Origin of the sequence: Parageobacillus caldoxylosilyticus NBRC 107762, assembly GCF_000632715.1 — a bacterium.
Taxonomy (GTDB): domain Bacteria; phylum Bacillota; class Bacilli; order Bacillales; family Anoxybacillaceae; genus Saccharococcus; species Saccharococcus caldoxylosilyticus.
Genome location: NZ_BAWO01000004.1, coordinates 1 through 169,871 on the forward strand (window position 1 = coordinate 1; position 169,871 = coordinate 169,871).

The window sequence follows — 169,871 nt, forward strand, 5'->3', positions numbered from 1 at the left end:
AGTAACCAAGTATACACCCTCCTTTATTGGGAAACGACAAACGTTTTCTTGAACGCTTCGATCGCTTTGTTGAAATCTTCTTCGTTTGGAAGATCTTTTGTTGTACGAATATGTTCAAGCAAGTGCTGGCCGTTTTGGTCGAGCCATAAGAAGAATTCTTTTTCAAAGCGGCGAATATCTTCGACTGGAATGTCGTCTAAGAAACCGCGAGTAAGCGCGTAAATAATCGCTACTTGTTTTTCTACCGGAATCGGTGCATGCAAGTCTTGTTTTAACACTTCTACCGTACGAGCACCGCGAGCGAGCTTCGCTTGTGTCGCTTTATCAAGGTCTGAACCAAACTGTGCGAACGCTTCAAGTTCACGATACGCCGCTAAGTCCAAACGAAGCGTACCCGATACTTTTTTCATCGCTTTAATTTGTGCCGCACCACCGACGCGGGAGACGGAAAGACCAGCGTTAATCGCCGGGCGAACGCCGGAGAAGAACAGGTCTGATTGCAAGAAGATTTGTCCGTCGGTAATGGAGATGACGTTCGTTGGAATGTAGGCGGAAATGTCGCCCGCTTGTGTTTCGACGAACGGAAGCGCTGTTAACGAACCGCCGCCTTTGGCATCGCTTAATTTTGCCGCACGCTCTAACAGACGGGAGTGCAAGTAGAAAATATCCCCTGGATATGCTTCACGGCCTGGCGGACGGCGAAGCAAGAGCGACAATTCACGGTAAGCTGCCGCTTGTTTCGACAAGTCGTCGTAAACAACAAGCACGTGCTGGCCTTTATACATGAAATATTCGCCCATCGCCACACCCGCATATGGCGCAAGGAATAACAACGGAGCTGGTTGTGATGCAGATGCCGTTACAACGATCGTATAATCTAGCGCACCGTGTTTCCGCAACGTTTCAACAACCGTACGGACCGTTGATTCTTTTTGCCCGATTGCGACGTAAATACAAATCATATTTTGGTCTTTTTGGTTGATAATCGTGTCGATCGCAACCGATGTTTTCCCCGTTTGGCGGTCCCCGATGATTAACTCACGTTGACCACGGCCGATCGGCACCAATGCGTCAATCGCTTTAATCCCTGTTTGCAGCGGTTCATGAACCGATCTCCGGTCCATAACACCTGGTGCTGGGCTTTCGATCGGACGAGTTTCTGTCGTTTCGATTGGGCCTAAACCGTCGACTGGTTGTCCTAGAGGGTTGACAACACGGCCGATTAACGCTTCCCCGACAGGCACTTCCATAATCCGGCCTGTACGGCGCACTTCATCGCCTTCTTTAATCCCTGTATATGGACCTAAAATAACGATACCGACGTTATTTTCCTCCAAGTTTAACGCCATTCCCATCACGCCGTTGGCAAACTCAACAAGCTCCCCGGCCATGACATTGTCCAGTCCATGGGCGCGCGCAATTCCGTCACCAATTTGAATAACGGTGCCGACATCGCTTACTTGGATTTCAGACTGGTAGTTTTCAATTTGCTGCTTAATGAGCGCGCTGATTTCTTCCGCTCTGATGCTCATGCCTTTCACCCCTATCTTCAAATCTTTAGCCAATAAGCTGTCGTTGAATCCGTTCTAATTGTCCGCTGATGCTGCCATCGTAAATGCGGTTGCCGATGCGCAGCTTCACGCCGCCGATTAAGCTTGGATCGACAATATTTTCAATATGAAGCGTCGTTTTGCCGATTTTTTTCGCAAACACTTCGGAAAGCGCACGTTTTTCCTCTTCCGTTAACGGGCGCGCCGAATATGCAGTTGCCTCAGCAACGCCGCGGGCTTCATTCACCAACTCAATAAACTGCTCCGCCAGCTCTGGAACGATGTCGATGCGGTGGCGTTCCAAAAGCAGCAGCAATGTATTTCTTAACGGGGTTGAAACCGCCGCAAATGTTTCTTGAAGAAGCGCCTTTTTCTTTTCCAAAGATAGCTTCGGATACGTCAATAACGAAAAAAATTGCTCATTTTCCGCCAACGCTTGGCGCACGGCGCGAATTTCCTCTTCTAACTGGTCCAAAAGCTGCTTTTCGAGCGCAATTTGAAAAAGAGCTAACGCATACCGCTTTGCTATAATTTCTTTGTTCATCGACCTTCTCCTACCTCTTGAATGTACTCGCTAATCAGCTTCGCTTGGTCTTTTTCCGTTAACTCTTTTTCAATCACTTTCGAGGCGATTAATACGGACAAGGAAGCGACTTGCTCACGCAGCGCAGCCATTGCTTGCTCTTTTTCGCGTTCGATTTCTTTTTTCGCCGCTTCTTTTAACCGTTCTGCTTCCATACGGGCAGAAGCGATAATTTGCTCTTTTTGCTCTTCCGCCAGCTTGCGTGCATTTTCGATCAACTCTTGCGCTTCTTGGCGCGATTGTTTCATTAGCTCACGCTGCTCCTGAAGCAGTTTTTCCGCTTCTTGGCGATGCTTTTCCGCCTGGTCAATTTCATTGGCAATGTGCTCTTCACGCTGTTTCATAATATTCATTAACGGCTGCCAAGCGAATTTGCGCAGCAAAGCTAATAAAATAATAAACATGAGCAGCTGATAAATAATGTCGCCGCTGTTGATGCCTGTATGATGCGCGGCTTCGCCCAGCGCCAATAGTTTTGCATTGAATAACACCGCGTTTCACTCCTTTCGATAGCTATGCGCAACTACCCTCTAAAGCCGGGGGATTCTGACGCACGAAAGCGTTTTTTCTGCACCTATGTGCAGGCACTTACTCTTGTTCCGTTAAGTATCCTGGGCAAACACCTCACCGGTGTTTACGGTTCAAAGCCGTTTCCTGCTTCACCCAATGACTGAAACCATCGTGGCTATATACTTTTGTAGCGACAAACGTTTCCATGTTGAAAATACACACATAAAGGAATGGCGAAGGTGATCGTCGACACGAACTTCGCCATCATCAAAAAAGTATTTCGTTATCTGTTCATGACGATGAAGGAAATAACGACACCAATGATCGGCAGCGCCTCAACTAACGCAACCCCGATAAACATCGTCGTTTGCAACACAGGACGCAATTCTGGTTGACGTGCAATCCCTTCTACTGTACGACCTACGATTAAACCGTTACCGATACCAGCACCAAGTGCCGCTAAACCTACTGCAATCGCAGCTGCAATTAAATTCATAGTAAATATCCTCCTTTGTCCTTATTCGTTTTGTATAGTGAAGTTTTTATCATTAATGGTCTTGGCTGACTTTATGGGCCATATAAACCATTGTTAACATCGTGAAAATGAATGCTTGGATACAGCCGACGAAAATACTGAATGCTTGCCACGCCATCATCGGAATCGCGCCGCCAATAGCGCCAAGCACTCCATGGTTTGTCCCAAGCCCTGCTAGCAATCCTAGCAAAATTTCACCAGCGAAAATGTTGCCGTAAAGACGCAAACCCAGCGTCAACGTATTGGCAAATTCCTCAACGATTTTCAATGGGAACAAGAAAGCCATTGGCCGCGTGTAATCGCGCATATATTCAGATACGCCCTTCATTTTCACGCCGTAGTAATGGGTAAGCCCCACAATCATCACGGCGAGCGTGAGCGTAATCGTGGCATCCGCTGTCGGCGACTTCCACCAAAGTTCATCGCCTACGCGCACGGAAAACGGCAAGCCGAGCATGTTAGCGACAAAGATGTACATGATGAGCGTAACGCCCAGCGTTAAAAAACGGCCTCCCGTTTGCCAATCCATCGTGCTATTGATGATTCCTTTAACGAAATCAAACACCCATTCGATGAAATTTTGCATCCCTGTCGGGCGCAACTGCAGAGAACGCGTCGCCGCGATCGCAATGATAAATACGATCAAACTGGTGACCGTAATCATTAAAACGTTAGATAAGTTAAATGTGAGTCCTAAAAACTCATGAATCGGTGCTCCGTGTTGCAACCATCCCTCACCTCTCTTTCATGCATGTTGCCCATTATTTTTCCATTTTTGCAAAAGAAAATCTATTATAATGACAATATAGGATGTCATTAATCCCAGCACTACAGGCACGATGGCGAAATATTGCGGATATTCGAGGGCGACTGCCGCCGCCAGCGCCGCTAAAGCCAAGCGGGAAAGCGTCCCGATCGTACGCACTTTTTTGCGTTCCAACACGGCTTGTCCTAATTTATCGATTTTCCGCGTTAAACTCCATAACATAAAAATGCTAATGACAGTTCCAAGTATTAAACTTAAAAAAAATGTTTTATACGCCGTAAACCCCCACCCTAACGTATAAAGCGAAAGCAAATACAATATGTATTTGAGCTGCCGCAAAAACATTTGCTGGAATTTCTCCATGTTGCTACTCCTCTGGGAAATATTGACGGATTAAACGCAACATTGCATATACCCCAGTTGCTAGCCCGATCAACAGACCGATAATGAGAAAAATCGGCTCGGTATGAAATTTGTCGTCGATCCATTTTCCACCAAATACTCCTACTAAAATCGAACCAACCAACTGGGATACGATGGCGGACATGAGTGCCATCGCTTGAAACGGGTGGCGTTGTTTCGGACGCATACGCATACATCCTTAAATTAATTATTTTTCTAGTTTTTTTTTAATTTTAACAAAACATGAAAACCTTATCATATATCCCCTGTAAAGCATACAATACCACATGGTCAATGTCAATGTGTTTCAGAGGAAAACTATATTATAACAAATAAAATATTAAGAATTTGTGACATTTATTAATTTTCTTTTCACTACAATAGTGTATAATGATATATTTACTTTTTTAGACACAATTTTAAAAAAAAACGGTATCACTTCTCAGAAATGATACCGTTCTTCCATGTCGTTTTATTTTGTGCCAAACAAGCGGTCGCCGGCGTCGCCGAGCCCTGGGACGATATAGCCGTGGTCGTTTAATTTTTCATCGAGCGCCGCAATGTATATATCGACGTCCGGGTGCGCATTTTTCACTGCCTCCACCCCTTCTGGAGCAGCGATTAAACACATAAATTTAATGCTTTTCGCACCGCGTTTTTTCAAAGCGTTGATCGCTTCTATCGCCGATCCTCCGGTAGCGAGCATTGGGTCAACGATAATAAAATCGCGTTCTTCGACATCAGTCGGGAGCTTGACATAATATTCAACCGGCTTTAACGTTTCCGGATCGCGGTACAAGCCGATATGGCCGACTTTCGCCGCCGGAATTAATTTTAAAATGCCGTCCACCATGCCAATGCCGGCGCGCAAAATCGGGATGACGCCGAGTTTTTTCCCAGCGATCACTTTCGCTTTCGCTTTGCTGACTGGGGTTTCGATTTCGACTTCTTCAAGAGGGAGGTCGCGCGTAATTTCAAACGCCATCAGCGTAGCCACTTCTTCTACTAGTTCACGGAACTCTTTCGTGCCGGTGTTTTTGTCGCGGATGTAAGTGAGTTTATGCTGGATGAGCGGATGATCGAATACATATACTTTTCCCATTTTGCACTCTCCTCTTTGTAAACAAGTTTGCACTTCCATACATTCTACCGAAAAATAAAAGTATATTCAACCGCGAACCAAAAAGCGCACCTCGAAAGGCGGCCCTTTGAGGTGCGCATCCGTTTATTCTTGGTATAACGGGAATTTTTCTGTTAAAGCTGCCACGCGTTGCCGCGCTTCTTCAAGCTTTGCTTCATCTTCATGATGTTTTAAGACGAGGCTGATGATGCTTGCGATTTCATCCATTTCTTCCAAACCAAACCCACGCGTCGTCACCGCGGCGGTGCCAATGCGGATGCCGCTTGTCACAAAAGGGCTTTCCGGATCGTATGGAATCGTGTTTTTGTTCACGGTAATGCCGACTTCATCCAACACTTTTTCCGCCACTTTTCCGGTTAATCCTTGCGGGCGCAAGTCAACGAGCAGCAAGTGGTTGTCCGTTCCGCCGGAAACAAGGGTAAAGCCTTCGTTTTTCAATGCTTCGGCAAGGCGTTTCGCGTTGTTGACAATATTTTGCGCATACGTTTTGAAGTCGTCTTGCAACGCTTCGCCGAGCGCGACCGCTTTGGCGGCGATGACGTGCATGAGCGGCCCTCCTTGAATGCCTGGGAAGATCGCTTTATCGATTTGTTTGGCAAACTCTTCTTTGCAAAGAATCATCCCGCCGCGCGGACCGCGGAGCGTTTTGTGCGTTGTGGTCGTCACAAAATGCGCATATGGCACCGGGTTCGGATGAAGACCTGCCGCAACAAGACCTGCAATATGCGCCATGTCTACCATCAAGTACGCGCCTACTTCATCGGCGATCTCCCGGAACCGTTTGAAATCGATGATGCGCGGATAAGCGCTCGCCCCAGCGACAATTAATTTTGGCTTATGTACGCGCGCCTTTTCAAGCACATCGTCGTAATCAATAACATGGGTTTCTGGGTCGACGCCATACTCGACAAAATTGTATTGAATGCCGCTGAAGTTGACCGGGCTGCCGTGTGTCAGATGCCCCCCGTGCGACAAATTCATGCCGAGCACCGTGTCCCCATGCTTTAACACAGTGAAATATACCGCCATGTTTGCCTGCGCGCCGGAATGCGGCTGAACGTTGGCATGATCGGCGCCAAACAATTTTTTCGCCCGCTCGCGCGCCAAATCCTCAACGACGTCGACGTATTCACAGCCGCCGTAGTAGCGGCGTCCCGGATAGCCTTCCGCATATTTATTCGTTAACACAGAACCTTGCGCTTCCATGACTGCGCGGCTGACAAAGTTTTCTGATGCGATCAATTCGATTTTTGAATGCTGCCGTTTCCGTTCGTTTTCAATCGCGGCAAATACTTGCGGATCTTGTTGTGGCAAGTAGTTCATCACTAGCTCCCCCTTAATGCGAAATATATGAATATTCCTTTTTATTTTATCAGCTTTTTACGATTGGATTCAAAGAAAAAATGAACAAAATGATTAAGAAGTGCAGGAAGCATTCGGATTTTCTAAAGAATAGACGGCTCGGGCGCCGCCAATCAGCTTCGGTCGCGTTTTCGCCAACGTTACGTGGGCATGTCCGACTCGTTTCAGCGAAACGCGCACCGGAACGGCGACATGTTTTAAATGCATGCCAATCAGCGTATCGCCGATATCGATGCCGGCGTCAGCTTGAATAAATTCGACAACGACTGGATCGGCGAGATGGCGGTACGCATAGGCAGCCATCGCGCCGCCCGCCGACGGGACAGGGATGACCGAGACGATTTCGAGCTGGCGGGATAACGCGGTTTTTCTTTCGACAACGAGGGCGCGGTTTAAATGTTCGCAGCATTGAAACGCAAGCTGGATCCCGGTTTCGTCATGCCATTTTTTCAGTTCAGCAAACAGCATTGCCGCAACTTCCGTCGAGCCGGCCGTGCCGATTTTTTCGCCAATCACTTCGCTCGTGCTGCATCCAATGACAAGAATATGCTCGGATGAAAGCGGGACCTGCTGGCGAAATTCGCGCAAAATCGTCTGCCATTGTTGCTGCCATTCAGCTAGTAGGGAAGACATAGACGCGATTCCTCCCATTTTACAAATGCTTGCTTTCATATTCGCTAATTTTCTCGATCCGCCGCGCGTGGCGACCGCCTTCAAACTCCGTCGTCAGCCATGCTTTGGCGATTTCGCGCGCCAGCCCCGGTCCAATGACGCGTTCGCCCATCGCTAAAATATTGCTATCATTATGCTGGCGCGTCAGTTTGGCGCTGTATACGTCGTGGCAAAGCGCACAGCGAATTCCTTTCACTTTGTTGGCGGCAATCGTCATGCCAATTCCCGTGCCGCAAATTAAAATACCACGGTCCACTTCGCCGCGCGCCACTTTCTCTGCGACGGGAATCGCGTAATCCGGATAATCGACCGACGTTTCGCAGTTACAGCCGAGGTCGATGTATTCAATTCCCATTTCATCCATTAATTGTTTAATTTCTTCGCGAATGTGGATTCCGCCATGGTCTGAGGCAATCGCTACTTTCATGCTTTGCTTCCTCCTTTGTTTCGTCATCATGCAAAAAGGCCGCCTTTTTTATTCATTTTACCTCTTTCTATTAAAAAAGGCGACCTTTCTTCCTTTATTTTGTGCTAAATTGGGCAATCGTTGCTTTTAATTTTTCCGCTTGTTCCGCGAGTTCGCGGGCGAGTTCATTGACATGATCAATAGCGGAAGTTTGCTCCTGCGTTGCCGCCGCCACTTCCATCGCTCCGGCAGAAGTTTGTTCGGCAATCGCCGCGACTTCTTGCGATTGTCCTGCCGCTTTTTCGATATGGACCATTTGCTCTTTAGCCAAATCAGCAATTTCATGGACGGCGCGGACCACTTCATGAATCGATTTTGTCATATCGGCAATCGCCGCGTTTGTGCTGGCGCCTTTCGCCGCTTCTTCATTGGCCGCTTGGACTTGTTCATGAATTTGCGCGACAACGCGGCTGACTTCTTTTTGGATGCTTTGAATCAGCTCCGCTATTCCTTGCACAGCCTTGGCGCTTTCATCGGCGAGCTTCCGCACTTCCTCGGCGACCACAGCAAAACCTTTCCCGTGCTCCCCGGCGCGCGCTGCTTCAATCGAAGCGTTTAAAGCGAGCAAATTCGTTTGCCGGGCAATATCGCCGACAAGGGAAATAATGTTTTCGACTTCTTTGGCGTGCCGCTCAAGCCGCTGCACAGCCGTTAAAGACATCTGATGATTGTGCGCCAATTGTTCTATGCCGCCGATCAGCGAGCTGATTACTTCGCGGCTTTTATGGAGCGCGGTTACCATTTCTTTCGCTAGTTGCTCTGACTGCCCCGCTTTTTCCTGCACTTGCCCGGCGATGCGGAGAACATCTTCGACCGACTCGGCGGCCGTCTGCATCGAGGCGGCGGAAGCGTTCGCCCCTTTGGAAATTTCGTCAATCGTGTACGCGATCTCTTTCGAACGCCCCACGGCAACGTCAGAAGCGTTCGTAATTTCCACGACTTTCTCATTCGTACGGGCAAAATTGTCTTCGATATTGCGTATAATCGACCGCAAACTGCGCAGCATTTCGTTAAACGCGAGACCTAATGAACGAATTTCATCATCCGATTTCGAGAGCGGGACATCTTCGTTAATTTGCCCGCTTGCCGCTTTCATCGCTGCCTCTTCCAAACGCTGCAGCGGTTTCGTAATCACCCCAGATGCCATATAGGCGAGCACGCCGGACCAAAAAATCCCGAGCAGCAAGATCAAAATGGTAAACACGTTTTTAGCTATCGAGGAGAAAAATACATCATACAAAATGTAAAGAAAAAACGCGCTGGTCGAGTAGGTGATCAGTGCTAATGCGGTAGCAAATACAACGAGCTTGAGGCGCAAGCTAAAACGATATCGTTTGTTTCTCCTTTCCATATCCCTTCCCCCTATGGATTTCCCCCTAGTTTCTCGATAAGGCCGTCAATCAATGCGGCAAGCTCATCCCTCGTCTGGCGGTATATTTCTACCGATCCGCCAAACGGGTCGGATACATCGCCCTGCTTTCCGGAAACAAATTCTTTCAGCGTAAACGTTTTCTCTTTCGCTTCGGGAAACTGTCCGATAATAAGCTGCTTATGTCCTGCGGTCATCGTCAAAATATGGGTCGCCCACTCGACGTCTTCCTTCTTTAATAGCGAAGAACGATGATTGGCGTCAATCCCTTTTTCTTTCAACACCGCTTTCGCATGGGGCGAGGCATCGTTCCCTTCTGCGGCAAATACTCCCGCCGATTTCACTTCTACATCCGGCAGCTGCTTATGCGCCAAAAGAGCGGCCGCCATCGGGCTTCGGCATGTGTTTCCCGTGCAAACAAATAAAATGCGGTACGACATAGCAACACCTCTTAACTTTGTTTATCGCTCCCACCTGCGATAAGATAATTATATAATAAAATTTACCAACAAATATAGCATCGCATCAAAAAAAGCTTTCCCAAAAAGTTGACCCGCGTCTTTTTGGAAAAGCTTTTTTGTCTTTCCGCTTATCAAAAATCAAAAGGAAAACAACAGCTTTAAACCGAAAGCGAGCAAAATGCTGCCGCCAAGCGCCTCGCCGTAAGCGCCAAGCCACTGCTGAAAATGGCGGCCCAGCATCAGTCCCATCCATGTCAGCACCATGCTAAAAAAGCCAAACAATAAGATCGTCAGCATCGTTCTTGCTCCGAAAATGCCGAGGCTAAGCCCGACGGAAAAACTGTCGAGACTCACGCTGAATGCAAAAAAAATAAGTCCTATTCCTTTTGGCGAAGCGGATGCATCGCCTTCCTTTTTAAATGATGCGGCAATCATTTGAATTCCCAACAGCAGCAATAACGCCCCGCCGATATACGAGGCGATGCTGCCAAATTGGCGGGATAAAAAACGGCCGACAATCATGCCGAACATCGGCATGAGAATGTGAAAAAGACCGATCATCACACCTATATAAAAAATTTGTTTTAAGCGTAAGCGCAGCAAGCCCATGCCTAAGGCGACGGAGAATGCGTCCATTCCCAACGCAAACGCCATCATCGATAGCGCTATGATTTCGCCGATGAACATGCTCATTTGCTTTCCCTCCCCGGACTGGCTTACTGCTAACATATGCACGTCCGGGAGCGTTTAGAAGTGTGTTTCCCCTTCTACAATCACCTGATGACCAGCCGCTTTTTGCAGCCGGTTCATAATCGCTGTCCCGATTCCTTCTGTCGGAAACGATTCGCTGTAAATGATATCCACATCTGTTTGATCAAATTTGCGCAGCGTGTCATATAAATGGCTGGCTACCGTATGTAAATCATGCCGCGACCCACAGGCCAATACGGCATCGGCGCGGTAAAATGCAAGGTTTTCTTCCGTTGTCAGCACGCCGACCTTTTTGCCGAGCGCCTGCTGCTTGTCGACAAGGGTCTGCAAAAAAGAAGGGGAACCATACACAATCATCATTGGTGATTTTGGCGCGTAATGTGTATATTTCATTCCCGGCGATTTCGGTGCCTCCTGTTCGTTGGTAACGGCGCTGCCATCGGCGACCGTGCCGATCACTTCTGCGAGCGTTTCTTTTGTAATGCCGCCCGGACGCAAAATGGTAGGCACTTTCGCCGTACAGTCAAGCACCGTCGATTCCACGCCGATCCCTGTTTCGCCGCCATCGACCACACCGGCAATGCGTCCGTCTAAATCGGCAAGTACATGCGCTGCCGTTGTCGGGCTTGGACGGCCGGATCGATTGGCGCTTGGAGCTGCCAGCGGCAGGCCGCTTTCCTCGATGAGCGCGAGCGCCACCGGGTGTGCCGGCATGCGCACGGCCACCGTTGATAAGCCGGCGGTCACTCGATCAGAAATGACGCCTTCTTTTTTCGGCAAAATAAGCGTCAGCGGCCCCGGCCAAAATCGCTCGATCAGCGTGTCAGCGATATCGGGAACGTCAGAAACGATGGACTCCAGCTGTTCGCGGCGGGCGATATGGACAATTAACGGATTGTCGCTTGGTCGGCCTTTGGCCGCAAAAATTTTCTCGACCGCTGTTGTATTGGTGGCATCCGCTCCTAATCCATAGACGGTCTCCGTCGGGAAGGCGACAACTTCTCCACATTGCAGCAGGCGGGCAGCTTCTTTTATTTGTGGATAAATGCGTTGTTTATCAACAACATTATCCACAATCCAAACATTTGTTTTCACTTTATTCACCTCTACCATTGTCATTGCTTCCTAGTAAATTTCTAAAAACATTCTAGTCTTACAAAGAAAAAAAGAAAAGCTTTCCATACAGTTATCAACAACATGTGAATAAATATGTTATTTTTGTGGACAACTTTGTGGATATATACGTTATCTTCCCCATTCATCCACAGTTCGTTACGGAATGAGATAACTGATCAGTTCTTTCAAGAAAAACTTTATTTTTACCGGCTGTTCCTGCTCCGCGACAAATGGGGAAGCCGTTGGTGCAACGCCTGCTTGTTTGACCTCCTTGTTGACCGCTTTGCTGCCAGCATCTTGTTGACCGTCCGTTTCCGCTGTTTCCTTGTTCTCGTCGTCTGTTACAGCATCAGTTTTCCGGCTTTGTCCGCTTTTCTTATCCTTTTCCTCATTTTGAACGGACGACGCTTCACTCATTTGCACCGCATCGCTATTGGAAAAATCGAGGAAACAAAGCGGCGGGAATAACACGCACCACCAGTTGGCTCCTTTTCCTTCGCCGAGCGTAATCAAAACAGCATCATATTTTCCAGCTGGATATATAAAATTGCCGTAAATTTTCGTCGGAAAATCGACTTGGCCGAACTCGACTTGATACGACTGATCGCTATGTTCTTTTCGAAGTACGTCTGCAACCGTTTGTTCAATTTCAGGAAGATGGGATTGAATAACCCGCTTTGCCTCGGCAAAAGACGTCAAATCAGCAACCCACTTCGTAATTTTGGCATTGACCGCATCGCGGACTTTATGTTTCAGCTCTTGGTCTTCGGCGGAGTCGCTGTTGGCTAAAATGCGCAGGCGGATTGCTTTATCGGGAATCGCCACCGTGGCGTTTGCCCCCGCCTCTGTTTGATGGCCGTATACATTGACGAGTACACCAACCATTAATAGTAATATATATAAAACAATGGCAAGCTTTTTTTGGCTCATTGTTTGACACCGTCCTTTCACTCTTCATTGTGGACAGTGTGAGCCAATTTTAAACTCTATCAATCTAAAAAAATCATTTTTTTAATCCATTTGGATATAAAGGGGCAATATCCATCCATCAGCATCCACGTTTTAGCGCCGCGCGGACCAATGCCAAGCGGATCCCGCTCAAACAAGAAGGCAAGTCGGTGACTTGCCTTCGTTCAGCAAAAATCCAAAAAATGTTATTGTAACGTCGCATATACCATTCGGTCTTTTCCATTGATGTCGAAAGCAACTTCGACGTTCGCCGGCGGAAATGCCTCCTTCAGCAATGCGGCAACCGCCTCCCCTTGCCCGGCTCCCACTTCAAACGCCACAAGCGCCCGTTCTTTTAGCACAAGAGGCAGTTCGCGGGCAAAGCGGCGGTAAAACGCAAGACCGTCCTCACCGCCGGCAAGCGCCGCAAAAGGTTCATGATCCTTTACAATAGGGGACAGCAAAGCGATGTCGCCTTCTGGAATATAGGGTGGGTTGGAGACAACGACGTCTACTTTGCGGTTTGCTTCGATAAGCGGCTGCAACAAATCGCCGCGTAAAAAAGCGACTTTGGCGCCAAGACGCTCCGCATTTTGTGCTGCCACCCGCAAGGCTTCTCGCGAAATGTCAATAGCCGTCACGCGCAGCGCCGGATTTTCTAAGGCAAGCGTTACCGCAATCGCCCCGCTTCCCGTGCCGACATCGACAACATCCAATTGGTGATTATCTGGAAATAAATGTGAAATTCTTGTTAACACGCCTTGTACTAATTCTTCTGTTTCCGGACGCGGAATGAGCACGTGGCGGTTGACAAGAAACGGACGGCCGTAAAAATGTTCGTAACCAATTAAGTGCTGAACTGGAACGTGTTCGTACACATGCTTATGAACATCCGCCATAAATGATTGATGCACGCTTCCATCGATCGGATCGCGCAGCCGCGCCAACAGCTGGGCTCTTGTCAGCCGCAAATGATGGCAAAGCAACAGTTCCGCCACCCGCTCTTCTTTTCCGTGCTGCTTTAAAAAAGAAGAAGCCCATGTGAGGACTTCGTAAATGTTACGATGCATCATTAGCCTGCTCCAATTTTTTCGCTTGATCATCTAAGATCAGCGCTTCAATGATTTCATCAAGATTCCCATCAAGCACTTGGTCAAGCTTTTGAATCGTCAGCCCGATGCGATGGTCGGTGACGCGGTTTTGCGGAAAGTTATACGTACGGATTCGCTCGGAGCGATCTCCTGTTCCGACCGCCTGCTTGCGCGTCTGATCGTATTCGGCGCGCGCTTCCTGCTGGTATTTGTCATAAATGCGGGCGCGCAATACTTTCATCGCTTTTTCTTTGTTTTTAATTTGCGATTTTTCATCCTGGCAGGTGACCACAATGCCGGTTGGAATATGAGTCAAGCGGACGGCCGACATCGTCGTGTTGACGCTTTGTCCCCCCGGCCCGCTCGAGGCGAACGTATCGACGCGAATGTCTTTTTCGTTGATTTCCACTTCGATTTCTTCCATTTCCGGCAAACAAGCAACGGTTGCTGTCGATGTGTGAATACGTCCGCCAGATTCCGTTTCCGGGACGCGCTGCACACGGTGTGCGCCGTTTTCGTATTTCAGCTTGGAATACGCACCTTTTCCAATGATTGTAAAAATAATTTCTTTATATCCGCCCAATCCAGTCGGACTTGCTTCAATGACTTCTGTCTTCCATCCTTGCGATTCGGCGTAGCGCGTATACATCCGGTACAAATCGCCGGCAAACAGCGCCGCCTCCTCGCCGCCCGCCGCTGCGCGGATTTCCATAATGACGTTTTTCTCATCGTTCGGGTCTTTCGGCAACAGAAGCACTTTCAGCTTATTGATGAGCTCTTCTTCGCGCTGCTCCAGCTCATCAATTTCTTCCTTTACCATTTCGCGCAGCTCCGGATCGAGTTTTTCCTCCAGCATCGCTTTCGCATCCGCCAGCTGTTTGCGAACCGATTTGTATTCGCGGTACGTCTGCACCGTTTCTTGTAAATCCGCCTGCTCTTTCGAATAGTCGCGGAGTTTTTTCGGATCATTAATGACTTCCGGATCCATCAGGAGTTGATTTAATTTTTCATAACGTTCTTCTACCGCTTCAAGACGATCAAACACGTTTTTCACCTCTGTTTTCCATGCACAGTCTAATTTATTATTATATCCCAAATATATAAAACAGAAAAGTGTATATATAAGAGAGTTGAACAAACAAAACGAATGAACATTACGAAAATTAGCAAAAAATTATCGAAATTTCGTTCAATTTTAACAAAAATTCGGCAAAACATGTGAATTTGTCATAGAAAAACCGGTTTTTTCTATTGGCATAGTTTTTGCAGGATAAACTAGTGAAACTTTTTGAAATTTAGAAAGGGGTAGGGAGAATGAAAGCCGCAGTAGTCAATGAATTTAAGCAAAAACTAGAAATTAAAGAGGTGGAAAAACCGAAGCTAAACTACGGAGAAGTACTTATCAAAATTGAAGCTTGCGGGGTTTGCCACACCGATTTGCATGCTGCGCACGGAGACTGGCCAGTCAAGCCAAAATTGCCTTTAATTCCTGGACATGAAGGGGTAGGGATTGTTGTCGAAGTAGCAGAAGGAGTAAAATCCGTTAAAGTAGGTGACCGTGTCGGTGTTCCATGGCTATACTCCGCTTGCGGAGAATGTGAATATTGCTTGAGCGGACAAGAAACACTTTGCCCACATCAATTAAACGGCGGATATTCCGTCGATGGGGGATATGCGGAATACTGCAAAGCACCTGCCGATTATGTCGCAAAAATCCCAGAAAATTTGGATCCAGTAGAAGTCGCGCCGATTCTCTGCGCCGGAGTAACGACATACAAAGCGCTAAAGGTGTCTAACGCCAAACCAGGAGAATGGGTAGCCATTTACGGATCGGAGGATTAGGGCATATTGCCCTTCAATACGCAAAAGCAATGGGATTAAACGTTGTCGCGGTTGATATTAGTGACGAAAAAATCGATCTTGCCAAACAGTTGGGGGCCGATATTGCCATTAATGGACTAAAAGAGGATCCAGTAGAAGCTATTCATCAAAAAGTAGGCGGAGTGCATGCTGCCATTAGTGTTGCCGTAACGAAAAAAGCGTTCGAACAAGCCTATAAATCCGTAAGACGCGGCGGATGCCTTGTTGTTGTTGGATTGCCTAATGATGAACTGCCGATTCCCATTTTCGATACGGTATTAAATGGGATTACGGTGAAAGGATCCATCGTCGGTACAAGAAAAGATATGCAAGAAGCGTTGGATTTCGCTGCGAAGGGAAAAGTACGCCCTATTGTAGAAACCGCTCCATTAGAAAAAATCAATGAAGTATTTGAGAGAATGGAAAAAGGAAAAATTAACGGCCGGGTCGTTTTAACCATTGGTATAAACCGTTAATGGAACATATGCTCCACACGGGAGGCGGTCTTTTTGACCGCTCCCTATTCAAAATGACATTATTAGGAGGGAAAAAGTATGATTTACAGCCGCCCAGGAGAAAAAGACGCAAAAGTACAATTTAAAACAAGATATGATAATTATATTAATGGTGAATGGGTTCCGCCTATTGGAGGACAATATTTTGAAAATGTCACCCCTGTAACTGGCGGAGTGTTTTGTGAAGTCGCTCGCTCCCAAGCAGAAGATATTGAGTTAGCATTAGACGCTGCCCATACTGCAAAAGAATCATGGGGAAAAACTTCTCCAGCGGAAAGAGCGTTAATTTTAAATAAAATTGCCGATCGCATTGAGGCTAATCTAGAAATGCTTGCGGTAGCGGAAACGTGGGACAATGGTAAAGCGATTCGAGAAACGTTGAATGCTGACTTGCCGTTATATATTGATCATTTTCGTTACTTTGCCGGAGCTATCCGCGCTCAAGAAGGCACGATCAGCCAAATTGATGATGATACAGTAAGCTTATCATTTCCATGAACCGTTGGGCGTTGTTGGACAAATTATTCCTTGGAACTTTCCGTTATGAATGGCCGCATGGAAAATCGCTCCCGCACTGGCAGCGGGCAATTGTATTGTGTTAAAACCAGCAGAGCAAACTCCCGCTTCCATTACGGTGCTAATGGAACTGATCGGTGATCTATTGCCGCCAGGGGTACTAAATGTCGTTAATGGATTTGGTCTTGAAGCTGGAAAACCGCTAGCTTCGAATTCACGTATCGCTAAAATCGCCTTTACCGGAGAAACGACAACAGGTCGCCTCATCATATGGATAAAAAAAGATTCATCTTCTCAGAAGATGAATCCTTAATGTAAACGCACATGAATATCGTACGTCGGAATCGCTCTTATCAACAGTTTGTGAATCCGCGTCCGCTCTTTTTCCCGCTGTTCGGCTGTTAGCGACGAAGGGACGTGGACGGTCACGTACATGTTGTTTCCATTCATCCAAACCGATCCTGGTCTGTAATCGGTGTACGTTTCGATCACTTGCACCGCTTTGCGAATGTCGGCATGCTGATTTTCGCTTCCGTCAGTGATACTGATAAAATTCGGGTTTTGCCGCGTTTTTTCCGGGTCATCAAAGTTGTTATATAAATAGCGATCATAACCGCTTTGCGCTTTATCATCCGTAATTAGCCTTGTCCCGTTGCGATCTTCGCTTTGCTGACGGTACGAAGGATGGTCCGGATTTAATGAACAAGCGGAAAGCAAAAGAACAAAACCTAACAGCAGTATGCTTCTCATTCTTTTTCGCCTCCCTGCTGTTAGGTTTTCCTGTACGCTTCAAAATATAGATGGTAGGATTCGCCGTTTTATCGCGCGAAATGATGATTTGTTTTGTCCATTTTCACCGGTTTGCCGGGAACTTCATGATGATGGCGGCAGCGTGGTTCGTATGCCTCGCTGGCGCCTACTAAAATCACCGGATCATCATAAGAGGCGGGAACGCCGTTAATGAGCCGCTGCGTCCGGCTTGCCGGGGAGCCGCATACGGTGCAGACGGCTTGCAGTTTGGTGACCGATTCGGCAACCGCCATGAGCGTTGGCACCGGCCCAAACGGTTCGCCACGGAAATCCTGGTCCAACCCCGCGACAATGACGCGATAGCCACGGTCCGCCAACGTTTGCACGACATCGACAATGTCGGTGGAAAAAAACTGCACTTCATCGATGGCAATAACGTCTGTTTCTTCCGAAATATGCTCAAAAATTTCTTGCGGCGAGGAAACCGGAATGGCAATCACCGAATTGCCGTTATGTGATACGACCGCTTCTTCGCTGTAGCGGTTGTCGATTGTCGGCTTGAACACTTTCACTTCCTGCTTGGCAAACTGCGCGCGGCGCACGCGGCGGATTAATTCTTCCGATTTTCCGGAAAACATGCTTCCGCAAATGACTTCCAACCAGCCGGACTGTTTCATAATATACATGAAAAATGCCTCTCCCTTCGTTCTCGTCTGCCGGCGTATGTATCTGTTATTGTACCTCGTTTTGGCATAAAAAAACAGGCAAGTAAACGGGTCGCTTGCCTGTTTTTTATTTCATTGCGCTAGGACGTGACGGCTTCTGCCGCCAAGCGGCTCGCCTCCGCTTTTCTTCATTGTCCAGCTCGGCTCGCAACCGCTCGGGGTCAAATAACCTTCGCCTTTGGGGTGACAAGCACCCCTGCAGGCGAAGAACATTTGCCCGTCGCGGTTAAGAGGCTCGCCTCCGCTTTTCTTCATTGTCCAGCTCCAGCGGCTAGCCTTCTTCTGCCAAATAACCTTCCCCCCTCAGGGTGACAAGCAGCCCTGCGGGTGAAGAACATTTGGCTTCGAAGGCTAATCACGCCGCCTCCGCTTTTCTTATTTCAAGCCGTATTTTTTGTTGAATTTATCAACACGTCCTGCTGCAGAAACAAATTTTTGACGTCCTGTATAGAATGGATGGCATTCTGAGCAGATTTCTACGCGCAATTCATCTTTTACAGAACCGCTTTCGAATTCGTTTCCGCATGCGCAGCGTACGATGACTTTTTTGTACTCTGGATGAATTCCTGGTTTCATTCTTTTCATCTCCTTCCGCCCTGTATCATTTCGAAACAGAGTTGATATATCAATAAAATGAATTGGCGTTTACCAAAACACACATATTAAGATTATAACAACTTTCCTGTTCCTTTGCAACTAGTGATTTACTCCAACTTCTTCCTCTCTCATAAGAGCAGAAAGGAAGACATGGCACTTTTTATATACGGGTGATTCCTCCATTTTTCCATTCTTCATCCAACAAAGCAAAGAACTCTTCGTTGGATTTGGTGCGGCGGAGTTTATTTAAAAACCGCTCAATGAAATCAGGAGAATCAGACATCGTTTTGCGAATCGCCCATAGTTTTTCCAAATGCTCTTTCGGAATAAGCAGCTCTTCTTTGCGTGTGCCGGAACGACGGATATCGATGGCTGGGAAAATGCGGCGCTCTGCCAGCGAGCGGTCGAGATGCAGCTCCATATTGCCCGTGCCTTTAAATTCTTCGTAAATGACGTCGTCCATGCGCGATCCCGTATCAATGAGCGCAGTCGCTAAAATCGTCAAGCTGCCGCCCTCTTCGATATTGCGGGCTGCCCCAAAAAACCGCTTCGGGCGATGGAACGCTGCCGGGTCGATTCCTCCTGACAGCGTGCGGCCGCTCGGCGGGATGACTAAGTTATAGGCGCGCGCCAGCCGCGTAATGCTGTCCATAAGAATGACGACATCGCGCTTATGCTCGACAAGGCGCATCGCGCGTTCTAGCACTAATTCAGCCACTTTAATATGGTTTTCCGGCACTTCATCAAACGTCGAGCTGACGACATCCCCTTGCACGGACCGTTCAATATCGGTTACTTCTTCCGGCCGTTCGTCGATGAGAAGGACGATCAGCTCTACTTCTGGATGATTCGTGGTAATGCTGTTAGCGATTTCTTTTAACAGCATCGTTTTCCCGGCTTTTGGCGGAGCAACAATGAGCCCGCGCTGTCCGAATCCGACCGGGGCAATTAAATCGATGATTCTGGTGGAAAGCTTGTCCGGAGTCGTTTCCAACTTCATTTGCCGGTTTGGATATAGCGGCGTCAGCGCCGGAAAGTGGACGCGCTCTTTCGCGACTTCCGGATCCTCGCCGTTGACTGCCTCGACATGAAGCAGTCCGAAATAACGCTCATTTTCTTTTGGAGGGCGCACTTTTCCCGATACTTTATCCCCATTGCGCAAGTCAAAACGGCGGATTTGTGACGCGGAAATATAGATGTCTTCCGAACTTGGAGAATAGTTAATAGGACGCAAAAAGCCAAATCCTTCTGATGGAATGATTTCCAGTACGCCTTCCATAAAAAATAATCCGTCTTGTTCCGCACGCGCTTTCAAAATAGCAAAAATAAGCTCTTTTTTTGTCAGTTTACTGTAATACGAAATTTTATATTGACGGGCGAGCTCGTAAAGCTCTTTCAATTTCATGTTTTCTAATGTAGCAAGCGTTAGCTCCATTTCGACACCACACTTTTGCAATTTTTCGTTTTCTCCCATATTTCACACCGAACATTTCTTCATTTTACGAAATTCAAACGGATGGGATAAAAAAGAAGATGATGAAGGCGAAAAAATTAAGGAAGTAGAATGGCAGAGCTTATTTTTATGCACATGCAGCATGACTATTTTACCCTTTTTGCCGTTTTTTAATCAATAGTTTTTTAAGTATGCGTTGAACTTCTCCCACCTACACTGCGTTTAGAGGCGGAAGACTCCTGCGCCGTCACCTTTATGGAGGCGAAAATTAGCAGGCGATCTCCGCTGTTTTAGCGGTTAATCGCAACACTTCGCTGTGAGTATGGATACTTGCGTTCAAATTGGAAGATCGAAAGGATAAAAATGAAGCCAATTCCTCTCCCACTTCCTCCCTTTACTCGTTGAAGCGGAGTCTGCACAGCAATTCTGGTAAAAATAAACGGGGGCGACGATCATCCTTTCTCCCCCGCTCACAGTGCATTTACTTAATGACTAAGTTCGGCTTTTTCTTTAAGCTGTGCCGACCTTCAATAAAGCGAACCGTCCCCGATTTGGCCCGCATGACAACGGAATGGGTGAGACCGTATGCTCCTTTAAATTGCACACCGCGCAACAGTTCTCCGTCGGTTACACCAGTGGCGGCAAAAATCGCATCGTCCCCTTTGACTAAGTCTTCCATACGAAGCACTTTGTTGACGTCAATGCCCATTTTTTTGCATCGTTCCACTTCTGCATCATTTTGCGGCAATAGCTGGCCTTGAATTTCGCCACCGAGGCATTTCAAGGCGACCGCCGCCAATACCCCTTCTGGCGCCCCTCCAGAACCGAATAAAATATCGACACCCGTATGGTCAAATGCCGTGTTAATGGCAGCGGCGACATCGCCGTCATTAATCAGCTTGATGCGTGCCCCTGCTTCGCGCAGCTCAGCGATGAGCCGTTCGTGGCGAGGGCGATTTAATACGATGGCGACAACGTCTTCAATGTCTTTGTTTTTCGCTTTCGCCACCGCTTTTAAATTGTCGATGACCGGAGCCTCGATATCAATCATCCCTACTGCTTCCGGACCGACGGCAATTTTATTCATGTACATGTCAGGGGCATGCAGCAAATTGCCGTGATCAGCGACAGCGACGACGGCTAAGGCGTTCCATCCGCCGGATGCAACGATATTCGTTCCTTCGAGCGGATCAACGGCGACATCGACGCGCGGACCGTAACCGTTGCCAAGTTTTTCACCGATATATAGCATCGGCGCTTCATCCATTTCTCCTTCTCCGATCACTACGGTCCCCTTCATCGGAATTGTATCAAACACATCGCGCATCGCTGATGTGGCGGCATCATCTGCTTCGTTCTTTTTGCCGCGCCCCATCCATCTGGCGGCAGCGAGGGCGGCTGCTTCCGTGACACGGACAAGCTCCATCGATAAACTTCTTTCCATATGGACTTCTCCCCTTCCCTTTGTTGCCTGGATTTATGCGTTTTTGATCTGTTCGACTTCTTCGTCCGTCATTTTTTCCCGCCAAATTGTCGCCCCAATATTCGTCAACTTTTCGACAAGATTGCTGTAGCCGCGGTCAATATGCTCGACTCCGGCAATTTCTGTAAGTCCTTCTGCCATCAAGCCGGCAATGACCAGCGCCGCGCCTGCGCGCAAATCGCTCGCTTTTACTTTTGCCCCTTGCAGTTGAACGGGACCGGTGATGATAGCCGAACGGCCTTCGACTTTGATGTTGGCATTCATGCGGCGAAGCTCATCGACATGTTTAAAGCGGGCGCTATAAATCGTATCCGTAACAACGCTCGTGCCATGCGCTTTGCATAAAAGAGCGGTAAACGGCTGCTGTAAGTCCGTTGGAAAACCTGGATATACAAGCGTTTTCACATCAACGGCTTTTAATGACGGCACCCCTGCGACGAGAATTTGGTCATCGCTTGTTTCCACACGAACACCCATTTCGCGCAATTTTGCTGTCAACGATTCGACGTGCTGCGGAATGACGTTATCGACGATTACTTCTTTTCCCATCGCCGCAGCGGCAATCATATACGTGCCGGCCTCAATGCGGTCAGGAATAATGGAATGGTGGCAGCCCGATAATTTTTCGACGCCGTCGATGCGAATGACGTCCGTCCCGGCGCCTTTAATTTTGGCGCCCATATTGGACAGCAAAGTCGCCACATCAATAATTTCCGGTTCTTTTGCAGCGTTTTCAATAATCGTCCGACCTTTGGCGCGCACTGCCGCCAACATGATGTTGATCGTCGCTCCAACGCTGACAACATCCAAAAAAATACGGGCGCCGCGCAATTCTTCGGCACGCAAATAAATTGCGCCTTGCTCGTTTGTTACTTTCGCCCCCAACGCCTCAAAGCCTTTAATATGCTGGTCAATCGGGCGCGGACCTAAATGGCAGCCGCCCGGCAAGCCGACGACCGCTTTTTTGAAACGACCGAGCATCGCTCCCATTAAATAATACGAGGCGCGTAATTTTTTTACTTTTCCATTCGGCAGCGGCATCGGCACCATATTTGTCGGATCGATGACCGCCTCTTTGCCGTCAAAATGGAACGATCCGCCAATTTCTTCAATTAAGCTCCCTAAAATGCGCACATCAGAAATGTCCGGCAGTCCTTCGATCGTAACCGGTGAATCGGCGAGAATCGTCGCGGGAATCAAGGCGACGGCGCTGTTTTTCGCGCCGCTCACCTTAATGGTCCCCTGCAGCGGATCCCCGCCAATAATTTTGATTTTTTCCATTATAGTCTCCCTTCTTTGATGAGAAGTTGACTCTTAGTTTATTGATTGCCGTTCACTGCTGTTTTTGCCGGTTCCAGTCAGCCAAAAACTTTTCAATCCCTTGGTCTGTAAGCGGATGGTTAAACAATTGCATCAATACTTTGTACGGGACCGTCGCGATATGTGCTCCTCTTAGCGCTGCTTCTGTCACATGAAGCGGATGGCGAATCGATGCTGCGATAATTTCTGTGTCAATTCCGTGGATATTGAAAATGTCGGCGATCGTGGAAATCAGCTCGAAACCGTTATGACCAATATCGTCTAAACGGCCGAGAAACGGGGATACATACGTTGCTCCAGCACGTGCTGCTAACAGCGCTTGGTTGGCGGTGAACACTAATGTCACGTTCGTCTTAATGCCCTTTTCGCTAAATACTTTTACCGCTTTCAGCCCTTCCGGTGTCATTGGCACCTTGATCGTAATGTTTGGCGCAATTTTTGCCAATTCTTCGCCTTCTTCAATCATTCCTTTCGCATCGGTGGAAATGACTTCTGCGCTTACCGATCCCGATACAATGGACGTAATTTCGCGAAGGCGGTCATGAAACGAAACGTTTTCTTTGGCCACAAGGCTCGGGTTGGTCGTCACTCCGGCTAAAATGCCAAGCTCATTCGCCTTTTTAATTTCTTCCAAATTGGCTGTATCGATAAAAAACTTCATGGCGATATCCTCCTTTATCCTTGATGGGGCAAGAAAGAGAAACCGCAGTGACGTTACCCGTCAAGCGGTTTTTCTTTTTTGCTGGTTATTGTACTGCTTTTCCAGAAGAGCCAAATTCACGCATTTTCCCGATGACCGTCGCTTTAATTGCGTCGCGGCCTGGGCCGATAATTTTGCGCGGATCATATACTTTTTCGTCTTTCGCTAACAATTCGCGGACGACTTTTGTAAACGCGATTTGGTTTTCCGTATTGACGTTAATTTTTGAGGTGCCAAGGGAAATGGCGCGTTGAATTTGTTCGGTCGGGATGCCCGTACCGCCGTGCAGCACAAGCGGAATACCGGTTAAATCGCGAATTTGCTCCATTTCAGTGAACCCTAGCTTTGGCTCTCCTTTGTATGGACCGTGAACCGAACCTAAAGCAGGTGCTAAACAGTCAATGCCTGTCCGTTTGACTAATTCTTCACATTCTTTCGGATCCGCATAAATAATGCCTTCACCGACGACATCGTCTTCCTGCCCGCCGACCGTTCCTAGCTCCGCTTCTACCGATACGCCGCGCGCATGTGCGTATTCGACGACCTGCGAAGTGATTTTGACGTTTTCTTCAAACGGATGATGGGAGGCGTCAATCATAACGGAAGTAAAACCGGCGTCAATAGCTGCTTTACATTTTTCAAAGCTGGAACCATGGTCAAGGTGGATCGCCACTGGAACGGTAATATTCATATCTTCCATCAAGCCTTTAACCATATTGACGACTGTTTTAAAGCCGCTCATATAACGCGCTGCACCTTCAGACACGCCGAGAATGACCGGTGATTTTTCTTCTTCCGCCGCCGCTAAAATCGCCTGTGTCCATTCTAAGTTGTTAATGTTAAATTGGCCGACAGCGTATTTTTCGCGCAACGCTTTGTTCAACATTTCTGTCATTGATACTAAAGGCATTGCCAAATCCTCCTTATGTTCTAACGTCATCGCCTTTCCTAAACATAGCTATGCGCCATTCCAACAAGGGTATGTATGAAAGGCGTAAAATTGTCCTACGCTATAAGCATACCAACTTACAAAGAAAACAGCAACATTGTCACTTTAGACAAATTTATGACACTAAATGTTTCTTTACAGCCGTGCGCAAATCGTCAATATCAAACGGTTTGGCAAAATGCATAATCGCTCCTAATTCCTTTGTTTCCTGAATCATGTCAAGCTCCCCGTAAGCGGTCATAATAATGACTTTTATATCAGGATCAATTTCTTTTAACCGCTTTAGTATTTCAATGCCGTCCATGCCAGGTATTTTCATATCCAATAATACGAGATCAGGTCGGTGTTTGCGGACAATTTCGAGCGCCTGCATCCCGTTTGCCGCCTGGTATGTCGTATAGCCTTCCCGCTGAAACACTTCGTTTAATAAAATGCGGATTCCGTATTGATCATCGACAATCAAAATTTTTTTACTCATCTATTATGCACCTCAATTCATTTGTTTTTTTCTTCCACCTTAATAGTTTCGCATTTCCCTACTATATTTCCTGCCGATTTTTTCGCCATTTCGCCAAATTCCCATCCGTTCATTGTTTTTTGTATAATAGGCAACGAAGGGAGGACGAATAGTGAAAATTTTCGCGACACAAACAATCGGCTTTTTGCAAAAAATTGCCGCAGAAGAAGAGCTGGCGCTCGAAGACGGAGCGCGTCTGCTCGCACAGGCAGTGATCGGCGACGGCCGCATTTTGCTTCACGGTTTTCATGAAATGGAAGCGGTCGTGATTGAAGCGCTTTACGGACCGGATCCGCTGCCAAAAGCAGCCCGGTTAATGGAAAACGGCCGCCTGCGCGATGATATTGATGAAACGGACCGCGTTTTATTGATTGCGCGATTTTCCAATGATAAAGACGCCATCAGCCTTGCCGAACGCTTAAAAGAACAAGGTCTTGAAATTGCCGCTATTTCCGCTGTTGTCAAAGACGAGCAACCATCACTAGTTGACATTGTCGATGTCCATATCGATAGTAAATTGCTGAAACCGGTCATTCCGAAAGACGATGGCAGCCGCATCGGCATGCCGACGGTGATTACGGCTTCGTTTGCCTACTATTGCCTGCTGCTTACGATGGATGACATCTTAGAAGAATACGCACAGTAAACAAACAGGACTATCTCGCCGTATGCAAGATAGTCCTGTTTTGCTTTGCGTCGTTATTGTTTTAGTGACGCTTTAACGAATTCGCGGAACAGTGGCTGCGGTCTTGTCGGACGCGATGTAAATTCCGGATGGAATTGGGCGGCGACAAACCATGGGTGGTCTTTTAGTTCAATAATTTCAACAAGCCGGCCGTCCGGGCTTGTCCCGGAAAAGACGAAGCCGTGCTGCTCCATCATTTGCCGGTAATGATTGTTGAACTCATAACGGTGGCGATGGCGTTCATAAATCACTTCATCCTGATACGCTTCATAAGCAAGCGTTCCTTCTTGAAGCTTGCAAGGATACAGACCGAGACGCAGCGTGCCGCCTAAATCTTCGATATCCTTTTGTTCCGGCAGCAAGTCGATGATCGGATGCGGCGTATTCGGGTCAAATTCCGCGGAATGCGCCTCTTTTAGCCCGACGACATTGCGGGCAAATTCAATGGAAGCAAGCTGCATGCCGAGGCAAATGCCAAGGAACGGCACCTTTTGTTCACGCGCATAGCGGATTGCTTCAATTTTTCCTTCAATGCCGCGGTCGCCAAATCCCCCCGGCACAAGAATGCCGTCCGCATCGCCTAACAATTCGGCGACATTTTCCCGATTGACATGTTCAGAGTTAATCCATTTAATATCGATATCGGTGTCAAACGCGTATCCGGCATGGCGCAGCGCTTCGACGACGGAAATGTAGGCGTCTTGCAGTTCGACATATTTTCCGACCAGCGCAATTTTCGTTGTCCGCGACAAATTGCGCACTTTTTCCACCAGCGCCTTCCATTCCGTCATGTCCGCTTCCTTGCAGTTTAATTTCAAATGGTCGCAAACAATTTGGTCGAGTTTTTGCTCCTGAAGCATCAGCGGAACCGCGTATAACGTATCGGCGTCGCGCGCTTCAATGACTGCCTTCGGATCAATATCGCAAAATAGCGCGATTTTCTCTTTCATTTCTTGCGGCATTGGCATTTCCGTGCGGACGACGATGACGTTTGGCTGAATGCCGAGGCTGCGCAATTCTTTGACACTATGCTGCGTCGGTTTTGTTTTCATTTCGCCAGCCGCTTTAATATACGGAACGAGTGTGCAATGAATGTACATCACGTTTTCGCGGCCAACATCGCTTTTTATTTGGCGGATCGCTTCTAAAAACGGCAACGACTCGATATCGCCGACCGTGCCGCCGATTTCTGTAATGACGACATCGGCGTTTGTTTCGCGGCCGGCGCGGAAGACCCGTTCTTTAATTTCATTCGTGATGTGTGGAATGACTTGCACCGTTCCGCCCAAGTAGTCGCCGCGGCGCTCTTTTCTGATTACAGCGGAATAAATTTTTCCGGTCGTGACGTTGCTGTATTTGTTTAAGTTGATATCGATAAAACGTTCGTAGTGGCCTAAATCAAGGTCTGTTTCCGCACCGTCGTCCGTCACAAACACCTCACCGTGCTGATACGGACTCATCGTTCCCGGATCGACATTAATGTACGGGTCAAACTTTTGGATCGTGACATTTAATCCTCGGTTTTTTAACAGCCGGCCTAACGATGCCGCCGTAATCCCTTTTCCTAACGAGGATACGACACCGCCAGTCACAAAAATATATTTTGTCATCTTGTCTTCCCCCTTGCCAAATTGCATGTAGCAGTTTCAGTGTGTGCCAATAACACAAATAAAAAACGCTCCGCTTACAATATGTAAGGGAGCGATATAGTTTTTCCTGTTTTTAAGAGCCCAAATAAAATTCTATCTAGTTCTATTGGCAAAGTCAAGAGAATATTATCCGTCTTCTTTAGGGTCATCGATCTCGAGCTCTTCGTCCAGCTCATCATCTCCTAAGCCGAACTCATCGTTGTCAAGAATTTCATCGTCAAACTCGACATCATCGTCGAGATCAAATTCGTCGTCCTCAAGAAGCTCATCTTCATCCAAATCAAGATCGTCCTCGTCATATTCGTCGAGATCATCGTAATCGATATCTTCTTCATCAAGAAGATCATCGTAATCATCATACTCATCATCAAGCACTTTTTTCTTCTTCGGCTTCGTCACCATGACCGTTTCGTCTTCCGTTTGATCAAACGGATACCAAGTACGCAGCCCCCAGACATTTTCCCCGACGCAAATAAAACGCCCGTCGATATTTAAATCTGTATAGTACTGAGCAAGCCGCTGTTTTACTTCCTGCTCCGATAAACCAATTAGCGCAGCAACTTCGTCTACAAGCTGTTGGAACGATAACGCTTCCCTTTTTTCTGACAAAATGAGACTAGCGAGTTCCACGAATGACATTTCCCGCAATTCCTCTTGAGAGTATTGCTGCAGACTCAAATTCGGCACTCCCCTTCTACGTAATAAACTAACGAATGAATGCGAGTTGAATACATACCATTCATTATAAACAAATTCTTGCTGTTTATGCTACCTATTTGCAGAAAAAAATGCACATTTCTAGCTTTGATGTTTGATAGGGTACGGACCATTGCCCTCACCTACATTTCCCGCGGCCATTTCTCGTTTTATGGCACGAAAAAAGGAAATCGGCAAGCGATTTCCTTTTCCGCATTTACATGTTGCGGCGGTATTGCCCGCCCACTTCATAAAGGGCGCGTGTAATTTGTCCAAGGCTGGCGACTTTCACTGTTTCCATTAACTCTTCGAAAATATTGCCGCCGCTTACCGCCACCTGCTTAAGCCGCTCTAGCGCCGCCTCCACCTTATCTTTATTTCTCTCTTGGAATTCACGCAAGTTTTTAATTTGCAATTCTTTTTCTTCATATGTTGCACGCGCGAGCTGGATGTTGTTTAATTCCTCTTCCGACGGCGGATTCGGATTGAGGAACGTATTGACGCCGATGATCGGAAGCTCGCCGCTGTGTTTTTTCGTCTCGTAATACATTGATTCTTCTTGGATTTTTCCGCGCTGATATTGCATTTCCATTGCGCCGAGCACGCCGCCGCGGTCGCTGAGGCGCTCAAATTCCTGCAATACCGCTTCTTCTACTAAATCGGTCAGCTCTTCAATAATGAACGAGCCTTGAAGCGGATTTTCATTTTTCGCCAGACCAAACTCCTTCGTGATGATGAGCTGGATCGCCATCGCCCGACGGACCGACTCCTCGGTCGGTGTGGTGATCGCTTCGTCATAGGCGTTCGTATGAAGCGAGTTGCAGTTATCGTAAATCGCCATTAACGCCTGCAGCGTCGTGCGGATATCGTTAAAATCGATTTCCTGCGCATGGAGCGAACGGCCGGATGTTTGAATATGGTATTTTAACTTTTGGCTCCGTTCGTTTGCCCCGTATTTTTCGCGCATGACGATCGCCCAAATGCGGCGCGCCACACGGCCGATCACCGAATATTCCGGATCTAGACCATTGCTGAAGAAGAAGGAAAGGTTTGGCGCGAAATCATCGATTTTCATGCCGCGGCTTAAATAATATTCGACGTACGTAAAGCCGTTGGCGAGCGTAAACGCCAACTGGGTAATCGGATTGGCGCCCGCTTCGGCGATATGGTAGCCCGAGATGGATACCGAATAATAGTTGCGCACTTTATGCTTAATAAAATATTCTTGAATGTCGCCCATCATTTTCAAGGCGAAATCGGTCGAGAAAATACACGTATTTTGCCCTTGGTCTTCTTTTAAAATATCAGCTTGGACTGTGCCGCGCACCGTTTGCAGCGTATACGCTTTTACTTCTTCGTATTCTTCTTCCGTCAGCGGACGGCCTAGCTCTTTTTCCCGCTTTTCGACTTGCTGGTCGATCGCCGTGTTCATAAACATCGCTAAAATAATCGGCGCCGGACCGTTGATCGTCATCGATACCGATGTCAGCGGATCACACAAATCAAAGCCTTTATACAGCTTTTTCATATCATCGAGCGTACAGACGCTGACGCCGCTTTCACCAACTTTACCAAAGATATCCGGACGGTAATCCGGGTCTTGGCCATACAGCGTAACCGAATCGAACGCGGTGCTTAACCGCTTAGCTTTATCTTCTTTGCAGAGATAGTGGAAGCGCCGATTCGTCCGCTCCGGCGTGCCTTCGCCGGCAAACTGCCGTTTCGGATCTTCGCCTTGCCGCTTGAACGGAAAGACGCCGGCTGTATATGGGAATGAGCCTGGGACGTTTTCTTTGTATACCCAGCGCAAAATTTCGCCGTAATCTTTAAATTTCGGCAACGCCACTTTCGGAATATCGAGTCCCGACAAGCTTTTCGTCGTTAAGTCGGTAACAATTTCCTTATCGCGCACTTTGGTCACAAACTGTTTTCCCGCATATTTCGCTTTCAAATCTTCCCATGACGCAAGAATCCGTCTCGATTCCGGCGTGAGTTCGTTTTCATAATGCTGCTTGAGTGCCTCGAGCGCCGCGATCACTTCTTCGCTTTCGCCGCGTTCTTTTGCGGCTTCGATCGCCCCTTCAATTTGGAAAAGACGGCGCGCGAGTTCGGACTGTTGTTCGACGCGCTTATGATAGTTGCGGACCGTTTCCGTAATTTCCCGCAAGTAATGGCGCCGCTCACTTGGAATGATGACGTTATGCTTTTCGACGTTCGCTACCGTTTTCAAGTTCGTTTTCCAGTTCGTTCCCGCTTTTTGATTGATCAGGTCGACCAGTGCGACAAACAGCGTGTTCGTTCCCGGATCGTTAAATTGGCTGGCGATCGTGCCGTAGACCGGCATTTCCGAAAGATCTTTATCAAATAGCTGGTGGCTGCGCTGATATTGTTTTTGCACTTGGCGTTTCGCATCTTCCGACCCTTTGCGCTCAAATTTGTTGATGACGATTAAATCGGCGTAGTCAATCATATCGATTTTCTCAAGCTGCGTCGGCGCGCCGAATTCGCTCGTCATGACATACATCGAAATATCGCATATTTCCGTAATCGCAGCATCGCCTTGGCCGATTCCGCTCGTTTCGACGATAATTAAATCAAAACCTGCCGCTTTGACAACAGAAATGGCATCGCGAATCGCAAGCGACAGCTCCGAGCGGGAATTGCGCGTCGCTAGGCTGCGCATATAGACGCGCGGCGAGTTGATGGCATTCATGCGGATGCGGTCGCCAAGCAAAGCGCCGCCCGTTTTTTGTTTCGTCGGATCAATCGATAAAATCGCGATTTTGATATCTGGAATTTCGTTTAAGAAACGGCGCACTAACTCATCGGTCAGCGAGCTTTTCCCTGCTCCGCCCGTGCCGGTAATGCCGAGAACCGGCACCGCTTTGGCCATCGTTTTCACCTTTTCTAGCGCCGCCTCCGCCGCTGCCGCCGCTTCGCTTGAAACATCGACGCGGCTTTCGCATAACGTAATTAAACGCGCGATCGCTTGGACATCTCCATTTGGGAGCCGTTCTAATTCGTCAGTGATTTCGGTAACGGTCGGAAAATCGCATTCTTCGAGCATAATGTTAATCATGCCTTGCAGCCCAAAGCGGCGGCCGTCTTCCGGCGAAAAGATGCGGGCGATGCCGTATTCATGCAGCTCCTTGATTTCGCGCGGAATAATGACGCCGCCTCCGCCGCCGTAAATGCGGATATGGGAAGCGCCGCGCTCTTGCAGCAGGTCGTACATATATTTAAAAAATTCCATATGCCCGCCTTGATAAGAGGAGACAGCAATTCCTTGCACATCCTCCTGGATCGCGGCATTGACAATTTCATCTACGGAACGGTTGTGCCCTAAATGAATGACTTCCGCGCCGCTCGCCTGCAAAATGCGGCGCATGATGTTAATCGACGCGTCATGGCCGTCAAATAAGCTTGACGCCGTCACAAACCGCACGTGATGTTTCGGACGATAAATATGTGCCATCCTTTCCTCCCCCTTTAATCATGATGACCGTTTCTTCATAATCCCCTTTAGCAGCAATTCCGTCTGCAGTTCAATATATTCATCAAGCGTATATAGTCTTTTCAGCGCCCAGCGTCGAAACGCCCACATTTGTCCCAGCACGAAAATGTCGTGAGCGAACAGTTTGATTTCTTCCTCCGTCAGCTGAAATACGCCGTTGTTGACGCATGTCTGCAAAATGTTTTCAAACATGCCGACCATTTGGATTTCTTTGTTGAGCACGTATGGCAGCGATTCTTTGCTGAGCGATTTTACTTCCTGGTACATAACGAGCACTTCATCTTGCAAATCGTCGATGACTCTGAAATAGCGGGCGATCGCTAACTTAAAGCTTTCGATCGTGCCATGGTGGGTGTCGATGTCTTTTTCCATCCGTTCGCGCACTTCATCATAAATGCGGTCGCAAACGAGATAGAGGATGTCTTCTTTTTTGCGGATATATTCATACAGCGTGCCAATGCTAAATCCGGAAGCTTTAGCGATTTCCCTTGTTGTCGTCTGGTGAAATCCTTTTTGTTTAAATAAGGAAATCGCTCCTTTAATCATTTGGTTACGGCGCTTTTTGACAAGTTTCTCATCTTTGACGGATGCAATCACTTCCCGTTTTTTCATCTTGACCACCTGCAATGGCACGGATGCTTATCTAGTAAGCATCCGCGAAATAACAAGGCGTTGAATTTCTTGCGTTCCTTCGTAAATTTGCGTAATTTTCGCATCGCGCATAAACCGTTCGACCGGGTAGTCTTTCGTATAGCCGTTGCCGCCGAAAATTTGCACGGCATCGACCGTTACTTTCATCGCCGTATCGCCGGCAAATAGCTTCGCCATCGCCGATGCTTTGCCATACGGCAGGCCGTTGGATTCGAGCCATGCTGCCTGATACGTCAGCAGGCGCGCCGCTTCAATCGCCGTTGCCATGTCGGCCAATTTAAAGGCAACGCCTTGCTGCTCGGCGATCGGCTTGCCAAATTGCACCCGTTGTTTGGCGTATTCAACTGCTGCGTCCAACGCTCCTTGGGCAATGCCGACCGCTTGCGCCGCAATGCCGTTGCGGCCGCCGTCAAGCGTCATCATTGCGATTTTAAAGCCTTCCCCTTCTTGGCCGAGCAAGTTTTCTTTCGGAATGCGGCAGTCTTCAAAAATGAGCTCAGTTGTCGGCGAGGAACGAATGCCGAGCTTTTTCTCTTTTTTGCCGATCGAAAATCCCGGCGTACCTTTTTCGACAATAAACGCGCTGATGCCTTTATGGCGTTTTTCCGGATCGGTAACAGCAAAGACGACATAAATTTCCGCTTCGCCGCCGTTGGTAATCCATACTTTTGAACCGTTTAGTACATAGTAGTCGCCTTCGCGCACCGCCCTCGTTTTCATCGAGGCCACATCCGAACCGGCGCCCGGCTCGGAAAGGCCGTACGCGCCGAGTTTTTCCCCTGTCGCAAGGGCGCGCAAGTATTTTTGCTTTTGTTCTTCCGTACCGAATTTGTAGATCGGCCAGCTGGCCAGGGAAATATGCGCCGATAGCGTGACCCCAGTAGAAGCGCATACTTTTGACAATTCTTCCACCGCAATGACATATGCCAAATAGTCGCTGCCGATGCCGCCGTACTCTTCCGGCCATGGAATTCCGGTCAAGCCTAATTCAGCCATTTTATTAAAAATTTCGCGGTCAAACCGTTCTTCTTCATCTCGTTCCGCCGCTGTCGGCGCCACTTCCTTTTCGGCAAACTCGCGCACCATTTTTCGTATCATTTCATGTTCTTCGCTTAATTGAAAATTCATAATCCCGATCCCCCATTTATAAATGCTGATGGTTATGTTGCCTTACTTTTTCGTTAAGTATTTGCTAATGACCAAACGTTGAATTTCGCTTGTTCCTTCGTAAATTTCACAAATTTTTGCATCGCGGAACAACCGTTCGACGGGATAATCTTTCGTATAGCCGTTGCCGCCGAAGATTTGCACCGCTTCGATCGCGTTTTCCATCGCCGTTCTTGAAGCGAACAATTTTGCCATCGACGCTTCTTTTCCACATGGCAGGCCCTGCGCCCGCAAAAATGCCGCGCGATAGACAAGCAGTTTCGCCGCTTCGACCGCAGTCGCCATATCAGCGAGCTTAAAAGCGACACCTTGCTGCTCGGCGATCGGTTTGCCAAACTGGATGCGTTCTTTCGCATAAGCGGTCGCATGTTCTAACGCCGCTTCGGCAATGCCAAGCGCCTGCGCGGCGATGCCGATGCGTCCAACATCGAGGTTGGCCATCGCGATTTTAAAGCCTTGACCTTCCTCGCCAAGCAAGTTTTCCGCCGGCACTTTCGCGTCTTCCAGCGTAATTTGTACCGTCCGTGAACCGTGCAGCCCCATTTTTTTCTCATCTTTGCCGATGATAAATCCTGGCGTATCTTTTTCAACGATAAAAGCAGAAATGCCGCGGCTGCCTTTTTCATTCGGGTCGGTGCGGGCAAAGACGATATACGTATCCGCCTCGCCTCCGTTGGTGATGAAAATTTTCGAACCGTTTAAAAGGTAGTAGTCGCCTTGGCGGACCGCTTTTGTTTTTAAGCTTTTCGCATCGGAGCCGGCACCCGGTTCGGTGAGGCAAAACGCCCCTAGGTACTCGCCGCTGGCCAGCTTCGGCACATATTTTTTCTTTTGCTCCTCCGTTCCGAAGTATAAAATCGGATTGGTGCCGACCGACGTATGCACCGATAAAATGACGCCGACCGTCGCGCTTACTTTCGAAATTTCATGGATGGCGATAATGTAGGAAACAAAGTCCATCCCGGCACCGCCGTACTCTTCCGGAACGGTAATGCCCATCAGCCCGAGCTCGGCCATTTTGTTTAAAATCGGACGTGGAAATTCGCCTTGCTCCATGCGTTCCACAAATGGCGCGATTTCCGTTTGCGCGAACTCGCGCACCATGTTCCGCATCATTTCTTGCTCTTCCGTAAAGTGTAAATTCATGTATGCCACCTTCTTTGCTGATTACTCGTATGTGTAAAATCCTCTGCCTGTTTTGCGGCCGAGCCAGCCGGCTTTCACGTATTTGCGCAATAATGGGCATGGACGGTATTTATCATCGCCAAACCCTTCATGAAGCGTTTCCATAATGTACAGACACGTATCCAAACCGATGAAATCAGCTAATGTCAGCGGCCCCATCGGATGGTTCATGCCAAGCTTCATCACTTCGTCGATCGCTTCTTTTGTCGCAACTCCTTCATATAACGCATAAATCGCTTCGTTGATCATCGGCATCAAGACGCGGTTGGAGATAAAGCCCGGAAAGTCGTTGACTTCGACTGGTACTTTATTCAACTTGCGCGTAATCGCTTCAATCGTCTCATACACCTCATCCGCCGTCGCCAGCCCGCGGATAATTTCGACTAGCTTCATGACCGGAACCGGATTCATAAAATGCATGCCGATCACTTTTTCCGGGCGTTTCGTCGCCGCTGCGATTTCCGTAATTGGCAGCGAAGACGTGTTTGTCGCCAAAATCGTATGCGTCGGAGCGATTTGATCGAGTTCGGCAAACAATTTTGTTTTCACATCCATGTTTTCAACGACCGCTTCAATGACTAAATCGGCTTTCGCCGCGTTTTGCAAATCATTGGAAGGAGTGAGGCGCCCTAGTGTCGCCGCTTTTTCCTCTTCCGTCATTTTTCCTTTTTCCACTTGGCGCGACAATAATTTTTCGATATTCGCCAATCCTTTGTCGATTTGTTGTTGGCTAATATCATGTAGGAAAACGTCGTATCCTGCCATTGCACACACTTGCGCAATACCGGAACCCATTTGTCCGGCACCGATGACCATAATCGTTTTTACATCCATCGTCTTCACATCCCCTGTCTTTCGTTGTTTCTGTTTATTTGATGCGAATATCGTGACAAGCACTTCCGCAGGCGAAAAACATTTGCCCGTCGCGGTTAGGCAGCTCGCCTCCGCTTTTCTTTTTGTCTAGCTCGGCTCGCAACCGCTCAGGGTCAAATAACCTTCGCCTTCGGGGTGACAAGCACCCCTGCGGGTGAAGAACATTTGGCTTCGAAGGCTAATCGCGCCGCCTCCGCTTTTCTATACTTGTACCATGATGGCGTCGCCTTGGCCGCCGCCGCTGCAAATTGCGGCAATGCCGATGCCGCCGCCGCGGCGTTTCAATTCGTGGATCAGGGTAATGATAATGCGCGCGCCGCTGGCGCCGATTGGATGGCCTAAAGCGACCGCTCCGCCATTGACATTGACTTTTTCCGGATCAATGCCCGCGATTTGGATGCTCGCAAGCGCTACGGCGGCAAACGCTTCATTAATTTCAAATAAATCAATGTCAGCGACTGTTTTCCCCGTTTTGCGCAACAATTCGTTAATGACAAGCCCCGGCGTTTTCGGAAAATCTTTTGCCTCCACGGCAATCGCCGTATGCGCCAAAATTGTCGCAAGCGGTTGAATTCCTTCGCGGGCGGCGCGCTCTTCGCTCATCAGGACAAGCGCGGCGGCTCCGTCATTGACGCCTGGAGCGTTTCCGGCTGTCACCGTTCCTTGCGGGTCAAAAACTGGCGGAAGTTTGGCCAGCTTTTCAAGTGACGTATCTTTTCTTGGCGATTCATCGTGCGCGACAAGTATCGGTTCGCCTTTTCGCTGCGGCACTGCGACCGGTACGATTTCTTCGGCTAATAATCCCGCTTCCATCGCGGCGATTGCCCGCTGATGGCTGCGATACGCCCATTTGTCTTGTTCCTCGCGGGAAATGCCTAATTCTTTCGCTGTTTCACCGCCGTAAACGCCCATATGCACCCCGGTGAAACTACATGTCAGTCCGTCATACACCATTAAATCTTTGACGGCACCGTCGCCCATCCGCAGTCCCCAACGCGCTTTCGGCAATATATACGGAGCGTTGCTCATCGATTCCATACCGCCGGCAACAACTACTTCCGCTTCGCCAAGGCGGATGATTTGGTCGCCAAGCGTTACTGCCCGCATGCCGGAAGCGCATACTTTATTAATCGTTTCCGTGCGCACTTCCCACGGAATACCGGCATGGCGCATCGCTTGGCGGGATGGAAGCTGCCCTTGTCCGCCTTGCAGGACGGTCCCTAAAATGACTTGATCGACTTGTTCTCCGCTAATGTTGGCGCGCGCCAGCGCTTCTTTCACCGCGATGCCGCCAAGTTCAGCAGCCGTCAGCGGCTGCAAGGCGCCGCCAAATTTGCCAAACGGTGTCCGTACACCGCTTACAATCACCGTTTTTCTCATAAAACCTCTCCCCCTTTGTGATCTTCCTACGATAAAGAAAGCGATTACAACAATACAGACTGAACGCTCGCTCGATAATGATGGTAAAGAGAAGGTGTACACGAACGCACACCCTCTTTATCTATTATACTAATTATTTTAAAAAATAGGAATTATATATTCAATTTTTTTTAACATGCTTACCGAGAAATCTCCCACCTCCAAACGGAGTGTAGGTGGAAGAGGTTCATAAGACAGCTTCTTTCTCTTCGCCAAAGACCGATTTCGCCAGCAATTCTGCCACATCGTAAGTGAAGACTTTGTCCTCGACTTCCTTTGCTTTTGTGCCGTCCGTGAGCATCGTCAAGCAGTACGGACAGCCGGAGCTGATGACCGTTGGGTTGACGGCAAGCGCCTGCTCGGTGCGGGCTACGTTGATGCGGTTGCCGGTCGTTTCTTCCATCCACATTAAGCCGCCGCCGGCACCGCAACACATACCGCGTTCGCGGTTGCGCTCCATTTCGACGAGCTCGACGCCCGGAATTGCCTGCAAAATTTTGCGAGGTGCGTCATACACGTCGTTGTAGCGTCCTAAATAACACGAATCGTGGAACGTCACTCGTTCTTTTACTTCATATTTCGGCACTAATCGGCCTTCGTCAATCAGCTTCGCAAGCAGCTCGGTATGATGGTATACTTCCGCTTCAAAGCCGAAATCCGGATATTCGTTTTTAAACGTGTTGTACGCGTGCGGGTCGATCGTCACAATCTTTTTCACACCCGCTTTTTCAAATTCCGCGATATTGTTGGCTGCGAGTTCCTGAAATAAAAACTCGTTTCCTAAGCGGCGCGGCGTATCGCCCGAGTTTTTCTCTTTATTTCCTAAAATCGCAAACTTCACGCCTGCTTCATTTAACAATTTCGCAAATGCCAAGGCGATTTTTTGGCTGCGGTTGTCAAACGAGCCCATCGAGCCGACCCAGAACAAATACTCGAACTCTTCGCCGGCTTTTTTCGTTTCTTTGACTGTCGGAACATGCACATCATCGCGAAGCTCGCGCCAGTTTTCTTTCTCTTTTCGGTTCAATCCCCATGGATTTCCTTGGCGCTCAATGTTGGTCATCGCCCGCTGGGCATCCGGGTTCATTCTTCCTTCCGTCAGCACAAGATAGCGGCGCAAGTCGATAATTTTGTCGACGTGCTCATTCATGACCGGACATTGGTCTTCACAGTTGCGGCATGTCGTACAGGCCCAAATTTCCTCTTCCGTAATGACGTCGCCGATCAGGCTTGGCATCTCCAGCGCCGCCGCTTGTTCCTGCACGCCTTGCGCGGCAACCGCTAATTGGTTGCCTCTCGTGTTTTTAAAGGCAAACGTCGGCACCCATGGAGCGCGGGACGTAACAGCCGCCCCTTTTTCGGTCAGGTGGTCGCGCAGTTTTAAAATTAAATCCATTGGCGACAGCATTTTCCCGGTTCCAGTAGCCGGACACATGCTCGTGCATCGTCCGCACTCCACACAGGCATATAAATCGATGAGCTGCTTTTGCGTAAAATCTTCAATTTTCCCGACGCCAAACGATTCCTGCGTTTCATCTTCAAAGTTGATTTTCGATAATTTCGGCCGCGACAGACGGCTGAAAAACACGTTAATCGGCGCAGCAATCAAATGAGCGTGCTTCGACTGCGGTACGTATACTAAGAAAGTAAGCAAAATCAACAAATGGATCCACCAGGCGATAAAGAACAAGACAGCAGCGCCGGTTTCTCCAACCCAATGGAACGCGCTGGCGATGAACGATGCGACCGGTTCGCTCCATGAGGCTTCCTCACCGTGCCAAATCATGGCCATTCCGTTGCCAAACAAAACAGAAAGCATTAGCCCGCCGATAAAAATGAGCACTAAACCAGCTTTAAAATCCCGTTTTAAACGAACCAGCTTTTCAATATAACGACGGTAAAACGCAGCAAATACGGCAATCAAAATAAGCAAGGTGACAATTTCCTGGAAAAATGTAAAGCCTGGATAAAGCGGCCCTAGCGGCAGATGCGCCCCAGGAACGAGACCTTTGATGATAAAGTCAATCGCTCCGAATTGGACAAGGATAAATCCGTAGAAAAAGACAACGTGAATGATGCCGCTTTTTTTGTCTTTCAGCAGCTTTTTCTGGCCAAAAACATTGACCCAGATTTTTTGCAGACGCTCTTTTACTTTTTCATCAAATTCCACTTTTTTGCCGAGCTTAATGTATATCGCCCGCGTTTTCACCACATAGGCAAACAAGTAGACAGCGTAAGCGGTTACAAACAAAAACGCAAGAAAGTTGATCACCAATAGTGGATTCATGCCTCTCTCCCCTTCCCCCTTTAAATCGATGGAATGACAATCAAAAATATTGACAACAAAATAAATTTTCAGAATTAAGTCCTCGCGTCTATTTTACACAATGAATGAGCATTCAGTCAATAATGTTTTTACATGTTGTCCTGCTATTTTTTGCGTATCCGGGTACATTAATAATTAACGATGTGATCAGGAGGGGAAGAAATGCTTGTATTTTTCGTTATTGTTATTATATTAGCGCTAATATATCTTGATGACAAGCTCGGAAGGATCGTTTTCCAAAACAAAAACAAAAAAATTGTATATCCGCGGCGGCAAAGCGACATTTCTTTTTTCATCAACGGAACGCATCTTTTTTCCGATTATTTTGCGGAGATTCGCCAGGCCAAACACCATATCCACATTTTGTTTTACATCATTAAGAATGATGAGACGAGCCAGCCGTTTTTTCAATTGCTAAAACAAAAAGCAAAGGAAGGGGTTCAGATTCGCATTCTCGTCGATTGGGTCGGAAGCTTCGGATTGCCGAAATCGCTGATTCGCTCATTAAAAGCAAGCGGCATCGAATTTGCCTACACATATAAACCGCGCTTTCCGTTTTTCTTCTATTGGTTAAATCGGCGTAATCATCGAAAAATTACCGTGATCGACGGAAAAATCGGGTACATCGGCGGCTTTAATATCGGCAGAGAATATGTTGGAAAAGATCCAAATTTCGGGGAATGGCGTGACTACCATTTAAAAATTACCGGCGAAGGGGTTCATGATTTGCAAACGCAGTTTTTGCGCGACTGGGAAGAAGCGACCAATACAGCACTCGACAAATCTGAATATTTTCCTTCTCTTCAAGCAGGTGCAATCGCTCATCAATTATTTGCCAAGGATGGCCATGCGCTCGAGCAGCAACTCATTGATGTCATCGATCAAGCCAAAAAAGAAATTATCATCGGCAGCCCCTATTTTATTCCTAGCCGTTCCGTAATGAACGCGCTGCTCGATGCACTTCGGCGCGGCGTCAACGTGACCGTTCTTGTCCCATTAAAAGCGGATCACCTATTTGTAAAAGAGGCTGCCTATCCTTATTTTTACCGCCTGTTAAAAGCCGGAGCGCGCATTTATCGCTTTTATCAAGGCTTTTATCATGCGAAAACGATCGTGATCGATGAGCAATGGTGCGATATCGGCACCGCCAATTTTGACAAAAGAAGCTTATTTTTTAACAGCGAGATTAATTGTTACATTTTTGACCGCGGTTTTATCCGCGAAGTAAAGAAAGCGATCGAACGCGATTTAGCCCGTTCCGAGCAGATGACGCTTGATTTTTGGAAAAAACGCACGTTATGGGAACGCGGCAAAGAGTCGATATCGACTCTTCTTTCTGCTTGGCTATAAAAGCCATGTTAGGGAATCCTCCCTTAACATGGCTTCATTTCCAAAAGTAACTAATCCATTCGAATACTTTCATCCCTAAGTATACCCCGACGATCCCGGCAATGCCGGCTAAAGCTGGCGGGGCAGGAATCGGCAAACGGAACAGCGTAAATAAAAAGCCGACCACCATCCCAGTCAACAACGATAAAGTCACTTCTTTCATTTCCATTTCCTCCATGTATTTTTTTCATTACTATGCCCATAAAAAGAGGGGGGAACTCCCCCTCGTTCGAGCATTTATTGTAAAACGTCTTTCCTCTTTTTTGATATTTCCTAAACAGAATGGCTGGAAAATCCGCCTCAAGCTGTTATTTCTTACATTTTTTCCGGCGCCGATACACCGATGAGCGCCAGCGCGTTTTGCAGCGTAATTTGCACGGCTTTCATGAGCGCTAAACGCGCCCGGCTTTTTTCCATGTTTTCCGGATCTAACACTTTTTCCGCATTGTAAAAGCTGTGCAGTGCCGACGCCAGCTCAAACACATAGCCGGTCACGCGGTGCGGCATCCGCTTCACAGCCGCTTCCGCCACCACACTTGGGAACTCGCCAAGCTTTTTCAACAGCTCGATTTCTTTTTCCGTTTCGATATAATCGAGCTGCAAATCTCCTTCATAAGACAAGTTTTGCTCCTCGCCTTGGCGGAGAATGCTTGAGACGCGGGCATGTGCGTATTGCACATAGTACACCGGGTTTTCATTCGACTGCGAGACGGCAAGGTCCATATCAAAATCCAAATGCGTGTCGCTCGAGCGCATCGCAAAGAAGTAGCGGACTGCATCCAAGCCGACCTCTTCCATTAATTCGCGCATCGTCACCGCTTTGCCGGTGCGCTTGCTCATTTTGACCCGTTCGCCGTTTTGATACAAGTTAACTAATTGAATGATTTCCACTTCCAACACGTCCGGGTCATAGCCGAGCGCCGCAATCGCCGCTTTCATCCGCGGAATATAGCCGTGATGGTCCGCGCCCCAAATGTTAATGATTTTCGCAAATCCGCGGCGCAGCTTATCCTGATGATAGGCGATGTCCGGCAGCAAATACGTATACGTGCCGTCTTTTTTGATTAACACGCGGTCTTTGTCATCGCCAAACGCCGTCGAGCGGAACCATGTCGCCCCGTCTTTTTCGTAAATATAGCCGCGTTCGCGCAGCACCGCCAACGCTTCGTCAATTTTTCCGCTTGTATATAAAGATGTTTCCGAATACCAAACATCGAACGAGACGCGGAAATCGGCCAAATCTTTTTTAATCTTTTCTAATTCATAGTTGAGTCCGTACTCACGGAAAAAGGCGAGCCGCTCTTGCTCATCGGTATGGACAAATTTGTCGCCGTGCTCCTCGGCCAACTTTTTGCCGATTTCGACAATATCTTCGCCGTAATAACCGTCTTCCGGCATGGCTTTCTCGATGCCGAGCGCCTGGAAGTAACGGGCTTCGACTGATTTGGCCAGGTTGTAAATTTGATTGCCGGCATCATTAATATAATATTCGCGCGTCACATCAAATCCGGCTTTTTCTAAAATATTGCATAGCGAATCGCCGACCGCGGCGCCGCGGGCATGGCCTAAATGCAAATCGCCGGTTGGGTTGGCGGAAACAAACTCGACTTGCACTTTTTGCCCATTTCCGACATTCGTCTCCCCGTAAGCTTTTCCCGCTTGGATGATCGTTGGAATCAGCTCCGTTAAATAGCGGTTGTCCATATAAAAGTTAATAAACCCCGGGCCGGCAATGTCGATTTTGGCAATGGACGCTTTTGTCCGGTCAAAGTGCTGCACGATTTCTTCCGCAATCGCCCGCGGCGGTTTTTTCGCAATGCGGGCCAGCTGCATCGCCATATTCGTCGAATAGTCGCCGTGCGCTTTTTCTCTCGGCACTTCTAAAATCACATCCGGCATTTCTTCTGTTTTCGCAAGTCCGGCGCTAATGACGGCGCGCTTAATTTCTTCTTTAATCCGTTCCTTCATCTGTTCGACAATGTTCATTATCTATACCCCCTTAAACATAATCGTCATCGCATGGCGGCCTGTTTGTTCATTTTGCATCTGCAGCTGATACGATACAAACAACCGCCCTTTTTTCCGCCTGTCATCATAATGAAACTCGATATGATCCGTTTTTGTTTTCATCGTCCATTGCCCAAACGAAGTGCGGTAATGGCCGGTCGTTTCTTCCGTTTTGCGGAACGCATGACGCATATGCACCGCTCCGGAACGCATGACGACCACTTCCTCGTTCGTTATTTTAACGATCGTCTTAATGCTGCCGAGCTCATGCTGCTCCTTAAATTGCAAATACATGGCGTTTCCTTTTATGTAGTAAAGACCTGTTGCTTCTAACACAACCGTTTCCTTGCGCAACCCATCGCGAATATCGGTCACTTGTTTCAGCTGCATCGGGATTCCGTTTTGTTTCTCCATCGAGAACACGCCCTTGATAAAAAACAGTAATAACTTTATTAAGTATAAAGGAATTATTTCCTTTCATTCAAGAGGGGAAGAATGTATGCAGCGGCTTCATGCATAAAAAAGCACCATCTTCAGCGAGACGGCGCTTGTAACGAAACATATTTGCGATTGTTTTACATTTTGCAGCACATTGAAATCCCGACTCCAGTAAAAATGGAGTCGGGATTTGCCATCAGCGGCGTTTTGGCACCCAGCCGAGAATCATTTCGCGAATCAGTTTGCTTGCGGTGTTAGCCGTTTGTTCGGAATGGTCATAAACCGGCGCTACTTCCACTAAATCAGCGCCAACGACGCGAACATCCGATTTCGCGATTTCATGGATGGCTGCCAATAGTTCTTTCGATGTAATGCCGCCGGCGTCGACTGTTCCCGTGCCCGGAGCGTGGGCAGGGTCCAACACGTCGATGTCAATGGTCACGTACACCGGACGCCCGGCCAGCTTCGGCAGCACTTCCCGAAGCGGCTCGAGCACTTCGAATTTCGCGATGTACATGCCGTTTTCTTTCGCCCATTCGAACTCTTCCTTCATACCGGAACGAATGCCGAACGAAAAGACGTTTGTCGGTCCGATTAAATCCGCCACTTTGCGAATCGGCGTCGCGTGGGACAGAGGCTCGCCCTCGTAATGCTCCCGCAAGTCGGTATGGGCGTCCATATGAATCACCGCTAAATCCGGATATTTTTTATATACCGCTTTAATGACCGGCCAGGAAACGAGATGCTCACCGCCGATGCCAAGCGGAAATTTATCTGCGGCCAAAATTTTATCGACAAAATCTTCGATGATATCCAAGCTGCGCTGCGCGTTTCCAAATGGAAGCGGAATATCGCCGGCGTCAAAATATTTGACTTCTCGAAGTTCGCGGTCTAAATACGGGCTGTATTCCTCCAGCCCAATGGACACTTCGCGAATGCGGGCCGGGCCGAAGCGGGAACCAGGGCGGTAACTTACCGTCCAGTCCATCGGCATCCCGTAAATCACCGCTTCGCTTTCCTCAAAATTCGGGTGGCTTCCGATAAACACATTGCCCGAATACGCCTCATCGAATCTCATGATGCCATCCCCCTCATTTCAATAAATCAGCGACAAATTTCGGCAATACAAAGCAGGCTTTATGCAGCTCTTTCGTGTAATATTTCGTCTCGATATCATGGAAACGATCATCACTTACCGCCAGCGGATCGTATTTTTTCGAACCGATCGTAAACGTCCAAAGCCCACTTGGATACGTCGGGATGTTTGCTGTATACAGACGCGTAATCGGGAAAATTTCGCGCACGTCGCGGTATACTTTTCGGATTAAATCCGCCTTAAACCAAGGGTTATCCGTCTGGGCGACAAAAATGCCGTCTTCTTTCAACGCTTTGGCGATGCCGGCGTAAAACCCTTTCGTAAATAAATTCACCGCCGGGCCGACCGGCTCTGTCGAATCCACCATAATGACGTCATATTCATTTTCACTTTTCGCGATATGCATAAAACCGTCGTCTACTTTGACTTCGACGCGCGGGTCGTCAAGCTTGCCAGCAATCTCCGGCAAATATTTTTTCGAGCATTCAATGACTTTGCCGTCAATTTCCACAAGCGTCGCTTTTTTGACGCTTGGATGTTTCAGCACTTCGCGGATGACACCGCCATCGCCTCCGCCGACCACAAGCACATTTTCCGGATTTGGATGGGTAAACAGCGGAACGTGCGCGACCATTTCATGGTAGACAAATTCGTCTTTTTGCGTTGTCATCACCATTCCATCTAAAATAAGCATGTTGCCAAACTGTTCTGTTTCAACCATGTCCAGCTTTTGGAATGGGGTTTGTTCTGTATGTAAAGTGCGTTTAATTCTCGCTGTAATGCCGAAATGCTCCGTTTGTTTTTCGGTAAACCATAGTTCCATCGGTAACATCCTTTCTCTGCTCGTTTCCACTTTCGTATACGCTATTTTTCATCTTTCCCTCGCGAAGAAAAACTAAACATGAAAAAGTATAGAGCAATCTAGCAAAAATGCAAGAGGTACTTGATAGAAAAAACGTTTAAAATAGAAAAAAATTTTTCATACTAATACAAACACGGTTTTTATCAAGTTATGAGGTGATGAAAGTTGGAAATCATCCCAAGCAGCCGGTTCCGCGGGACGTGGAAATATATTCGGGCGTTCGCCTTTATCAGTTTCATCCTAGCAATCTTATCCGCCGTCACGATTGGTGGCTTTATTTTATTTGCTAAACTGCAAGGCGCTCCTCCGCTGGCGGTGCCGCAAACAACGATTTTTTATGCGGATGACGGCACAAAAATCGGCGAAAGCGATAACGGACAAACGCGCTACTGGGTCAAGCTTGACGATATATCCCCTTACGTCATACAAGCGACGATTGCCGTAGAAGACCGCAAATTTTACGAACATCACGGCTTTGATATCAAGCGGATTATCGGCGCCGTCGCCGCGGATATAAAAGCAATGGCGAAAGTGCAAGGAGCGAGCACCATCACCCAGCAATACGCGCGCAATTTATTTTTAACTCACGATAAGACATGGACAAGAAAATTGCAAGAGGCGCTGTACACGATCCGCCTCGAAGCCAATTATAGCAAAAAGCAAATTCTCGAAGGCTATTTAAACACGATTTACTACGGTCACGGCGCTTACGGGATCGAGGCAGCGGCCCGCTATTATTTCGGCAAACATGCAAAAGACCTTACATTAAGCGAAGCAGCGATGTTAGCCGGCATCCCGAAAGGTCCGTACTACTACTCTCCGTTGATTAATGAAAAGAGGGCCAAAGCGCGGCAAAAAACGGTACTTTTATCGATGGAACAAGCCGGATACATCAGCAAAAAAGAAGCGGAGCGAGCGTATCAAGAAAAACTTATTTATACGGCCCATCACGAAATAAAACAAAAAAATATCGCTCCTTATTTTCAAGACGTTGTCAAACATGTGCTGCGCAACCAATTAGGGCTGGATGAACGGACGATTGAACTCGGCGGCCTGCGCGTGTATACATCGCTCGATCCACATATGCAGAAAATCGCAGAACAGGAAATAAACGCGGTCATTGACCCGAACTCCCAAATTCAAGCCGCGCTTGTCGCGATGGACCCGCGCACGGGAGAAGTAAAAGCGCTTGTCGGCGGCAGGGACTATGAAAAAAGCCCATTTAACCGAGCTGTACAGGCGGAACGGCAGCCAGGCTCCACCTTCAAGCCGTTTCTCTACTATGCAGCGATTGAGCAAGGGTTCACGCCATCTACGCAAATGCGCAGCGAGCTGACGACATTTACGTTTGATAACGGCAAGTCCAAATATACCCCGCATAACTATAATGATTACTATGCGAATGACACGATTACGCTCGCACAGGCGATAGCCTTATCGGATAACGTATTTGCCGTAAAAACGCATTTATTTATCGGTGAAGACAAACTTGTGAAAACGGCGAAAAAACTAGGTATTACAAGCAAATTAAAAGAGGTTCCGTCGTTGGCGCTCGGAACATCGCCGGTGAAAGTGATCGATATGGTGAGAGCCTACAGCGCGTTTGCCAATAACGGCAAAAGAGTGGAACCGGTTTTTATTAAAAAAATCGTCAATCATGAAGGAGAAACGATTTACGAATATAAACCATCAAGCAAACAAGTGCTCGATCCGGACGCCGCTTATGTCACCACTCAGCTGATGACGGGCATGTTTGACCCAAAACTAAACGATTATACGACCGTTACCGGCCAATCGATTCGCAAACAGATTACACGTCCGTACGCGGGCAAATCGGGAACAACAGAAACGGATAGCTGGATGATTGGATTTGCGCCACAACTAGTTACAGGGGTATGGACCGGTTACGACCGTGGGGAAACGATTGATAAAATGGTGGAGAAACAATATGCAAAACAAATTTGGGTTCGATTTATGGAAAAAAGTTTACAAGGAAAACCAAAGAAAAAGTTTAAGCCAACCAAAGGGGTTGTTGGTGTTTATGTCGACCCGGATAACGGCAAACTTGCGACAAAATCATGTCCGGTAAAGCGTCTTACTTATTATATTGCTGGTACCGAACCGACCGACTACTGCACGGATCATTTACCACATCAAAAGAAATCAAAGAAAAAAGAGGAAAAGAAAAATTGGTTCCAAAAACTGTTCCCTTGGTTTTAAAGGAAGACCCCTCAAGCGCTTTCGCTTGAGGGGTCTTCTTGTCCTAGTTTTATTGTGTTATACATGTAGGTTTAGTTTACCCTTTTTCCTGCTAAACTACAAGTACCCGCCATATGACGTTCACAAAAACGTCACATATATGGAAATTCATGAAAGCCGCGGGCATCTGCCGCTGTCATTTTCCGCCTTCCAGTCCTTTTTTCAACTCCTCACTCGAACGATTCCACATTTCGATATCGTGTTGTTTCAAAAAGTCCGCAAGCACCCGTTTTGATTTCTCATCCATATGATCAACGATAATATGGCGCTTTAGTGATTTATCTAAACGATTTACATGCTCCGGCAGCAGTTTGTAGCCGCGACGCGCCTCTCGGTCGACCGTCATTTCACAGGCGGTCACACCGGCATAATACGGCCCGTCTTCTCTCCGTTCAATCGTGACCCAAACGATCCAATAAGGCTTGCCATTTGGCACTTCGTCGCGGTTTGGCAAAAACTTAATGCCCCGCTCCACCGCGCTGCGGGCATGCATCGCGCCCATGTCGACAAACGCCTCGCCCGCTTCGACATCAATAATGACAGGGGAAACGTTCTCCAAACTTAGCGCTCCGGCGCCAAAACCACGGTGGCCGTCGGTCGGATCATCTTTAATAATGTTAAACCCAATATTTTTCTTCTTTTTTTCCATCGAACACCCCTCCTTCATGTCACACGAACAATGTGGCAAAAAATGATTGCAAATTTTCCAAGACAAACGGAACCGCTACTTGAAAAATCGGCTCGATTGTATAACTGTCAAGCGGAGTCAGCACCAAAATGAGAAACAAAAGCGCCCCATAGCTTTCCCATTGCGTCATTTTCGCACGAACACCTTGCGGGGCTAAATCTTCGATAATCCGATATCCATCAAGGGGCGGAAACGGAAGCAAGTTAAAAATAAACAACACGACATTTAAACTGATAAAAATTTGGAAAAAAAGGTCAAACCCCGCAGCGAACCAATCGGGAAGCGCCCGCATGACTCCGAAATAAATCATGCTATACCAGACAATAAATCCAAGCGCGGCAAGCAATAAATTGCTTAGCGGTCCGGCAACCGATACAAGGATCCCAGCGAGACGCGGATGTTTAAAGTGAAAGCGGTTGACCGGAACGGGCTTTGCCCAGCCGAAACCGGCAAGAAAAATAAGCAACGTGCCAAGCAAATCCAAATGGGCAAGCGGCGACAGCGTCAGTCTGCCCTCATTTTTAGCAGTCGGATCGCCGAACTTATAAGCGACATACGCGTGGGCAAATTCATGCACCGAAAAAGCGATCACCAGCGCCATCAATACATATGGAATTTGGCTTAACGAATACGGCAAGAAATGTTCCACTCTGTTTAACTCCTTTTTCCACATATTAAACTTATTATTAGTATACATGATTTACCGGAAAAAGTGGACTGAAGTCCCTTTTTTCATGATATAATCAACACGACAAGAGATGAACAAAGGAGGAGCACCGATGCCTTACGTAACCATTAAAATGCTTGCCGGACGCACAGAAGAACAAAAAAAGGCACTTGTCGAAAAAGTGACAGAAGCGGTTGCAGAAACAACGGGCGCTTCGAAAGACAAAATCGTCGTTTTCATTGAAGAAATGACGAAAAATCATTACGCTGTCGGCGGAAAACGATTGAGCGACGAGCAATAAGCATGCAGGCAAGGAACTTTTTCATGGTTCCTTGCTTTTTTTATTGCGGATTTTTTAAAAAACGAATATTATTATATACGTATTTAAAAATGTTCGTATTTTGGAGGTAAACGATGTTTGATTTAACGAAACATAACACGAATTTAAAAACAGAAATCATTGCCGGATTTACAACATTTTTAACCATGGTATACATCATCGTTGTCAACCCGGTCGTATTGTCGGATGCCGGCGTTCCGTTTGCGCAAGTGTTTACCGCCACGATTATCGCCACTGTCATCGGCACGCTATGGATGGCGCTGTTTGCCAACTATCCGATCGCCATCGCTCCGGGAATGGGATTAAACGCCTATTTCGCTTATTCGGTTGTCGGTTCGCACGGCAATATTTCTTATGAAGTGGCGTTTTCTGCGGTGTTCGTTGCCGGAATCCTTTTTGTCATTTTGTCGCTGACGCCGTTTCGCAGCAAGCTGATTGAAGCGATTCCGGAAAATTTGAAGCACGGCATTACCGCAGGAATCGGCTTGTTTATCGCCTTTATCGGCCTTCGTTTAACCGGCATTATTCAAGCCCATCCGCAAAACTTAGTCGCGTTAGGCGATTTGCACTCGCCATCGGCGGTGTTGACGCTCATCGGCTTGGCAGTGACGCTCGTGCTGATGTCGCTTGGCGTCAACGGCGCGCTCTTTTTGGGAATGGTCATCACTGGAGTGATTGCTTATTTCACCGGACAATTGAAATTTGACAAAGGCTTCGTTTCCGTGCCATCGCTACCGGAAGGGCTTGTTGTCGCCAATCCGCTTACTGCCATCGGCGATGTCATCCATTACGGATTATATGCCGTTGTGTTTTCCTTTTTGCTGGTGACAATTTTTGATACGACAGGAACGATGATCGGCGTTGCCCAGCAAGCCGGGCTCATGAAAGGAAAAACAATGCCGCGCGCCCGCGAGGCGCTGCTTTCCGACTCGATTGCGACGACGATCGGCGCCATGTTCGGCACAAGCCCGACATCGGCGTATATCGAATCTTCTTCCGGCGTCGCCGCCGGAGGGCGTACGGGTATTACAGCGCTAACGGTCGCCATCTTATTCGTGCTATCCGCCTTTTTCGGGCCGCTTGTTGGCGCCGTATCCGGCATCGCGGCGATTACCGCGCCGGCGCTTATTATCGTCGGCAGCTTAATGATGGGAAGCATCGCCCGGATTCAATGGGATCAGCTCGATGAGGCATTCCCGGCGTTTCTCATCATTTTAAGCATGCCGCTGACATCGAGCATCGCTACGGGAATTGCATTAGGGTTTATTTCGTACCCGCTATTAAAAATCACGCGCGGCAAATGGCGCGAAGTGCATCCGCTCGTATATATTTTTGCTGTTCTCTTCTTCTATCAGCTTGCCTTCCTGCCGCATTAACGCAACAAAAAAACGAAGTCCCGTTCAGGCGCGGACTTCGTTTTTTACTTTAGCGCGCAATTGTTCAATATAGTTATACGCCTGTTCCACTTCTTCTTCCGTGTAGCGCTGCTTGCTTTTTAATAAAAATACTTTTTCCTTCACTTCTTCTTTCGGTAAATGTTCAAAATAGAGCACCGTCGATACGAGCTCTAAAAACCGCGAGTTTTGCTCGTTCATATCTTGCATGCATTCACGCAAATAAGGCATGTCCAAATCGTAATGGTTTAAAAACTGTATGCCCGCTTCCGTCAGCGTATAGCGATATTGAAAATACCCGCCTTTTTTTTCTTTCATTTCGTGCAAAAACCCTAAATCACAAAGCTCCTCAATCCGACATGTTAATTCTTCGGAATATGGTCCGTAAAAATGGAAATTAAACTTCTCGTAAAACGGAAACTGCAACTTTTTGGCGATGTAAATCATTTTTTGCAGCTTTTTGCGACCGACGATTTCCCCAGCTGCCGCCAGCGCCTTCATCACTTTCGCATGCTCTGTAAACACTCCCCGTCATCTCCTAACCCTCTAAAATTTCAATGATTTTTTTCTTTGTCGTCCGCTTTGTCGAAAAATCATAAATGAAATCAGCAGGAAAATACAGTTTATGATCGGTTCTGCGCTTTCCGGAAATGGCATCGACGAGCACCGATTCCCGCGACAGCTCGCGAAGCTCTCCATTCGGCATCAATAAATAAATCGGCAGCCGCTCCCCTTCCTCGCCGGGGCGGTAAAAGTCATACGGCAAATCGGATGAAGAATCGACGACCAAGTAATATTCCGGATCAATGCCTGCTTTTTTAAATAAGCCCGTCAGTTCGATCAGCTTCGTCATCTGCTCGTTTGTTGGATTAAATTCGACATATTTGAATAAATGACGGTTGACAAAACGGCGGCATAGGTCGCTCAAAATCGCGTCTCGTTCATGTTGCCATTGTTGAAAATAAAACAAGATCACCGCCTCATCAAGCTGCAAATAATCTTGCAATTCTACCGTCCCAGTAAAAAACGAGTAAAAATGAATCGGCTTCGTCTGGAACTCATACCCTTCTTCATACAGCCTTTTTGCCCGGTGCAAAATTTTCGTTAAAATGACTTCGGCGCTGCGCGTGACCGGATGGAAATAGACTTGCCAATACATTTGGTAACGGCTCATAATATAGTCCTCAACCGCATGCATGCCGCTGCGCTTAATGACGACTTGGTCTTCACGCGGACGCATGACGCGCAAAATCCGCTCCATATCAAAATTGCCGTAGCTGACGCCGGTGTAGTACGCATCCCTAAGCAAATAATCCATCCGATCGGCGTCGATCTGACTGGAAATCAAGCTGACGACAAGCTTATTTGGATACGTTTTTGCAATCACTTCCGCCACTTTTTTCGGGAAATCGTCGCTGACGCGGCGGAGTACAGCGTTCACTTCCGTATCCCCTAAAATGATGGCCTGGGTGAAATCTTCATGATCGAGCCGAAACACTTTTTCAAAGGAATGGGAGAACGGCCCGTGACCTAAATCATGCAATAGCGCCGCACATAGGCAAAGAAGCCGCTCACTATGGTCCCAATGTTCACGGCCGACGAACACATCATCAATAATACGGCGAATAATTTCGTAGACGCCAAGCGAATGGTTAAAGCGGCTATGCTCGGCGCCGTGAAACGTCAAATACGTCGTGCCGAGCTGTTTAATGCGGCGCAAACGCTGAAATTCCTTCGTTCCGATCAAATCCCAAATCACTTTATCACGAACGTGTATGTATCGGTGCACTGGATCCTTAAATACTTTTTCCTCACTCAGCTGCCCGCCGGGATATGCCATGTTATCCCCTCTTCCATTTCTAACATGAATCTATTATAAGCCGTTTTCTTTTATAAAGAAATACTTCATTTTTTCTTCTTTACCTCTCATTATTTCCCAAAATATAGAAACAAAAAATCACCTTCTTATCAAAAAGGAAGGCGATTTTTTAATTCTTCTTTAATTTTTCGGCAATTTTTTCGATCAGCTCATCCTCTGTCAATGCTGCGACCGGACGGTTATTGACAAAGGCAAATGTCTTTTTGCGGCCCGGGCCGCAATACGACTGGCAGCCGATTTTAATGGTCGCATCTGGATCCAACTTTTTCAAACGCGGAATTAACGTTTTCAAATTTGGCGCTTTGCAGTCATCACAAACGCGAAATTCATTTGCCATGCTGGCTCACCCTTTCTCTGCGCTCGCTTGCGTTTGTTTACACTATCGTGTATTCTAACGCTTCTTTTTGCCTATTGCAAGTTTGTTGGCTTCCGGCCTCTATTCCATTTTCTTCCTCTATACGCTCCCATCACGCGGTTCGTGCACAATTCTTGCAATTTTTGATTCACCGAAACTAAAAAATGTATAAAATTTACTATTTTTGGCCATGCTTCTACTAGCAAACAAGAAAAAGGGGAGTTGAGAACGATGAAGCAACGGCAAGATGCATGGACAGAAGAAGAAGATTTGCTATTAGCAGAAACAGTGTTGCGTCATGTGCGTGAAGGGAGCACACAACTAAACGCGTTTGAAGAAGTCGGCGATAAATTAAACAGGACATCGGCGGCTTGCGGCTTCCGCTGGAATGCGGTCGTCCGGCGCCGTTACGAACAAGCGCTGCAGCTTGCCAAACGGCAGCGCAAAGAAAGACAGCGGCTTTTAGGACAGCAAGGCGGGAAGAAAAAGCTGCTTTACAATCCTCCTGTTCCTTCGCTAGCAGAAATCGGGGAAATCACCCAGTTGCCGGCGGTTGTATCTTCTGCTAGTGAATCATCATCGATTACATTAGATCAAGTGATTTCCTTTTTGCAAACGTTAAAAACGGCTCATCGCCGGCACGAAGTATTGACAAAAGAAAATGAACGTCTGCGCAAAGAAAATGAAGAAATGCGGGCGAAAAATAAAGAATTAGAAAAGAAAATTGCCAAACTAGAAGAAAACTCTTCCACGATTCAAGAAGATTACGAAACATTAGTAAGAATTATTAATAGAGCCCGAAAGCTTGTTTTGCAAGAAGAAGAGGAGCGCCAGGCGCTCAAATTCCGCATGGACCAAAACGGAAATTTAGAAAAAATCGCAGAATAATAAAGGCTGCCCTGAGAAAACGGGGCAGCCTTTATGATGTAACGAATGCTTTTTCGTTGCGGCGGACGATGCGCTCCCAATAATATTCGTATAAAGACAGCTCTTCCTCCGTCAACGTCGAGGAGTACAGATGGCCGCCAAACGACTGGAGCGTGCGCAATAAAAGGAGCATCACGGCCGGGATGGTCAGCTCGTCTCCGAGCAATTCCGAAAGCGACGCCATCGTGCTTGGAACAATGATCGGATAGGAAAACTTCGTCGCTTCTCCTTGCAATCCAAGCTCATAAAAACGGCGGATTAGCTCGGCGCGCGCCGAGCCGCTTCCATTGATGCATAAATAAATTTGCACCGCCACGCCGCCGCGCACGCGCCGCTGCGAAATGCCAGCGAATTTTTTGCCGTCAATGCTGAGATCGTAGCTGCCCGGGCAATACGAACCGACGATTTCCCGTGCTTCAATCACTTTACCGTAAGACGAAAACATCGCCTTTATGAGCTGCCACATCGCTTCATATCCTTGATGAATATCAATCGCTTTCGTCGTTTCCGGAAAAACAAGCGATACATTGAGCACCCCGTCATCAAGCACGACGGCAAGTCCCCCAGAATTGCGGACAATCACCTTGTATTGGTTTGTTTCTAAAAAAGACACGGCTTCCTGCAGATGGGGAAGCTTTGTATCTTGTATCCCTAACACCACTGTATTGTAATGAACCCATGTGCGAACGACCGCATCGGAAAGTCCCGTTCCTACTGACGTACAAAGCGTATCATCGATCGCAAACGATTGTTTCGCATCAAACATCGGGCCAAAATGCGACTGATCAATAATGCGCCATTTCGCCTGTTGCAACAATTCGTGGACCATTGCTTTTCTCCTTAACGAAGTAGTCTGCAAAAATTATATCACAACACGAAAAAAAAGGGTGACCGCTTTGTCACCCTTTTCCGAATTATAGCGATTGCGCTGCAGTAATGAGCGTAAGCTTGTACACATCTTCCGCATTGCAGCCGCGCGACAGGTCGTTAACCGGCTTATTAAGCCCTTGCAAAATCGGGCCGATCGCTTCAAAATTGCCGAGACGCTGAGCGATTTTGTAGCCGATGTTTCCTGCTTCTAAGCTTGGGAAAATAAATACGTTCGCATCTCCTTGAATGACGGAATCCGGCGCTTTCTTTTTCGCGACAGACGGAACGAACGCGGCGTCGAATTGAAACTCGCCGTCCAACACTAAATCTGGCGCCATTTCTTTTGCAAGACGCACCGCTTCGACGACTTTTTCCGTTTCCGGCGATTTTGCGGATCCTTTTGTTGAAAAGCTTAACATCGCCACACGCGGTTCGATATCGAACATTTTTGCTGTGTTGGCGCTCTCTACGGCAATTTCCGCTAAATCTTGGCTGTCTGGCGCAATGTTAATCGCACAATCGGCAAATACGTACTTCTCCTCACCGCGCACCATAATAAATACGCCTGACGTTTTGCGGATGCCTGGTTTTGTTTTAATAATTTGCAAAGCCGGTCTTACTGTATCGGCCGTCGAATGGGCAGCACCGCTCACCAGCCCGTGCGCTTTATCCATGTACACAAGCATGGTGCCAAAATAATTTTCATCATCAAAAAGCAGCTTACGCGCCGCTTCTTCTGTCACTTTTCCGTTACGGCGCTCGACAAACGCGCGAACAAGCTCGTCCATTTCTTCGTATTGATGCGGATCGATGATTTCGACATTCGGAAGCGTCAATCCGAGCTCGCTTGCTTTTTGTTTTACCGCCTCTTCGTTGCCGATCACAATCGGCGCTACAATTTGTTCATTTGCCAGGCGGCTTACCGCTGTTAAAATACGCTCATCAAGACCTTCCGGAAAAACAATTTTCCGTTGTTTTCCTGCTACTTTTTCTTTTAAGGCAGAAAATAAATCACTACTCACGAGCCAATCCTCCTCAATGTATGAAATCCTCTATATACTCTAGGATACTCTTATTATGTAGAAACGCAACCAAATTAAGCACTCACAACAAATATTCGCTTTATTAAAATAATTCAGTTTACTGGCTTCTATATGCGACATTCGAGCGTTTCTTGGCCAAACTATGGTATAGTAAAACTGTACATTACATATAAGGAGTGAATGTAAATGAGTGAAGCCGTACACACACTCGATGGCTGGTATTGTCTTCACGATTTCCGCTCTATGGATTGGAGCGCTTGGAAAACGTTAACAAGTGATGAGCGGGAAGCAGCCATTCATGAGTTTTTATCATTAGTCGAAAAATGGCAAGAAACAGAGGATAAAAAAGAAGGCAGCCACGCCATTTATACGATTGTCGGGCAAAAGGCAGATATTATGTTTATGATTTTACGTCCGACGATCGAAGAATTGAATGAAATCGAAACGGCGCTAAACAAAACAAAATTGGCAGAATATTTCATTCCGGCATATTCTTATGTATCCGTTGTGGAACTAAGCAACTATCTTCCTTCCGATGGCAGCGATCCATACGAAAATCCGGAAGTGCGCCGCCGTCTCTACCCAATTTTGCCGAAAACGAAACATGTTTGCTTCTATCCGATGGACAAGCGTCGTCAAGGCAATGACAACTGGTATATGCTTTCAATGGAAGAACGGCGCAATTTAATGCGCGCCCATGGCATGACTGGCCGCAAATACGCCGGCAAAGTGACGCAAATTATCACCGGCTCCGTCGGCTTGGATGACTTTGAATGGGGTGTTACATTATTCTCCGATGACGCTTTGCAATTTAAAAAACTCGTTTACGAAATGCGCTTTGATGAAGTGAGCGCCCGCTATGGAGAATTCGGATCGTTCTTTGTCGGCAATCGCTTAACAGCAGAGAAGGTATCGTCGTTTTTCCATGTGTAATGAATCCCCGCTTCTTCACTGAAGGAGCGGGCTTTTTTCGCCTGTGCCTCATTTTTGTCGGACAGCCCCCTTTTTTTCTGTCATATCCCGCTTTTTTCCCCCATACATATAAATCAGAAATTCGCTTAGAAAAATTACGAGGACGTTGTCACCATTCCTCCTTTGTATCAATAGCCTATTATTGTCGAGAAAAAAGACAATTGAGGTGACGACATGGCTGTTGTTGCACATACAGAGGAAGACGTAAGACTGCTGGCAAGGCTGATGCGGGCGGAAGCAGAAGGTGACGGACGGCTTGGCATGTTAATGGTAGGAAACGTCGGAGTGAACCGTTGCATCGCCGATTGCCTTGACTTTCGGGGAATACGCACCATCCGCCAAATGGTGTTTCAAAGCCCGGGCGGCTTTGAAGCAGTGCAAAAAGGATATTTTTATCAACGAGCAAGACAACTAGACATGCAATTAGCCCGTCAAGTGCTTCGCGGCTGGCGGTACCATCCGGCCACCTATGCGCTTTGGTTTTTTAAACCTCCAGCGGGCGCAGATTGTCCACCGCAGTGGTTTGGTCAACGGAACGTCGGCCGTTATAAATCGCATTGCTTTTATGCGCCATCACCGAGTGATTGCCCAAGAGTATATTATTAAATTTCTATAGAGGAGGTTTTTCCATGTCCAAAAATTCCTATGAAAATACGTATAATCCGCTAGACGATGAACGCCAACAACCATATCAATTTTATCAATCTTATCAGCCGTATCCATATGGTTATATGTATCCACAAGCTTATTACCCAACCGCTTATCCATACTATTCCCCGCAACCGATGACGACACCAACTCCTGCATTTGGCTTACAAACGCCTTCTTTCGCAATGCAAACGCCGACAACGGCGAGCCAGCCGTCCATTCCGGGGATGCTGCCGATTGAAGAGTCTTACATTGAAAACATTTTGCGCCTCAACAAAGGAAAACTCATTACCGTATATATGACGTTTGAAAACAACCGGGAATGGAACGCAAAAATATTCCGCGGCAACATCGAAGCGGCAGGGCGCGACCATTTGATCTTAAGCGATCCGCAAACAGGAATGCGCTACTTATTGCCGATGATTTATCTTGATTACATCGTGTTTGAAGGAGAAATTTCCTATGAATATCCGTTTGCCGGGGCGACGGCGCAATTGAGCAGTTATTCCCCACGATAACCGCAAAAAATAAGGTTGCTAAACGCAACCTTATTTTTTATGCCATCCCCATGCTGCCCCGCCTTTGAAAAAGCTTCAACCTGGACGCACATTCACCCTGATTATGTGATGCCAATCACACTTAGCCCGCATGCCACATTGTATAATGGTCTCGAACAAAGCAAAAGAGGTGACCCGGCATGGCCTGGGTAGTTCATGAAGTTCTGCTGGGAATACATATCATCCTCGCGATGATTTGGGTAGGAGGCATTTTCTTTATCGGTTGGGGGGTCTACCCCGTAGCGAAAACGATGCCGGCTTCCCAGCAGCAGCCATTTTTTCGTTCTCTTATGCAATGGACGCATTGGCCGCTTACATTGGCAGGCTCCGGAGTGATCATAACCGGCATTTTGCTCGGCACCGTCGCTGGACCGATCCGCCATTGGCATGACTTGTGGAACACGACGTACGGCCATATATGGCTGGCCGCCCTTCTCATCGGCCTTGCCACCTTGGCATGGGGAGTGTTTGTCGGCTATCGGCGGGCAATAAACATTTTTACCAACGATTCCCTTTGGCAACAAGCAGAAAGCGGTGACAAATATGTTAAATGATTATTTTGACGTCCTGCGCGGCCAAGACCGCGACAAGTGGGCGACACCCGGAGATCCGTCATTCGGCCGCGGCCCCTCCCATCATGTTGTTCCTGCTGTCGCCGGCGTCATGCTCTCTGCGGCGGTGCTGCTTGGTGCATACCTAGCCTGGCACAGCCGTTTATGGATTGCCATCGCCGGCACTTTAGGAATCCTGTTCGGTTACGCCTACTCGGCCGGCCCACGTCCTTTATCGTCGCTAGGCTTAGGGGAGCTTGTCGCTGCTGTATTCATGGGACCGGTGGCCACTTCCCTCGCCTATACCGTGCAAGGCGATCCACCCGATGCCCAGGTTTTTGCCGTCTCTTTTCCTTTCGCCTTGCTGATCGCTTCCATGATTTTATCCAACAATATACGCGACATCGAAAAAGACCGGACATTTCGCCGCACCTTGGCGATCGTTCTTGGACGCGCGGGGGCTGTACGTTTTCTTGCCGTTATACTCGCCCTCGCCTACTTGTCCATGATTAGTTTGATCGCTTTCCATATCGTTCCATGGACAGCGGGAATAGCCTTGCTTGCTCTGCCGCTAGCCATTCGGCTTCGCTGGTGTTTCCGCTGTGGAGCCGAACGGATGGAAGAAATCAGCGGCATGAAATGGGCTGCCTGGCATCACTGGGTCTTCGGATTGCTCTTTGTTTTTGGCATATGGTTATCCCCGTAAATGAACGTCAGAAAAACTTTCGGCCATTTGCCACCCGCAAAGAACCGTTTATATTCGAAAAAAGAAAGAAGGAGCGCTTCATGGAAACGCTCCTCTCAACCTATTTTCATTGCCGCATAACCGATCAGCACCCACGCGATTAAAAACGCAACGCCGCCAAACGGGGTGATCGCTCCAAGCGGTTTGATTTGCGTCACGCTTAACACATACAAGCTTCCGGAAAATAAGACAATGCCGACAAACATCATCCAGCCGGCTATGCTGATCAAGCCCGCTTGCGGAAACTTGCCAAGCAGCAGCCCAACGGCAAACAGGCCAAGCGCATGAAACATTTGGTACTGCACCGCTGTTTTCCATATTTCAAAATAACGGTCGGGAATTTTCCCCTCGAGCCCGTGCGCCCCAAACGCCCCAAGCGCAACAGCTAAAAAGGCATTCAGCGCTCCAAGGAAGACAAACGTTTTCATGGTATCTCCGCCCTCTCCTGCACAGTTTTCACCCCTATCATAACGTATTTCGACAACAAAGAAAAACCCTTCTGCTTCAGAAGGGTTTTTCAGCGCTGCTGTAAATACATTTCCAGCACTTTTTTCACTTTTTCTTCTTCATCACGGTCGGCGTGAATTTCATAATGATCGCCATCCACTTTTGCTTCAATTTGCGAAAAGCCTTGGTTTCGCAAAAACTGTTCCACATCCACTACGTCCTCGTTAGAGCCAAACAGCATCTTATATCCGACAAAATCGCCGTTCACATATACTTCGTAACGATCGTGGGACAATTTTACTTCATTTTCATCGGTATCAACAAAAGGGAAAAAATCAAAACGATCTGACATATTGCCACCTCCGTTTATTGACCATTATTCCCTTTTGCCTACCGATTATGAGAAAATTATACTTAAAAATCGAATAGCGACGGACCGTTCGCATCGTCGCCGATATCGATTCGCTCTCCCTTTTCTTGCCGAATCAAAATCGGCGGCGCTTCCGGCAAAGAAACCGCCGGCATTTCTCGTTTTTCCTCTTCTTCCAACACCAAGTCACATAAAGCACGCACAGCGGCGATATGCTCCCGCACGCGCTGCGGGCTGCCCGCCGTCCTTGCTCTTTGCAGCTCTTCCTCCATTTTTGCCAAAATCGTCGCAATCGAAATCGCCAATGTGTTCACTCCTCGTCTCATCCATATCACTTAAGCTTTGTTTCCTATGTTCTCAATCTGCCAGTCAATCGGGTCGTACCCGCATTGCTGCAAAAACGCGTTCGTCCGCGAAAACGGGCGATGGCCAAAAAAGCCGCGTGACGCCGAAAACGGGCTCGGATGCGGCGCCTCAATAATGTAGTGATGCCGATTCGTAATGAGCTCTTTTTTCGCCTGCGCATGCCGCCCCCACAAAAGAAAGACGACCGGATCTTGCTTTTCGTTTACGAGCTCAATGACACGATCCGTGAAAAACTCCCATCCTTTTCCCCTATGGGAATTGGCCTGCCCGCGGCGCACCGTCAATACGGTGTTTAATAACAATACTCCTTGCTTCGCCCATTTTACCAAATATCCATTGTCTGGAATGTAACATCCTAAATCATCGTGAAGCTCTTTAAAAATATTGACAAGCGACGGCGGCAGCGGCACTCCCGGTTTGACAGAAAAACTCAGCCCGTGCGCCTGTCCCGGCCCGTGGTACGGGTCTTGCCCTAAGATCACGACTTTCACTTGCGCATACGGCGTATAGTGAAGCGCATTAAAAATATCGTACATGTCCGGATAAATCGTCCGTGTACGGTATTCTTCTTTCAAAAATTCGCGCAGTTTTATGTAATATGGCTTATGAAACTCTTCTTCCAATAGCGGAGCCCAGTCATTTTTCAAAATAGCCATCTCGCTAACCCCTTTTCGTTTGCTTATTATTAATGTACCAAATCGAACAGGCTAAATAAACCGTTCAGAGAGGAAGATAAATTCCATTTCCCCCTTTTTCTTCTCCTTAAAAAATATCCACCATAGTTGCTGTTTCAATATTTTAAAATATGGGTAAATCTGTTGTAAACATTGAAAGGGAGTGGTTTGATGGCCGTTGTTGCTGTTTTTGCGAAAACATCGGAAGCCATTCGCGCCATTCACGCATTGTTACAGGCCGCCCTGCCAAAATATCGCCTTGCGATCGCCACGGCGGATGAGGAGGCGGCGAAATATATCCAAAACGAAACAGGCGTGACTGTATCCTCTTCTTTTGACCGAGCCCATCTTTTCGAGAACATAAAGCATAGCCACTCAAGAAGCATATTGTTAGTGATTGATGAACCTGTTCATGAGAGCTGGATGGACATTTTGGAAAAATGCGGTGTCACCGTGCAAACAAAGGAAAGCCAAGAATTGGTCAGCGGCTATATGACGAATAATGAAAAAGACGTCAAGTTGCTCGGAAAACAAATGGAAAAACTGCGAACCAATAAAGAACTACAAGCGTACGGGAAAATACCGGATCCACTGCAATAGCCCAATTTATGGTATGATAATGATATAAACAAAAAGCATCCATCATTCGGCAATGAGGTGAACAGACAATGAACACGAAACTGTTTGACGTGATTCATGAGGAACAGAGCGACAGGCATGTCATCTATGTAAAAGGCGAGCTCGATTTGGCAAGCGCTGAACAATTCCGAAACATCGCCGAACCGCTGGCCAATGATAAAACCAAAACGCTTGTCATCTATTTGAAGGATTTAACCTATATTGACAGCACCGGAATCGGTATTTTTGTATCATTACTAAAACGGCGCCAGCAATTGCAAGCTCCTGTTTTGATTGAGAACATTCCGCCGAAAATACAACGTTTATTCGACCTTACCGGCGTCTCCCGCTTTTTTGCGGCAGAACGTGAAACAACAAAACAGAAAGGACAGAAGGCGAACGATGAAAGAGTTTGAACAAGTTGTGCAGCTATCGATTCCAGCGAAAGCAGAGTTTATCGACTTAGCACGCCTTTCGTTATACGGAGTGGCGGCAAAAATGGGATTTTCCTACGAAGACATCGAAGACATGAAAGTCGCCGTCTCGGAAGCGTGCAATAACGCCGTGCTTCATGCCTATGATGATGAAACCGGACGCATCGATCTTCGTTTCGAAATGCAGCCCGATGCCATCCGCATCATCGTCAAAGACTATGGGAAAAGCTTTAACTACGAACAAGAAGCAAAACAGGCGGCATCCCTTCACCATCAATCGTTAGACGCTGCGAAAATCGGTGGTCTCGGTTTGTTTATGATGCAGGCATTGATGGATCAAGTAGAAGTATTAACGATTGACGGAACGGAAGTTATTTTAACCAAATTTCTCAATCGGAACGAAGGAGAGCATAACCATGAATTCATATCCTCCTCTTCCATCCAAGAGCAACCTTAAGCAGCTTATTCGCGATTACCAAAGGACGAAGGCAGAAGAAGCCGCGACCAAGTTACTGCTTCATTTTGAACCGCTGATCATCGCCGCCGCCAAAAAAATGTCGCGCAACCGCCCCGATCTTTACGAAGACTTATTCCAGGTTGGACGCCTTTCTTTTTTAAGGCTGCTGGAGCATTATGACCCAAACCAAGGGACAAACCTGAAGCCGTATGTGATGAAAAGCTTGATCGGCTATATGAAAAACTATTTGCGCGACAAAGCATGGTATATTCAAGTCCCACGGAAAGTAAAAGAAAAAGGCGCCAGAGTGCAACAAGCGATTGACGAGCTAACCATGAAGCTGGAACGCTCTCCGAATGTCGAAGAAATTGCCCGATATTTAGGCTTATCCGTTGAAGAAACGATTGAAATTTTAGCAGGTCGCGAGCATTATCAAGCCATTTCCATGGATGCGCCGCTGCAGGATGGAAAAAAAGACGCGAGCACGATTGGCGAATTCGTCGCCGACGAAACGGATGATTTTGAAACACTGATTAACCGCCTCGACTTAGAAGATGCGATGCAAAAGCTAAGCGAACAAGAACGGCTCATACTGAAGTGGATTTTCCACCGCGGCGAAACCCAGCGCTCTATCGCGAGCCAACTTGGCATTTCACAAATGACCGTCAGCCGCATTCAAAAGCGAGCCATGAAAAAGCTCAAACAATGGTTAGCAGCCACCAATACATTGTAACGGCACAAAAAAAGAGAAAAGGATCCCTTTTCTCCTTTTTCTCATTTGCGGCGAAGCAATAGCAATGTCTGATCGTCTTTGATCTCGTATTGATGATATGCTTTTACTTGTTCATACAAATCATGAATGATTTCTTGCGCCGATTTTGTCGTATCGATTTTCTTCATCATCTCGGCCAATACAGAAAAGTCATCCCCTGTTTCGCTGTCTCGCCGCTCTGTCACCCCATCGGTATATAACAAAATGATATCCCCTGACTCCAGGCGGACAGACTTCGTTTCAAAGGCAAACTGCGGAAACAGCCCAAGCGCGCATCCTTCTGTCGCCAGAGGCACGCATTCATGCGTTTCCGCCCGATATAAAAGGCCTGGCTCATGCCCCGCGCTTGCGTAGGAAAATGTATGGTTCTTTTCATTGTAATTTCCAACAAACATCGTGACAAACATGGACGCCTCCGTATAGTCATACACAAACCGATTTAATAAATCCAAATAAATATGCGGCTGCGTTCCGTAATGAAGAGTGCGGTCAAGAATAAACTTCATTAACGTCATCAGCATCGCCGCCGGGATCCCTTTTCCCGACACGTCAGCGATGCCGACGGAAAAGGACGTCTGGTGAGCGGAAAAATGGTAAAAGTCGCCGCTTAAAATGCGGGCAGGAACGCTTAATACCCCGACATCCACATAGGAAGGCAGTTTCATCTCCTTTAGGTCCTGGAGAAGGGATCGCTGCATGTTGGCGGCCAGCGACAGCTCCAAATCAAGCTGCTGCCGCTCGCGTTCCAACCGCTCCTTTTCTTTTTTCTCCGTCATATCGCGGAATACGACCACCATGCTCGTCAACGTCCCGTTTTCCAACACCGGCGCCAACGTATAGCTCACCGGCAAATACGTTCCGTCTTTGCGGCAGAATTCCTCTTCATCCACGCGGATGACTTCCCCGTTTTTTAACGGCTTAATCAGGCGAATAAGATCTTTGCGGCTCCACACGTCACTTGTCGAGCCGACGCGGTATATAAATTCAAACAGCGGCTTATTCCTCGCCTCGGCAAACGACCAGCCTAACAGCCGCTCCGCTTCCGGATTCATCCATACGATCCGCCCTTCCCGGTTTAGCATAATGACCCCTTCGCCAAGGGCATTGGTCATCATTTCAAGCTGTTGTTCGTGCTGCTTCAACTCAATATATGGCTGTTCAATATTTTCTAAGTAAATACCTCTCATGAAATACAAAAAACCGACAGCCTTATAAATATGGGCCCATAGCGCGTATAAATCGTTAACGCCGACATCCATCGCCAGCTGGCATTCGCAAAGGATAAAGAAAAACAAAGCAAGCAACAAATATAACAGCGCTGGCGACCGCCGCTTCCGATAGCGGCGGAATATCCAAATCATTGTCGCGGCGTGAATGAAACATACCGCATATTCCATCCCGTGTTTCCAGAGCGTTGTTCCTTTTCCCTCCACAACGACAGCTGGCAACATCGAAGAATATAAATAAACGACGACAATCATCGCAACCGTATATACAAACGAAAAGAAAAATGCATGGAGCCGGTGGTCGCTCGGCTGCTCTATCACTTCATCCGGACGTGAAAAAATAAACAACAACCCTAACGCCTCGGTACTCCTTGCCAATATCCAAAACCAAACCGACTCATGAAACGACGGCTGCGTTAAAAACGGCGGCATGCCCGGATAGGTCAGCGTATGAAACCAATCCAATATCCCAACGGAAAAAAAGAGCGCCGCCAGCCATAACCGCTGCATCGACAGCGTATGCGGAAAAATCATCCACCCTTGAATGGCGATGGAAAAGGAAACAACAATGCTAATAAACTCTAAAATTAGATGAATAGAAACATAGCTCGTCCCGTCGTAAAACGGCATCAACTGCTCATACCCAACGCGATGCAAAAAAAAGAAACAGAGGGCAAACGCGGCAAGCGATAAATGAACGCGTTCAAAACGATATACATTTTTCAGAATCACAAATGCGGAAACCTCCATGCCTGTTTATATTAGGTTTATTATAACATAGGTTTTTTGGGCAAACCTATAAGTGCATCGTCCCCTTCACAGGCATCAGAGATGGTAGTTGCGCATGGCAGAGAAACAGCCCCCAAACAAAGTTCCTTTCCAAATACCCCAGCAAATTCACTAAGGCCCGCCCATTCATCGTTGGCGTAGGAAGTTTTCAAATCCATACATAGGACTTTATTTTGGCAAAAAAAAAAGAAGTAACGCTAGTATCATGACAATAAATCATAAAATATTGTTTTTTTGTGTTGCCTTTTCTGCCTGCAACATTAAATTTTTAATACCTATATTAAGGTTGGCAAATCTTTCATCGTCTACTTCTCCTGATTTATAACGGTAATATATTTGCTGCAGCACTGCAGCTATTTTGTAAAAAGCGAAACTAAGATAATAATTAAGGTTTGAAATGTCTCTGCCGGACGCTTCAGTATATAAAATGGCCAACTCTCTTCTTGTCATAAAACCGGGTTGATTAGTTACAGCCGTCAAGCCGGTTTCTTCATCTCCTTCTTCTGTCCAATAAGCAAGGCTGATGGCAAGATCTAAAAGAGGATCTCCGATTGTCGACATTTCCCAGTCCAATACGGCAGTAATCTGATTAGGGTTTTCAGGATTAAACATAATATTATTTAATTTAAAGTCATTGTGAATAATGGTCACATCTGTAGAATTCGGTATATTGTCAACCAACCAGTTTTCCACTTTTGCCACAAACGGCAAATCATCTGTTTTGGATTGTCTATAACGTTGAATCCAGCCATTCACTTGCCGCTTTAAAAACCCTTCTGGTTTTCCCAGTGAATCTAAATTATTTTTATAAACATCAATATTATGCAAATCGACTAATTCTTGAATAAAAGCTTTAGAAATTTGCTGCTTTATTTGAGGATTGTTCCAGTTAGCAGGAAGGTACTTATCCAATACAGCTCCTTTTTTGAATTCCATAACATAAAAGTGTCTATCCATTATATTTGGGTCTTCACAATATAATAAAGGTTTTGGCGCTTTTGGGTATACAGAATAAATTCTTTTTAACAGGTTATATTCACGTTTCATATCATGTGCTTTTGCTGGCAATTCTCCAAAAGGAGGTCTTCTTAATACCCCCTCCCACTGGCCAATGCGCACCAAATATGTTAAATTTGAGTACCCGGAAGTAAACGGTCTGACCTCCAATTCCCCGACTTCATCCATCAGATTTAGCTCTTTCCTTAAGTACTCTTCAACACGGCTCCAATTAATTCGTTTACTTATATTTTGGGGCACAAAGATCTCCCTCCATGTTTTGCTTAAACTCTTTGATCATCGAGCGGGCAACAACCATGCGATGCACTTCATCCGGCCCGTCATAAATTCTCGCGGTTCTTGCTTCACGGTAAAATCCTTCAAGAGGAGTATCGCCTGTTACCCCGAGAGCTCCATGTACTTGAATTGCCCTGTCAATAACATTATGGAGAACTTGGGCGCCAAAAAATTTTATGGCGGAAATTTCTTTTCTTGCCTCGTACCCGGCATCCATCATCCACGCAGCCTTTAAAGTCATTAAACGGAAAGCTTCAATTTCAACCGTAGAATCCGCAATAAAATTTTGGATTGTTTGATAATCGGCTAATCGTTTTCCGCGTGTCTCCCGTTTTAATGCATAACCTATCATTAAATCTAGGCTTCTTTTGGCTATGCCTATCCAGCGCATAGCATGCGTAATGCGCCCTGTACCAAGCCTCAACTGAGCTAATTTAAATCCTTCCCCGCGCGGTCCTAATAAATTTTCTTTTGGAACTCTGCAATTGGTATATCGAACTTCGCAATGGCCTCCTGTGAAATGGTCGCCAATAACCGGGATCTCCCGGACAATTTCAAACCCAGGGTTATCGTGATCCACTATAAACAAGCTAAACTGTTTATGAGGAGGAGCATCTGGATCAGTCTTTGCCATGACAATGGAAAAACTTGAACCGATGGCGCCTGTAGTAAACCATTTATGTGCATTAATCACCCATTCATCTCCATCGAGTACTGCGGTTGCTTTTAAAAGCCGCGGATCGGATCCAGATACTTCAGGCTCCGTCATTGCAAAGCAGGAGCGAATATCTCCATTGACAAGTGGATATAAATATTTACGTTTTTGTTCTTCTGTACCTGCGTGCCATAATATTTCGCTATTGCCTGCATCAGGAGCCATTGTACCAAAAATATAAGGTCCTATAGGGCTGCGTCCAACCACTTCAGAGAGCAATGCCAAAGAAACAAGCCCTAAGCCCGCTCCTCCTGCTTCTTTTGGCATATGAGCCGCCCAGAGGCCCATATCTTTCACTTTTTGTTGAAGCGGTTTCAGGATTTCCGAAGGCAAACCTCGATGCGGAACCATATGCTTTTCATTTGGATATACATATTCCTCCATAAATGCTGTAGCTTTTTTGATCATTTCTTCTTGCTCAGATGATGGACTGAAATTATACATACGACCACTCCTTGACTTTTTTATAAGAATTTACATGCATTTTTTATGCCAAATTAAAGTTAAATACGTATTCCAACTTTTACATTAAGAAAATGATGAAAAAAGTAATCAGACAATTTATAATATTATTAAAAAAGGGAGGGGTAATTATTAAAAATTTGCTTACGGATCCAGAGAAACTCCAAAAACATATTCAGAAGCTAAATACGGAACTGAAAGAGTTGCGAGAGAAAATAAAGCTATATGAGGAAGCCATTAATGCCAGCTATGATCCAATTTTTATCGCAGACAAGAATGGATATGGGATAAAAATGAACGAAGCGTACACCCGAGTTACAGGCATAACAGAGGATAAATTAATTGGCCGGCACCTGAAAGACGTTGTGAGAGAGGGAATTATATCCGAATCAGTTTCCCTAAAAGTTTTAAAAGAGAAAAAAAGGGTGACAATCATTCAAAATGCAAACGGAAAGGAACTTTTAGTTACAGGCAATCCGGTTTTTGACGAAAACGGGGATGTTTCCTATGTTGTGACAAATCTCCGAGATATATCCACTTTAAAGAACTTAGAGAAAGAATTAAATCAAACAAAAGCGCTTGCAGAGAAGTATTTACAGGAACTAAGGCTTTATCAAAAAAAGGAAGATGTTATCCATCATGAGGGAGTTATAGCAAATAGCAGCCAAATGTTAAACGTCATTAATTTAGCGCAGAAAATCGCGCCATTTAACTCAACCGTCTTACTGTTGGGAGAATCGGGTGTTGGGAAAGAAGTGATAGCAAATCTTATTCAGAAGTTAAGCAATCGATCAGATAAACCGTTTATTAAAGTGAATTGTGCAGCTATTCCAAAGGAATTGATTGAATCTGAGTTATTTGGTTATGAAAAAGGTGCTTTTACCGGCGCCGACAGCAGAGGCCGCCCAGGCTTATTCGAACAGGCACACACTGGAACTATATTTCTTGATGAAATTGGGGAAATGCCGCTGCAGCTTCAAGGAAAGCTCCTCAGAGTATTGCAAGAATTGGAAGTTACCAGAATCGGCGGTCGCCGAACAATTAAAATTGATGTTCGTATCATATCCGCAACTAATAAAGATCTGGAGTCTTTGGTACAACGGGGTGAATTTCGCGAGGATCTTTACTATAGATTAAATATTATTCCGATCAAAATTCCTCCCTTGCGTGAACGCCAAGAAGACATCCCTCTGCTTGCGAATTATTTTTTAGATAAAGCAAACAAAAAATATAATCTTAACAAACAATTAACGGACGATGCCTTGCTTGCGATGAAGGCGTATTCGTGGCCGGGGAATGTTAGAGAAATGCAAAATTTAATTGAACGGCTCGTCATTACAACGGAATCAGATTATATCCATTCCTCTCATTTGCCTTTTTCCAATCCATCCTTTTATGAATCCCAGCCTGTACAAAAAACAATGAAAGAAGTCATTCAAGATATAGAGAGAGAAATGATTATAAAAGCGATTTCAGAATATAAAACAACAAGAAAAGCAGCAAAGATTCTTGGAATCAGCCAATCCGCTTTAGTAAAAAAAATGCAGCGATTAGGTATATAGCTTTACTGATTCCTTTTTTCATCAATGATTCTTTAAGGAATCATTTTTTTATTGTGAGCAAAAATATATTTATTAATAATATTAATAATTTTTTAAATATTATTATTGGCATGCAAATTGCATTTAATTAAGTGAAGAAAGCTGATTTTAAAAAAGGAGGTGTAAAAATATGGATTTAAGTCGTTTCCCTTCCTTTCGGCTAGATGGAAAAGTTGCGCTTGTTACAGGTGGAAGCAAGGGAATTGGTTTAGCAATGGCATGCGCCCTCGGAATTCATGGCGCAAATGTTGTTATTGCCAGCCGCAATGCTGACGATTTGCAAAAAGTTGCAGAAGATATGAATAACCAAGGTTTGAAATTCTCATGGATACAAGCAGATGTGACTGATAAAGAAAGAGTCAATGATATGATTGACCAAATAGTTGAACAGCACGGCCGATTAGACATCTTGGTGAATAATGCCGGAATGAATATTAGAAAGCCACTTATTGAAGTAGAGGAAGAAGATTGGGATCAAGTATTAAATACTAATTTAAAAGGCATATTTTTAGTCGGCCAAGCAGCCGCAAAACAAATGATGAAACAAAGAAGCGGAAAAATCATTAATATCTCTTCGATACTTGGCGGAATCGGAATGCCGTTTCAAACGAGTTATGCAGCCAGCAAGGGAGGCATTAATCAATTAACCAAAGTCTGGGCAAGCGAACTTTCTCCTTACAACATAAATGTTAATGCGATAGCCCCGGCTTATATAAGAACGCCAATGACAGGCGCTTGGCTTCAAGATGAAGAACGATATAAGGAAATTGTTAGGAATACAATGATGAATCGGATTGGCGAACCTGAAGATGTAGCCGGCCCAGTTGTCTTTCTTGCGTCTGACGCAGCAAATTATATAACAGGACACATTCTGTATGTAGATGGTGGATGGACTGCTAAATAAATGAAGCGCAGCTTGCGAAACGGGGGGAATCTTATGATTATCGAAGGGCAATTATACGGACGGAGTGTGAAAATGTTCGCTGAAAGACCATCTAACGTATATGAAATGTTGGTCGATTCGGCGAAAAAATTTCCGACAAAAGAAGCGCTTATTAAAGACGATGTACGCTTAAATTATACGGAGTTAAAAAAACAAGTAGATATAGTGGCTGATAACTTAATTCAGAAGCAAGTAAAAAAAGGGGATAGAATCGCGCTATTGCTCGGAAATGAAATAGAATTTGTTTTAACTGTGCTAGCATGTGCTAAAATTGGCGCTGTTTTTGTGCCGCTTAACACAAAGCTTACAGCGAACGAACTGATATATATGATTACAAACTCTGGGGCAAAGATTCTGATAACGGATAGCAGACTTGTTAAACCATTAGAAGACTGGTTGATCAACAGCAAATTTATTCCATACTGCTATTTAATCGATGATCATCAACCGTTGAAAAATATGTACTCGTTTAAAAATGAGCTTCTAAAAGAACCCCTTGAATCTGAACCCGTATATACGGCGCCATTAGAAACAGAAGCGCTTTATATCATGTACACTTCTGGAACAACCGGACTGCCAAAAGGAGCTGTCGGCAGCCATATTAACGCCATCCACAGCTGTCTGAGCTACAAATATGTTTTAAATACAGATCATCATGTGCGCACCTTAATTGCTGTTCCGCTATTTCATGTTACAGGCCTTATTGGCCAGCTTCTCCATGTAATTTTAGTAGGTGGGACAGCAGTCTTAATGGATCGTTATCGAACGGAACCATTTATTCGATTAATAAATGCTGAAAAGATTACTTTTTTATTTAATGTGCCGACAATCTATATCATGATGATGTCTCATCCATTATTTAAATCTTTTTCTTATGATTTTGTACAAATAGTTGCGTATGGCGGCGCCCCTATGTCCAAGGAAACCATCAAACAATTAAAAACCTATTTTCCAAACGCTTCCATGCATAACGCCTATGGCGCTACTGAGACAACTTCGCCGACCACTATAATGCCTAAGAATTATCCTGTTGAAAAAACAAGTTCTGTGGGATTACCTGTTCCAGTGGCTGACTTAAAAATAGTCAATGACCATGGTGCTGATTGCGGCCCAGCTGAAATCGGCGAATTGTATATTAAAGGACCAATGGTGATTAAGGAATACTGGAATAATAAAGAGGCTAACCTCACTTCTTTTAGCGAAGACGGCTATTGGAAATCTGGTGATATTGCTTATATTGATCAAGATGGCTTTGTTTATATTATGGATCGGAAAAAAGATGTGATTAATCGCGGCGGTGAGAAGATATATTCAGTCGAGATTGAAAATATTTTATATGCTCATCCAAAAATTCTTGAGGCCGCAGTGGTAGGAGTTAAAGATCCCTTGTTTGGAGAAGAAGTAAAAGCCTATATCGTGAAAAAGCCAGGCGAGGAACTAACTGAAGAAGAAGTGATTGCTTTTGCACGCAAATACCTTTCTGAATTTAAAGTCCCAAAACAAGTAGAATTCATTGAAGAACTCCCTCGAAATCCTGGGGGAAAAATCTTAAAAAATAAACTGATTGAGATGTCCATGACAAATAAATCATGACAGATATTATTTAGAAATAAAACCATTCCTAAACGATTACAAGAAATGGCTTCTGTCTATCCCAAACAACATTTATGGTATTTGAAGATAAAAACGAAACTTCTGATCAAACGTTTTAGGAGAAAATGCGGCGTCCAGTGAAGCTGAATATGTTATTAATCAGCAGTTTTGAAAGCGTTATCAAAAATATGCCTGATGAAATGAGAGACGAATCCATTTTACGCTTTCGTTGTTCTATAAGGATGGATACAATATTTCTCCTCAGGCAAAGATAAGCTTGAAAAGTTCAAAATTCCAGAGACGGTTCATTTTACAAATGTCAGAGAGCTTGGAAGAGGTTTTATAATCAAATCTTCTAGTAGTGCCAGTCAAATTATTTTACAGTGCCCTTTTTATGCAGGGATTATGGAGATGATGTCCACATCTGGATTAGCCGAATGGTTATCTAACTTGTTTACTAAGTTCTCCATCCATGAAACACTCCCGTTATTCGGGCAATCCCGCTGCTTGCCATCGCGGGTCTCAGAATCAGAGATATTATGGGGTTTACCACTATATGTAGGTATAGTTGCGTCTGTATTTATGCTAATTTTATATAAAAAACATTAAACATATCCTCTTAACATAAAGATTTAAAAAACCAGCGCATGCAGAAAAGCGCTGGTTTTTTCTTTCCTTTAAAATTGTATCTTTTCTTCCAAAAAGCTTTTTAGCTCCGCAATCGGAATGCGCACTTGCTCCATCGTGTCGCGGTCGCGCACCGTCACCATGCCGTCCTGTTCGGAATCAAAGTCGTACGTGATGCAGAACGGGGTGCCGATTTCATCTTGACGGCGGTAGCGTTTGCCGATCGAACCGGACTCGTCATAATCCACCATGAAATATTTCGACAGGTCTTCATAAATGCGGCGCGCGCCTTCCGATAGCTTTTTCGACAGCGGGAAGACGGCTGCTTTATAAGGGGCAAGCGCCGGATGCAAATGCATCACCGTCCGTGTCGTGCCGTCTTCGAGCTCCTCTTCGTCATAGGCGTCAATCATAAACGCGAGCGTGACGCGGTCCGCGCCAAGAGACGGCTCAATGCAGTAAGGGACGTACCGTTCATTCGTTTCCTGATCGAGATAATGGAAATCTTCGCCGGAATATTCCATATGCCGTTTCAAATCGTAATCGGTTCGCGACGCGATGCCCCACAGCTCGCCCCAGCCGAACGGGAATTTGTACTCGATATCCGTCGTCGCGTTGCTGTAGTGCGACAGCTCTTCCTTCGTATGGTCGCGGAGGCGGATATTTTCCTCTTTCATCCCTAATGACAACAGCCATTGTTTGCAAAACTGTTTCCAGTAATTAAACCATTGCAACTCTTCGCCAGGCTTGCAGAAAAACTCAAGCTCCATTTGTTCAAATTCGCGGGTGCGGAACGTAAAGTTGCCTGGCGTAATTTCATTGCGGAAGCTTTTGCCGATTTGCGCGATGCCAAACGGCAGCTTCTTTCTCATTGTGCGCTGCACGTTTTTAAAGTTGACGAAAATGCCTTGCGCCGTTTCCGGACGCAAATAAATCTCATTGGCACTCGATTCGGTGACGCCTTGATATGTTTTAAACATTAAGTTAAATTGGCGCACGTTCGTGAAATCATGGCTGCCGCATTCCGGGCACACGATGTGATGCTCTCGAATAAGCTCTTCCATTTTCTCAAACGGAAGTCCGTCGACCACGATTTCGATTCCTTTTTCTTTTAGCGCATTTTCAATCAGCTTGTCGGCGCGGTGGCGCGCTTTGCACTGTTTGCAGTCGACCATTGGATCGTTGAAGTTGCCTAAATGGCCGGACGCTTCCCACGTTTTCGGGTTCATTAAAATCGCCGCATCCAAGCCGACGTTATACGGGGATTCCTGGACAAATTTTTTCCACCATGCCCGCTTAATGTTATTTTTTAATTCCGTTCCTAACGGGCCGTAATCCCATGTGTTCGCCAAACCGCCGTAAATTTCTGAACCAGGAAAGACAAAGCCGCGATGTTTGGCGTGGGCTACGATTTCTTCCATTGTTGCTGCCATCTTCGCTTCCTCCTCCACATTGCTTTTTTTCGAAAACAAAACGCCCTCGCCACTAGGCCTGATGCCTAGGGACGAGAGCGTGACTCCCGCGGTTCCACCCTAGTTGATGCGATCGTCTCGCATCCACTTTTTGAACGAGCAACTCCGGACTGCCGTTTCATTAACCATCTTCACCGGGCTTCCACCATCCCCGGCTCGCTAGCGAAGAGAGGGTTAACTACTATTGGTCCATCATCGTTACCATATATCCATTTTGCTAATTATAATAGCAAAATCGCAAAACGCTCGTCAATGGCCCGCCGCATTTTTTACACGCGATTTTGCAGCTCGGCCAGCCTAGATACGATCGGAGACCCGTCCCATATCACTTCGCTGTTGGAGCGCCGCTTTTTCACCTCCGGCTCTTCAAGGAGCAGCCAAAAGTTTTTCATCGGCAAGTCGCCAAGCCCATGCTTTTCACTTAACCGGTTTAAGTACATGCGCCGCTTGTCATTCATCTGTCGCGACAAGTTGTCGCCGTTGTCCGCAAAAGCGTACAATACGCTCGCCACCGCGACACGTTTGACGCGACACGCCGCGGACACGCGTAAAAAAAAGTCCCAGTCCCAATAATGGTGAACATACGGATCGAAGTAGCCGAGACAGTCATGAATCGCTTTTCGGTACAAACTCCCCGACGGCACATAAGTCGAAAATTTCCGCATCGCTTCCCGGTCATATTCATAAGCGAATAAAAAGCGGGCCGTCGGGATGCGCTGATTGTTTTCGACTCGATAATGGAAAATTTCCACATCAGAATAGACAAAATCGGCATCCGCGATTTCTGTCACCATCCGCTCCATATGAGACGGAAGCAGTAAATCATCGTCATCGCAAAGCATGACAAACTCCCCGTTTGCCGCTTTCACGCCGATATTTCTCGCCTCGACATGTCCGATATTGTCGCGACAATGAATGAGATGGACATCGAGTTCCGGGTATAGCGCGACAATGTCGTCGACGCGCTCGCCGTCGTCATTGATAAGGACGACTTCAAAATGCCGATACGTTTGCCTGCTTAATGACTCTAATAGCTCCGCGAGCGGGTGCGGACGATTATAGGTAGGAACGACAACCGATACAAGGGGACGCAAGCCTGTTCACCGCCTCTCTTTTTCTCCACACAAAAAAGAAGGAGCAATTATCCTTAAAGGTATAGCTCCTTCCCTTTTTTGTCAACTGTTATGCCAGCTCTTGCTGCTTCGTCTCTTTGCCTAGCACCCAGACGGCGATTACGCCAATAAACACTGACAGGCAAAACACCGCGAAAATGGTGGTGATCGCGGTATGCTGGGCGACAAGATAGCCGACAAAAATCGGACCTAAAATGCCGCCAAGACGGCCAAACGATGCGGCCATCCCTGCTCCTGTGCCGCGAATGGACGTCGGATACTGCTCCGGCGTATAGGCATATAACGCCCCCCAAGCGCCAAGGTTGAAAAAGGAAAGCAAAATGCCCGAAGTCATCAGCTGTGCAAGGGAGTCGGCGTTTCCAAAGAAGTACGCGCTGACGGCGGTGCCGATTAAGTACGTGACGAGCACAAATTTCCGACCCGCTCGTTCAATGAGCCATGCGGCGCTGAAGTAGCCCGGCAACTGCGCCAGCGTCATAATCAAGACATATTCGAAACTTTTAATGAGACTGAACCCTTTCATCACGATCACGCTTGGCAGCCATAAAAACATGCCGTAATACGAGAAGACGACGCAAAACCAAAGCACCCACAGCATGATCGTTTCTTTACGATAAGGAGTCGACCAAACTTTCACGATATTGTCCCATACCGTTTCTTCTTTCCGCACGCCCGCAAACCGCGGCGAATCCGGCAAACCCCAGCGCAAATAGAGCGCGTACAGCGTTGGGACGGTCGCAAGCAGCAACGCCATTTGCCATCCGTATTTCGGAATGACAAAGTACGAAATGAAAGCCGAGACAAGCCAGCCTCCCGCCCAAAAGCTTTCGAGCAGGACAACGACACGTCCCCTGTCTTTCGCTGGGACACTTTCTGCGACAAGCGTCGATGCGACCGGCAATTCGCCGCCCAAGCCCATGCCGATGAGAAAGCGCAGCACTAAAAACGCCGCCAATGTCGTCGTCAAAGCAGATAGCCCGCTGCCGACGGAAAACAATAAAAGCGTCAAAATGAATACATTTTTTCTGCCGATCCGATCGGCTAACAAGCCAAATAAAAGCGCGCCGACCGCCATTCCGATCGAGTTGACGCTGCCAATCCAGCCCATTTGTTCCACCGTCAACCCCCAATCTTTTTGCAACGCCGCCATAATAAACGACAACATGCCGACATCCATCGCGTCAAACAGCCAGCCAAGTCCGGCCACTCCTAACAGCTTCCGCTGCGAAATTGCCTTTTGATTCATGTCAATCCCCCTATTATTACAAGTGTAAAGACACTTTCTTACCTCATTATAGGGGGTTTTAGCTGTTTATTCAATAAAGATGGTGTTTAGTTTTATCATGGAAATATGGGCAGTTTTTGATTTATAGATGTTTGGATATGATGTTCTGCATGAGCAAAGACATTCCCCAGGCGCCGATGCCAAGGGCAATAGATACGATCAGGGGAAAAGAAGCCCTTAAACATAAGGCTGTGACTAGCAGCAAAAAAGTGGTTGCCGGAAATCCCCATAATACGCCAAATAAAAATTTACTTAAATGTTGTGTTTCCTCCCCTTGGAAATACAACCAACATAAACTTAATAAACTGACTAGCGGCAATGCCGCGATTATTCCCCCGAACTTCGGATATATTTTTGCTACTTCTGTGATAATACTAATCAAAACAGCGGAAACGATTACTTTAACTAACGCAAACATTTTTTTGCTCCTTCACTGAGAATCGCAAACGCTTTTCGAATCAGTTCGGCATCGCATGGATCCATTTGTACCAGAACTTTTTTTAATTTTTCTTTGTCTAATCGGGTATGCCGATATAAGATGTGCCTTCCTTCCTCCGTTAACACAACAAATACTTTTCTCTCATCAAGACTGCCTCTTTTTTTACTAACCAATCCTTTTTTTATCAACCGCTTTGTATGTTCGGAAGCCGTGTTATGAGATACTGCCAAATGTTCTGCTAAATCTCCAATTGTCGCCTCTCCGTTTTTTTCAATATACTGCAATAAGCGAATGGCTTGATGTGTAAGATTGTCCTTGTTTGTATAGTGCAGCAAGTAATAAATATCGGTCCATTGCTCGTTAATCATTTCGATCATGTCGTCAATCTGCATCTTTATCGCTCCTCCTTTAAATATATCTTAATATACGATATAATCTTAAGTAAAGATATAATAAAAAGAGGATAAGCCATTGACTTATCCCCTAGTTATGCCAGATTATCTTGCAAATACTTCTTTAATTGTATACTCCAACCACGCTTTCACCGTCGTAAACGCAAACGGAACATTGAGGCGTTCTGTCCATTGGTGGGCGTCACGCCCGACTGGACCGACATTGAGCACCGGAACTTGAAATTTCGCCAGCGCGTCAAGCGGCAAATCATAGCCGCGGTTCCAGAGCGGCATATTGTCGGTAAGCCCTCGCAAGGAAGCAGGCGACTGCTGCAGACCGACGTAGCTTAAGTCGGAGATGCCGCCGAAATAATGCTGCTGCACGAGCGAAACTCCATGTGTTTCTTGCGCATACGTTTTTAGCTTGGCAACAAGCTGCCCGATAAGCGGATCGGCGCTGGAATTGACGGCAGGATAATATGGCGGCGCGTAAAACAGGACGATCATCGGCGCGAAAGCTTTGCAAAGCATCGCCAGCTGATCGACGAGCGCGATCGTCTTCTCGCGTTCGTCTTTGTTCGTATTCTTCGCCAAAATGTTGGCTTCCAGCTCCTCCACTTTTATCTTTCCAAACATCTCTACCGCTTTTTTTCTTAGCTCGGCAAACGTCCATACATGGACAGCAAGCGATGTTGGCGACGATTGTTCCAGCTTGGCGAAGCGGGATGCCTGAACGTGGTACCGTTCTTCGATTCGTTTCGCCGCGCGCTTAGCCACTTCCACAAGCGAGCTCGTCACGTCATCGAGCGATTTTTGCTGCAAAAACAAATTAAATAATGTCACGGCGCGATGCGGTATTTGTACGGAGTAATCCTCTTTCAAATCGGTTTGCCACAAATTCGTCGGCGGCGGGCTGACTTCCCCGCTAAACACTTCGCAAAAATCGGTGTTTAACTCCAGCTCCGCCGCGATTTGCGACACCATAAAATTCGCGTTCAACCCGGCAAGCGGCTCGCCGACATGTGTTTCTTTCCCGTAACAATAAAAGCCCGGCAGCACTTTTCCAATCGAACCGGTATAAATATAATTCGTTTTGTCGCCCGGATAGCGCGTAAACATTGGCTCTGAATTCAAGACAAGCCGATACGTTAGGCCATATGTTTCTGCCATCTCCATAAGCACCGGCACCGCCGCGCGCATTCCGACCGAATTCACTTCCTCATCGGGAACGGTAAGGAGCAGTAAATTTCCATCAAACTTTCCGTGGCACGCTTGCTCGATCAGCGCCATATGAAGAGCAAGACCGCACTTCATATCCATCACGCCGCGGCCAAACAGCCATTCTCCTGCTTCCATGTCCGCCTGCACGTCCGCAGGAAGCTGCGGTTTCTGTTCGTAAAACCGCTTCGTCAGCTCCTCTGGCGAAAAGGCGGCATCCTTCCATGCTCCGTAATCTTGCACATCGACGACATCAAAGTGGCTGAGAAGAATGACGGTGTCGCGCACTTGTTCCGCTTTTTTTACAAGCGCTGTTACAAAATAGCGTCCGTCCCCAGTCGGGTGCAATTGGACAAGTTCATTAATTCCCCGGAAATAATCAAGGGTGAGCAGTTGGTCCGCTATATATTGCGCCAGCCGCACTTCCGCTTCTGTCCCGCTGATGCTTGGATATTGGACTAAGCGACAAAGCAGTTGTTTCAATTGCTCGGTTGTTTGCCATTTCATACCCATCCCCCATTGCCATCATTATTTCTTTTATTTTAGCAAAAAAAATAACGCCGCAACCTATCGTCATTGCGGCGCTACAAACTCCATTTTTGGATGTCGAAAACAAGGTGTCCATTTGCGGCAAATGAAATCGTTTGATTATGTTTATACGGGAAAAACCGTGCGGTAAATACTTCTTCCCCTTTATTCACAAATACCTCCATCGAGGACGTGTCTAAAAACATATGCAGCGAGTGCAAACGTTCCAAACGGCATTGTCTTTTTTCCGTCAGCCCGTTGGCGAAACTTTTGCGCTCCAATGTCAACATGCGTTCATCGCTATGATAAATAATGCGTGCCGTATTGCGAATAGCAATTTCCATTATGCCCCCTGATAGACAAATATTCTCTAGATTAAGCTCGATAACATCCCCGCTGATTCCTTCTAATATCATTTCTTCGTTCGCGATCGTGACATTCGAATATGCAATTTTATCCTTGCGCAACATTTGCAGCTCTTCAACCGGTGTTTGATATAACTTGCCATCTTTCAGTTTCAACTCACGCGGCAATGTTAGCGCATGAACCCAGCGATGTGCAATGGTTGGATGCTTATCTTCATCCTGATCAGGAACTCCCATCCAAGCGATTAAAATGCGCCGTCCTTTTGCATCCAGCATCGTCTGTGGAGCGTAAAATTCAAAGCCGCGGTCTAATTCGGCAAACGGCCCGTGAAGAAATTGGGCCGTTTCGTAATCAAGACGGCCGACAAAATAACCGGACTGATGCACGTTTTGATAGCGCATGGCTTCCGCTTCCAGCCCTTGAGGGCAGACAATCAGCACTTCTTGCCCATCTAATTCAAACAGGTCTGGGCATTCCCACATGTAGCCGAACTTCCCTAGCTGCCGCGAATTTCCGCCTGTTATAGGCCCGAGATGTTCCCAGTCACGGAGGTTTTGCGAACGGAATAACACCGCTTTGCCATCGAGACTCTCGCTTTGCGCGCCGACAATCATATACCACTTATCGCCTTTTTTCCAAACTTTCGGGTCGCGGAAATGCGCCGTATAGCCGTCCGGAAGCGTCACAACAACCCCTTTTTTCTCAAAATCAATGCCGTTTTTTGACACAGCCATACATTGGTACGTCTGGCGGTTGCCATGTTCATCCTTCACATTTCCCGTGTAAAACAACGTTAAAACACCATCATGGTCAATGGCGCTGCCGGAGTAGCACCCATCTTTGTCATACCATTCGCTTGGGGCCAGTGCGATTTTCTCTTGTTTCCAATGAATGAGGTCACACGATGTATAATGCCCCCAAAATTTTGCGCCATGCCCAGTATGAAATGGCATCCATTGATAAAACACATGATACACTCCATTCCAATGAATCAATCCGTTCGGGTCGTTCATCAGCCCGACCGGGGGCATTAAATGATACTGAAGACGATAGTAATCTTTTTCTACTTTATCGCGATATTTTTCGATTTCCCTATACGCCTGTTCGATCTTCTCCCGTTCTGTTTCTGACTTCATATTCGCTCCCCCTCGTATTATCCGGCGCCTTGTTTATTCTTCCTCGCGAAATCCAAGCAATAACGTGGCAATAAACGCCGATCCGACCGCAATCGCAAATCCAATTAAATAGTTGATGAGGTTTTGCATTCCTTCTGGCGCCACGATCGCAATCATCGGAATGCCCGTTAACCCGTAGGCGTTCGCAACGACGTTTGTGAATACGACATATGCCCCTCCGAGCGCGCCTCCAATGGCCGCAGCAATAAACGGCTTGCGGTACTTTAAGTTCACCCCGAAAATCACCGGCTCAGTAATTCCGAGGAAGGCTGACAATGCGGATGGAAGAGCCACCTCTTTTGTTTTTACGAGCTTCGCTTTCACAAATACGGCCAGTCCGGCCCCGCCCTGTGCGACGTTGGCCATCGACCAAATCGGCAATAAATAGTTGACGCCAAGTTTCGCCAATAAATTGGCTTCGATCGCATGGAAGCTATGATGCACGCCGGTAATGACAATCATCGAATACAAGCCGCCAAAAATCAGCCCCGCCAGCGCCCCGCCGTAATGGTAAATAAAGTTGAGCACCGTCGTAATTCCATCACCAAGCAAGTTGCCTAACGGACCGATGGCTAAAATGGTAATAAATCCGGTGGAAATGACCGTCACAAATGGAACGACAAGCAAGCTGACCGCGTGAGGTACGACTTTCCGCAACCCGCGCTCGATTTTACACATGACATAAGTAGCAAGCAAAATCGGAACGACTGTCCCTTGATAGCCAACCATGGCAATATCAAAACCGAGAAAATGCATATAGTTCGGTTTTGCTTCCGCTAATCCCCATGGGTTCAACAGCGCCGGATGGGTCATAATCCCACCGATGACCGCCCCTAAAAACGGGGTGCCGCCAAACTCTTTTGCGGCACTAAAGCCAATTAAAATCGGCAAAATGATAAAAGCTGCACTGGAAAACATATCGAGCAACACATACAATGGGCTGTCAGGCGCAACCCATTTGAACGCTTTCATCATTCCTAATAGTCCCATGAGTAAACCGCTGGCGACAATCGCCGGAATAATCGGAACGAAAATGTTTGATAACGTTTTCGCCAAGCGGGCTAATGGATTCATTTTTTGCTTGACCGCTTCTTGATGAACATCCGCGCTTACATGTTGCAATCCTGCTTCTTGTACAAACGAGTCGTATACTTTATTGACAACGCCGGTACCAAAAATAATTTGATATTGCCCGGAACTAGAAAACGCTCCTTTCACTCCCTCGATGTTCTCAATCGCTTTTGTATCCGCTTTCGTGTCATCTTTTAACACTAAGCGAAGCCTTGTTGCACAATGGACGGCGCTGATGATGTTCTCCTTCCCGCCTAATAACGGAATGAGTTGTTTTGCGACGCGTTCGTAATTCATTTGCGAACCCCTCTCTTTTTTATTTTTGAAGAAAAACAAAAAGACCTAAAACATACAAAGGGCAGCATATGACAGAAACAATCTGCCATTCCCTTCATACGTTTTAGGTCTTGCCTGCCTGTGCAGTAACAATCCCGCAATATTGTTTTCTTATCTGCATTGTAATTCGTTTCTCCCAGTTTGTCAACGCTTTCGTAAACGTTGAATGTGAAGGGCAATATAAGCCAGCTCCGCGTCTGGAAACTCTAGGCCATATTCGCCTTTTGCGTGCTCCGCCATCTTCTGCGCGCAGGCGAATTCTTTCCCATACTTTGTTTGAATGAGCGCCAGCATCTCTTCATCCATCGAGTGCAGAAGCTCTCCGTTTTCTATCCGATTGATCGCAAACCGCAAATGCGTAAGCAGCCGCTGGTAGGAAATACTATCTTCGTCAATGGGAATGTCCAACTCTGCCTGTATAATGTCAATCATTTCACGAATGAGCGTCGTTTGCCGCAGCGTTTTGTTCATGCTGGCGGCATCCATTTTCGCCGTATGAATGTGAAGGGCGATATGCGCCGCTTCATCGTCTGGAATTTCAATGCCGAGCCGTTCTTGAATCAATTGTTTGGCCCATAACCCAATTTCATACTCCGTTTTGTATAGCACTTTAATTTCATTAAGCAATTTATTTTGGATGCGATACCCCTGCTTGAGCCGTTCAATAGCAAATGACAAGTGGTCGGTTAACGCGATATGAATATGATTGTTTAATGGCGCTTGCAACTTTCCTTCTGCATAACTGATGATCTCTTCCGCAATCTCGATATGCTCTTCCGGCAATGTCCGCAATAATTGTTGAAACTTTTCGTTCTCCTCTTCCATAACGAAAATTTTCTCAATTTTTGCCGGGGGGATAATGTCATTTTTTCGCTTTTGAAACCCGATGCCCGCACCCATAACAATTTTTTCTTTTCCGTCATCCAACACGACGACCGCATTGTTATTTAAAATTTTGTGGATTCTTAATGCCATCATGCCATCCCCCGCCCGATCAGCATGGTATTATGCTTTCGTCTCTATACGGAAAAGAACCGTTTCCCCTTTTACCGCCGTTGTTTCCGATGTTTTTTCTAAACTTGCCACTACATCACCGTTCGTCACAATGATCGGGGTGATCGTGCTTTTCGCTTTTTGTTGGACAAGCCCGAAATCGACCGTTAATAAGCGCTGGCCTTTTTTCACACGGTCCCCCGCCTTGACGTGCGCCGTAAAACCTTCACCGTTCATGGAAACCGTTTCTAACCCGACATGAATCAACAGCTCAACGCCCGCTTCGGAACGCAATCCGACAGCATGCTTTGTCGGGAATACTTGCACGACTTCGCCGTCCACCGGCGCCACGACTTCCCCGCCTGTCGGCTCAATCGCGATGCCGTCGCCCATCATTTTTTGCGCAAAAACCGGATCCGGAACCTCTTCCAGCGGTTTTATTGTTCCTGTCAATGGAGCAACAACGTCTTCATGTGTCCGTTTTTCTTTTTTGCCAAACCATTTTTTAAACATCGTGTTCATCCCTTTCTTATTCTTGCTCTTCTACTCTTTAATATAACCGCACAAAAAAGACGGGAAACCCTACGGCAGTGCCCGTCTTAGATCTTGCCTGCATGCGCAGTTACCATCCCTGCATACCGGCTTTTTCATATTCAGAGTAGCTAGAAGCGGCGCATTTGTCAAAGAAAAATGCCTATCCTTTCAAAACCATGCGCTATGCTAGTTGTTTTAAGCGGCGGCAAATTTCCTCCGTTACTTCCCGCGTTGTCGCCTTGCCGCCGATATCAGGCGTTTTCACGCCGTCCGCGGCCACGTCTTCGATCGTCTTTAACAGTACATTGCCCATTTCCTCTTCTCCGAAATGATCGAGCATCATTTTCGCCGTCCAAATCTGCAGCCCGTCATCCGGCATCATTTTTCCGTGCTCCATGTAATACTCACAATTCCATGGAAATTCGGTAAAGGTGAAGCGCAGCCCCCCCGTGTACATCGGCGATCGTCCGCAATACGTCTAAAGCGGCGGGCACGACTTCCTTGCCGATTCCATCTCCGGGAATGACCGCAATCTCTAACTGTTTCACTTCTATTCGCCACCTATGAAAACATTTCTCCAAAGGCTGGATGCAATCATACATCATTTCTTCATTTGGTTATTCGATATATCGTGCTGCAATTCCTATGCATAAAGCAACATGTATCATCGAAAAAATCGTTTCATGGTAGAATAGAAATACACTATTTCGCATGGAGGAAACGATATGTCTCATTACGATGACCCTTTTCGCGGCAATTTTGACAGCCTAGAAGAGTTTGCCGACCATATTAGCGAACTTTTGCAATGCCCGATTACGATTGAAGATGCGAACCATCGGCTGATCGCCTACAGCGCCCACGACGACTATACCGATCCGGCGCGGACGGCGACAATTATCAGCCGGCGCGTGCCGGAAAAGGTAATTAATAGTTTATGGAAACAAGGAGCGATTCCGGCGCTGCTAAGGAGCCGCGAGCCTGTCCGTGTCGCTGCCATTTCCGAAGTCGGCCTTGGCAGCCGCGTTGCCGTCTCGATTTGGAAAAACGATGAAGTGATCGGCTTTATTTGGGCGCTCGAAACCGACCGCACGTTATCGAAAGAGGATATGGAACTGCTAAAAAAAGCAGCCAAAGCCGCGAAAAACAAAGTATTGCAGCTGTATATGCGCAAAAATAAAAAAGAAGAGCGGGTGCAAGAATTGTTTTGGAAGCTGCTGACCGGGCACATGACGACAGAGGAGGAAATTAAAGAAAGCTTTGCGACGATGCAAATCCCGGCTGCTCCGTTATTTTCCGTCATCGTTTTCCGCTTTGCCACCGAAATAACACGGGAAATTGAAAAGCAAATTTCGTACTTGCTGCAAACGACCCAGCAAATCCAGCTTCTTCTCTATACAACCGACCGCAATGATGTCATCTTGTTAGCCGCTCCGAAATCAATGAATCAGCCGTTAAAAGAATTGCACATGTTTATCGAATCATTCGCACTCAAAATGAAAGAGCGTTTTCATATCAACAGTGTCCAAAGCGGCTTCGGCAGCATCTATGAAACATACACGTCCATTGAAAAAAGCTATCAAGAAGCGTTGACCGTGTTGAAAATGAAAGAAAAATTTCCGGAACAAATTTGCTCTATTTATGGATATCAACAACTTGGCATTTATCAATTTTTTGATTTATTGTTGAAAAAAAAGCGGCAAGGGGAGTTCATCAATCCATCCTTAACCAAATTGCAGGCTTATGATCAAAAGCATCATAGCGATTTAGTGAAAACGTTTGAAGTCTTTTTCGACCACGACAGCAATGTCAATGAAACAGCAAAAGCCCTGAACATTCACCCGAACACTCTGTCCTACCGGCTGAAACGCATCGCCGAGATCGCTGAAATGGACTTACATGATATGAATCAAAAAGTAAAATTGTATATTGATATTAAATTGGCCAAATATGAAGCGCTCCATTAACTTTGTGGAAATCCACAAAAGGATGGCGCTTCTTTCTTTTTTCCTAACAAAGCCAAAATGGAAGCAACCATTTATACTATAATTAAGGTCAATTTATAGAGGAGGATTTTGCTGATGATTATTGGGGTACCAAAGGAAATAAAAAATAACGAAAATCGTGTCGCTATTACACCAGCAGGTGTCATGTCATTTGTTCAGGCAGGACATACCGTGCTGATTGAAAAAGATGCAGGAATTGGAAGCGGTTTCACCAATGAGGATTACGCAAGCGCCGGAGCGCAAATTATCGAACAAGCGCAAGACGTATGGACAAAAGCGGATATGGTGATGAAAGTAAAAGAGCCGCTGCCAAGCGAATATGGCTATTTCCGTCCGGGGTTGATCTTATTCACCTACTTGCACCTTGCCGCTGAACCGGAATTGACGCGCGCCCTTAAAGAAAAAGGCGTCATTGCCATCGCCTATGAAACGGTGCAAGTCGGGCGCACGCTTCCGCTGCTTACACCGATGAGCGAAGTCGCAGGGCGGATGGCAGCGCAAATCGGCGCGCAATTTTTAGAAAAGCCTTACGGCGGAAAAGGAATTCTCCTGGGCGGCGTGCCGGGAGTAGGCCGCGGCAAAGTGACGATCATCGGCGGCGGTGTCGTCGGAACGAACGCAGCCAAAGTCGCTGTCGGGCTTGGCGCGGATGTCACAATTATTGATTTAAACGCCGATCGTCTCCGCGAACTAGACGACATTTTCGGCCACCAAATTACGACGCTAATGTCCAATCCAATGAACATCGCCCAAGCAGTCGCAGAGGCCGACCTTGTCATCGGCGCTGTGTTAATCCCTGGCGCGAAAGCACCAAAACTCGTCACGGAAGACATGGTAAAAGCAATGAAGCCAGGCTCTGTCATCGTCGATGTCGCGATTGACCAAGGCGGGATCGTGGAAACGAGCGACCACGTCACCACGCACGACAACCCGACATATGTGAAGCACGGCGTCGTTCACTACGCTGTCGCCAACATGCCGGGAGCGGTTCCAAGAACATCGACGCTTGCCCTAACGAACGTAACGCTTCCGTATGCGCTGCAAATCGCCAATAAAGGCGTTCACCAAGCGATCGCCGACAACCACGCACTCAAACTTGGCGTCAACGTCGCTAATGGCGAAATTACGTATGAAGCAGTCGCCCGCGACCTTGGCTATAACTATGTCCCAGTAGAAGAAGCGTTAGGAAAACAACTAGCTGCAAACTAATCGATCATACCGGTGCTGCCCGCTTTCCGCAGTGCCGGTTTCTTTATATACCCAATCACTTCTCTATCTTATCGAAATGATTTGTGCTATGATTAAATAATACATAATCACTGATACCACACAAAGGAGGAATACGTCATGGCAATGCCTAAAGCACTGACAATCGCCGGCTCTGACAGCAGCGGCGGCGCCGGTCTGCAGGCAGATTTAAAAACGTTTCAAGAGCTTGGCGTATACGGAATGACCGCGATTACAACAATCGTCGCAATGGATCCGCATAACCATTGGTTTCATCAAGTGTTTCCGATCGATCTCGCAACCATTGAAGCACAGCTTGAAACGATCATCGTCGGCGTTGGGGTTGACGCGATGAAAACGGGGATGCTGCCGACGACCGATATTATTGAACTCGCGGCAAAAACGATTGAAAAACATCAATTAACGAATGTCGTCATTGACCCTGTGATGGTGTGCAAAGGAGCAGACGAGCCGCTCCATCCGGAAAACACGGTTTGCTACCGCGAAGTGCTCGTTCCAAAAGCGACGGTCGTCACGCCAAACTTGTTTGAAGCAGCTCAGTTAAGCGGACTTCGCCGCATCGAAACGGTGGAAGATATGAAAGAAGCGGCAGGCCGAATTCATGAGCTTGGCGCTAAATACGTCATCGTCAAAGGCGGACGCAAAATTCCGCATGAAAAGGCGGTTGATGTCCTATACGATGGAAAAACGTTCGAACTATTGGAATCTGACCGCATCGAAACAACGTATACACACGGAGCAGGCTGCACGTTCTCGGCGGCCATCACGGCCGAGCTCGCCAAAGGCAAACCGGTAAGGGAAGCGATTGCCACGGCGAAAATATTTATTACCGAAGCCATCCGCCACTCCTTCCCGCTCAACCAATACGTCGGTCCAACGAACCATGCCGCATATCGCCGCTATCATCAACAATAAGGCAGGAGGAAACCTCTCCTGCCTCCCTTTTGCTTTATACAAAAAAACAAACGTGATAATATAAAGACAAAAAATTACAAAAGAAGGATGTGTGATACGATTGCGGGTATCTGCTGTACAATATCATTTGCATACGATCAGTTCGTTCCAGCAATTTGCCGATCAAGTGACCCATTACGTGAAAACGGCGCAAGAATTTGAAGCGGAGTTTGTTTTGTTCCCGGAATTTATGACGACACAGCTTTTGTCCATTCCATCCAATACAGGCAAAACGCCAACGATCGATGACTTGCCAAATTATACAGAACCGTATTACGAACTATTTACTTCACTGGCGAAAGAAACCGGCATGTACCTAATCGGCGGCACACATGTCATTCGCAAAGACAAAAAATTGTACAATGTCGCGCATTTATTTACCCCCGACGGGCAAATCCACCAGCAAGCCAAGCTGCACATTACCCCGACGGAAGTAAAGGAATGGGGCATTGCTCCGGGAGAAAGCGTCAATGTGTTCGAAACGGAAAAAGGAACAATCGCGCTGTTGACGTGCTATGATATTGAGTTTCCGGAAATCGTCCGCATCGTGCGCGCCAAAGGGGCGGACGTCATCTTTTGTCCGTCGTGCACCGATGACCGCCATGGGTTCCATCGCGTCCGGTATTGCTGCCACGCGCGCGCCGTCGAAAACCAAGTGTATGTCGTCACGACAGGCACGGTCGGCTCGCTGCCAACCGTCGATTTTATGCGCGCCAACTTCGGCCAAGCTGCGGTCATTACGCCAAACGACATTCCGTTCCCGCCGCGCGGCATTTTAGTCGAAGGGGAAATCAACGACGACATGATTGTCACCGCCGACCTCGACTTGTCGCTGTTGTATAAAGTGCGGGAAAAAGGTTCGGTGACGACATGGCGCGACCGCCGCACCGACTTGTACCCAGACTGGAAATAAGGGAAAGGGACAAACCGATCAATACGTACAAATTACAAGCATTCACAAAAACGGAAGTGGAATTGCCGCCGATTTAAACGGAAAAACCCGGACACGATAACGCGTCCGGTTTTTTTTTCCTATAACGATGCTTTGAAACGGTCAAACTGTTCAACAATTTTTTCTTGCGGTTCCTTCGTTAACAAGCTGACGATAACAATCGCCGCCAAGCTCGCTGCGAAGCCTGGAATCATTTCATAAAGCAAGCTTTTTAAATATGCTGATTGCGTCCAGAGAATAACGGTCATAGCGCCTGCGACCATGCCGGCAAACGCCCCCCATTTCGTCATGCGCCGCCAGAATAGGCTTAACAAAATAACAGGACCAAACGAAGCGCCAAAGCCTGCCCACGCATAGCCGACCAAGTTTAAAATCGTATCGTTTTTCGTGTATGCGAGCGCAGAAGCTACCAATGCGACAAGCAATACAGACAGGCGGCCGACCAATACTAGCTCCTTATCGGAAGCAGAACGGCGGAATAATATTTTATATAAATCCTCCGTCAGCGAACTGGACGTCACCAGAAGCTGCGAAGAAATCGTGCTCATAATGGCTGCTAAAATCGCCGCCAGCAAGAATCCCGTGATCAGCGGATGGAATAAAATTTCCCCGAGCCTGATAAAGACAGTTTCCGGATCGCTAAGCTTCGAGCCGTGCTCGAAAAAGTAAGCGATTCCAAAAAATCCTGTCAACATCGCTCCGACAACGGAGAAAATCATCCACCCCATTCCGATGCGGCGGGCGCTTTTCATTTCCTTGACCGACGAAATCGCCATAAAGCGGACGATAATGTGCGGCTGTCCAAAATAGCCGAGGCCCCAAGCAAACAGCGAAATAATGCCGAGGAAGCTTGTTCCTTTCCATAAATCGAGCAAATTAGGGTCAACGTTTTTAATCGTAGTAAGCGTATCAGCGGCACCGCCCGTATGGAAAAGCGTTACAACCGGGACAAGAATAAGAGCAATAAACATAATCGTTCCTTGGACGAAGTCCGTCCAGCTGACCGCTAAAAATCCGCCAAACAGCGTATACGCCACAACAACGCCGGCAACGATCCACAATCCCGCATGATACGTCATGCCAAACGAGTTTTGAAATAAAACAGCTCCAGATACAAGACCGGAAGATACATAAAAAGTAAAGAAAATCATAATCACAAGGCCGGAAATCAAACGAAGCAGCTTGGATGTATCACCGAAGCGGTTTTCCAAAAACTCCGGAATCGTGATGGAATCATTCGCCACTTCCGTATACACACGCAAACGCGGCGCCACATACAGCCAGTTGGCGTACGCTCCAAGCGTAAGCCCGATCACAATCCAGGCTGCGCTTAGCCCTTGCGCATACATCGCTCCCGGCAGCCCCATCAACAACCAGCCGCTCATATCGGAAGCTCCTGCGCTCAGCGCCGTAACAGCCGGGCCTAACGTTCTTCCCCCCAGCATATAATCGGAAAGGTTAGATGTCCGTTTATACGCCCAATACCCAATCAGCAACATTCCAATCATATAAATTGCAACAGAAATGATAGCCAAAGTAGCCTCTCCTTCCTTTGTTGTCCTTCACTATCATCATAACGGAAGAATATTATTTTTACAATAATAATCATAATTTTCCAATTGTTTAAAACATAAATATAACTATAGATTTTTCAAAAAACAAAACGAATATTCATTTAATTTATAATATAAAAATAAACCAAGCCGTTTCTACTACATTATTTTATAAAAATGAATATTCATTTATTTAAAGAATATTATAAATTGAAATTCAACTAAATAAAATAGGTAAATAAAGGTGTTTATCTACATAATATAAAACACCAAAATATTCAAATAATTATTTTTATAAATAGTATTGCATAAACGTAAAAATATTGATAGTATGAAAGCGTCTATCATCAATTGCACAAAGGGGGACTTTTTTATCATGGTCAAAAAAGGGGCAATTATCGCTGTAGTGATTGCATTGCTTACAGCGTTGGCTGCATGTGGAAAATCAACGGAAACGAGTTCTTCTTCCTCAGGAGAAGCAAAGAAAAAAGTGATCGTCGGGACAGACGCTGCGTTTGCACCGTTTGAGTATATGGATAAAGGAAAAATCGTCGGTTTTGACGTCGATTTGCTAGATGCGGTAATGAAAGAAGCAGGCATTGAATATGAACTGAAAAATATCGGCTGGGATCCGCTCTTTGCCGCATTGCAAAGCAAAGAAATCGACATGGCAATCTCCGGCATCACGATCAATGATAAGCGGAAACAAACATACGATTTCTCCATTCCTTACTTTGAAGCCACCCAGATGATTATGGTGAAAGAAAATAGCCCAATCAAAAACGCGCTTGACTTAAAAGGAAAAACGATCGGCGTCCAAAACGCGACAACCGGGCAGGAAGCAGTAGAGAAATTGCTAGGCAAAGGCAATAAAAACATTAAAAAATTTGAAACGACGGTTGTCGCAATTATGGAATTATTAAATGGCGGCGTCGATGCAGTCGTGACTGATAACGCAGTGGCAAACGAATATGTAAAAAACAATCCAAACAAAAAAATTAAAGTCATTCCAGATTCGAAACACTTTGAGTCGGAGTTTTACGGCATGATGTTTCCGAAAGGAAGCGACTTGAAAGCGAAAGTGGATGAAGCGTTGAAAAAAGTGATGAAAAGCGGCAAATATGCTGAAATTTATAAAAAATGGTTCGGAACAGAGCCAAATCTCGATAAGTTATTAAAACAACAATAACCGCGCAAACATCGGAAAATGCGTAACTACTTTATTTTAGTTACGCATTTTTTATAGAAAGGTGAGGGCTAATGGATTTTCGTTTTGATATTATTCAGGAATACGCCCCGTTTTTCCTAAGAGGGGTGTTATTAACTATTGGGGTTTCGATCGCCGCCATCATTGCTGGCTTGATTCTCGGTCTTATGATCGGCCTTGGCAAAATGTCGACGAAACGGCTCATCCGTCTCCCGTTTGAATGGTATATTAACTTTTTCCGGGGAACTCCTTTATTAGTACAAATGCTGCTTGTACACTTTGGGGTTATGCCGCTGTTTTTTGCCCAGCCAAGCGCGACCGTCTCGCTGATCGTATCGCTGTCCTTAAACTCGGCAGCGTATGTCGCAGAAATTTTCCGCGCCGGCATTCAATCGATTGACAAAGGACAAATGGAAGCGGCCCGCTCGCTCGGAATGACGCATGCACAGGCGATGCGCTACATTATTTTGCCGCAAGCGTTAAAACGGATGATTCCGCCGTTTGGAAATGAGTTTATCGTTTTAATTAAAGACTCGTCCCTCGGTCTTGTCATTGCCGCCCCAGAACTTATGTATTGGGGAAAAGCAGCTGCAGGAGAGTACTACCGCGTTTGGGAGCCATATTTAACCGTGGCGTTTATTTATTTGCTTTTAACCCTTTCCCTCAGTAAACTACTACATTATTTGGAAAGGAAGTATTCAAATCAATGATTAAAGTAAGCAATTTAAAAAAATCATTTGGCAACCTAGAAGTATTGAAAGGAATTAATGCCCATATCCGCGAACGGGAAGTCGTCGTTGTCATCGGCCCGTCCGGTTCCGGAAAATCGACCTTTTTGCGCTGCTTAAACCTTTTAGAAGACTTCGATGAAGGAGAAATTATCATTGACGGAATCAACATAAAAGAAAAGCAGACAAACATTAACAAAGTGCGCGAAGAAGTCGGGATGGTGTTCCAGCGCTTTAACTTATTCCCGCATATGACCGTGCTGGATAACATCACGCTCGCTCCAATAAAAGTGCGGAAATGGCCGCGCGAAAAAGCAGAAGCAAAAGCAATGGAGCTGCTCCAAAAAGTCGGGCTGCAAGAAAAGGCAAACGCCTACCCGGACTCTTTATCGGGCGGACAGGCGCAGCGCGTCGCAATCGCCCGGGCGCTGGCGATGGAACCGAAAGTGATGCTGTTTGACGAGCCGACGTCCGCCTTAGACCCGGAAATGGTCGGGGAAGTGCTGGCGGTCATGAAACAGCTCGCAAACGAAGGCATGACCATGGTCGTTGTCACGCACGAAATGGGCTTTGCCCGCGAAGTCGGCGACCGCGTCCTGTTCATGGACGGCGGCTACATCGTCGAAGAAGGCACGCCGAGCGAAATTTTTGACCATCCGAAACATGAACGGACAAAATCATTTTTATCGAAAGTGCTGTAGCCTCGCATTTGCCTTATTGCCTTGCCGCAGCAAGCGAAGCGGCAAGCTTTTTATGGACCACAACAGCAAAAAGCGCTGGTATGCTGCTTCCATCCGCAAACACATAGCCCTGGTTTTTGTGCCTACAAAAGGCTGGAAACCAGGGCTATATTTATCTTTATACCGAAGCGGCTTGAAGCCGCTTTAATTCCTCGCCTAAAAACTTGGCCACTTCTAACATGCCAAACTTGCCGGCACGCGCTTCCGCCTCCGAGTTGTAGTTTGTATTGGTGTTGACATCGTACGTAAAAATCGTGCCATTGGAATCACGGATAAACTCGATGCCGGCAATATGAATATCATTGGCGCGCAAAAACTGCTCGTATTTCTCGAGTATCGGATCGGAAAAACCGTCGATAATTTCAAATTTTGGACGCGTTGCCGTTTCGCCGACCGGACAGAATAAATCGCCGATTTGGCAAGCATCCGCAGGACAAAGCTCAAACCCTTCCGATGTGTCTACGCGCACGGCGTACATAAATTTGCCGCCGACAAATTCACAACGGGTGATGAACGGCTCCGGCGCTTGAATATATTCTTGCACCAGTGTAATGCCGTCGACTGAATCTTCAAAAGCAGGGCTTTCGAGATATTGCCAAAGCGTTTCAATGGAATGGAACAATTGCACGCCAAGCCCTTTGCCAGCGCGGTTATGTTTCGTAATAAACGACGGCGCGCCAAGCTGTTTTGCTGCTTCCACGATTTGTTCCTTGCCGACGGCGGCAATCGTTTTCGGCGTGCGGATTCCATGCGCATTTAATGCCATATATTGATTTACTTTGCTTACTTCTAAACGGAGCGCCCGGCTTCCGTTGAGCACCCGGCGCCCATGGCGCTCGAGCCAGGCAAGCACCGCTTCCGTGAGTTCCGGGGCAAAACGATGCGCCCGCGTATGAGAGGAGGCGCTCATTCGGCTGTAAAACACTCCTTCCGGAGGCGTCGCCGATAAATCGACCGTCCCTTTGTCTAAAAACCATTCTTCATAAGGCAGACCAAGTTCGTCCAACCGCCGCGTTAGATGCACAGTCCATTCGCTATTTTCATGAATAATGTAAATTTTGCTCATCTTACTTTTCCCCTTTCGTCGCAAGCCGATTCCGGCGTTCCTCGACAAGCGGCATCACCTGTTTGGCGAATCTCTCCATTTCCTCTAGCTGAGGTGAAAATTGCAATAGCAATAAATCTACCCCTGCATTTTCATATGCTAAAATGCGGTCAGCGATTTGTTCCGGTGTACCAATTAGATTTGGACGCAATCCTCTGTTGGATACAGAATAGTCTTGCAATTTCAATTGCAGTTCGAGCTGGGATTTGTTGACGAAATCATGATATCCTGCATAGCCGCTAGATAATTTGACGTCGGTAATGCGCTTTAATTCCGCCTGCGCCTCCTCCTCGCTGTCGCGGCAAATGACAAACGCTGCCATGCCAAACGAGCGAAACGGCTCTTTTCCTGCCTGTTCGCGGCGCTGCTTCATGTCGGCAACTTTGCGGGCGATTTCTTCTACTGTTCCGCCATGCATCACATATGCATCGCAATGCTTAACAATCGCTTGTTTTCCCCGTTCGCTCTCGCCGCCGGCGTATAAAATCGGATGCGGCTTTTGCACCGGTTTCGGCGCTAAATGGGCTCCATTTACTTCATAAAATTTTCCCCGGAAATGAAATACATCGTTCGTCCACATTCCTTTTAACACTTGAACGAATTCTTCCGTGCGATCATAGCGCTCATCATGTTCGGTAAAAATGCCGCCATATTGACGCGCTTCTTCCTCCCACCATGCCGATACAACGTTCAGTGTAAAGCGGCCGTTGCTAATGTGGTCAATATTGGCCGCCATTTTCGCCGTAACGGCTGGATAATGAAAACCGGGACGGACTGCCGTCATAATTTCCAATTTTTCTGTCACCGCCGCCAGTGCCGCCGCCGTCGACCATGCTTCCAGCGAATCCTTCTCCGGCCCTTTTATATCATTTAAATACAGCTCCGCGACTAATGTTGTGCTATATCCCCATTGCTCCCCTTTTTGCGCTACCGTTTTCGCATATTCAAACGTCGCCGGCATGTTTTCATCCTCAACGTTGCGCAGCCATCCTCCGAAAATCGGCAGCCAAAACCCATATCTCATCTTGTTCCTCTCCTCCCCTATAATAAAAAAAGCTTCTTCGATAAGAAGAAGTGTTGCGCTTCATCTTATCTTCCAGAACCAACCTGCTCCAACCAGCGCCTTTCTGACCGATATCAACGGTTGTTGGGCTTCATTGGGCCATTCCCTCTGCCGCTCTTGATAAGATTTGCTATTTATTTATTTTTCCTATTTTCTTATATGTTTTATCGGATTTATTTTATCCTACCATAATGTCATTTACAGCGTCAATATAAAAAAACCCCGGCTCTTTCACAGGGAAAGAGCCAGGGGTTTTATTACAGCACAAATGACATCGTCCAAACCGAACCGGCAACAACCACTATCGCAATAAAAAAGGCATACGCCATATTGATCGTTTGAATTTTGCCGCTGTCGCTTTCCGTCATATGCATAAACATAAATAGCTGCAAGCTTGCTTGAATGATCGCAAAAATGACGATGACGCCAATAATCGCTTTCGCCGTTAATCCCGAAGATAGCGCGACCCAAAGCGCAGCGAACGTCAGCACAAGCGAAAGAACAAAACCGACGACATGTTTCCAAGGAAATGATTCATGGTGATTGTTTGCACCCATCCTAGATCACCATCCCGGTCAAATAAACTAATGTAAAGATAAAAATCCATACGACGTCAAGGAAGTGCCAATACAAGCTGACGATAAACACTTTTCTTGCCGTCCGCGGCGTAAATCCGCGCTGGAGCAGCTGAATGATAATTAAAATCATCCAGCCAATTCCAAGGCTGACGTGCGCCCCGTGCGTTCCGACAAGCACGAAAAAGCTAGAGAGAAACGCACTTGTTTGCATCGTCGCTCCTTCATGGACGTAATGAATAAATTCGCGAATTTCAAAGGTAATAAACCCTGCACCTAAAAGGAGCGTCACCAACAGCCATGTTAATAAACCGCTAAGGCGATTGCGGCGCATTTCAAAAATAGCCAGTCCGCATGTAAAACTGCTGGTTAATAGAAGCAACGTTTCGATTAAAACATCTTTTACCTCAAATAAGTCTTTCGCAGTCGGGCCGCTTCCCGTACGTTGGAATAAAACAAGATAGGTGGCGAACAAGGTCGCAAACAACGCGACCTCGGCGCCAAGGAAAATCCAAAATCCTAAAATATTTAAACGGCTTTCTTCCGTCCGATACTCGAGCGGCATCGTTTCATCATATCGGTGAGCTGCTTCTGCCATCCGTTACGCCCCCTTCCGTGCCAAACGCTCCGTGCGTTTAATTTCGTCCACGCTAATGTAATAGCCGTCATCATCGTCAAACGAACGGAGAATTAAACCGAGAATAATGAAGATCGCAGCGATAATCGCCAACGTAAACCATTTAAAGACAAGACCAAAGCCCGCGAAGAAAAACGCAATCGAAATCAAGAACGGGCGGCCTGAGTTGCTTGGCATATGAATCGGCTTTAATTGTTCTTCTTTTACTTCCAACCCGTTGCCGTTTTTCTTCATAACCCAATAAGCGTCCAAATCCGTTACTTCCGGAGTGATTGGGAAGTTATAGTGCGCTGGCGGTGAAGCAGTCGCCCACTCGAGCGTGCGACCGTCCCACGGATCTCCGGTCATGTCGCGCTCGCCGTAACGCGCGCTGTAATAAATGTTATAGCAAAGCACGATAAAGCCAATGCCCATCAGCGCCGCGCCAATCGTCGCCACAACGTTCAACGGCGTCCAGCCAAGTCCGGCCGAGTACGTGTACATGCGTCGCGTCATTCCCATTAATCCTAAGAAATACATCGGGAAGAAGCAAACATTAAATCCAATCATAAAGAGCCAGAACGTCCATTTTCCTAAACGTTCGTTTAATAGATGACCGAACATTTTCGGATACCAATAATGAAGCCCAGCAAAACAAGCAAACACCGTACCAGCAATTAATACATAATGGAAATGGGCAATTAAGAAATAACTATTATGGTATTGATAGTCCGCCGCTGCCATGGCGAGCATAACGCCAGTAACCCCGCCAATGACGAAGTTCGGGATAAACGCCAGCGCCCAAAGCATTGCTGTCGTAAAACGAATTTTTCCTTTGCGCAGCGTAAACAGCCAGTTAAATACTTTCACTCCAGTCGGAATCGCAATCGCCATCGTTGTAATCGAGAAAAACGAGTTCACCGCTGGACCGGCACCCATCGTAAAGAAGTGGTGCACCCAAACGATAAAGCTTAAAAAGGCGATACCAACGATCGAACCGACCATTGCTTTATAACCAAATAGACGTTTGCGGGCAAATGTGCTGACAATTTCCGAAAAAATCCCGAAAGACGGCAAAATGACAATATATACTTCCGGATGGCCCCAAATCCAGAACAAGTTTGCCCAAAGCATGGACATACCGCCGTTGGCCATCGTGAAAAATTGCGTGTCAAACAAACGGTCAAACGTCATTAACGCTAATGCGACCGTTAACACTGGAAACGCGAAAATAATGATGACACATGTAATTAAAACCGTCCATGTAAACATCGGCATGCGCATAAGCGTCATACCCGGCGCCCGCATTTTTAAAATCGTCACCAAAAAGTTAATTCCGGTCATCAACGTCCCAATTCCGGAAATTTGCAAGGCGACTGCATAATAGTTGTTGCCAACCCCTGGGCTAAATTCATTGCTAGCAAGTGGAAAATATGCCGTCCAGCCGGCATCCGGGGAGCCGCCGATGACAAACGAAATATTAAACAGCATCGCCCCGAAGAAAAAGAGCCAGAAGCTTAACGCATTTAAGTACGGATACGCGACATCACGCGCCCCGATTTGCAGCGGGACGACAACGTTCATTAATCCAATAATAAACGGCATCGCCATAAATAAAATCATAATCGTACCGTGCGTGGTAAAAATTTCGTTGTAATGTTGCGCATCGAGAAATTTCATATTTGGTGCCGTTAGCTGTGCTCGCATTAATAGCGCGTCTACGCCGCCGCGGAACAACATTAATACAGCACAAATAATATACATGATCCCAATTTTTTTATGGTCTACCGTCGTTAACCACTCATCCCAAAGCCATTTCCATTTTTTAAAATACGTCAACACAAAAACAATACCAATAATGGTTAACACAATCGCGACATCCGCTGCATAAATAAGCGGTTCACCAGTGACAAAAAACTCGCTCCACTTCAATTACGGTTCCTCCTTTCCCGCCATTAATGTTCGTGGTGATCATTTTCCATGTTCCCATGGTGATCGCTATGTTCTCCATTGTTCATATGGTGGCTGTTTTGTTTCGCATGGTCTACCCATTCAAGATGCGTATTCGAAAACGTCATCCGCCCGACTAACCCAGGTTTTAAAATTTCCGCATATTTGTCTTTCGTTAGCTTTGGCGCCGTTTGTTGAACTTCTTTTACCCATTTCTCAAAATCTTCTTTTTTCTGGGCAACCACTTCAAACTCCATATGCGTAAACTGTTTTCCTGAGAAGTTCGCGCTCCGTCCCATATAGGAACCTGGCTGGTCTGCTTGCAAAATTAATTGTGTTTCCATCCCGTCCATCGCATATTTTTGGCCGCCTAACTCCGGCACCCAAAACGAGTTCATCGGACCGACGGATGTCAGTTTAAACTTTACGGGAACGTCTTCAGGAATATTGACGTAATTCACCGTTTCAATATGTTGGTCCGGATAGCTGAAAATCCATTTCCAGTTTGCTGCGGTGACATGGATCGTTAACGGCTCGACATCATGGCGCTGCGGTTTTTCCAGCGCAAACGTCGCTTTCACCGTTGGAATTGCCAACACAGTGACAATAATAATCGGAATCGCCGTCCATACGATTTCCAAGAGCGTGTTTCCTTCTTCATCCGGTGGCTCATAATCGGCATTTTCCGGCTTTTCCCGATATCGAATGAGCACAACGGCAAACAATACAAATACGACGGCAATAATCAATAACATGAAGCCAATCGACCACATAATTAAGTCGTATTGTACTTTTGCGACAGGTCCTTTCGGATTTAATACCGCTATGTTTTCACTGCATCCGCTTAACAAAAGCAACAAGGACAAGGGAAGCCACGCAAACCATTTTCGCCCCCGTTGTTTTTCCTGCTTCATTCCGCTCGCTTCCTCCTTTTATGGCACATAGTCCAACTATCATCCTCATAATAAATGAATATCGATAACCTATATTTCTACCATATCAAAAGTGAAAATAGTTGAAACTAGCAAGAAGGGAATTTCATAAATTCGAAACATATTTGTCACAAACCATTCAATAATTGTTCAATAAATATTCACCATTATGACTAAAAAATGAAATTCAACCAATCAAATCCCTTTCAAGAAAAATAAACCTTCCCCATTAACCAGGGAAGGTTAAAAAGAACGGCCTAACCGCACCTTAAGCTGTTTGCGCAGACGCGGATTTAACGTTTGCCACATCCATGTTTCATATAGTTCTTTTTTCTCGGCAAATGATAAATAATAGCGCTCACCTGCCTGCTGACGCGCTCTTTTGGTGACATCGTACAGTGAAAGCGCCGCCGCCACCGATATATTAAAACTTTGGACAAATCCATACATCGGAATCATAAACGTCGCATCGGCGGCACGAAGCGCCTCCTGCGACACACCGCTATGTTCGTTGCCAAATAAAAGAGCTGTCGGCCGTGACACATCGATGTCAGAAAGAGGAATCGTCCCTTCTCCAAGATAGCTGGCATACACTTGATACCCTTTTTTCTGCAAATCGCGAATCGCCGTTATAATATCCGGTTTTTGATAAAGCGTCAGCCATTTATCAGCATGCCGCGTCACAAGCGGGCTTGGCTGAAACGGGGCTCTCCCGGTGACGACATACACATCCTGCACGCCAAACGCTTCCGCTGTCCGCAACACCGCCGCCTGGTTGTGCGGATCATCGACCGCTTCGGTCAATACCGTCACGTAGCGTGTCCGCTTTTGAAGTACTTCATACATTCGTTGAAGACGCTCTGGTAAAATCATTTCCCAGATAAGGCGATTTTCTTCCGTCAGCAGCCCTTCTTCTTGCAGCTGTTCAATGAACGCTTTTGCATCTTGTTCGTTCATTGCTATCACCTTCATTCCGCATAATAATTAAAGCGAATTTCATTTTACAAAATTTCAAGTACGCGGGCAAATTGCGCCCGCAAATTGCCAAAATGAATTCCCCCATGGTGAAGCATACTAAATACAACAAGATCAATAATTATATTCCAATTTTGTTAATTTTATTAATATTATTACAATAATAAAAACAACGACTATTTACCATATAAATACATTTACAAATACTTATAAATTATGTACTATATTTCATGTAAGCGTTTTACAAAATGTTTTTGATATAATCACCGTTGTCCTGACGGATGGGAGGAAACAAGGATGCAAATCACAAAAAATGAGCAAAAACTGCATCGCGGACTAGAGGAGCGGCATATTTCGCTGATGTCCCTTGGGGCTGCAATCGGAGTCGGGCTATTTCTCGGCTCTGCAAATGCCATCAAACTAGCGGGACCGGCGATTTTACTTGCATATGCGGTAAGCGGCGCGGTTATGTTCTTTATTATGCGCGCGCTCGGAGAGATGGCCGTGGAAAACCCGGTGGCCGGTTCATTCAGCCGCTATGCGCACAACTATTTAGGACCGCTTGCTGGTTACTTAACCGGATGGAACTATTGGTTTTTATGGGTCGTTACTTGTATCGCGGAAATTACGGCTGTCGGCATTTATATGCAGTTTTGGTTTCCGGACACGCCAAGATGGATATGGGCGCTGGCCGCTTTAGTCTTGATGACATTGATCAATTTCCTCGCTGTCAAAGCGTACGGGGAATTAGAATTTTGGTTTGCCCTTATTAAAATTGTTACGATTGTATTTATGATTGTCGTCGGTTTTGGCATGATTTTGTTTGGCATCGGCAATGGCGGAGTCGCCACCGGCATCAGCAACCTTTGGAAACATGGCGGATTTTTTCCGAACGGCATTACCGGCGTATTAATGTCCTTGCAAATGGTAATGTTCGCTTATTTAGGAATTGAAATGCTCGGCGTCACAGCCGGCGAAGTGAAAAACCCGGAAAAATCGCTCACCCGGGCCATTAACACCGTATTTTGGCGCATTTTAATTTTCTATGTTGGTGCATTGTTTGTCATTATGTCGATCTATCCATGGAATGAAATCGGACAAAAAGGAAGCCCATTTGTGCTGACGTTTGAAAAAATCGGCATTCACACTGCTGCAGGGATCATCAACTTTGTCGTGTTAACCGCGGCCTTGTCTTCCTGCAACAGCGGCATCTTTAGCACCAGCCGAATGCTCTTTAACCTTGCTGAACAAAAGGAAGCGCCGCCTTCTTTCGCCAAATTGACAAAACGCGGCATTCCTGGAATCGCACTGATCGTCACAGCCATCGCAATGCTGTTTGGCGTTTATTTAAACTATGTTTCCGAAAAAGTATTTCAATGGGTAACGAGCGTTGCCACATTCGGCGCGATTTGGACATGGGCGATTATTTTGCTGGCGCAATTGCAGTTCCGCAAACAATTAAGTCCAGAAAAACAACAACAATTAAAATATAAAATGCCGCTTTACCCTTACAGCTCTTATGTTGCTCTCGCCTTCCTCATCGGAGTTACCGCTTTAATGGGCTACTTCAAGGATACGCGAATCGCGCTCTACATTGGACCAGCCTGGCTTATCTTGCTCGTTGCCGTCTATTATGCAAAAGGCATGCATAAGCGTCATGTCCGCGCTTCTGAGGAAAAACAAGTCAGCTAAACAACCGTCTCCATCCCTATAAAAGGGATGGAGATTTTTATTTTTCACCTCCTTCTTCATGTTTATTGCTTCTTTTTCTCGATCTGTTACATCGTTATATCATCATTCATTTCATATTGCTCAATATTTCACAAACTATTCAATAATAGATGGTTATAGTCATCAAAAAATGTAGTATTGTATAGACAAAAGCTGTTATATCATTTTTATCAGCCTGTTATATTTACAGGTGATTGGGAGGGGATCTGTTATGAAACAAACCACTGTTGTATTAGACCCTTGGCGAAATTTTAAAGGGTCAAAATGGAAAAAGTCCATTGATGTCCGTGACTTTATTTTAAACAACGTAACCGTTTACTATGGGGATGAATCATTTCTAGAAGGACCTACAGAAGCAACGAAAAAACTATGGGAACAAGTGATGGAATTGTCGAAACAAGAACGAGAAAAAGGCGGCGTTCTCGATATGGACACATCTGTTGTTTCGACCATCACTTCCCATGGACCAGGTTATTTAAACAAAGACTTAGAAAAAATCGTTGGTTTTCAAACAGATAAACCGTTTAAGCGCGCATTAATGCCGTTCGGCGGCATCCGTATGGCACAGCAATCATGCGAAGCATACGGCTATAAAGTAAGCGACGAAATAAAAAAAATTTTTACGGAATACCGCAAAACACATAACCAAGGTGTATTTGATGTTTACACCGAAGAAATGAAATTAGCGCGCAAAGCAGGGATCATTACTGGTCTTCCAGACGCGTACGGACGCGGCCGCATTATTGGCGACTATCGTCGTGTAGCATTATACGGCGTCGATCGTCTGATTGAAGAAAAACAAAAGGATTTGAAAAATACCGGCGCAAGAACGATGACAGAAGACATTATCCGTCTTCGCGAGGAAATTGCTGAACAAATTCGCGCGTTAAACGAATTGAAACAAATGGCATTAAACTACGGTTACGACATTTCCAAACCAGCGCGAAACGCACACGAAGCATTCCAATGGCTCTATTTCGCTTATCTTGCCGCTATTAAAGAACAAAACGGCGCAGCGATGAGCTTAGGACGTGTTTCTACCTTCTTAGATATTTATATCGAACGCGACCTACAAGAAGGTACACTAACAGAAAAAGAAGCACAAGAACTTGTCGACCATTTCGTGATGAAATTGCGCCTCGTCAAATTCGCAAGAACGCCGGAATATAACGAACTATTTAGCGGCGACCCAACATGGGTAACAGAATCGATCGGCGGAATGGCTATCGATGGCCGCCCATTAGTAACGAAAAACTCGTTCCGCTTCCTTCATACGTTAGATAACTTAGGACCTGCGCCAGAACCAAACTTAACGGTACTTTGGTCGAAACAATTACCGGAAGCGTTCAAAGAATATTGCGCGAAAATGTCGATAAAAACAAGCTCGATTCAATATGAAAACGACGACTTAATGCGCGTTGAATTTGGCGATGACTACGGAATTGCCTGCTGTGTATCGGCGATGCGAATCGGTAAACAAATGCAATTTTTCGGAGCGCGCGCCAACCTTGCGAAAGCATTGTTATATGCAATTAACGGCGGCGTCGATGAAAAATTAAAAATTCAAGTTGGCCCTGAATTTGCGCCAATTACCTCCGAATATTTAGATTACGATGAAGTCATGCGTAAATTTGATCAAGTGCTTGAATGGCTTGCCGAACTTTATATTAATACACTTAATGTCATCCATTACATGCACGACAAATATTGTTACGAACGAATGGAAATGGCGCTTCATGATACCCACGTTTTACGTACAATGGCAACTGGTATTGCCGGGCTATCGGTTGTCGTCGATTCGTTAAGTGCGATCAAATACGCAAAAGTCAAACCGATTTGCGATGAAAACGGCATTGCCGTTGATTTTGAAATTGAAGGCGACTTCCCGAAATACGGAAATAACGATGATCGCGTCGACCAAATTGCAGTTGATTTAGTCGAACGTTTTATGACGAAATTGAAAAAACATAAAACGTATCGCGATTCGAAACATACGCTATCGATTTTAACGATTACATCGAACGTCGTATACGGGAAAAAGACAGGCAATACACCAGATGGCCGCCGCGCTGGCGAACCATTTGCCCCGGGAGCGAACCCACTACACGGCCGCGACACAAAAGGAGCGCTCGCTTCGTTAAGCTCTGTCGCGAAATTGCCATATGAACATGCATTAGATGGCATCTCTAATACGTTCTCGATCGTACCGAAAGCGTTAGGAAAAGAAGAACAAACCCGTGTTCGTAACCTTGTCGCCATTTTAGATGGTTACATGGAAAAAGGCGGGCACCATCTCAACATTAACGTGTTGAATCGTGAAACGTTATTAGATGCGATGGAACATCCAGAAAAATATCCGCAATTAACGATTCGCGTCTCTGGATATGCCGTCAACTTCATTAAATTAACTCGCGAACAACAAATTGACGTCATTAACCGCACGTTCCACGAAACGATGTAACTATCTCCCCCTCCTTCTTGGGAGGGGGTATATTTCTCTTAGGAAGGAGAACATACGTATGAAAGGATTTATTCACTCCATCGAATCATGCGGCACCGTCGACGGTCCAGGCCTTCGTTATGTCATCTTTACACAAGGATGCGTGCTGCGCTGTCAATATTGCCATAACGCTGATACATGGGAAATTGGAAAAGGAAAAGAAATGACCGTAGAAGAAATTATCGATGATGTGAAAACGTACTTGCCGTTTATCAACGCCTCCGGCGGCGGAATTACCGTCAGCGGCGGGGAACCTTTGTTACAAATCGACTTTTTAACCGAGCTATTTAAAGCATGCAAACAACTCGGCATTCATACAGCGATCGATTCATCAGGGGGATGCTACACGACGGAAGCGTCATTCCAGCAAAAATTAAATGAATTGCTTTCCTATACGGATTTAATTTTACTTGACTTAAAACATATCGATGAAAAAAAACATCGGAAACTGACGGGAAAAACAAATAAACATATTTTACAATTTGCTCGGTTTTTGTCCGAAAAGAACGTTCCTGTTTGGATTCGGCATGTTCTCGTTCCCACCATTACAGAAGACCCTAATGACTTGCGCCGTCTCGCTGCTTTTATCCGTACGTTAAACAACGTCAAAAAAATTGAAATTCTGCCGTATCATAAATTAGGAGTATACAAATGGAAGGCGCTTGGATTGAAGTACCCTTTGGAAGGGATTGAACCTCCTTCGGAAGAAAGCGTGCAAATGGCACAGCGAATCCTAAATGGAATGGAAAATGGAGTGCCTCTTTAAGGGGTTTTTTCTGTTTTTATATGTTTAGAAGATCCTTCTCATTTCCTTCATTGCAGTGAAACTGAAACATATACATGAAAAAGGATGGCCCGCCACGCTTACCAGCGAGTATATGGACGATCCTCTTTTATGGGGGAGGTTGTTTTAACATGTCCACCGAGAAGTCTCCCACCTCTAAACAGAGTGTAGGTGGGAGATGAATCGGTTGTTTTTTCTCCCAAAATCAGAACATATGTGCTATACTATTCTTATCCATGATTTGTTGAAAGGAGGATCCACCATGCTTCGTGGGCAAAAAGTGGCCTTCCGTGCATCGAAGGCGGACCTTGAGCGGCTTCGGGCTTGCAACCGGGAGTCGGCTCGTGTCTGGAATGAGTGCCTCCGATTGGCCAAAGAGCATTTCCTTCAACACGGCCGCTGGATCTCGAAAAGCGAGCTGCAAAAACAAACGAAAGGGCGATTCCATCTTCACAGCCAGTCCATTCAAGCCGTCTGCCACCAATACCTCTTCGCCCGGCAATCCGCTCAAGCCGCTATCCAGAAAGGACATCGCCACGTTCGTTATCCGTACAAGCCAAAGACATTTTTCAACACCAAATGGGCGAAAGACGGATTCACCATTCATGAAAACGGGAAAATCACGCTGTCCATGGGCATCCATGGCGGAAAACGCGAAAAACCAATTATTGTCTACGTCTCACAGCTGCCGCAGGGAACGATCAAAGAAATCGAATGTTGTTATGATCATGGCTGGTATCTCGCCATCACCTATGACAACGGCCAGGAAGCGAAAGCGTACCAGCCGGGGCATGCGGTTGGCGTCGACCTTGGCGAAATCCATACAATCGGGGCGTTTTGCGAAAATGGCCAATCCTTGATCATCACGGGGCGAAAGGTGCGCTCGCTTCACCGGCTGCGGAATAAAAAACTGGCGGAGATCCAGCGGCGTCAATCGAAATGTCAAAAAGGATCCCGGCAATGGAAAAAGTATGAGCGGGCGAAACAATACGTGTTATCAAAATCCGAAAGACAGTTGCGCGATGCTACGCCACGTTTTGTTTCTTCCACTGCCAGCTTTGCTAATGCCATATGCTGATTGAGCCCAGCTAACGCCATTTCTTTGACGATATGATTGATCGTTTCTTGATCATAATCTCGAAATTGTTCTAATGCTTTCTGTGCATTAGCGACAAGCTTATCAATCATTTTTACCGCTTCGATTTTTTTATCGATCACTCTTTCCCCAACAGCCATACATGGTCTCCTTTCCTTGTGAAATATTTCACAATAAAAACTAAAAAATATAAGATGGAAATATTTCCAGGAAATATTCCCATCTATTACAACCCCATTATAACTAGGCAACGGAATTTTTAGTTTGTCTAATTTGTGAAACATTGAGCAATTTGTTCATAAAATGTTCAAAAATTCACTGTTCGTCAAAAACTGTTTCGTATCTTTCCTTCCTTATCTATCTTCCATCCTGCCAGTAGTTGTATTTTTCGATAATGAGCTTAGGCGTTATTTTCTTCTAAAACTTGAGGCATCATTCCACATTACACGTCTTAAGTTTGATGCAAAATCAGTATATAAAAAGAAGGCTGCCTTAGGGCAACCTGCGCAGACTATGACAAATTGGGTTTCGATGAATGCCTGAAGCCTAATTTATATATGGAAGCTATTTGACTAACGAATGTTTAAATGCATAAATGACCGCTTGTGTGCGATCTTGTACTCCTAATTTGCTTAATATGTTGCTGACGTGGACTTTCACCGTTTTCACCGCAATAAACAACTCATCAGCGATTTCTTGATTCGTTTTTCCTTGCGCCATTAACAAAAGCACTTCCATCTCCCGGTTTGTCAATTCTTCGTGAGGGAGGAGTTCTTTCTTTTGTTTCATTTTTGTCATTACTTTATTCGTCACTTCCGGTTCCAACACCGATTGACCGTAAAACGTCGCACGGATCGCGTTGGCAATTTCGTTCGCTTTCGACGTCTTTAGCATATAGCTCGTTGCTCCAGCTTCCAAAGCCGGATACACTTTCTCATCATCTAAAAAGCTTGTGACAACGATAATTTTCGCTTCCGGCCATTGGGCAATAATGTGCTTTGTGGCTTCAATTCCGTCCATCTCCGGCATCACTAAATCCATTAAAATAATATCCGGACGCAGCTCTAGTGCCAGATCTATCGCCTGTTTTCCGTTATCGGCTTCTCCCACCACTTCCATATCCGGCTGCGACGCCAAAAACGCAGAAACCCCGATTCTCACCATTTCATGATCATCGGCCAATAAGACACGGATCACGATGTTCCCTCCTCTATGATTGGCACTTTCACCTCTAACCGCGTTCCCTGATTCGGCACACTGACGATTTGCAGCGTTCCGCCGATCTCCAGCGCACGCTCATGCATATTTTGCAAACCGTACGACCCTGCTTTCACTTGGTCGACGTTGAAGCCGACGCCATCATCTGATACACGCAAAATGACAAGTTGGTCTCGTTTCACTAACAATACTTCCAATTTTGTCGCCTTGGCATGACGAAGCGTATTGGAAATCGACTCTTGTAAAATGCGAAATAAATGGTCTTCTACCCCTTTATCAAGCGGAATGTCTTCCACTTTCCACTCGATATGCATCGGCACTTTTTGCTTTAGCTCCATCAACAACTCTTGAATCCCTTCTTTTAGCGATTTGCCTTTCAGTGCTACCGGGCGAAGGTGAAGCAATAACGCCCGCATTTCCAATTGCGATTGGTGAATCATTTCTTCAATTAAACGAAACTGTTTTTCTTCGCGCTCATCAGAAAACGTTTTTGTTTCATTGATGGCGGAAATAAGCATCGAGGCGGAAAACAGCTGCTGGCTGACGGAATCATGAAGCTCGCGCGCAAGCCGATGCCGTTCCTGGGAAATGATATCTTGAATCCGCTTTTCTTGCTCTTCCGCCTTTTCATTGGCGAGCCGCTGCGACAATTTCACTTGTTCCGTCATCTGCTTTTGAATTTTTTGAACGCGCGCTACCACCGCCGCCGCTTCTTTCAGCTTTGAAGGCTCCAGAGGGGAAACAGGCTGGCCATGTTCAAGCTGGCGCAGTGAATCCATCACCGTCCGCCACTGTTTTTGCGAAAAAAATCCGAACATAATCCCAAACGCTATTCCAGCGGCAACACTAACCCCCGCCATAAATAAAAGGAACGGAACACCCATGATTTCTTTTTCCCATAATAAAGACCAGTTCGGTAATGGATACTTGAGAAATATTAGCACCGCCGCAATGATGGAAACGAACAGCGAAAAGGCAATTCCCGTGACAATGTAACGCTGCACCGTATTCATACATGCTTCACCTCGATTGTTCCAATGATCATCGAGGTGAGTATTTTGACCTTTTGCTCCGCTTCCTCATATCCTTTTGTTTGAAAACAAACGGTTTCGTTCCACAAATTCGCTTCCTTTCGCTCAAAAACAATAGCGGAACCATAGATCACCGAATGGTGCAGACGCACTTCCACCTCATACGGCACAAGGATTTGTACGTTCCCGATCAAATGACGGATGACAATGACCGCTTCTCCTCGCGGAAGCACCGTATAGCTTAAATCAATCACCACATCGGAAATCCCGCCTTGAATGTTAATATCTTCCCATTCATAAACACGTTCAGGTGTTTTTTGGCTGCTAAAGAAGCTGTTTTTCCAGCGCGGTTTTCGTTCAAGGAGGGAGGATGTGTCATGCTTTCGCTCGACCATGATTGGCTGTATCTGCACAGGAGCTTTTTTCGATTGCATGTACTGCCAAATGATATACACCAAAATAAAAAACAAGGAAATGCGAAATGTCACCATGCTAGCTAACGAAATGACGAAACTAATGAGTCCAAACCAAAACAGAATAACGCCTGATAGCTTCGGCATCCGCTTTCGCCCTATATACATACAGCCAATCGTAAAGAGCAGAAAGAAAACATCCCCATGTTGAAACAATAGCAGTTCTGCCAAAAAGAGAATGATGGCGATCATGACAAGCCTAGCGGCAAGATCTGTTTTTTGCTGACGAAACATCTCTCTTCCCCCCTCCTTTATGACGATTGCCGCATCTCCATTATATAGCTAGTGAAAAAAGGGCGCTAATTACGTATACGCCCTTTTAGAATACCACGTTTTCGTTATGAAATTGAATTTGTCTTTTCTGTTTCCAGCTTTTTCTCCAATTGCGCGATACGTGCGTCAATCGTGCTTGCATAATAATTGGCTTTGACGTTTTGTTCCAGGCGTTCTAAGTATTGTTCCATTTCGTGAAAACGAGAATAAGCGGTATCGTTCCATCCTGCCTGCAGCACTTTATCCATTCGATAATGCGCGCGTGCGACATTTTCCCGCCCCATGAGCTGCATGTGGCGAATGTGCATATCTTTTAATTTATGTTTCATTTCTTCATATTTTCTTTCTAACTGTTCCAGCTCGTTTGTTGTTTGCTGGAGCAACTCTTGTATTCGCGATGCTCTTTCTTCATATTTTGCCTGCTCCAAAACGGCAAATTCATATAGTTCATTTTCTCCCGCCTGGGAAGCGATTTGCGCTTGATACTTTCGCTTATCCGCAAGCTCTTTCGCCTGGTTGTATTCGCGCGTGAGTTCTGTCTTCAACAGGTGTTGCCGCTCCAGCAGATGGTGAACCTTTTCGGCCTCCTTTTCGCATTGCCGTAAATATTCATTTAATAAAGCAATTGGTTTTTGCTTTTCTTTTTGATCGATCATCTCATGTAAATCAGCCATGATGATATTTTTGATTCTCGTTAATAAATCGGCCATCACTGTTTTCCTCCTTTTTAAAAGTTTCTTTCTAACTCTGCCCACTGCTTTTCAAAGTGAGCAAACGGGTCATCCATTTCTTTCGGTTTCATCTGTTTTGTTTCATTCCATTTTTTATAAACTACATACAATACATATGCAGCGGCAACTGCAATGAGCGCAGGCGCATTCGAAGCGGAAGCAACGAAAGCGATGATTCCGATCGTGATCCAAAACAGTTTTTTCATCGTTGTTTCCGCTTTCATCCATCGTTTCCATGCGTAATACAAAATGACAAGGCTCACTGCCAAAACAGCGAGAGAACCAATGTTTGCGAAGAGCGTAACCGCCGCAATCGCACCGAGGACAAACAATCCAATCTTTTTCACCTTTTTCCCTCCTTTCTGTCTTCCATCCTACCAACCGTTCCTTATTTCGATAATGAGCCAAGGCGTTATTTTTCTCTAAGGCCTAAGGCGTAATTTTCTGATCAACATCCATTATGGTTTCGATGCGCACCATTTCCCAAACATTGCAAAAGACTTCGATACAACATAAAAAAAGAAGGCCGCCTAATGGGCGCCTTCCTATTCCGTTGCTTTCATATACGCTTGTTTCGGATGATTCGGCTGATCTGGATATTTCAGACGGATTTTTCCTTCCTCCAATAGCTTGCCTAAATAGTTGTTTCTTAATCCATCTGGCGTTCTTTCCAACAGAGCCGCTAATTCCTTTAACATCAGCGGCCTTTGCGCACAAAGCTGTAAAATGATATTTTCCATCACACTTGGTGGCAATCGTTTTTTCTTTCTCGCTAGCTCCGCAATATTCCATAATTTCTCGTCGATTTCATCAGAAGGCAACTCATTATTTACGGAGTTAGACAATTTATTTACGGAGTTAGATTCGTTATTTATGGAGTTAACACCGTTGTTTACAGAGTCGGACAGGTTATTTACGGAGCTTGGTTCGTTATTTACGGACTTTTCATCTTTATTTACGGAGTATATCTCGTTATTTATGGAGTTAATCTCCTTATTTAAGAAGTTGGGATCGTTATTTACGGAGTCCGTTTCTTCGTCCATAAATGAAATATCGATTTCTTCCTCATCATGCTGTTTCATATTTTGAGGTATATCTGTTTCATAGGCAGCCGCTGTTTCCGCTGGAAAATGAAATGGATATAGTATAACGATCGTCCGTTCCGGATTCGAATGTTGAATAAATTCTGGCTGCTTCCAGCTCCGATCATTCCAGGTAGCCGCAATATGTTTTAAACCAAATCCGGCCCGCTTGCAAAGGCCGATTAAAATAAACATTTTAAATAAATTCGGATTGCGAAGATTGCTCATATGTCCCGAAAGCGCAGAATCGACCGGGATGCGGAACAGCCCCGGATTGGCAAAACGAAATATGCCATTTTCTTTTTCGATGATAATGCCGCCTTCTCCTAAATAATCAGCATGCACAATCGCATTAATTAGCGCTTCGTACACCGCTGTTTGCAGCGCGGAATCCATCTCATGGTGCTGAAGCTGTGAGATGACTTTATGATAAAAATCATATAAGTTACCCGACCATGTACCATCCTGCGAGGTAAACCGCGTCGTCCAGTCGTCGGTTACTATACCGTTCAAACTTTCCCGATATTCCAGAAAGTATTGTGGTAAAACTTCCGTGATGATGCGTTCCTCGCTAAACATTAACAATCCTGCTAATGTAACCCCTTCTTTGCTGCTGTCCCGCAGTTTTCCCCATGCACCAATTTTGTATAAAAATTCTTTCGTCTCCAACCCATTCCACGGATGATTAGGTTTTACCGCAGCAAATTTTTCGCGATAACTTTTTACCGATTCAAAATTTAGTTCATTTAAACCGTAATGCTCCAAAATCGAGCTATCGTGCCAAACAGCTGCATTTTCTTCACGAAAACTTGAATATTTATTCACTCCCGATCTTCCTTTAACTATTATTTTTATAAAATATACGTATCATTCTTTATTCCTATTGTATCATCTTTCGTTTTTCTTGCGTGCAATTACCAAAAAGAAAAAGCCGATGCCGTTTTTTACACCTGCCTTTCCGTACACATATTTTCTAATACTGGCGGATAGTTTTTCCCTCATAAAGCCAAACTAATAAAAATACTATTAAAGGAGGCCTGCGTAATCTATGCCATCTCTTCCATCATCACTGGAACCATATTGGCGGACATCTGTCGAGCTGCCTTCGTTTCCAAAACTAGAAGAAGATATTCGTACCGATGTTGCCATTATCGGCGGAGGAATCTCTGGAATTACCACTGCTTATTTGCTTGCTAAAAAGGGGGTTCGTGTCGCTTTATTAGAGGCCGATCGCCTTCTCAACGGAACAACCGGTCATACGACTGCAAAAATTACGGCACAGCACGACATCATTTATGATGAGTTTATTCAACACCTTGGACAGGAAAAGGCGAAACTGTACTATGAAGCATGCATGGACGCATTGCGTTTTATCCGCAATACGGTCGAGCAGCACGACATCGATTGCGATTTTATGGAACAGGATGCATATATATACACTACTTCTTCCGACTCATTAACCAAATTAATCAATGAATGGAAAGCATATGAAAAGCTCGGCATCGAAGGGGCGTTTGTAGAAACGATCCCGCTTCCGATTCCGGCGAAAGCCGCGGTCGTCATGAAAAATCAAGCCCAATTTCACCCGCTGAAATACTTAATGAAACTAGTCGACACGGTTGTCCAAGCGGGCGGAAAAATCTACGAATACACGCCTGCCGCGGATATCGAACAAGGACAGGCGCTGACCGTTGTCACCCGCGACAAAAAGCGGGTGACGTGCGAACATGTCGTCATTTGTTCCCATTTTCCGTTTTATGACGGCGGTTTCTATTTCTCGCGCATGTATGCGGAACGCTCTTACGTATTAGGCGTGAAAATCGCTGAAACCTATCCTGGCGGCATGTATTTAAGCGCGGACACCCCAAAGCGTTCCGTCCGCTACACCACCATGAATGGAGAAAACTTAATTTTAATCGGCGGGGAGAACCACAAGACAGGACAGGGCGTTCCAACAATGCGGCATTACGAGTCATTGCAGTCGTTTGCCTCGGAGTTATTTACGGTGACCGACATCCCTTACCGCTGGTCGGCGCAAGATTTAACAACGCTCGATAAAGTGCCGTACATCGGGAACATGACCGCGGACACGCCGAACATTTATGTCGCGACAGGGTACCGCAAGTGGGGCATGACAAACGGAACAGTGGCGGGGCTATTAATCAGCGACCTGATCCTAGGACGCGACAACCGCTACCGTGACTTATATACACCGTCGCGGTTTTATGCCGACCCAAGCGTCAAACATTTTCTTACGCAAAATATCGATGTCGCAAAACATCTTGTCGAAGGGAAAATCGAAGTGGCCGTCCGCAAGCCGGAAGACTTGGCCAACGGCGAGGGCGCGGTCGTGACCGTAAACGGAAAGCGCGCTGGCGCGTATAAGGATGAAAGCGGGACATTGTTCATCGTTGATACGACATGCACCCATATGGGATGTGAGCTGGAGTGGAACAGCGGCGACCGCACTTGGGACTGTCCGTGCCACGGCTCGCGCTTCTCTATTCACGGCGATGTCGTCGAAGGACCGGCGCAACGGCCTTTAAACAAAATAGAGGACTATCCATCATAATCAAGAGCTGCCCAAATAAGGCGGCTCTTTCTCTATTCCACAACTTTTTACCGGAACTTACGGTATCTATTTATTCTATTTCCGATGTCGAATTACGTTAATATTAAATTGTGAAAGGGCTTACAATAAAAAGGGGGGAACAACGTTGAAACTGCTTGCCATTACTTCATGCCCTAACGGTATTGCACACACATATATGGCCGCCGAAAAACTAGCAAAAGCAGCTGAAAAAATGGGACATGAAATTAAAGTAGAAACACAAGGTTCCATTGGAGTGGAAAATGAGTTAACTCCAGAGGACATTCAATCTGCAGACGGAGTTATCATCGCTGCCGATAAACAAGTAGATAAAAGTCGCTTCTATGGAAAACGAGTGCTCGAGGCATCCGTCACAGACGGTATCCGTAAACCTGAAGAGCTCATTGCTAAATTTGAACGTAACGAAGTTCCAGTATACGGAAAGCCACAGTCCGATACACTCAAAACGATTGAAGAAGTAAAAACAGAAAGAAAACAAAAACAAAGTCCTATTTACCGTAACTTGATGAATGGCGTTTCCTATATGATTCCATTCGTCGTGATCGGTGGGCTTTTAATTGCTCTTTCTCTCGCTATTGGCGGCGAACCAACGGACAAAGGTCTTGTTATTCCAAAAGGGTCTATATGGAACGATATTCTCAATGTAGGAGCGGCTAGCTTTACCTTCATGGTTCCAATTTTATCTGGCTTCATCGCAATGAGCATCGCTGATCGCCCTGGTCTCGCGCCTGGTATGATTGGTGGTTATATTGCAGCAAATGGAAGTTTTTATGGCAGCGAAGCAGGCGCTGGATTTATCGGAGGAATTATTGCTGGATTTTTAGCTGGTTACATTGCAAAATGGATTAAAAGTATTCCTGTTCCGAAAATCGTTCAACCTATTATGCCAATACTTGTAATCCCATTATTTTCCTCGATCCTTGTAGCAGTCATTTTTATTTTTATCCTTGGACAGCCAATTGCCGGCATTATGGAATGGCTTACTTCGTGGCTCAATAGTATGCAAGGAGCTAGCAAAGTTATTCTTGCCATGATTCTCGGAGCAATGATTGCGTTTGATATGGGAGGGCCTGTCAATAAAGTTGCCTTTTTATTTGGTTCTGCTATGATTGCAGAAGGAAATGTCCATATCATGGGGGCGATTGCTGTAGCGATTTGTATACCGCCTCTTGGACTAGGATTAGCCACTTTACTTAATAAATCCAAATTTACGGAAGAAGAACGGGAAGCTGGAAAAGCGGCACTCGCTATGGGACTCGTCGGTATCACTGAAGGCGCTATTCCATTCGCAGCGCGAGATCCTCTTCGCGTCATCCCAAGCATTATGATCGGTTCGATGGTCGGCTCCGTCATTGCCATGTTAAGCGGTGTTACCGACCATGTACCACACGGCGGCCCGATTGTTGCAGTATTCCAAGCTGTAGAACATGTACCGATGTTTTTCGTATCCATCATTATCGGAATGGTTGTCACTGCTTTACTTGTCAATGCCATTAAAAAACCTGTTTAGTTCGCCTCATTTCAGAATCTTTGCTATAGGCAAAGATTCTCCCTTTTTATCTATTGAAAAAGGAGGTGAGCATTGATGCTTTCCCGCCATAAACAATTATTAAAGCAGTTATTAGCTGCTCATACGCATACTTCGGTTGCAACGTTGGCAAGTCAACTAGTTTGTTCGGAAAAAACGATTCGTAACGATTTAAAAGCACTCGATGAATTTCTTTCCGAGAAATACCCAAACATTGTTATAGAGCGAAAACCAAGTGTCGGAGTCATTATTAGAGGGAAAGAGACGGAAAAACAAAAGCTTCTTCATGATTTGGCCCGGCTTGAAGAAACAAATTCTTCCCAAGATTATCGGAAACTTCAATTAATAAAAATACTTCTCACAGAAGATAAACCGGTAACGATGCAACAGCTCGCCGAACGATTTTATATTAGTAAACCAGCTATTCAAAATGATTTAGAAGAAATCGAACAATGGCTGCAATCGTTCGGCCTCGTACTTATTCGGAAACCTCACCTCGGCATAAAAGTAGAAGGAACCGAACAGGCATGGCGTACCGCCTTATCGCGATTAGTAGAACTTCTTGTAGACCATTCTTACTATATATTCGACGCCAAGCAACTAAAATTAATCGAAGACGTATTGAAGCCATACGAGCTTGCCTTGATTGAAAAAGAAATACGAAAAATGGATGAATGGCTTGAATTTCCTCTTACCGATCAGTCTGTGATCAGTTTAACAGTGCATATCGCTATCGCAATCAAACGGATCAAAATGGGCCATCGTATTGATATCCATACAAATCAATTGCAAGAGTTGCAAACAAAACCAGAGTATCGGCTTGCCGAACAATTGGCAAAACAAATCGAACAATGGATTGCTGTAAAAATCCCTGATGAAGAAATTGGATATATCACGTTGCATCTGCTTGGCGCAAGATTGCGATATGATCAGACAAATGAAAAAAAAGATATCGAGCAACTGTTAACAAAAATGGACAACGAAGCATTGCAAATCGTAAAAGAGCTTATTCATGATATTTCTTTGCATACCGATGAACGTTTACGTAAAGATAAAGAGTTATTAATCGGGCTTACGATCCATATTCATTCTACACTCAATCGATTGCGGAACGGGTTAGCCGTAAAAAATCCCTTATTAAAAGATATCAAACAAATGTATCGCTATCCGTTTGAAATCGTGTTGTCACTGATCCCAAAAGTCGAGAAAAAAATAAATGTTCCAATTCCCGAGGATGAGGTCGCCTATATTGTTCTTCACATTCAAGCGGCTTTGGAACGGATACAGCACAAGAATGAAAAAATAAGAGCGGTTATTGTTTGTGCCACTGGTTCGGGAACATCCCGGCTCATCGAAGCAAAGATATCCGCTGCCTTTCCAAAATTGGAGATTGCTGCTGTTGCATCTATCGCGAAACTCAATGAAATCATTGCTGCGACAAAGCCAGATGTGCTTATTAGTACTGTTCCATTGGAACATCGAAAAATTCCTGTGATCACGGTAAGCCCACTGCTGCCAAAACAAGAACTTGACATGATAGAACAATGGATAGAACGTGTGTCCCGGCCAAGCCGTTATGAAATGTTGAGACAACTAATGAACCCTTCATGTATTTTTCTTGATATATCAGTTTCCAATCGCTTTGAAGCCATTGACTATATAGCAAATGAACTTTGTAAACGAGGATATGTAAAACAACTATATGGACAAAGCGCCAAAGAGCGTGAAGCGCTTTCCTCGACATATATCGGTGGGGGAATCGCCATTCCACATGGTCAAATTCAATGGATTAATCAATCTGTTGTTGCCGTGGCTCGTTTATCTTCACCAATTGATTGGGATGGTGAGCAGGTAAAATTTGTGTTGATGATTGCCCACCGTCTCAACGATAACAGGCAAATAAAAAAACTGTTTCAAGAAATAGCTCTTCTTTCCGAGGACGAACAAATGCTAAAACAGCTATCTATCTGCAAAACAGCAGATGAATTTATCAATTACTTCAAATCTAGAAAGAGGGGAGAAATCGGAAATGAAATTAACAGAATTAATGACTATGGAATTGATTGAGCTACAACTGAAAGGGGAAACGAAAGATGAGATTATGGAAGAAATGGCTACCATGATCGATCGTTCTGGCGCCTTATACGACAAAGAAGCATATAAACAATCGCTGTATCATCGCGAAATGGAAGGAAGCACAGGCATCGGATTTGGTATTGCGATTCCTCATGGCAAAAGTCATGCTGTAAAACAAACGTGTGTTGCCTTCGGGGTAAAACGCAGCGGTGTAGACTGGGACAGCTTAGATGGCGAAAAAGCTCAGCTCATTTTTATGATCGCTGTGCCAGAAGAACAAGCGAGTAACGAACATTTAAAAATTCTTCAATTCTTATCTCGAAAACTTATGGATGATGAATTTCGCGAACATCTTTTACAAGCAAAAACAAAAGAAGAAATCATGCAATTATTCGAACAAGTATAATGTATAATGAAGATATGGCATTCATGTATAACTCTATAAAAGGGGTGATTCCCATGCAAATTGAGCCAATTTTTCTCACTCCTATTTTTCAAGAGCGCATTTGGGGTGGTACAAAGCTAGCGGAACGATTCGGCTATTCGATTCCGTCGCCGCATACAGGCGAATGCTGGGCGGTATCGGCCCATCCAAATGGTCAAACCGTGATTAAAAACGGACCGTTTCAAGGAATGACGCTGGGACAACTTTGGGAAGAGCGCCGCGACTTATTTGGCCACTTTCCATCAGATCGCTTTCCATTGTTGACGAAAATTTTAGATGCCAACGCCGATTTATCAGTACAAGTGCATCCTGATGACGCCTACGCGCAAAAACATGAAAATGGCGAACTCGGGAAAACAGAATGCTGGTATATTATCGACTGCAAACAAGGCGCAGAGCTTGTTTATGGGCATCATGCAAAAACGAAAGAAGAACTGAAGGAAATGATGGAACAAGGACAGTGGGACAAACTGCTTCGCAAAGTCCCAATCAAGCCCGGCGACTTTTTCTATGTCCCGAGCGGCACGATGCACGCCCTTTGCGAAGGGACGCTCGTCCTCGAGACACAGCAAAGCTCAGACACGACCTATCGTGTCTACGACTATGACCGCGTCGACAGCAACGGGAAGAAACGCGAACTCCATTTAGACAAAGCGTTTGACGTCATTACCGTCCCGCATCGTGATGCTGCCGTTCACCCGCGCGTCACACAAATGGACGGCGCTGTCGTTACCACCTTTATCGAAAGCGACTATTTTGGCGTGCAAAAGTGGGAAGTGGACGGGACTGCCGAATTCGAGCAAACGCGGCATTTTTTGATCGTCAGCATCCTTGCCGGACAAGGGGAACTCGTATCCGGAGAACGTTCTTACATACTGAAAAAAGGAGATCATTTTATTTTGCCGCATCAATTTGGCCGCTTTGCCATTAAAGGAACACTGGAAGCGATCTCCTCATGGCCGCGCGCATAATACCAAAGGGAGCTGTCTGCGTGTAGACAGCTCCCTTTGTATTAATCTTCGTTTACTGCTTTTGCGTGAGAGGTTGGATATTCTTTTTCCCAAAAGTCAGCACCGGTAATACCTAGTTTTACTGGATCAAAGACCGGATCTTTTCCGGCTTTTTTCTGTTGTTCATAGTCCTTAAGAACCTTTAACGCTGGTTTCGTCAATAAAAGAATCGCAATCAAGTTGAGCCAAGCCATGCTTCCGACACCAATATCGCCCAGCGTCCATGCCAGTTTCGCTGTTTTTATGCATCCGTAAAATACGACTGCCAACATAGCCACTTTTAATGCATATTGAAGCCAGTTTGCCTTATTTAGCTTTAATAGGCGGGCCATATATGCGATGTTCGTTTCTGCCATATAGTAGTAGGCCATAATCGTCGTAAACGCAAAGAAGAATAAAGCAATTGCGACAAACGGCGCCCCAAAGCCCGGAAATACCGTTTCCACCGCTTTTTGCGTAAAAATAGGCCCCGGCTCCACATCTCCAAGTTTTTGCACAATCGGCGCTTTTCCTTCCGGTGTGACATTATACATGCCAGTGATTAAAATCATGAATGCCGTCGCCGAACATACAAACCATGTATCGACGTAGACGGAAAATGCTTGAACTAAGCCTTGTTTCGCCGGATGCGACACTTCCGCCGCTGCGGCTGCATGCGGCGCCGTCCCTTGTCCCGCTTCATTGGAATAAATGCCGCGTTTCACACCCCAGGAAATCGCCGCGCCAAGAATGCCGCCAAACGCTGCGTCCATGCCAAAGGCGCTGCGGAAAATTAAACCGAGTACGTGCGGCAGTTCGGAAATATTGGCAAAAACGATAAATAAGGCCATTAAGATATACCCTAGCGCCATAAACGGGACAATCCATTCGGCTGCACGTGCAATCCGTTTGACGCCTCCAAAAATGATAACACCTAAAAGAATAACAATGCCAATTCCCGTAACCGTCGGGCTGATCCCAAAAGCATTTTTAATCCCTTCGGCAATGCTGTTGGCCTGCACGCCTGGAAGCAGCACACCGGTCGCCAACACCGTCACAACTGCAAATAAGACCGCATACCATTTCATATTCAAGCCTTTTTCAATATAATAGGCTGGACCACCGCGAAACTGGCCATCTTGCTTCGTTTTATACACTTGCGCAAGCGCCGCTTCGACAAACGCGGAGCCTGCCCCTATAAATGCAATGAGCCACATCCAAAAGACGGCGCCAGGCCCCCCAAATGCAATCGCCGTCGCGACACCGGCGATATTCCCTGTCCCGACCCGTCCGGACAATGCAAGCGACAGCGCTTGGAAAGAGGAAATTCCCGCCTCTGAGCTTTTGCCCTGGAACATTTGCTTGATCATTTCTTTCATGTGCCTCACTTGTAAAAAGCGAGTAAGCAGTGAGTAAAAAAGACCTGTTACAATGCAAAGAACGACTAACGCCGGACTCCAAATAATCCCGTTTAACCACTCTACAAATTTCTCCACTTCAATCCCCCTATATCTATTCGTCTAATAACATTTATATTATAAAATATTTTTAATTTTCATTTAATATTAAATTAAAAAAGTCCCTTAAATCGAAGGGACTTTTTACTCCATACTTTTTCCAATTTTGCATGCCGCAGCAATGTTTCGTGCTGCCTTTGTAATATAATATTCTGCGTTTTCAATGGCTTTTTCCAGTGAAATAATTCCCGGGACAATGCTGTAAAGCGCGTCAATGCCGTGGTTCAGTACAACGTCGCTGTCATCGGAAACAGAACCGGCAAGGGCAATGACTGGTATATGGTACCGCTTGGCCGCTTTTGCGACACCGACGGGCGTTTTTCCGAAAATCGTCTGCCCATCGATGCGCCCCTCTCCGGTGATCACAAGCGCAGCGCCTTGAATTCGCTCGGAAAATTTCACTGTTTCCAGTACAATGTCCACTCCGCGCTTTAGCTCTGCGTTCAGAAAGGCAAGCAGCCCCGCGCCTAAACCGCCCGCCGCCCCGGCGCCAGGGATGTCTTTCACTTGTTTCCCTAACGTTCGTTCAATGACAGCGGCGTAGTGCTGCAAATTTTGATCGAGCACCGCGACCATTTCCGGCGACGCCCCTTTTTGCGGACCGAAAATCGCCGACGCCCCGTTTGGGCCCGTCAGCGGATTGTCGACATCGCAGGCCACCTCAATTTTGACATGTTTCAGCCGCGCGTCCATCCCGGAAAGATCAATGTCGGCCAATTCAGACAAGCTGCCGCCTCCCGGGCCGATTTCCTGGCCGCGGCGGTCTAAAAGGCGGCCGCCAAGCGCCTGCACCATTCCGGCTCCTCCGTCATTGGTCGCGCTCCCGCCGATGCCGATAATAATATGCTCAGCGCCTTCATCGAGAGCGGCGCGGATTAATTCTCCCGTTCCTCTTGTTGTTGTCGCCAGCGGGTTGCGCTTGTCCCGTGGGACAAGGTGCAAACCGGAAGCGGCCGCCATTTCAATCGCAGCCGTTTTTCCGTCGCCAAGCATGCCGAAAAAGGCCGACACGCGCTCCCCGAGCGGTCCGGTCACTTCCGTTTTGACAATGCGTCCGCCTGTCGCGTCAACGAGCGACTGGACGGTGCCTTCTCCGCCGTCTGCCATCGGCACTTTCACGTATTCCGCCTCCGGAAATACTTCGCGGAAACCTTTTTCCACTGCATTCGCTACTTCGAGTGCGGACAGACTTTCTTTAAACGAATCTGGCGCAATAACGATTTTCATCTTCTTTCCCCCCATTGTGATCATGAAAACAAGCGAAAGACACCAAAAATAAGCGTCGAGATGACGGTGAGCGTCAAACCGATCAGCGACTCATACGGAATTAATTTCAGCCGTTCCTTTATCTCCATATGGACGCTGCCTGCCGTCGCATGAAAGAAGCTGCCATGCGGCAAATGATCGAGCACCGTCGCTCCGGCATGAATCATGGCGGCTCCAGCTAATGCAGAAATGCCTAGACTCATAATTGTCGGACCGAAGACGCTGCTTGCGACGGCGGTTCCAGCAGTCGTCGAAGCAGTCGCCCCGGACATGAAAATTCCGGAAACCGGCGCCAGCACGTAGGCAGGCAGGCCGAAATGATCCAATCCATCGACAATCACATCTTTTAGCGAAGAATTGGCAACAATCCCCGCCAATGCCCCCGTTCCGACCAACATAATGGCAACGCCGGACATTTTCGCTAATCCCGACATCATGAATGTATTTAAATGGGCCCCTTTTTTCATCACCAGCGCACCAACAATGCCGCCGATGGGAAGGGCGATCATCGGGTCAATCGCAATATGAAACAGCGGCCGCAACGCAAGCAATAAAATGGCAGTGAGCGGAGCGATAATGGCCGTGAAAAACGGCGGCACCGATCCATCGTTTTTCCCTTCCCACTCTTCATCGACAGGCGTTCCTTTCCCGACAAGCTTTTTTGCTATTATGTACGTAACAGTAAGGCCAAACGCCGCGGGAATCATCCCTGTCGCCATCAACGACGTTAAGGGAACATGAAACGCATCGGCTGCGGCGATGGCATTCGGGTTTGGCGACATAATGTTTCCCGCCTTTCCACCGCCAATCATTGCGAATAAAATCGCCGTTTTCGAGATATTCGCCCGTCTGGCAATCGCCAAGGCAATCGGCGCAACAGTAATGACTGCAACATCGACAAACACGCCAACCGCCGTCAGCAGCATTGTCGCCGTCGCAAGCGCAAGCAAAGCTTGCGTTTCGCCAAGTTTGCCGACAATCGTTTTGGCGATCGATGCCGCCGCCCCTGATTCCATTAACACTCCCGCCAGCACCCCCGCGGCCAAAATGCGCAAGACGGCGGGAACCATTCCTTTTGCTCCTTCCATCATCACCGTGACCGTATCCGTCACATTAACTCCGCCAACAATCCCACCAATGAAAGCTCCGGCAATCATTCCGTAGGCGGGGGAAACTTTTCGTAAAATCAATACAATGGCAATGATTAATGCTACGATTGCTCCTAATGCGCTTACTTGAATATCCATAACAGCTCCTCCTTTCACACGAGCCATGCCCCCTCATGAACATGACTGATTCTCACTTTATCGCCAGAGCCAATAATGTCACCTTCTCGTCCATCACATTCGTATTTCTCCCTAAAATCTTCATCGTCCGTTCACCGATAACTCCTTCGTAAATGGATGCAACGCTTCTCCCTCCTTCTCGAACATTTTCACAATAATTACATTTTATTAATAATCTATTCAATTTTCTTTTTTATCATAATGATTGTAAAAATAAGAAAAGGGAGTGTCAAATATGGTCCAAACCAAACGATGGCTGACAGGACTCGCCTTAGGTGCAGCATTAACAATAACAACGTACGGAGCTATCACCGCATCCGCTTTTTTCAATAACGAACATTCTCCACAATCATCTTCTACTCAAGGAAAAGCAAAAAATGTTATCGTATTTGTCGGGGATGGAATGGGGGCTGCCCATCGTGATGCAATCCGCTTGGCAACAAAAGGAGTAAACGGGGAGCTGGAAATGGATGATATGCCTTATTCCGGAATCGTCCATACGAATTCCGCCGACAAAAAATCATTTATAACTGACTCCGCAGCTGCCGCGACCGCGATTGCGACAGGGGTAAAATCGTATAATGGCGCCATTGGGGTCGACGTGAATGGAAAACCGGTCCAAACTATTCTCGAACAAGCGAAAGAAGCAGGGAAATCGACAGGGCTTGTTACAACAAGCCAAGTGACGGACGCTACTCCGGCAGCATTCGCCGCCCATGTAGCCAATCGTTCATCCCAAAGCGATATTGCCAAACAATATCTCGAAAACAGCAAAGTAGATGTCATTTTAGGTGGCGGTGAAGATTACTGGTATCCGTCCGAAAATCCAGGGAAACACCCTGACCACCCTAGTGAGGATCCAAGCGAGGCAAGCAAAGGGACGCAAGGAAACCTTGTCGAGAAGGCAAAACAACTAGGTTATACATACGTAAGCAACGCTGACGAATTAAGACAAGCTCACTCGAACAAGCTCCTTGGTCTTTTTGCCAACGAAGAAATGTTCCAGCAACGTCCTGAAGGAGAGGGAGATGTGTACAATCCTGTCGCATCGCTACCTGAGATGACGAAAAAAGCGATTGACATTCTCTCCAAAAATAAAAAAGGATTTTTCCTCCTCGTTGAAGAAGAAGCCATCGATGAAATGAGTCATGAAAATAATGCTTCTCTCATGCTCAAAGCTGGTCAACAATTTGATAAAGCTGTCGCCATCGGAAAAGAATATGCAAAGAAACATCCTGATACACTCGTAATCGTTCTTGCGGACCATGAATGCGGTGGATTAGCAATTGAAACCGCCAATGATACAGATGAGTCAGGAGATGGAAAAACACTTTCCTCCGAAGATGGGCCGCTCCCTGTTGCTCATTCTGAACAAACGTTTACCATCGATTGGACGACAACCGGTCATACAGGTGTCGACGTTCCGCTAACCGCGATGGGACCAGGAGCTGACAAACTAACAGGTGTGTATGAAAATACGCATATTCATGATGTCATCGTTCAAGCGATGCGTCGAAAATAACAGCAAACAAAAAGGATTCTTCATCACTCTCATGATGAAGAATCCTTTTTGTTATTTTCGCCTTTCTCTGCCGCTTTTTTCATGGTCATCGGTTTCTTTTCCAAGCTGGAAAACGGCACTACCTCAACGTTTCGATACGTAATATGATCAGGATCCAATCCATTTCCTAGCACGCCGTAAACATGACCTTGCCGCGGCTCAATCAGCTCATTTTGCTGATAATAGACTCTCGGCGTTTTCCAAAGCGTGGCCAATGCTTTACTCATCGGCATTTCATGATACCTCTCCGGCCACATTCGTTTAATATGCTCCTTCACTAATGGATAATATTTCGAGCTCATCGCTGGAAAGAGATGATGTTCCGTATGATATGAAAAGTGAAAGTGAAGCACATCGACCCACTTTGGCACGGTCACCGAAAGACTGTTCGCTAACGGATCATTCACCGGAACTAAAGGATTTAAACGATGATTGGTAGAAATATAGCTCATCACGATAAAATTAGCGATGAACAATGGCAATAAAAAGGCGAAAAACCAACGTTCCCAACCAATGATCAACAATAGCCCAATCCACGTAGCCCATGGCAGGCAAAACTGAAGCAATATGACGCTTCGATTTTTCGACCGAAAATCTTTGAAGAAATACACTAACATCCTGATAGAATGAAGCGTAAACATCACTGACAAGGAACTAAAAGCGAAAAACGCGCGAATCGGAAACGGAATTTTATATACCCAGCGTAATAAGCGGCTTTTGGTCAATCTCTCTAAACTTGGCCATGCGTCAGGATCCATTTCTTCATCTTGTGTGTGTACATGATGAGTCACATTGTGCCATTTTCGCCATAGCTTTGGTCCGGTGCATAGCGGCCAAAACGCCATCGCGCCTAGAGCATCGCGCAACCATGGCTTTCGCACGACCGTGCCATGCAAAATTTCATGTCCTAAAAATCCTAATGACGCGAAATTGAAGCCCAGCATAACAGAAATGAGGAGATTCCATATCGGATGAAGATTCAAAAGAGAAACAGCGAGGATGCCGCCGATGGTCAACAATAAATAAACCATCCCCCCAAAAAGACGGGACTTAACAGGTTGAAACGCCTTTTTCGGCAAATACGGGGAAATTTTTGCCGCATACCAACCGAACGTATGAAGTTCTTTCATTCCATAGCTCCTTTCAAATAATTCCCCGTTTGATAAGCAGCGATGAAGAAACCCTCCCTCATTGATCATCGCGTTCATCAAAGCGCTTAGCTCAACGAAGAACCATATCCTTCTTAACCAAGCGTGCAATTTTTATATATCTAAAAATTAAAATCGCTATTGGTTATTTGGACTTCATGCTAACACTTTTTAGTTTGTCCTGTCAATCATTTTATGACTTGGTTCTACTCTGTTTGCCAGATCTGCTTCTTTAATACATAGAAAAATTATCTTTATTTCATTTCCTAATAAGGCATTTAATGGAAAACTGATTAAATACAATAAAATTTCCACTTAACTATTTTTTACTTTAACATTTTTCTTTCTCCAAGGTTTTAAAACTGAAATAATTAAAATAAAAATGGTGACTGCAACTTGAAACATTACGGCATATTGTCTTATTTCATGGTTATGAATAAAAACCGGATTACTTAAAGCCAATTTTTTTTGCGTTTCGAGTAATTCCATATTTGCCACCATCAGCTTGTCCACAACAAAAATCCCAACGATCGTTTGGATTATATAAAGAACAAACTTCACTCCTACCCATCGATGCTTAAAAAAGCCCCAATTTGTAAAAAAACCATAAATGAAACCAATTAATAAAGTGCCAACAGCACCATATCTTACAACATTATCACTAATGATGATAATGTTTTTATACATTAGATTTGTCTCATCATAATTGGTTAAATCAATTTGAAGGTTTAAGGCTGTTGAACTCAAAATTCCTCCAAAAAACAGAATGACAAAAAAGAGGTGTAAAATTTTTAACCATTTTAAACCTTTAGGACCTATTTTCTTCATTTTTATCTCCCCTTTTACTTTAATTAATCCTTTCCTAACATCCAAAAAATTTATATTTGAACTGTTGTTGAACGAGAGAGGCAACCGTTTGCTCGTTTCGCTACAGAAACGGAAAACCCATATAAAATCCATTACAGGGTGGAGTTCTTTTATAGCCCGAAGATTTGCTGTGAAGTATTGAAAGTAAATCAACAAGAATAAACCAAAGGCTTTGCCAGCGCAATGACTCTGATACTTTACCGGTAAATGCAAAAACCAACATTCAAATCGGAACAAATTTAAATATACTAACAAATGTTGTATGGATTTTCCAAAATGATGCATTGGAAAAGAAAGCGGCTCCCGCAAAAAAGTCTGTAAAATGATGCAAGCCACAAGCACCCATGCCAAGCCAATATTTGTTAATATGATTTGTCATTTGTTATTCCTTTCATCAATATTTCATGGAAACAATGACTAATTACATATTACTAACAAAATGTTGTGAACTTATGACAAAGTATTACGGTTTTGATGAATTTTCTTAAATACATAAAAATCTGTATAATAAATGGAAAATACTTAAAGGGAGGGTTGATAGAATGTTACATAAATTGCTCCTTGTGGATGACGAGGAAAATGTCATCGAATTTATGAAGCCTTTCTTAAGAATTAGAAGGGTTTGAAATTGTTACCGCAAATCTAGTTACCAATGCAATTACCTTTTGGAAATCAAAACTAAAGGAAAGCTGGATTATACGAGTATGTTTAAAACACATATAATCCAGCGCTTTTAACACCTCCATTAACGAAAATTTTTAAAAACCTCCATCACTTATGATACGGTTCACCGCAGCCTCTCTAACTGCGAATTTAAAAAAAGAACCTTTAATCCAAAGGTAGATCAAAGGTTCTATGTTTTATTTTCAATCATATTCTATTATTCTGTAATTTTTATATATATCTCTGCTTTATAATCATTGACTTATCAATCTCTTTATCATAGAAACAATTGTCCATTGATGAAAAGTGTTGCTTAAACTTTTTCATTCAATACCTTTGTTTCCGCAGCCAAAGAATTAACTATAAACCGGTTCTTTTTCGTTTACACCAGAGACCGGTTCTTTTCCGCTTAGACCGAGCGTCTCTGCTGTTGAAGTATGAAGTTCTTGGAAAAGATCTGGGTTTTCCACTAGTGACACGCCATAAGAAGGAATCATTTCTTTAATTTTTGGTTCCCATTCATGCATATGTTGAGGGAAGCATTTTTTAATCACCTCAAGCATTACGTGTACGGCAGTAGACGCACCAGGAGAAGCGCCGAGCAACGCAGCAATCGAGCCATCTGCAGCACTAACAACTTCCGTACCAAATTGAATCGTTCCTTTACCGCCTGCTTCAGTATCTTTGATAATTTGCACACGTTGGCCCGCGACGACTATATCCCAATCCTCTGATTTAGCCGTCGGGATAAACTCGCGCAACTCTTTCATGCGCTTTTCTTTCGTTAACATAAGCTGCTGAACCAAGTATTTTTCCAAAGAAAAGTTTTTAAAAGCTGCCGCCAACAAAGTTACGAGATTGTGCAGTTTTACGGAAGCAAACAAATCCATATTTGAGCCATTTTTTAAGAATTTAGGCGAGAAGCCTGCAAACGGTCCAAAGAGCAACATTTTTTTGTTGTCGATATACCGTGTATCAAGGTGCGGAACAGACATTGGAGGCGCACCAATTTTAGCTTTACCGTAAACTTTTGCATGATGTTGCTCTACAACTTTTGGATTATTACATACCATAAATAATCCGCTTACAGGGAATCCACCAATATGTTTGCCTTCTGGAATACCAGATTTTTGCAGCAAGTGCAGACTTCCCCCGCCGGCTCCAATAAATACGAATTTAGCCTTATGGATTTCAACAGAACCGCTATTGAGATCCTTTACTTTCAATTCCCACAGGCCGTCGCTGGTACGTTTAATATCCTTAACACTATGCTTGTAGTTTATTTCGACATCTTTCCTCTTTAAGTGGTCAAACAACATGCGCGTTAAAGCGCCAAAGTTAACATCTGTACCTGAGTCGATTTTGGTTGCCGCGATCGGTTCATTCAATGTACGGCCTTCCATTATAAGCGGAATCCATTCTTTCAGTTTTTCCGGGTCATCAGAAAATTCCATTCCTTGGAATAATGGATTATTCGATAGCGCTTCAAAACGTTTCTTTAAAAATCTCACATTATTTTCCCCTTGGACTAAACTTATGTGGGGCAACGGTCTGATGAATTCCTGCGGATTTTGTAACAGATTGTTTTTTACAAGGTAAGACCAAAACTGTCTGGAAACTTGGAACTGTTCATTAATTCTTATAGCTTTGTTAATATCAATAGATCCATCCGGTTTCTCGGGTGTGTAGTTAAGCTCGCATAGTGCAGAATGCCCCGTTCCCGCATTATTCCATTCGTTAGAGCTTTCTTCTCCTGGTTTGTCGAGCTTCTCAAACACTTTAATTTCCCATTCCGGTGCTAATTCTTTCAACAGTGTCCCTAAAGTCGCACTCATGATTCCGGCACCAATTAAGATAACGTCTGTTCTAGTTTGTCTGTTACTCATTTTTCCCATCCTTATCCCCCAATATTTGCAGAAAGGATGCAGGCGCACCTGCCTAAGTCAAAGCTATCCAGGGTCCTCGCCACACACCTTTTCTACAGCAATTATATCTTAAATTAGTATATCATTATTTAATTATAGTATATCATTATTATATACTATATCAACTTTATACAACCAACATACTAATTGGCCATGTTACATTTATATTCCTCCTAAAAACGTAATATCAAATTAATTCTTAATATCTAACGAAGAACAACATCATCATTCTAATTTTAACCATATATTGGTTACCGTTGTTGACAAGTTAAAAACCTCATTTACTTATGATACGGTTCACCTCTATTAATCCGGAACGCTCGGTAGATTTGTTCAAGGAGAATGAGACGCATTAGTTGGTGCGGGAACGTCATTTTGGAAAACGATAACGCTTCGTCGGCGCGCTTCATGACTTGTTTGCTTAAACCGAGCGAGCCGCCGATCACAAACGCCACTTTGCTTTTTCCGTAAGTGGCCAGCTTGTCTAAATCGGCGGCAAACTGTTCCGAGGATTTCATTTTCCCCTCTATCGCCAGGGCAATGACATAGGCGTCGCCAGGAATTTTCGCTAAAATCCTTTCTCCTTCTTTCTGCTTGATTTGCTCTTCTTCCAGCTTGCTTAAATTCTCTGGCGCTTTTTCGTCCGGCACTTCCATTATTTCGATTTTGGCGTAGCCTGACAGCCGTTTTACGTATTCCTCGATTCCTTGTTTCAAATATTTTTCTTTTAGCTTACCAACAGAAATCACGGTAATATTCACAGTTCATCCCCACTTTACAAACAAAATATCCACAACATTTATCCACATATACACAACACATATCCACATGTTGTGTAAAAACATTAGTTCCCTACTATATATACAGCCTTATTTTCGCAAAAATCACACGATTGACCGGAGTTATCCACAGAAATCAATGAAATATTAGGGGCTTGTTCCGTTTCATCCACATACATATCAATAGCCATATCCACATGTTCTTCACAGCAAATAAACATCGCTCCCACTCCTTTTATTCAGTTGTGGAAAAAGAAGAAGGAGCGTGAATCCGCTCCTTTCCCCATTTCATTCTTGACTAAAAAGATTCTCTTGCCAGCTTCATCGTCACCGTACGTTTTTCCCCGTCACGATAGAACGTCACTTTCATTTCATCGCCAATCGATTTTTTCGTATACAAATATTTACGCAGGTCTAATACATTACGAATTTTATGATCATCTAGGGCAACGATGACATCAAACTGCTTTAATCCCGCTTGTGCCGCCGGCGACATCGGCACAACTTCAATGATCGCCGCTCCTTCCGTTACATTTTTCGGCAAGTGCAGCGTTGCCTGTAAATGATACGAAGAAATGTCGCTTAAGGAACGAAGCTCTACCCCCATGTATGGACGGCGCACCTGCCCGTACTTTTCCAAATCGGAAATGATCGGAATCGCTGTATTGATTGGAATGGCAAAGCCGATTCCTTCAACTTCCTCTTGGGCAATCTTCATTGAGTTGATGCCAATCACCTGTCCTTCAATATTGACTAAAGCGCCGCCGCTGTTGCCCGGGTTAATCGCCGCATCCGTCTGCAATACTTCGGCGTTCCAATCAGGCGCGCCGTCTTGATCGAAATCGACTTCCACCGTTCGATTTGTTCCGGAAATAATTCCTTGGGTCACTGAACCGGCAAATTGCAAGCCGAGCGGGTTGCCAATCGCAATGACCGGTTCTCCTGGTTTCACGGTATCAGAATTGCCGAACTCCGCCACTTTTTTCACATGCTTCGCATCGATTTCCAGCACCGCTAAATCCATTAGCATGTCACTGCCGAGCAATTTCGCCGGCACCCTCGTTCCGTCCTTTAAGCTTACTTCCAATTGGCTAGCATTCTCTACGACGTGATGGTTGGTGACGATAAATGCCTTGCCATTTTCTTTTTTATAAATAACGCCCGAACCGACACCAGCTTCGCCCTCTTGCGACCAAAAGCTCGCTTCTTGAATATTGACAACGCCAACGACAGCATCTGACACTTTATCAATTGCCTTCGTCACTTGGCTTGTCACATCAACGGAAACATTTTGCTGCACAGAAGGCGTCTTGGCTGTCTCCTTATTTGGCGCCTGTCCATTTTCTTTTGGAACAACATCATAAGGAAGCACGTCCCACCGTGAGAGAGCCGGAATCGAGATCACTACTAAAAACGCCCCTAACACAGCGCCCACTAACGTAGAAACAAACCAGCCGCTGCGTTTCCTTTTTTGAATTTGCCGGTACTGCTCATAATGGTCATCATAGTATCCCATGCGCACCAATCCTTTCCGCAACGAACGTTCTTTCCGATAGACCACCCATTTCTCATTATAATCATGGATAAGCAAAAAAATCCATTATAAATACGTTTATCTATTTTCGACAAAGTGATAGTCAGACATACACTAACGCCGTTGCTTTTTTCGGATCGGTATCGCATAAATCAAACTGACCGCCGGCCTCTAGCCCTTTATTTGCCAACACTTGTGCTACTGTCATCCGCGCCAATTCTTTTATATTATTATCCTGACTTAGATGGGCCAAATAAATTCGCTTTGTACGGTCGCCGATGACATCGGCTAGCGCCATCCCTGCCTCTTCGTTCGAAATATGGCCGACATCGCTTAAAATGCGGCGTTTGACATTCCACGGGTATTTTCCCATCCGCAGCATTTCGATATCATGGTTGCTTTCAAAAATAAAGACATCAGCATTTTCAATCGTCCCTTTCATCCGGTCACTGACATACCCCGTATCTGTTATTAGCGCCAGCTTTTTTCCTTCATGATGGAATACGTAAAACATCGGTTCAGCCGCATCATGCGATACACCAAACGATTCTACGTCCAAGTCGTCAAACGACTGCACTTTTCCTAATGGAAAAATAAACTTTTGCTCGGTGGGGATTTCGCCAATCATCCCCTCCATTGCTTTCCACGTTTTTTCATTCGCATAAATAGGCAGGCGGTACTTGCGCGCAATCACGCCCAATCCTTTAATATGATCGCTATGTTCATGGGTGACTAACACGGCGGTGATATCCTGCAGCTGGCGGTCGATTTGCGCAAATAATTGCTCTAATTGTTTGCCGCTTAAACCTGCGTCAACCAGAAGCCGCTGTCGCTCTGTTTCTATATAAAATGCATTTCCGGTGCTGCCGCTTGCCAAGACACTAAACTGCATCGCCATTACTTCTCACTCCAACACATTCTCTTCATCGTTAATGATTTGTCCTTCAAAGGCGTTAACAAAATAATCTTCTTTCCCGTCTACGACAATGTGCCACGTTGGCGTTAATACTTGTGAGGCGGTAAACTGCACAAGGCCGTAGTATCCCAGCTCCACTGAGGTAACGCGGTCTCCCGGCTGCAAATATCCTCGTTTATATAATGTTTCAATTGCCTTAATGGCGGGAACAATGTCTTGCTTTCTTTCATATTTTTGTAAATCGTCTAACATCGTTTGCTCATAGGAGACTGCTTCGTTATGTTTATTGACATGTATCAACAGTTTGCTATTTTCGTTGTTGTAAATGACCTTTCCGCCATACGTCTGATAGCAAGTAACCGTATTCGATTTTTCATCAAACGTCCAAAACGTATATTTTTGGCCGTCAATAATATGCCGCTGCAAAAACTCCTTCAACCGGTACGGATCCTTAAAATTAAACGATATCGGATGTTCAAATGTTCCTTTTAGTACCGTATCGCCCTGTATGATTATCTTTTGACCAGACAATTTTTTCACTTCTTCTTCTGAAAACTTTTTGCTTTTGCCGCTCACATAAGCCTCTTTTGTGATTTCTTTCGGCAGTTCGACATAAGTAATGCCGTTTGCCGCCAATTGATCTTCAATGGTGGTTTCCAAAATAACGTCCAACTGGCTGCTATTTCGCTTTTCCATAAACTGATAACCTAAAAAACAATCGAGGATAAGGAACGTAATAATGAAAATCGTCTTTGTTTTACTCCAATCCATTTACGTTCCCTCCTCTTTTTTCACTATCCTGATTATCTAAAGGTACCTTTTTCCATGTCTGGCCATACAAGTAAAACCATGCTGGCTCTAAAATAATCACTTTTTCACGTTCCGGATCTTTCACAAGCTCATAGCCGACTGTAATATCTTTGGCTAGCCCCTTTCTGAATCCTTTTGTCTTTTCCAGCTTTTCGATCACTTCATGGCCGGATAACAACGTTCTTGACACATTGACGCGATCGGCAATTTCTAAACGAAACAGAGGCCGTTGATATTTCACAAGGTCACTATCTCCCCATGTTTGTACAATTTCGGACATGCCGTATTCATTAAACACGGGGCGGCCGTTAACCGTAAGGCGGAATATAACTTTCCGTTCCTCCTCATTCCATTTTGCAAAATGGTACATATCGGTCCAGCCGCCATGCTCGTTGACAAAATCAATGCTTTTTTGGATTAAATTCTCATTTTGCTCATTCCCGTCCTTGTTCTCCACCCGAGCCGCCGGATTGACGTACAGCAGCATTCGCTGCAGAAAATCGACGTCCATTAGCCGCGACCCATCTGTATATTCTTCGCCAAATGTAATTAAATCTTTTTTTACAAAACTTGGATCACTAAACAACGCCTCTTTAAATTTATCAGGGTCAAGTTCGTCCGTATAATACTGCAGACGATCCATTACCACTTCTTTTTCCGGCAAATAAATTTGCTTCGTTTCACTAACGACATAAGGAAAGTAGCGCGGATGGCGATCGGTTTCCGCGGTTAGTTTGTTTACTTCCGATAATACAACGTCGCTTGCCAGCGCCTTGTACACTTTCCGTTTTTCCGTAGAAATAAAATAAACATGGAGCTTATTTTTATTCGCTAATGGAATCACAATGCGGTCAAAATAGACATCTTTTATCCCTTTATCTTTAATTTGCAAAATGGACCGGTACACATCGATGGGAATGCTATCGGGATAAACGAGCTCCAGTCTCTGTTTGTCGTATAAAAACGATAAAAATTTTCCGGTTGGAATCGTCGAAGAAATGTCTTCAAAATCATCGATCGTCCATTTTTTTATTTCTTTTAAAATCTCATTTCTTTCCTCATCCTTGTCGATTCCATAATAGGCGTTATCTTTATGAATCAATATTTGCGAAGGCTGGACGATCATCGCTGTATCTACTTGAGTGTTGCTGACGGAAACATGCTGAATGTATTCGTCATTTTGCAACACATCGTATTTTGGATGGTATGTCCATAATCCGAACGTTAAAATAATGCTTACGAGCACTAAAGAAGTTAACACAATCGTCTTCACCGTTTCATACATCGTACCAGTCATCCTTTTGATCACGTTCTAGCGGTAAAGTAAAGAAAATGGTTGTTCCTTTATGCTCTTTACTTTCCGCCCAAATCGTTCCCCCATGGGCAACGACGACTTCTTTCGCAATCGCCAGCCCGAGTCCAGTACCGCCAAGTTTGCGGGATCTTGCTTTATCGACACGGTAAAACCGTTCAAACACTTTCGCCAAGTCCGCCTTCGGAATGCCGACCCCTTCATCGCTGACGCTGACAATAATTTCATCGGCAAGCTCTCTGACACGAAACGTAATTGTTCCGCCCTGTGGAGAATATTTGATCGCATTGGAAATAATATTGTCTAACACTTGTGTAATTTTATCTTCATCTACTTCAATAAAAATGGCTTCCTGTGGAATTTTGCGCACAAATTTAATATTTTCGCTTTTCGTTAATTCAAAGCGATCAATCACTTTATGAAAGTACGCGGAAAAATTGATCCATGATTTATTCAGCTTATAATCTTTGCTGTCGAGTTTAGAAAGCTGCAATAAATCGTTGACTAAACGGATCATCCGTTCCGTTTCGTTTTGCACCACTTGAATAAATCGCGGAGCGATCTCCTTATCCTGCCAAGCCCCTTCCGCCAATGCCTCCAAATAGCTTTTCATCGTGGTTAGCGGCGTGCGGAGCTCATGGGAAACATTCGCAACAAATTGCCTCCGTTCCCGGTCGATTTTTTCCTGTTCAGTAATATCATGCAAAACGACAATCAACCCGTTCACAAACCCAGTCCCTTTTTGAATAACCGATAATGAAGCTCGCAAAATATATAATTCCTCATCGGTGCTGAAGTCTAAAATGAGCGAGTCGTGCTCCTCAAGCAACGTTTCAAACGTGTATTGATCACCGATTCCAAGCACGTCAATAATGGAGCTCGACAGCACTGTTTCACGTGAAACATTCAAAATGTTCAAGGCGGCGTCATTAATGAGGATCACCTTTCCGCGGCGATCCGTCGCAATCACCCCGTCGGTCATATGCGTCAATACCGACTCCAGCTTGCGACGCTCCCCTTCCGTTGTTGCCTGCGCTTCCTGCAGCTTTTTCGTTAAGTTGTTGAATGTCATCGCCAATTGCCCGATTTCATCGTACCCGTAAATTTTTACTTTGCGCGAGAAATCGCCTTTTGTCATTGCCAGCGCCTGCCTGCGCATGTCGGAAATCGGGCGGGTAATCGTGCGCGACAAAAAAATACCGAGCACAGCAGTGATGACGAGAGCAATGCCGGTTCCCGTTGCTAAAATTGTATTAATTTGCTTCATTTGCGAAAATACGTTTTCCATCGAAGCGATGATGTAAATAACTCCCTTTACTTCACCGCCCGACTTAATCGGTGTAGAAGAAATATACATGCGGTGCCCCGTCTTCGGGTCAAGAAGCATGCGGTCAACTATTTCTCCCGTTACAAGCGAGCGCTTTACATAAATTTCTGTCGTTCGCTTTCCTACAATATTTTGCATATAAGGGTTGGATGTTGCCAATACTTTGCCTTTGTCATCAATGACACGCACTTCTGAAATATCCTGGGAAACAAAATCGTGAAGAAGGGAGCGAATATCTTCTTCCAACGTCGGACTTTTCGCGTCTCTTTCTCTATTGATCGCCTGCTCCACATTATATGCCAGCAGCGTAACCCGTTCGTTCAAAGAGTTTTTAAAGTTTTGCACTAGCTCTGTTTCTAGCTTTCTGACAAAATACACACCGATGATTTGCATCGCGATCAGAATCAATAAAACATATATAACAACAAATTTAAAGTGGATCGAACGAAATGGACCTACTTTTTTCATCTGCTTTCGCTACTCCTGTTCTGGGTTGCGTAAATAATAGCCGACTCCCCTACGCGTCACAATCCATGACGGATGTGATGGATTATCTTCAATTTTTTCACGAAGACGGCGCACCGTGACATCGACCGTACGAACGTCGCCGTAATAATCATATCCCCATACCGTTTGCAACAGGTGCTCCCTTGTCATCACTTGTCCAATATGTTTAGCCAAATAATGAAGCAATTCAAACTCCCGATGCGTTAATTCAATCGTTTCTCCTCGTTTTAACACGATATAGGCATCGGGACGAATGACGAGCGAGCCAATAATGATCTCGTTCGTATCACTCTCTTCCTCTTGCGCCGCTGTTTGTGAATGACGGCGTAAATTCGCCTTGACCCGCGCTAGCAATTCTCTTGTACTGAACGGCTTCGTGACATAGTCATCTGCTCCTAATTCCAAACCAAGCACTTTATCAATCTCGGAATCTTTCGCGGTTAACATAATAATCGGCATATCGTATTTTTTTCGCACTTCCCGGCATACTTCCATTCCATCTCTTTGTGGAAGCATAATATCTAGCAAAATAAGGTCGGGCATGACTTCCTCGACTTTTTGCAGCGCTTCTTCGCCATCGTATGCGCAAACCACTTCGTACCCTTCTTTTTGTAAGTTAAATTGCAAAATATCCGCAATCGGCTTCTCATCGTCAACAACCAAAATCCGCTTTTCCATCTTCTTCACATCCTTTCTTTAGCGATGGAATCAGAAATTAGATTTATCATTATTAATTTATCATGTTATCAAAATGAAATCACTCATAACCGTTTACCATTTAAAGGAGAAACAAAAAGAAAAGCATAGATACATCGCTGCATCTACGCTTTTTCTATAATTATTATACATATTTTACGCATATACGCTACGAACCACGTTTGTTTGCGAACGGTCCGGACCGACGGAGAAAATCGACAGCGGAATCCCTGTCAACTGCGAAATGCGTTCGACATAATGGCGGGCGTTCGCCGGAAGCTCGTTCAAACTTTTTACCCCGGTAATATCTTCAGACCAGCCTGGCAGCTCTTCATAAATCGGCTCGCATTCCGCTAATACCTTTAAGCTGGCTGGGAATTCTTCCAATACTTTTCCCTTATAACGGTAGGCAACGCATATTTTCAGTGTTTCAATACCTGTCAATACGTCAATCGAATTGAGCGATAAATCAGTAATACCGCTGACGCGACGCGCATGGCGGACAACCACGCTGTCAAACCAGCCGACGCGGCGCGGGCGGCCTGTCGTTGTTCCATATTCGCGCCCGACCTCGCGGATGCGGTCGCCGATTTCGTCATGCAATTCGGTCGGGAATGGACCGTCTCCGACACGAGTCGTATATGCTTTCGCCACACCGACGACATGTTTGATTTTCGTTGGACCAACTCCGGCGCCGATCGTTACACCGCCAGCAACCGGATTCGAGGAAGTGACAAACGGGTACGTTCCCTGGTCAATATCAAGCATGACACCTTGCGCCCCTTCAAAAAGAACGCGGCGTCCTTCATCGAGCGCATTATTTAACACTACAGACGTATCACAAACATATTTGGAAATTTGCTGCCCATACTCATAATACTCTTCAAAAATATCTTCTAATTTGAATCCTTCCACGCCGTACACTTTTTCAAAAAGGACATTTTTCTCTTGCAAATTGCGCGTCAATTTTTCTTCAAATACTTCGCGATCTAACAAATCAACAACGCGGATGCCGATGCGCGCCGCCTTATCCATATAGGCTGGCCCGATTCCTTTTTTCGTTGTGCCGATTTTATTAGCCCCTTTACGTTCTTCTTCTAATTCATCTAATTTTAAATGATAAGGCAAAATAACGTGCGCACGATTGCTAATGCGTAAATTATCGGTTGAAATGCCATGATCGTGCAAATATTTCAACTCCGCCACTAACGCTTTTGGGTCAACGACCATTCCGTTGCCGATCACGCAAATTTTATCTTTATAGAAAATCCCAGACGGAATCAAATGCAATTTATACTTCTCTCCGTTAAAGACAATCGTATGTCCAGCATTGTTTCCACCTTGATATCTTGCAATGACTTCCGCATTTTCTGATAAAAAGTCGGTAATTTTTCCTTTCCCTTCATCGCCCCATTGTGTCCCGACAACGACGACTGACGACATGGCGAGCACCTCCACTTAACTCGATATAAACATTGTAAGTGTAGCAGTTTTTGCTAGAAAAGTCAATAAAACACGAACATTTTTGTTTTCTAATATTTAATTTATTCGTATTTTAAAAGCATTGTCCGATAAAATAATGAAGAAGGTGTCAGTGAAAAATGACACCTTCTTTTCGTTACGCCCCTGGCGGAATTTGCGCATCATCAAAACGGCGTTCTAGGTTTACGAACTTATTGTATTCCTTAATAAAGGCAAGCTGCACTGTCCCGACCGGACCATTGCGCTGTTTAGCAATGATAATTTCAATAATATTCTTGTTCTCCGAATCTTTATTGTAATAGTCATCGCGGTATAAAAAGGCGACAATGTCTGCATCTTGCTCAATGCTTCCCGATTCGCGGATATCGGACATCATCGGCCGCTTATCTTGGCGCTGCTCGACACTTCGCGACAGCTGTGATAACGCGATAACCGGCACTTCTAATTCACGGGCTAACGCCTTTAAAGAGCGGGAGATTTCGGAAACTTCCTGCTGACGGTTTTCCCTGTTTCTGCCGCTTCCTTGAATAAGCTGCAAGTAGTCGATCACTATCATGCCGAGTCCGCTTTCTTGCTTTAGACGGCGGCATTTGGCGCGAATATCGCTGACGCGGATGCTTGGCGTATCATCAATATAAATGCCGGCGTTCGATAAACTGCCCATTGCCATCGTAAGCTTTCCCCAGTCTTCCGGGGTCAGTTTTCCTGTCCGCAAATTTTGCGCGTTAATATTTCCTTCTGCGCATAACATCCGCATCACTAATTGCTGGGCGCTCATTTCCAAACTAAAAATCGCGACGTTTTCATTCGTTTTTGTCGCTACGTTTTGCGCAATATTTAAGGCAAATGCCGTTTTTCCTACGGAAGGGCGAGCCGCGACAATAATAAAATCGCTGCGCTGAAATCCCGACGTCATGCGGTCGAGCTCGGTAAATCCGGTCGGGATCCCCGTTACTTCGCCTTTTCGGTTATGAAGCATTTCAATATTATCATACGTCTGCACCAGAACATCCTTAATATTTTTAAATGTTCCCGAATGTTTCCGCTGCGAAATCTCCATGATTTTCCGCTCTGCTTCATCAAGCAAAACGTCCACTTCATCTTCTCTTGTGTAGCCGTCTTGCGCAATCGATGAAGCGGTGCGAATCAAGCGGCGCAGCACCGATTTTTCTTCCACGATGCGCGCATAATATTCGACGTTGGCTGCCGTCGGCACCGAATCAGCAAGCTCACTTAAATACGAGACGCCGCCGACTTCTTCCAATTGCTGTGTATCAGCGAGCTCGGCCGTCACTGTAACTAAATCGACTGGTTCTCCTTTATCGGCGACACGAAGCATCGCATGGAAAATTTTTTGATGGGCAGCGCGATAAAAATCCTCCGGAATTAAAATTTCCGAGGCCAGCGTTAAAGCGGAAGGATCAAGAAATACGGCGCCGAGCACAGCTTGTTCCGCTTCAATGCTTTGCGGAGGAATCCGTTCCGAAAATAGTTCGCTCATGCCTTTCACCACCTTTTCCCCCGTTTTTCCTGTCATAAGAAAAATGTGATTATATGAGGAAAAACTCCCCATAAAATCACATTTATTCTCATGTATCCTAATATACTGCTTCCTTTTCCGCTGAAAACGAAACAGAATTGGTCAACGACTACACCGTTATTTCTGTTCTGTCACATGCACCTTTAATGTCGCTGTAACTTCCGGGTGCAGTTTGACAGGCACATTCGTATACCCCAGGGAACGAATGGCATCCTCGAGTTCGATTTTGCGCTTATCGATTTTGATATTGTGCTGAGATTGCAGCGCTTCGGCAATCTGCTTGCTTGTAATCGATCCGAATAAACGGCCGCCTTCTCCGGCTTTCGCCGCTAATTGCACCGTAATTTGTTCTAGCTGTTCTTTCAACTGCTTTGCCTTTGCCAACTCCTCTTCCGCCTGGCGCTGTTCTTTCCGTTTTTGCGCTTCTAGAGCCTTGATGTTTGCCGGCGTTGCCTCAATGGCAAGCCCTTGTTTAAAAAGGAAATTGTTTGCATATCCGTCCGCAACGTTTTTAATTTCTCCTTTTTTCCCTTTTCCTTTGACATCTTTTAGAAAAATCACTTTCATGACGGTTTACCTCCTTCTAAATAGTCATCAATCGCGGCGCGCAATTGCTGTTCCGCCTCTTCGATGGTGATATCGGAAAGCTGGGCAGCAGCATTCGTTAAATGCCCACCGCCTCCTAAGCGTTCCATAATCAATTGCACATTGATGTCTCCTAACGAACGGGCGCTAATGCCAATCGTCTGATCCGCCCGCTTCGAGATCACAAACGAAGCAATAACTCCGCTTAAAGTAAGCAGCGTATCGGCCGTCTGCGCAATCAACACCTGATCATATGTTTCGTTTGGATCTCCTTTGGCGATAGCGATGCCCCTTGAATCGATGGATGCATTTTCAATCATTTTCGCCCGTTTAACGTAATTGGTGATGCTTTCTTTTAACAATTTTTGCACTAACACGGTATCCGCGCCTTGCGCGCGTAAATAAGAAGCGGCGTCAAACGTCCGCGAACCGGTGCGAAACGTAAAGCTTTTTGTATCGACGACAATTCCCGCTAGAAGCGCTGTCGCCTCGAGCATTGTCAATTTCAACCGTTTTGGCTGATATTCCAATAACTCTGTCACCAGCTCAGAAGTAGAAGACGCATACGGTTCCATATAGACGAGAATCGGCGCATCAATAAACTCTTCACCCCGGCGATGATGGTCAATGACGACGATATGGTCGGTGCGATACAATAATCTCTCTTCGACCACTAACGAAGGACGATGCGTATCGACAACAATTAGCAGCGTATCTTCCGTCACTAACTCCAGCCCTTGCTCCGGCTTAATACATCTTGACCATAGCTCCGAATGTGTTTTTAATTCTTCTATTAAGCGTTGGGCTCCAGCATCCGTTTTCGCTGTATCAATCACGATATATCCTTCTTTTTGATTAGACTGGACGACTTTTAAAATTCCGATCGCGGCGCCAAGCGCATCCATATCCGGATATTTATGCCCCATAATCAGCACTTTGTCGCTTCCCGCAATTAACTCTCTAAGCGCATGGGAAATGACGCGGGCACGGACCCTTGTACGTTTTTCCATTGGATTCGTCTTGCCGCCATAAAATTTTACTTTTCCGTTCCCTTGTTTAATGGCCACTTGGTCGCCGCCGCGGCCCAATGCTAAATCTAAACTGGATTGGGCTAACGCTCCTAATTCTGGGAGCGACGATACACCGGTACCAACTCCAATACTTAACGTCAACTGGACGTTATATTTCATCGTCTGTTCGCGAACTTCATCCAAAATCGAAAACTTGCTTTTTTCCAATTGCTCGAGAATATGCTCATTAAGGACGGCGATAAACCGGTCCGAAGAGGTGCGTTTCAAAAATATGCCATAATCATTGGCCCATTGGTTCAATATCGATGTCACATGGCTGTTCATCTGGCTTTTTGCTTGATCGTCCATTCCTTGTGTAATTTCGTCGTAATTGTCAAGGAAAATAATTGCCAATACTAATCGTTCCGCTTCATATCGTTTTTGCAACTCCACTTGCTCTGTGACATCGAAGAAGTAAAGAAGCTTCTCCTCCCGACGAATGACGACTTTAAATTGTTTTCCATGGATATTGATAATTTCTTCATTGGCCTGCCCCTGTTTCACAAAAGCGACCAATGAATCCGCAAGATCATATAATGAATAACCGACTAATGTCTGCTCTTTAAAACAGGAGGCTAAAAATTGATTCGCCCATTCTACCTTATAGTCATCATTAATCAGCATAATGCCAATCGGCATTTCCATTAACGCTTCTTCGCCGACTTTTTTAATTCGATACGACAAATTAGAAATATATTGTTCCAGCTCCGCATATAATGATCGCTGTGAATGAATCACATAATAAAGTACAAATCCAAGGAGCAACAAGCTGACTATCCCTAAAATCCATTGAAAATAAAGCAAGCAGATGGCAAATGCAGCCGATAACAAAATGAAGATATATAAGGGATAGCGATACGCCTTCCTTTCATAAAAATGAGACATTCAAGTCAGCTCCTACACCAAAAAAATAATCTACCTTATCTAATAATTATATGCGTTTTCGCAAATCAAATCCTAAATCAATTATACCTAATATTGCGATAAGATAAAGTAGAAAAGGCAGGAATAAGCAGAAGACCGTTCCACCAATGACCATCCCTTTTGGAATATTCTTTTTATTGGCCACATGATACAAAAAGGAAAATCCTTGCACCATCAAAAGCAGCTGCAATACATAATATACGTTTAAAATAGCGATATAGGCAAACGTTCCTTTTTCGAATGGAATAAAAGATAGGGCTAGCACCAATACATAAATCCATAACAAGCCTTTTGGCAGCGTTACATCCCGAAACGGCGGCCATGTGCCGACCGGCAGTTTCAATCGTTTTAAAACTGGAACAGAAACGATGATCGTTATGTAAGCAAACAAAAAAGAGGCAAGGACAAACAGTGTAGGAACGATATATTTTACCAGTTCCAATCCTTGTTTAAATTGTTCCTGCAACTGCGGCGACGGCTCCTGCCCCATCCCTTTCATCATTTTCATCGCAGTGTCAAATGATTGGCGAAATGTGGAGATCGTTTCCTGAATGATATCCATCTGCAAAAATTTTACGGAGATGGCATAATCAACGACTATGTTAATAAGAAATATAAGCGCGCTGATCAGTAAAATCATATGACGGCTTTTATTTTTGGCAAGCATTCCCCCAATCGCAATCCCTGCTGTTCCAAACATTAACGCCACCGGCAAGGAAAACAGCGAGCCAATCAACATAGAAATAATCAGCGAAGCAGCAAGCAACAACAGCGCATAAGCATAACCATGCCTTATCGTAAAAATAATAAACGGCAGCGCCAAAAACAATGTCGCAATTACCCCGATAAGCGGCACGTATAAAGCAATCAAAAATAACACTGCAAACAAGGCTAACTGAATGGCCGCCTCCGTGATCATATATGTCTTGCGCACCAATCATTCCCCCTTTCTGTAATACAACTATAAATATAGAAAAAGCAGTAAGGACAATCCCCCTTACTGCTTTTTTTCTTATTCGTCTGCTACATATGGTAATAACGCCATTTGCCGAGCGCGTTTAATCGCAACAGTCAATTTGCGTTGATATTTTGCGCTTGTTCCTGTCACACGGCGAGGTAAAATTTTGCCGCGTTCAGAAATGAATTTTTTCAGCAAATCGACATCTTTATAGTCAATATGCGTAATTCCGTTCGCCGTGAAATAGCATACTTTCCGACGTTTTGCACGTCCACCTTTGCGTCCTGCCATTTCATATCCTCCTTTCCTTTTCTCCTTTATCCGATCAAAACACCTTTTGCTTGCAACTAAAACGGCAAATCATCATCCGAAATATCGATCGGTTGACCGTCGTTGGCAAAAGGATCTTCATCTATGCGACTAAAATCTCTTTCATTCGGATTGCGATGGTTCTGATCTGGTCCAAATGGGAATGGCTCCCCAAAGTAGCCGCCTGTTGCCGTCCCACGCTGTTCAGTGCTACTTTTCGGTTCAAGAAATTGGACGCTATCAGCAACCACTTCCGTTACATATACACGTCTTCCGTCTTGACCTTCATAGCTGCGGGTCTGTAAACGGCCATCGACTCCGGCTAAACTTCCTTTTTTTAAGAAATTCGCAACATTCTCCGCTTGACGTCGCCAAACGACACAGTTAATAAAATCTGCTTCCCGTTCGCCTTGCTGATTGGTAAACGGGCGATTGACAGCAAGCGTAAACGTAGCAACAGCCACCCCACTTGGAGTATAGCGTAATTCCGGATCTCTCGTTAATCTCCCAACGAGAATTACGCGGTTAATCATCAGAACCACCTCTTTAACATGGAAAAAAATTATTCTTCTTCTTTCACGACGATATGACGGATAATATCTTCGTTGATGCGCGCTAAACGGTCAAACTCTTGCACCGCTTTTGGCTCAGACACGACATTAATAATCATGTAATGGCCGTCACGGTATTTTTTAATTTCATATGCTAAGCGGCGTTTGCCCCAATCCGTCACATTTGTAATTTCCGCACCATTTTCTTTTAAAATAGTATTGAAACGTTCTACTAGAGCTTGTCTTGCTTCTTCGTCCATATTTGGGCGGATGATGTACATGATTTCGTATTTTCTCACGTTCGTCACCTCCTTTTGGTCTAAACGGCCCTTTCGATAAAGGGCAAGGAGCAATAAAACATTACTCACGTTTTTTGATTATATCATGGCGTGGAAGGATAAGCAATATTAAACATTAAAGCGGAAATAAATAATATCGCCATCCTGCACTTCGTAATCTTTTCCTTCGAGGCGGATTTTTCCGGCTTCGCGTGCCGCTGCCATCGATCCCGCCGCCACTAAATCTTCATAGGAAACCGTTTCGGCGCGAATAAACCCGCGTTCAAAATCGGAGTGAATAATTCCTGCGCACTCCGGTGCTTTCATGCCTTTCCGGAACGTCCAGGCCCGCACTTCTTGTTCCCCTGCGGTGAAAAATGTCGCCAGGCCAAGTAAGCTGTACGATGCGCGAATTAATTGGTCGAGTCCTGATTGTTCAATGCCAAGCTCTTGTAAAAACAGCTCTTTTTCCTCATCGTCCAATTGCGCGATTTCCTCTTCAATTTTTGCACATACGACAATGACTTCCGCATTGTCGCTTTTCGCAAATTCGCGGACTTGCTGCACAAACGGGTTGCTGTTTGGATCCGCCACGTCTTCTTCACCGACGTTAGCTACATATAACATTGGTTTAATCGTTAATAAATGAAGCTGCTTTACCACTTTCATTTCTTCTTCTGTAAAGGAAAGCGTACGCGCCGGTTTTCCAGCTTCAAACGTTTCTTTTAAGCGCAATAAAATATCATATTCAAAAGCGGCATCCTTATCTTTTTGTTTGGCGATTTTGCCGACGCGGTCGATCCGTTTATCCACCGTTTCCAAGTCGGCGAAAATTAGCTCTAAATTGATCGTTTCAATATCCGCAAGCGGATCGACTTTTCCCGCTACATGGGTGATATTTTCATCCGTAAAACAGCGGACAACTTGGCAGATCGCATCAACTTGGCGAATGTGCGATAAAAATTTATTGCCAAGCCCTTCTCCTTTGCTTGCCCCTTTGACGATGCCAGCAATATCGGTAAATTCGAACACTGTCGGTACCGTACGCTTCGGCTTGAACATTTCCGTCAACACTTTTAGCCGTTCATCCGGCACTTCGACAATGCCGACGTTTGGCTCGATTGTACAGAAAGGATAATTGGCAGACTCTGCTCCTGCCTTCGTAATCGCATTAAACAGCGTCGATTTCCCGACGTTTGGCAACCCAACAATTCCTGCTGTTAACCCCATAATTTCCACTCCTCTTTTCCGTTCACATCTTTCCTCATTATAGTGAGTCCAAAAGAAAATGACAAGCGCCTTCGTGCGCTAGTCATTTTCCACCTTTTCAATATCGACTAAACAGTCGTATAACGTGCTGCCGCATCCGTTGTCCGATTCGCGGTCCGATGTTAACACATTGACCGCACCGCCAAACTTCGCCCATTGTCCTTCATCAATATTGATCGTTTTTGGATGCGCTTTGGCAAGGATTTTTACCGTTCCTATTAATTCGCCGCGGTCGTTGAACACCCTTGCCTTGTCCCCTTCTGACAGTCCTTTTTCTTCCGCAACATCTTTTGCCACTTCAATTTTCACCGTTTGAATCGCCCCGACAAGATGATAATGCTGCGAGTGATTGGAACGAAGCGGGTGAATGGTCAACAAACGGTACGGATATTTTTTCGCTAATAACGGATTCGCTATTTCCGATTCGGCTGGATACATGATTTGCAGTTTGCCATTCATTCCCTTTTGCTTCGCTAATGCGGAAGTAAACTCATATTTGCCGCTTGGCGTTTGGAAACGGTAATCGCTCCATGGGACAGGCTGAACTGGGAGAAGCAGATGCTTTTCCGCTTTCAGCCGTTCGAGCGTGATTCCGTATCGTTCCAACGACTTTAACCCCATTTTTAAAAACTCTTCCCTTGTGTAAGCAAAATCAGCGCCAAAACCAAGCCGTTTCGCCAGCTCCGTCCAAATCCAAAGATCGGATTTTGCCTCACCCGGCGGTTCGACGAGCTTTGGCCCATAGTTGACATAAGCGTGGTACATGGACGAATAATAAATATCTTCTTCTTCAAATACCGTTGTTACCGGAAATACATAATCGGCCAGCTCTGCCGTATCGGTCATGAATTGTTCGAATACAACGACCGTGTCCACGGACTGGAACGCCTTTTTCACTAAGTTCGTGTTCGGCACTTGTGTAAGCGGATTGCCGCATGTCACAATAATCATCTTAATATCCGGGTTTGTCGCCTGTAAAATTCCTTCCGCCTGCTTCATCATCGTAAACGTGCGGGAAACTGTTTTTCGTTCTGGAAGCGCGAGCGCGGCAATGTCAAAACATTGACCGACTTGCAGATTGCCAAAGTTCGCCCCGCCCCCCGGAATGCCGATATTGCCGCTTATCGCTACCAGCGCGTCAATCCAACGAATCGTGTTGCCGCCATTGGCATATCGCTGCATGCCAAGCCCTAAATAGGTCGCAGTTGGACGATTTCCGTAAATAACGGCTAATTGCGTCATCACGCCGCGATCTACTTCAGTAAGCCGCTCAATTTTTTCCATCGTTATGCTTTCCAGCACCGCTTCGACATCGGCAAACCCAACGGTATGCTGTTCAATAAATGTGCGGTCTTCCAAACCTAGGCGCAGCATTTCCTTAATAATTCCCATCGCTAAAAATGCGTCCATCCCCGGTTTGACCGATATATACATATCGGCGATTTGCGCCGTTTGCTGGAACAGCGGATCAATGACGATGATTTTTGTCCCTCGTTTTTTTGCGGCGAGAAGATGCTGAAATAAATGCATATTTGTCCGCGCCACATTCCGCCCCCAAATAACAACGTGGCGGCTGTTTTGAATATCTTCCGGAGCGTGGCTATACGAATTGCCGAAATCCCACGTTTGCGCTTCAATGCCGGAGCCCCAGCATAAGCTGCCCGTCAGTTCGGTTACGCCGCCGTAGCAGTTAAAAAAGCGCTGATCCAAATTTTTCAACAATCCATTATTAGCGTAATCATGGCTATGGAGGACCGCGGTCGTCCCGTAACATTCCTTGATTTCCCGCATTTTTTCCGCCACTTCATCGAGCGCTTGCTCCCATGAAATACGCATAAACTGGCCATTAACCTTTTTTAACGGATACAAAAGGCGCTCGCTTGAATTCGTCCGCTCTTTGAGCATACGGCCGCGGGAGCAAATTTTTCCTTGCGTAATCGGATGTGTTTCATCCCCGTCCACTTTTTCCACTTTTCCATTCTGAATGGTCACTTTTAATCCGCACACATCCCAGCAATTTAACGGGCACGATGTGAAGTGCGTTCCTTCCATTACTTTTCTCCCCTTTTCCGTTTATAGAAAGAGCATGAGGAAACTACTCCTCATGCTTCACCAGCACTTTTTTCAGCTTTCTTACAAACTCTTTGCGCGGAAGAAGCACGCTATGGGCACAGCCTTCGCATTTGATGCGGATATCCGCGCCTAAACGGATGACTTTCCAGCGGTTCGTGCCGCACGGATGCGGCTTTTTCATTTCTACGATATCATATAATCCAAATTCTTTATTTTCCATTGGCTCACCCCCGTCTTTTGTTTAGGCGTTTTCTTTGACTTGCTGAACAGATTGTTTTTCTTGCTCATTGCGATTATGAAGAACGAGGCGTGGATATGGAATTTCGATTCCCTTTTCATCTAAATGCATTTTTACCTCTTTTCGAATCGCTCTTGCCACAGAAACATGACGCATCGGTTTCGTTTCGCAGACGATGCGCAGCACTACTTCAGAACTAGCTAAATTTTGCACGCCCAACAATTCAGGCGGAGCAACCATGTCTTCGTATTTTGCCGGCAATTGCGGCAGCAGTTCGCGAATCGCTTCTTCTACTTTTTCAATATTCTCTTCATACGCAATGCTGACATCGACTACAGCAACGCTATTGTTGAGGGAGTAGTTTGTCACTTGCGTAATGCTTCCGTTTGGCAAAATGTGAATTTCTCCCGTCCAGCTTTTAATTTTCGTTACCCGCAAACCGATTGCCTCTACATATCCTTCAAAATTGCCGATGCGCACATAGTCTCCTACCGCAAACTGATCTTCAAAAATAATAAAAAATCCGGTAATGATATCCTTTACTAAACTTTGCGCGCCAAAACCGACAGCAAGTCCGACAATTCCGGCGCCCGCCAAAATCGCTTGTACTTTCGCTCCCAACGTATCTAAAATCATAATCAACGCAATAAAATATAATACATACTTAATCACATTATCGAGGAGCCTTAACAATGTTGCTTCCCGCCGCTCGGAAATGCGGATCGGCGCCTTTTGCCGCACTTTGAAAATATTATGGACAGCTACTCTCAACACTTTTTTGGCAACGACGCATAACAATAAAATCAAAATGATTTTTAATGTTCCTGCCCCTAAATTGACCCAAAACTCCTCATTTGTGACAAATCCAAACAACCGATCCTTTTTTACTATATCCAATGTTGTCTACACCTCTGCATCATTTTTCGCTTTATATCATTATTTATTTTAACAAGATTATCAATCAATTTGTACTAATAAACGTATAAAACAAGACACCTATATGTATATCATGTTCGTTTTTTCCGTATACTGTTAATACTTTGAATGGGAAACCGGGAGTGAATCAAATGAGCATACCATCTATTTTTTTCTCTTCGAAAGATGAGAGGGAACGTATTTTTCATGATGAGCAAGGGGCTTCCACACTAATCGCGCTGCGGCTTATTTCATTGCTTCCTGATCGGTTATCGCAGCCTGCCGCCATTGTTTGCATCGGAACAGACCGTTCGACAGGAGATTCGCTTGGGCCGCTTGTTGGCACCATGCTGCAAGAAAAAACTCTTTCCCACTTTCACGTATATGGAACGTTGGAAGAGCCAATCCATGCCGTTAATCTGGAAGAAAAAATCAACGCTATTCGCTCCATTCATCATGATGCATTTATGATTGCCATCGATGCCTGCTTAGGACGGCTGAAAAGCGTCGGCGCAATCACGATCGCGAAAGGCCCGGTACGGCCTGGAGCCGGGGTCAATAAGCAGCTTCCTCCTGTCGGCGATATCCATATTACAGGAGTAGTCAATGTCAGCGGCTTTATGGAATTTTTCGTTTTGCAAAACACCCGCCTCCATCTCGTGATGAACATGGCGAAAACGATTGCCAACGGCATTTACGAAGCCGACCAACAGTTAAGCCGGAAAAAGTTTTTGACAAATACAACATTCGCTAAAGATCATCGTCATCCATTGTAACCGTTTATAACCAATCCCCTCTTTGTTGCGATACACAAGAAGGGGTGTTTTTTTTAAAAAAAGTAAATAATGGAAACCGCAAAAGCAGTAACGATAATGCTAGGGAGCAGGTTGGCGACTCGTATGTTGGTAATGCCGAGCATATTCAAGCCAATTGCAATAATTAAAATTCCTCCTGTTGCCGTCGATTCAGCAATGAACGAATCGACAATTTCTTTTGGCACCCATCGTTCAATTTGGGTAGCGAGCAGCGCGATGCCCCCTTCATAGATCATGACAGGAATCGCGGAAAAAATAACGCCAATTCCAAGCGTTGTCGTTAAAATAATGCTTGCAAAGCCATCCAAAATTGATTTCGTATACAGGACGCGATGGTCTCCGCGCAATCCGCTGTCAAGCGCCCCGACAATCGCCATGGCGCCGATGACAAATAACAAAGTGGCGCTGACAAATCCCTTTGCGATATTTCCTTGTTGATTTCCTCCTACCTTTTTCTCCACCCATTTACCAAGCTGATTCAGCTTTTTATCCCAATCCCATATTTCGCCTAGCACGCCGCCAAGGACAAGGCTGAAAATAACAATAAGAAATTGTTCACTTTTCATCCCCATTTGAATTCCCAGCAGCGCCACCGCCAGGCCGATTCCTCCCATCACTGTTGCCTTTACTTGCTCAGGAATACGGTGGAATAGTTTTCCTAACAATGACCCTATTGCGATGCATATTCCGTTAACAATGGTCCCTAACAGTACCATGGCGAGTTTCCTCCTAAATAATAAAAAAATAAACCATCGTCATATGATGGCCGCTCTATTCATCCAATCGCACATCCAATAACTCTAGTATTCTTTCTAAATCTTCCGAGGAAAAAAACTCGATTTCGATCTTCCCCTTTTTTCTCGTTTGCTTAATCGTTACATTCGTCCCTAACTTTTCCCGTAATAATGACTCGCTTTCCTTCAAAAAAACGCTTTTTTCCACTGGTTTCCGTTTTAATGTTTCACGTGGAACATTTTGATTGATTTGCTGAATGAGTTTCTCCAATTGACGGACATTCAGCTGTTCACGAATCACGCGCTCAACAACCGATTTCATCTTATTTTTCTGCTTTAATCCTAACAGAGCCCGTCCGTGCCCCATCGACAGCGTTCCATTCATAATCAGCTTTTGTATATCCTTCGGCAATGACAATAAGCGCAGATGGTTAGCGATATGAGGTCTGCTTTTTCCCAAGCGGCTGGCAATCTCTTCTTGGGTAAGCTGCAGCTTTTCCATCAGCATTTTATAGGCTGTTGCCTCTTCAATCGGATTTAAATCTTCCCGCTGCAAATTTTCCAACAAAGCAAATTCCATCATTTGCTGGTCGGTCAGTTCGCGCACGACCACCGGAACAGTTTGTAAATTTGCTTCTTTGGCAGCGCGATACCGCCGTTCCCCTACAACGATTTCAAACCCTTTTATCGTCTTGCGGACGATCAGCGGCTGCAGTATTCCGTGCTGCAAAATCGACTGTTTTAATTCTTCAATCGCTTCCGGCTGGAATGTTTTTCTTGGCTGGTAAGGATTCGGATATAGATCGTGAATGCTCACTTCTTGAATGATTTCCTCTTTTCCTGCTAAAGCCAAATGAGAAAATAGCGCATCAATGCCTTTGCCAAGACCTTTAGCCACGCTCTAGCACCTCCTTCGCCAATTCTAAATACACTTGTGCTCCCCGCGACTTTACGTCGTACAAAATAATTGGTTTTCCATGGCTTGGCGCTTCGCTTAGCCGGACATTTCTCGGAATAATCGTGTTATATACTTTTTCGCGGAAGTATTTTTTTACCTCCTGAATGACTTGAATGCCTAAATTCGTACGGGCGTCCAGCATCGTTAACAAAACGCCTTCAAGACGCAAATCATGATTTAAATGTTTTTGGACAAGCCGGATGGTATTCAATAGCTGGCTCAGCCCCTCAAGCGCATAATATTCGCATTGTACAGGAATAAGAACGGAATTCGCCGCTGTTAACGCATTTAGCGTTAATAATCCCAACGAAGGAGGGCAATCGATAATAATAAAGTCGTATATTTCCCGTAAAGGTTCAAGTGCATTTTTTAAGCGGATTTCTCGGGAAATGACCGATACAAGCTCAATTTCTGCTCCTGCCAGTTGAATGGTCGCCGGAATGATATGTAAATTTTCAATATTGGTTGGTCTTATGACATCTTTCGCTTTTAAATCGCCGATAATGACATTATAAATGCATTCATCGACATCCCCTTTTTCAATTCCGATCCCACTTGTTGCATTGCCCTGCGGGTCTACATCTACTAATAATACTTTTTTTCCAATATGCGCTAAACAAGCGGCCAAATTAACCGCTGTTGTCGTTTTTCCGACTCCGCCTTTCTGGTTTGCAATTGCAATTACTTTGCCCACGATGCCACCTACCTCTAATTCGTACTCATATTGTCTATTTTATCATGAAACAAGTAAAATGAACTTGTTTTCTGTTTGCCCTCGAAAGAAAAAACCCCATCAAAAGCAGCTTGATGAGGCAAGACATCCTTGTGTCTATTACTTTTTCGGGATGCGAATCGTAATTTGATAATAATCGTCAAACTCTTCTTCCTCTGAATCAACCGCCACACCGCTGTTAGCTACCATCGTGAGCGATTGTCGGATGGTGTTGACAGCAATTCGCATGTCCCTGCTGAATGCTTTTCGCTTCGGCTTCGGCTTGCGGTTGGCCGATTCTAACATTTTCAGCACCCGATCTTCTGTTTGTTTGACATTTAATTGTTTATCAATAATTTCTTGCAGCAATTTTAATTGCTTTTCTTTATCTTTTAGGACGATTAAAGCACGGGCATGGCGTTCGGTAATGGTGCGATGCAACAGGGCTTCCTGCACCTCTTGCGGCAGTTTTAATAGACGCAGTTTGTTGGCAATCGTCGATTGACCCTTTCCAAGCCGCTGCGCCAGCGCTTCCTGCGTTAAATGGTGCAACTCGAGCAGCTTCGCATACGCCATTGCTTCTTCAATCGGCGTCAGCTCTTCCCGCTGCAAATTTTCAATTAATGCAACTGAAGCGGTTTCTTTGTCGTTTAAATTTTTCACGATCGCCGGAATTTCCGCCCATCCGAGTTTTTGGACGGCCCGCCATCTTCGTTCACCAGCGATAATTTCAAACTTTCCATCCTCGCACTCGCGGACGACAATTGGCTGAATAATGCCGTGCGTACGAATCGTTAATGCTAGTTCTTCAATTTTTTCTTCGTCAAAAATGGTCCGCGGTTGGAAACGGTTTGGAATAATTTTTGCAACTGGAATTTTTCTTACCTCTTCTTTTTCCTGTCTTTCGCTTAATTCTTCCTGTTCCTTTTCTCCAAAGCTGAAAAAGCGAGAAAAAGGATGCTTCATTCCCCTACACCACCTTTAAAAACTCTCCCCTAGATTATTGAATCGGTTGTTTGTTTGGCAATCCCGGTTTGCGAGGATATTTGCTTGGCGTACTTTTTACTTTTTTAATCAAAATAATGGTCCGTTCGCTTTCTTCCATCGGCAGCGTAAACTGTTCGACCGCGGAAATTTCACCGCCAAGCAGAGCGATTGCTTTTTTCCCTTCTTTTAATTCCTCCTGTGCCGAAGCGGCTTTCATCGCGATAAACGTGCCGTTGACTTTCACGAGTGGAAGGCATAGCTCGCTAAGCACCGGCATTCGCGCCACCGCCCTGGCCATCACAACATCAAACGATTCGCGAAATTCTTTTTTTCTGCCAAACGTTTCAGCACGGTCGTGATAAAAGGCGACATCCGTCAGAGCTAATTCATCTGCTAAATGCTGTAGAAAAGTAATGCGCTTTTGCAATGAATCGACAATCGCCAATTTCAAATGGGGAAAACAAATTTTTAACGGAACGCTCGGGAATCCCGCCCCCGCCCCTACATCGCAAAGCGATAAAGATCGGGAAAAATCATAATAAAAAGCTGGAGAAAGAGAATCAAAAAAATGTTTGAGATACACGCTGGGCTTGTCCGTAATGGCAGTTAAATTCATCCTTTCATTCCATTCGATTAACAGTTCATAATACCGCTCAAATTTTTCTAGCGCCTGAGGAGGAAGGAAAATTCCTTTCTCCTCAAGCATAGCCTGAAACTGTGCTGTATCCATACGCCAATCCTTTCCCTAATTTTTATTCATTCGACACGCGTGCGATTCTTCCTTGTTCTAAATACACTAATAATATCGAAATATCGGCAGGATTTACACCGGAAATGCGCGAAGCTTGCGCAATCGACAGCGGCCGCACCTGTTTCAATTTTTGCCGCGCTTCTGTTGCTAAACCATGGATCGCGTCGTAATCGATATCTTCCGGAATCTTTTTGTTTTCCATTTTTTTAAGGCGTTCCACTTCTTGCAGCGATTTTTGGATATATCCTTCATATTTGATTTGAATTTCAACTTGTTCCGCTACTTCCGGTGAAATTTCTTCTTCCGCCGGAGCGAGTTTTTGAATATGTTCATAGGTCATTTCCGGACGCCGCAGCAAGTCCGCCGCACGGATGCCGTCTTTCAGCTCGCTGCTGCCGGCTTCGCGGATAACTTTCTGCACTTCCGGAGTTGGTTTGATAATAAATGTTTGCAGCCGTTTTTTCTCTCTTTCGATCGCCTCTTTTTTCGCCAAAAACTTTTGATATCGTTCTTCAGAAATGAGGCCGATTTTATAGCCAAGTTCTGTTAGACGCAAATCTGCATTGTCATGACGAAGCAGCAAGCGGTATTCAGCGCGGGACGTTAACAATCGGTACGGCTCATTCGTTCCTTTGGTGACAAGGTCGTCGATTAACACGCCGATATACGCATCCGAACGACTTAAAATAATTTCTTCTTTTCCAAGCGCCCGGTGCGCCGCGTTAATCCCCGCCATAATTCCTTGCCCTGCTGCCTCTTCATATCCGGATGTTCCGTTAATTTGTCCGGCCGTATATAAGTTTTTCACCAGTTTTGTTTCCAACGTTGGCCATAGTTGCGTTGGAACAATTGCATCATACTCAATCGCATAGCCTGCCCGCATTAACTGCGCTTTCTCAAGGCCAGGAATGGTCGCTAACAGCTGGCGTTGAATATGTTCCGGCAAGCTTGTCGACAACCCTTGCACATATACTTCTTCCGTCTCGCGTCCTTCTGGCTCTAAAAAGATTTGATGGCGCGGCTTATCGTGGAAACGGACAATTTTATCTTCAATGGACGGACAATAACGCGGACCTGTCCCTTTGATCATTCCGGAATACATTGGCGATAAATGCAAGTTTTCGTCAATAATGCGATGCGTCTCTGCCGTTGTATACGTAAGCCAGCATGGCAATTGATCGGTAATATATTCTGTCGTTTCATAGGAAAACGCCCGCGGCACATCGTCCCCTGGCTGAATTTCCGTTTTGCTATAGTCAATCGTACGGCTGTTGACGCGCGGCGGTGTTCCTGTTTTAAAGCGGACAAGCTCAAAGCCAAGTTCTTCTAAATGCTCGGACAATTTAATGGACGGTTGTTGGTTGTTTGGACCGCTTGAATATTTAATGTCGCCGATAATAATTTCGCCGCGTAAAAATGTCCCTGTCGTAATAACAACCGTTTTTGCATAATAATGCGCTCCCGTTTGGGTAATAACCCCTTTGCATACGCCGTCTTCCACGATTAGGCGTTCCACTTTTCCTTGCAATAATGTAAGATTTTCTTGATTTTCAAGCGTTTTTTTCATTTCCCGCTGATACAGCACTTTATCGGCCTGTGCCCGCAATGCACGTACCGCCGGGCCCTTGCCTGTATTTAACATCCGCATTTGGATGTACGTTTTATCAATATTTTTCGCCATTTCCCCGCCCAACGCGTCAATTTCGCGGACGACAATCCCTTTCGCCGGACCGCCGATCGACGGGTTGCATGGCATAAACGCGATCATATCTAGGTTTAGCGTAATGACTAACGTTTTTGCACCGATGCGCGCTGCCGCCAACGCTGCTTCACATCCTGCATGGCCGGCGCCGACGACAATGACGTCATACGAACCTCCATGATAGTCCATATATATACCTCCTTCATTATTTTCCTAAACAAAACTGAGAAAACAACTGATCAATCAAGCTTTCATGCACCGTATCGCCAATAATTTCTCCAAGCAGTTCCCACGCTCTTCTTAAATCGATTTGTACCAAATCGACTGGCATTCCTGCTTCAATGCCAGAGATCGCATCCTCAACCGCCTTTTTCGCTTGCTGAAGCAAAGCGATATGGCGCGAATTGGAAACGTACGTAAGGTCGCCCGCTTCGACTGAGCCGCTAAAAAACATTTCCGAAATCGCTTTTTCCAAATCGTCAATTCCTTTTTCCTTTAACAATGAAGTAGTAATAATCGGGCGGCCATCTGCTAGTTGTTTGACTCGATCCATATCGATATTTTTTGGTAAATCCGTTTTATTAACAATCACAATAAAGTCCATTCCTTTGATCATTTCAAACAGCCGTTCATCTTCTTCTGTCAACGGCTCATGATAATTAAGCACAAGCAAAATCAAATCCGCCTGTTTTAACATTTGCCGCGAGCGTTCAACCCCAATTCGCTCGACAATATCTTCCGTTTCACGGATTCCCGCTGTATCGATTAACCGCAGCGGAACACCGCGGACATTGACATACTCTTCAATAACATCGCGCGTCGTTCCCGGAATATCCGTGACAATCGCCTTATTTTCGTGAACAAGCGCATTTAATAGAGACGATTTTCCGACATTCGGTCTGCCGATGATGACAGTGGCCAACCCTTCGCGCAAAATTTTGCCCTGCTGCGCGGTTTGCAGCAGCTTTTCAATTTGTTCCCGCACATATTGCGCTTTTTCAAGCAGCAGCCGCGGCGTCATTTCTTCGATGTCATCATATTCCGGATAGTCAATATTTACTTCTACATGGGCAAGCGTTTCTAAAATCGTCTGTCGTAATTTGCGAATTAACTTCGACAAACGCCCCTCCATTTGCTGGAGCGCCACGGTCATCGCTCGATCCGTTTTCGCCCGAATCAAGTCAATCACCGCTTCCGCCTGTGATAAGTCAATCCGTCCGTTTAAAAATGCCCGTTTTGTGAATTCCCCTGGTTCGGCTAGCCGCGCTCCGTTTGCTAACACAAGCTGCAACACGCGATTGACGGAAACCAGCCCGCCATGGCAGTTAATCTCGACGACGTCTTCCCTCGTAAACGTCTTTGGCGCCCGCATCACCGACACCATGACTTCCTCGACCGTCTGCCCGTTGTCCGGATCCACAATATGACCGTAATGAATTGTATGAGATGGCACATCTTTCAGCCGTTTTCCGCTCGGACTTTTAAAAATGCGGTCGGCGATCGCAATCGCCTCATCCCCGCTCAATCGGACAATCGCGATGGCTCCTTCTCCCATCGGCGTAGAGATCGCAGCAATCGTATCCAATTCTGTCATTTTTCCACCTCTTTTTGCTGGCAAAAAGCGAATCTATCTATAGATTAGACAACTGTGGTTGCCGATAACGATCTATCCACAAATTTTATATAATCATTTCAATTTTAACTTATCCACATGTGAATAACAACATGAAGTGCTCATTCCCCAACCTAAAAAATGTAAGAACAGGCAATGCCAATCCTGTAAAAAAAAGAGAAAAAAGAGGCCGTCTCCGTTTCCTTTAGAGATAGCCCCTTTTCACCAATATTAATTTATTGTGCAGAAGGAGATACGACGATATAGCGATGCGGCTCTACACCAACTGAATAAGTAACGACTTTTTTATGGTTCGCTAATGCGCTATGAATAATTTTCCGCTCATGTGCCGGAAGCGGCTCCAGTTTGACTTCTTTTCCCGTTTTTACTGCTTTTTCCGCCAATTTTTGCGCCAGCTGTATCAGTGTTTTTTCTCTTCGTTCCCGGTAGTTTTCCGCATCAACGACAATAGAAACGTACTCCTCTGCATAACGGTTAGCGACAAGCTGCGTGAGCAGTTGCAAAGAACTTAACGTTTGTCCATGTTTTCCAATCAATAAACCTACTTGTTCGCCTGTGATCATAAAAGTCACTTGCTTGCCATGCTGCTGCTTCTCTATCGTTGCCGCATTTACTCCCATTTGTTGTATCACTTCTTTTAAAAACAGCTCCGCTTCTTCGATTGGATCTTTCTTCAAAATCGCTTTCACCACTGCCGGCTTGTGTCCGAAAATGCCAAACAGCCCTTTTTTCCCTTCATCGAGCACAACAATTTCCACACGATTTTTCGAAACACCAAGCTGTTGCAGCGCCGACTGCACAGCTTCATCTACGGTCGCGGCGGTCACAGTTACTTCTTTCACTTTTTCGTTCCTCCTGAATGGGTGGCGTCCATCGTTGGCCCCTTAATCAAATACGTTTGTACAATCGAGAAAATATTCCCTACAACCCAGTAGAGAGACAAAGCAGCAGGAAAATTAATGGCAAAAATGACGATCATAATTGGCATCATCCAAAGCATCATGGCCATTTGCGGATTTTGCTGTCCGGCGTTGGCCATCATTATTTTTTGTTGGATAAACGTTGTAACCCCTGCGATAATCGGCAAAATGTAATATGGATCTTTTTCACCAAGATCGAACCATAAAAAGTTGTGTTCGGCAATTTCTCTTGTACGCATAATGGCATGATAAAATCCGATCAAAATCGGCATTTGGATAAGGATTGGGAAACAGCCTGCCATCGGGTTGACACCGTGTTTTTGAAACAGCAGCATCATTTCCTGCTGGAGCTTTTGCTGGGTTTGCATATCTTTGGAACTATATTTTTCTCGAAGTTTTTGTATTTCCGGTTGAAGCGCTTGCATCGCTTTCGCATTTCTTGTTTGCTGGATCATTAACGGCAGGATCAATAAACGAATAAAGATAGTTACGACAATAATCGACAGTCCAAAACTTCCGCCTAAAACGTGGGCAACATATTTAATTAGCCAAGAAAGCGGATAAACGATATACTCATTCCAAAACCCTTTGCTTTCCGGCGTGATTGGTTCATTGATTTGCGAGCATCCTGATAGGACTGCAATCAATGCAACGAACCCAACGATGAACCAAATTCGCCTTTTCACCTTCTTTTTCCTCCTATATTTACGAATTCGTATTATCCTAAATATGTATTTTAACATCATTCTAAACATAATGGGTGTACTTTTTTACGAAAATATTTGTATGCCAGGAAAAAACAACCTAATTTAACCGTTTTATTTTTCCCTTTTTTTCAAGACTCCTGCCTTTCGCAATACATGAATCAAGCTTTTCTTTACCTCAAAAAAATCCATTTCCGCAACCGGCAGCCTAGCAATAACGACGTAATCTTTGCCTGGCATAATCTCCTCTTTCATTTCCAGGAAACATTGGCGGATGTAGCGCTTGATTCGATTTCTTACCACCGCTTTTCCAAGCTTTTTACTCACCGATAACCCGATCCGAAAGTACGGTTGTTCCGGCCTGTCCAGTATATAAATGACAAACTGCCGATTCGCCATCGACGTGCCGCGCTGAAATACCTCTTGAAACTCTTCGTTTTTCTTTATGCGGTACTTTTTCTTCATGTCCCGGAAACACTCCATCTTTTTCAGTATCTATTCACTCTATCCTTGCGAAAAAAGACCACTGAAATTTCAGTGGCCTATGCAGATAACACTTTTCTTCCTTTACGACGACGGCGCGCGAGCACTTTTCTACCATTTCTCGTGCTCATGCGTGCGCGGAATCCATGGACTTTGCTGCGCTTCCGGTTATTTGGTTGATATGTTCGTTTCATCTATGACACCTCCCTAGGGAATAACTGTTACGGGCAGTCTTTCTCATTATATTGAACAATCTCATAAAATGTCAACCGCTTGGAACGTTTCTCTCACTTTATAAAAATTGTGGATAATTTTTTTAGACATAATCTGAATATCCACATTATTTATCGACATTTTTTTCACACTTTTCACTATGTGGATAATTAAGTTTTTCACAACACTTTTGTTTTGTGGATAATTTAAAAAATCCGTTGCAACATGCCATTTTATTTGCTATTATTATTGTGTTTTCACTATGGATAATGGTGTGGATAAAGAAAAATATCCACATTTTGTGGATATGTTGTGGATATATTTTTTCACAGCCTGTTTATAATGTTATCCACAAGTGGTGAATTTTGTCGAAAAGCCGCTTTTTTCCTTATTATATGTTATTTCCACAAATTTATTTTTTAAACAGATTATTATCCTCTGAGTAAGGGAGGGGCAACGGTTGGAGAATATCCATGATTTATGGAATCGCGTGCTCGGGGAAATCGAAAGAAAAATTAGCAAGCCAAGCTTTGAAACTTGGCTAAAATCAACAAAAGCCCACTCTTTACGAGGTGACACGCTTGTCGTCGTAGCCCCAAACGAATTTGCAAGAGACTGGCTGGATTCCCGCTACTCTCATTTAATTGCGGAAACGATCTACGATATTACTGGTGAAGAACTGTCAATTAAGTTTATTATTCCTCCTAATCAATCAGAAGATGATTTTGAGTTTCAGCGATCCTCGAAAAAACAGCGGAAACCATATGAAGATGCATCAGATTTTCCGCAAAGTATGCTGAATCCAAAATATACGTTTGACACGTTTGTCATCGGTTCTGGCAATCGTTTTGCCCATGCGGCTTCTCTCGCAGTGGCGGAAGCCCCGGCAAAAGCGTATAATCCGCTTTTTATTTACGGTGGAGTCGGCTTAGGGAAGACTCACTTAATGCACGCGATCGGTCACTATGTTATCGAACACAATCCGTCGGCTAAAGTTGTTTATTTATCTTCGGAAAAATTTACAAATGAGTTTATTAACGCGATTCGCGACAACCGTCCTGACGATTTTCGCAACAAGTATCGAAATGTCGATGTTCTATTAATTGATGATATTCAATTTTTGGCCGGAAAAGAACAAACGCAAGAGGAATTTTTCCATACGTTTAATACACTGCACGAGGAAAGCAAACAAATCGTTATTTCCAGCGACCGGCCGCCGAAAGAAATTCCAACGCTAGAAGACCGTCTTCGCTCACGGTTTGAATGGGGGCTTATTACCGATATCACTCCTCCAGATTTGGAAACGAGGATCGCTATCCTCAGAAAGAAAGCAAAAGCGGAAGGATTTGATATTCCGAATGAAGTGATGCTGTACATTGCCAATCAAATTGATTCCAACATCCGTGAGCTAGAGGGTGCCCTTATACGCGTTGTCGCCTATTCGTCGCTGATCAATAAGGAAATTACCGCTGACTTGGCTGCAGAAGCCTTGAAAGACATTATCCCAAGCACAAAGCCGAAGGTCATCACGATCCAAGATATTCAGCGCGTCGTCGGCCAGCACTTTAATATCAAACTAGAAGACTTTAAAGCGAAAAAAAGAACGAAATCTGTCGCTTTTCCACGCCAGATTGCCATGTATCTTTCCCGCGAGCTCACAGACTGTTCATTGCCAAAAATCGGAGATGAATTTGGAGGACGTGACCATACGACCGTCATCCATGCGCATGAAAAGATTTCAAAACTTTTGCAATCGGATGTACAGCTGCAAAAGCATATAAAAGAAATTCAAGAGAAATTGAAACAATTGTGAATAATAGGCGCAGATTTATGCACAGCCTATCCACATGTGGACAGGCTGTGCTTCCTTTACTTCATTTACTTATCCACATTTCAACAAGCATTATTACTAGTATTACGATTTTGTTTTTTATTTTTTACTATAAAAAAATAATTTATTTCCCTAATCATTTTAGGAGGCATTGCAAGATGAAAATTGCCATTGATCGAGAATCGCTAGCCAAAAGCGTTCAAGATGTGATGAAAGCCGTATCGCCACGCACAACCATTCCAATTTTGACAGGAATTAAAATTACTGCGACCTCACAAGGAGTAACATTGACGGGAAGCGATTCCGATATTTCTATCGAATCGTTCATTCCTGTGGAAGAAGAAGGTAAACTGCTTGTTGAGGTAAAAGAGACTGGCAGCGTTGTATTGCAAGCGCGCTTTTTTGCCGAGATCGTTAAAAAATTGCCGCAACAGACAGTGGAGATAGAAGTAGGACCAAACTTTTTAACGGTCATTCGTTCCGGCAAAGCGGAATTCAACTTAAACGGTCTTGATCCCGATGAATATCCAAGATTGCCGCAAATTGAAGAAGAAAATATATTTAAAATCCCAACGGATCTATTAAAAACGATCATTCGCCAAACGGTATTTGCCGTTTCAACATCGGAAACGCGGCCAATCTTGACAGGTGTCAACTGGAAGTTTGAAAACGGAGAACTTACTTGCACGGCGACAGACAGCCATCGTCTGGCGTTAAGAAAGGCAAAAATAGAAACGGAGAATCCGCAGTCGCATAATGTTGTTATTCCGGGAAAAAGTCTAAACGAATTAAGTAAAATTTTAGATGACAGCAATGATCCGGTTGATATTGTCGTTACGGCTAATCAAATTTTATTTAAAACAAAACATTTGCTATTCTTTTCCCGCCTGCTTGATGGAAATTATCCGGAAACTGCCCGCCTTATTCCAACGGATAGCAAAACCGATATTATCGTGAACGCAAAAGAATTTCTGCAGGCGATCGACCGCGCCTCTCTATTAGCGAGAGAGGGAAGAAACAACGTGGTAAAACTAACCACACTCAATGACGGCATTATCGAAATTTCTTCCGTTTCTCCGGAAATCGGGAAAGTAACGGAAGAAATTCAAAGTGAATCCGTTGAGGGAGAGGAATTAAAAATTTCCTTTAGCGCAAAATATATGATGGATGCGCTTAAAGCGCTCGATGGCACCGACATTAAAATCAGCTTTACTGGCGCAATGCGGCCGTTTTTGCTTCGCCCTTTGCATAACGATTCGATGCTTCAGCTTATCTTGCCGGTAAGAACGTATTAATAAAGAAAGCTGCTACCGTAATAGCAGCTTTCTTTGCTAGTATGTCATTTTTTCGTTAAAATAAAAAAATGGGCAGTTTTAAGAAAGTGAGCGATGAACAGATGGAGAAGAAAGTAGCAATCACAACGGAAACGATTACACTTGGACAATTGCTCAAACTTATTCAAGCCGTCAGTACAGGCGGTGCAGTGAAATGGTTCCTGCAAACAAATGAAGTGTTGGTCAACGGAGAAAGGGAAGACCGGCGCGGCCGAAAGCTAAAAAATGGCGATAAAGTCGAAGTGGAAGGATTGGGCACGTTTATTGTAACGAAAGCAGAGTAGGTGAAGAGCCGTTGTTTTTAACGCACTTATCATTAAAAAATTATCGTAATTATGAAAGCCAAACGTTGGAATTTATGAACAATGTAAATATTATTTTGGGGGAAAATGCTCAAGGAAAAACAAATATGATGGAAGCTATCTATGTATTGGCGATGGCGAAGTCGCATCGCACGACAAACGACAAAGAGCTTATTCGCTGGAATGAAGACTATGCTAAAATAGAAGGAAAAGCAGTAAAAAAACACGGAGCGTTATCGCTTGAGTTAATCATTTCCAAGAAAGGGAAAAAGGCGAAATGCAATCATATTGAACAGCAGCGGCTAAGCCAGTATGTCGGTCATTTAAATGTTGTGATGTTCGCCCCGGAAGACTTAAATTTAGTGAAAGGAAGCCCGCAAGTAAGACGCCGTTTTATTGACATGGAAATCGGGCAAGTTTCCCCCGTTTATATACATGATTTAAGTCAATATCAAAAGCTTCTGCAGCAGCGCAATCACTATTTAAAAATGATGCAGACGCGCGAGCGGCAAGATGAAACGATATTAGATATTTTAACAGAGCAGCTGATTCCGCTGGCGGCGAAAATTACGCTGAAGCGCCATGAATTTTTGTTTTTGCTCGAAAAATGGGCAGCGCCCATTCACCATGAAATCAGCCGCGGATTAGAACAGCTGCAAATTCAATATGAATCGTCTATTGATGTATCAGAAAAGGTAGAATTGTCGAGAATAATAGAAGCATATAGCGAAAAGTTTGCTACAATAAAAGAAAGGGAAATCCAGCGGGGAATGACGCTTGCCGGCCCGCATCGTGACGATATTTCATTTATTGTAAATGGGAAAAATGTGCAAATCTTTGGCTCTCAAGGGCAACAACGCACAACAGCATTATCCATCAAATTAGCGGAAATTGAATTAATCTTTTCTGAACTTGGCGATTACCCCATTCTTTTACTTGATGATGTGCTATCGGAACTGGATGACTATCGGCAAACCCACCTCCTTGATACGATCCGGCGAAAAGTACAAACATTTGTGACGACGACAAGCATTGACGGGATTAAACATGACATCATTAAGGAAGCAGCCATTTATAAAGTCCATTCCGGCTCCATAACCGCCCCTTCCTGTCATTAATGCTTTGAACGTTTGGAAAGAAAGCGTAGGTGATTGGACATGACAATGGAACAAAAAGTCGAACATACGTATGATGCGAGCCAAATTCAAGTATTAGAAGGGCTGGAAGCAGTCCGAAAACGACCGGGGATGTATATTGGTTCCACTGGCCCAAAAGGGCTGCATCATCTCGTATGGGAGATTGTCGACAACAGTATCGATGAGGCGTTAGCCGGTTATTGTACGGAAATAAACGTGACGGTCGAAAAAGATAATAGCATTACGGTTACAGATAACGGTCGCGGCATCCCTGTTGACATTCAAGAGAAAATGGGACGTCCGGCTGTTGAAGTGATTATGACCGTTCTGCACGCCGGGGGCAAATTCGGTGGCGGCGGTTATAAAGTATCGGGTGGACTGCATGGAGTTGGCGCTTCTGTTGTCAATGCTTTATCAGAGAAATTGGAAGTATATGTATACAGAGACGGAAAAATACATTATCAAAAATATCAGCGCGGCGTTCCTTGCACCGATTTGCAAGTGATTGGCGATACAGATCGGACAGGCACTACCGTTCATTTTAAACCTGATCCAGAAATTTTTACAGAAACGACCGAATTCGATTATGAAACGTTGGCAACTCGTCTCCGTGAGTTAGCTTTTTTAAATCGCGGTCTCAAAATTACGCTTGAAGATAAGCGGGTAGAAAACCGAAAAAATGAATATTGTTACGAAGGCGGTATTCAATCTTACGTTCAACATTTAAATCGGACGCGTGAAGTGCTTCATGAAGAGCCGATTTATATCGCCGGCGAGCGCGACGGCATTCATGTCGAAATTGCGCTTCAATACAATGATAGTTATAGCAGCAATATTTATTCATTTGTGAATAACATTCATACGTACGAAGGCGGAACGCATGAATCCGGTTTTAAAATGGCACTGACGCGCATTATTAACGATTACGCACGCAAACAGCAAATTTTTAAAGATAATGATCCAAATTTAACTGGCGAAGATGTCCGCGAGGGGTTAACAGCAATCGTTTCGATTAAACATCCGGCTCCGCAGTTTGAGGGACAAACGAAAACAAAGCTTGGAAACAGCGACGCCCGGACGGTTACTGATGCGATTTTCTCGGAACAGTTTGAAACATTTTTATTGGAAAATCCAACGATAGCAAGGAAAATTGTGGAGAAAGGAATGATGGCGGCCCGAGCGCGCGTAGCGGCAAAAAAAGCACGCGAGCTGACGCGGCGAAAAAGCGCGCTTGAAATTTCTAACTTGCCTGGAAAACTAGCGGATTGTTCCTCAAAAGACCCTTCCATCAGTGAATTGTATGTGGTCGAAGGAGACTCTGCCGGCGGTTCGGCCAAACAAGGACGGGATCGTCATTTCCAAGCGATTTTACCGCTGCGCGGGAAAATTATTAACGTTGAGAAAGCACGCCTAGATAAAATTTTGTCGAACAATGAAGTTCGTGCCATTATTACCGCACTGGGCACGGGAATTGGTGAAGACTTCGATATTACAAAAGCGCGCTACCATAAAATCATTATTATGACCGATGCGGACGTCGATGGCGCCCATATTCGCACATTGCTGCTTACGTTCTTTTACCGTTATATGCGCGAATTTATCGAGCGGGGATATGTATACATCGCCCAACCGCCGCTTTATAAAATTGAGCAAGGCAAACAAGTAAGGTACGCCTATAACGACCGGCAGCTCGAGAAAATTCTTGCGGAATTGCCAGAAAACCCAAAGCCGACGATTCAGCGTTATAAAGGTCTTGGCGAGATGAACCCAGAGCAGTTGTGGGAAACAACGATGAATCCAGAAACAAGAACGCTGCTTCAAGTTAGTTTGCAAGATGCAATTGAAGCTGATGAAACGTTTGAAATTTTGATGGGAGACAAAGTAGAACCACGAAGACAATTTATCGAAGAAAACGCAAGGTATGTAAGAAATTTAGATATTTAGTTTGGAGAGTGTTGAGCAATCACCCTCCCCACTCCAAATTTTTTATAAGGGAGGTTTTCTTGAATGGCAGAAAATCAACATCCGCGCATCCGTGAAGTCAACATTAGCCAGGAAATGCGTTCCTCGTTTCTCGATTATGCGATGAGCGTCATCGTATCGCGGGCATTGCCTGATGTGCGCGACGGGCTAAAGCCTGTGCATCGCCGTATTTTATATGCCATGCATGATCTTGGCATGACCGCGGACAAACCATACAAAAAGTCGGCCCGCATCGTCGGCGAAGTCATCGGGAAATATCACCCGCACGGCGATGCAGCCGTATACGACACGATGGTCCGCATGGCGCAAGATTTTAACTATCGCTACATGCTTGTCGATGGACACGGAAACTTCGGATCGATTGACGGCGACGCAGCTGCCGCGATGCGTTATACAGAAGCGCGCATGTCCAAAATCGCGATGGAACTGTTACGCGACATTAACAAAGACACGATCGATTATCAGGATAACTACGACGGTTCGGAGAAAGAACCAGTCGTTTTGCCGTCGCGCTTTCCTAATTTATTGGTAAACGGCTCATCCGGAATCGCCGTAGGGATGGCGACAAATATTCCGCCGCATCAGCTCGGCGAAGTGATCGACGCCATTTTGGCATTAAGCAAAAATCCTGATATGACGGTGGCCGATTTAATGGAATACATTCCAGGGCCAGATTTTCCGACGGCGGGGCAAATTATCGGCCGCAGCGGAATCCGTAAAGCATACGAAACAGGGCGCGGCTCGATCACATTGCGTGCGAAAGTTGAGATCGAACAGCAGTCCAACGGAAAAGAAACGATCATCGTCCGTGAGCTTCCTTATCAAGTCAACAAGGCAAAATTAATTGAACGCATCGCGGAGCTTGTCCGCGAAAAGAAAATTGATGGCATTACCGATTTACGCGACGAGTCAGACCGGAACGGAATGCGGATCGTCATCGAAGTGCGCCGCGATGCCAACGCTAAAGTCATTTTAAACAATCTATATAAACATACAGCATTGCAAACAAGCTTTGGCATTAACATGCTTGCGCTTGTTGATGGTCAGCCGAAAGTGTTAAATTTAAAAGAATGTCTGGAGCATTATTTGGAACATCAGAAAGTAGTGATCCGCCGCCGGACAGCTTACGAGCTGAAAAAGGCGGAAGCCCGCGCCCATATTTTAGAAGGGCTTCGCGTTGCTCTTGATCACCTTGACGAGGTGATTAGCCTAATCCGTAGCTCACAGACGACGGAAATCGCTAGGGAAGGGCTGATGAAGCAGTTTTCGCTCAGCGAGAAACAGGCGCAAGCAATTTTAGATATGCGTTTGCAACGGTTAACTGGATTAGAACGAGAAAAAATTGAACAAGAATATCAAGATCTTGTCCGTTTCATCGCTGAATTAAAAGCGATTTTAGCGGATGAGGAAAAAGTGTTGCAAATTATTCGCGACGAGCTAACGGAAATTAAAGAGCGGTTTAACGATGAGCGGAGAACGGAAATCGTCATTGGAGGAGCCGAAGAATTTGACGATGAAGATTTAATTCCGCGCGAACATGTCGTCATCACCCTCACACATAAAGGGTATATTAAGCGTTTGCCTGTTTCTACGTACAGAAGCCAAAAACGCGGTGGACGAGGCGTCCAAGGCATGCATACGACCGAAGACGATTTTGTCGAACATCTTTTGATTACGTCGACTCATAACACCATTTTATTCTTTACGAATAAAGGCAAAGTATACCGGGCGAAAGGATATGAAATTCCGGAATACAGTCGGACCGCGAAAGGACTTCCGCTTATTAATCTTTTAGAACTGGATAAAGATGAGTGGATTAATACGATTATCCCTATTCACGACGAATTTGACGACAATTTATATTTGTTCTTTACCACAAAACAAGGCATTGCCAAGCGTTGTCCACTTTCTGCCTTCGCCCATATTCGAAACAACGGTTTAATCGCAATCCATCTGCGCGAAGGGGACGAGCTTATTTCGGTTAAGCTAACGGATGGATCGAAACATATTATTGTCGGGACGAAAAACGGAATGCTTATCCGTTTTCCGGAAACCGATGTCCGCACAATGGGACGGAGTGCAACGGGAGTGAAGGCGATCACGCTTGATGAGGATGATGAAGTAGTAGGCATGGAAATTTTAGAGGATGATTGTGATGTATTAGTCGTGACGAAAAACGGATATGGCAAGCGCACCCCTGCCTCTGAATATCGTCTGCAAAGCCGCGGCGGAAAAGGAATTAAAACATGTAATGTGACGGAGAAAAACGGTCCAGTTGTTGCGGTGAAAACGGTCAACGGGGACGAAGACTTAATGCTTATCACGACAAGCGGTATCCTCATTCGCATTGCTGTCAGCGATATTTCACGAGTAGGAAGAAATACGCAAGGGGTAAAGTTAATTCGTCTATCGGAAGAAAATGAACATGAATATGTTGCTACGGTAGCGAAAGTTCCAACAGAAGAAAAAGAGGAAGAGAGCCAAGAGAGGCAAGAGAGTTATTCATTATAAATAATAAAGGTGTCCGAAAGCTTTGTTTTCGTGACACCTTTCTTTTTTATATACGCATAAAGTACTACAACTAATTTCCTAATAATGTTAGTATAAAATTACACGAATAAAACATGGGAGTGTATAGCGATGATTCGGGTAAAGCTTCGCCAGTTACAAGAAGGATGTATTCTTGCTGAAGATGTGCTGGGGAAAACGAAAAAACCAATTATGCTAAAAAATACGGTAGTGACATCAACGTTATTAAACGTATTAGAAAAATTTTTAATTGAGGAAGTATGTGTCGAGCCAGTTTTGGCGAACGGCGAGCCGTTCCGCCCGACAGAATTGCCTGAAGCGCACCATGACGGTTCTATAAGCAACGAACATTCGATATCTCTTTACCTGAAAGCGGTTCAAAAATATAAAAAAGCGTTTCAGTCATGGCAATCTGGTTTCCCGATTGACATCGCCGAAGTAAGAAATATGATTATTCCATTGTTAGACAAATTTATACACAATAAGAGAGAGTTGTTAATATTATACCGTTATGCGACAGACGAAGATTATTTATATCACCATGCGGTTAGCGTCGGGTTGCTAGCAGGTTTTTTAGCAAAACAAATGGATTATAGCAGAGGGGGGTGTTATCAAATCGCGCTTGCGGGTGTATTGTCCGACTGTGGAATGGCAAAGGTCGATAAAAGGCTTTTAACAAAGCGGTCCGCACTTACTGCTAGCGAATACAAAGAAGTACAGCAACATACCATATTTGGCTATCGAATGGTGCAAAAAATAACAGCTTTAAAACAAGGGACAAAGCTAGCAGTATTGCAGCACCATGAACGCATTGACGGAAGCGGCTATCCGTTTGGCATTCGTGGCCAGCAAATTCATCCATACAGCAAAATAGTGGCGGTAGCGGACATGTATCATGCGATGACTTCCGAACGCCTTTATCGACGCAAACAGTCGCCCTTTAAAGCGCTGGAAAAAATGCAAATCGAGCAATTTGGCAAATTAAGCATGGAGGCAATAAAAGTACTGCTAGATCACTTAGCCAACTTTCAAACAGGGACGGTGGTTAAATTATCAAACGGCGAAATAGGCAAAATTATTTTTATACAGCCGGAAGAACCGACAAGACCAATTGTTAAACTAGCCAACAAAGAGAAATTTCTTTCTCTAAGTGAACATCGAGATATATATATCGAGGAAATTATTCATTAATAACGCTGGTGGATAAATATTTTTTCTTAAAAAAATACTGTTGAATATGAAAGACAAACATGATAGAATCAATTTTGCTTGATTCAATGTGTTTTGATAAATAATTTGTAAAAAAGTGTTGACTTTTAATTGTCTATGAGTTACTATTTAATAGCTGTCATCTTTAAGAGATGAAAGTTCCTAAAGTTCCTTGAAAACTAAACAAAACGCAAGCGTCAATCAAAAACAA

161 protein-coding genes, 3 pseudogenes and 1 riboswitch are annotated in these 169,871 nt (G+C 45.4%); of the genes and pseudogenes, 46 read left to right on the forward strand and 118 right to left on the reverse strand.

What is annotated here, in order from left to right; translation table 11 throughout:
• Window positions 1-23: 23 nt before the first annotated feature.
• The 18 genes from atpA to prfA form a co-directional block, all read right to left on the reverse strand.
• On the reverse strand, window positions 24-1,532 hold the full coding sequence (gene atpA, locus GCA01S_RS01680; protein WP_017436869.1) for a F0F1 ATP synthase subunit alpha: 1,509 nt from the start codon (window positions 1,530-1,532) through the stop codon (window positions 24-26).
• 25 nt (window positions 1,533-1,557) lie between these two features.
• Entirely contained in the window at window positions 1,558-2,094 is a 537-nt protein-coding gene (locus tag GCA01S_RS01685; protein WP_017436870.1) for a F0F1 ATP synthase subunit delta, read from the reverse strand.
• The gene (gene atpF / locus GCA01S_RS01690) at window positions 2,091-2,624 is read right to left on the reverse strand and encodes a F0F1 ATP synthase subunit B (protein ID WP_017436871.1); all 534 of its coding nucleotides are present in this window, start codon (window positions 2,622-2,624) and stop codon (window positions 2,091-2,093) included. Before atpF ends, GCA01S_RS01685 begins: the two co-directional genes overlap by 4 nt.
• A gap of 302 nt (window positions 2,625-2,926) precedes the next feature.
• Window positions 2,927-3,139, reverse strand: a complete 213-nt coding sequence (gene atpE, locus GCA01S_RS01695; RefSeq protein ID WP_017436872.1) for a F0F1 ATP synthase subunit C — start codon at window positions 3,137-3,139, stop codon at window positions 2,927-2,929.
• 52 nt (window positions 3,140-3,191) lie between these two features.
• Window positions 3,192-3,905 carry a F0F1 ATP synthase subunit A gene (gene atpB / locus GCA01S_RS01700; RefSeq protein ID WP_017436873.1) on the reverse strand — a complete coding sequence of 238 codons (714 nt, stop codon included), beginning with the start codon at window positions 3,903-3,905 and terminating at the stop codon, window positions 3,192-3,194.
• An 18-nt stretch (window positions 3,906-3,923) separates the two neighbouring features.
• Window positions 3,924-4,307: an ATP synthase subunit I gene (locus GCA01S_RS01705; protein WP_017436874.1), complete on the reverse strand. Its 384-nt coding sequence runs from the start codon at window positions 4,305-4,307 to the stop codon at window positions 3,924-3,926.
• Window positions 4,308-4,311: 4 nt separating this feature from the next.
• Window positions 4,312-4,533, reverse strand: a complete 222-nt coding sequence (locus GCA01S_RS01710; protein WP_017436875.1) for an AtpZ/AtpI family protein — start codon at window positions 4,531-4,533, stop codon at window positions 4,312-4,314.
• A 285-nt stretch (window positions 4,534-4,818) separates the two neighbouring features.
• On the reverse strand, window positions 4,819-5,448 hold the full coding sequence (gene upp, locus GCA01S_RS01715; RefSeq protein ID WP_017436876.1) for a uracil phosphoribosyltransferase: 630 nt from the start codon (window positions 5,446-5,448) through the stop codon (window positions 4,819-4,821).
• Between the two features lie 123 nt (window positions 5,449-5,571).
• The gene (gene glyA / locus GCA01S_RS01720) at window positions 5,572-6,810 is read right to left on the reverse strand and encodes a serine hydroxymethyltransferase (protein ID WP_017436877.1); all 1,239 of its coding nucleotides are present in this window, start codon (window positions 6,808-6,810) and stop codon (window positions 5,572-5,574) included.
• A 93-nt stretch (window positions 6,811-6,903) separates the two neighbouring features.
• On the reverse strand, window positions 6,904-7,482 hold the full coding sequence (locus GCA01S_RS01725) for a TIGR01440 family protein (RefSeq protein ID WP_042406791.1): 579 nt from the start codon (window positions 7,480-7,482) through the stop codon (window positions 6,904-6,906).
• A gap of 19 nt (window positions 7,483-7,501) precedes the next feature.
• Window positions 7,502-7,948, reverse strand: coding sequence for a ribose 5-phosphate isomerase B (gene rpiB, locus GCA01S_RS01730; RefSeq protein WP_042406793.1), 447 nt, complete (start codon window positions 7,946-7,948; stop codon window positions 7,502-7,504).
• 94 nt (window positions 7,949-8,042) lie between these two features.
• Entirely contained in the window at window positions 8,043-9,338 is a 1,296-nt protein-coding gene (locus GCA01S_RS01735; RefSeq protein WP_017436880.1) for a methyl-accepting chemotaxis protein, read from the reverse strand.
• 11 nt (window positions 9,339-9,349) lie between these two features.
• On the reverse strand, window positions 9,350-9,796 hold the full coding sequence (locus tag GCA01S_RS01740; protein ID WP_042406796.1) for a low molecular weight protein arginine phosphatase: 447 nt from the start codon (window positions 9,794-9,796) through the stop codon (window positions 9,350-9,352).
• Window positions 9,797-9,955: 159 nt separating this feature from the next.
• Complete coding sequence (locus GCA01S_RS01745) at window positions 9,956-10,510, reverse strand: manganese efflux pump MntP (protein ID WP_042406799.1); 555 nt, start codon at window positions 10,508-10,510, stop codon at window positions 9,956-9,958.
• Between the two features lie 54 nt (window positions 10,511-10,564).
• Window positions 10,565-11,623, reverse strand: a complete 1,059-nt coding sequence (locus GCA01S_RS01750) for an L-threonylcarbamoyladenylate synthase (protein ID WP_375781787.1) — start codon at window positions 11,621-11,623, stop codon at window positions 10,565-10,567.
• Window positions 11,624-11,800: 177 nt separating this feature from the next.
• A complete protein-coding gene (gene spoIIR / locus GCA01S_RS01755) occupies window positions 11,801-12,574 on the reverse strand; it encodes a stage II sporulation protein R (protein ID WP_042406804.1) in 774 nt (257 codons plus the stop codon).
• A gap of 224 nt (window positions 12,575-12,798) precedes the next feature.
• Window positions 12,799-13,662 (reverse strand): peptide chain release factor N(5)-glutamine methyltransferase, encoded by an 864-nt coding sequence (gene prmC, locus GCA01S_RS01760; RefSeq protein WP_042407017.1) that lies wholly within the window; start codon window positions 13,660-13,662, stop codon window positions 12,799-12,801.
• Window positions 13,652-14,728: a peptide chain release factor 1 gene (prfA, locus tag GCA01S_RS01765; RefSeq protein ID WP_042406805.1), complete on the reverse strand. Its 1,077-nt coding sequence runs from the start codon at window positions 14,726-14,728 to the stop codon at window positions 13,652-13,654. Before prfA ends, prmC begins: the two co-directional genes overlap by 11 nt.
• A gap of 269 nt (window positions 14,729-14,997) precedes the next feature.
• On the opposite strand from prfA, the pseudogene adhP reads away from it, so the two are divergent.
• Both adhP and adh read left to right on the forward strand, forming a co-directional pair.
• A pseudogene (adhP, locus tag GCA01S_RS01770) lies at window positions 14,998-16,019 on the forward strand (alcohol dehydrogenase AdhP).
• Between the two features lie 78 nt (window positions 16,020-16,097).
• A pseudogene (adh, locus tag GCA01S_RS01775) lies at window positions 16,098-16,845 on the forward strand (aldehyde dehydrogenase); the annotation flags it as partial.
• 38 nt (window positions 16,846-16,883) lie between these two features.
• Here adh and GCA01S_RS01780 read toward each other — a convergent pair.
• The 9 genes from GCA01S_RS01780 to GCA01S_RS01825 all read right to left on the reverse strand — a co-directional run bounded on the left by GCA01S_RS01780 (window position 16,884) and on the right by GCA01S_RS01825 (window position 25,029).
• Window positions 16,884-17,324 (reverse strand): hypothetical protein, encoded by a 441-nt coding sequence (locus GCA01S_RS01780; RefSeq protein ID WP_017436892.1) that lies wholly within the window; start codon window positions 17,322-17,324, stop codon window positions 16,884-16,886.
• Between the two features lie 68 nt (window positions 17,325-17,392).
• On the reverse strand, window positions 17,393-18,010 hold the full coding sequence (locus tag GCA01S_RS01785; RefSeq protein ID WP_042406806.1) for a thymidine kinase: 618 nt from the start codon (window positions 18,008-18,010) through the stop codon (window positions 17,393-17,395).
• 414 nt (window positions 18,011-18,424) lie between these two features.
• Window positions 18,425-18,625: a 50S ribosomal protein L31 gene (gene rpmE / locus GCA01S_RS01795; RefSeq protein WP_017436895.1), complete on the reverse strand. Its 201-nt coding sequence runs from the start codon at window positions 18,623-18,625 to the stop codon at window positions 18,425-18,427.
• A 181-nt stretch (window positions 18,626-18,806) separates the two neighbouring features.
• Window positions 18,807-20,081, reverse strand: a complete 1,275-nt coding sequence (gene rho, locus GCA01S_RS01800; RefSeq protein ID WP_026078614.1) for a transcription termination factor Rho — start codon at window positions 20,079-20,081, stop codon at window positions 18,807-18,809.
• A gap of 499 nt (window positions 20,082-20,580) precedes the next feature.
• Window positions 20,581-21,543, reverse strand: a complete 963-nt coding sequence (gene glpX, locus GCA01S_RS01805) for a class II fructose-bisphosphatase (RefSeq protein ID WP_017436897.1) — start codon at window positions 21,541-21,543, stop codon at window positions 20,581-20,583.
• Between the two features lie 33 nt (window positions 21,544-21,576).
• Window positions 21,577-22,863 carry a UDP-N-acetylglucosamine 1-carboxyvinyltransferase gene (locus GCA01S_RS01810; RefSeq protein ID WP_017436898.1) on the reverse strand — a complete coding sequence of 429 codons (1,287 nt, stop codon included), beginning with the start codon at window positions 22,861-22,863 and terminating at the stop codon, window positions 21,577-21,579.
• A gap of 52 nt (window positions 22,864-22,915) precedes the next feature.
• On the reverse strand, window positions 22,916-23,563 hold the full coding sequence (fsa, locus tag GCA01S_RS01815) for a fructose-6-phosphate aldolase (RefSeq protein ID WP_017436899.1): 648 nt from the start codon (window positions 23,561-23,563) through the stop codon (window positions 22,916-22,918).
• 85 nt (window positions 23,564-23,648) lie between these two features.
• Window positions 23,649-24,512, reverse strand: coding sequence for a class II fructose-bisphosphate aldolase (locus GCA01S_RS01820; RefSeq protein WP_042406810.1), 864 nt, complete (start codon window positions 24,510-24,512; stop codon window positions 23,649-23,651).
• Between the two features lie 154 nt (window positions 24,513-24,666).
• Entirely contained in the window at window positions 24,667-25,029 is a 363-nt protein-coding gene (locus GCA01S_RS01825; protein ID WP_017436901.1) for a response regulator, read from the reverse strand.
• 151 nt (window positions 25,030-25,180) lie between these two features.
• Between GCA01S_RS01825 and GCA01S_RS01830 the strand changes: the two genes are divergently transcribed.
• The gene (locus GCA01S_RS01830; protein ID WP_017436902.1) at window positions 25,181-25,714 is read left to right on the forward strand and encodes a DUF2529 domain-containing protein; all 534 of its coding nucleotides are present in this window, start codon (window positions 25,181-25,183) and stop codon (window positions 25,712-25,714) included.
• Window positions 25,715-25,767: 53 nt separating this feature from the next.
• Here the strand turns inward: GCA01S_RS01830 and GCA01S_RS01835 are convergent, their stop codons facing one another.
• The 9 genes from GCA01S_RS01835 to GCA01S_RS01875 form a co-directional block, all read right to left on the reverse strand.
• Window positions 25,768-27,363, reverse strand: coding sequence for a CTP synthase (locus GCA01S_RS01835; RefSeq protein ID WP_042406814.1), 1,596 nt, complete (start codon window positions 27,361-27,363; stop codon window positions 25,768-25,770).
• A gap of 165 nt (window positions 27,364-27,528) precedes the next feature.
• Window positions 27,529-28,080 (reverse strand): DNA-directed RNA polymerase subunit delta, encoded by a 552-nt coding sequence (gene rpoE, locus GCA01S_RS01840; RefSeq protein WP_174407467.1) that lies wholly within the window; start codon window positions 28,078-28,080, stop codon window positions 27,529-27,531.
• A 235-nt stretch (window positions 28,081-28,315) separates the two neighbouring features.
• Complete coding sequence (gene icmF, locus GCA01S_RS01845; RefSeq protein ID WP_042406818.1) at window positions 28,316-31,573, reverse strand: fused isobutyryl-CoA mutase/GTPase IcmF; 3,258 nt, start codon at window positions 31,571-31,573, stop codon at window positions 28,316-28,318.
• A gap of 18 nt (window positions 31,574-31,591) precedes the next feature.
• Window positions 31,592-32,224: a TetR/AcrR family transcriptional regulator gene (locus GCA01S_RS01850; RefSeq protein WP_042406819.1), complete on the reverse strand. Its 633-nt coding sequence runs from the start codon at window positions 32,222-32,224 to the stop codon at window positions 31,592-31,594.
• Window positions 32,225-32,251: 27 nt separating this feature from the next.
• Window positions 32,252-33,391: an acyl-CoA dehydrogenase gene (locus GCA01S_RS01855; RefSeq protein ID WP_017436907.1), complete on the reverse strand. Its 1,140-nt coding sequence runs from the start codon at window positions 33,389-33,391 to the stop codon at window positions 32,252-32,254.
• A gap of 42 nt (window positions 33,392-33,433) precedes the next feature.
• Entirely contained in the window at window positions 33,434-34,576 is a 1,143-nt protein-coding gene (locus tag GCA01S_RS01860; protein ID WP_017436908.1) for an acyl-CoA dehydrogenase, read from the reverse strand.
• A gap of 21 nt (window positions 34,577-34,597) precedes the next feature.
• The gene (locus GCA01S_RS01865) at window positions 34,598-35,449 is read right to left on the reverse strand and encodes a 3-hydroxybutyryl-CoA dehydrogenase (protein WP_042406821.1); all 852 of its coding nucleotides are present in this window, start codon (window positions 35,447-35,449) and stop codon (window positions 34,598-34,600) included.
• 240 nt (window positions 35,450-35,689) lie between these two features.
• The gene (locus tag GCA01S_RS01870; protein WP_042406823.1) at window positions 35,690-36,868 is read right to left on the reverse strand and encodes an acetyl-CoA C-acetyltransferase; all 1,179 of its coding nucleotides are present in this window, start codon (window positions 36,866-36,868) and stop codon (window positions 35,690-35,692) included.
• Between the two features lie 226 nt (window positions 36,869-37,094).
• Window positions 37,095-39,194 carry a heterodisulfide reductase-related iron-sulfur binding cluster gene (locus GCA01S_RS01875; protein ID WP_017436911.1) on the reverse strand — a complete coding sequence of 700 codons (2,100 nt, stop codon included), beginning with the start codon at window positions 39,192-39,194 and terminating at the stop codon, window positions 37,095-37,097.
• 201 nt (window positions 39,195-39,395) lie between these two features.
• Here GCA01S_RS01875 and cls point away from each other — a divergent pair, with 201 nt between their 5' ends.
• Complete coding sequence (gene cls, locus GCA01S_RS01880) at window positions 39,396-40,583, forward strand: cardiolipin synthase (protein ID WP_042406825.1); 1,188 nt, start codon at window positions 39,396-39,398, stop codon at window positions 40,581-40,583.
• 34 nt (window positions 40,584-40,617) lie between these two features.
• Here cls and GCA01S_RS01885 read toward each other — a convergent pair whose 3' ends face one another.
• The 5 genes from GCA01S_RS01885 to speE form a co-directional block, all read right to left on the reverse strand.
• Entirely contained in the window at window positions 40,618-40,785 is a 168-nt protein-coding gene (locus GCA01S_RS01885; RefSeq protein ID WP_042406827.1) for a XapX domain-containing protein, read from the reverse strand.
• A gap of 152 nt (window positions 40,786-40,937) precedes the next feature.
• The gene (gene argS / locus GCA01S_RS01890) at window positions 40,938-42,608 is read right to left on the reverse strand and encodes an arginine--tRNA ligase (RefSeq protein WP_042406830.1); all 1,671 of its coding nucleotides are present in this window, start codon (window positions 42,606-42,608) and stop codon (window positions 40,938-40,940) included.
• 3 nt (window positions 42,609-42,611) lie between these two features.
• Window positions 42,612-43,043: a YwiB family protein gene (locus tag GCA01S_RS01895; RefSeq protein ID WP_042406833.1), complete on the reverse strand. Its 432-nt coding sequence runs from the start codon at window positions 43,041-43,043 to the stop codon at window positions 42,612-42,614.
• 220 nt (window positions 43,044-43,263) lie between these two features.
• The gene (gene speB, locus GCA01S_RS01900; RefSeq protein ID WP_042406836.1) at window positions 43,264-44,145 is read right to left on the reverse strand and encodes an agmatinase; all 882 of its coding nucleotides are present in this window, start codon (window positions 44,143-44,145) and stop codon (window positions 43,264-43,266) included.
• A gap of 13 nt (window positions 44,146-44,158) precedes the next feature.
• On the reverse strand, window positions 44,159-44,986 hold the full coding sequence (speE, locus tag GCA01S_RS01905) for a polyamine aminopropyltransferase (protein ID WP_042406840.1): 828 nt from the start codon (window positions 44,984-44,986) through the stop codon (window positions 44,159-44,161).
• Window positions 44,987-45,190: 204 nt separating this feature from the next.
• Between speE and GCA01S_RS01910 the strand changes: the two genes are divergently transcribed.
• Complete coding sequence (locus tag GCA01S_RS01910; RefSeq protein ID WP_042406843.1) at window positions 45,191-47,245, forward strand: transglycosylase domain-containing protein; 2,055 nt, start codon at window positions 45,191-45,193, stop codon at window positions 47,243-47,245.
• 175 nt (window positions 47,246-47,420) lie between these two features.
• On the opposite strand, the gene GCA01S_RS01915 is transcribed toward GCA01S_RS01910, so the two are convergent.
• Window positions 47,421-47,933, reverse strand: coding sequence for a YwhD family protein (locus GCA01S_RS01915; protein WP_042406846.1), 513 nt, complete (start codon window positions 47,931-47,933; stop codon window positions 47,421-47,423).
• Between the two features lie 19 nt (window positions 47,934-47,952).
• Window positions 47,953-48,621, reverse strand: a complete 669-nt coding sequence (locus GCA01S_RS01920) for a site-2 protease family protein (RefSeq protein WP_042406848.1) — start codon at window positions 48,619-48,621, stop codon at window positions 47,953-47,955.
• 130 nt (window positions 48,622-48,751) lie between these two features.
• Here GCA01S_RS01920 and GCA01S_RS01925 point away from each other — a divergent pair, with 130 nt between their 5' ends.
• The gene (locus tag GCA01S_RS01925; RefSeq protein WP_017436921.1) at window positions 48,752-48,940 is read left to right on the forward strand and encodes a 2-hydroxymuconate tautomerase; all 189 of its coding nucleotides are present in this window, start codon (window positions 48,752-48,754) and stop codon (window positions 48,938-48,940) included.
• A gap of 113 nt (window positions 48,941-49,053) precedes the next feature.
• Window positions 49,054-50,355, forward strand: coding sequence for an NCS2 family permease (locus tag GCA01S_RS01930; RefSeq protein ID WP_042406850.1), 1,302 nt, complete (start codon window positions 49,054-49,056; stop codon window positions 50,353-50,355).
• Window positions 50,356-50,379: 24 nt separating this feature from the next.
• Here GCA01S_RS01930 and GCA01S_RS01935 read toward each other — a convergent pair whose 3' ends face one another.
• The 3 genes from GCA01S_RS01935 to GCA01S_RS01945 all read right to left on the reverse strand — a co-directional run bounded on the left by GCA01S_RS01935 (window position 50,380) and on the right by GCA01S_RS01945 (window position 52,589).
• Entirely contained in the window at window positions 50,380-50,898 is a 519-nt protein-coding gene (locus GCA01S_RS01935; RefSeq protein WP_042406853.1) for a YwgA family protein, read from the reverse strand.
• 13 nt (window positions 50,899-50,911) lie between these two features.
• Window positions 50,912-52,213, reverse strand: a complete 1,302-nt coding sequence (locus tag GCA01S_RS01940; RefSeq protein ID WP_017436924.1) for an HD domain-containing protein — start codon at window positions 52,211-52,213, stop codon at window positions 50,912-50,914.
• Window positions 52,214-52,361: 148 nt separating this feature from the next.
• Entirely contained in the window at window positions 52,362-52,589 is a 228-nt protein-coding gene (locus GCA01S_RS01945; protein WP_017436925.1) for a YuzB family protein, read from the reverse strand.
• Between the two features lie 249 nt (window positions 52,590-52,838).
• Here GCA01S_RS01945 and GCA01S_RS01950 point away from each other — a divergent pair, with 249 nt between their 5' ends.
• Window positions 52,839-53,495 (forward strand): RsfA family transcriptional regulator, encoded by a 657-nt coding sequence (locus GCA01S_RS01950; RefSeq protein ID WP_042406856.1) that lies wholly within the window; start codon window positions 52,839-52,841, stop codon window positions 53,493-53,495.
• A gap of 31 nt (window positions 53,496-53,526) precedes the next feature.
• Here GCA01S_RS01950 and GCA01S_RS01955 read toward each other — a convergent pair whose 3' ends face one another.
• Window positions 53,527-54,363, reverse strand: coding sequence for a lipoate--protein ligase family protein (locus GCA01S_RS01955; RefSeq protein WP_042406858.1), 837 nt, complete (start codon window positions 54,361-54,363; stop codon window positions 53,527-53,529).
• 85 nt (window positions 54,364-54,448) lie between these two features.
• Complete coding sequence (gene pta / locus GCA01S_RS01960; protein WP_042406861.1) at window positions 54,449-55,426, reverse strand: phosphate acetyltransferase; 978 nt, start codon at window positions 55,424-55,426, stop codon at window positions 54,449-54,451.
• 207 nt (window positions 55,427-55,633) lie between these two features.
• Between pta and hemQ the strand changes: the two genes are divergently transcribed.
• The 5 genes from hemQ (at window position 55,634) to GCA01S_RS01985 (ending at window position 58,881) form a co-directional block, all read left to right on the forward strand.
• Entirely contained in the window at window positions 55,634-56,380 is a 747-nt protein-coding gene (hemQ, locus tag GCA01S_RS01965; protein ID WP_042406863.1) for a hydrogen peroxide-dependent heme synthase, read from the forward strand.
• Window positions 56,381-56,593: 213 nt separating this feature from the next.
• Window positions 56,594-57,025, forward strand: coding sequence for a cell wall hydrolase (locus GCA01S_RS01970; protein WP_042406865.1), 432 nt, complete (start codon window positions 56,594-56,596; stop codon window positions 57,023-57,025).
• A gap of 23 nt (window positions 57,026-57,048) precedes the next feature.
• Window positions 57,049-57,585, forward strand: a complete 537-nt coding sequence (gerQ, locus tag GCA01S_RS01975; RefSeq protein WP_042406867.1) for a spore coat protein GerQ — start codon at window positions 57,049-57,051, stop codon at window positions 57,583-57,585.
• A gap of 179 nt (window positions 57,586-57,764) precedes the next feature.
• A complete protein-coding gene (locus GCA01S_RS01980; RefSeq protein WP_042406871.1) occupies window positions 57,765-58,178 on the forward strand; it encodes a hypothetical protein in 414 nt (137 codons plus the stop codon).
• On the forward strand, window positions 58,168-58,881 hold the full coding sequence (locus GCA01S_RS01985) for a prenyltransferase (RefSeq protein ID WP_052510009.1): 714 nt from the start codon (window positions 58,168-58,170) through the stop codon (window positions 58,879-58,881). The genes GCA01S_RS01980 and GCA01S_RS01985 overlap by 11 nt, the downstream gene beginning before the upstream one ends.
• 95 nt (window positions 58,882-58,976) lie before the next feature.
• Here the strand turns inward: GCA01S_RS01985 and GCA01S_RS01990 are convergent, their stop codons facing one another.
• From GCA01S_RS01990 to GCA01S_RS02005, 4 genes are all read right to left on the reverse strand, one after another.
• On the reverse strand, window positions 58,977-59,348 hold the full coding sequence (locus tag GCA01S_RS01990; RefSeq protein ID WP_042406875.1) for a DUF423 domain-containing protein: 372 nt from the start codon (window positions 59,346-59,348) through the stop codon (window positions 58,977-58,979).
• Between the two features lie 89 nt (window positions 59,349-59,437).
• Window positions 59,438-59,719 carry a hypothetical protein gene (locus tag GCA01S_RS01995; protein WP_017436935.1) on the reverse strand — a complete coding sequence of 94 codons (282 nt, stop codon included), beginning with the start codon at window positions 59,717-59,719 and terminating at the stop codon, window positions 59,438-59,440.
• 62 nt (window positions 59,720-59,781) lie between these two features.
• Entirely contained in the window at window positions 59,782-60,042 is a 261-nt protein-coding gene (locus GCA01S_RS02000) for a YwdI family protein (RefSeq protein ID WP_042406879.1), read from the reverse strand.
• A 30-nt stretch (window positions 60,043-60,072) separates the two neighbouring features.
• Complete coding sequence (locus GCA01S_RS02005) at window positions 60,073-60,759, reverse strand: uracil-DNA glycosylase (RefSeq protein WP_042406881.1); 687 nt, start codon at window positions 60,757-60,759, stop codon at window positions 60,073-60,075.
• Between the two features lie 189 nt (window positions 60,760-60,948).
• Here GCA01S_RS02005 and GCA01S_RS02010 point away from each other — a divergent pair, with 189 nt between their 5' ends.
• The 4 genes from GCA01S_RS02010 (at window position 60,949) to GCA01S_RS02025 (ending at window position 63,019) form a co-directional block, all read left to right on the forward strand.
• Window positions 60,949-61,377 (forward strand): hypothetical protein, encoded by a 429-nt coding sequence (locus GCA01S_RS02010; RefSeq protein ID WP_042406884.1) that lies wholly within the window; start codon window positions 60,949-60,951, stop codon window positions 61,375-61,377.
• Window positions 61,378-61,445: 68 nt separating this feature from the next.
• Window positions 61,446-61,811, forward strand: coding sequence for an STAS domain-containing protein (locus GCA01S_RS02015; protein WP_042406888.1), 366 nt, complete (start codon window positions 61,446-61,448; stop codon window positions 61,809-61,811).
• The gene (gene rsbW, locus GCA01S_RS02020) at window positions 61,798-62,286 is read left to right on the forward strand and encodes an anti-sigma B factor RsbW (RefSeq protein ID WP_017436940.1); all 489 of its coding nucleotides are present in this window, start codon (window positions 61,798-61,800) and stop codon (window positions 62,284-62,286) included. The genes GCA01S_RS02015 and rsbW overlap by 14 nt, the downstream gene beginning before the upstream one ends.
• Entirely contained in the window at window positions 62,246-63,019 is a 774-nt protein-coding gene (locus tag GCA01S_RS02025) for a sigma-70 family RNA polymerase sigma factor (protein ID WP_042406890.1), read from the forward strand. The genes rsbW and GCA01S_RS02025 overlap by 41 nt, the downstream gene beginning before the upstream one ends.
• Before the next feature lie 41 nt (window positions 63,020-63,060).
• On the opposite strand, the gene GCA01S_RS02030 is transcribed toward GCA01S_RS02025, so the two are convergent.
• The 3 genes from GCA01S_RS02030 to GCA01S_RS02040 form a co-directional block, all read right to left on the reverse strand.
• Window positions 63,061-65,016: an MASE3 domain-containing protein gene (locus GCA01S_RS02030; protein ID WP_042406893.1), complete on the reverse strand. Its 1,956-nt coding sequence runs from the start codon at window positions 65,014-65,016 to the stop codon at window positions 63,061-63,063.
• A gap of 273 nt (window positions 65,017-65,289) precedes the next feature.
• Window positions 65,290-66,258 (reverse strand): phosphotransferase family protein, encoded by a 969-nt coding sequence (locus GCA01S_RS02035; protein ID WP_017436943.1) that lies wholly within the window; start codon window positions 66,256-66,258, stop codon window positions 65,290-65,292.
• A 52-nt stretch (window positions 66,259-66,310) separates the two neighbouring features.
• The gene (locus GCA01S_RS02040) at window positions 66,311-67,525 is read right to left on the reverse strand and encodes an acyl-CoA dehydrogenase family protein (protein WP_017436944.1); all 1,215 of its coding nucleotides are present in this window, start codon (window positions 67,523-67,525) and stop codon (window positions 66,311-66,313) included.
• A 92-nt stretch (window positions 67,526-67,617) separates the two neighbouring features.
• On the opposite strand from GCA01S_RS02040, the gene GCA01S_RS02045 reads away from it, so the two are divergent.
• The 4 genes from GCA01S_RS02045 (at window position 67,618) to GCA01S_RS21250 (ending at window position 72,289) form a co-directional block, all read left to right on the forward strand.
• Window positions 67,618-69,105 carry a sigma-54 interaction domain-containing protein gene (locus GCA01S_RS02045; RefSeq protein ID WP_226911512.1) on the forward strand — a complete coding sequence of 496 codons (1,488 nt, stop codon included), beginning with the start codon at window positions 67,618-67,620 and terminating at the stop codon, window positions 69,103-69,105.
• Window positions 69,106-69,274: 169 nt separating this feature from the next.
• Window positions 69,275-70,048: an SDR family NAD(P)-dependent oxidoreductase gene (locus GCA01S_RS02050; RefSeq protein ID WP_017436946.1), complete on the forward strand. Its 774-nt coding sequence runs from the start codon at window positions 69,275-69,277 to the stop codon at window positions 70,046-70,048.
• Window positions 70,049-70,081: 33 nt separating this feature from the next.
• Complete coding sequence (locus tag GCA01S_RS02055; protein ID WP_017436947.1) at window positions 70,082-71,680, forward strand: class I adenylate-forming enzyme family protein; 1,599 nt, start codon at window positions 70,082-70,084, stop codon at window positions 71,678-71,680.
• Between the two features lie 402 nt (window positions 71,681-72,082).
• Complete coding sequence (locus tag GCA01S_RS21250) at window positions 72,083-72,289, forward strand: hypothetical protein (protein WP_332832255.1); 207 nt, start codon at window positions 72,083-72,085, stop codon at window positions 72,287-72,289.
• A gap of 68 nt (window positions 72,290-72,357) precedes the next feature.
• Here the strand turns inward: GCA01S_RS21250 and GCA01S_RS02060 are convergent, their stop codons facing one another.
• The 11 genes and pseudogenes from GCA01S_RS02060 to GCA01S_RS21435 all read right to left on the reverse strand — a co-directional run.
• Complete coding sequence (locus GCA01S_RS02060; RefSeq protein WP_017436948.1) at window positions 72,358-73,740, reverse strand: glycine--tRNA ligase; 1,383 nt, start codon at window positions 73,738-73,740, stop codon at window positions 72,358-72,360.
• Window positions 73,741-74,048: 308 nt separating this feature from the next.
• Complete coding sequence (locus GCA01S_RS02065; protein WP_042406898.1) at window positions 74,049-74,873, reverse strand: glycosyltransferase family 2 protein; 825 nt, start codon at window positions 74,871-74,873, stop codon at window positions 74,049-74,051.
• An 88-nt stretch (window positions 74,874-74,961) separates the two neighbouring features.
• A complete protein-coding gene (locus GCA01S_RS02070) occupies window positions 74,962-76,158 on the reverse strand; it encodes an MFS transporter (protein ID WP_042406902.1) in 1,197 nt (398 codons plus the stop codon).
• Between the two features lie 121 nt (window positions 76,159-76,279).
• A complete protein-coding gene (locus tag GCA01S_RS02075) occupies window positions 76,280-76,615 on the reverse strand; it encodes a DUF3147 family protein (RefSeq protein ID WP_017436951.1) in 336 nt (111 codons plus the stop codon).
• Window positions 76,603-77,028, reverse strand: a complete 426-nt coding sequence (locus GCA01S_RS02080; RefSeq protein ID WP_017436952.1) for a MarR family winged helix-turn-helix transcriptional regulator — start codon at window positions 77,026-77,028, stop codon at window positions 76,603-76,605. Before GCA01S_RS02080 ends, GCA01S_RS02075 begins: the two co-directional genes overlap by 13 nt.
• 105 nt (window positions 77,029-77,133) lie before the next feature.
• Window positions 77,134-78,753 carry a M20/M25/M40 family metallo-hydrolase gene (locus GCA01S_RS02085; RefSeq protein ID WP_042406905.1) on the reverse strand — a complete coding sequence of 540 codons (1,620 nt, stop codon included), beginning with the start codon at window positions 78,751-78,753 and terminating at the stop codon, window positions 77,134-77,136.
• 77 nt (window positions 78,754-78,830) lie between these two features.
• Window positions 78,831-80,276: a glycoside hydrolase family 32 protein gene (locus tag GCA01S_RS02090; RefSeq protein WP_017436954.1), complete on the reverse strand. Its 1,446-nt coding sequence runs from the start codon at window positions 80,274-80,276 to the stop codon at window positions 78,831-78,833.
• 33 nt (window positions 80,277-80,309) lie between these two features.
• A complete protein-coding gene (locus GCA01S_RS02095; protein WP_017436955.1) occupies window positions 80,310-81,683 on the reverse strand; it encodes a sucrose-specific PTS transporter subunit IIBC in 1,374 nt (457 codons plus the stop codon).
• A gap of 183 nt (window positions 81,684-81,866) precedes the next feature.
• Complete coding sequence (locus GCA01S_RS02100) at window positions 81,867-82,697, reverse strand: PRD domain-containing protein (RefSeq protein ID WP_042406908.1); 831 nt, start codon at window positions 82,695-82,697, stop codon at window positions 81,867-81,869.
• 30 nt (window positions 82,698-82,727) lie between these two features.
• A complete protein-coding gene (locus GCA01S_RS02105; RefSeq protein WP_017436957.1) occupies window positions 82,728-83,228 on the reverse strand; it encodes a PTS sugar transporter subunit IIA in 501 nt (166 codons plus the stop codon).
• Window positions 83,229-83,604: 376 nt separating this feature from the next.
• A pseudogene (locus tag GCA01S_RS21435) lies at window positions 83,605-83,797 on the reverse strand (isocitrate/isopropylmalate family dehydrogenase); the annotation flags it as partial.
• Between the two features lie 177 nt (window positions 83,798-83,974).
• On the opposite strand from GCA01S_RS21435, the gene GCA01S_RS02115 reads away from it, so the two are divergent.
• The 4 genes from GCA01S_RS02115 (at window position 83,975) to GCA01S_RS02130 (ending at window position 88,367) form a co-directional block, all read left to right on the forward strand.
• Window positions 83,975-85,213 carry a PucR family transcriptional regulator gene (locus GCA01S_RS02115; protein ID WP_042406913.1) on the forward strand — a complete coding sequence of 413 codons (1,239 nt, stop codon included), beginning with the start codon at window positions 83,975-83,977 and terminating at the stop codon, window positions 85,211-85,213.
• A gap of 114 nt (window positions 85,214-85,327) precedes the next feature.
• Complete coding sequence (gene ald / locus GCA01S_RS02120; RefSeq protein WP_042406915.1) at window positions 85,328-86,461, forward strand: alanine dehydrogenase; 1,134 nt, start codon at window positions 85,328-85,330, stop codon at window positions 86,459-86,461.
• A 138-nt stretch (window positions 86,462-86,599) separates the two neighbouring features.
• On the forward strand, window positions 86,600-87,415 hold the full coding sequence (gene pdxK / locus GCA01S_RS02125; RefSeq protein WP_017436960.1) for a pyridoxine/pyridoxal/pyridoxamine kinase: 816 nt from the start codon (window positions 86,600-86,602) through the stop codon (window positions 87,413-87,415).
• Window positions 87,416-87,509: 94 nt separating this feature from the next.
• The gene (locus tag GCA01S_RS02130; RefSeq protein WP_071997928.1) at window positions 87,510-88,367 is read left to right on the forward strand and encodes a carbon-nitrogen hydrolase family protein; all 858 of its coding nucleotides are present in this window, start codon (window positions 87,510-87,512) and stop codon (window positions 88,365-88,367) included.
• Between the two features lie 119 nt (window positions 88,368-88,486).
• On the opposite strand, the gene putP is transcribed toward GCA01S_RS02130, so the two are convergent.
• A complete protein-coding gene (gene putP / locus GCA01S_RS02135; RefSeq protein WP_042406924.1) occupies window positions 88,487-89,941 on the reverse strand; it encodes a sodium/proline symporter PutP in 1,455 nt (484 codons plus the stop codon).
• Between the two features lie 394 nt (window positions 89,942-90,335).
• Here putP and GCA01S_RS02140 point away from each other — a divergent pair, with 394 nt between their 5' ends.
• The 3 genes from GCA01S_RS02140 to GCA01S_RS02150 all read left to right on the forward strand — a co-directional run bounded on the left by GCA01S_RS02140 (window position 90,336) and on the right by GCA01S_RS02150 (window position 92,595).
• The gene (locus tag GCA01S_RS02140; RefSeq protein ID WP_042406927.1) at window positions 90,336-91,148 is read left to right on the forward strand and encodes a basic amino acid ABC transporter substrate-binding protein; all 813 of its coding nucleotides are present in this window, start codon (window positions 90,336-90,338) and stop codon (window positions 91,146-91,148) included.
• Between the two features lie 71 nt (window positions 91,149-91,219).
• On the forward strand, window positions 91,220-91,876 hold the full coding sequence (locus GCA01S_RS02145) for an amino acid ABC transporter permease (protein WP_017436964.1): 657 nt from the start codon (window positions 91,220-91,222) through the stop codon (window positions 91,874-91,876).
• Window positions 91,873-92,595: an amino acid ABC transporter ATP-binding protein gene (locus GCA01S_RS02150; protein WP_042406930.1), complete on the forward strand. Its 723-nt coding sequence runs from the start codon at window positions 91,873-91,875 to the stop codon at window positions 92,593-92,595. The genes GCA01S_RS02145 and GCA01S_RS02150 overlap by 4 nt, the downstream gene beginning before the upstream one ends.
• Window positions 92,596-92,752: 157 nt before the next feature.
• On the opposite strand, the gene GCA01S_RS02155 is transcribed toward GCA01S_RS02150, so the two are convergent.
• From GCA01S_RS02155 to GCA01S_RS02185, 7 genes are all read right to left on the reverse strand, one after another.
• The gene (locus GCA01S_RS02155) at window positions 92,753-93,700 is read right to left on the reverse strand and encodes an ATP-grasp domain-containing protein (RefSeq protein ID WP_042406932.1); all 948 of its coding nucleotides are present in this window, start codon (window positions 93,698-93,700) and stop codon (window positions 92,753-92,755) included.
• 1 nt (window position 93,701) lies between these two features.
• Window positions 93,702-94,763: an LLM class flavin-dependent oxidoreductase gene (locus tag GCA01S_RS02160; protein WP_042406935.1), complete on the reverse strand. Its 1,062-nt coding sequence runs from the start codon at window positions 94,761-94,763 to the stop codon at window positions 93,702-93,704.
• A 62-nt stretch (window positions 94,764-94,825) separates the two neighbouring features.
• A riboswitch (SAM riboswitch) is annotated at window positions 94,826-94,929 on the reverse strand.
• Window positions 94,930-95,059: 130 nt separating this feature from the next.
• Window positions 95,060-95,359, reverse strand: coding sequence for a cytochrome aa3 quinol oxidase subunit IV (gene qoxD, locus GCA01S_RS02165; protein WP_042406937.1), 300 nt, complete (start codon window positions 95,357-95,359; stop codon window positions 95,060-95,062).
• A 1-nt stretch (window position 95,360) separates the two neighbouring features.
• Entirely contained in the window at window positions 95,361-95,975 is a 615-nt protein-coding gene (gene qoxC, locus GCA01S_RS02170; RefSeq protein ID WP_017436969.1) for a cytochrome aa3 quinol oxidase subunit III, read from the reverse strand.
• 3 nt (window positions 95,976-95,978) lie between these two features.
• On the reverse strand, window positions 95,979-97,925 hold the full coding sequence (qoxB, locus tag GCA01S_RS02175) for a cytochrome aa3 quinol oxidase subunit I (protein WP_017436970.1): 1,947 nt from the start codon (window positions 97,923-97,925) through the stop codon (window positions 95,979-95,981).
• 23 nt (window positions 97,926-97,948) lie between these two features.
• Window positions 97,949-98,857, reverse strand: coding sequence for a cytochrome aa3 quinol oxidase subunit II (qoxA, locus tag GCA01S_RS02180; RefSeq protein WP_042406939.1), 909 nt, complete (start codon window positions 98,855-98,857; stop codon window positions 97,949-97,951).
• 261 nt (window positions 98,858-99,118) lie between these two features.
• Window positions 99,119-99,832, reverse strand: coding sequence for a TrmH family RNA methyltransferase (locus GCA01S_RS02185; RefSeq protein ID WP_042406941.1), 714 nt, complete (start codon window positions 99,830-99,832; stop codon window positions 99,119-99,121).
• A gap of 315 nt (window positions 99,833-100,147) precedes the next feature.
• Between GCA01S_RS02185 and GCA01S_RS02190 the strand changes: the two genes are divergently transcribed.
• From GCA01S_RS02190 to GCA01S_RS21440, 4 genes are all read left to right on the forward strand, one after another.
• The gene (locus GCA01S_RS02190) at window positions 100,148-101,542 is read left to right on the forward strand and encodes an amino acid permease (protein ID WP_081160698.1); all 1,395 of its coding nucleotides are present in this window, start codon (window positions 100,148-100,150) and stop codon (window positions 101,540-101,542) included.
• A gap of 250 nt (window positions 101,543-101,792) precedes the next feature.
• Window positions 101,793-104,042 carry a formate C-acetyltransferase gene (pflB, locus tag GCA01S_RS02195; RefSeq protein ID WP_042406942.1) on the forward strand — a complete coding sequence of 750 codons (2,250 nt, stop codon included), beginning with the start codon at window positions 101,793-101,795 and terminating at the stop codon, window positions 104,040-104,042.
• 58 nt (window positions 104,043-104,100) lie between these two features.
• Window positions 104,101-104,847 carry a pyruvate formate-lyase-activating protein gene (gene pflA, locus GCA01S_RS02200; RefSeq protein ID WP_017436975.1) on the forward strand — a complete coding sequence of 249 codons (747 nt, stop codon included), beginning with the start codon at window positions 104,101-104,103 and terminating at the stop codon, window positions 104,845-104,847.
• A 280-nt stretch (window positions 104,848-105,127) separates the two neighbouring features.
• On the forward strand, window positions 105,128-105,943 hold the full coding sequence (locus GCA01S_RS21440; protein WP_375781785.1) for a transposase: 816 nt from the start codon (window positions 105,128-105,130) through the stop codon (window positions 105,941-105,943).
• Between the two features lie 582 nt (window positions 105,944-106,525).
• On the opposite strand, the gene GCA01S_RS02210 is transcribed toward GCA01S_RS21440, so the two are convergent.
• The 6 genes from GCA01S_RS02210 to GCA01S_RS02235 all read right to left on the reverse strand — a co-directional run bounded on the left by GCA01S_RS02210 (window position 106,526) and on the right by GCA01S_RS02235 (window position 111,594).
• Entirely contained in the window at window positions 106,526-107,158 is a 633-nt protein-coding gene (locus GCA01S_RS02210) for a response regulator transcription factor (RefSeq protein WP_042406945.1), read from the reverse strand.
• Complete coding sequence (locus GCA01S_RS02215) at window positions 107,155-108,192, reverse strand: sensor histidine kinase (protein ID WP_042406947.1); 1,038 nt, start codon at window positions 108,190-108,192, stop codon at window positions 107,155-107,157. Before GCA01S_RS02215 ends, GCA01S_RS02210 begins: the two co-directional genes overlap by 4 nt.
• A complete protein-coding gene (gene liaF, locus GCA01S_RS02220; protein ID WP_042406951.1) occupies window positions 108,189-108,917 on the reverse strand; it encodes a cell wall-active antibiotics response protein LiaF in 729 nt (242 codons plus the stop codon). The genes GCA01S_RS02215 and liaF overlap by 4 nt, the downstream gene beginning before the upstream one ends.
• A 104-nt stretch (window positions 108,918-109,021) precedes the next feature.
• Window positions 109,022-109,666: a PspA/IM30 family protein gene (locus GCA01S_RS02225; RefSeq protein WP_042406954.1), complete on the reverse strand. Its 645-nt coding sequence runs from the start codon at window positions 109,664-109,666 to the stop codon at window positions 109,022-109,024.
• Between the two features lie 17 nt (window positions 109,667-109,683).
• A complete protein-coding gene (locus GCA01S_RS02230) occupies window positions 109,684-110,034 on the reverse strand; it encodes a lmo0954 family membrane protein (protein WP_042406956.1) in 351 nt (116 codons plus the stop codon).
• A gap of 198 nt (window positions 110,035-110,232) precedes the next feature.
• Window positions 110,233-111,594, reverse strand: a complete 1,362-nt coding sequence (locus GCA01S_RS02235) for an ATP-binding protein (RefSeq protein WP_042406959.1) — start codon at window positions 111,592-111,594, stop codon at window positions 110,233-110,235.
• Window positions 111,595-111,817: 223 nt separating this feature from the next.
• On the opposite strand from GCA01S_RS02235, the gene GCA01S_RS02240 reads away from it, so the two are divergent.
• The 5 genes from GCA01S_RS02240 (at window position 111,818) to manA (ending at window position 118,400) form a co-directional block, all read left to right on the forward strand.
• Entirely contained in the window at window positions 111,818-113,341 is a 1,524-nt protein-coding gene (locus GCA01S_RS02240; protein ID WP_017436984.1) for an FAD-dependent oxidoreductase, read from the forward strand.
• 145 nt (window positions 113,342-113,486) lie between these two features.
• A complete protein-coding gene (locus GCA01S_RS02245) occupies window positions 113,487-114,890 on the forward strand; it encodes a PTS fructose transporter subunit IIC (protein WP_042406962.1) in 1,404 nt (467 codons plus the stop codon).
• A 75-nt stretch (window positions 114,891-114,965) separates the two neighbouring features.
• Complete coding sequence (locus GCA01S_RS02250; RefSeq protein ID WP_042406964.1) at window positions 114,966-116,975, forward strand: BglG family transcription antiterminator; 2,010 nt, start codon at window positions 114,966-114,968, stop codon at window positions 116,973-116,975.
• The gene (locus GCA01S_RS02255; protein WP_017436987.1) at window positions 116,938-117,390 is read left to right on the forward strand and encodes a PTS sugar transporter subunit IIA; all 453 of its coding nucleotides are present in this window, start codon (window positions 116,938-116,940) and stop codon (window positions 117,388-117,390) included. Before GCA01S_RS02250 ends, GCA01S_RS02255 begins: the two co-directional genes overlap by 38 nt.
• Before the next feature lie 53 nt (window positions 117,391-117,443).
• Window positions 117,444-118,400, forward strand: coding sequence for a mannose-6-phosphate isomerase, class I (gene manA, locus GCA01S_RS02260; RefSeq protein ID WP_042406965.1), 957 nt, complete (start codon window positions 117,444-117,446; stop codon window positions 118,398-118,400).
• A gap of 41 nt (window positions 118,401-118,441) precedes the next feature.
• Here the strand turns inward: manA and GCA01S_RS02265 are convergent, their stop codons facing one another.
• The 3 genes from GCA01S_RS02265 to GCA01S_RS02275 form a co-directional block, all read right to left on the reverse strand.
• Window positions 118,442-119,914 carry an alanine/glycine:cation symporter family protein gene (locus GCA01S_RS02265; RefSeq protein ID WP_017436989.1) on the reverse strand — a complete coding sequence of 491 codons (1,473 nt, stop codon included), beginning with the start codon at window positions 119,912-119,914 and terminating at the stop codon, window positions 118,442-118,444.
• A gap of 105 nt (window positions 119,915-120,019) precedes the next feature.
• A complete protein-coding gene (locus tag GCA01S_RS02270; protein ID WP_017436990.1) occupies window positions 120,020-121,162 on the reverse strand; it encodes a glycerate kinase in 1,143 nt (380 codons plus the stop codon).
• A gap of 20 nt (window positions 121,163-121,182) precedes the next feature.
• Window positions 121,183-122,448, reverse strand: a complete 1,266-nt coding sequence (locus tag GCA01S_RS02275) for a GntP family permease (protein WP_042406967.1) — start codon at window positions 122,446-122,448, stop codon at window positions 121,183-121,185.
• Window positions 122,449-122,722: 274 nt separating this feature from the next.
• Here GCA01S_RS02275 and GCA01S_RS02280 point away from each other — a divergent pair, with 274 nt between their 5' ends.
• Complete coding sequence (locus tag GCA01S_RS02280) at window positions 122,723-124,009, forward strand: alkaline phosphatase (protein ID WP_042406969.1); 1,287 nt, start codon at window positions 122,723-122,725, stop codon at window positions 124,007-124,009.
• Window positions 124,010-124,038: 29 nt separating this feature from the next.
• Here GCA01S_RS02280 and desB read toward each other — a convergent pair whose 3' ends face one another.
• The 24 genes from desB to GCA01S_RS02390 all read right to left on the reverse strand — a co-directional run bounded on the left by desB (window position 124,039) and on the right by GCA01S_RS02390 (window position 148,706).
• Window positions 124,039-125,178 carry a Delta(10) desaturase DesB gene (gene desB, locus GCA01S_RS02285; RefSeq protein WP_042407030.1) on the reverse strand — a complete coding sequence of 380 codons (1,140 nt, stop codon included), beginning with the start codon at window positions 125,176-125,178 and terminating at the stop codon, window positions 124,039-124,041.
• A 333-nt stretch (window positions 125,179-125,511) separates the two neighbouring features.
• Complete coding sequence (locus GCA01S_RS02290; protein WP_017436994.1) at window positions 125,512-126,024, reverse strand: DUF2269 family protein; 513 nt, start codon at window positions 126,022-126,024, stop codon at window positions 125,512-125,514.
• A gap of 262 nt (window positions 126,025-126,286) precedes the next feature.
• Window positions 126,287-126,442 (reverse strand): DUF6220 domain-containing protein, encoded by a 156-nt coding sequence (locus tag GCA01S_RS21255; RefSeq protein ID WP_017436995.1) that lies wholly within the window; start codon window positions 126,440-126,442, stop codon window positions 126,287-126,289.
• 640 nt (window positions 126,443-127,082) lie between these two features.
• On the reverse strand, window positions 127,083-128,612 hold the full coding sequence (locus GCA01S_RS02295) for a malate:quinone oxidoreductase (RefSeq protein WP_026078506.1): 1,530 nt from the start codon (window positions 128,610-128,612) through the stop codon (window positions 127,083-127,085).
• 320 nt (window positions 128,613-128,932) lie between these two features.
• Window positions 128,933-129,412 carry a 23S rRNA (pseudouridine(1915)-N(3))-methyltransferase RlmH gene (gene rlmH, locus GCA01S_RS02300; protein WP_042406972.1) on the reverse strand — a complete coding sequence of 160 codons (480 nt, stop codon included), beginning with the start codon at window positions 129,410-129,412 and terminating at the stop codon, window positions 128,933-128,935.
• An 83-nt stretch (window positions 129,413-129,495) separates the two neighbouring features.
• Complete coding sequence (locus tag GCA01S_RS19150; protein ID WP_017435793.1) at window positions 129,496-129,651, reverse strand: CxxH/CxxC protein; 156 nt, start codon at window positions 129,649-129,651, stop codon at window positions 129,496-129,498.
• Window positions 129,652-129,728: 77 nt separating this feature from the next.
• Window positions 129,729-130,946 carry a S1C family serine protease gene (locus GCA01S_RS02305; RefSeq protein ID WP_042407033.1) on the reverse strand — a complete coding sequence of 406 codons (1,218 nt, stop codon included), beginning with the start codon at window positions 130,944-130,946 and terminating at the stop codon, window positions 129,729-129,731.
• Between the two features lie 121 nt (window positions 130,947-131,067).
• Window positions 131,068-131,862 carry an MBL fold metallo-hydrolase gene (locus tag GCA01S_RS02310; protein WP_042406976.1) on the reverse strand — a complete coding sequence of 265 codons (795 nt, stop codon included), beginning with the start codon at window positions 131,860-131,862 and terminating at the stop codon, window positions 131,068-131,070.
• Between the two features lie 6 nt (window positions 131,863-131,868).
• A complete protein-coding gene (locus GCA01S_RS02315) occupies window positions 131,869-132,651 on the reverse strand; it encodes a two-component system regulatory protein YycI (protein ID WP_017435790.1) in 783 nt (260 codons plus the stop codon).
• The gene (locus GCA01S_RS02320; RefSeq protein WP_017435789.1) at window positions 132,638-133,975 is read right to left on the reverse strand and encodes a YycH family regulatory protein; all 1,338 of its coding nucleotides are present in this window, start codon (window positions 133,973-133,975) and stop codon (window positions 132,638-132,640) included. The genes GCA01S_RS02315 and GCA01S_RS02320 overlap by 14 nt, the downstream gene beginning before the upstream one ends.
• Window positions 133,968-135,797: a cell wall metabolism sensor histidine kinase WalK gene (gene walK, locus GCA01S_RS02325; protein WP_017435788.1), complete on the reverse strand. Its 1,830-nt coding sequence runs from the start codon at window positions 135,795-135,797 to the stop codon at window positions 133,968-133,970. The genes GCA01S_RS02320 and walK overlap by 8 nt, the downstream gene beginning before the upstream one ends.
• Before the next feature lie 9 nt (window positions 135,798-135,806).
• The gene (yycF, locus tag GCA01S_RS02330) at window positions 135,807-136,514 is read right to left on the reverse strand and encodes a response regulator YycF (protein ID WP_042406981.1); all 708 of its coding nucleotides are present in this window, start codon (window positions 136,512-136,514) and stop codon (window positions 135,807-135,809) included.
• Between the two features lie 174 nt (window positions 136,515-136,688).
• Window positions 136,689-137,975 carry an adenylosuccinate synthase gene (locus GCA01S_RS02335; RefSeq protein ID WP_042406985.1) on the reverse strand — a complete coding sequence of 429 codons (1,287 nt, stop codon included), beginning with the start codon at window positions 137,973-137,975 and terminating at the stop codon, window positions 136,689-136,691.
• Window positions 137,976-138,150: 175 nt separating this feature from the next.
• Window positions 138,151-139,515 carry a replicative DNA helicase gene (gene dnaB, locus GCA01S_RS02340; RefSeq protein ID WP_026078505.1) on the reverse strand — a complete coding sequence of 455 codons (1,365 nt, stop codon included), beginning with the start codon at window positions 139,513-139,515 and terminating at the stop codon, window positions 138,151-138,153.
• Between the two features lie 156 nt (window positions 139,516-139,671).
• Window positions 139,672-140,121, reverse strand: a complete 450-nt coding sequence (rplI, locus tag GCA01S_RS02345) for a 50S ribosomal protein L9 (protein ID WP_017435784.1) — start codon at window positions 140,119-140,121, stop codon at window positions 139,672-139,674.
• A complete protein-coding gene (locus tag GCA01S_RS02350) occupies window positions 140,118-142,094 on the reverse strand; it encodes a DHH family phosphoesterase (RefSeq protein WP_017435783.1) in 1,977 nt (658 codons plus the stop codon). The genes rplI and GCA01S_RS02350 overlap by 4 nt, the downstream gene beginning before the upstream one ends.
• A gap of 46 nt (window positions 142,095-142,140) precedes the next feature.
• Window positions 142,141-143,067 (reverse strand): YybS family protein, encoded by a 927-nt coding sequence (locus tag GCA01S_RS02355; RefSeq protein ID WP_017435782.1) that lies wholly within the window; start codon window positions 143,065-143,067, stop codon window positions 142,141-142,143.
• Window positions 143,068-143,145: 78 nt separating this feature from the next.
• Window positions 143,146-143,382 (reverse strand): 30S ribosomal protein S18, encoded by a 237-nt coding sequence (gene rpsR, locus GCA01S_RS02360; RefSeq protein ID WP_013401907.1) that lies wholly within the window; start codon window positions 143,380-143,382, stop codon window positions 143,146-143,148.
• Window positions 143,383-143,438: 56 nt separating this feature from the next.
• A complete protein-coding gene (ssb, locus tag GCA01S_RS02365) occupies window positions 143,439-143,933 on the reverse strand; it encodes a single-stranded DNA-binding protein (protein ID WP_017435781.1) in 495 nt (164 codons plus the stop codon).
• Between the two features lie 29 nt (window positions 143,934-143,962).
• Entirely contained in the window at window positions 143,963-144,250 is a 288-nt protein-coding gene (rpsF, locus tag GCA01S_RS02370; RefSeq protein ID WP_017435780.1) for a 30S ribosomal protein S6, read from the reverse strand.
• A 108-nt stretch (window positions 144,251-144,358) separates the two neighbouring features.
• Window positions 144,359-145,459: a redox-regulated ATPase YchF gene (gene ychF / locus GCA01S_RS02375; protein WP_017435779.1), complete on the reverse strand. Its 1,101-nt coding sequence runs from the start codon at window positions 145,457-145,459 to the stop codon at window positions 144,359-144,361.
• 78 nt (window positions 145,460-145,537) lie between these two features.
• Complete coding sequence (locus GCA01S_RS02380) at window positions 145,538-147,550, reverse strand: molybdopterin-dependent oxidoreductase (RefSeq protein ID WP_042406990.1); 2,013 nt, start codon at window positions 147,548-147,550, stop codon at window positions 145,538-145,540.
• Window positions 147,551-147,593: 43 nt separating this feature from the next.
• Entirely contained in the window at window positions 147,594-147,791 is a 198-nt protein-coding gene (locus GCA01S_RS02385; protein WP_017435777.1) for a DUF951 domain-containing protein, read from the reverse strand.
• Between the two features lie 21 nt (window positions 147,792-147,812).
• The gene (locus GCA01S_RS02390) at window positions 147,813-148,706 is read right to left on the reverse strand and encodes a mechanosensitive ion channel family protein (protein WP_017435776.1); all 894 of its coding nucleotides are present in this window, start codon (window positions 148,704-148,706) and stop codon (window positions 147,813-147,815) included.
• Between the two features lie 170 nt (window positions 148,707-148,876).
• Here GCA01S_RS02390 and yyaC point away from each other — a divergent pair, with 170 nt between their 5' ends.
• Complete coding sequence (gene yyaC, locus GCA01S_RS02395) at window positions 148,877-149,500, forward strand: spore protease YyaC (protein ID WP_017435775.1); 624 nt, start codon at window positions 148,877-148,879, stop codon at window positions 149,498-149,500.
• A 53-nt stretch (window positions 149,501-149,553) separates the two neighbouring features.
• Here the strand turns inward: yyaC and GCA01S_RS02400 are convergent, their stop codons facing one another.
• From GCA01S_RS02400 to rpmH, 11 genes are all read right to left on the reverse strand, one after another.
• Window positions 149,554-150,255, reverse strand: coding sequence for a DUF554 domain-containing protein (locus tag GCA01S_RS02400; RefSeq protein ID WP_017435774.1), 702 nt, complete (start codon window positions 150,253-150,255; stop codon window positions 149,554-149,556).
• A gap of 55 nt (window positions 150,256-150,310) precedes the next feature.
• Entirely contained in the window at window positions 150,311-151,171 is an 861-nt protein-coding gene (locus tag GCA01S_RS02405) for a ParB/RepB/Spo0J family partition protein (protein WP_017435773.1), read from the reverse strand.
• Window positions 151,164-151,925 (reverse strand): ParA family protein, encoded by a 762-nt coding sequence (locus tag GCA01S_RS02410; protein ID WP_042406994.1) that lies wholly within the window; start codon window positions 151,923-151,925, stop codon window positions 151,164-151,166. The genes GCA01S_RS02405 and GCA01S_RS02410 overlap by 8 nt, the downstream gene beginning before the upstream one ends.
• A 138-nt stretch (window positions 151,926-152,063) precedes the next feature.
• A complete protein-coding gene (gene noc / locus GCA01S_RS02415; RefSeq protein WP_042406997.1) occupies window positions 152,064-152,909 on the reverse strand; it encodes a nucleoid occlusion protein in 846 nt (281 codons plus the stop codon).
• Window positions 152,910-152,943: 34 nt separating this feature from the next.
• A complete protein-coding gene (gene rsmG, locus GCA01S_RS02420) occupies window positions 152,944-153,660 on the reverse strand; it encodes a 16S rRNA (guanine(527)-N(7))-methyltransferase RsmG (protein ID WP_042406999.1) in 717 nt (238 codons plus the stop codon).
• A gap of 22 nt (window positions 153,661-153,682) precedes the next feature.
• On the reverse strand, window positions 153,683-155,572 hold the full coding sequence (gene mnmG / locus GCA01S_RS02425) for a tRNA uridine-5-carboxymethylaminomethyl(34) synthesis enzyme MnmG (protein ID WP_017435769.1): 1,890 nt from the start codon (window positions 155,570-155,572) through the stop codon (window positions 153,683-153,685).
• Window positions 155,573-155,588: 16 nt separating this feature from the next.
• Complete coding sequence (gene mnmE, locus GCA01S_RS02430; protein ID WP_017435768.1) at window positions 155,589-156,977, reverse strand: tRNA uridine-5-carboxymethylaminomethyl(34) synthesis GTPase MnmE; 1,389 nt, start codon at window positions 156,975-156,977, stop codon at window positions 155,589-155,591.
• A gap of 254 nt (window positions 156,978-157,231) precedes the next feature.
• Complete coding sequence (jag, locus tag GCA01S_RS02435; RefSeq protein WP_042407002.1) at window positions 157,232-157,858, reverse strand: RNA-binding cell elongation regulator Jag/EloR; 627 nt, start codon at window positions 157,856-157,858, stop codon at window positions 157,232-157,234.
• On the reverse strand, window positions 157,855-158,622 hold the full coding sequence (spoIIIJ, locus tag GCA01S_RS02440; RefSeq protein ID WP_017435766.1) for a YidC family membrane integrase SpoIIIJ: 768 nt from the start codon (window positions 158,620-158,622) through the stop codon (window positions 157,855-157,857). The genes jag and spoIIIJ overlap by 4 nt, the downstream gene beginning before the upstream one ends.
• A 132-nt stretch (window positions 158,623-158,754) precedes the next feature.
• Window positions 158,755-159,105 (reverse strand): ribonuclease P protein component, encoded by a 351-nt coding sequence (gene rnpA, locus GCA01S_RS02445; RefSeq protein WP_017435765.1) that lies wholly within the window; start codon window positions 159,103-159,105, stop codon window positions 158,755-158,757.
• 77 nt (window positions 159,106-159,182) lie between these two features.
• Window positions 159,183-159,317 carry a 50S ribosomal protein L34 gene (gene rpmH, locus GCA01S_RS02450; protein WP_017435764.1) on the reverse strand — a complete coding sequence of 45 codons (135 nt, stop codon included), beginning with the start codon at window positions 159,315-159,317 and terminating at the stop codon, window positions 159,183-159,185.
• 479 nt (window positions 159,318-159,796) lie between these two features.
• Between rpmH and dnaA the strand changes: the two genes are divergently transcribed.
• The 7 genes from dnaA to GCA01S_RS02485 all read left to right on the forward strand — a co-directional run bounded on the left by dnaA (window position 159,797) and on the right by GCA01S_RS02485 (window position 169,642).
• On the forward strand, window positions 159,797-161,149 hold the full coding sequence (gene dnaA, locus GCA01S_RS02455; protein WP_017435763.1) for a chromosomal replication initiator protein DnaA: 1,353 nt from the start codon (window positions 159,797-159,799) through the stop codon (window positions 161,147-161,149).
• A 176-nt stretch (window positions 161,150-161,325) separates the two neighbouring features.
• Entirely contained in the window at window positions 161,326-162,462 is a 1,137-nt protein-coding gene (gene dnaN / locus GCA01S_RS02460; protein ID WP_017435762.1) for a DNA polymerase III subunit beta, read from the forward strand.
• Between the two features lie 101 nt (window positions 162,463-162,563).
• The gene (yaaA, locus tag GCA01S_RS02465) at window positions 162,564-162,785 is read left to right on the forward strand and encodes a S4 domain-containing protein YaaA (protein ID WP_017435761.1); all 222 of its coding nucleotides are present in this window, start codon (window positions 162,564-162,566) and stop codon (window positions 162,783-162,785) included.
• Between the two features lie 11 nt (window positions 162,786-162,796).
• Window positions 162,797-163,921, forward strand: coding sequence for a DNA replication/repair protein RecF (recF, locus tag GCA01S_RS02470; RefSeq protein WP_042407006.1), 1,125 nt, complete (start codon window positions 162,797-162,799; stop codon window positions 163,919-163,921).
• Between the two features lie 39 nt (window positions 163,922-163,960).
• Window positions 163,961-165,883 (forward strand): DNA topoisomerase (ATP-hydrolyzing) subunit B, encoded by a 1,923-nt coding sequence (gene gyrB / locus GCA01S_RS02475; protein WP_042407008.1) that lies wholly within the window; start codon window positions 163,961-163,963, stop codon window positions 165,881-165,883.
• A gap of 63 nt (window positions 165,884-165,946) precedes the next feature.
• A complete protein-coding gene (gyrA, locus tag GCA01S_RS02480) occupies window positions 165,947-168,433 on the forward strand; it encodes a DNA gyrase subunit A (protein ID WP_042407012.1) in 2,487 nt (828 codons plus the stop codon).
• A 129-nt stretch (window positions 168,434-168,562) separates the two neighbouring features.
• Window positions 168,563-169,642, forward strand: a complete 1,080-nt coding sequence (locus GCA01S_RS02485; RefSeq protein ID WP_042407015.1) for an HD-GYP domain-containing protein — start codon at window positions 168,563-168,565, stop codon at window positions 169,640-169,642.
• The last annotated feature ends 229 nt before the right edge of the window (window positions 169,643-169,871 follow it).

Excerpts from the sequence above, each read along its gene's own strand:
- atpA (WP_017436869.1), bottom strand. The coding sequence starts at position 1,532 with ATGAGCATCAGAGCGGAAGAAATCAGCGCGCTCATTAAGCAGCAAATT.
- GCA01S_RS01685 (WP_017436870.1), bottom strand. The coding sequence starts at position 2,094 with ATGAACAAAGAAATTATAGCAAAGCGGTATGCGTTAGCTCTTTTTCAA.
- atpE (WP_017436872.1), bottom strand. The coding sequence starts at position 3,139 with ATGAATTTAATTGCAGCTGCGATTGCAGTAGGTTTAGCGGCACTTGGT.
- GCA01S_RS01705 (WP_017436874.1), bottom strand. The coding sequence starts at position 4,307 with ATGGAGAAATTCCAGCAAATGTTTTTGCGGCAGCTCAAATACATATTG.
- GCA01S_RS01710 (WP_017436875.1), bottom strand. The coding sequence starts at position 4,533 with ATGCGTCCGAAACAACGCCACCCGTTTCAAGCGATGGCACTCATGTCC.
- upp (WP_017436876.1), bottom strand. The coding sequence starts at position 5,448 with ATGGGAAAAGTATATGTATTCGATCATCCGCTCATCCAGCATAAACTC.
- glyA (WP_017436877.1), bottom strand. The coding sequence starts at position 6,810 with ATGAACTACTTGCCACAACAAGATCCGCAAGTATTTGCCGCGATTGAA.
- GCA01S_RS01725 (WP_042406791.1), bottom strand. The coding sequence starts at position 7,482 with ATGTCTTCCCTACTAGCTGAATGGCAGCAACAATGGCAGACGATTTTG.
- rpiB (WP_042406793.1), bottom strand. The coding sequence starts at position 7,948 with ATGAAAGTAGCGATTGCCTCAGACCATGGCGGAATCCACATTCGCGAA.
- GCA01S_RS01735 (WP_017436880.1), bottom strand. The coding sequence starts at position 9,338 with ATGGAAAGGAGAAACAAACGATATCGTTTTAGCTTGCGCCTCAAGCTC.
- GCA01S_RS01740 (WP_042406796.1), bottom strand. The coding sequence starts at position 9,796 with ATGTCGTACCGCATTTTATTTGTTTGCACGGGAAACACATGCCGAAGC.
- GCA01S_RS01745 (WP_042406799.1), bottom strand. The coding sequence starts at position 10,510 with ATGAGCATGTTCATCGGCGAAATCATAGCGCTATCGATGATGGCGTTT.
- spoIIR (WP_042406804.1), bottom strand. The coding sequence starts at position 12,574 with ATGAGCCAAAAAAAGCTTGCCATTGTTTTATATATATTACTATTAATG.
- prmC (WP_042407017.1), bottom strand. The coding sequence starts at position 13,662 with ATGCATCGTAACATTTACGAAGTCCTCACATGGGCTTCTTCTTTTTTA.
- GCA01S_RS01780 (WP_017436892.1), bottom strand. The coding sequence starts at position 17,324 with ATGAGAAGCATACTGCTGTTAGGTTTTGTTCTTTTGCTTTCCGCTTGT.
- GCA01S_RS01785 (WP_042406806.1), bottom strand. The coding sequence starts at position 18,010 with ATGTATATTATGAAACAGTCCGGCTGGTTGGAAGTCATTTGCGGAAGC.
- rpmE (WP_017436895.1), bottom strand. The coding sequence starts at position 18,625 with ATGAAACCAGGAATTCATCCAGAGTACAAAAAAGTCATCGTACGCTGC.
- rho (WP_026078614.1), bottom strand. The coding sequence starts at position 20,081 with ATGGAGCTAACGCTTGCTACATTAGAAAACATGAAATTGAAAGAGCTT.
- glpX (WP_017436897.1), bottom strand. The coding sequence starts at position 21,543 with ATGGAAAGAAGTTTATCGATGGAGCTTGTCCGTGTCACGGAAGCAGCC.
- GCA01S_RS01810 (WP_017436898.1), bottom strand. The coding sequence starts at position 22,863 with ATGGAAAAAATCAAAATTATTGGCGGGGATCCGCTGCAGGGGACCATT.
- fsa (WP_017436899.1), bottom strand. The coding sequence starts at position 23,563 with ATGAAGTTTTTTATCGATACAGCCAATTTGGAAGAAATTAAAAAGGCG.
- GCA01S_RS01820 (WP_042406810.1), bottom strand. The coding sequence starts at position 24,512 with ATGCCTTTAGTATCAATGACAGAAATGTTGAACAAAGCGTTGCGCGAA.
- GCA01S_RS01825 (WP_017436901.1), bottom strand. The coding sequence starts at position 25,029 with ATGAGTAAAAAAATTTTGATTGTCGATGATCAATACGGAATCCGCATT.
- GCA01S_RS01835 (WP_042406814.1), bottom strand. The coding sequence starts at position 27,363 with ATGACAAAATATATTTTTGTGACTGGCGGTGTCGTATCCTCGTTAGGA.
- icmF (WP_042406818.1), bottom strand. The coding sequence starts at position 31,573 with ATGGCACATATTTATCGTCCGAAACATCACGTGCGGTTTGTGACGGCG.
- GCA01S_RS01850 (WP_042406819.1), bottom strand. The coding sequence starts at position 32,224 with ATGAAAAAACGGGAAGTGATTGCATCCGTCAAAGATGAGAAACTTGTC.
- GCA01S_RS01855 (WP_017436907.1), bottom strand. The coding sequence starts at position 33,391 with ATGAATTTTCAATTAAGCGAAGAACATGAAATGATACGAAAAATGGTG.
- GCA01S_RS01860 (WP_017436908.1), bottom strand. The coding sequence starts at position 34,576 with ATGAATTTACACTTTACGGAAGAGCAAGAAATGATGCGGAACATGGTG.
- GCA01S_RS01865 (WP_042406821.1), bottom strand. The coding sequence starts at position 35,449 with ATGGATGTAAAAACGATTATGGTCATCGGTGCCGGACAAATGGGTTCC.
- GCA01S_RS01870 (WP_042406823.1), bottom strand. The coding sequence starts at position 36,868 with ATGAGAAAAACGGTGATTGTAAGCGGTGTACGGACACCGTTTGGCAAA.
- GCA01S_RS01875 (WP_017436911.1), bottom strand. The coding sequence starts at position 39,194 with ATGAATCCACTATTGGTGATCAACTTTCTTGCGTTTTTGTTTGTAACC.
- cls (WP_042406825.1), top strand. The coding sequence starts at position 39,396 with ATGCTTGTATTTTTCGTTATTGTTATTATATTAGCGCTAATATATCTT.
- GCA01S_RS01885 (WP_042406827.1), bottom strand. The coding sequence starts at position 40,785 with ATGAAAGAAGTGACTTTATCGTTGTTGACTGGGATGGTGGTCGGCTTT.
- argS (WP_042406830.1), bottom strand. The coding sequence starts at position 42,608 with ATGAACATTGTCGAACAGATGAAGGAACGGATTAAAGAAGAAATTAAG.
- GCA01S_RS01895 (WP_042406833.1), bottom strand. The coding sequence starts at position 43,043 with ATGGAGAAACAAAACGGAATCCCGATGCAGCTGAAACAAGTGACCGAT.
- speB (WP_042406836.1), bottom strand. The coding sequence starts at position 44,145 with ATGAGATTCGATGAGGCGTATTCGGGCAATGTGTTTATCGGAAGCCAC.
- speE (WP_042406840.1), bottom strand. The coding sequence starts at position 44,986 with ATGGAACTATGGTTTACCGAAAAACAAACGGAGCATTTCGGCATTACA.
- GCA01S_RS01915 (WP_042406846.1), bottom strand. The coding sequence starts at position 47,933 with ATGGAAAAAAAGAAGAAAAATATTGGGTTTAACATTATTAAAGATGAT.
- GCA01S_RS01925 (WP_017436921.1), top strand. The coding sequence starts at position 48,752 with ATGCCTTACGTAACCATTAAAATGCTTGCCGGACGCACAGAAGAACAA.
- GCA01S_RS01930 (WP_042406850.1), top strand. The coding sequence starts at position 49,054 with ATGTTTGATTTAACGAAACATAACACGAATTTAAAAACAGAAATCATT.
- GCA01S_RS01940 (WP_017436924.1), bottom strand. The coding sequence starts at position 52,213 with ATGGCATATCCCGGCGGGCAGCTGAGTGAGGAAAAAGTATTTAAGGAT.
- GCA01S_RS01945 (WP_017436925.1), bottom strand. The coding sequence starts at position 52,589 with ATGGCAAATGAATTTCGCGTTTGTGATGACTGCAAAGCGCCAAATTTG.
- GCA01S_RS01950 (WP_042406856.1), top strand. The coding sequence starts at position 52,839 with ATGAAGCAACGGCAAGATGCATGGACAGAAGAAGAAGATTTGCTATTA.
- GCA01S_RS01955 (WP_042406858.1), bottom strand. The coding sequence starts at position 54,363 with ATGGTCCACGAATTGTTGCAACAGGCGAAATGGCGCATTATTGATCAG.
- hemQ (WP_042406863.1), top strand. The coding sequence starts at position 55,634 with ATGAGTGAAGCCGTACACACACTCGATGGCTGGTATTGTCTTCACGAT.
- GCA01S_RS01970 (WP_042406865.1), top strand. The coding sequence starts at position 56,594 with ATGGCTGTTGTTGCACATACAGAGGAAGACGTAAGACTGCTGGCAAGG.
- gerQ (WP_042406867.1), top strand. The coding sequence starts at position 57,049 with ATGTCCAAAAATTCCTATGAAAATACGTATAATCCGCTAGACGATGAA.
- GCA01S_RS01980 (WP_042406871.1), top strand. The coding sequence starts at position 57,765 with ATGGCCTGGGTAGTTCATGAAGTTCTGCTGGGAATACATATCATCCTC.
- GCA01S_RS01985 (WP_052510009.1), top strand. The coding sequence starts at position 58,168 with ATGTTAAATGATTATTTTGACGTCCTGCGCGGCCAAGACCGCGACAAG.
- GCA01S_RS01990 (WP_042406875.1), bottom strand. The coding sequence starts at position 59,348 with ATGAAAACGTTTGTCTTCCTTGGAGCGCTGAATGCCTTTTTAGCTGTT.
- GCA01S_RS01995 (WP_017436935.1), bottom strand. The coding sequence starts at position 59,719 with ATGTCAGATCGTTTTGATTTTTTCCCTTTTGTTGATACCGATGAAAAT.
- GCA01S_RS02005 (WP_042406881.1), bottom strand. The coding sequence starts at position 60,759 with ATGGCTATTTTGAAAAATGACTGGGCTCCGCTATTGGAAGAAGAGTTT.
- GCA01S_RS02010 (WP_042406884.1), top strand. The coding sequence starts at position 60,949 with ATGGCCGTTGTTGCTGTTTTTGCGAAAACATCGGAAGCCATTCGCGCC.
- GCA01S_RS02015 (WP_042406888.1), top strand. The coding sequence starts at position 61,446 with ATGAACACGAAACTGTTTGACGTGATTCATGAGGAACAGAGCGACAGG.
- rsbW (WP_017436940.1), top strand. The coding sequence starts at position 61,798 with ATGAAAGAGTTTGAACAAGTTGTGCAGCTATCGATTCCAGCGAAAGCA.
- GCA01S_RS02025 (WP_042406890.1), top strand. The coding sequence starts at position 62,246 with ATGAATTCATATCCTCCTCTTCCATCCAAGAGCAACCTTAAGCAGCTT.
- GCA01S_RS02035 (WP_017436943.1), bottom strand. The coding sequence starts at position 66,258 with ATGGATGAAGTCGGGGAATTGGAGGTCAGACCGTTTACTTCCGGGTAC.
- GCA01S_RS02040 (WP_017436944.1), bottom strand. The coding sequence starts at position 67,525 with ATGTATAATTTCAGTCCATCATCTGAGCAAGAAGAAATGATCAAAAAA.
- GCA01S_RS02045 (WP_226911512.1), top strand. The coding sequence starts at position 67,618 with ATGATGAAAAAAGTAATCAGACAATTTATAATATTATTAAAAAAGGGA.
- GCA01S_RS02050 (WP_017436946.1), top strand. The coding sequence starts at position 69,275 with ATGGATTTAAGTCGTTTCCCTTCCTTTCGGCTAGATGGAAAAGTTGCG.
- GCA01S_RS02055 (WP_017436947.1), top strand. The coding sequence starts at position 70,082 with ATGATTATCGAAGGGCAATTATACGGACGGAGTGTGAAAATGTTCGCT.
- GCA01S_RS02060 (WP_017436948.1), bottom strand. The coding sequence starts at position 73,740 with ATGGCAGCAACAATGGAAGAAATCGTAGCCCACGCCAAACATCGCGGC.
- GCA01S_RS02070 (WP_042406902.1), bottom strand. The coding sequence starts at position 76,158 with ATGAATCAAAAGGCAATTTCGCAGCGGAAGCTGTTAGGAGTGGCCGGA.
- GCA01S_RS02075 (WP_017436951.1), bottom strand. The coding sequence starts at position 76,615 with ATGTTTGCGTTAGTTAAAGTAATCGTTTCCGCTGTTTTGATTAGTATT.
- GCA01S_RS02080 (WP_017436952.1), bottom strand. The coding sequence starts at position 77,028 with ATGCAGATTGACGACATGATCGAAATGATTAACGAGCAATGGACCGAT.
- GCA01S_RS02085 (WP_042406905.1), bottom strand. The coding sequence starts at position 78,753 with ATGAAATGGCAAACAACCGAGCAATTGAAACAACTGCTTTGTCGCTTA.
- GCA01S_RS02090 (WP_017436954.1), bottom strand. The coding sequence starts at position 80,276 with ATGAAGTCAGAAACAGAACGGGAGAAGATCGAACAGGCGTATAGGGAA.
- GCA01S_RS02095 (WP_017436955.1), bottom strand. The coding sequence starts at position 81,683 with ATGAATTACGAACGCGTCGCAAAACAACTCATTCCGTTATTAGGCGGG.
- GCA01S_RS02100 (WP_042406908.1), bottom strand. The coding sequence starts at position 82,697 with ATGGCATTAAGAATCCACAAAATTTTAAATAACAATGCGGTCGTCGTG.
- GCA01S_RS02105 (WP_017436957.1), bottom strand. The coding sequence starts at position 83,228 with ATGTTTAAAAAATGGTTTGGCAAAAAAGAAAAACGGACACATGAAGAC.
- GCA01S_RS02115 (WP_042406913.1), top strand. The coding sequence starts at position 83,975 with ATGTCTCATTACGATGACCCTTTTCGCGGCAATTTTGACAGCCTAGAA.
- ald (WP_042406915.1), top strand. The coding sequence starts at position 85,328 with ATGATTATTGGGGTACCAAAGGAAATAAAAAATAACGAAAATCGTGTC.
- pdxK (WP_017436960.1), top strand. The coding sequence starts at position 86,600 with ATGGCAATGCCTAAAGCACTGACAATCGCCGGCTCTGACAGCAGCGGC.
- GCA01S_RS02140 (WP_042406927.1), top strand. The coding sequence starts at position 90,336 with ATGGTCAAAAAAGGGGCAATTATCGCTGTAGTGATTGCATTGCTTACA.
- GCA01S_RS02145 (WP_017436964.1), top strand. The coding sequence starts at position 91,220 with ATGGATTTTCGTTTTGATATTATTCAGGAATACGCCCCGTTTTTCCTA.
- GCA01S_RS02150 (WP_042406930.1), top strand. The coding sequence starts at position 91,873 with ATGATTAAAGTAAGCAATTTAAAAAAATCATTTGGCAACCTAGAAGTA.
- GCA01S_RS02155 (WP_042406932.1), bottom strand. The coding sequence starts at position 93,700 with ATGAGCAAAATTTACATTATTCATGAAAATAGCGAATGGACTGTGCAT.
- GCA01S_RS02160 (WP_042406935.1), bottom strand. The coding sequence starts at position 94,763 with ATGAGATATGGGTTTTGGCTGCCGATTTTCGGAGGATGGCTGCGCAAC.
- qoxD (WP_042406937.1), bottom strand. The coding sequence starts at position 95,359 with ATGGGTGCAAACAATCACCATGAATCATTTCCTTGGAAACATGTCGTC.
- qoxC (WP_017436969.1), bottom strand. The coding sequence starts at position 95,975 with ATGGCAGAAGCAGCTCACCGATATGATGAAACGATGCCGCTCGAGTAT.
- qoxA (WP_042406939.1), bottom strand. The coding sequence starts at position 98,857 with ATGAAGCAGGAAAAACAACGGGGGCGAAAATGGTTTGCGTGGCTTCCC.
- GCA01S_RS02185 (WP_042406941.1), bottom strand. The coding sequence starts at position 99,832 with ATGAACGAACAAGATGCAAAAGCGTTCATTGAACAGCTGCAAGAAGAA.
- GCA01S_RS02190 (WP_081160698.1), top strand. The coding sequence starts at position 100,148 with ATGCAAATCACAAAAAATGAGCAAAAACTGCATCGCGGACTAGAGGAG.
- pflB (WP_042406942.1), top strand. The coding sequence starts at position 101,793 with ATGAAACAAACCACTGTTGTATTAGACCCTTGGCGAAATTTTAAAGGG.
- pflA (WP_017436975.1), top strand. The coding sequence starts at position 104,101 with ATGAAAGGATTTATTCACTCCATCGAATCATGCGGCACCGTCGACGGT.
- GCA01S_RS21440 (WP_375781785.1), top strand. The coding sequence starts at position 105,128 with ATGCTTCGTGGGCAAAAAGTGGCCTTCCGTGCATCGAAGGCGGACCTT.
- GCA01S_RS02215 (WP_042406947.1), bottom strand. The coding sequence starts at position 108,192 with ATGAATACGGTGCAGCGTTACATTGTCACGGGAATTGCCTTTTCGCTG.
- liaF (WP_042406951.1), bottom strand. The coding sequence starts at position 108,917 with ATGTTTCGTCAGCAAAAAACAGATCTTGCCGCTAGGCTTGTCATGATC.
- GCA01S_RS02225 (WP_042406954.1), bottom strand. The coding sequence starts at position 109,666 with ATGGCCGATTTATTAACGAGAATCAAAAATATCATCATGGCTGATTTA.
- GCA01S_RS02240 (WP_017436984.1), top strand. The coding sequence starts at position 111,818 with ATGCCATCTCTTCCATCATCACTGGAACCATATTGGCGGACATCTGTC.
- GCA01S_RS02250 (WP_042406964.1), top strand. The coding sequence starts at position 114,966 with ATGCTTTCCCGCCATAAACAATTATTAAAGCAGTTATTAGCTGCTCAT.
- GCA01S_RS02255 (WP_017436987.1), top strand. The coding sequence starts at position 116,938 with ATGAAATTAACAGAATTAATGACTATGGAATTGATTGAGCTACAACTG.
- manA (WP_042406965.1), top strand. The coding sequence starts at position 117,444 with ATGCAAATTGAGCCAATTTTTCTCACTCCTATTTTTCAAGAGCGCATT.
- GCA01S_RS02270 (WP_017436990.1), bottom strand. The coding sequence starts at position 121,162 with ATGAAAATCGTTATTGCGCCAGATTCGTTTAAAGAAAGTCTGTCCGCA.
- GCA01S_RS02275 (WP_042406967.1), bottom strand. The coding sequence starts at position 122,448 with ATGGATATTCAAGTAAGCGCATTAGGAGCAATCGTAGCATTAATCATT.
- GCA01S_RS02280 (WP_042406969.1), top strand. The coding sequence starts at position 122,723 with ATGGTCCAAACCAAACGATGGCTGACAGGACTCGCCTTAGGTGCAGCA.
- desB (WP_042407030.1), bottom strand. The coding sequence starts at position 125,178 with ATGAAAGAACTTCATACGTTCGGTTGGTATGCGGCAAAAATTTCCCCG.
- GCA01S_RS02290 (WP_017436994.1), bottom strand. The coding sequence starts at position 126,024 with ATGAAGAAAATAGGTCCTAAAGGTTTAAAATGGTTAAAAATTTTACAC.
- GCA01S_RS21255 (WP_017436995.1), bottom strand. The coding sequence starts at position 126,442 with ATGACAAATCATATTAACAAATATTGGCTTGGCATGGGTGCTTGTGGC.
- GCA01S_RS02295 (WP_026078506.1), bottom strand. The coding sequence starts at position 128,612 with ATGAGTAACAGACAAACTAGAACAGACGTTATCTTAATTGGTGCCGGA.
- GCA01S_RS19150 (WP_017435793.1), bottom strand. The coding sequence starts at position 129,651 with ATGTTTATTTGCTGTGAAGAACATGTGGATATGGCTATTGATATGTAT.
- GCA01S_RS02305 (WP_042407033.1), bottom strand. The coding sequence starts at position 130,946 with ATGGGATACTATGATGACCATTATGAGCAGTACCGGCAAATTCAAAAA.
- GCA01S_RS02310 (WP_042406976.1), bottom strand. The coding sequence starts at position 131,862 with ATGGCGATGCAGTTTAGTGTCTTGGCAAGCGGCAGCACCGGAAATGCA.
- GCA01S_RS02315 (WP_017435790.1), bottom strand. The coding sequence starts at position 132,651 with ATGGATTGGAGTAAAACAAAGACGATTTTCATTATTACGTTCCTTATC.
- GCA01S_RS02320 (WP_017435789.1), bottom strand. The coding sequence starts at position 133,975 with ATGTATGAAACGGTGAAGACGATTGTGTTAACTTCTTTAGTGCTCGTA.
- walK (WP_017435788.1), bottom strand. The coding sequence starts at position 135,797 with ATGAAAAAAGTAGGTCCATTTCGTTCGATCCACTTTAAATTTGTTGTT.
- yycF (WP_042406981.1), bottom strand. The coding sequence starts at position 136,514 with ATGGAAAAGCGGATTTTGGTTGTTGACGATGAGAAGCCGATTGCGGAT.
- GCA01S_RS02335 (WP_042406985.1), bottom strand. The coding sequence starts at position 137,975 with ATGTCGTCAGTCGTCGTTGTCGGGACACAATGGGGCGATGAAGGGAAA.
- dnaB (WP_026078505.1), bottom strand. The coding sequence starts at position 139,515 with ATGAGCGAACTATTTTCGGAACGGATTCCTCCGCAAAGCATTGAAGCG.
- rplI (WP_017435784.1), bottom strand. The coding sequence starts at position 140,121 with ATGAAAGTGATTTTTCTAAAAGATGTCAAAGGAAAAGGGAAAAAAGGA.
- GCA01S_RS02350 (WP_017435783.1), bottom strand. The coding sequence starts at position 142,094 with ATGTCTCATTTTTATGAAAGGAAGGCGTATCGCTATCCCTTATATATC.
- rpsR (WP_013401907.1), bottom strand. The coding sequence starts at position 143,382 with ATGGCAGGACGCAAAGGTGGACGTGCAAAACGTCGGAAAGTATGCTAT.
- ssb (WP_017435781.1), bottom strand. The coding sequence starts at position 143,933 with ATGATTAACCGCGTAATTCTCGTTGGGAGATTAACGAGAGATCCGGAA.
- ychF (WP_017435779.1), bottom strand. The coding sequence starts at position 145,459 with ATGGGGTTAACAGCAGGAATTGTTGGGTTGCCAAACGTCGGGAAATCG.
- GCA01S_RS02380 (WP_042406990.1), bottom strand. The coding sequence starts at position 147,550 with ATGGAAGGAACGCACTTCACATCGTGCCCGTTAAATTGCTGGGATGTG.
- GCA01S_RS02385 (WP_017435777.1), bottom strand. The coding sequence starts at position 147,791 with ATGGAAAATAAAGAATTTGGATTATATGATATCGTAGAAATGAAAAAG.
- yyaC (WP_017435775.1), top strand. The coding sequence starts at position 148,877 with ATGAGCATACCATCTATTTTTTTCTCTTCGAAAGATGAGAGGGAACGT.
- GCA01S_RS02400 (WP_017435774.1), bottom strand. The coding sequence starts at position 150,255 with ATGGTACTGTTAGGGACCATTGTTAACGGAATATGCATCGCAATAGGG.
- noc (WP_042406997.1), bottom strand. The coding sequence starts at position 152,909 with ATGAAGCATCCTTTTTCTCGCTTTTTCAGCTTTGGAGAAAAGGAACAG.
- rsmG (WP_042406999.1), bottom strand. The coding sequence starts at position 153,660 with ATGGATACAGCACAGTTTCAGGCTATGCTTGAGGAGAAAGGAATTTTC.
- mnmG (WP_017435769.1), bottom strand. The coding sequence starts at position 155,572 with ATGGACTATCATGGAGGTTCGTATGACGTCATTGTCGTCGGCGCCGGC.
- mnmE (WP_017435768.1), bottom strand. The coding sequence starts at position 156,977 with ATGACAGAATTGGATACGATTGCTGCGATCTCTACGCCGATGGGAGAA.
- rnpA (WP_017435765.1), bottom strand. The coding sequence starts at position 159,105 with ATGAAGAAAAAGTACCGCATAAAGAAAAACGAAGAGTTTCAAGAGGTA.
- rpmH (WP_017435764.1), bottom strand. The coding sequence starts at position 159,317 with ATGAAACGAACATATCAACCAAATAACCGGAAGCGCAGCAAAGTCCAT.
- dnaN (WP_017435762.1), top strand. The coding sequence starts at position 161,326 with ATGAAAATTGCCATTGATCGAGAATCGCTAGCCAAAAGCGTTCAAGAT.
- yaaA (WP_017435761.1), top strand. The coding sequence starts at position 162,564 with ATGGAGAAGAAAGTAGCAATCACAACGGAAACGATTACACTTGGACAA.
- gyrB (WP_042407008.1), top strand. The coding sequence starts at position 163,961 with ATGACAATGGAACAAAAAGTCGAACATACGTATGATGCGAGCCAAATT.
- gyrA (WP_042407012.1), top strand. The coding sequence starts at position 165,947 with ATGGCAGAAAATCAACATCCGCGCATCCGTGAAGTCAACATTAGCCAG.
- GCA01S_RS02485 (WP_042407015.1), top strand. The coding sequence starts at position 168,563 with ATGATTCGGGTAAAGCTTCGCCAGTTACAAGAAGGATGTATTCTTGCT.